General features: G+C 61.5%; 173 protein-coding genes and 1 pseudogene (1 of these 174 cut by a window edge). 68 read left to right on the top strand and 106 right to left on the bottom strand.

From position 1 onward, the window contains the following. The first annotated feature begins 204 nt into the window (after nt 1-204). The 3 genes from HU759_RS16870 to HU759_RS16880 are packed head-to-tail and all read left to right on the top strand — an operon-like array spanning nt 205 to nt 2,664. On the top strand, nt 205-1,632 hold the full coding sequence (locus tag HU759_RS16870; RefSeq protein ID WP_170039651.1) for a nucleobase:cation symporter-2 family protein: 1,428 nt from the start codon (nt 205-207) through the stop codon (nt 1,630-1,632). Nucleotides 1,633-1,645: 13 nt separating this feature from the next. After that, nucleotides 1,646-2,107 (top strand): LEA type 2 family protein, encoded by a 462-nt coding sequence (locus HU759_RS16875; protein ID WP_017138141.1) that lies wholly within the window; start codon nt 1,646-1,648, stop codon nt 2,105-2,107. Nucleotides 2,108-2,112: 5 nt separating this feature from the next. Further along, entirely contained in the window at nt 2,113-2,664 is a 552-nt protein-coding gene (locus HU759_RS16880) for a GNAT family N-acetyltransferase (RefSeq protein ID WP_138454087.1), read from the top strand. Between the two features lie 108 nt (nt 2,665-2,772). Here HU759_RS16880 and HU759_RS16885 read toward each other — a convergent pair whose 3' ends face one another. Then, on the bottom strand, nt 2,773-3,699 hold the full coding sequence (locus HU759_RS16885; protein ID WP_138453733.1) for a carbon-nitrogen hydrolase family protein: 927 nt from the start codon (nt 3,697-3,699) through the stop codon (nt 2,773-2,775). Nucleotides 3,700-3,780: 81 nt separating this feature from the next. On the opposite strand from HU759_RS16885, the gene HU759_RS16890 reads away from it, so the two are divergent. Then, the gene (locus tag HU759_RS16890) at nt 3,781-4,689 is read left to right on the top strand and encodes a LysR family transcriptional regulator (RefSeq protein WP_017138138.1); all 909 of its coding nucleotides are present in this window, start codon (nt 3,781-3,783) and stop codon (nt 4,687-4,689) included. Here the strand turns inward: HU759_RS16890 and HU759_RS16895 are convergent. Further along, nucleotides 4,682-4,936, bottom strand: a complete 255-nt coding sequence (locus HU759_RS16895; RefSeq protein ID WP_170039653.1) for a hypothetical protein — start codon at nt 4,934-4,936, stop codon at nt 4,682-4,684. The genes HU759_RS16890 and HU759_RS16895 overlap by 8 nt on opposite strands. A 163-nt stretch (nt 4,937-5,099) precedes the next feature. Here HU759_RS16895 and HU759_RS16900 point away from each other — a divergent pair, with 163 nt between their 5' ends. After that, entirely contained in the window at nt 5,100-5,420 is a 321-nt protein-coding gene (locus HU759_RS16900) for a DUF883 family protein (RefSeq protein ID WP_017138137.1), read from the top strand. Between the two features lie 33 nt (nt 5,421-5,453). Here HU759_RS16900 and HU759_RS16905 read toward each other — a convergent pair whose 3' ends face one another. Then, nucleotides 5,454-6,491 (bottom strand): Ldh family oxidoreductase, encoded by a 1,038-nt coding sequence (locus HU759_RS16905; protein ID WP_170039655.1) that lies wholly within the window; start codon nt 6,489-6,491, stop codon nt 5,454-5,456. A 183-nt stretch (nt 6,492-6,674) separates the two neighbouring features. Here HU759_RS16905 and HU759_RS16910 point away from each other — a divergent pair, with 183 nt between their 5' ends. Then, complete coding sequence (locus HU759_RS16910; RefSeq protein ID WP_170039657.1) at nt 6,675-11,819, top strand: DUF6543 domain-containing protein; 5,145 nt, start codon at nt 6,675-6,677, stop codon at nt 11,817-11,819. A 19-nt stretch (nt 11,820-11,838) separates the two neighbouring features. On the opposite strand, the gene HU759_RS16915 is transcribed toward HU759_RS16910, so the two are convergent. Then, on the bottom strand, nt 11,839-12,108 hold the full coding sequence (locus HU759_RS16915; RefSeq protein ID WP_017138134.1) for a PepSY domain-containing protein: 270 nt from the start codon (nt 12,106-12,108) through the stop codon (nt 11,839-11,841). 152 nt (nt 12,109-12,260) lie between these two features. On the opposite strand from HU759_RS16915, the gene HU759_RS16920 reads away from it, so the two are divergent. The 7 genes from HU759_RS16920 to HU759_RS16950 all read left to right on the top strand — a co-directional run bounded on the left by HU759_RS16920 (nt 12,261) and on the right by HU759_RS16950 (nt 18,219). After that, nucleotides 12,261-13,256, top strand: a complete 996-nt coding sequence (locus HU759_RS16920; protein WP_186617750.1) for a FecR family protein — start codon at nt 12,261-12,263, stop codon at nt 13,254-13,256. A gap of 318 nt (nt 13,257-13,574) precedes the next feature. Further along, complete coding sequence (locus HU759_RS16925) at nt 13,575-14,033, top strand: hypothetical protein (RefSeq protein WP_170039661.1); 459 nt, start codon at nt 13,575-13,577, stop codon at nt 14,031-14,033. Beyond that, on the top strand, nt 14,030-14,593 hold the full coding sequence (locus HU759_RS16930; protein ID WP_017138130.1) for a hypothetical protein: 564 nt from the start codon (nt 14,030-14,032) through the stop codon (nt 14,591-14,593). Before HU759_RS16925 ends, HU759_RS16930 begins: the two co-directional genes overlap by 4 nt. Nucleotides 14,594-14,660: 67 nt before the next feature. After that, entirely contained in the window at nt 14,661-15,344 is a 684-nt protein-coding gene (locus tag HU759_RS16935; RefSeq protein ID WP_017138129.1) for a hypothetical protein, read from the top strand. Between the two features lie 62 nt (nt 15,345-15,406). Continuing rightward, nucleotides 15,407-16,084 carry a C39 family peptidase gene (locus HU759_RS16940; RefSeq protein ID WP_017138128.1) on the top strand — a complete coding sequence of 226 codons (678 nt, stop codon included), beginning with the start codon at nt 15,407-15,409 and terminating at the stop codon, nt 16,082-16,084. Between the two features lie 37 nt (nt 16,085-16,121). Continuing rightward, a complete protein-coding gene (locus HU759_RS16945; protein ID WP_099549305.1) occupies nt 16,122-16,871 on the top strand; it encodes a hypothetical protein in 750 nt (249 codons plus the stop codon). A gap of 49 nt (nt 16,872-16,920) precedes the next feature. Then, on the top strand, nt 16,921-18,219 hold the full coding sequence (locus HU759_RS16950; RefSeq protein ID WP_099549304.1) for a transporter: 1,299 nt from the start codon (nt 16,921-16,923) through the stop codon (nt 18,217-18,219). A 120-nt stretch (nt 18,220-18,339) separates the two neighbouring features. On the opposite strand, the gene HU759_RS16955 is transcribed toward HU759_RS16950, so the two are convergent. After that, a complete protein-coding gene (locus HU759_RS16955; RefSeq protein ID WP_017138125.1) occupies nt 18,340-19,665 on the bottom strand; it encodes a sigma-54 dependent transcriptional regulator in 1,326 nt (441 codons plus the stop codon). A 344-nt stretch (nt 19,666-20,009) separates the two neighbouring features. On the opposite strand from HU759_RS16955, the gene HU759_RS16960 reads away from it, so the two are divergent. Further along, complete coding sequence (locus HU759_RS16960; protein WP_170039662.1) at nt 20,010-20,270, top strand: hypothetical protein; 261 nt, start codon at nt 20,010-20,012, stop codon at nt 20,268-20,270. 67 nt (nt 20,271-20,337) lie between these two features. On the opposite strand, the gene HU759_RS16965 is transcribed toward HU759_RS16960, so the two are convergent. From HU759_RS16965 to gnd, 3 genes are read right to left on the bottom strand one after another with little or no spacing between them, the layout of a single operon-like run. Further along, on the bottom strand, nt 20,338-21,162 hold the full coding sequence (locus tag HU759_RS16965; protein ID WP_186617748.1) for a Cof-type HAD-IIB family hydrolase: 825 nt from the start codon (nt 21,160-21,162) through the stop codon (nt 20,338-20,340). Then, entirely contained in the window at nt 21,159-22,682 is a 1,524-nt protein-coding gene (gene zwf / locus HU759_RS16970) for a glucose-6-phosphate dehydrogenase (protein WP_017138122.1), read from the bottom strand. The genes HU759_RS16965 and zwf overlap by 4 nt, the downstream gene beginning before the upstream one ends. Further along, complete coding sequence (gnd, locus tag HU759_RS16975) at nt 22,679-23,662, bottom strand: phosphogluconate dehydrogenase (NAD(+)-dependent, decarboxylating) (protein WP_186617747.1); 984 nt, start codon at nt 23,660-23,662, stop codon at nt 22,679-22,681. Before gnd ends, zwf begins: the two co-directional genes overlap by 4 nt. Before the next feature lie 270 nt (nt 23,663-23,932). Here gnd and HU759_RS16980 point away from each other — a divergent pair, with 270 nt between their 5' ends. The 4 genes from HU759_RS16980 (at nt 23,933) to HU759_RS16995 (ending at nt 28,725) form a co-directional block, all read left to right on the top strand. Beyond that, a complete protein-coding gene (locus tag HU759_RS16980; RefSeq protein WP_256349299.1) occupies nt 23,933-24,109 on the top strand; it encodes a DUF6026 family protein in 177 nt (58 codons plus the stop codon). Between the two features lie 152 nt (nt 24,110-24,261). Then, entirely contained in the window at nt 24,262-26,004 is a 1,743-nt protein-coding gene (locus tag HU759_RS16985) for a phosphoethanolamine transferase CptA (RefSeq protein ID WP_017138119.1), read from the top strand. A 128-nt stretch (nt 26,005-26,132) separates the two neighbouring features. After that, nucleotides 26,133-28,370, top strand: a complete 2,238-nt coding sequence (locus tag HU759_RS16990; RefSeq protein ID WP_017138118.1) for a TonB-dependent siderophore receptor — start codon at nt 26,133-26,135, stop codon at nt 28,368-28,370. A gap of 142 nt (nt 28,371-28,512) precedes the next feature. Beyond that, nucleotides 28,513-28,725 carry a hypothetical protein gene (locus HU759_RS16995; protein WP_017138117.1) on the top strand — a complete coding sequence of 71 codons (213 nt, stop codon included), beginning with the start codon at nt 28,513-28,515 and terminating at the stop codon, nt 28,723-28,725. Between the two features lie 112 nt (nt 28,726-28,837). Here HU759_RS16995 and HU759_RS17000 read toward each other — a convergent pair whose 3' ends face one another. From HU759_RS17000 to HU759_RS17015, 4 genes are all read right to left on the bottom strand, one after another. Further along, entirely contained in the window at nt 28,838-29,329 is a 492-nt protein-coding gene (locus HU759_RS17000; RefSeq protein WP_017138116.1) for a GNAT family N-acetyltransferase, read from the bottom strand. Nucleotides 29,330-29,486: 157 nt separating this feature from the next. Continuing rightward, nucleotides 29,487-30,593, bottom strand: a complete 1,107-nt coding sequence (gene zapE, locus HU759_RS17005; RefSeq protein ID WP_186617745.1) for a cell division protein ZapE — start codon at nt 30,591-30,593, stop codon at nt 29,487-29,489. Between the two features lie 15 nt (nt 30,594-30,608). Continuing rightward, nucleotides 30,609-30,944, bottom strand: a complete 336-nt coding sequence (locus tag HU759_RS17010; protein WP_017138114.1) for a nuclear transport factor 2 family protein — start codon at nt 30,942-30,944, stop codon at nt 30,609-30,611. Nucleotides 30,945-30,995: 51 nt separating this feature from the next. After that, nucleotides 30,996-31,712 (bottom strand): YafY family protein, encoded by a 717-nt coding sequence (locus HU759_RS17015; protein WP_017138113.1) that lies wholly within the window; start codon nt 31,710-31,712, stop codon nt 30,996-30,998. An 84-nt stretch (nt 31,713-31,796) separates the two neighbouring features. On the opposite strand from HU759_RS17015, the pseudogene HU759_RS17020 reads away from it, so the two are divergent. Continuing rightward, a pseudogene (locus HU759_RS17020) lies at nt 31,797-32,017 on the top strand (aldo/keto reductase); the annotation flags it as partial. Nucleotides 32,018-32,355: 338 nt separating this feature from the next. Here HU759_RS17020 and pepN read toward each other — a convergent pair. Genes pepN through HU759_RS17050 form a run of 6 tightly spaced genes read right to left on the bottom strand, consistent with a single transcriptional unit; the run spans nt 32,356 to nt 38,857 of the window. After that, complete coding sequence (gene pepN / locus HU759_RS17025; protein ID WP_186617742.1) at nt 32,356-35,013, bottom strand: aminopeptidase N; 2,658 nt, start codon at nt 35,011-35,013, stop codon at nt 32,356-32,358. A gap of 14 nt (nt 35,014-35,027) precedes the next feature. After that, on the bottom strand, nt 35,028-35,858 hold the full coding sequence (locus HU759_RS17030; protein ID WP_056860307.1) for a DUF2797 domain-containing protein: 831 nt from the start codon (nt 35,856-35,858) through the stop codon (nt 35,028-35,030). Then, nucleotides 35,855-36,115, bottom strand: a complete 261-nt coding sequence (locus tag HU759_RS17035) for a DUF1315 family protein (protein WP_017138108.1) — start codon at nt 36,113-36,115, stop codon at nt 35,855-35,857. The genes HU759_RS17030 and HU759_RS17035 overlap by 4 nt, the downstream gene beginning before the upstream one ends. A 14-nt stretch (nt 36,116-36,129) precedes the next feature. Further along, entirely contained in the window at nt 36,130-36,999 is an 870-nt protein-coding gene (locus tag HU759_RS17040) for a rhomboid family intramembrane serine protease (protein WP_186617740.1), read from the bottom strand. Next, on the bottom strand, nt 36,996-37,967 hold the full coding sequence (locus HU759_RS17045) for a metallophosphoesterase (protein WP_186617738.1): 972 nt from the start codon (nt 37,965-37,967) through the stop codon (nt 36,996-36,998). The genes HU759_RS17040 and HU759_RS17045 overlap by 4 nt, the downstream gene beginning before the upstream one ends. Beyond that, nucleotides 37,967-38,857, bottom strand: coding sequence for an NAD(+) kinase (locus HU759_RS17050; protein ID WP_010210870.1), 891 nt, complete (start codon nt 38,855-38,857; stop codon nt 37,967-37,969). The genes HU759_RS17045 and HU759_RS17050 overlap by 1 nt, the downstream gene beginning before the upstream one ends. A 144-nt stretch (nt 38,858-39,001) precedes the next feature. Here HU759_RS17050 and HU759_RS17055 point away from each other — a divergent pair, with 144 nt between their 5' ends. Then, nucleotides 39,002-39,949 carry a DUF1853 family protein gene (locus tag HU759_RS17055; protein WP_186617736.1) on the top strand — a complete coding sequence of 316 codons (948 nt, stop codon included), beginning with the start codon at nt 39,002-39,004 and terminating at the stop codon, nt 39,947-39,949. Here HU759_RS17055 and HU759_RS17060 read toward each other — a convergent pair. Further along, on the bottom strand, nt 39,942-41,555 hold the full coding sequence (locus HU759_RS17060; RefSeq protein ID WP_186617734.1) for a PvdJ/PvdD/PvdP-like protein: 1,614 nt from the start codon (nt 41,553-41,555) through the stop codon (nt 39,942-39,944). The genes HU759_RS17055 and HU759_RS17060 overlap by 8 nt on opposite strands. Before the next feature lie 142 nt (nt 41,556-41,697). On the opposite strand from HU759_RS17060, the gene pvdM reads away from it, so the two are divergent. Genes pvdM through HU759_RS17075 form a run of 3 tightly spaced genes read left to right on the top strand, consistent with a single transcriptional unit; the run spans nt 41,698 to nt 45,252 of the window. Next, the gene (gene pvdM, locus HU759_RS17065; protein WP_186617733.1) at nt 41,698-43,047 is read left to right on the top strand and encodes a pyoverdine-tailoring dipeptidase-like protein PvdM; all 1,350 of its coding nucleotides are present in this window, start codon (nt 41,698-41,700) and stop codon (nt 43,045-43,047) included. Nucleotides 43,048-43,065: 18 nt separating this feature from the next. Further along, a complete protein-coding gene (locus HU759_RS17070) occupies nt 43,066-44,346 on the top strand; it encodes an aminotransferase class V-fold PLP-dependent enzyme (RefSeq protein WP_186617732.1) in 1,281 nt (426 codons plus the stop codon). A gap of 33 nt (nt 44,347-44,379) precedes the next feature. Beyond that, nucleotides 44,380-45,252, top strand: a complete 873-nt coding sequence (locus tag HU759_RS17075) for a formylglycine-generating enzyme family protein (protein ID WP_170039678.1) — start codon at nt 44,380-44,382, stop codon at nt 45,250-45,252. Nucleotides 45,253-45,368: 116 nt separating this feature from the next. Here the strand turns inward: HU759_RS17075 and HU759_RS17080 are convergent, their stop codons facing one another. Next, on the bottom strand, nt 45,369-46,196 hold the full coding sequence (locus tag HU759_RS17080; protein ID WP_170039680.1) for a N(5)-hydroxyornithine transformylase PvdF: 828 nt from the start codon (nt 46,194-46,196) through the stop codon (nt 45,369-45,371). A gap of 201 nt (nt 46,197-46,397) precedes the next feature. On the opposite strand from HU759_RS17080, the gene HU759_RS17085 reads away from it, so the two are divergent. Both HU759_RS17085 and HU759_RS17090 read left to right on the top strand, forming a co-directional pair. Continuing rightward, on the top strand, nt 46,398-48,050 hold the full coding sequence (locus HU759_RS17085) for a cyclic peptide export ABC transporter (RefSeq protein ID WP_099549287.1): 1,653 nt from the start codon (nt 46,398-46,400) through the stop codon (nt 48,048-48,050). Nucleotides 48,051-48,204: 154 nt separating this feature from the next. Further along, nucleotides 48,205-50,583 carry a TonB-dependent siderophore receptor gene (locus HU759_RS17090; RefSeq protein WP_186617731.1) on the top strand — a complete coding sequence of 793 codons (2,379 nt, stop codon included), beginning with the start codon at nt 48,205-48,207 and terminating at the stop codon, nt 50,581-50,583. A 136-nt stretch (nt 50,584-50,719) separates the two neighbouring features. Here HU759_RS17090 and HU759_RS17095 read toward each other — a convergent pair whose 3' ends face one another. The 3 genes from HU759_RS17095 to HU759_RS17105 form a co-directional block, all read right to left on the bottom strand. Continuing rightward, complete coding sequence (locus tag HU759_RS17095) at nt 50,720-61,063, bottom strand: non-ribosomal peptide synthetase (protein WP_186617755.1); 10,344 nt, start codon at nt 61,061-61,063, stop codon at nt 50,720-50,722. A 73-nt stretch (nt 61,064-61,136) separates the two neighbouring features. Beyond that, the gene (locus HU759_RS17100; RefSeq protein WP_186617730.1) at nt 61,137-68,918 is read right to left on the bottom strand and encodes a non-ribosomal peptide synthetase; all 7,782 of its coding nucleotides are present in this window, start codon (nt 68,916-68,918) and stop codon (nt 61,137-61,139) included. Between the two features lie 3 nt (nt 68,919-68,921). Continuing rightward, on the bottom strand, nt 68,922-79,937 hold the full coding sequence (locus HU759_RS17105) for a non-ribosomal peptide synthetase (protein ID WP_186617729.1): 11,016 nt from the start codon (nt 79,935-79,937) through the stop codon (nt 68,922-68,924). Nucleotides 79,938-80,146: 209 nt separating this feature from the next. Between HU759_RS17105 and HU759_RS17110 the strand changes: the two genes are divergently transcribed. Then, the gene (locus tag HU759_RS17110) at nt 80,147-80,410 is read left to right on the top strand and encodes a type II toxin-antitoxin system HicA family toxin (protein WP_017139593.1); all 264 of its coding nucleotides are present in this window, start codon (nt 80,147-80,149) and stop codon (nt 80,408-80,410) included. Further along, nucleotides 80,395-80,760, top strand: coding sequence for a type II toxin-antitoxin system HicB family antitoxin (locus HU759_RS17115; RefSeq protein WP_170039686.1), 366 nt, complete (start codon nt 80,395-80,397; stop codon nt 80,758-80,760). Before HU759_RS17110 ends, HU759_RS17115 begins: the two co-directional genes overlap by 16 nt. Here the strand turns inward: HU759_RS17115 and HU759_RS17120 are convergent. Continuing rightward, nucleotides 80,727-81,932, bottom strand: a complete 1,206-nt coding sequence (locus HU759_RS17120; RefSeq protein ID WP_170039688.1) for an MFS transporter — start codon at nt 81,930-81,932, stop codon at nt 80,727-80,729. The two genes, HU759_RS17115 and HU759_RS17120, sit on opposite strands and share 34 nt — an antisense overlap. Before the next feature lie 141 nt (nt 81,933-82,073). On the opposite strand from HU759_RS17120, the gene HU759_RS17125 reads away from it, so the two are divergent. Beyond that, nucleotides 82,074-82,667: a TetR/AcrR family transcriptional regulator gene (locus HU759_RS17125; RefSeq protein WP_138451557.1), complete on the top strand. Its 594-nt coding sequence runs from the start codon at nt 82,074-82,076 to the stop codon at nt 82,665-82,667. Here HU759_RS17125 and HU759_RS17130 read toward each other — a convergent pair. The 3 genes from HU759_RS17130 to HU759_RS17140 form a co-directional block, all read right to left on the bottom strand. Next, nucleotides 82,651-84,006, bottom strand: a complete 1,356-nt coding sequence (locus HU759_RS17130) for an MATE family efflux transporter (protein WP_186617727.1) — start codon at nt 84,004-84,006, stop codon at nt 82,651-82,653. The two genes, HU759_RS17125 and HU759_RS17130, sit on opposite strands and share 17 nt — an antisense overlap. A 25-nt stretch (nt 84,007-84,031) precedes the next feature. Then, a complete protein-coding gene (locus HU759_RS17135) occupies nt 84,032-84,604 on the bottom strand; it encodes a DUF2239 family protein (RefSeq protein ID WP_169986371.1) in 573 nt (190 codons plus the stop codon). Nucleotides 84,605-84,852: 248 nt separating this feature from the next. After that, nucleotides 84,853-85,683, bottom strand: a complete 831-nt coding sequence (locus HU759_RS17140) for an IclR family transcriptional regulator (protein ID WP_186617725.1) — start codon at nt 85,681-85,683, stop codon at nt 84,853-84,855. Between the two features lie 242 nt (nt 85,684-85,925). Here HU759_RS17140 and HU759_RS17145 point away from each other — a divergent pair, with 242 nt between their 5' ends. Genes HU759_RS17145 through HU759_RS17175 form a run of 7 tightly spaced genes read left to right on the top strand, consistent with a single transcriptional unit; the run spans nt 85,926 to nt 92,364 of the window. After that, a complete protein-coding gene (locus HU759_RS17145) occupies nt 85,926-86,954 on the top strand; it encodes an ABC transporter ATP-binding protein (protein ID WP_017139600.1) in 1,029 nt (342 codons plus the stop codon). Then, nucleotides 86,951-87,796: an ABC transporter permease gene (locus HU759_RS17150; protein ID WP_099549279.1), complete on the top strand. Its 846-nt coding sequence runs from the start codon at nt 86,951-86,953 to the stop codon at nt 87,794-87,796. Before HU759_RS17145 ends, HU759_RS17150 begins: the two co-directional genes overlap by 4 nt. Nucleotides 87,797-87,800: 4 nt before the next feature. Next, nucleotides 87,801-88,595 (top strand): ABC transporter permease, encoded by a 795-nt coding sequence (locus tag HU759_RS17155; protein ID WP_017139602.1) that lies wholly within the window; start codon nt 87,801-87,803, stop codon nt 88,593-88,595. Further along, entirely contained in the window at nt 88,595-88,885 is a 291-nt protein-coding gene (locus tag HU759_RS17160; RefSeq protein ID WP_017139603.1) for a (2Fe-2S)-binding protein, read from the top strand. Before HU759_RS17155 ends, HU759_RS17160 begins: the two co-directional genes overlap by 1 nt. Continuing rightward, nucleotides 88,882-90,225 (top strand): FAD/NAD(P)-binding oxidoreductase, encoded by a 1,344-nt coding sequence (locus HU759_RS17165; RefSeq protein WP_186617723.1) that lies wholly within the window; start codon nt 88,882-88,884, stop codon nt 90,223-90,225. Before HU759_RS17160 ends, HU759_RS17165 begins: the two co-directional genes overlap by 4 nt. Continuing rightward, on the top strand, nt 90,222-91,319 hold the full coding sequence (locus tag HU759_RS17170) for an FAD-dependent oxidoreductase (protein WP_186617721.1): 1,098 nt from the start codon (nt 90,222-90,224) through the stop codon (nt 91,317-91,319). The genes HU759_RS17165 and HU759_RS17170 overlap by 4 nt, the downstream gene beginning before the upstream one ends. 13 nt (nt 91,320-91,332) lie before the next feature. Beyond that, a complete protein-coding gene (locus tag HU759_RS17175; RefSeq protein WP_186617719.1) occupies nt 91,333-92,364 on the top strand; it encodes an ABC transporter substrate-binding protein in 1,032 nt (343 codons plus the stop codon). A 39-nt stretch (nt 92,365-92,403) separates the two neighbouring features. Here HU759_RS17175 and HU759_RS17180 read toward each other — a convergent pair whose 3' ends face one another. From HU759_RS17180 to HU759_RS17195, 4 genes are all read right to left on the bottom strand, one after another. Beyond that, nucleotides 92,404-92,760: a hypothetical protein gene (locus HU759_RS17180; RefSeq protein WP_169986377.1), complete on the bottom strand. Its 357-nt coding sequence runs from the start codon at nt 92,758-92,760 to the stop codon at nt 92,404-92,406. Nucleotides 92,761-92,972: 212 nt separating this feature from the next. Further along, a complete protein-coding gene (locus HU759_RS17185; protein ID WP_017139608.1) occupies nt 92,973-93,620 on the bottom strand; it encodes a nicotinamidase in 648 nt (215 codons plus the stop codon). A 209-nt stretch (nt 93,621-93,829) separates the two neighbouring features. After that, nucleotides 93,830-94,603: an L-iditol 2-dehydrogenase gene (locus HU759_RS17190; RefSeq protein WP_017139609.1), complete on the bottom strand. Its 774-nt coding sequence runs from the start codon at nt 94,601-94,603 to the stop codon at nt 93,830-93,832. 13 nt (nt 94,604-94,616) lie between these two features. Beyond that, nucleotides 94,617-95,927 (bottom strand): sugar ABC transporter substrate-binding protein, encoded by a 1,311-nt coding sequence (locus HU759_RS17195; RefSeq protein WP_017139610.1) that lies wholly within the window; start codon nt 95,925-95,927, stop codon nt 94,617-94,619. 208 nt (nt 95,928-96,135) lie between these two features. Between HU759_RS17195 and HU759_RS17200 the strand changes: the two genes are divergently transcribed. The 3 genes from HU759_RS17200 (at nt 96,136) to HU759_RS17210 (ending at nt 99,235) form a co-directional block, all read left to right on the top strand. After that, nucleotides 96,136-97,074 (top strand): AraC family transcriptional regulator, encoded by a 939-nt coding sequence (locus HU759_RS17200; protein WP_186617717.1) that lies wholly within the window; start codon nt 96,136-96,138, stop codon nt 97,072-97,074. A 155-nt stretch (nt 97,075-97,229) separates the two neighbouring features. Beyond that, complete coding sequence (locus HU759_RS17205) at nt 97,230-98,192, top strand: nucleoside-specific channel-forming protein Tsx (RefSeq protein ID WP_017139612.1); 963 nt, start codon at nt 97,230-97,232, stop codon at nt 98,190-98,192. Nucleotides 98,193-98,206: 14 nt separating this feature from the next. Beyond that, nucleotides 98,207-99,235, top strand: a complete 1,029-nt coding sequence (locus tag HU759_RS17210; RefSeq protein ID WP_017139613.1) for a purine nucleoside permease — start codon at nt 98,207-98,209, stop codon at nt 99,233-99,235. A 329-nt stretch (nt 99,236-99,564) separates the two neighbouring features. On the opposite strand, the gene HU759_RS17215 is transcribed toward HU759_RS17210, so the two are convergent. From HU759_RS17215 to HU759_RS17245, 7 genes are all read right to left on the bottom strand, one after another. Next, complete coding sequence (locus HU759_RS17215) at nt 99,565-99,900, bottom strand: DUF6124 family protein (protein WP_017139614.1); 336 nt, start codon at nt 99,898-99,900, stop codon at nt 99,565-99,567. A 439-nt stretch (nt 99,901-100,339) separates the two neighbouring features. Continuing rightward, the gene (locus tag HU759_RS17220) at nt 100,340-101,299 is read right to left on the bottom strand and encodes a zinc-binding alcohol dehydrogenase family protein (protein WP_186617715.1); all 960 of its coding nucleotides are present in this window, start codon (nt 101,297-101,299) and stop codon (nt 100,340-100,342) included. Between the two features lie 30 nt (nt 101,300-101,329). Further along, nucleotides 101,330-101,503: a DUF1427 family protein gene (locus tag HU759_RS17225; protein WP_017139616.1), complete on the bottom strand. Its 174-nt coding sequence runs from the start codon at nt 101,501-101,503 to the stop codon at nt 101,330-101,332. A 103-nt stretch (nt 101,504-101,606) separates the two neighbouring features. After that, nucleotides 101,607-102,371 (bottom strand): helix-turn-helix transcriptional regulator, encoded by a 765-nt coding sequence (locus HU759_RS17230; RefSeq protein WP_170039749.1) that lies wholly within the window; start codon nt 102,369-102,371, stop codon nt 101,607-101,609. A 67-nt stretch (nt 102,372-102,438) separates the two neighbouring features. After that, a complete protein-coding gene (locus HU759_RS17235; protein WP_017139618.1) occupies nt 102,439-102,609 on the bottom strand; it encodes a metallothionein in 171 nt (56 codons plus the stop codon). A gap of 89 nt (nt 102,610-102,698) precedes the next feature. Further along, nucleotides 102,699-103,154 carry a DMT family transporter gene (locus HU759_RS17240; protein ID WP_017139619.1) on the bottom strand — a complete coding sequence of 152 codons (456 nt, stop codon included), beginning with the start codon at nt 103,152-103,154 and terminating at the stop codon, nt 102,699-102,701. A 4-nt stretch (nt 103,155-103,158) separates the two neighbouring features. Then, a complete protein-coding gene (locus HU759_RS17245; RefSeq protein ID WP_099549268.1) occupies nt 103,159-103,647 on the bottom strand; it encodes a DMT family transporter in 489 nt (162 codons plus the stop codon). 117 nt (nt 103,648-103,764) lie between these two features. Between HU759_RS17245 and HU759_RS17250 the strand changes: the two genes are divergently transcribed. The 3 genes from HU759_RS17250 to HU759_RS17260 all read left to right on the top strand — a co-directional run bounded on the left by HU759_RS17250 (nt 103,765) and on the right by HU759_RS17260 (nt 105,574). After that, nucleotides 103,765-104,697, top strand: a complete 933-nt coding sequence (locus tag HU759_RS17250) for a LysR family transcriptional regulator (RefSeq protein ID WP_017139621.1) — start codon at nt 103,765-103,767, stop codon at nt 104,695-104,697. Nucleotides 104,698-104,840: 143 nt separating this feature from the next. Continuing rightward, a complete protein-coding gene (locus HU759_RS17255; RefSeq protein ID WP_099549267.1) occupies nt 104,841-105,200 on the top strand; it encodes a type II toxin-antitoxin system Phd/YefM family antitoxin in 360 nt (119 codons plus the stop codon). Next, nucleotides 105,197-105,574, top strand: coding sequence for a type II toxin-antitoxin system VapC family toxin (locus tag HU759_RS17260; protein WP_026013886.1), 378 nt, complete (start codon nt 105,197-105,199; stop codon nt 105,572-105,574). The genes HU759_RS17255 and HU759_RS17260 overlap by 4 nt, the downstream gene beginning before the upstream one ends. A 28-nt stretch (nt 105,575-105,602) precedes the next feature. On the opposite strand, the gene HU759_RS17265 is transcribed toward HU759_RS17260, so the two are convergent. The 3 genes from HU759_RS17265 to HU759_RS17275 all read right to left on the bottom strand — a co-directional run bounded on the left by HU759_RS17265 (nt 105,603) and on the right by HU759_RS17275 (nt 109,387). Beyond that, nucleotides 105,603-106,922, bottom strand: coding sequence for an Nramp family divalent metal transporter (locus HU759_RS17265; RefSeq protein WP_017139624.1), 1,320 nt, complete (start codon nt 106,920-106,922; stop codon nt 105,603-105,605). 41 nt (nt 106,923-106,963) lie between these two features. Then, nucleotides 106,964-108,517, bottom strand: a complete 1,554-nt coding sequence (locus tag HU759_RS17270) for a DUF726 domain-containing protein (protein ID WP_017139625.1) — start codon at nt 108,515-108,517, stop codon at nt 106,964-106,966. 87 nt (nt 108,518-108,604) lie between these two features. Next, nucleotides 108,605-109,387, bottom strand: coding sequence for a helix-turn-helix transcriptional regulator (locus tag HU759_RS17275; protein ID WP_169986385.1), 783 nt, complete (start codon nt 109,385-109,387; stop codon nt 108,605-108,607). Between the two features lie 99 nt (nt 109,388-109,486). Here HU759_RS17275 and HU759_RS17280 point away from each other — a divergent pair, with 99 nt between their 5' ends. Together HU759_RS17280 and HU759_RS17285 are read left to right on the top strand one after the other, a co-directional pair. Next, nucleotides 109,487-110,359 (top strand): amino acid metabolite efflux pump, encoded by an 873-nt coding sequence (locus HU759_RS17280; protein WP_017139627.1) that lies wholly within the window; start codon nt 109,487-109,489, stop codon nt 110,357-110,359. Nucleotides 110,360-110,440: 81 nt separating this feature from the next. After that, on the top strand, nt 110,441-110,842 hold the full coding sequence (locus tag HU759_RS17285; protein ID WP_170039707.1) for a RidA family protein: 402 nt from the start codon (nt 110,441-110,443) through the stop codon (nt 110,840-110,842). Here HU759_RS17285 and HU759_RS17290 read toward each other — a convergent pair. From HU759_RS17290 to HU759_RS17305, 4 genes are all read right to left on the bottom strand, one after another. Continuing rightward, nucleotides 110,832-111,728, bottom strand: a complete 897-nt coding sequence (locus tag HU759_RS17290; protein WP_170039709.1) for a LysR family transcriptional regulator — start codon at nt 111,726-111,728, stop codon at nt 110,832-110,834. The two genes, HU759_RS17285 and HU759_RS17290, sit on opposite strands and share 11 nt — an antisense overlap. A gap of 19 nt (nt 111,729-111,747) precedes the next feature. Then, on the bottom strand, nt 111,748-112,053 hold the full coding sequence (locus HU759_RS17295) for an XRE family transcriptional regulator (RefSeq protein WP_017139630.1): 306 nt from the start codon (nt 112,051-112,053) through the stop codon (nt 111,748-111,750). Continuing rightward, nucleotides 112,046-112,411, bottom strand: a complete 366-nt coding sequence (locus HU759_RS17300) for a type II toxin-antitoxin system RelE/ParE family toxin (protein WP_080593813.1) — start codon at nt 112,409-112,411, stop codon at nt 112,046-112,048. Before HU759_RS17300 ends, HU759_RS17295 begins: the two co-directional genes overlap by 8 nt. Before the next feature lie 215 nt (nt 112,412-112,626). Continuing rightward, on the bottom strand, nt 112,627-124,005 hold the full coding sequence (locus tag HU759_RS17305) for an autotransporter-associated beta strand repeat-containing protein (protein WP_186617713.1): 11,379 nt from the start codon (nt 124,003-124,005) through the stop codon (nt 112,627-112,629). A 302-nt stretch (nt 124,006-124,307) separates the two neighbouring features. Between HU759_RS17305 and HU759_RS17310 the strand changes: the two genes are divergently transcribed. Continuing rightward, nucleotides 124,308-126,116 carry a monovalent cation:proton antiporter-2 (CPA2) family protein gene (locus HU759_RS17310; RefSeq protein ID WP_017139633.1) on the top strand — a complete coding sequence of 603 codons (1,809 nt, stop codon included), beginning with the start codon at nt 124,308-124,310 and terminating at the stop codon, nt 126,114-126,116. Between the two features lie 72 nt (nt 126,117-126,188). After that, nucleotides 126,189-126,746: a hypothetical protein gene (locus HU759_RS17315; protein ID WP_017139634.1), complete on the top strand. Its 558-nt coding sequence runs from the start codon at nt 126,189-126,191 to the stop codon at nt 126,744-126,746. Between the two features lie 72 nt (nt 126,747-126,818). Here the strand turns inward: HU759_RS17315 and HU759_RS17320 are convergent, their stop codons facing one another. The 22 genes from HU759_RS17320 to gspG form a co-directional block, all read right to left on the bottom strand. After that, nucleotides 126,819-127,538 (bottom strand): alpha/beta fold hydrolase, encoded by a 720-nt coding sequence (locus HU759_RS17320; RefSeq protein ID WP_017139635.1) that lies wholly within the window; start codon nt 127,536-127,538, stop codon nt 126,819-126,821. Nucleotides 127,539-127,549: 11 nt separating this feature from the next. Continuing rightward, on the bottom strand, nt 127,550-128,305 hold the full coding sequence (gene cobF / locus HU759_RS17325; RefSeq protein ID WP_017139636.1) for a precorrin-6A synthase (deacetylating): 756 nt from the start codon (nt 128,303-128,305) through the stop codon (nt 127,550-127,552). 9 nt (nt 128,306-128,314) lie between these two features. Continuing rightward, a complete protein-coding gene (locus HU759_RS17330; RefSeq protein ID WP_186617754.1) occupies nt 128,315-128,905 on the bottom strand; it encodes a histidine phosphatase family protein in 591 nt (196 codons plus the stop codon). Nucleotides 128,906-129,010: 105 nt separating this feature from the next. Continuing rightward, nucleotides 129,011-129,991: a LysR family transcriptional regulator gene (locus tag HU759_RS17335; protein WP_017139638.1), complete on the bottom strand. Its 981-nt coding sequence runs from the start codon at nt 129,989-129,991 to the stop codon at nt 129,011-129,013. 53 nt (nt 129,992-130,044) lie between these two features. Then, complete coding sequence (locus tag HU759_RS17340; protein WP_186617711.1) at nt 130,045-130,986, bottom strand: peptidylprolyl isomerase; 942 nt, start codon at nt 130,984-130,986, stop codon at nt 130,045-130,047. After that, on the bottom strand, nt 130,983-131,462 hold the full coding sequence (locus HU759_RS17345; protein WP_170039719.1) for a YbjN domain-containing protein: 480 nt from the start codon (nt 131,460-131,462) through the stop codon (nt 130,983-130,985). Before HU759_RS17345 ends, HU759_RS17340 begins: the two co-directional genes overlap by 4 nt. A gap of 19 nt (nt 131,463-131,481) precedes the next feature. Next, on the bottom strand, nt 131,482-132,111 hold the full coding sequence (locus tag HU759_RS17350) for a hypothetical protein (RefSeq protein ID WP_017139641.1): 630 nt from the start codon (nt 132,109-132,111) through the stop codon (nt 131,482-131,484). An 18-nt stretch (nt 132,112-132,129) separates the two neighbouring features. Beyond that, entirely contained in the window at nt 132,130-133,830 is a 1,701-nt protein-coding gene (locus tag HU759_RS17355; protein ID WP_186617709.1) for a putative porin, read from the bottom strand. Between the two features lie 42 nt (nt 133,831-133,872). Further along, nucleotides 133,873-134,574: an energy transducer TonB gene (locus HU759_RS17360; RefSeq protein ID WP_176991099.1), complete on the bottom strand. Its 702-nt coding sequence runs from the start codon at nt 134,572-134,574 to the stop codon at nt 133,873-133,875. A 3-nt stretch (nt 134,575-134,577) separates the two neighbouring features. Then, nucleotides 134,578-135,003: a biopolymer transporter ExbD gene (locus HU759_RS17365; protein ID WP_017139644.1), complete on the bottom strand. Its 426-nt coding sequence runs from the start codon at nt 135,001-135,003 to the stop codon at nt 134,578-134,580. A gap of 11 nt (nt 135,004-135,014) precedes the next feature. Beyond that, on the bottom strand, nt 135,015-136,814 hold the full coding sequence (locus tag HU759_RS17370; protein ID WP_186617708.1) for a MotA/TolQ/ExbB proton channel family protein: 1,800 nt from the start codon (nt 136,812-136,814) through the stop codon (nt 135,015-135,017). 23 nt (nt 136,815-136,837) lie between these two features. Continuing rightward, nucleotides 136,838-138,418, bottom strand: a complete 1,581-nt coding sequence (locus HU759_RS17375; RefSeq protein WP_017139646.1) for a ShlB/FhaC/HecB family hemolysin secretion/activation protein — start codon at nt 138,416-138,418, stop codon at nt 136,838-136,840. Between the two features lie 62 nt (nt 138,419-138,480). Next, complete coding sequence (locus HU759_RS17380; protein WP_017139647.1) at nt 138,481-139,074, bottom strand: transposase; 594 nt, start codon at nt 139,072-139,074, stop codon at nt 138,481-138,483. 723 nt (nt 139,075-139,797) lie between these two features. Beyond that, on the bottom strand, nt 139,798-152,415 hold the full coding sequence (locus HU759_RS17385) for a filamentous haemagglutinin family protein (RefSeq protein WP_186617707.1): 12,618 nt from the start codon (nt 152,413-152,415) through the stop codon (nt 139,798-139,800). Between the two features lie 227 nt (nt 152,416-152,642). Further along, the gene (locus tag HU759_RS17390; RefSeq protein WP_017139649.1) at nt 152,643-153,815 is read right to left on the bottom strand and encodes a substrate-binding domain-containing protein; all 1,173 of its coding nucleotides are present in this window, start codon (nt 153,813-153,815) and stop codon (nt 152,643-152,645) included. A gap of 471 nt (nt 153,816-154,286) precedes the next feature. After that, on the bottom strand, nt 154,287-155,498 hold the full coding sequence (gene gspF / locus HU759_RS17395) for a type II secretion system inner membrane protein GspF (RefSeq protein ID WP_017139650.1): 1,212 nt from the start codon (nt 155,496-155,498) through the stop codon (nt 154,287-154,289). Then, nucleotides 155,498-156,916: a type II secretion system ATPase GspE gene (gene gspE / locus HU759_RS17400; protein ID WP_099549249.1), complete on the bottom strand. Its 1,419-nt coding sequence runs from the start codon at nt 156,914-156,916 to the stop codon at nt 155,498-155,500. The genes gspF and gspE overlap by 1 nt, the downstream gene beginning before the upstream one ends. 121 nt (nt 156,917-157,037) lie before the next feature. Beyond that, complete coding sequence (gene gspD, locus HU759_RS17405; RefSeq protein WP_186617706.1) at nt 157,038-159,365, bottom strand: type II secretion system secretin GspD; 2,328 nt, start codon at nt 159,363-159,365, stop codon at nt 157,038-157,040. Continuing rightward, nucleotides 159,362-159,874 (bottom strand): type II secretion system protein GspM, encoded by a 513-nt coding sequence (gene gspM, locus HU759_RS17410; RefSeq protein ID WP_186617705.1) that lies wholly within the window; start codon nt 159,872-159,874, stop codon nt 159,362-159,364. Before gspM ends, gspD begins: the two co-directional genes overlap by 4 nt. Then, nucleotides 159,867-160,952 carry a type II secretion system protein GspL gene (gspL, locus tag HU759_RS17415; RefSeq protein WP_099549246.1) on the bottom strand — a complete coding sequence of 362 codons (1,086 nt, stop codon included), beginning with the start codon at nt 160,950-160,952 and terminating at the stop codon, nt 159,867-159,869. Before gspL ends, gspM begins: the two co-directional genes overlap by 8 nt. Next, the gene (gspK, locus tag HU759_RS17420; protein WP_158235129.1) at nt 160,949-161,854 is read right to left on the bottom strand and encodes a type II secretion system minor pseudopilin GspK; all 906 of its coding nucleotides are present in this window, start codon (nt 161,852-161,854) and stop codon (nt 160,949-160,951) included. Before gspK ends, gspL begins: the two co-directional genes overlap by 4 nt. Nucleotides 161,855-161,862: 8 nt before the next feature. Further along, entirely contained in the window at nt 161,863-162,312 is a 450-nt protein-coding gene (gene gspG / locus HU759_RS17425; RefSeq protein WP_017139656.1) for a type II secretion system major pseudopilin GspG, read from the bottom strand. Between the two features lie 148 nt (nt 162,313-162,460). Here gspG and gspI point away from each other — a divergent pair, with 148 nt between their 5' ends. Beyond that, the gene (gene gspI / locus HU759_RS17430; RefSeq protein ID WP_099549244.1) at nt 162,461-162,826 is read left to right on the top strand and encodes a type II secretion system minor pseudopilin GspI; all 366 of its coding nucleotides are present in this window, start codon (nt 162,461-162,463) and stop codon (nt 162,824-162,826) included. Here the strand turns inward: gspI and HU759_RS17435 are convergent. After that, on the bottom strand, nt 162,813-163,244 hold the full coding sequence (locus tag HU759_RS17435; protein ID WP_169986412.1) for a type II secretion system protein N: 432 nt from the start codon (nt 163,242-163,244) through the stop codon (nt 162,813-162,815). The two genes, gspI and HU759_RS17435, sit on opposite strands and share 14 nt — an antisense overlap. 93 nt (nt 163,245-163,337) lie before the next feature. On the opposite strand from HU759_RS17435, the gene gspH reads away from it, so the two are divergent. Together gspH and HU759_RS17445 are read left to right on the top strand one after the other, a co-directional pair. Continuing rightward, nucleotides 163,338-163,790 (top strand): type II secretion system minor pseudopilin GspH, encoded by a 453-nt coding sequence (gspH, locus tag HU759_RS17440; RefSeq protein ID WP_026013888.1) that lies wholly within the window; start codon nt 163,338-163,340, stop codon nt 163,788-163,790. Further along, a complete protein-coding gene (locus tag HU759_RS17445; protein WP_017139660.1) occupies nt 163,787-164,398 on the top strand; it encodes a prepilin-type N-terminal cleavage/methylation domain-containing protein in 612 nt (203 codons plus the stop codon). The genes gspH and HU759_RS17445 overlap by 4 nt, the downstream gene beginning before the upstream one ends. 130 nt (nt 164,399-164,528) lie before the next feature. Here HU759_RS17445 and HU759_RS17450 read toward each other — a convergent pair whose 3' ends face one another. The 4 genes from HU759_RS17450 to HU759_RS17465 form a co-directional block, all read right to left on the bottom strand. Then, the gene (locus tag HU759_RS17450; protein ID WP_170040993.1) at nt 164,529-165,836 is read right to left on the bottom strand and encodes an IS4 family transposase; all 1,308 of its coding nucleotides are present in this window, start codon (nt 165,834-165,836) and stop codon (nt 164,529-164,531) included. Between the two features lie 640 nt (nt 165,837-166,476). Continuing rightward, nucleotides 166,477-167,403, bottom strand: coding sequence for a FecR domain-containing protein (locus HU759_RS17455; RefSeq protein WP_169988379.1), 927 nt, complete (start codon nt 167,401-167,403; stop codon nt 166,477-166,479). Between the two features lie 37 nt (nt 167,404-167,440). Continuing rightward, nucleotides 167,441-167,986 (bottom strand): RNA polymerase sigma factor, encoded by a 546-nt coding sequence (locus tag HU759_RS17460; protein ID WP_017134603.1) that lies wholly within the window; start codon nt 167,984-167,986, stop codon nt 167,441-167,443. After that, nucleotides 167,983-168,639 carry a secretin and TonB N-terminal domain-containing protein gene (locus tag HU759_RS17465; protein WP_017134602.1) on the bottom strand — a complete coding sequence of 219 codons (657 nt, stop codon included), beginning with the start codon at nt 168,637-168,639 and terminating at the stop codon, nt 167,983-167,985. Before HU759_RS17465 ends, HU759_RS17460 begins: the two co-directional genes overlap by 4 nt. A gap of 202 nt (nt 168,640-168,841) precedes the next feature. Here HU759_RS17465 and HU759_RS17470 point away from each other — a divergent pair, with 202 nt between their 5' ends. After that, nucleotides 168,842-169,153: a hypothetical protein gene (locus tag HU759_RS17470; protein WP_017134601.1), complete on the top strand. Its 312-nt coding sequence runs from the start codon at nt 168,842-168,844 to the stop codon at nt 169,151-169,153. A 4-nt stretch (nt 169,154-169,157) separates the two neighbouring features. On the opposite strand, the gene HU759_RS17475 is transcribed toward HU759_RS17470, so the two are convergent. The 3 genes from HU759_RS17475 to HU759_RS17485 are packed head-to-tail and all read right to left on the bottom strand — an operon-like array spanning nt 169,158 to nt 173,235. Beyond that, nucleotides 169,158-170,480, bottom strand: a complete 1,323-nt coding sequence (locus tag HU759_RS17475) for an MFS transporter (protein WP_186618357.1) — start codon at nt 170,478-170,480, stop codon at nt 169,158-169,160. Between the two features lie 37 nt (nt 170,481-170,517). Beyond that, nucleotides 170,518-172,053 (bottom strand): AMP-binding protein, encoded by a 1,536-nt coding sequence (locus HU759_RS17480; protein ID WP_186618359.1) that lies wholly within the window; start codon nt 172,051-172,053, stop codon nt 170,518-170,520. 3 nt (nt 172,054-172,056) lie between these two features. Continuing rightward, nucleotides 172,057-173,235: an acetyl-CoA acetyltransferase gene (locus tag HU759_RS17485; RefSeq protein ID WP_186618361.1), complete on the bottom strand. Its 1,179-nt coding sequence runs from the start codon at nt 173,233-173,235 to the stop codon at nt 172,057-172,059. Between the two features lie 130 nt (nt 173,236-173,365). On the opposite strand from HU759_RS17485, the gene HU759_RS17490 reads away from it, so the two are divergent. The 4 genes from HU759_RS17490 to HU759_RS17505 all read left to right on the top strand — a co-directional run bounded on the left by HU759_RS17490 (nt 173,366) and on the right by HU759_RS17505 (nt 177,311). After that, nucleotides 173,366-173,938 (top strand): LuxR C-terminal-related transcriptional regulator, encoded by a 573-nt coding sequence (locus tag HU759_RS17490; RefSeq protein ID WP_017134597.1) that lies wholly within the window; start codon nt 173,366-173,368, stop codon nt 173,936-173,938. Nucleotides 173,939-174,123: 185 nt separating this feature from the next. Beyond that, complete coding sequence (locus tag HU759_RS17495; RefSeq protein ID WP_169988373.1) at nt 174,124-175,017, top strand: glyoxalase; 894 nt, start codon at nt 174,124-174,126, stop codon at nt 175,015-175,017. Continuing rightward, nucleotides 175,014-176,405: an alginate export family protein gene (locus HU759_RS17500; RefSeq protein ID WP_017134595.1), complete on the top strand. Its 1,392-nt coding sequence runs from the start codon at nt 175,014-175,016 to the stop codon at nt 176,403-176,405. Before HU759_RS17495 ends, HU759_RS17500 begins: the two co-directional genes overlap by 4 nt. A gap of 87 nt (nt 176,406-176,492) precedes the next feature. Next, nucleotides 176,493-177,311 carry an alpha/beta hydrolase gene (locus HU759_RS17505; protein WP_017134594.1) on the top strand — a complete coding sequence of 273 codons (819 nt, stop codon included), beginning with the start codon at nt 176,493-176,495 and terminating at the stop codon, nt 177,309-177,311. Nucleotides 177,312-177,366: 55 nt separating this feature from the next. On the opposite strand, the gene HU759_RS17510 is transcribed toward HU759_RS17505, so the two are convergent. Further along, the gene (locus HU759_RS17510; RefSeq protein ID WP_026013490.1) at nt 177,367-177,747 is read right to left on the bottom strand and encodes a DoxX family protein; all 381 of its coding nucleotides are present in this window, start codon (nt 177,745-177,747) and stop codon (nt 177,367-177,369) included. A 186-nt stretch (nt 177,748-177,933) separates the two neighbouring features. On the opposite strand from HU759_RS17510, the gene HU759_RS17515 reads away from it, so the two are divergent. Then, entirely contained in the window at nt 177,934-178,932 is a 999-nt protein-coding gene (locus HU759_RS17515) for an NAD(P)H-quinone oxidoreductase (RefSeq protein ID WP_099549182.1), read from the top strand. A 266-nt stretch (nt 178,933-179,198) separates the two neighbouring features. Here the strand turns inward: HU759_RS17515 and HU759_RS17520 are convergent, their stop codons facing one another. The 3 genes from HU759_RS17520 to HU759_RS17530 all read right to left on the bottom strand — a co-directional run bounded on the left by HU759_RS17520 (nt 179,199) and on the right by HU759_RS17530 (nt 181,685). Further along, entirely contained in the window at nt 179,199-180,323 is a 1,125-nt protein-coding gene (locus tag HU759_RS17520) for an alkene reductase (RefSeq protein WP_186618363.1), read from the bottom strand. A gap of 79 nt (nt 180,324-180,402) precedes the next feature. Beyond that, a complete protein-coding gene (locus HU759_RS17525) occupies nt 180,403-181,080 on the bottom strand; it encodes a type 1 glutamine amidotransferase domain-containing protein (RefSeq protein WP_169988365.1) in 678 nt (225 codons plus the stop codon). After that, on the bottom strand, nt 181,077-181,685 hold the full coding sequence (locus HU759_RS17530; protein WP_186618364.1) for a TetR/AcrR family transcriptional regulator: 609 nt from the start codon (nt 181,683-181,685) through the stop codon (nt 181,077-181,079). Before HU759_RS17530 ends, HU759_RS17525 begins: the two co-directional genes overlap by 4 nt. A 186-nt stretch (nt 181,686-181,871) precedes the next feature. On the opposite strand from HU759_RS17530, the gene HU759_RS17535 reads away from it, so the two are divergent. After that, nucleotides 181,872-182,810, top strand: coding sequence for a GlxA family transcriptional regulator (locus HU759_RS17535; protein ID WP_186618365.1), 939 nt, complete (start codon nt 181,872-181,874; stop codon nt 182,808-182,810). Here the strand turns inward: HU759_RS17535 and HU759_RS17540 are convergent. The 3 genes from HU759_RS17540 to HU759_RS17550 are packed head-to-tail and all read right to left on the bottom strand — an operon-like array spanning nt 182,797 to nt 187,028. After that, nucleotides 182,797-184,218, bottom strand: a complete 1,422-nt coding sequence (locus HU759_RS17540; protein WP_170040799.1) for an aldehyde dehydrogenase family protein — start codon at nt 184,216-184,218, stop codon at nt 182,797-182,799. The genes HU759_RS17535 and HU759_RS17540 overlap by 14 nt on opposite strands. Continuing rightward, nucleotides 184,215-185,510 carry an aminotransferase class III-fold pyridoxal phosphate-dependent enzyme gene (locus tag HU759_RS17545; RefSeq protein WP_186618366.1) on the bottom strand — a complete coding sequence of 432 codons (1,296 nt, stop codon included), beginning with the start codon at nt 185,508-185,510 and terminating at the stop codon, nt 184,215-184,217. The genes HU759_RS17540 and HU759_RS17545 overlap by 4 nt, the downstream gene beginning before the upstream one ends. Before the next feature lie 12 nt (nt 185,511-185,522). Continuing rightward, nucleotides 185,523-187,028: a serine hydrolase gene (locus HU759_RS17550; protein ID WP_186618367.1), complete on the bottom strand. Its 1,506-nt coding sequence runs from the start codon at nt 187,026-187,028 to the stop codon at nt 185,523-185,525. A gap of 138 nt (nt 187,029-187,166) precedes the next feature. On the opposite strand from HU759_RS17550, the gene HU759_RS17555 reads away from it, so the two are divergent. Next, entirely contained in the window at nt 187,167-188,045 is an 879-nt protein-coding gene (locus tag HU759_RS17555; RefSeq protein ID WP_099549174.1) for a GntR family transcriptional regulator, read from the top strand. A gap of 167 nt (nt 188,046-188,212) precedes the next feature. Here HU759_RS17555 and HU759_RS17560 read toward each other — a convergent pair whose 3' ends face one another. From HU759_RS17560 to HU759_RS17585, 6 genes are all read right to left on the bottom strand, one after another. Then, nucleotides 188,213-189,496: an OprD family porin gene (locus HU759_RS17560; protein ID WP_186618368.1), complete on the bottom strand. Its 1,284-nt coding sequence runs from the start codon at nt 189,494-189,496 to the stop codon at nt 188,213-188,215. Between the two features lie 110 nt (nt 189,497-189,606). Further along, nucleotides 189,607-191,241 carry an ABC transporter ATP-binding protein gene (locus tag HU759_RS17565; RefSeq protein WP_099549172.1) on the bottom strand — a complete coding sequence of 545 codons (1,635 nt, stop codon included), beginning with the start codon at nt 191,239-191,241 and terminating at the stop codon, nt 189,607-189,609. Next, a complete protein-coding gene (locus tag HU759_RS17570) occupies nt 191,238-192,092 on the bottom strand; it encodes an ABC transporter permease (protein WP_099549171.1) in 855 nt (284 codons plus the stop codon). The genes HU759_RS17565 and HU759_RS17570 overlap by 4 nt, the downstream gene beginning before the upstream one ends. Beyond that, complete coding sequence (locus HU759_RS17575) at nt 192,089-193,030, bottom strand: ABC transporter permease (protein WP_099549170.1); 942 nt, start codon at nt 193,028-193,030, stop codon at nt 192,089-192,091. The genes HU759_RS17570 and HU759_RS17575 overlap by 4 nt, the downstream gene beginning before the upstream one ends. 12 nt (nt 193,031-193,042) lie before the next feature. After that, complete coding sequence (locus HU759_RS17580; RefSeq protein WP_225933064.1) at nt 193,043-194,575, bottom strand: ABC transporter substrate-binding protein; 1,533 nt, start codon at nt 194,573-194,575, stop codon at nt 193,043-193,045. A gap of 311 nt (nt 194,576-194,886) precedes the next feature. After that, complete coding sequence (locus HU759_RS17585; RefSeq protein WP_099549190.1) at nt 194,887-195,393, bottom strand: GNAT family N-acetyltransferase; 507 nt, start codon at nt 195,391-195,393, stop codon at nt 194,887-194,889. Between the two features lie 179 nt (nt 195,394-195,572). Here HU759_RS17585 and HU759_RS17590 point away from each other — a divergent pair, with 179 nt between their 5' ends. Then, the gene (locus tag HU759_RS17590) at nt 195,573-196,445 is read left to right on the top strand and encodes an undecaprenyl-diphosphate phosphatase (protein WP_099549168.1); all 873 of its coding nucleotides are present in this window, start codon (nt 195,573-195,575) and stop codon (nt 196,443-196,445) included. Here HU759_RS17590 and HU759_RS17595 read toward each other — a convergent pair. From HU759_RS17595 to HU759_RS17615, 5 genes are all read right to left on the bottom strand, one after another. After that, entirely contained in the window at nt 196,442-197,404 is a 963-nt protein-coding gene (locus tag HU759_RS17595) for a Dyp-type peroxidase (RefSeq protein WP_138449424.1), read from the bottom strand. The two genes, HU759_RS17590 and HU759_RS17595, sit on opposite strands and share 4 nt — an antisense overlap. 50 nt (nt 197,405-197,454) lie before the next feature. Beyond that, nucleotides 197,455-198,273 carry a sugar phosphate isomerase/epimerase gene (locus HU759_RS17600; RefSeq protein ID WP_186618372.1) on the bottom strand — a complete coding sequence of 273 codons (819 nt, stop codon included), beginning with the start codon at nt 198,271-198,273 and terminating at the stop codon, nt 197,455-197,457. Between the two features lies 1 nt (nt 198,274). Further along, complete coding sequence (locus tag HU759_RS17605; protein ID WP_186618374.1) at nt 198,275-199,474, bottom strand: FAD-dependent oxidoreductase; 1,200 nt, start codon at nt 199,472-199,474, stop codon at nt 198,275-198,277. Nucleotides 199,475-199,476: 2 nt separating this feature from the next. Continuing rightward, on the bottom strand, nt 199,477-199,797 hold the full coding sequence (locus HU759_RS17610) for a MocE family 2Fe-2S type ferredoxin (RefSeq protein ID WP_017134582.1): 321 nt from the start codon (nt 199,795-199,797) through the stop codon (nt 199,477-199,479). 115 nt (nt 199,798-199,912) lie between these two features. After that, a complete protein-coding gene (locus HU759_RS17615) occupies nt 199,913-200,998 on the bottom strand; it encodes a fatty acid desaturase family protein (protein WP_176992600.1) in 1,086 nt (361 codons plus the stop codon). Between the two features lie 161 nt (nt 200,999-201,159). Between HU759_RS17615 and HU759_RS17620 the strand changes: the two genes are divergently transcribed. Continuing rightward, entirely contained in the window at nt 201,160-202,209 is a 1,050-nt protein-coding gene (locus HU759_RS17620; protein ID WP_186618375.1) for a LacI family DNA-binding transcriptional regulator, read from the top strand. Nucleotides 202,210-202,479: 270 nt separating this feature from the next. Here HU759_RS17620 and yghU read toward each other — a convergent pair whose 3' ends face one another. From yghU to HU759_RS17640, 4 genes are read right to left on the bottom strand one after another with little or no spacing between them, the layout of a single operon-like run. Further along, a complete protein-coding gene (yghU, locus tag HU759_RS17625; RefSeq protein ID WP_170040808.1) occupies nt 202,480-203,316 on the bottom strand; it encodes a glutathione-dependent disulfide-bond oxidoreductase in 837 nt (278 codons plus the stop codon). A gap of 2 nt (nt 203,317-203,318) precedes the next feature. Beyond that, nucleotides 203,319-204,764, bottom strand: a complete 1,446-nt coding sequence (locus tag HU759_RS17630; protein WP_186618376.1) for an efflux transporter outer membrane subunit — start codon at nt 204,762-204,764, stop codon at nt 203,319-203,321. Beyond that, nucleotides 204,757-205,926 carry an efflux RND transporter periplasmic adaptor subunit gene (locus HU759_RS17635; RefSeq protein ID WP_177034688.1) on the bottom strand — a complete coding sequence of 390 codons (1,170 nt, stop codon included), beginning with the start codon at nt 205,924-205,926 and terminating at the stop codon, nt 204,757-204,759. The genes HU759_RS17630 and HU759_RS17635 overlap by 8 nt, the downstream gene beginning before the upstream one ends. Before the next feature lies 1 nt (nt 205,927). Further along, on the bottom strand, nt 205,928-209,107 hold the full coding sequence (locus HU759_RS17640) for an efflux RND transporter permease subunit (RefSeq protein WP_186618377.1): 3,180 nt from the start codon (nt 209,105-209,107) through the stop codon (nt 205,928-205,930). Between the two features lie 275 nt (nt 209,108-209,382). Here HU759_RS17640 and HU759_RS17645 point away from each other — a divergent pair, with 275 nt between their 5' ends. From HU759_RS17645 to HU759_RS17655, 3 genes are all read left to right on the top strand, one after another. After that, entirely contained in the window at nt 209,383-209,853 is a 471-nt protein-coding gene (locus tag HU759_RS17645) for a MarR family transcriptional regulator (RefSeq protein WP_186354821.1), read from the top strand. An 83-nt stretch (nt 209,854-209,936) separates the two neighbouring features. After that, the gene (gene mug / locus HU759_RS17650) at nt 209,937-210,470 is read left to right on the top strand and encodes a G/U mismatch-specific DNA glycosylase (RefSeq protein ID WP_138450835.1); all 534 of its coding nucleotides are present in this window, start codon (nt 209,937-209,939) and stop codon (nt 210,468-210,470) included. Nucleotides 210,471-210,499: 29 nt separating this feature from the next. Beyond that, nucleotides 210,500-211,102, top strand: coding sequence for a glutathione S-transferase family protein (locus HU759_RS17655; RefSeq protein WP_017134568.1), 603 nt, complete (start codon nt 210,500-210,502; stop codon nt 211,100-211,102). A 5-nt stretch (nt 211,103-211,107) separates the two neighbouring features. On the opposite strand, the gene HU759_RS17660 is transcribed toward HU759_RS17655, so the two are convergent. Beyond that, a complete protein-coding gene (locus HU759_RS17660) occupies nt 211,108-211,875 on the bottom strand; it encodes an SDR family oxidoreductase (protein WP_017134567.1) in 768 nt (255 codons plus the stop codon). 138 nt (nt 211,876-212,013) lie between these two features. Between HU759_RS17660 and HU759_RS17665 the strand changes: the two genes are divergently transcribed. After that, nucleotides 212,014-213,162 (top strand): aldose epimerase family protein, encoded by a 1,149-nt coding sequence (locus HU759_RS17665; RefSeq protein WP_017134566.1) that lies wholly within the window; start codon nt 212,014-212,016, stop codon nt 213,160-213,162. Nucleotides 213,163-214,136: 974 nt separating this feature from the next. Here the strand turns inward: HU759_RS17665 and HU759_RS17670 are convergent. The 6 genes from HU759_RS17670 to HU759_RS17695 form a co-directional block, all read right to left on the bottom strand. Next, entirely contained in the window at nt 214,137-215,261 is a 1,125-nt protein-coding gene (locus tag HU759_RS17670) for an IS481 family transposase (RefSeq protein ID WP_017135449.1), read from the bottom strand. Nucleotides 215,262-215,448: 187 nt separating this feature from the next. Continuing rightward, nucleotides 215,449-216,453, bottom strand: a complete 1,005-nt coding sequence (locus tag HU759_RS17675; protein ID WP_017136516.1) for a substrate-binding domain-containing protein — start codon at nt 216,451-216,453, stop codon at nt 215,449-215,451. Nucleotides 216,454-216,490: 37 nt separating this feature from the next. Next, nucleotides 216,491-217,354 carry an SMP-30/gluconolactonase/LRE family protein gene (locus tag HU759_RS17680; RefSeq protein ID WP_186617595.1) on the bottom strand — a complete coding sequence of 288 codons (864 nt, stop codon included), beginning with the start codon at nt 217,352-217,354 and terminating at the stop codon, nt 216,491-216,493. Nucleotides 217,355-217,368: 14 nt separating this feature from the next. After that, on the bottom strand, nt 217,369-218,949 hold the full coding sequence (locus HU759_RS17685) for an aldehyde dehydrogenase (NADP(+)) (protein ID WP_176992589.1): 1,581 nt from the start codon (nt 218,947-218,949) through the stop codon (nt 217,369-217,371). 10 nt (nt 218,950-218,959) lie between these two features. Then, nucleotides 218,960-219,949, bottom strand: a complete 990-nt coding sequence (gene araD1 / locus HU759_RS17690) for an AraD1 family protein (RefSeq protein WP_099547905.1) — start codon at nt 219,947-219,949, stop codon at nt 218,960-218,962. 15 nt (nt 219,950-219,964) lie between these two features. Further along, nucleotides 219,965-221,287 (bottom strand): MFS transporter, encoded by a 1,323-nt coding sequence (locus tag HU759_RS17695; protein WP_099547906.1) that lies wholly within the window; start codon nt 221,285-221,287, stop codon nt 219,965-219,967. A gap of 192 nt (nt 221,288-221,479) precedes the next feature. Between HU759_RS17695 and HU759_RS17700 the strand changes: the two genes are divergently transcribed. The 3 genes from HU759_RS17700 to HU759_RS17710 are packed head-to-tail and all read left to right on the top strand — an operon-like array spanning nt 221,480 to nt 224,707. Then, on the top strand, nt 221,480-223,216 hold the full coding sequence (locus HU759_RS17700) for an IlvD/Edd family dehydratase (protein WP_017136520.1): 1,737 nt from the start codon (nt 221,480-221,482) through the stop codon (nt 223,214-223,216). A gap of 48 nt (nt 223,217-223,264) precedes the next feature. Continuing rightward, on the top strand, nt 223,265-223,987 hold the full coding sequence (locus HU759_RS17705; protein WP_017136521.1) for a FadR/GntR family transcriptional regulator: 723 nt from the start codon (nt 223,265-223,267) through the stop codon (nt 223,985-223,987). 42 nt (nt 223,988-224,029) lie between these two features. Beyond that, entirely contained in the window at nt 224,030-224,707 is a 678-nt protein-coding gene (locus tag HU759_RS17710; protein ID WP_138450596.1) for an SOS response-associated peptidase family protein, read from the top strand. Nucleotides 224,708-224,711: 4 nt separating this feature from the next. Here HU759_RS17710 and HU759_RS17715 read toward each other — a convergent pair whose 3' ends face one another. Both HU759_RS17715 and HU759_RS17720 read right to left on the bottom strand, forming a co-directional pair. Continuing rightward, complete coding sequence (locus tag HU759_RS17715; RefSeq protein ID WP_170040161.1) at nt 224,712-225,752, bottom strand: GGDEF domain-containing protein; 1,041 nt, start codon at nt 225,750-225,752, stop codon at nt 224,712-224,714. Continuing rightward, nucleotides 225,742-226,632, bottom strand: coding sequence for a hypothetical protein (locus HU759_RS17720; RefSeq protein WP_017136524.1), 891 nt, complete (start codon nt 226,630-226,632; stop codon nt 225,742-225,744). The genes HU759_RS17715 and HU759_RS17720 overlap by 11 nt, the downstream gene beginning before the upstream one ends. 324 nt (nt 226,633-226,956) lie before the next feature. On the opposite strand from HU759_RS17720, the gene HU759_RS17725 reads away from it, so the two are divergent. The 3 genes from HU759_RS17725 to HU759_RS17735 all read left to right on the top strand — a co-directional run. Next, the gene (locus HU759_RS17725) at nt 226,957-227,832 is read left to right on the top strand and encodes a bestrophin family ion channel (protein WP_138450602.1); all 876 of its coding nucleotides are present in this window, start codon (nt 226,957-226,959) and stop codon (nt 227,830-227,832) included. Between the two features lie 102 nt (nt 227,833-227,934). Continuing rightward, entirely contained in the window at nt 227,935-228,825 is an 891-nt protein-coding gene (locus HU759_RS17730; protein WP_170040163.1) for a proline iminopeptidase-family hydrolase, read from the top strand. Nucleotides 228,826-229,137: 312 nt separating this feature from the next. Beyond that, nucleotides 229,138-230,686 carry the 5' portion of a glucose/quinate/shikimate family membrane-bound PQQ-dependent dehydrogenase gene (locus tag HU759_RS17735; protein ID WP_138450606.1) on the top strand. It continues 860 nt past the right edge of the window, so the window shows 1,549 of its 2,409 coding nt (coding positions 1-1,549); it begins with the start codon at nt 229,138-229,140; its stop codon lies beyond the right edge, outside the window.

Raw genomic sequence — 230,686 nt, forward strand, 5'->3', positions numbered from 1 at the left:
GCATCCCTGCCGCGACACAATCCGTTAGCGGCAACGCGCGTCTCGGACCGTCAGGCGCCACTGTTTTAATTGGTGTGTGGGCCTATTCAGGCTATCGGCAGGCTTGAGAAATTAATCGGCACATTTCGAAATATTTTTTCACACTTCTGACAGCCGACACTTTCTGGCATCCTGCGCCTCCATTTTCTGACCCGAGCCTGCACTTTGTCTGACGCTCAAGCTCCCCGCCCCCGCTATAAATCCGACCTGATCTACGGCCTGGAAGACCGCCCGCACTTCACCGCGGCGATTTTTGCCGCGCTGCAACATGTGCTGGCCAGCTTCGTCGGCATCATTACGCCCACGCTGATCGTCGGCGGCGTACTCGGCCTGGAAAGCGAGGTGCCCTACCTGGTGAGCATGGCGCTGTTCGTGTCCGGGCTTGGCACCTTTGTGCAGGCGCGCACATTCGGCCCGGTGGGTTCCGGCCTGTTGTGCCTGCAAGGCACCAGTTTTTCGTTTATCAGCGTGATCCTCAGCGCCGGGTTCATGGTCAAGGCGCGCGGCGGTGGCACCGACGAGATTCTCTCGACGATTTTTGGCATCTGTTTTTTCGCCGCGTTTATCGAGGTGGTGCTCAGCCAGTTCATCGGCAAGCTGCGCAAGCTGATTACTCCAGTGGTCACCGGCACCATCATTACCTTGATGGGTTTGTCGCTGATCAAGGTAGCCGTCACCGACATGGCTGGCGGCTTTGGGGCAAGCGACCTGGGTGCAGCGGGCAACATGGGGCTGGCAGCTCTGGTGCTGTTGACCATCGTGGTCCTCAACCGCTTCAGCAACCCGTTCCTGCGCCTGGGCTCGATCGTGATCGGCTTGACCCTGGGTTTTGTCGTTGCCTGGATGATGGGCCGTGTGGATTTGGCCGCCCTGCCCCAGGTGCCGTTGATCAGCGTGCCGGTGCCGTTCAAGTACGGGTTCTCGTTCGATTGGGTGGCGTTTATCCCGGTGGCGGTGATCTTTTTGATTTCGCCGCTGGAGGCTGCCGGAGACCTGACCGCCAACTCGATGATTTCCCAGCAGCCGGTCAAAGGCCCGCTGTACATCAAGCGCATCAAGTCCGGCCTGCTGGCCGACGGCCTCAACTCGGCGATGGCAGCCACGTTCAACAGCCTGCCGATGGTGACCTTCGCCCAGAACAACGGCGTGATCCAGCTTACCGGCGTGGCCAGCCGCTATGTCGCGTACTTTATCGCCGCCCTGCTGGTGCTATTGGGGCTGTTCCCGATGATCGGCGCGGTGCTGCAACTGATGCCCAAACCGGTACTGGGTGGTGCCACGCTGATCATGTTCGGCACCGTGGCCGTGGCCGGGATCAAGATCCTCGCCGAAGCCGGGCTGCACCGGCGCAATGTGCTGATCGTGGCGATCTCCCTGGGGATGGGCCTGGGTGTGGCTGCCGTGCCGGAAGTGCTGCGCGACCTGCCCAAGGCGTTGCACAACATCTTTGAATCGCCGATCACGGTGGGCGCGTTCTGTGCAATCCTGCTGAACATTTTCTTGCCGGAGGAGTTCTTAGAGCTGGAAGAGGATGAATTTGATCCGGAGTCCTCTACCCTCAAGGTCATGCAGGATCCGGACGTCACGAAATAGGAGCACCTTTGTTATGCGCAAGCTCATGGTTCTATCGTTACTGCTGCTGACCTTGAGCGCCTGTGCGCTGTTCCCCAATCGCGACCCGGTCAATATCAGTGTGGTGGGTATCGAGCCGCTGCAAAGCCAGGACCTGGAAGTGCGTTTCGCCGTGAAGCTGCGGGTGCAGAACCCCAATGAAACGGCGATCGACTACAGTGGTGTGGCCTTGGACCTGGACGTGAATGGGCGCCCATTGGCGTCCGGCGTGAGCGATCAGGCCGGAAGCATCCCACGCTTTTCCGAGACAGTGCTGATGGTGCCGGTGAGCGTTTCGGCGTTTTCTGTGCTGCGTCAGACCTTGGGTCTCAGCCAGACCCAAAGCCTGAACAACCTGCCTTACACACTGCGCGGCAAACTCGCAGGTGGCCTGTTCGGTACCATGCGCTTTGTGGAACGCGGCACCCTGGACCTGCCCAACACTGCGACCTGGTAACGGCCATGCAACCGACGTTGTTTACTCAAAGACTGATCCTGCACCCATTGACCCTGGAGGATGCCGAGGACACCCAGGCGCAATTCGCGCACTGGGACGTGGTGCGTTACCTGTCTGCCGAGGTGCCCTGGCCGTACCCGGCGGACGGCGCTCGCCGCTACCTGGAACAGGTGGCCTTGCCGGGCATGGCCCGTGGCGACCAATGGCACTGGTCGATCCGCCTCAAACACGCGCCGCAACAGTTGATCGGCAATATCAACTTGACGGACGAGCAAGACGACAACCGAGGGTTCTGGCTGGGCCCGCAATGGCAAGGCCAGGGCTTTATGACTGAAGCCTGTGCGGCGGTGACGGAGTACTGGTTCGATGTGCTTAAACGCCCGCGAATGCGCGTGCCCAAGGCTGCGCCTAACCTGGCGTCGCGGCGGATTTCCGAGCGCACCGGGATGCGCCTGATCCGCACGCAGATGGGTGAGTTTGTAGAAGGTACGTTGCCACGCGACATTTGGGAGATTACCCGCGAAGAGTGGTTGGTATTCAGATCTTCCAAACGCTGAAGATCTGATGTGGGAGCTGGCTTGCCTGCGATGCAGGCACCTCGGTACATCAGGCACACCGAGTTGAGGCCATCGCAGGCAAGCCAGCTCCCACAGTTTTTACCGTGTTTAATCAGTCAGTGTGCGCACGCCCGGCTTGGCGCGTTCATCCACCACCAACTCGAATATGTCCGGCCGCGCGTAATGCCCCACCACATCGTAGTCATAGCGCGCCCGCACCAAATCATCGGTGTTGATCTGCGCGGTCAGCAACCCCTCTTCACCCACCAACGGCCCGGCCAGGATGTCACCCATCGGCCCGACAATCACACTACCACCGGCGATCAACGGACGCTCTGACGGCCAGTTGGCAACCTGCGTGCCCAGCGCCTCGGGCGAAGCCTGCACCTGGCAGGCACTCACCACAAAGCAGCGGCCTTCATGGGCGATGTGGCGCATGCTCACTTGCCACATTTCACGCTCATCGACCGTCGGCGCGCACCACACTTGCACGCCTTTGGCGTACATCGCCGTGCGCAGCAGCGGCATCATGTTTTCCCAGCACACCGCGCCGCCCAAACGCCCAACTTGCGCGTCGATCACCGGCAAGGTCGAGCCATCGCCCGTGCCCCATATCAGCCGCTCAGTGCCGGTGGGCATCAACTTGCGGTGCTTGGCCACCAGGCCGCCGGTGGGTTCGAAATACAGCACGGTGCAATACAGCGTGCTGCCACTGCGTTCGATCACGCCGAGTACCAGGCTGGCGCCGGTGCGTGCGGACAAGCCAGCCAGCGCCTCGGTCTCGGCGCCCGGCACATCGATGGCATTGGCAAAATAGCGTGCAAAGGCTTCGCGCCCCTCCGGCAAGCGGTAGCCCAACTGCGTGCCGAAGGTTTCGCCCTTCGGATAACCGCCGAGCAACGCTTCGGGCATCACCACCAATTGCGCGCCACTGCGCACAATCGCGTCCTCATAGGTAAGGATCTGCGCCAGGGTGTCAGCCTTGCCACCCGGCAAGGATCCGATCTGCAACGCCGCCACGGTAGAAATGGGCATCAGGTTCACTCCAGTTAAAGGGGTTGCCCATTCTCCGGCGAGGGGCAATCATGAATAAAGCCCCCATCAGTGCTAAATGATATGAGCCAAATAAATATCGCCCAGGTCGACTTGAACCTGCTGAAAACCTTCGAAGCCTTGCACGACGAGTCCAGCGCCAGCCGCGCAGCCTTGCGCCTGGGCGTCACGCAATCGGCGATCAGCGCCGGCCTGCGGCGGTTACGTGACGTGTACGGCGACCCACTGTTCGTGCGCACCGGGCGTGGGCTGGCGCCGACCTTGCGTGCCAATCAGTTGAAACCGGTGATCAGCGAGGCCCTGGACCGTTGTCGGCAGAGCCTGGCAATGATCAACCCGACCAACCCGAACTATCAGGGCCGCTCGGTGGTGCTGGGCTTGTCCGATGACTTCGAGATTGCCCATGGCCGGCGGCTGATGGCAGAAATTGCCCGGCGCGCGCCGAATCTGCGGGTGATTTTCCGCCAGACCCACAGCCAAATCGTGGCAGGCGCCCTGCTCGAGCGCAGCCTTGACCTGGCGATCACCGCAGGCGGCTTTGCCGAGCGCAGGTTGAGCCGGCACGTGCTGGGCGAAGGCGATTACCGCTGCCTGGTCGACCCACACAGCCTGGCGCCGGGCCAAGACGGCATCAGCCTGGAGGAATTCGTGGCACGCGAACATGTACTGGTGTCGTCGGGCGGGTTTATCGGGATTACCGATGAAGGGTTGGCGGCTAAAGGGTTGAGCCGCCAGGTGTGTGCGTCCACCAGTCACTTTGCCGGGCTGCCGTTTTTGCTCAAGGGCAGCGCGGCGGTGGCGACGATTCCCGGGCATGCTGCCGAAGCGATTGCGCAGATGACCGGCTTGCGCGTACTGACTTGCCCACTGGCGTTGCCACGCTACCCGGTGGAGCTGGGTTGGCGTACCCAGGCGCAGTTGGATCCGCTGTTACTCAAAGTGCGTGAAGCGATTGTGGCCAGCTTTACTTAGCGGCGGCCATCAGCTTGTTGACTTCGCTGCGCACCATGTTGGAAAACTCCGGCGGCGACATGCCGTCCAGCTCGGCACGGACCCATTCGGCCCACTTGCCCTTACGCTTGGCACGCTCGCCGAACAAACGCGTAGCTTCGCCCTTGGCCTTACCCAGGTTGGTTTGCCACAGATCGTAAAGGCGTGACTTTTCATCTTCCAGTTCGGCGCGTTCGGCAAGGGTTTTGTTGGCCAGATTGAAGCTCATGTTGAATTACCTGCTGCACAAATAGGTGACATCTTACACTGTAGGTCGAAATATCCTGATCCGGATTTTGCCCGTAAGCCGCTCACGGCAAAAAAACTGCAACTTTTAGCCAAGCCCGACACTCCATTGTTCACTGCCACATTCACTCGCAAGGAGTCACACAATGGCCCGCAAAACTGCCGCCCAAGCTGTCGAAGATCAAATCAAGGATCAAGCTTTCAGTGAACTGACGGCCTTGATCGAAGAGTCGGACAAGCTGCTCAAAAGCAGCGCTTCGCTGGTAGGCGAAGAAGGTGAAACGCTGCGTGAGCAGGTCGCTATCAAGCTCAAGCAAGCACTGGACTCGGTGTCCAACGTGCGTGAACGCAGCAAGCCGGTGGTGGACGCCACCGAAAACTATATCGGTGGCCATCCATGGCAGACCGTGGCCATTTCCGCAGGCTTTGGCCTGGTGGTCGGCCTTTTGTTGGGTCGTCGCGGCTAAACCACAGGGGCTGCGCTGATAGCGCAGCCCCTTTTATCCTTCTGCCAGTGCCTGCAACTGCTTGAGCTCCTGCGCATCAATCTCGATGCCTGTTTCCTGCGACTTCGCCCGTGCGCGATGACGTCGATCCCCCGGCAACCGCCGCAACCCCGCCGCATGCATCTGTCGCACCAGTTCCTGGCTGCGCTCGGCAAAGCCTTGCCCGGCGGTTTTGCCAGGGTCAATCACGATCAGCAATTGGCCGGTCCATGGTGTGCGCGCGCCGGGATGATCGGCCCAATCGAATTCGAACGAAAAATTGCCGCCCGTCAGCGCCGCCGCCAGCAACTCGACCATCATCGACAGCGCTGAACCCTTGTGCCCGCCAAACGGTAACAGCGCGCCGCCTTCAAGAATGGCTTTGGGATCTTGGGTCGGTTGGCCCAAGCTGTCCACGCCCATGCCCGGCGGCAAACGCTCGCCCTTGCGTGCTGCGATCTGCACGTCACCATGGGCAATGGCACTGGTGGCCAGGTCAAACACGATGGGTGGCCCATCGGCGCGCGGCGCGGCAAAAGCAATAGGGTTGGTGCCGAACAGCGGTCGATCCGCGCCATGGGGCACCACGCAGGTCATGCTGTTGACCACGCTGAGCGCTACCAGACCTTCTTCGGCAAAAGGTTCGACATCGGGCCATAAAGCCGCAAAGTGATGGGAGTTTCGAATCGCCAGCAGCGCGATCCCGGCGCTGCGCGCCTTGCGCACTAACAGCGAGCGCGCGGCCTCCAGTGCTGGTTGGGCAAAGCCGTTATCGGCATCCACACGCACAAAGCCTGAGGCCACATCCTCAACCACGGGCACCGCCTTGCCATTGACCCAGCCGCTGTTGAGCGTCGACACATACCCTGAAATGCGAAACACGCCGTGGCTATGCGCGCCGTCACGTTCAGCGCTGGCGCAATTGTGCGCAAGGATCGCCGCCACTTGCGGTGACGTACCGTGCCGCACAAAAACCTGTTGTAGCAGGGCCACTAACTCGGTGAAGCCGATTGCGGTTGAAGCCTTGGCAACTGTCGGAGACTGCGCAGACATTTGAAGCTCCGTTTTTATGATGGCGTTTTTATGATTAGGAGAGGCAACGAATGGACATTCAAGTGTTCGATTAAACACCACGCACTGTGCCTGCTGTCAACTTGCGACGGGCCTCAATAGTTACCCCCGCCCTCCGGTCACGCCTCCCTAGCCTGTCACTCCCCTACTTAACGGAGCAAGCCCATGACCGGCGTAACCCCCGCATATTTTTTTGACGAATTCCTGCTGCCGATTAAAAGAAACGCGCCGACCGACCGTGAGCGCGCGCTGGGGCTGACCGTCAAAGACCTCGATTGGCTGCACACGGTGTACCAAGCAAGCGATGCCGCACGTAACGACCCCGAACGGCAAACCTACCCCATGCGCGTCGAAAGACTGCTGATCAATGTATCGGGCCAGCCGCCTTTTCCACTTGCCGGCGCCTTTCTGATGAGCCCTGCCCCGGACGACGGCAAAGCACTGCTTTACACGCCTTATGGTGGTATTCAGGTGTTTGACGACCACGCCAGCCTGCTGGTCGACGTCGCCGAGCAACTGGCGGATGCGGTGCAGCGTGTCCAATTGTTGAGCTTTCTGTCGATTGCACAGCGCAACGCCTTGCCCGCCAGTACGCCGATAACGCTGACCGCCACCCTTGTCGAAGGCGCCGTCATGCAAGACCAGGAGCAAGCCCTGGAGGCCTGCCAGCAAGACAACGTGCGCGTCGTACTGGAGCAACTGCAGACGACGCCCACGCTGTACGGCATGCTCGACACGCTGCTCAGCATCATGGCGCGCTCGTACTTCCCCAACCTGGATCAACGCGATACACGGGTCGATTTTTTTATCCAGGACCCGGCAGGCGGTCAGCGACGCTGGGTCAATTCCCTGCCATTGAGCGAAGCGTTCCTGCAGTTTTATGTGAGACATGCCTGGCCCCAGGACCAGATCCGTGAATATTTCAACCCGAAACACGTCACCAGCGCCTTCACCCTGGTAGAACGCGAACAAGATCAGCAGTACTGGGAAACCCTGATCAAAGAAACATCCGGCAGCTTGTCAAAACTGCTGGACAGCCTGCTGAAGACTTATTGGAACGAGGACATCGGCAACGAAACCTCACGCCTGAAACTCTTCACCCAGGTCATGGCGGATAAATTTCGCCTGGATGTCTTGCTCAAGCGTCAGGCGCAAATTCTCAACGCCGACGAAAGCCACACCCTTCAGGCATTGTTTCTACCAGACCAAGGCGCCCGCAACGCTCACGCCAACGAACTAAGCGTGGAAAAAGTACGCCTGCATGCGCCCTACCAGCACTATGTGGAACTGGCCAGCACGCTATTGATCAGCGAGAGCCACGCCTACCTGTACACGCAGTCGCGTGGGGTACAAGTACTCAAAGACATGGAAGATCTCAAAGACACGCTATTGAGCATGCTCAAGGCCGCTGGCCACGAAGATGAACTGCTCAATTTCCTGTCGCTGGATGAGCGCGACACCTTTATTGGCCTGGATCAGATTAACATCGCCGCCCAACCCATTGCGGGTGACGTTTTTGCCGGCATGGTCGAAGACATTGCGGGCAAGCAGCTCAGTAATATGAACCACGCACTGGACCTTTACCGACGCAGTGATGGCCAGATAAATCTGGATGCGCTGCTCGATTGCGCACTGGACATACGCACGATGCTGGACAGCCGCCTCGCAACGCTGGAAACCGCAGGGCGCTGGACGGCGCACCCGGTCACCAGCGGCAACGACCGGCCATCCACCGTGCGGGCAGAGCACGCCAAGGTGCAGCTACGGCGCCTCAGTGCCACTGAAGATGCACTGGCCACAGAGCGCAAACAACAGCCGACATTACGCTCAATGGTCACCCTCGCCCTGAATGCAGAAATGCAATCACAACGCCTGGCGCTCAAGGCCGACGAGGTCTATATCAACACTTATCCCACCCGCGCCCAAGAGCGCGAGGAGCGTCCTTCGTTGACGTCGGTGAGCATGGTTGACCACTTCATTGAACGCCTGAGCGATGAAGCCTCGCGCGTTCCCAACAGTGTCACAACCGGGTTTTACAGCAAGCTCGAGCCGCATCTGGCGCAGAAGTTACCCAGCATGACCCTGAGTACTTTCAACATGATCAATGATCAAGTCTTGAAGGTGTTTGCCAACCACGAGATGCGCCAGCTTCCATTGCTGTTCCTCAGCAACATGAGCAAAAAACAGGCGCACTCGATGCTGCTTGGGTTGCGCAGTGAAGCCGAACTGAGACTGTTGGGCAAAACACTGCCGCCCAACAGCCAGGCAGTGATTGACACCGTCCTACGCACCGACAGCCTTGCACGCTTGACCCGCCACGGCCTGAACGGCTTTCTTCCGGACGCCTACACCTTGACACTGAACATTGGCACATCCGACACCGCCCATGCGCTTGCCAACCTGTTTGTGCTGACTGAACGCGGAGGCATCGACCCGCAGCGTTCGGGCCAGGCGGTGCTCTGGACGCCTCGGCGCGGGTATGAGGTATTCACCTCGGTGCAAGCCTTGCGCGAGCAGATGAGTCAGCGCCTGGAGCACCCGATCAAGCGTTTGCCCCTGTTGGAAAACCTGGCTATTTCCTTGCGTGCGCCGCATCAGGCATATGGTCTGGGGCCACTGCAACGCATTGACGACAACTTGCTGGATAATCGTCTGAAAACCTACAGCGATTTCGTCATGGACGGTATCGACCAATTGCTTGCGAGCAAATGGGCCGCTCGCGCCTTGCAAAACCACATTGAAACGGCCTTGGAACACGCCGCGCCGACCAACCTTGCACGGGCCAGGGCGGTGGCGAGTGCCATGACCCATCAACAGGCTCTGCCCGTCTGGCTGGGTTTGGCACCCCCTCAGGATCAGCTTCATCAAGCCGAGCTGCTTGAGCAGTATCACAACAGTGCGCCTGACGAAAAAGACTACCTCAATGGCATCACCGCTATCGGCAAGCATGCGCACACGGCACTTCTGGCGTTGCTCAAGGCACGCTATCCCGAACAGCCACTGAACCCCGATGATGTAATGATCCCGTTGCATCAGGCGCTCGACGTGAATGTCTGCAGCCTGACCGACTTTGCTTTGCGGCATTGGCCCGACCTGGACGCCGAAAACATCCGCCCACGCTCACGCAACGCGACTGCCTTGCCGGCCACATTGGATGCCAGTGCCGTGGTGCAAATGGTGCGCCAACTGGACCTGAACAGCGCTTACCAGAAGTTGTTGCAAAGCCACCTGGACGCTAACACGGATGAAGGCCGTAAACGCCGAGGCCTGTATTGCCGACAGTTACCCTGGCAAACCCTGCAATACGCCCATGAGCAAAGGCTGCAGGAGCGGCTGACGGCGCAGGCACTGAGCCATGTTCAGCAGGTATTCGACATGCCGGACGCACTGGCGCGGGCTGAGCTCGACGGGGCAACGGCAATGTTCAGACCCTTGGAGTTGATTGCCACCGAAGGTGCTTCCCTGGCCAAGGTGTTGGGGATGTACTTGATTGGTCCCACAACCCGCAGCGCTGGGCCGCTGGTGCTGTACGCGCCCTACAGCGAAAACCATACACTCAAGGAGTATGCGAACGAGCAAGCGCTGCTGGATGAATTGACCAAGCCTGGAGAGCTTCAGGACTGGGTGGTGCTGCACCTGGAGGCGACGCATCAGGCAACCTACCGCAATTTGCTGCAAAACAACCGTCATCGCCCCCTCGATATCCGCCTGGCCTCGACCGTCGTCACCGGCAATGCCCTTCACTACCTGTTCGACGACAACACGCAGATATTGCTCAAAATGCTCGCCTGCCAATTCGAGAAAGGCGCGAAATCGCTCTGGGACAGGGTCATCTACCTGCTGCGCGAGGGCATCCCCGCAGCCGCTCAGTTCATGGCAGGAAAACTCGCGTATCCGCTGGCGGTGTGGCGAAGCTACAAAATGTTCAAACGTTCAGCCGATGCATTGCAGTTGCATCAGTGGAAGGCCGGCCTGAAGGATTTCATCATCGGCGTGGCTCATTTGGCCGCCCTGCACAATGAGCTTGAGGGCACCGAAGCCCCGCCGCCTACCGAAACAGAAGTATCACAAGCCAACCTGTCAGACGAAACCCTGCCTGCGGCCACCCACCTGACGACCTTGGATATCACCGCACCCGCGCGTACCGGGTTGCAGCCTTTCGAAGCTCACGATGTCGCATTGAAGGACCTGGAACAGAGTGCTTCCAGCCATGTGTACATGGACAAGGCGAGCTTGAAAGACTATGTGCCACTGGCAGGCAAGGTGTACGCGGTGAAGAAAACCGCCGAGCGCTGGCGCCTGTCCAAGGATAAGCATGTGGGCGCGTATGTGGGCCGTAATTCACAAGGTAAATGGGTGCTGGACCTCAGCCTGCATAACCCACGATATGGCAAAGTCATGTCGCGCATGCACACGCGGGCCGGCGAACGGGCAGCGATCAATATCGAGGCGACGGGCATACGCGAAATTGCCGCACTCTCGAGTTGGAAAGCCCAGGTCATCACAGAAGGGTTAAACGTTGCGATCTATTACACCGTCAATTGCAAACGCAACATCGTTCAGTTTGCAAAACAGCGTGCGCCCGATAGCCGGGCAGGCCGCTTTTTCGGTGAATTGTTCGGTGTCGTCAGCCTGACACCTGACCAGTTGAGCAGAGTCGAGAAAATAGTCGACATGATATTGGATGAATTGAGCGATCCGACCCTGACCAGCGCCGACTCCAAGCGTTTTGTCAGTGGGACCAGCCGTGTCGGTGCAGCGCACCAATACGCGTTTGTCATTCCTGAAGACAGGGAGCGCAAGCTGTACCTGCTCAATCGGTTCTTTGATCCAGGTATGGACAGTTACCAGAACCGTTTGACTTCACCTTTCGACCTCTGCGCCCACGCCAGGGCGAGTACCCTGATTCACGAACTGACGCACTTGAAGCTCGAGACTGAAGACATCGCCTATCTTGACTCGATGCGGCCGTTCACCGACTTGATCAACGCGGCCAAACCGGGCGCCCAGATACTCAAAACAACCCTGGAGGACCTGCAAAGAACCGCGCTCTCCACCATGACGCCCGCGACGATGCTGTTCAAGACCTGGGATGATTACTCGGCGCAATGGGAAGACTATGGGCCTGACACTGCAACGGCTCACGTTAGACAAAAAGTCCTGAACACCACCGGCACCAAGGACCTCAAGGATGCCCGCGACGTCTTCATGAGTAACGCCGACAAACGCATTGACACGATTTTGGCCAATGCCGACTCAGTGACTTACTTGATTACGCACTTGGGTCGTGTTTTGGATCCGGGGGCTTGAGCAGCCCCCGCCAGTCGCGTCAGTCTTTCTGATCGCGCAGAACGTTGCCGGAGGCGCCATCGATACGCGCTTCATACACGATGCCATCGGACTTGCGCCCTTTGACTTCCCAGTAACCGTTGTCATCGGCTTCGGCTTTGTAGACCTCGACATAGCCGGCCTTGGTCTTGGCGGTTTCAATGGCTTTTTCGATGGTGATCCAGCCCGCGCCCGGCTTATCGGCCAGGGCGGCGCCGGCGCTGAGCAGTGCGGTGGTTGCACACAGGGCGACTAAGGTTTTCTTCAGCATATTCGTTCTCCATTGTGGGAATGACGGACTCGTGTCCTGTGTTTTCTGATGTTTCCAAACGAGAATAAGTTCCAATTGATGTGCAATCGCCATGACGGCTGTTCTCGCCATCCGCCTTGGGAGGTTAGAATGTGGGAAATCAGGACGGTTTAATGACTCAACAGCCCCTTTCAGAAGACGACTATGACGCGATCACCGATGCCGCCGCGCATTGGTGCATGCGCCTGCATGCCAGTGATTGCACGGCGGGCGAGCGTCGGGCTTTTGAACAATGGCACGACGCCCATCCGCTGCATGCCTTTGAGTATGCGGCCATGCTGGAAATCTGGGACGTGGCTGACCACCTGCCACGCAGCGAACCTGCTGCGGTTGTGCTGCCGTTCAAACCGCGCAGCCGCTTGCGCACTTACGCGGTGGCCGCCGCGATATGCCTCGCCGCCCTGCCGCTGGCCGCCTTTACCGGCTGGGAAGCGGGCTGGTTGCCCAGTTCCTATGAGCATTTCGAAGCCGACACGGGCTTGCGCAAAGTCACCCTCGGCGACGGCAGCCAGGTTGAATTGAACCTGGGCACCGAACTGGTCTACAGCCATTACAAGGATCAACGCCGCGTGACCTTGAACAAGGGCGAAGCGTTTTTCAAAGTCACCCATGACCGCCTTCACCCGTTTATCGTCAAGGCGGGCGAAGGCCAGGTTCGGGTGACCGGCACTCAGTTCAACGTCTGGAAATATGAAGACCAGGTGCGGGTGATGTTGCTTGAAGGCTCGGTGCAGATTTCCAGTGACAAGCAGCACGCCAGCGTGCCCCTTACCCCAGGCATGCAGGCCACTTACAACCTGGGCGATGCCACCCCGCAAATCGCTGCGATTAACCCCAATGATTCGACCCTGGCCTGGCGCCAGGGCAAACTGGTACTCGACAACCTGGCCCTGACGGACGCGTTGCCGCTGATCAACCGCTACCTGAACAAACCGGTGATGCTGGCAGATGCCAGTACCGGGGCGATTCGCATCGGCGGCATCTACAACATCAACGAGGTCAACAACCTCGTGCCTTCCCTGCCCAAGGTACTGCCGGTCTACCTGACCCAGAACCAGGACGGCAACACGGTCCTCAATTCCATACCGCGTAAAGCCCCCAAGGGCTGAGTCTGCCAGCCGGCAACGGCGAGTTTGCTCGCGCCCAAGTGTCCATTTTTGAAACACCTCCCTCGCTTGAATCGCCCGCCCGGTGCGCATTCATGGCTTTGTCACGTGCAGTGTTACATCGCTGAGACACCCTTGAGGCGGGGCCGGGCATGCCCCTTGACGGCGACACTGTTTCAACCCTGAAACAGCACCGCCATCACTTTGCCTCGTTTTATCTCCAACCCTCTGAATATAAACAATAAATAAAAAGCGGCACGCGTTCTGCTCTGTTCCTGATAACGCTGTTTAGGGTCAGCGTGAAGAACAAGGAACACTGCCATGGACACACACAATAAGGGCTCACTGAGCCTCCTGCTGATCAGCTGTGCACTGAGTGCCAGCGTGAGCGTTCCAGTGCTTGCGGCCGGTGATGGTGTGATCGTGGTTGAACGCCAGGTTCAACCTTATGCAATCGGTCGCTCACGCGGCCAAGACCCCTACCCCAATACCGTGAATGCCAACCCATCGGCCCAAGTCAATCGCGCCATGAACCATGAGCTGAGCGATAACGACATTGCCGGTATCAGCAGCGGTTCCAGCATTACGCGCAGCATCATGCCAAACGGTGACATTACCGGTTTGAACTCGCTCGGTGGCGCCAACAACCTCGGCGCAGCGGGAGCAGCCGCCCACGGCAGTAGCGGCAGCGGTATTGCAGGCACGGTCAACGGTGCGATATCCAGCGGGCTCGCCCCTCTGAACAACATCAGCGGCATGGTGGGGGGAGCAATGAAATGAACCACTCCTGGATGCTTCTAGCAGCGCTCGGTTGCACAGCGGCGATGGCCGACAGCAATAACAACGCAACCATTGATAACTCGGGCCAGCAGTACAACGGTGTGGTGACGATCAACCAGGCCGCGGGTGACCAGCAACAACTGAGCAACAACGTCGCTATTGCGGTGGGCCACAATGCCCGGGCGAACATCGCCGTCACGCAAAAAATCAGCGGCGCGCCCACCGACCGCTCCCTGAACGCCAATGCTGCGATCCAGGGCAACTCCTTCAGTAATGGCAACGGTGCACTGAGTGTCAACCAGTCCGCCGGGGCCCAGAACCAGATGATCAATGCCGTGCGCATCAGCGTGAGTGCTGGCCCGCAAAGCATCGACGACAGCGTCATGTCGCAACAAAACGTTGCGCTTGCAACCGACTCAGGGTTGACCCCTACCACTGGCAGCCGCCAGGTCGTTACCAGCGACCAGGCCTTCACCGGCAGCCGTGGAGTGGTTCAGGTCAACCAGAGCGCCGGGGTGGGGAACCGAGTGGCTAACACCCTGAACTTACGACTCAACTGATGGAGCTGAGTCCATAGCTAGACCGTACCAACACTTAACCAACTAATTAGAAGCAAGGAGATACACCATGAAAACTTCAATGGCTCTTAAACCACTGGCTTTTGCTCTCGCTGCGCTCATGGCTGTTGCTGCTCAAGCGGGCGGTTATCACGCGCCTACCACGGCTGCTGCGACCACACAGGACGGTCAGAGCAACCATGGCAACGTGGTACTTAATGACAAAACCAAAAACAACGCCTCGGCCAATGATTCCTACAACAACATCAGTGGCGTGGCCAACGGCAACGTGCTGAGCGGCGACAACAACCAAGGCAAAAACGACGTTGCCATCGTTTCCGGGGATGCGGATTTCGTATTCGCCGCCACCGGTACCGCTCAATCGAACACCGGTAACTTTGTGGCCAACAGCGGCACTAGAAACAACGCTTCCCTTAACGACAGCGGCAACCACGCTTCAGGCGTGATTCAGTTGAACGCCGCATCGGGCACCTCCAACCAAGGCAGCAACAGCGTTGCAATTGCCTCGGGTAATGGCGACAGCGGTGCTGCAGCCGTCACTGGCGTGCAGGATGTGTCGGGCAACCTGACCCTCAACCTGGCCAGCGGCCACGGCTGGGGCAGCACCAAACCGGTGGTCAACAACGCCAGCGTGAACAACTCGATGAACTACAGCTCTGGGGTGTCGAACTCCAACGTTCTGTCGGGCAGCAACAACCAAGGTCAGAACAACGTAGCAATCACTCGCTTCTGATCCAGATCGGGCCTTGGCAACAAGGCCCTTTTTATTTCCAGTGTCCAGCAGGTCATACGATCATGCGCCTCACAGCTGCCCTCCTCTTGTTCGCACTCACCGGCCCGACCTGGGCGGCGCAAATGGCCGTTGTCATGCCAAACGGCGCGGTGGTGTACAAGAAGGTCGAAAGCATCCGCGAGCGCAAATTCGCCAACCTGGTGGAACAAAAAACCGATTTCAGCTGCGGCGCCGCCGCGCTGGCAACCATCCTGCGCCAAGCCTATTGGATGGACGTGGATGAAGACCACGTGATCAAGGGCATGCTGGTCAATGCCGACCAGAACCTGGTGCGCACCCAAGGCTTCTCGATGCTCGACATGAAGCGCTACCTGGAAAGCATCCACATGCGCGCCAAGGGCTACCGGATTACGCCTGAGGTACTCGTCACCGTGAAAGTGCCGGTGGTGGTGTTGCTGGACATTCGTGGCTACAAGCACTTTGTCGTGCTGCAACGGGCCGACAAAGACTGGGTGTATATCGGCGACCCCGTGCTGGGCAACAAGCGCTATGCCAAGAACGATTTCGTCAAGGGCTGGAACGGCATCGTGTTCGCGGTGATCGGTGAGGGTTACGACAAGGCCAACGCCTTGCTCACACCCCGCGCGCCGCTGACGGCCAAGAACCAGTTCAACGAGTTCAGCCCGGTACGCGACAGTGAATTGATGGACTTCGGTTTTATCCAGAGCGACTTCTTCTAGAAGCGCAATAAGGAGCAGGACGCTCCAGGAGCAAACGATGAACACTCGACGCTGGCTGACAGTCATGTGCCTGGCAGCCGCAGCACCTGCCTATGCTTCTTCGGCATTTAAGCCGATCGAGCTCAAGGACGCGGAAATGGCCGAGTTGCGCGGGCGCTATGTGATGCCCGGGCGGATTATCAGCTTTGGCATTGTGATGAGCAGCACCTGGACCAATGCCGCCGGCGCGACCGTGACCGGCACCGCCGACATGCAAGTCAACGCTTCCACCGTCACCCCGCAATTCTACGTGCAAATCACCGGTAACGACGGCACCGGCGTGATCAAACAGCCTGACGGCAAGGGTACCGTCGTCGGCGGCGCCGGCCTCGGCACCGGCCAGGGTGTCACGCAAAGCGTGCGCGCAGCGGGCGATGGCAACACGGCCAACAACGGCGTGGATATCAACGTGACGAAAAACGGCCTGGCGCCCGCCAACTACGTGCAGTCGGGTCAGGCATTGATTGCCGGCCAGCCGATCACCGGAGGCACAGCCGCCGGCCAAGTGACGGTCACGGCTAAAAACGGTGGCCTGCAAATGGCGCTCCAGGCCAATAACAATCAGGGCAATGTGGTGCAGCAAATCGGTGCCGGTAATGTGCTGCAAGGCACGGTTATTCAGGGCAACAGCAACTTCGTGAACAATATGACCCAACTTAATGTGGTCATGGGCAACAACGGTTTGAACAACATCACGCAGAACCTGAACCTGGATCAACTCAAAGGCCTACGCCCCTCCGGTTATTGAACTACGCTGAGCCTCGACACTTACGCATTAGAAAGGGACGGCTTATTTCATGCATCGATCTTTATCGTTACGTGCCGTGATTTGTTTGAGTACGCTCCTACCCGCTTCGGTGCTGTACGCCGCGCCGGATACCGATATCGAAACACTGAAGCAGGAACTGCTGGAGCTCAAGCAACGTTATGAAGTGCAGCAAAAAGCACTGGCCGTATTGGAGCAACGCGTAAGGCAAGTGGAAGATCAGCCCGCAACACCTACGCCCAAACGCCTGGCCAAGTCGCCTGCCGACTTCCAGAAAGGCGGTACGACAGTGGCCGGCGTCGGCGCGGGCGCAGCGTCCGGCGGTGCAGCCGGTAACAGCTCGTACGGGCAAAGCCTGAAGGACGATTCCGCCCCGGCACAAAGTGTGAGCAACTTGTACAACGAGGCCAGCGGCTTTTTTGGCAATGGCAAGTTCAGCTTTGAAACCGGACTCACCTATGCCCGCTACGACGCGCGCCAATTGTCACTCAACGGCTTTCTGGCGTTGGACTCGATCTTCCTGGGCAATATCAACCTGGACCGGATCAAGTCGGACAGCTGGACCCTGGACCTCACCGGCCGCTACAACCTGGACAACCGTTGGCAGTTCGACCTGAACGTGCCGGTGGTGTATCGCGAAGCGACCTACCAGTCCGGTGGCGCCGGCGGCGATGCCAAGAATACGTCGGAAGCCTCAGTCAGCCGCGACCCAACCATTGGTGATGTCAACTTCGGCATCGCCTATAAATTCCTCGATGAGAGCGCCAGCCTGCCGGATGCGGTGGTGTCGCTGCGGGTCAAGGCACCGACCGGCAAGGAACCCTATGGCATCAAGCTGATCGAGCAAGCCAGCAATAACAACCTCGCCGTGCCGGAAAGCCTGCCGACCGGCAACGGGGTGTGGTCGGTCACGCCAGGTATTTCGCTGGTCAAGACGTTCGACCCCGCCGTGCTGTTCGGCTCGCTTTCCTACACCCATAACTTCGAAGACTCGTTCAGCGATATCAGCCCCAATCTCAATCAGAAGATCCCTGGCAAAGTCAGCCTGGGTGACAGCTTCCAACTCGGTGTCGGGGTGGCCTTCGCGCTCAATGAGAAGATGAGCATGTCGTTCTCGGTGTCTGACCTGGTGCAACGTAAAAGCAAGGTCAAGCAGAGCGGCCAGGACTGGCAATCGGTGGTGTCCAGCGATGCCAACGCCGGGTATTTCAACGTGGGCATGACGATTGCGGCGTCGGATAACCTGACGATCGTACCGAACCTGTCGATTGGGATGACGGATGATGCGCCGGACTTTACGTTCAGCCTGAAATTCCCGTATTACTTTTAGCAGTAGTGGGACGCGGAGCGTCCCTGGCGGCATTCCCACGCGGAGCGTGGGAACGATCAGCTTGGGAACAATCAGCCCCGCAACGATAAGGGTCGTTGCGGGGCTTTTCGGTTACCCGCCCTAGCGGATCTGGTGTTTGTGCAGCAACCGGTAGAACGTCGGCCGGGACACGCCCAGCACGCGGGCCGCGATACTCATGTTATCGCTGTGCCGGTTGAGCACATCGCACAACGCCTGGCGTTCAGCGCGGTGCTTGTAATCTTCCAGTGTAGCCATCGGTGGCGCAATTGCCTGCTCGCACTGCAACCCCAGGTCACCGGCTTCGATCTGACGCCCTTCTGCCAATACCAGGCCACGGCGCACGCGGTTCGCCAATTCGCGCACGTTGCCCGGCCACGGGTGTTGGCCCAGGGCAACCAGAGCATCCTCACTGAAACTGCGCGGCCTGCGCCCGGTTTCCTGGCTGTAGAAACGTGAGAAATGGTTGGCCAGCATGGCCACATCGCCATGCCGCTCACGCAGCGGCGCGGTTATCACCTGCAGGACATTAAGCCGGTAATACAAGTCCTCGCGAAACGTGCCCTTCTCAACCGCCGCTTCCAGGTCCACGTGGGTCGCCGCCAGCACCCGCACATCCACCGGGATGGGCTGGCTGCCACCGACGCGCTCGATCTGCTTTTCCTGCAGGAAACGCAGCAAGTTGGCTTGCAGTTCCATTGGCAAGTCGCCGATCTCATCGAGAAACAACGTGCCACCGTGGGCCGCTTCGATACGCCCGACCTTGCGCTGATGCGCGCCGGTGAACGCACCTTTTTCATGGCCAAACAGTTCGGACTGGATCAGGTGCTCGGGAATGGCACCGCAGTTGATCGCGACAAAGGGCTTGGCATGACGCTGGGATTGGCGATGCAGGGTCTTGGCCACCAGCTCTTTGCCGGTGCCGCTGTCGCCGCGAATCAGCACCGGCGACTCTGTAGGTGCCAGCTTGGCGAGTAATTTGCGCAGCTCACGAATGGGCCGGCTGTCGCCCAGCAGCTCGTGTTCCTGCGCGTCGATCAGTGTGTGGCCCTTGCCGCGCAAGCGGGCCATGCCGAATGCACGCCCTAGCGTGACCTGCACGCGTGCCACATCAAACGGCAAAGTGTGGAAGTCAAAAAACCATTCACAGACAAAATCACCGACATTTTGCAGGCGTAGTACATCCTGGCTGAGCACCGCGATCCATTCGGTGCCGCTGCGGCTGATCAATTCCTTGACGGCCTCCGGGCGCTCCAGGTGATAGGGCTGCAGGCGCAACAGCCCCACATCGCACGACCTGTCGCCTACGGCGCCGAGCGTGCAGCTGTCCACTTCCCACCCCGCACTGTGCAAACCAGGCAATAGCTGGTGGCAGTCGTCGCACGGGTCGACTACAAGCAAGCGTCGTTGGACAGGTGTAACAACCATGACTATTCCTTGGCGCCAAAATTGTTAAAGTTATTTATAAACAACGGTTTGTGCGGCCTGGCGCTAACACTAGCAAGTTATTGACGCAGCCTTTGTATTATTTCGCTATAAGTCTGGGCACAAAGCCATCTCGGCGTCGCTGGGGCCAAAAAATCAGGCGCGACCGCCACACTCAATGCGCTTTCAAAACAGCCGCTTACATGACGCCAATCACGAAAAGTTGAAATTTCTTGATCTAAGATGTGACCCGTACCCTGCCATCGTGCATCAGTACAAGTAACTCACCGTCTGGCTCGCCCAACCGACGGTACTTAAATGACTGGGCATTTAGAGAGAAGACCCACATGAACGCCCCGCTCCGCATCAACGAAGCTCTTTTGATCGCAGACCGTGCCTTCCAGCCCTTTCAGTGCGTGGCCTGGCACGATGGCAACGGCGCCCTCAGCCTGAGCGTCATCGACCGTACCAATACCCGCATCGGCAGCAAACAGCTGTCTTCGAGTACTTATACCGATCCGACTCAACTTGAGGATTTGTTGTTGCAGGCGCGTGCCGAACTCGACAAAGATGGCCATCAGTTGTTGTCGTGGACCATGCCCAAGTAAGACGCGGCAGTAACTTCCGATCATTGTATAACAATGATCGGAAGTTGAGCATCACAACGTAAGCGGCTTATCGCGGTACGAGAATAAAGCGCTCGATCGCTTCAGCTGCGCCGTCCTCGACATTGCTGCCGGTCACAACACTGGCTTGGCGCTTGACCGTTTCTTCCGCCTGCCCCATCGCAATCGACAAACCCGCCACTGCAAACATCGCCGGGTCATTGCCGCCGTCGCCGATAGCTGCCGTTTGTTCCATGCGCACACCAAGGTGCGCGGCCAAGGTTTTCAAGGCCTCGCCCTTGTTGGCGAGCATGGCCGTGACATCCAGGTACACCGGCTGCGAGCATGATACCTGCGCCAGGCCCTGCACCTTGGGCTGCAACTGCGCTTCCAGCTCCACCAATAACTGCGTGTTGTTGCTGGCAGCAACGATCTTGTCGACCCGGTCCAGGTACGGCTCAAAACTCTCCACCACCACCGGCCCGTAGCCCAAGCCATCGGCTTCACGCTGCATCATCGGCCCAGGCGGATCACGGCGCAGCCAATCGCCGTCAGCGAACACCCAGACTTCCACATCCGGTTCGGCCGAAAACAGCGCCAGTGTCACCAACGCCGCCTCTGCCGGCAGATGATGGGCAACCAGGATGCTGCCATCCGGGTTGATCAACGTGCCGCCATTAAAACCCGCGACCGGCACATCAATACCGAACGTTTCGATAAGGTGCAGCATGGCCTTGGGCGGCCGCCCGCTGGCCAGGCTGAAAAATACCCCCGCGTCACGCAACGCGCGGACAGTATCGGCAGTGCGCTGGCTAAGGCGATGGTCAGGATGCAACAAGGTCCCGTCTACATCACTGAGCACCAACTGGATGGGATGAATCGCTGCATCACTCATCCGAGGCTATGCCAGGTGCGACCATCGCGGGCCAGCAACTCGTCGGCGGCCGCGGGGCCGTCTTCTCCGGCCTTGTAAGCCTGAATCGCGTCATCCTGCTTCCAGGCATCCAGGAACGGCTGCACCGCACGCCAGCCATTTTCGATGTTGTCGGCGCGCTGGAACAAGGTCTGGTCGCCGGTCATGCAGTCGTAGATCAGGGTTTCATACCCGGTCGACGGCTGCATTTCGAAGAAGTCCTTGTAGTCGAAACCCAACTCGATATTGGCCATTTCCAGGGCCGGCCCGGGTTTTTTGGCCAACAGGTCGAACCACATACCTTCGTTTGGCTGGATCTGGATTTTAAGGTAGGTGGGCTTAAGCTCATCCACATCCGTGTCGCGGAACTGCGCATACGGCGCGTGCTTGAAGCAGATCACGATTTCGGTGTCACGGATGCTCATGCGCTTGCCAGTACGCAGGTAGAACGGCACGCCGACCCAACGCCAGTTGTCGATCATCACCTTGAGGGCGACAAACGTCTCAGTGCTGCTATCAGGCGCAACGTTGGCTTCTTCACGATAACCGGGCAACGACTTGCCGCCGATTTCGCCAGCGCTGTATTGGCCGCGTACCGAGTTGGCGCGCGCATCTTCCAACGACCACGGGCGGATCGCACCCACTACCTTGGCCTTTTCACCGCGCACCGCATCAGCGCCAAACGCCGCCGGCGGCTCCATGGCGACCATCGCCAGGAGCTGGAACAGGTGGTTGGGGACCATGTCGCGCAGGGTGCCGGTTTTCTCGAAGAAGTTACCCCGCGTTTCGACGCCGACGGTTTCCGCCGCAGTGATTTGCACGTGGTCGATGTAATGGTTGTTCCAGAACGCTTCGAACAGCACGTTGGAGAAACGGCTGATCAGGATGTTCTGCACCGTCTCCTTGCCCAGGTAATGGTCGATGCGATAGATCTGCTTCTCGCTCATCACCTTGAGCAGGCACGCGTTCAGCGCTTCGGCGGTGGCAAGGTCCGACCCGAAGGGTTTTTCGATCACCACACGACGGAAACCATCATCGGTTTCGTTGAGCAAGCCGGCACTGCCCAGGCGCTGCGCCACTTCACCGAAGAAGCGCGGTGCAGTCGCCAGGTAGAACACCGCGTTACCGGTGCCGCTGTCGGCGATCTTCTTGCCGATGTCGGCGTAGGTGCTGTCGTCGAGGAAATCGCCCTCGACGTAGCTGATGCCTTTGGCCAACTGCGCCCACAACGCGGGGTCCAGGGCGTTTTCGGCATTGCCCCGGACTTTGCTCGCGGCCTCGGTGCGAATGAAGTCTTCGAGTTTCTTGGCGAAGTCGGCGTCACTGATGGCGTTGTGATCAACGCCGACAATGCGCAGGCCGTCGCCCAGCAACCCGTCGCGACTCAGGTTGTACAGCGCCGGCATGAGCAGGCGCTTGACCAGGTCGCCATGGGCGCCAAACAGAAACAAGGTAGTGGGTGGAGCGGGTTCGGCCTTGGGTTTCTTGCCGTTAGCGGTCATTTTTTGGAAGTCTCCACATGGCCACCAAAGCCGAAGCGCATGGCAGACAGCATTTTGTCACCGTAGGTGCTCTGCTGACGGGAACGGAAGCGGGCGAACAACGAGGTGGACAGCACCGGTACCGGCACGGCTTGCTCCATGGCGGCTTCGATGGTCCAGCGGCCTTCGCCACTGTCGGCCACGGAACCGGAGTAGCCATCGAGTTTCGGGTCGGTGGCCAACGCGTCGGCGGTCAGGTCCAGCAACCAGGACGAGACCACGCTGCCACGGCGCCAGACTTCGGCGATATCGGCAACATTGAGGTCGAAGCGCTCGTGCTCCAGCAGGTTCTCCGAGTTTTTGGTCTTGAGGATGTCGAAGCCTTCAGCAAAGGCCTGCATCATCCCGTACTCGATGCCGTTGTGGATCATCTTCACGAAGTGCCCGGAACCGGCTGGGCCTGCATGGATGTAACCGTGTTCGGCACGGCTGTCGGCAGAGGCCGAACGGTCCTTGGTGCGCGGGATGCTGCCCAGGCCCGGTGCCAGGCTGGCGAAAATCGGGTCGAGGCGCTGCACGGTCTCGACGTCGCCGCCGATCATCATGCAGTAACCGCGCTCCAGGCCCCAGACGCCGCCGGAGGTGCCGACGTCAACGTAATGCAGGCCTTTTTCCGACAAGGCCTTGGCTCGGCGAATGTCATCTTTGTACATGGTGTTGCCGCCATCGATGATCACGTCACCGTCTTCGAGCAACTCACTGAGCGTATTAATGGTGTCTTCGGTGGGCGCGCCTGCCGGCAACATCACCCACACAGCGCGCGGCTTTTGCAGCCCGGCTACCAGGGCCTTCAGGTCGGCGACGCCGGTAGCGCCCTCCTCGCTCAGGCCTTTGACGAATGCTTCGTTACGGTCGTATACAACGGTGGTATGCCCATTGAGCATCAGGCGCCGCGCAATGTTACCGCCCATGCGGCCTAGTCCGATAATCCCCAGTTGCATGTGCTGATGCTCCTAACTACTAAATAAATGTGTGACATAGTTTATAGCGCAATGAGGCTAATGAGGGTTAGTCCAGAGCGGATCGGTGTAGTTTCATGACAAAAAAACGCCATCGTTTCAGCATCACCGCTGAAAAAGTCACAGCGACCACCAAAAATAAAAAAGTTCCATTGCCCCGAAAAAGAATTCAGAATTGCTTTCGACTGTTGCCGAGAACCTCGATTGACGCGTTCCGGCACCGCGATCTACCGGCTATTTGCGAGGTAAGCAATGAGCACAGCACAGATGACCCGACCGCCACAGACCCTCTACGTGAGCGTGCGTCGCGATGAATTGCGCCAATTAAAAGAAGAACGCGATCAACTGCAGCAGGAGGTTCTGCGTCTGCGCGCACACCTTCAAGCACAGGTCAATCAGGCATCCGGCACCCAGCCTGCGCTTTGCTGAACCTGAGCTGAACAAAGCCTTCAGAAATAACTCACGAAGTTTTCACATCCTCCTCCCGATACTCCCGCCGAATAGGGCCACGCACACGCGGCGGCCCACTGTCGCGCGCATTCCTGCGCAGCGACTGAGCAATTATCGGGTTGGAGTACTGGATGGCGATGTTCAAACGCAGCACCAAGTCTGCGAAAGGCTTTGATTGGGCCGGTCTTGGCTGGTTGTTCCTGTTTTTCTGGTATTTCTCGGGTATTACCCAACTCCTGATCCAGCTGACCGGCACCTCCGGTTTCAGTGGTTTTCGCCAAGCCTTCTTCCTGAGCGCGTTCTGGCTCGCGCCGATGCTGCTGTTCCCAAAGCGCACGCGCTTGCTCGCGGGCTTGATCGGCGTGGTGCTGTGGGCGTGCTCGATGGCCAGCCTGGGTTATTTCTTCATTTACCAGCAGGAATTCTCGCAAAGCGTCATCTTCATCATGTTCGAGTCGAACATCTCTGAAGCCGGCGAATACGCGACCCAGTACTTCGCCTGGTGGATCGTGCTGGCATTCATCGCCCATACCGCAGTAGCCGTATTCCTGTGGACCCGCCTGCGCCCGGTTTACCTGCCGCGTGGCCAGGCGCTGCTGGCAGCCACCGCCATTGTGCTGGCCGTGATCGGTTACCCGCTGGTCAAGCAGATTGCAACCAACCCGACCATGGAACTGGCCATCGACGGTTTCGAAAGCCGCGTCGAACCGGCCGTGCCATGGCAGATGATCGTTGCCTACCGCCGCTACACCGAACAGCTCAACAGCATGCAGGGCATGCTCACCAGCGCCAGCAAGATCCCACCCTTGAAGAACCTCAAGGACACCATGGCCGACCAGCCGTCGACCCTGGTGCTGGTAATCGGCGAATCCACCAACCGTCAGCGCATGAGCCTCTATGGCTACCCGCGCAACACCACGCCGGAACTGGACAAGCTGCGCGACCAATTGGCGGTGTTCGACAACGTCATTACTCCGCGGCCCTACACCATCGAAGCACTGCAGCAGGTGCTGACGTTTGCCGACGAAGAGAACCCGGACCTGTACCTGAAGACGCCCTCGATCGTCAGCGTGATGAAACAGGCCGGCTACAAGACCTACTGGATCACCAACCAGCAGACCATGACCAAGCGCAACACCATGCTCACCACCTTTTCCGAGCAGGCTGACGAGCAGGTGTACCTCAACAACAACCGCAACCAGAACGCCCGCCAATACGACGGCGACGTGCTGGCACCGTTCGCCAAGGCCCTGGCCGACCCCGCCGAGCGCAAGTTCATCGTGGTGCACCTGCTGGGCACTCACATGAGCTACCAGTACCGCTACCCGCCAACCTTCGACAAGTTCACCGATCGCCAGGGCGTACCGGCCGGCATCAGCGATGATCAGTTGCCGACCTACAACAGCTACGACAATGCGGTGCTGTACAACGATTTCGTGGTGTCGAGCCTGATCAAGGATTACGCCAAGACCGACCCGAACGGCTTTCTGCTGTACCTCTCGGACCACGGCGAAGATGTGTTCGACTCGGCCGGCCACAGTACCCTGGGCCGTAACGAAGGCAAACCGACGGCGCCGATGTACACCATCCCGTTTATGGCCTACGCCTCGCCGAAATGGCGCGAAACCCATGACTGGAGCTTTGCCAGCGATTTGCAGCGGCCTTACAGCAGCTCGCAGTTGATCCACACCTGGGCCGACCTGGCCGGGCTGAGCTTCGATGAATGGGACCGCAGCAAGAGCCTGGTGAACGACAGCTTCAAGCCACGCCCGTTGCTGATTGGTGACCCTTACATCGGCCAGAAAAAGGGTTTGATTGATTTCAGTCTGATCAAACCGAAGAAGTCAGACGCCTCCGAAGTGGTTGCTAAATAGCGTGAGCCTTGTAACAGAAAGATAACAATCATTCTCGTTTAAGCCTAAAGTTCCGCGCGCCCTTTCGTCTTTGAGCCAAGGCCTTCTCTTACTGAGAAGGCCGCAAAGACGACAAGGAGTCTGCCGCGATGTTCGCGCCCTTTACCCGTTCCATGACCCTCACCCTTGGCCTGTTCAGCGTCGCGCTGAGCCCGGACCTGCTGGCTGAAACCGACCCCGAGCCTGCCCCGCCACGCGCCCTTGAGCTGGGTGCCACCAGCATCACCGCCGAAGGCCTGGGCGCGACCACCGAACACACCGGGGCCTACACCACCGGTTCGATGAACACCGCCACCAAGCTGAACCTGTCGATCAAGGAAACCCCGCAATCGGTTTCGGTGATCACCCGTCAGCAGATGGATGACTTCAACCTCAATACCCTGACTGACGTGCTGCGCCAGACCACAGGCATAACGGTGCAACACCTGGACTCGGATCGGGTCGGCTACTCTTCCCGCGGCTACTCGATCAGCAACTACCAGGTCGACGGCATGCTCAGCACCTACGGGCGCATGAAGCCGGATGCCGACACCATCATCTACGACCGCATCGAGGTGGTGCGCGGTGCCACCGGACTGACTACCGGCGCGGGTGACCCCTCGGCCACGGTCAACATGATCCGCAAGCGCCCGACCGCAGACTGGCAAGCCAGGGCCGGCGTCAGCGGCGCCAGCCATGACAACTACTACAGCTACGTTGATGTGGGCGGCCCCCTGGCGTTTGATGGGCGACTGCGTGGACGCACGGTACTGGCCTATCGCGACAGCCAGTCCTATCGCGACAATTACGCCATGCAACGGGAGGTCGGCTACGGCATCCTCGAAGGCGACCTGACCGACGACACGGTGGTCGCCGTAGGCTTGGACTATCAGAACAAACATGTGCAAGGCACCTCTTGGGGCACCCTGCCCTACTGGAACAGCGATGGCAGCAAGGCGCGACTGTCACGCTCGGCCAACATGGCTGCCGACTGGAGTTCCTGGCCACTCAAAGACAAGACCACCTTCGCCTCTATCGACCATAAACTGTCCGCTGACTGGCGCCTCAAGGCGGCCTACACCCATCGCCAGAGTGATACTGATGGCAAGGTGTACTACGGCGGCGCCGGCTACCCCAACCCGGATGGCAGCGGCATGAACGCCTGGACCAACCAGATGGTCGGTACATCGAAAATGGACGTGGTGGACTTCAACCTTGCCGGGGCCTATTCATTGTTTGGCCGTGAACATGAGCTGATGGCAGGGTATGGCGAATCCGAGCAGCGAGACTCATCGCCGTTTCAGCGCTACAGCACACCCGAAGGTTATGAAAACATTCAGGACTGGCGGCACATGGGCGGTATCCCCAAGTTCCCCGACCGCACCACCGGCCTCAAAGGCGAACACAGCAGCAAAAAACAGAAAGCCGGTTACCTGGCAACGCGCCTGAGCCTCACCGACCAACTGCACGCTGTACTCGGCGGCCGCTATGGCAGTTGGGAAATCGAAAGCGTCTCGCCGCAGTACAACGACAATAACCAACTGACTCAATCGAGCAAAACTCGCCAGACCCACAACGATATGTGGACGCCGTATGCGGGGCTGCTCTACGACATCACCCCCGAGTACACCGTGTATGCCAGCTACACCGATATCTTCAACCCTCAGGATGAGCGCGATTCCAGCAAGAAGTACCTGGAGCCGGTGGTGGGCAGCAACTACGAAGTCGGGCTCAAGGGCAGCCTGCTCAATGAGCGCCTGAACCTGGCCACCGCGTACTTTTGGAGCACCCAGGATAACGTCGCCGAACTCGATAACAGCGCACCGCCGGATCCGGTCACGCGCGAGCAGTTCTACAAGTCGGGCGGCAAAGGCAACAAGGTCCAGGGCTTTGAGGTGGAAGCATCGGGCGAGGTCCTGCCAGACTGGAACCTGACAGCAGGCTACACCTACACCCACTCGGTCAATGGTGATAAACAGCGCAACAACACCGACCAGCCACTCAACCTGTTGAAACTATCGACGGCCTATCGCCTGCCGGGCCAATGGCGCGGGTTGACCGTAGGTGGCGCGGTTAACTGGCAGAGCGATTTCTACAAATTTGCCCCACGCCCTACCGGTGGCCGGGACAGTGACGGCCGGCTGATCACCGAAAGCACCAAGATCACCCAGCAGGCCTACACCGTGGTCAACCTGATGTCGCGCTATCAATTCGACGAACACGTTTCGGCGTCAGTTAACGTCAACAATCTATTTGATAAAAAATATTACGAACGCGTCGGTTTTTATAATGGCGTGTATTGGGGAGACCCACGCTCCATCACACTGGCACTGGATTGGCGGCTATAAACTGCATCCCCGAAGTTAACAAAAACGTTAACTTCGGGGCCGTTCCATGTTAATTCCCACTTAATAAGACAGCCCCATAGTCGCTCCATGAATCGGATCACGGAGCGATCGAACACCACTCACTCTTAATGGGAATACTGCCATGAAACTTTCGACCTTAATGCTTGCCGGCCTGATGAGCCTGACCTCCGTAGCCGCCTTCGCAGAGGGCGGTTCAGAGCGCTCGAAGGAGTTTTACAACAACTTCGCCTTCACCCAGCAGCAAATTCACGGCACCACGGACAAAACAGCACTGGCCGACGGCAAGTCTGTAAAGCCCGAACAAAACAGCGCTGAACAACAGCCTAACAGCTGATTTAATCTTTAGTTAATCTGCATGCCCCTATGCCAATCCGCTCCTTTGGCAAAGGTTAATTTGGCGCCATTTAATGGCGCCTTTTTTATGTTGCCTATATTAAGCGCAGTGTTTAAAGCGGTTTGCTCCAGAACAGCATACGGCCGTGGGCGGGGTCAAATATCGAATCATCAAAACCAAACTTGCGATAGGCCGCTTGCGCCACGTCATTGCCTTCGAGCACTTCCAGGGTGATCTTGCAGCAACCGCGCTGGCGGGCAATTTCCTCGACCTTGAGCAGCATTTTCTGGCTAAGCCCCAGGCCACGAAACTGATTCATCACCACCACATCGTGCACGTTGATCAGCGGGCGGCAGGCAAACGTCGAAAAACCTTCAAAGCAATTGATCAGACCCGCCGGCTCCCCGCCGACAAACGCCAGTACGCTGAACGCGTGGGGGCGCTTGGCCAGTTCGGCTGGCAGTTGCTGCAACAGATCGGCCGGCAAGGTGTGACCGCCACCCATCGGGTCTTCAGCGTAATGGTTAAGCACCAGGCCAATGGCTTCGGCATGCACGGGGTTGGTGTAGCTGGCTTGCAGCACCAGGATGTCTGGGGTGTCCATTTCCTTCCTCAATCACGACAACAAGGGAATCGGTTCCCTTTGAGGAGACAATTGTAAGCGGGGAGCCCGTCGCAGATGAAGGAGATTAGCTACAAATACCTGACGGAAATGACGAAGGTTGCGCCCACCAACAAGCACCAATGGCCTGGGATTTGTCCTAGGCGCCGAACCGCTGCAGTTGCATCTCTTGCAAACGACTCAAGGTGCGCCGGAACGCAAACTCCAGATAACCCTCGGTGTAAAGACTTGCCAACGGCACCTGGGCCTCGATAAACAGTGGCACCTTGCGGTCGTAGCACTCATCCACCAGCGCGATGAAGCGCCGCACACTGTCATCGTGTACCGACAATTCAGGCAACTCACGGTCACCGGCCATTACTCGCTGAACACCATCTTCGGTGCCACGGGCAATCCGTCCCGGACGTTTTTGTGCGCTCAGGTTGGGCACTTCACCCAGCAGGATCGCCTTGTAGCGATCGCACAGCAGCATAAAGTCCATCGCTGCCAAGGGTTGCTCGCACAAATCGGCGTACCGGCACCAGAACACCGTGTCGCTGGACTGCACCGCCACTATCGAACGGTACCCGACGCTGACCACGCCGCTGCCGGTCACCTGGCCTTCGCTTAGCTGTTTGAACAGTGTGGCAAGCGCTTGTGGCTGATTGACCCAATAGCGCTGCAGCCCCACACCTGGATGCAAACGGTGATCTTCACCACCGTCCACTGCCACCACGTGCATATGTTGCTTGAGCGCCTCAATACCCGGCAAGAATCGCTCGCGGTTGAAGCCGCCTGCGTACAGCTCGTCCGGTGGTTGGTTGGAGGTGCAGACCATGACCACGCCCTCCTCGAACATCACCTGGAACAGCCGGCCGAGAATGATCGCATCACCGATGTCGCTGACGAACAGTTCGTCGAAACACAACACGCGCACGTCCTGGCTGAGTTCGCGCGCCAAAGCCTGCAAGGGGTCATGGATGCCACTGAGCTGGAAAGAGCGCTGATGCACCCAGCCCATGAAGTGATGAAAATGCTGGCGCCGCGCAGGTACACGCAAGCTGTGATAGAACTGGTCCATCAGCCAGGTCTTGCCCCGGCCCACCGGCCCCCACAGGTAAACCCCGGGAATCGGCGAGCGGCCGTGGTGCAAGGCCTCAAAGCAGGTTTGCAGGGCTTGCACCGCCCGGCACTGGGCGTCGTCGGGCACGAAGCCTTGCTGGGCGATGGCGTATTGGTAGGCGGCAAGCGGCGAGTCGAAAGTCATGCGTGCCAGTATGACTTACAGCGAGATATCCAGCCGTGAAATCTTGCCCTGCTCGTTCAGGCGGAAGGTATAACGCAGCTCCAAAGGGCTACCGGGGAAATTGCCGGAGACCCTGTTGCTGACCAATACCTTACCGGTGCGATGCTGCACGTTGATCACTTCAACACGAGGCTGATAGCGACGCCCGGTGTCTTCAACCCAGCGGGCAATGGCTGTCGGACCAACTTGATGATCGCCTTCATCGAATACGTTGGCATCATCGGCAAAGCACTGGGCAATGGCTGAGGTGTCGCCGGTATTGGTCGCGGTTATGTAGGCTGCAATGGCGGGGGCTAACGCTGGAAAAGACATGGCACAGCTCCTTTTTAGTGATTTATGGCGCCATGCTAAGCCAGCCCTGTGTCAGTTTTTGTCAGGAGTGAACGGTCCTGAATCATTGTGTTCCATCAACTTGCGCCAGCCGCGCAGCAGGTCGCTGCGCCGGCCAGGGTAACGCTCACCTCGGGCGTCAGCTGCGGCCACCCGGTCGGTGCGAAACGTACGGTAAGCGCCACGCAACTCGCACCAGGCCACGATCACACGGACCTCATTGAGAAACCCCAATGCCAACGGCCAGATCAACCGCTGGCTCTGGGTTTGGCTGGCGTCTGCGTAATCGATATGCAGCTTGGCCTGGTTGCGAATCGCCTCACGAAACACATTCAGCGGTACGCGATTTTCCGGGTAGCCAAACCCCGGCGGCCCCGGCAGCAGCGTGGGGTTACGCAAGGCTTCCTGCGCAACCGGGTCGAGCACATCGGCAATTTTTGCCAAGGCATTAGCCGCTGCACGACTGAGCACGTCGTCGCCGCGCTGGTCCACATAGCGTAACCCCAGCACGATGGCTTCAGTTTCCTCGGCGTTGAGCATCAATGGTGGCAAAAACAGCCCGCTGCGCAACACATAACCCACCCCCGCCTCACCAAAAATCGGCGCGCCGAGTGCCGTCAGCTCAGCGATATCGCGGTACAGCGTGCGCTCGGAGACTTCCAACTGCGCAGCCAGTACGGCCGCGGTCACCGGGCGCTTCTTGCCCCGCAGGGCCTGCAACAAGGTGAGTAAACGAGTGGTACGCGACACTTGGACCCCGCCGAAAAAGGAAAAAGTGCCGCAGCTTAGCAGAGCGCCCTGTCAGAAAATGTCAGCAGCAAAAAAGACCCTTGCCCGAATAAATTACAAAACTCGGCAACAACCGCAAGAACATGGTGCGGGCGGTCGAAGAAAGCCTCAAACGCTTGAACACCGATCACATCGACCTGCTCTGGGCGCACATGAGCGACAACGTCACGCCGATGGAAGAGATACTGCGCAGCTTCGATGACTTGGTGCGCGCCGGCAAGATCCACTATGCCGGCCTGTCGAACGAGCAAGTGGCCCGCCTGGACACTGCCGGCGCAATTCCATTGGGCGTTCCCCACGGGATTATCTCGGAGCGCTTCGCGCTCGACCACGGCGCAGACACACCGCGCCCACCGGTTATTTGAGACGAAAAAAAACGGCCTGTTCAGGCTAATGCCAGCCAGTTGAGCGCTAGAACTGACAACCAGTAACCTGTGGCGAGGGAGCTTGCTCCCGCTGGGGTGCGAAGCAGCCCCTGCTCTTTGCTTTAAAAGCATGGGACTGCTACGCCGCCCAACGGGAGCAAGCTCCCTCGCCACAATTACCGGCTATGTCTTAATTGACTGGCATTAGCCTGTTCAGGCCGTTTTTTTATGCGCGCGGTTTACGCAAGGCTCTTGCTGACCACCTCGAATACATCGCTCGACAGCTCGCCGGAGGCACGAATGCGCTCAAGTTCCGCCCTCATCAGCGCTTGACGGGCGCTGTCGTATTTACGCCAGCGGGTCAACGGCGCCAACTGGCGCGAAGCAATCTGGGGGTTGAAGCCATTGAGCTGGATCACCAGGTCCGCCAGGAAGCGATAACCCGAGCCGTCTGCAGCATGGAAGTTGATCAGGTTCTGCCCGGCAAATGCACCCACCAGTGCGCGCACCTTGTTCGGGTTCTTGATGTTGAACGCCGAGTGCTCCATCAGTGCCTTGACCCGCGCCAGCCCGCCCGGCAACGTGCTGCCCGCCTGCACGCTGAACCACTGGTCCATCACCAACGGGTTGTCCTTGAAGTTCTCGGCAAACACCGCCAACGCCTGGGCTTTTTCCGCTTCGAACGGCGAGTTCACCAGCACCGCCAATGCCGTGAGACGCTCGGTCATGTTATCGCTGGTGTCGAACTGGTCCAGCGTTGCGGCCAACACTTCAGGCTTGCCGCTGAGCATCAGGTACGACAGCGCGATGTTCTGCAAGGCGCGCCGCGCGAAGTGCTCGGCCGCCGCCACATAAGGCGTCTGCTTGGACAGCTCGCGATTGGCCTGGTAACGCAGCCACAGCGCTTCGAACAGGTTGTCAGCCAGTTGCTTGCGGGCGTACTCACGGGCGGCGTGGATGGCCTCCACATCCGCCACTTCGCTGATTTCCGTGAGGTAGGCCTCGCTTGGCAGCGAGAGCATTTCGGCGACCATGGCCTGGTCCAGGCTTTCATCGCTGAGCACCGTGCGCAGTGCGTCGATCAAACGCTGGTCCAACTTCAAGGCCTGGCCTTGCTGATGCTGGGCGATCAGCTCCTGCAACACCTGCACCGACAATTGCTGGCCGGCATCCCAGCGGTTGAAGCCATCGCTGTCGTGCTGCATCAGGAACATCAGTTGGTCGCGGTTGTACGGAAAGCTCAGTTTCACCGGCGCCGAGAAGCCGCGCAGCAGCGAAGGCAACGGCTTTTCTGCGATGTCGACGAAGGTGAAGGTCTGCTCCGCTTGCGTCACCGAAATCACCCGTGACGTGCCGCCAGCCGCTGCTTCGCCAGCCAGGCGCAAGGCGATAGCGGCGCCCTGCCCGTCCAACAGGCCCAACTCCACCGGAATCACGAACGGCAGTTTCTCAACGTTATCCGGCGTTTGCGGGCAGCTCTGGCGGAACGTCAGGCTGTAGGTTTTGGCTGCGGCATCAAAGGACTCGCTCACCGCCAGGCGCGGCGTACCGGCCTGGCTGTACCAGCGCTTGAACTGGCTGAGGTCGGCGCCGTTGGCGTCTTCCATGGCCTTGATAAAGTCATCACAGGTAACAGCCTGGCCGTCATGGCGCTCGAAGTACAGGTCGCTGCCTTTACGGAAGCCTTCAGCGCCGAGCAAGGTGTGGATCATGCCGACCACTTCCGAGCCCTTTTCGTACACGGTCAGGGTGTAGAAGTTGGAGATCTCGATAAAGCTGTCCGGGCGTACCGCGTGGGCCATGGGGCCGGCGTCTTCAGCGAACTGATGCGTGCGCAGGTACGCGACGTCCTGAATACGCTTGACCGTGGCCGAGTTCATGTCGGCGGAGAAGCCCGAGTCACGGAACACGGTGAAGCCTTCCTTGAGCGACAGCTGAAACCAGTCACGGCAGGTCACGCGGTTGCCGGACCAGTTGTGAAAGTATTCGTGAGCAACAATCGCTTCGACGCGCTGGTGCGCAGCGTCGGTGGCGGTTTCGGCGCGGGCCAGCACGGCGCTGGAGTTGAAAATATTGAGGCCCTTGTTCTCCATGGCGCCCATGTTGAAGTCATTCACGGCCACGATCATGAAGATGTCGAGGTCGTACTCGCGACCGTAGGTTTCTTCGTCCCAGCGCATGGATTTTTTCAGGCTGGTCATGGCGTGCTGGCACTTGTCGATGTTTTCCGGCTCGACATAGATGCGCAGCGCCACTTCACGATTGGTCATGGTGGTGAAAGTGTCTTCAACGCACCACAAGTCACCGGCCACCAATGCAAACAGGTAGGCAGGTTTCTTGAACGGGTCTTCCCAGGTCGCCCAATGACGGCCGTCTTCGCCGGGGCCACTGGCAATCGGATTGCCGTTGGAGAGCAGCACCGGGTAGCTGTGTTGTTCGGCGATCACCGTGGTGGTGAAGGTGCTCATCACGTCCGGGCGGTCGAGGTAGTAAGTGATCTTGCGGAAACCTTCAGCCTCGCACTGGGTGCAGAACATGCCGCTGGATTTGTACAGGCCTTCCAGGGCAGTGTTGGTTTCCGGGTGGATACGCACGCTGGTGTCGACCGTGAAGGTTTCGCGGGTCGGGTGCAGGGTCAGGTGGCTGTCGGTCAACTGGTAGTCGGCCTCGGTCAGTTCCCTGTCACCCAGGTTGACGGTCAACAGCTCCAGCTGCTGGCCATCGAGCACCAGCGGCGGCAAGCCGGTGCCGCGCTCGGGGTTGCGGCGCATCACCAGCTGCGCATGGACCAGGCTATGGTCCTCGAACAACTCGAAGGTCAGGTGCGTTTCTTCGATCAGGTAATCCGGCGCCTGATAGTCCTTCAGGTAAATCATCTTCGGTTGTTCGGTGCGCATGGATAGCATCCTTTTTACTGATGCACGGCGAGCTGGTAGGCCGTGTACTTACGAATGTTGATAACGCCGGTGTCGAAGATCAGGTACTGGCCCTTGATCCCCAGCAACGTGCCTTCGGCAATCGGGTTCTTGTCCAGGTTGAAGCTGACGATCTTGGCCGGGTATTGCTCGACCGGGTAACGAATTTCGATCGGCTCGATGTCGGTTACCGGTTGGATGGCCTGCAAGCCAAAGCGTTCCTGCAACCCCAGCAGGCCGTCGGCGCAGGTGGCGAACAGCTCATCGCGTACCTGCTTGAGATCCACCGATTGCGCATCGCCCTTGAGTAAAGCACGCCAGTTGGTTTTATCGGCCACTTGGCTGCGAAACAGGTCTTCAACGAAACCGGATTGCTGACGGGTCGCCACGCGCATGATCGGCAGCGCCTGGCTGGCGCCCTGGTCGAGCCAGCGGGTGGGCAACTGGGTGGCACGGGTGATGCCGACCTTGATGCCCGACGAGTTGGCCAGGTACACCACGTGGTCGGTCATGCAGAATTGTTCGCCCCAGCCCGGATCACGGCAGGTGCCGGCGTCGTAATGGCAACGCTCGGGGCTCATGATGCACAGGTCACACTGGGCCAGTTTGGTCATGCATGGGTAGCAATAACCCTGGCTGAAACTGGTCTTGGTCTTGCGGCCGCAATGGCTGCAATGAATGGCACCGAGGTATTCCAGGCGCACATGGGTACCGATCAACGGGTTGACCGGCACCTCGGTGTCGCCCAGGCGAAATGCGTATTGAACGGTCGGCTCACCGAGTTGCGCCGACATTTTACTGACTGCACCGCGACCAATTTCAATCAATGGATCGCATCCGACTTGAACAGAATGTTCGGCACCGGCGCCGACTTGGACGCGCATTCCTGCGGGCCCATGTAGCCGGTACGCTGCTCTTCGGGCAGGTTCTGGATTTCCCAGGCGATCACCGCTTGCAGCGACAGCTCGCGCTGCTCTGCAGTGAGCTTGCGGCCATCGGACCACTTACCGATTTCCACGGCCAGCTTGAGGCTCTCGTAGATGTCCGGGGTGATGTTTTCGATCATTTCAGCAAAAGAGGACATAAGGCTCTTCCTTATCAAATAGAGGCTTTGCGGCGGTTGTACAACCCGCCCAGCAAACCCGTCAGGCAACCGATGACCAAGCCGCTCAGGTGAGCCGCGTTGGCGATTTCGCCGAAACCGATCATCGAGATCAGCCCCGACATGCAGAGCACCAGCCAAATCAGCATCATCGCCAGCACGCCACGCGGCAGACGATAAGCCGGGTTAGGCGACAACAATTGGAAGATCCAGCAATGCCCGAGCAGGCCATACAACACGCCAGACAAACCGCCAAACAGGCTCGGGCCGCCATAGGCGTATTGCGCGTAATTGGACACCAGGCTGAACAACAGGGTCAGGCCCAGCAGGTTGATACTGCCCTGGCGCAACTCGATACGACGGCCCAGCTCCCAGTACCACATGCCATTCATGGCCAGGTGCAGGATGCCGAAGTGGATCAGCATCGGCGTGACCAGCCGCCACCACTCCCCTGACGCCATAGTCTCGGCAAACGGGGTGAACTGGATGTACTCACCCATCACGCGAAACGGCAGGAAGGTCAGCCAGCTCATGGTCTGCAGGTTTTCACCCAACAAGGTCACCGCGCCAACGATCATGCTCGCCAGCAGCACCAGCGCCGTCACCGGACTGAAACGCACTTGCTGAACAAAGCTTGGCCGCGTGACGGGCGCCTGCTGGGGAATATCCAGTTGCTGGTCCGGGTCACCGGCGGGAAAGCGTTGATACAACACTTGCACGTCGGCGCTGATGTTCTCGGGCACCCACAACACTTGCTCGCCTGCTTCTTCACTGACGCGATGGGGCACTTGCATGCGTTGCAGCAGTTTGACGAAACCACTCAAGTCGACACTCAGCGGCAAGCGCAATACAGCTACCGTACTCATACAGTGACCTCAGGCCGCTCAACGTCGACCCATACAAATTTACGCGGATCCAGGCGGGTTTCCTGGTCCAGTCGGTACGCCACCAGCTTGCCGTAAAGCACCGCGCTGTAGTCCAGGCAGGCCAGGTTGTCGCGGATCGGCGCCGGCTTGCCGCTGCGCCAGTAATGGCCGACGAACAACAACGGTTCGTCGACGCCATAACGCAGCAGGGAATTTTTTTCCGTAGACGAAAGCGGCGTTCGCGCCACCGGTTCCGGCAGTGCATCGGGCTGGAACACGATGTCGCCGTAGGTTTTGGGGTCGTCTTCCCAGAATTTGGTGCGGAAAAATGAGCGCGTCAGGCCATCGCCACCGGTCAGCGTCAGGCCGTCCGGCAGGCGCATGTCGGTGCCGCGCAGCAGGCGGTCGAAGGCGTTGCAGGCAAAGCTGCCCGGCACGGCGGCGGCCTGCAAAAAGTGCTGGTCGATGCAGCCATCCGGGAAGGTGGCGCGCAGCGGCTGGATAAAGCCTTCGTCCCAACACGCATGCACCACGCGAAACCGCCCGGCGTCGACAAACAGCGGCATGTCGTAGAACCAGCCGAGGAAGTCGTGCCAGTCGGCCGGGTGGTGCTCGAACTGGGTCAGGGTTTCGTGGATCAACCGCGCATGGCGTGGGTTGTGCTCGCGCACGAACTGCTTGCCACTGCCCGGCGGCGCCGGCGTGCTCCAGCCCAGCGCATTGAACTCGTGGTTGCCCATGATGCACAGCGCCTGGCCGGCCTCGGTCATATCGTGGACGATATGCAGCGCCTCACGGATGCGTGGCCCACGGTCGATGATATCGCCGAGGAACACCGCCATACGCGTCGGATGGCGCCAGGTTCCAGCCTGTTTATGGTAGCCCAGCCGGTCGAGTAAGTGCTCAAGGGTATGAGCGCAACCGTGCACGTCACCAATCAGGTCGTAGCTACGCGCGGGATCGAGCATCAGTCGCCTCCACCCCCCAAGCGGCTGCCCCAGCCCAGCTTGGTGCGGCACACTTCGTAGTAGTTGTGGTCCAGCGGGTGGATCAACCGCAACTTCTGTGCCTTTTTGCTCACGGTGATGGTGTCACCGGGGGCGCAGGTGAAATGGTTCTGCCCGTCGCAGGAGACTTGCGGGTAGATCTGCATGTCTTTGGACACCACGATTTTCAGCTCACTGTTGCCATCAACCACAATTGGCCGACTGGACAACATATGGGGGTACATCGGCACGATCACAATGGCATCGAGTTTGGGGTGCATGATCGGACCGCCGGCCGACAGTGCGTACGCGGTAGAACCGGTCGGCGTGGCGACGATCAGGCCGTCAGCCTTTTGGCTGCACACGAACTGGCCGTCGATATACAGCTCGAACTCGATCATGCGCGTGGATTTGCCAGGGTGCAGCACCACATCGTTGAGCGCATCGCCCTGGCCGATGGCCTCGCCGTGGCGGCGTACTTCGGCTTGCAGCAGGAAGCGGTTTTCCACCAGGTAATGGCCGTCGAGCACCTTGGCCACTTCGACTTCGAGGTCATCCGGGCGGATATCCGTGAGGAACCCCAAACTGCCACGGTTGATCCCCAGCACTGGCACGTTGTGCCGCGCCAGTGCACGGGCGGCACCCAGCAGGCTGCCGTCGCCGCCGACCACAATAACCATGTCACAGACTTCGCCGAGCATCTTGCGCGACGAGGTTTGCAGGCCGTGGCCGGGCAGGATTTCGGCGATGGTGTCTTCGAGGATCACATGCAGGTGGCGTTCCAGCAGGAATTTTTTCAGCCGGCGGACGGTGTCCAGCACCTGGGTACTGCCCAGGCGACCGATAATGCCGATATTGCGAAATTGCTCCATGGGGCTCCTGCGGGATTTGGGGTCTGGCAAAAAGAACGATTATGGGCGAAAGGCCGCGTCAGGCAAAACCCTTTGTCGCCGCAGGACCTTGATGACAATGGTTCTCAGCCACCCTTAACGGCTCTAAAAGGCTATGCTCGGACCATGACTGTGTTCCCCGACCTGCTCAACCTGCCCCGCCAATTGCGCCACCCCGAGGTGCGCGACCTGGCGTGGGTGGTGCTCGCCCCGCCGATGCTTGCGCAAACGCCCTGGCCGCAGCGCCACCCGCTGGCCGGCAGCGACTGGGTACAGGCGCCGCACCGGCTCGAACAGTGGTTACGCACCCTCGACCAGGACAGCAGCGCCTTGCAGCATTGGCTAAGCCTGTCGCGCACGCGGCGCCTGGGCCTGTACTACGAGCGCCTGTGGCAATTCGCGGTGCAACATGCGCCGGGGGTGGAGTTACTGGCCGCCAACCTGCCGATCCGCCGCGCCGGGCATACGCTGGGCGAGCTGGATATGCTGGTGCGCGACCGCGATGGCGTGCACCACCTGGAACTGGCGATCAAACTGTATCTGGGGCCGCAGGACGGCAACGGCCAGGACCCCGCGCAATGGCTCGGCCCCGGCTGTCATGACCGGCTGGACCGCAAGCTCGCGCACCTGGCCCAGCATCAACTACCGATTTCGGCCCGCCCGGAAAGCCGCGAAGCCCTGGCGGCGCTGGATATTGCGCAGTTCGATGCACATTTGTGGCTGGGCGGGTATTTGCTCTATCCGTGGCCCGGCACCGCCGAATCCCCGCTGGGCGTTGAACCACAGCACCTGCGCGGGCGCTGGCTGCATCAGCGTGATTGGCGCGACTTCGTCAGCCAGAGCCCGCCGGGGCGCTGGCAACCCCTGCCTCGGCACGCCTGGCTGGCGCCGGCGCATTACTCGGAGGATCAGGTGTGGCGTGCTGACCGGATGCAAGCCTGGCTGGCAGACCTCGACCCGATGGCACCGGCCCAATTACTGGTGCGGCTGGTTCAGCAAGGCGCAGATTGGGAAGAAGCCGAACGTTTGTTCCTTGTTGCAGACCTGTGGCCAAACGTCCCGGGCATTACTTGAGTTTCAAGTGGCGCGCATACCAGGGCCGTTTCGGCACGCGCTTGAACAAGGCCTGCAATCCGTCTTCTTCGGCGAAAGTGATGCGCAGCGCCAGCTTCATGGTCTCCGGGTCCATCTCCATCGACCGCCCCATCTGCAGCCCCGGCGTGGTGCTGCAACCGTGGGTGTCCGGCCCCAGCCATGGGTCAGCGACTTCCACCCAGCGGCCTTGGGCAAACCACTTGACCCCGTTGACCTCCAGCCGGCTGACCTCGCCTGGATTGAACCGCTCATGGGCGCGAAACCAGTCCTCGATGCGATCATCGATCCAGCCGTGAAAGTGCCAGAACACCGGGTTTACGTGCGATGAGAACGGGTCGCCCAGGAAGTCGTTCTGCGGCGCGTACCAACGCGCGGCAAAGTCCGCCGGGTCACGGGCGAACGGCACCGGCGCGCCGTTGGACGGGTCACGGGGCACCGAGGCCCAACGCATGTGCAGCCAGTCGTGCAGGCCCAGCTCCATCTCCGAACCTAACTGGCCCAAGGTCAGTTTGGCCAGGTAACGCGGGTCACGGTACTGCGACTCCCACACCTGGAAGTTGCTGTGGTAGGTCTCGGCCGCCTTGATATCGCTGACCCATTGGGTGTAGTCGCTGTCATCAGGTGCTGACCAACAGGGTGGCAGCGCAAAGCCGTCGTGGTTATCGAAATAACGCAAAAACCCCAGGCGATCGCGTTCCAGCGCCGGTTGGGGTTCAGGGAATTGCGGCCAGGAAGGCAGGTCTTGCATGGAGCGCGCAGTGCCAAGCATATGCCGGTGCATGAAAAAGAAGTCGATACCCGAACCGTTGCGGTCTTTGCGTTTGCCGCGCGCGTCGCGCTCCTGGCCGCGTGGCCCGGGTTGCCAACCGATACCGCGCAGGGCATCGCGTTTTTCCTCGGACAGCTTGTGCCACTGGTCACGGGTGGCGTGCCAGAGCTGGTGGAACAGCCGGTGCTCAGGCGCGATCAGCCAGGCCAGCAAGGTCGGGTTAAGGCCGATACGCTGGCGCGCCTCGGGGAACAGTTGCTTGTGGGCGATAAAGCGGTTGTCGCGCTCGGTCAGGGCCAGGGGGCGCTCAAGGTCGAGAACCTGCCCGCTCAGGGTGCTGCTGCCGGCATTGGCGAAGTCGGCCCAAACTTCGTCGAGGGTCATCTTGAACTCATAGGCCGGTGCGCCATCCGCGGCGTCGCGGTCGATCAGGCGCCAGTAGAGCACGGCGCCCTCGCCCGTCAGCAGATCACCGAGCACGCGGTAACGCGGCTCGCCCTCGGCACGCAGGTTTGCAGCGGTGTCCAGATAGCCACGCAAGCCACGGCCAAGCGGGGCGATGTCGAGCAACAGCTCCAGGCCTTGCAGCGGCAAGCCTTTAAGGCCCGCATCGCGGCCCTCCAGGCGCAGGCTCCACACACCGCGCAGGGTATTGGCCAGGTGTTGGCCGGCGGTGTCGGCCAGGTCCACCGTGGCCTCGCCCGGCGTGATCGGGAATTCTTCACGCGTCAGCTCGCGGTGGGCATAAAGGGCCGCTGGCACGGCAGCGCCGGTCAGCGCCAGGCCGGCGATGAAGCCACGTCGAGAGAGGGTCATTGTCTACCTTAGGAAACAGCTTGATCAGAGCTAGAACGTTGACGGCCGCGAGAAATTTACCGGCCCAGCGCCCGCGCCTAAATTTCCCCGGCCATGGCTCGTTCTTCCCTGATAGCAAAGGCCTCAACTGACTGAGATGGCAATGACAAAATCACGTTCGAAAAAGGCGCTGTATATCGGCCTGCCGCTGGCACTGGCCATCGGCGCCGGGGTCGGTTTCCTGGCCTGGGATCACTGGTTCAAAGGCAATGCCGGCTACCCGCTGGAGGTGATCAAGCAGGCCAACGAAATGCAGGACCGCTTGTTGTCGTTCGACAGCCATATCACCGTGCCCATGGATTTCGGCACCGCCGGCAACGAAGCCGACAAGGATGGCAGTGGCCAGTTCGACCTGGCCAAGGCGGCACGCGGGCGTTTGTCGGGCGCGGCCCTGACGATTTTCGGCTGGCCGGAAATCTGGAACGGCCCCAACGCGCCGCACAAACCCACCGACGGTTTTGTCGAGGAGGCCCGTCACGAGCAGGAGGTGCGCTACAAGATCATCTCCGGCATGGTGCGCGACTTCCCCAATCAGGTCGGCATCGCCTACACCCCGGACGATATGCGGCGCCTGCATGGCGAGGGCAAGTTTGCGATCTTTATCAGCATGCTCAACGCCTACCCGCTGGGCGATGACCTCAACCAGCTGGACCTGTGGGCGGCACGCGGCATGCGCATGTTCGGTTTCAGCTATATCGGCAACAACGCCTGGTCCGACTCGTCACGCCCGCTGCCGTTTTTCAATGACACCACCGACGCGCTTGAAGGGCTGTCAGCCATCGGCCAACAAGCCGTGCACCGCCTCAACGACCTGGGCGTGATCATCGATGTGTCGCAGATGTCGACCAAGGCGCTGGAGCAAGTCGCGCAATTGAGCCGTACCCCCATGATTGCCTCGCATTCGGCGCCGCGTGCCTCGGTGGATATCCCGCGCAACCTCAGCGACAAAGAACTGCAACTGATCAAAAACAGCGGTGGCGTGGTGCAGGTGGTGGGCTTCCCGGCCTATTTGCGCCCGCTGAGCCAACCCACCCAAGACAAGCTCAACACCTTGCGTGCGCGCTTCGATTTGCCGTCGCTGCCCAACCTGGCCGTGGCCTTGATGCCCGGCGACGCCATCATCGCCGCCTGGCCCGAGCAGAAGTTCGGCCAGTACGCCCAGGGGCTGTACGCCATTCTTGAAGAAGAACCCAAGGCCACCCTCAAGGACTGGGGCGATGCCATTGACTACACCGTGCGCAAGATCGGCATCGACCACGTCGGCATCGCCTCGGACTTCAACGACGGCGGCGGCATCCAGGGCTGGGAGAACGTCGGCGAAGTGCGCAATGTCACCGCCGAACTGATCCAGCGCGGCTACTCCGAGGCCGACATCGCCAAGCTGTGGGGAGGCAACTTCCTGCGGGTGTGGGACCAGGTACAAAAAGCCGCCAAGCCGTTGGCCAACCGCTAATTACTCAGAAGCCAGTCCATGACCGACCGCCGTACATTCCTCAAGCAGGCTGGCGTACTCGCCGCCAGCCTGCCATTGGGCAGCACATTGCTCGCGCACGCCCAGGCAGCCACCCAGTCGCCTGCCACAAACGACCCATGGACGGGTTTCAAACAGCTGTTCACCCAAGACCCGGACTACCTGCACTTTTCCAACTTCCTGGTGACCTCCCACCCACGCCCCGTGCGCGAAGCCATTGAGCGCTACGGCCAGCAGATCGACCGCAACCCCGGCCTGGCCATGGACTGGGGCCTGGAAGAAACCTGGAAACGTGAAGGCCAGGTGCGCGAATGGGCCGGTCGTTACCTGAACGCCAAGCCGGCTCAGATCGCCCTCACCGGCAGCACGTCGGAAGGCCTGGCGATGATCTACGGCGGGATCAAGCTGCGCCCCGACCAAGAGATTCTCACCACCGAACACGAACACTACGCCACCCAGAACGTGCTGGACTTTCGCGTCGCCCGCCAAGGCACCCAGGTGCGGCGCATCCGCTTGTTCGAGCGCGCCAGCCAGGTCTCCAGTGACGAAGTGCTGGGCAACATCAAGCGCGCCATTCGCCCCACTACCCGCGTGCTGGGCATGACCTGGGTGCAGTCCGGCAGTGGCGTGAAGCTGCCGATCGGCGAAATCGGCAAGCTGGTGGAGGAACTCAATCGCAACCGCGACGACAACGACCGCATCCTGTATGTGGTCGATGGCGTACATGGTTTTGGCGTGGAGAACCTCGACTTCCCGGCCATGCACTGCGACTTCTTTATCGCCGGCACGCATAAATGGATGTTCGGCCCACGCGGCACCGGGCTGGTCTGCGCCCGCGACGCCGAAAACAAATACGTCACACCCATGGTGCCGACCTTCTCCGAAGACACCAACTTTGCCACCACCATGACGCCCGGCGGCTACCACGCCTTTGAGCATCGCTGGGCGGCGGATGAAGCGTTCAAGCTGCACCTGCAACTGGGCAAGGCACAGGTTGAGGCGCGCATCCACGTACTCAACAGCGAACTCAAAACCCAGTTGCTGGCGCATCCGCAGATCGAGTTGGTGACACCGCGCAGCACCGACCTGTCGGCCGGTTTTACGTTTTTTCGGGTCAAGGACCAGGACAGCGAAGCGGTCGTCGCCCATATGCTGAAAAACCGCGTGGTGATCGATGCCGTCGACCGCGATGTCGGCCCGGTGATCCGCACTTCCCCCGGCCTGCTTAACAGCTCGGACGAAATCCAGCAGTTTATGGCCCTGCTGAGCCAACGCCTGTGATGCGCCCTTTTTTCCTTTGAACGAGATGCCCACATGAATCCATCCCGACTCAAACCCCTGACCGCCCTGGCGCTGACTGCTCTTTGCGCGGCATGGCTGCCCAACCTGGCGCAGGCCGCCACGCCGCAACCCGGCAAAGTGTTCAAGGACTGCAAGGACTGCCCGGAAATGGTGGTGCTGCCCGCCGGCACCTTCACCATGGGCACGCCGGAAGACGAAGTCGGCCGCGAGCCCGATGAAGGCCCGATGCACGACGTGACCTTCGCCAAACCGTTTGCCATGAGCCGCTTCCACGTCACTGCCGCCGAATGGGACAGCTATATCCGCCAGACCGGCGTCAAGATCGCCGACGGCGACACCCGCCCCGGCCGCGAATGCATCGCCAGCAAGCCCCGCTACCCGCAAGGGCCACGCCAGCCGGCAGTGTGCATGGACATGGACGACATCAAGCAGTACGTCGCCTGGCTATCGGAAAAAACCGGGCACAAGTACCACATGGTCAGCGAAGCCCAACGTGAATACGCCGCCCGCGCCGGCTCCACCGGGCCGTTCCCCTTCCCGTTCGACGAGGGCAAGGGCTACAGCATCGCCCAGCACGCCAACACCTACGGCCCGGCAGATGGCTACAGCTATTCCTCGCCGGTGGGCAGCTACCCGCCGAATGCATTCGGCATGTACGACATGCACGGCAATGTGTATGAGCGGGTTGCCGACTGCGAGCACCCCAACTATATCGGCGCCCCTACCGACGGCAGCGCCTGGATGGAGCCCCACTGCGAGGGCTACCAGATCCGCGGCAATGACTGGGGCGAAGCGCCGGTGTTCTCACGCTCGGGCAACCGCAACACCATCTACCCGCAAACCCGCGGGGACTGGATTGGGTTTCGGGTAGTGCGCGACCTTTAAGCAGCACACCGAGCAGAATGTGGGAACTGGCTTGCCTGCGATGCAGACACCTCGGTACATCAGGTACACCGAGTTGAGGCCATCGCAGGCAAGCCAGCTCCCACACTTGGATCGCCTTAAGCCTGCTGAGCCAACAACTCCAACCCTTCATGCAACGCCGGGAACAGGCTGTTATTGAAGTTGTTCCAGCGCAATTCGAGGATGGTGTCCTCAGGCGAAATCTCGGTTTTCAGCACGTCGTGGAACACTTCGCCCGAATCAATGCCGTTGTCCACGTAATGGAACGAAGCGCCGGTGAGGTACAGCGGTTCGCAGGCCTTGGTGGCTTTGCTCGCCCAATCCACCACCGTCTGCCCGCGCGCGCCGTACAAGGCATTCCAGGTGGCATAGGCGCCACGGCGCTCGTAAGGCGATTCAATACGGGTAATGCCTGGGTGAATGTTCATGATTCGCCGCGCGAACGGCGCGCCGGGCCGCACCAACTCATCGAGGATCACCAACAGGCCGTCCAGCACCACGATATCGGCCTTCAACTCCACCAGGGTGTCGTGCAAGCGACGTTCAAAATCCTGCTTGCCGGCGATGTGTTCGGCGCTGCCACGCGGCAGGCGACGGTAGGTGGACGGCACGCTTAGCAACAAGTCATTGACCAGCTTGCCCTGCACGCGCAGGTCCGCCGGGTACAGCCACTGGCGACCCGGCTGATAGGCAAAACCATAGTCGGCCACCAACTGCTGGTCCCGCGGGTTCTGCTCGTCATCGTCGTACACCACGCCGACCAGGTTGTAGGCCTGGCCCAACGGTGTGTCGTTCAGCGACCCCACCAGAAACTCCAGCACCGACTTCATATAGCGCTCGTGGTCCTTGTAGGCCACCGGCTGCCCGGCCTTGTCGGCGGCAGCGTTTCTCAGGGACCAGACATACACCAGATTCTTTTTCGTCATTGTTTCGCTCTCGCTGGATAGATCAGGCACGCGCCAATACGCGTGCGCCTACACAACAAGAACGAACCAGCCTGCAGGCAATTTATCGACCCAGGCCACCGCCCGGCGCGCCGCGCTAAATAGTCGCCCCGACACTTCGTTTGTCATGGGTAAGGGTCTGTGTGCCCAGCCCCCTCTTTTTTCACTTTCCGGGAAGTATTTATGACCGACCCCAAGCGCGGCGCCTTTAACGGTTTGCTCGCATTGCTCAGGCCTTTTCGCACCATCGTGACAGTCTCTGTCGCGCTGGGCATGGCCGGCGGCCTGGCCATCACGTTGCTGCTGGCGACTATCAATAACGCCCTGCACTCTACAACCGGCATGACCCAGGGCGTGGTCCTGACCTTTGCGGCGCTGTGCCTGTTGGCGCTGACCAGTTCGATCGTCTCGGATATCGGCACCAACTATGTGGGCCAGCGGATCATTGCCGCCCTGCGCAAGGATCTCGGCGAGAAAGTGCTGTCGGCGCCCATCGAGCAGATCGAACGCTACCGCTCGCACCGCCTGATCCCGGTGCTCACCCACGACGTCGATACCATCAGCGATTTCTCCTTCGCGTTCACCCCGCTGGCCATCGCCAGCACGGTAACCCTGGGTTGCCTGGGTTACCTGGCCTACTTGTCTGTGCCGATGTTCCTGATGATGATCGTCGCCATTGTGATCGGCAGCAGCGTGCAGTTCATCGCCGGCCACAAAGGCATACGCGGCTTCGATGCAGCCCGCGACCTGGAAGACGAACTGCAGCGCTACTATTCGGCGATCGCCTCCGGCGCCAAGGAGTTGCGCATCCACCGGCCACGGCGCTACCGGATGAACACCCACCGTATCCAGGAAACCGCCGACCGGATCAGCGACATCCAGGTGCGCTCGGTCAACATTTACATCGTGGCCAAAACCTTTGGCTCGATGCTGTTCTTTGTGGTCATCGGCCTGGCCCTGGCCATGCAAGCCTACAGCCCCAATCCGGACCCGGCGGTGATCACCGGTTTTGTGTTGGTGCTGCTGTACATGAAAGGCCCGCTCGAACACGTGATCGGTTACCTGCCGATCATCGGCAAGGCCGGCATTGCCTTTGCGCGTATCACCGAGCTGTCTGATCGCTTCTCGTCCCCCGAGCCGCATTTGTTGATGGACGGCAGCGAAGCCCCCACGCCGGTGGTCAACAGCCTTGAACTGCGTGGCGTCACCTACAGCCCACCGCCGGTAGAGGGCAGCGAGCCGTTTCACCTGGGGCCGATCAACCTGAGCATCCAGCAGGGCGATATCGTGTTTATCGTCGGCGAGAACGGCTGCGGCAAGACCACACTGATCAAACTGTTGCTGGGCCTGTATCAACCCGACGCCGGCGAAATCCGCCTGAACGGCGAAACCGTGACCGACCCGGTGCGCGATGACTATCGCCAATTGTTCACCACGGTGTTCGCCGACTATTACCTGTTCGACGACCTGGTCCAGGGCAGCGCCACGCAATCGCTGGACAGTGCTGCCAAGTACCTGGAGCGCCTGGAAATCGCGCACAAAGTCAGCGTCAAGGACGGCGTATTCAGCACCACCGACCTCTCCACCGGGCAGCGCAAGCGCCTGGCGCTGGTCAATGCCTGGCTCGAAGAACGCCCGGTGCTGGTGTTCGACGAATGGGCCGCCGACCAGGACCCGGCCTTCCGCCGCGTGTTCTACACCGAGCTGCTGCCCGACCTCAAGCGCCTGGGCAAAACCATCATCGTGATCAGCCACGACGACCGCTATTTCGACATCGCCGACCAACTGGTGCGCCTGCGTGCGGGCAAGGTCGTGCACGAGATGGAACCGGCTTGAAATTTATTTTCCGGTTTTTCCGGATAGGAACGTCTCACTAGCGGTAATGAGAATTGACCTCAATAAACACTAAAAGCTGCCCACTTAAAACATAGAAGAGAATGCATCCATGCCAGCAACGTTCGGTCTGAGTCCCTTGAGCAAGGCACTCTCCATGCGCCGCCTCTTGAATACCCCTCTGCTGCCAAGCGCGATTGCCCTGGCACTGGCACTGCCGGTGGCAGGTTATGTGCAGGCGCAGGAGGTCGAATTGAATGTGCCCGCACAGCCGCTGGGGAGCGCGCTTCAGGAGTTCGGTCGCCAGACCAACTTGCAGGTGCTCTACAGCCCTACCGATGTAGAAGGCAAGCGCAGCCACGCGATCAAAGGCAAGTTGCAACCTGGCCAGGCCATGACCACCTTGCTGTCCGGGACGGGCATCAGCTATGACCTGCAGGGCAGCTCGTTCACCATCAGCGCGGCGAAACCGTCGGCACTGGAACTGGGTGCTACCCAGGTAACCGCCAACCAGTTGGGGACCATCACCGAAGGCTCCGGCTCCTACACCCCTGGCACCATCGCCACCGCGACGCGCATGGTGTTAAGCCCACGTGAGACGCCGCAATCGATTTCCGTGGTGACCCGCCAGGCTATGGACGACTTCAGCCTCAAGTCGATCGACGACGTGATGCGCCACACACCGGGCATCACCGTTGCCACCTACGACAGCGAGCGCACCAGCTATTTCTCTCGTGGTTTCGCCATTCAGAACTTCCAGTACGACGGTATTCCGATCCTGCAGGATGCCCAGTACTCGTCGGGCCACACCTTGACCGACACCGTGATCTACGACCGCGTCGAAATCCTCAAGGGCGCCACCGGCCTGCTGACCGGCGCCGGCGGCCCGGGCGGCACCATCAATATGGTGCGTAAAAAGCCCACCTCGGAATTCAAGGGCTATGTGGACCTGGGCGCAGGCTCCTGGGACAACTACCGTTCGGAAATCGACGTCAGCGGCCCGCTGACCGAGACCGGCAACGTGCGTGGCCGTGCTGTTGCGGCGTACCAGGACAAACACACGTTCCTCGATCACTACCAACGCCAGACCAACGTCTACTACGGCATTCTCGAGTTCGACCTGGCACCGGATACGTTGCTGACCATCGGTGGCGACTACCAGGACAGTGACCCGCAGGGCTCCAGCTGGTCCGGTGCGGCCTCGCTCTTTGACTCGGCCGGCAACCACATCAGCACCCCGCGCTCCTTCAACAACGGCGCCAAGTACAGCAAGTGGAAACAGTACACCCGTACCGCCTTCGCCACCCTGGAACACACGTTCGACAACGGCTGGGTCGGCAAGGCGCAGTACAACCACCAGATCAACGGCTACAAAGCCCCGTTGTCGGCCCTGCTGTCACCCAATGCCGAAACGGGCAAGGCATCGCTGCTGACCCGTACCTACAATGGTGAAACCACCAGCGACACGGGTGATCTCTACGCCACTGGGCCGTTCAGCCTGTTCGGGCGTGAGCACGAACTGGTGGTCGGCACGTCGGTCTCGCGCTCGCACTGGCTGGGCAGCGACTACACCAACGCCACCAACTACGACAACAGCCACGACTACTTCAACTGGGACGGCGACGCCCCCAAGCCGGACCGTGGTCCTCGAACCAAAAAGAACGACGAGCTGACCCGCCAGAGCGCCAGCTACATCACCGGGCGCTTCAGCCTCGCGGATGACTTGCACCTGATCCTCGGCACTCGGGTCAACAACTACGAAGTCAGCGGCACCAGCCAGGTCAAGGACACCGGCAAGGTAGTGCCTTATGCCGGCATCACCTATGACCTCAACGACAACTTCTCGGCCTACGCCAGCTTCACCGAAATCTACCTGCCCCAGGACGATTACCGAGACCGCAACGACAAACCGCTGGAACCAGATGAAGGCAAGAACTACGAGATCGGCCTTAAGGGCGAGTTCTTCGACGGTCGCCTGAATTCGAGCCTGGCCTACTTCGAGGTTCACGAGAAAAACCGCGCCGTCGACGACACGGATTACATCCCCAACAGCCACCCAGGGCTGGATTACGCCTCCAGGGGCACCGAAGCCAAGACCAAAGGCTACGAAGCGGAAATTTCCGGCGAGCTGGCGCCAGGCTGGCAGTTGCAGGCGGGCTATACCCATAAGATCATGCGCGACAAACAGGGTGAGAAGCTCTCCACCTGGGAGCCGGAAGATCAGGTCAATATCTACACCAGCTACAAGCTGACCGGCCCACTCGACAAGCTGACCCTGGGCACCGGCGTGCGCTGGCAGGGCACTGGCTGGAAACTGCTGAACAACTATGCCAAAGGCACCGAGGAAAACTTCTCCCAGGACCCACTGTGGATCGTCGACGCGATGGCCCGTTACCAGGTGACCGAGAACGTATCGGCGACCCTCAACGTCAACAACATCTTCGACAAGAAGTACTACACCAACATCGGCTTCTACAACTCGGCTTACTACGGCGACCCGCGTAACGTCATGCTCAGCACCCGCTGGAACTTCTGATCCAGCCCAAGCCCCTGGTCATCGCTGATGACCAGGGGCTTTTTGTTGCCCGCTGAAATCGTGACGCTTGGCGAATAACACCGATAAAAAAACGCCCCTGGCCATCGGTCCAGGGGCGTTTCTTTTACACCGGGGGTTACTTCATTGCATCAGCAAAGCTCTGCACGAACGCGGCGTTGTCGATGATTCGATCATGGGTAGAGTCGATCAGTACTGACTGCTCAATACACGGCCGGCCCATAACCTGCGCCATGCTTGCCTCAATTAACTGACGATGCTGCCCTGCCCGGCTCGCAGCGGCCCACCAGCAATTGATCGGTGCCTGGATCGGCTTGAAGTCGGCGTCCTTGAGACTCTGGCCAAGAGCACGGTCGAGTTCCCAGGAGATCTGCGCTTCGTCGCCCTCAAGCAAGCTGGCCTTGACCTCCACATAGGTCTCACCAAGCGCGCCTTCGGCCCACGTGCTGAACGCCTGCCATTGCTGCACCTCGTCTTCAGAGAGCGCCTGGCTTTGCAACCACGCTGCCTGAATCAACGCGCTCGACTGCGCAAACATCACCTGCAATAACTCGACACGCCGCTGATTAACCGGCACTTCACTGTCATCGGTCATCACCGCCGTGTCCCAATAGACCTTGAGCCAGTGCGGCGGCGATGCATCGATCCAACCGACAACCTCGACCACACGCCCCGCCTGTTCCAACGCATACGCGACCTCCATGGCCAGGTTGCCACCCAGGGACCAACCGGCCAGGCGATAAGGGCCTTCGGGTACGGCATCGAGCAGTTGCGCGGTGTAGTCATCGATCATTGATTGCCAGTTGGGCACGTCACTGCCCTCCTCGACCAACGCCCGACTGATCACCCCCAGCACCGGCCGTTGTTCGCGCAGTGCCAGGCCGATGGCCTTGTAGCAATGCACCGAACCAAAGCTTGGGTGGAACAGGAACAGTGGCGTGCCTTGGGTCTGGCTGTTGAGTTTGACGATCAGCGAGTGGCGGGTTTCGCCACCCAGGCAGGCCACCTGCCCCGCAATGGTCGGGTTAAGCATCAGTTGGCTGACCGACAGCGCTGTGCCGGTCGCCTTGCGGATGCGCTCCTTGAGCCTCAACACCAACAGCGAATGGCCACCCAGCTCAAAGAAATTGTCATTTAACCCGACGCGTTCAACCTCCAGGACCTGGGCCCAAATCGTCGCGAGGCGCTGCTCCAGCTGCGTCTGCGGCGCCTGATAGACGCGTTCTTGCGCGTGCGCATCAGGCTTGGGCAACGCCTTGCGGTCCAGCTTGCCATTCGGGCTCAGGGGCATTTGCGCCAGCAGCACCCATTGCGCCGGCACCATATAGTCCGGCAAGTGCGCCAACAGGTGTGCGCCCAGGGATTCACGCCAGGTTTCGCTCGGCGCCAGCAACACCAGATAGCCCACCAGGTGCTTGCCATCAACCACCTGGACCGAGGCTTCCTGCACCTGTGGATGTTCAAGAACGCGCGCTTCAATCTCACCCAATTCAATGCGCAGGCCACGCAATTTGACCTGATGATCCAGGCGCCCAAGGTATTCGATAACCCCGTCGGCACGCTGACGCACGCGGTCGCCGGTACGATACAGGCGCGCTCCGGGCTCGAACGGTGAAGCAACAAACCGTTCGGCGGTGAGCCCAGGGCGTCGATGATAACCGCGTGCCAAGCCGATACCGCCCAGGTACAACTCACCTGCCACACCCACAGCGGTCGCTTGCAGTTGTGCGTCCAGCACATAGGTGCACAGGTTGGCGATCGGCTGGCCAATGGGCACCGTGTCACGCCCTTCGTCGATGCAGGTCCAGTGGGTCACGTCGATGGCGGCTTCGGTCGGGCCATACAGGTTGTACAACGCGGCTTGCGGCAACTTGCGCAATACCTGCTGTTGCGCATCCACCGGCAGCGCTTCGCCGCTGCACACAATGCGTTGCAAGGAGTGGCAGGAAGCAACGGCCGGGTCTTGCAGGAAAGCCTGCAGCATCGACGGCACAAAGTGCAGCGTAGTGACCTGTTCGGCGTTGATCAACGCTACCAGCCTGGCCGGGTCGCGGTGATCACCCGGCGCAGCCACTACCAGGCGTGCGCCTGTCATCAGCGGCCAGAAGAACTCCCACACCGACACGTCGAAGCTGAACGGGGTCTTTTGCAGCACCGTGTCACGGGCGTTCAACCCGTAGGCTTCCTGCATCCAGCACAGGCGGTTGGTCAGCGCACAATGGCGGTTGCCCGCACCTTTGGGCTGGCCGGTGGAGCCGGAGGTGTAGATCACATAGGCGAGGTTTTCGCCGCTCAGCACGCTAATGGGATTGGCTTCGCTGTAACTGTCGACATCGGCCTCGCCCAACACCAGCGTGTCCACTCCGTGTGGAATCGGCAATCGACTCAGCAGATGGGCCTGGGTCAGCAACATACTCACGCCGCTGTCTTCCAGCATGTAGGCCAGTCGCTCGCGTGGGTATTCCGGATCGAGCGGCACATAAGCGCCACCGGCCTTGAGTACCGCCAACAGGCCGACGACCATGTCTATCGAACGCTCCACGGCCAGCCCCACCAACACGTCGGGGCCGACACCGGCGTCCATCAGGCGATGGGCCAGGCGGTTGGCCCGCCGATTAAGTTGGGTGTACGTCAAGCGCTGCCCGGTAAACACCAGCGCCTCGGCATCCGGCGTGAGTTCGACCTGGGCTTCGATCAACTGATGCACAGGCTGCTGCGTGTAGTCGCGAGCAGTGGCGTTCCAGTCTTGCAGCGCAATACGTTGCTCGGTGCCGTCCAACAGCGGCAACTGGCTGACGCGCTGCTGCGGGTCGTCGAGCATGCCTTGCAACAGATTTTGCCAGTGCCCCAGCATGCGCGTGAGCATGGCCGGTTCGAACAGGTCGGTCGCATAGGTCAGGGTGGCCCAGATACCCTGCGCGGTGGCCTGGGTGTCCAGGCTCAGGTCGAACTGCGCGGTCTGGCTGCCCCAATCCAGGCCCTCTACCCGCAAATCGGGCAACTGACGGCCGCGGGTGGCCAACCCCGCCTCGCTCTGATGGTTGAACAACACCTGGAACAACGGGTTATGGCTCAGGCTGCGCTCCGGTTGCAGGGCTTCGACCAGTTGCTCGAAGGGCAGGTCCTGATGGCTCTGCGCATCCAGGCTGCGGCGTTTGGCCTGCTGCAACAGCTGGGTCACGGTGATCTGCTCGTCCAGGTCGGCCTTGAGCACCTGAGTGTTGACAAAGAAGCCAACCAACCGCTCGACCTCAACCCGGTTGCGGTTGGCGATCGGCACCCCGACACGGATGTCGTGCTGGCCACTGTAGCGGTACAACAAGCCCTGGAAGGACGCCAGCAACAGCATGAACAGCGTCACGCCCTCACGCTGCGCCAATGCGTTGAGCCCCTCGGCCAGTTGCGTCGGCAACTCAAGCTCCAGGCTGGCACCGCGATAGCTTTGCTGCGCCGGGCGCGCGTGCGCGGTCGGAAGTTCCAACACCGGTTGCTCACCGCCCAGCAGTTCGCACCAGTAAGCCAACTGACGCTCGCGCTCACCTGCCGCCATCCACTCGCGTTGCCAGTGTGCGTAATCGGCATACTGCAACGCCGGCGCCGGTAACTGCGCGACCTCGCCCTGGCGGTAGGCGCTATACAACTGCACCAGTTCGTCGACTATCACCTGCATCGACCAGCCATCGGAAACGATATGGTGCTGCACCAGCACCAGCACGTGCTCATCTTCGGCCAGGCGCAACAAGGTGACGCGCAGCAGCGGCCCTTGCTGCAGGTCGAAAGGCTTGGCAATTTCGGCTTCTACCTGCTGCTGCAGTGTCTGCTCAGTGGCATCGCCTCGCATGATTGACAACGGTTCGGCAGGCAAAACCACCTGCACCGTGCGCTCAGCCTGCTGATTGATGCGAGTGCGCAAGCTTTCATGTCGCGCCACCAAGCGATCAAAGCTGCACTGCAAGGCATGCAGATCAAGGCGGCCGCTCAGACGCAGAATGCTCGGGATGTGGTAAGCGGCGCTTTGCGGGTCCAGCTGCCAAAGAAACCACTGTCGCTCCTGGGCAAAGGACAGCACTAACGGCTGATCCCGCCCTATCGCCCGCATTGGCGGCGCCAAGTCCTCTTCAGCGGCGTCCAGTGCCAGCACAAAACCCTGCAGTTGCGGCTGCTCAAACAAGGTGCGCAGTGGCACGTCACGCTCAAGTAACTGGCGCACACGGGAAATCACCTGCATGGCCAGCAACGAGTGCCCACCCAACTCGAAGAAGTGGTCCGTCAGGCCAATGCGCACAGCGCCCAGCACTTGGGCCCAAATCGCCGCGACCTGCTGTTGCAATGGCGTAACCGGCTCAACCCACACACCTTGCGACTGCGCCGCGTCCGGCTGGGGCAAGCCCTTACGGTCGAGCTTGCCGTTGGGCGTCAACGGCATCTGGTCCAGGAACATGAAGTGCGCAGGCACCATATAGTCAGGCAGACGGGTTTTCAGGGCACGACGCAAGGCTTCGCGGAATGCGACCGGGTCGGCCACGGGTTCAGCGGGCACGACGTACGCCACCAACTGCTTGCCGCTCGGACTTTCCTGGGCCACGACGACCGTTTCACCCACCGCATCCTGCTCACGCAGGCGCGCCTCGATTTCACCCAACTCAATACGGAAACCACGAATTTTCACCTGATGGTCGACACGCCCTAGGTAATCCACCACGCCGTCCGCACGGCCACGGGTCAGGTCGCCGCTGCGGTAAACGCGGCTGCCGGGCTTGCCGAACGGGTCCGGCACAAAGCGTTCGGCGGTAAGCGCCGGGCGCTCCAGATAACCACGGGCCACGCCTTCGCCGCCGAGGTACAGCTCACCAGCCACGCCGATGGGTTGCAGGTTGAGTTGTGAGTCCAGCACGTAGCCGCTGCGGTTGCCCAACAGTGTGCCGATCGGCGCATAGACCGCGCCGCACGGATCGCCGCGACGGGCTTTCCACAGCAGCGGCGTGACCACGGTTTCGGTCGGGCCGTAGCCGTTGAACAAGTAGGTCGGTTTCAGTGCGCGCCACGCCAGGTCGTAACTGGCCTGCGCCACCGCATCGCCGCCGAAGCAGTACACGCGCACATTGGGCGGGTTGCCATCGCGCTCGGCATGCTCGGCCAACTGTTGCAGGTACACCGGCGGGAACACGGCCATGGTCACGTGGTGACGGTGCATTTGCGCGTAGGTGTATTCCGGCAGCCACAGGCTGTCGTCGCGGATCAGTACGCTGGCGCCGTTGATCAGCGGGTGCATCCAGCCTTCATGGGAACCATCGAAGGCGAAGGACATGAAATGCAGTTCGCAATCGGCCGGGTCGGTTTCATAACGCTCCCCGGTGGCGATGATGTGCGCCACCAGTGGCCCGTGGGAAACCGCCACGCCTTTGGGCATGCCGGTGGAGCCGGAGGTGTAGATCACGTAGGCGAGGTTGTCTCCGTCCAGATCGACCTGCGGCGCGGTATCGCTATAACCGGCCCAGTCTTCGGTGCGGTCAATGGCCAGGGTGTCCAGACCCTCGGCAAGCGGCAATTGCGGCAAGGCGCTGGTGTGGCTCAGCAGCAATTTCGCACGGCTGTCTTGCATCATGTACAGCAGGCGGTCACGCGGGTATTCGATGTCCAGCGGCACATACACGCCACCGGCTTTCATCACCGCGAGGAACGCCACCATGATTTGCGCGCTGCGCGGCATGGCAATCGCCACCCGCACTTCCGGGCCGACGCCACGTGCGATCAGCGCATGGGCCAGGCGGTTGGCCTGGCTGTCCAGCTCGCCATAAGTCAGGGTTTGCGCCTCGAACTTGACCGCCACCGCATCCGGGTTTTCCCGGGCGCGATCGGCGAACAGTTCGTGTACCAGGCGCTCGGCCGGGAAACCGGCGTCGGCCTGGTTCCACAGCTGCAGGATGTGCTGCTGCTCGTCGCTGTCCAACAAGTGCAACTGGCCGATATTCTGTTGTTGATCGGCCACCATCGCCTGCAACAGGTTCTGCCAGTGGCGGGCCATCCGCTCAATGGTGACGGCTTCAAACAGGTCGGTGGCATAGCCCAGCGAGGCCCACAGCCCTTCTGTACTTTCATGCGCATCCATGTCGAGATCAAAATGCGCGGTACGGCGTTCCCACTCCAGGCCTTCGATGCGCAAATCCGTCAGTGCTTGCGCCCCCAGGTGACCCTCACTCTGATAGTTGAACATGACCTGGAACAGCGGGTTCAGGCTCAGGCTACGCTCGGGTTGCAGGGCTTCGACCAATTGCTCGAACGGCAGGTCCTGATGGGCCTGGGCCTCCAGCGCACGCTGCTTGACCTGGGCCAACAACTCGGCAACCGTCATGTGCCCGTCGATATCGGCCTTGAGTACCTGAGTGTTGACGAAAAAGCCGATCAGACGCTCGGTTTCCACACGGTTGCGATTGGCGATCGGCACGCCTACGCGAATGTCTTGCTGGCCACTGTAGCGGTGCAGCAACGTCTGGAACGAGGCCAGCAGTAACATGAACATCGTCACGCCCTGCGCCTGGGCCAGGGTTTTAAGACCTCGCGCCAGCTCGGCAGGTAACGGCACATCCAGGCGCGCGCCACGATAGCTTTGCTGCGCCGGGCGCTGATGGTCGAATGGCAACTCCAGCACGGGCTGCTCGCCACCGAGCAAGTCACGCCAGTAATCCAGCTGGCGGGACTTTTCACCCGCCTCCATCCACGTACGCTGCCACACGGCAAAGTCGGCGTACTGGATCGGCATCACCGGCAACTGCACAGCCTGGCCCTGGCTGAACGCGGCATAAAGCTGCACCAGTTCGTCGATCATGACTTGCATCGACCAACCGTCAGAAACGATGTGATGCTGCACCAGCACCAACACATGATCGTCCTGTGCCACACGCATTAAGGTCACGCGCAGCAACGGCCCGCGTTGCAGATTGAACGGGCGGGCGATTTCGGCTTCGACTTGCGCTTGCAGATCAGCTTCTTGCACGTCAACGCACTGGACAGGTAACGCCACCTGCGCACGGATAACTTGCCGCGCCCCCTCCGCGTGCTGTTCGACGCAGGTGCGCAGGCTTTCATGGCGAGCGACCAACTCATCGAAACTGCGCCGCAACGCCGCCGTGTCCAGCCGCCCCCTGAGGCGCAAGGCACTGGGAATATGGTAGGCGGCGCTGTCCGGGGCCAGTTGCCAAAGGAACCACTGGCGCTCCTGGGCATAGGACAGTGGCAACGGCTGGTCACGACCGACCGCCACCAGTGCCGGAGCCTGCTCACCCAGGCCACCTTCCAGCGCGTGCAAAGCGCCAGCAAATCCTTCCAGGCGTGGCTGCTCGAACACCAGCTTGAGCGGTACTTCGCGCCCCAGCGAACGACGCAAGCGTGATACCACCTGCATGGCCAACAGCGAATGCCCGCCCATCTCAAAGAAGTGGTCGGTCAACCCTACCCGCTCGGCACCCAGGATTTGCGCCCATACGGCAGCGACCTGCTGCTCCAGCTCAGTCACCGGTGCCACCCATGCCTGCTGCGATTGGTTGGCGTCGGGTTTGGGCAGCGCGTGACGATCCAGCTTGCCGTTGGGGTTCAGCGGCATGCGGTCAAGGAAGATGATGTGGGTCGGCACCATATAATCCGGCAGTTGTTCGCGCAGCGTCAGCTTGAGGGTTGCGGCGTCTTGCTGCTCGGCAACCAGATAGGCGACCAATTGATTGTCGACGGCCAGCACCAGTGTTTCGCGCACGCAGGGCTGAGCCAACAACAGCGCCTCGATTTCACCCAGCTCGATACGAAAACCGCGGATCTTGACTTGATGATCGACCCGCCCGACATACTCGATGACGCCATCGGCGCGATAGCGTGCCAGGTCACCGGTACGATACAGGCGCTCGCCGATTTCGCCGAACGGGTCCGGCACAAAGCGCTCAGCCGTGAGCAGCGCGCGGTTCAAATAGGCGCGCGCCAAACCGCAGCGGCTGCCGATGTACAACTCGCCCACCGCCCCCAACGGCGTCAGGTTCAAGTCACGGTCCAGCACGTAAAGGGCGCGCCCTGGCAAGGAACGGCCAATCGGGCTGGCGGTGGCACCGACGATTTCAGCAGCCGCTGAGCAGTCCAGCACACTCGACACCACGGTCGCTTCTGTGGGGCCATAGGTATTGAGCAAGCGTACATGGCCAAGACCGGCTTTCACCCACTGCGCCGGGCCGTCCAGTGGCATGGCTTCGCCACCGATGTGCACCTGGCGAAGCGCGCCATAGGATCGAGGCCCCGCCGCCAGGCAATCGAGCAGGAACAGGTTCCAGTAAGCGGTGGGCAAGTCGGCCAGGGTGATGCCTTGGGCGATGATTTCGTCGTACAGCCGAGCGCTGTCCCACAGCTGCGGCCCGCGCAGGACCACCGTCGCGCCGTGGGTCAGCGCCGGGTAGAGCTGCTCGACGAAACCGTCGAAATTCAAGGTAGCGAATTGCAGTACGCGATCATCCTGGGTCAGGCGCGAATAGTCGGCGGCTATCCGAGAAAACTCGGTAAGCGCCGCATGATCGATGGCCACGCCTTTGGGCTTGCCGGTGGAGCCTGAGGTGTAGATCACGTAAGCCAGGTTGTGTTTGTCGACCTTGACCAGCGGGTTGCTCTCGCCGTAGTGGGCCAGCCCCGAATCCGCCACATCCAACGTCGCCATGCCTTCGGGCAGCGGCATCGGCACATGGGGTTGCGTCAGCACCACACGCACGCCGCTGTCCTCAAGCATGTGCAGCAGGCGTTCACGCGGGTATTGCGGGTCCAGCGGCACATAGGCGCCGCCCGCCTTAAGCACGGCCAACAAGCCAACCACCATCTCGAACGAGCGCTCGACTGCCACACCCACCCGCACTTCCGGGCCGACACCGCGCTCAATCAGTGCATGCGCCAGGCGATTGGCCTGGCGATTCAACTCGGCATAGCTGATGGTGTGTTCGTCCAGGCACAGCGCAACTGCCTCCGGGCGCTGCTGCACCTGGACCTCGAACAACCCGTGAACGCCTGTCGCCGCCTCGAACACGGGGCCACCCTGGTTCCAGGCGTACAGCAAATCACGCTGTTCTGCATCGATCAGCATGGCCAACTGCGCCACACGGGTGTCCGCACGCCCGACAATAGCGCGCAGCAAACGCTGCCAATGCTCGGCCATGCGCTGCACAGTGGGCGCCTCAAACAGGTCCGTGGCGTAGGTCAGCGAAGCCCGGATACCTTGCGGAGATTCTTGAGTATCCAGGCTAAGGTCGAACTGTGCGCTCTGACTGTCCCACTCCAGCGCCTCAAGTGCCAGGCCCGGCAATTGCAGCTCGCCCCGCAACTTATGGGCTTCGGTCTGATGGTTGAACATCACCTGAAACAACGGGTTATGGCTCAGGCTGCGCTCCGGTTGCAGCGCCTCGACAAGCTGCTCGAATGGCAGATCCTGATGGCTCTGGGCTTCGAGTGCGCGCTGCTTGACCTGGGTCAGCAACTGGCTAAAGGGCATCTGCCCGTCGATATCAGCCTTGAACACCTGGGTATTGACGAAGAAGCCGATAAGGCGCTCGGTTTCTGCGCGATTACGGTTGGCGATCGGCACACCGACGCGGATATCCGACTGCCCGCTGTAGCGATACAACAGCGTCTGGAAGGACGCCAGCAACAGCATGAACAACGTCACACCTTCGCGTTGAGCCAGCGCCTTGAGGCGGCTGACCAATACCGCGTCCAGGTCCATGTCCAGGCGCGCGCCGCGATAGCTTTGCACCGGCGGGCGCGGATGATCCAAGGGCAACTCCAACACCGGTTGCTCACCGCCCAACCGCTCAACCCAATAACCCAACTGGCGCTCTTTTTCGCCGGCTTCCATCCAACTGCGCTGCCACAAGGCGTAGTCGGGGTATTGAACCGGCAACTCAGGCAAACGCACATCCTGGCCCTGGCTGTAGCCCACGTACAACTGCACCAGCTCATCGACCATGACCTGCATCGACCAGCCGTCGGAGACAATGTGGTGCAGCACCAGCACCAGCACATGCTCATCCGGTGCCAGCTGCAGTAACTTCACCCGCAACAGCGGGCCTTGTTGCAGATCGAAGGGTTCGGCGACTTCGGCTTGCACTTGAGCTTCGAGTTGCGTGCGCTCACCCACACCCTCAGCGATCTCAAGGTGCAGCTCAGGCTTCACCACCTGTAATACCTGATCGACGTCTTGATGCAGGCAGGTGCGCAAACTTTCGTGACGGGCAATCAAGGCGTCAAAGCTGCGCTGCAAGGCCGATCGATCAAGTCGACCTTTCAACCGCAACGCACGTGGCAAATGGTAGGCAGGGCTCTGCGGCTCCAACTGCCACAAAAACCACTGCCGCTCCTGGGCATAAGAGAGTCGCAGCGGCTCGCCTTCCTGACGCTTGAAAACCGGGGCAATCTCAAACAGGTTGATGCCTTGCTGCTTGAGCATTACCGCCAACGCTTTCTTTTGTTGCGCAGAAAGTGAACCTACCGACTCGATTAATGCTTGCACGCCACGCCCCTCAGGAAATCAATTTATCCAAATCTTCTGCTGATAGACGTTTGAGGGCCTCCAAGGATTTAGCCAATGCGTCCTGCACCGGTGAATTATTTGTTTGCCGGTTGGCGACATAGGCACTGAAATCCGCCAGCGTCGGGGTGGTGAAGATCGACTTGACGTCGAATTCGGCGTGCAACTGCTCGCGCAGGCGCACCACCACTTGGGTGGCCAACAGGGAATGCCCGCCCAACTCGAAGAAGTTGTCGTTCAAGCCCACCCGTTGCACGTCGAGTACTTCGGCCCAGATTGCGGCGATCTGTTGTTCCAGGTCGCTGCGCGGCGCCGCGTATTCGCGCGCCTGTAGGTTGGCGTCCACCTTCGGCAGCGCCTTGCGGTCGAGCTTGCCGTTGGGGCTCAGGGGCATCTGTTCCAGCAGCATCCATAGCGCGGGCACCATATAGTCCGGCAGGTGTCGGGCCAAGTGCGCGCTTAATACGTCGCGCCAGTCGTCGGCGGCGTTTTGCAACACCAGGTAGCCCACCAGGTATTTGCCGTCGACGGCCAGCACCGCGGCTTCACGCACCCACTCGTGTTCGAGCAGGCGCGCTTCGATTTCACCCAACTCGATACGCAAGCCACGCAACTTGACTTGATGGTCGATACGCCCGGCGTACTCGATCACGCCGTCGTCGCGATAGCGCGCCAGGTCGCCGGTGCGATACAGGCGCTCACCGTCGATAAAGGGGTTGGCAATGAAGCGCTCGGCGGTCAATGCCGGGCGGCGATGGTAACCCCGGGCCAGGCCGACACCGCCCAGGTACAGCTCGCCCAACACGCCCACCGGCGCCGGCTCAAAGTTGCCGTCGAGGATGTAGCAGCCCAGGTTGGCAATCGGGCGACCAATCGGCACCGCATCGCGACCTTCATTGATGCAGGTCCAGTGGGTCACGTCGATGGCGGCCTCGGTCGGACCGTAAAGGTTATACAACCCGGCTTGCGGTAGTTTGGCGAAGACCTGCTGTTGCGCATCCACCGGCAACGCCTCGCCGCTGCACACAATGCGGTGCAAGGTGTGGCAGGTCGCGACGGTCGGGTCTTGCAGGAATGCCTGCAACATCGAGGGTACAAAGTGCAGCGTGGTGACCTGTTCGGCATTGATCAGGCTGACCAGCCTGGCCGGATCACGGTGATCGCCGGGCGCAGCAACGACCAGGCGTGCGCCGGTCATCAGTGGCCAGAAGAACTCCCACACCGACACATCAAAGCTGAACGGGGTCTTTTGCAGCACGCTGTCGCTGACATCCAGGCCGTAGGCTTCCTGCATCCATTGCAGGCGGTTGGTCAGGGCCGCATGACGATTGCCGGCGCCTTTGGGCTGGCCGGTGGAACCGGAGGTGTAGATCACGTAGGCGAGGTTTTCGCCGTCCAGAGCAATATCCGGATTATCTGCGCTAAAGTCTTCGAATCCAGTCTCGCCAAGTACCAGCGTTTCCAGGCCGTGTGGAATCGGCAACTGACCGAGTAGATGCGCCTGAGTGAGCAGCAGCTTCACGCCACTGTCTTCAAGCATGTAGGCCAGGCGCTCACGCGGATACTCCGGGTCCAGCGGCACGTATGCGCCACCAGCCTTGAGCACCGCCAGCAGGCCGATCACCATCTCGATGGAGCGCTCCACCGCCAGCCCCACCAGCGTGTCCGGCCCCACGCCCGCCTCGATCAGACGATGGGCCAGGCGATTGGCGCGACGGTTCAGCTCAGCGTAATTCAAGCGTTGCTCGCCAAACACCAGTGCCGGTGCCTCTGGCGTGAGCGCAACCTGCGCCTCAATCAGTTGCTGCACCGTTTGCTGCAACGGGTAATCGCGGGATGTGGCGTTCCAGTCCTCAATCACCTGCTGGCGCTCAGTGGCGTCGAGCATCGCCAGCTCACCCAGGCGTTGCTGCCCGCCCTCAAGCATCGCTTGCAGCAGGTTGACCAGATGCCGGCCGTAACCTTGCACCGTATTTTCGTGGAAATGCGCGCGGGCAAAGCTGAACTGCACCGACAGCGTTTCGCCCAGATCCACCAGCACCGTCAGCGGGAAGTTGGTTTGTTCATGGGCATGGGGCTCGCCAAACCGAATGCCGCTGCCGCCGCTTTGCGCCAGGGCTTTGGACACCGGGTAGTTTTCGAACACCAGGATATTGTCGAACAAGGCTTCACCGCCCTGCCCGGCCCAGCGCTGAATGTCATACAGGCCAGTGTGTTCATGCTCACGCAAGGCCAGGTTTTGCGCCTGCACGGCTTGCAACCAGTCGGCCACTGACACCTGCCCCTCGACCGCGCAGATCACCGGCAAGGTGTTGATGAACAGACCGATCTGCTGCTCAACGCCCGCAAGCTCCGCCGGGCGACCGGCCACGGTAGCACCGAAGGCCACTACCGCCTGGCCGCTGTGACGCTGCAACAGAATCAGCCACGCCGCCTGGATCAAAGTATTGAGCGTGACTTTGTGGCTTCGGGCGAACGACTCAAGTTGAGTCGTGAGTGTGCGATCAAGCGCCAGTTGATACTCGCCATGCCCTTGCACCGCCATCGGTTGACTGCTGCCCAGCCGTGTCGGGGTTTGCAATGCACTCAATTGCTCACGCCAGAAGGCTTCGGTCGCAGCGGCATCACGCTGTTGCAGCCAACCGATGTAATCGCGATAGCGCCCGGCCGCTTCCGGCACTGCCACAGCGGCATAGCGTTGCAGCACTTCGCCGAACAGCCGCGAATTGCTCCAGCCGTCCATCAGGATGTGATGGCTGGTGTAGATCAACTCGTAGCACTGCTCATCGGTGCGCACCAGTACCAGCCGCACCAGTGGCGCCTTGGCCAGGTCAAAACCCTGGCGGCGCTGGGCCTGTTGCAGGTTGTGCAGTTCCAGTTCGCGCTCCGGCATGGCGCGCCAGTCCAGAACCTGAATCGGCAGCCGCGCTTCGCGGTATACCACCTGGCATGGCCATTCCAGCTGGCCTTCCCAGAAGAACCCGCTGCGCAGCACATCATGGGCCTGCACCGTGGCATCCCAGGCGTGCTGGAAGCGCGCCACATCCAGGCCTTGCGCCGTCACGCGAATCTGGTTGATGTAGTCGCCCGCCGTCTGCTCATAGAGGGTGTGAAAGAGCATGCCTTGCTGCATGGGCGACAAGGTGTAGATGTCTTCTACGGCATCGAACGCCAGCGGCAACGACTCCAGCTGCGATTGGTTCAAGCGCGATAACGGGAAATCCGAGGCGGTCACACCGCCATTGCCGGGCGTGCAGCAATGTTCTATCAGCGCGTTGAGTTCGCGGGTGTAAGCCGCGCTCAGCGTTTCGATCACCGCGGGGTCGAACATCAGCGGGCTGAACGTCCAGCCCAGTTGCAGTTCGCCGCCATAGACTTGGCCGTTGAGCGTCAGCCAGTTACCCAGCGGCGCATCCGGGCTTTGTTCGGCACCGGCACTTTCTGCGGCGGGCGCGAACAGGGTGTCCGGTTGGTCGAAACTGCCGTCAACCTGGCCCAGGTAGTTGAAGGTGATGCGCGGCGCTGGCAAAGCACTGAACGCCTCACGTGTGGCGTCATCGCCCAGGTAACGCAAAGCGCCAAAACCCAAGCCTTTATGCGGCACGCTGCGCAATTGCTCCTTGATCTGTTTGATCGAAACCGCCAGGGACACGTCGGGGGTCAGGCGCACCGGAAACAGGCTGGTGAACCAGCCCAGGGTGCGCGTCAGGTCAATGTCGTCAAACAGGTCTTCACGGCCATGGCCCTCCAGCTGGATCAGGCTCGAGGCGTGACCCGTCCACTGGCAGATCACCCGAGCCAGGGCCGTGAGCAGCAGGTCGTTGATCTGAGTGCGGTAGGCCGTCGGCGCCTGTTGCAGCAATTGCCGGGTGCGTTCGGCATCCAGTTGGCTGACCACAGTCTCAGCCAGTCGCCCGGGACGCGCGCCTTGCGGGTCACGGCACGGCAAGTCGGTGGCCGCACCTTGCAGCTGTTGCAGCCAAAAGGCTTGCTCGGACGCCATCGCAGCGCTACGGGCGTGGGCTTGCAAGCGCCCGGCCCAGGCTTTGAATGAAGAGGTCTTGGCCGGCAATTTTTGGTCGCGATACAGCGCTTGCAGGTCTTCAAGGAACACCCGCCAGGACACGCCGTCCACCACCAAGTGGTGCATCACCAGCAACAGGCGCTGGGAACCGTCTGCCAGCTCGACCAGTACCGCACGCAGCAATGGCCCCTGTTGCAGGTCGAGGCTGCGCTGGGCTTTTTCGCAGAGCGCGGTCAACTCGCTGGCATCTGCCACCTTGGCTTGCCACAGTACCTGTGTGCCAGCCGCAGCATGCTCGGCTTGCCAACCCTCAAGGTGCTGGCTGAAGCGCAAACGCAGCACATCGTGGTGAGCAATCTGGCCCTGCAACGCGGCTTCCAGACGATCGCCCTGAAGCGCTTGGCGTGGCGTCAGCAAGAAGGACTGGTTCCAGTGATGCGGGTCCGGCAGCTGCATCTCGAAGAACAACTGCTGGAACGGCAGCAACGGCGTCTCACCCTGCACCGAACCTTGGTCGATCACCCGCGCGGTTTGCAACTGCGCCACCCGCGCGAGGCTGCGCACGGTTTGATGCTGGAACAACGCCTTGGCGGTGAAATGAATACCGGCGGCACGTGCGCGACTGACCACCTGAATCGAGATGATCGAGTCACCGCCGCGCTCAAAGAAATTGTCATTCAATCCCACCTGCTCGATGCCCAGCACGTCGGCCCAGATGGCGGCGATCTGCTGCTCCAGCGCGCTTTGCGGGGCTTCATATTGCTGCGTGGCTTCGGGCTTTGGCAGCGCCTTGCGGTCAAGCTTGCCGTTGGGGCTCAGCGGCATCTGCTCCAGCAGCATCCATTGTGCGGGCACCATGTAATCCGGCAGTGTTTCGGCAAGATGAGCGCCGAGCACATCGCGCCAATCATCCGCTGCGTTTTGCAGCACCAGGTAGCCCACCAGGTATTGACTGTCCGGTGCCAACACGGCCGCTTCGCGGACGTAATCGTGTTCCAGTAAACGCGCTTCGATTTCGCCCAATTCGATACGTAGGCCACGCAACTTGACCTGATGATCGGCACGCCCGGCATATTCAATCACGCCGTCTGCGCGATACCGCGCCAGGTCGCCGCTGCGGTACAGACGCTCACCGCTGACAAAGGGATGGGCGATAAAACGCTCGGCGGTCAATGCCGGACGTCGGTGATAACCACGGGCCAGGCCGAGACCGCCCAGGTAAAGCTCGCCCAGCACGCCAATCGGTACCGGTTCGAAATGGCTGTCGAGGATGTAGCAGCCCAGATTGGCAATCGGGCGACCAATCGGCACGGCGTCACGCCCTTCATCGACACAGGTCCAGTGGGTCACGTCGATGGCGGCTTCGGTTGGACCGTAGAGGTTATAGAGCCCGGCTTGCGGCAGTTTGGCCATGACTTGCTGTTGCGCATCCACCGGCAGCGCCTCGCCGCTGCACACGATGCGCTGCACGCTGTGGCAGGTCGAAACCGCCGGGTCTTGCAGGAACGCCTGCAACATCGAGGGTACAAAGTGCAGCGTGGTGATCTGTTCGGCAGTGATCAGGCTGACCAACCGGGCCGGATCACGGTGATCGCCCGGTGCTGCAACGACCAGGCGCGCGCCGGTTATCAGTGGCCAGAAGAACTCCCACACCGACACGTCGAAGCTGAACGGGGTCTTTTGCAGCACGCTGTCGCTGGCGCCCAGGCCATAGGCCTCCTGCATCCATTGCAGGCGATTGAGCAGCGCTGAATGGCGGTTGCCGGCGCCTTTGGGTTGGCCGGTGGAGCCGGAGGTGTAGATCACGTAGGCGAGGTTTTCGCCGTCCAGCGCGATATCCGGGTTTGCGTCGCTGTAGCTGTCGAAGCCGGACTCACCCAGCACCAGGGTTTCCAATCCTTGTGGGATCGGCAACTGTTCGAGCAAATGCGCCTGAGTCAGCAGCAGCTTCACGCCGCTGTCTTCAAGCATGTAGGCCAGGCGCTCACGCGGGTATTCCGGGTCCAGCGGCACATACGCGCCACCGGCCTTGAGCACCGCCAATAGCCCCACCACCATCTCGATGGAGCGCTCCACCGCCAGCCCCACCAGCGCATCCGGGCCAACGCCGGCCTCGATCAAACGATGGGCCAGGCGATTGGCGCGGCGGTTCAGTTCGGCGTAACTCAGCGAAACGTCACCAAAACGCAATGCCGGAGCATCCTGTTGCGCCAGCACCTGCGCTTCAATCAACTGATGCACCCACTGGCCTTGCGGGTAGGCGCGCTCGGTGGCATTCCACTGGTAGAGGAGTTGTTGGCGCTCCGTGGCGTCCAGCGTCGCCAGGTCCTGCAAGGCCATTGCAGGGTTGGCCACGGCGGCGCGTAACAGGTTCAGCCAATGGCCCAGCATGCGCGAGGCCGTCGCCGTGTTGAACAAGTCGGTGGCATAGGTCAGGGAGGCCCAGAGGCCGTCGCCGGTTTCCTGGGTATCCAGGCTCAGGTCAAACTGGGCGCTTTGGGTTTCCAGTTCGAGGCTGGCCACACGCAGGCCCGGCAGTTGCTGCTCTGCGGATGGGGTCTTGGCCTGGTGATTGAACATCACCTGAAACAGCGGGTTATGGCTAAGGCTGCGTTCGGGTTGCAGCGCTTCGACCAGTTGCTCGAAGGGCAAATCCTGATGGGCCTGGGCTTGCAGCGCGCGGCGCTTGGTGTGTTGCAGCAGTTGGGCGAAGGTCATCTGGCCGTCGAGATCGGCCTTGAGCACCTGCGTGTTGACGAAAAAGCCGATCAGCGATTCGGTCTCGACGCGGTTGCGGTTGGCGATCGGCACGCCGACGCGAATGTCCGACTGCCCGCTGTAGCGATACAGAAATACCTGAAACGACGCCAACAGCAGCATGAATAGCGTCACCCCTTCGCGCTGGGCCAGGGCCTTGAGACCGGCGACCAGGGCGGGTTCCAGGGCCATGTAGTGGCGTGCGCCAAGGAAACTCTGCTGTGCTGGGCGCGGGTGATCGAGCGGCAGCTCCAGCACCGGCTGCGTGCCACTGAGCAGCTCACGCCAGTAATCCAGTTGACGGGCCTTCTCCCCCGCCTCCATCCAGCGGCGTTGCCACAACGCGTAGTCGGCATACTGGATCGGCAGCGGTGCCAACGTGCACTCCTGGCCCTGGCTGTAGGCGGCATAAAGCTGCATCAGCTCTTGCACCATCACGCCCATCGACCAGCCGTCAGAAACGATATGGTGCTGCACCAGCACCAATACATGCTCTTCTTCGCTCAGGCCGAGCAAGCTGACCCGCAATAATGGACCTTGCTGCAAATCGAAAGGCCGGGCGATTTCAGCTTCGACGTACGCCTTGAGCCGGGCCTCATCGATCGAGCTTTCGTCAATCTCGATCACAGCCTGGGCCAACACTTGCTGGGCACGCTGCTCGCCCTCCAGGTGCAAACGGGTACGCAGGCTTTCATGGCGTATCACCAGCGTGTCGAAGCTGCGCTGCAGCGCGACCTTGTCCAGGCGCCCGCTCAGGCGCAAGGCGCCGGGGACGTGATAGGCCGCGCTGTCCGGGTCCAGTTGCCAGAGAAACCACTGGCGCTCCTGGGCATAAGACAGCGGTGCGTGCTGGCCGTCCTCGCGAATCGAGGCGATCGGCAGTTGCGCGAAACTCATGCCACGGATTTGCAGGCGTTGGTAGAACTGTTGACGCTGTTCCAGAGGCAGGCGAAGAAAGCGCGAAACCAGATCGATATTAGGGTTGGAAAGCATGGTTCAAATCGCCTCTAGTTCGCTCAAAAAGTCACGAAGATCATCAAAGTCTTCCGCGCTGCCGGCGCGGAAGGTGGCAGCGGCCTGGGCATAGGCGCGCAACGTTTCGGTCTGGAACACTTCCACCAGCGGCACTTCCAGCCCCAGTTCGGCCTGCACCCGCGAGGTGATCTGGATTGCCAGCAAGGAGTGGCCGCCCACTTCGAAGAAGTTGTCGTCCAGGCCCACGCGAGGCAAGTGCAGAATCTCGGCCCAGATCGCGGCGATTTGCTGCTCCAGCTCGGTTTGCGGGGCGACGTAGTGCTGCTGCATCAGGCTCGCATCCGGCTCGGGCAGGCCCTTGCGGTCGAGTTTGCCGTTGGGGGTCAATGGCATTTGGTCCAGGAACATGAAGTGCGTCGGCACCATGTAATCCGGTAGCCGGGTTTTCAGGGCCCGGCGCAGGCTGTCGCGGAACGCGGTGTGGTCGAGCTGCACGGTGGCAGGCACTACATAGGCGACCAATTGCTTACCGGCCTGGCCTTCCTGGGCCACGACGACGGTTTCGCCGACGCTGTCCTGCTCGCGCAGGCGTGCTTCGATCTCGCCCAACTCAATACGGAAACCACGAATTTTCACCTGATGGTCGACACGCCCGAGGTAATCCACCACGCCGTCCGCACGGCCACGGGTCAGGTCGCCGCTGCGGTAAACGCGGCTGCCAGGCTTGCCGAACGGGTCCGGCACAAAACGCTCGGCGGTGAGTGCCGGGCGCTCCAGATAACCACGGGCCACGCCTTCGCCGCCGAGGTACAGCTCACCAGCCACGCCGATGGGTTGCAGGTTGAGTTGTGAGTCCAACACGTAGCCGCTGCGGTTGCCCAACAGTGTGCCGATCGGCGCGTAGACGGCGCCGCAGGGATCGCCTCGGCGGGCTTTCCACAGCAATGGCGTGACCACGGTTTCGGTCGGGCCGTAGCCGTTGAACAGGTATGTTGGTTTCAGTGCGCGCCAAGCCAGGTCGTAACTGGCCTGCGCCACCGCATCACCGCCGAAGCAGTACACGCGCACATTGGGCGGGTTGCCATCGCGCTCGGCATGCTCGGCCAATTGTTGCAGGTACACCGGCGGGAACACGGCCATGGTCACGTGGTGACGGTGCATTTGCGCGTAGGTGTATTCGGGCAGCCACAGGCTGTCGTCGCGGATCAGCACGCTGGCGCCATTGATCAGCGGGTGCATCCAGCCTTCGTGGGAGCCGTCAAAGGCAAATGACATGAAATGCAATTCGCAATCGGCCGGGCTGGTTTCGTAGCGTTCCCCGGTGGCGATGATGTGCGCCACCAGTGGCCCGTGGGAAACGGCCACGCCCTTGGGCATGCCGGTGGAGCCGGAGGTGTAGATCACGTAGGCGAGGTTATCGCCATCCAGATTTACCTGCGGCGCGGTATCGCTGTAGCCGGTCCAGTCTTCGGTGCGGTCAATGGCCAGTGTGTCCAGACCCTCGGCGAGCGGCAATTGCGGCAAGGCGCTGGTGTGGCTCAGCAGCAACTTGGCGCGGCTGTCTTGCATCATGTACAGCAAACGATCACGCGGGTATTCGATGTCCAGCGGCACATACACGCCACCGGCTTTCATCACTGCGAGGAACGCCACCATGATTTCCGCACTGCGCGGCATGGCAATCGCCACCCGCACTTCCGGGCCGACGCCACGAGCGATCAGCGCATGGGCCAGGCGGTTGGCCTGGCGGTCCAGCTCGTCATAAGTCAGGGTTTGTGCATCGAACTTGACCGCCACCGCATCCGGGGTTTCCCGGGCGCGATCGGCGAACAGTTCGTGTACCAGGCGCTCGGCCGAGAAACCGGCGTCGGCCTGGTTCCACAGCTGCAGGATGTGCTGTTGCTCATCCTGGCTGAGCAGGTTCAACTGGCTGATGGGCTGCTGCTGGTCGGCAACCATCGCCTGCAACAGGTTGTGCCAGTGACGGGCCATGCGTTCAATGGTCGACGCTTCGAACAGGTCGGTCGCATAGCTCAGGGACGCACTCAACTGGTCACGGGACTCCTCGATGTCCAGGGTAAGGTCGAAATGCGCAGCCGTTTCATCCCAGCTCACCGGGCTCATGTCCAACTGCGCCAGGCGCTGTAAATGCTCGCTGGCCTGACTGATGTGATGGTTGAACGCCACCTGGAACAACGGGCTCAAACTCAGGCTGCGCTCAGGTTGCAGGGCCTCGACCAGTTGCTCGAACGGCAGGTCCTGATGGGCCTGGGCTTCCAGGGCGCGCTGTTTGACCTGCTGCAACAACTGGGCAACGGTGGTTTGCGCGTCGATCTCGGCCTTGAGCACCTGGGTGTTGACGAAGAAGCCGATCAGCCGTTCGGTTTCAACGCGGTTGCGGTTGGCTATCGGCACGCCGACACGGATGTCCTGCTGGCCGCTGTAGCGATGCAACAGCGCGTGGTAGGAGGCCAGCAACAGCATGAACAGCGTCACACCTTCGCGCTGGGCCAACGACTTGAGGCCATCGAGCAACGGGGTCGGCAGCGCCATATACAAACGCGCGCCGCGATGGGACGGTACCGCAGGGCGCTGGTGATCAAAAGGCAACTCCAGCACCGGTTGCTCGCCGCCGAGCAGTTCACGCCAGTAGTCGAGCTGGCGCGCCTTTTCACCGGCTTCCATCCAGTCGCGCTGCCATTTTGCGTAGTCGGCGTACTGGATCGGCATTGCCGGCAATTGCAGGGCCTGGCCTTGGCTGTAGGCCGTATACAACTGCACCAGTTCGTCGACCATCACTTGCATCGACCAGCCGTCGGAGATGATGTGATGTTGCACCAGGACCAGCACATGCTCGTCTTCAGCCAGGCGCAAGAGGCTCACACGCATCAGCGGCCCCTGGCGCAGATCGAACGGTTGCGCCACCAGCGCTTGCACCCTGGATTTGAGCTGCGCTTGGTCGGTGAGCTGCGACACGAGTTCGATCCGCGCCTGTGGGCTGACCACTTGCACCGTGCGGTCGGTTTCTTGCTGAAAATGCGTGCGCAGGCTGTCGTGACGCGCTACCAGGGTATCGAAGGCACGTTGCAGGGCGCAGCGGTCGAGCGAACCTTTCAGGCGCAGCGCACTCGGCACGTGATAGGCCGAACTGTGTGGGTCCAGTTGCCAGAGGAACCACTGCCGTTCCTGGGCGTAGGACAGCAACAATTGCTGATCGCTGTCCGCCGCCACCATCGCCGGCGCCGAAGCGCTGACCGCGGCCAGAGTGTTGACCCCAGCCAGAGTGTTAACAAAGTCGCCCAGCACGGGCTGCTCAAACAGCGTGCGCAGTGCAACTTCGAGCCCCAGGCCATGGCGCAAGCGGGACACCACTTGCGTGGCGAGCAACGAATGCCCGCCCATCTCGAAGAAGTGATCGTTGAGCCCTACCCGTACGGCGCCCAGCACCTGGGCCCAGATGGCCGCGACACGTTGCTGGGTCTCGGTGACCGGTGCAACCCAATCGACCAGAGCTTGGCTGGTATCCGGCTTGGGCAGCGCGGCACGGTCGAGCTTGCCGTTGGGGCTCAGCGGCAGGCGCTCCAGCACCAGCAGATGCGCCGGCACCATGTAGTCCGGCAGCTCTTGGCGCAACGCGGCCTTGAGCTGCGTGCGCAACTGGGCCTGCTCGGTGTCGGACAATGACTGGCTGGCCACGATATAGCCGACCAACTGGTTGTCCGCCGCGATCACCAGCGCCTCGCGCACACTGGCCTGGGCCAGCAGGCGCGCTTCGATTTCACCCAACTCGATACGGAAACCTCGCACCTTGACCTGATGGTCGATTCGCCCCACGTACTCGATCATCCCATCGGCGCGATAGCGCGCCAGGTCACCGGTGCGGTACAAACGGCCGACGCCGTCAGCACAGAAAGGATCGGGAATGAAGCGGTGGGCCGTCAGGTCCGCACGCTTGAAATAACCCCGCGCCAGCAGCGGCCCGCCGATCACCAACTCGCCGGCGACACCTACCGGCACCGGGTTGAGGTTGGCATCCAGCAGGTAAATGGCACGGCCATCCAGCACGCGGCCAATCGGCATCATCGACGGCAAGGCTTCACGGCCCTCGACATACGCGGCGCAGTCCAGGGCAGTGGCGGTCACGGTGGCTTCGGTAGGCCCGTAGGTATTGAGCAGCCGCACATGCTGCAAGCCTGCTGCGCGCCAGGCATTCAGCCCTTCAGGCGGCATGGCTTCGCCGCCAATGTGCAGTTGGCGCAGGCGCCCGTAATCACGTGGGCCTAGGTCTGCAAAGTCGCGCACCAGAGACAGCCAATAGGCCGTGGTCAGGTCGACCACGGAAATATCGTGTTCAATCAGTTGCTGGTAGAAGGTGTCGCTGTCCCACAGTTCGCCACCGCGTACCACCACCGCCGCACCGCAGCACAGCGCCGGGTAGAGCTGCTCGACAAAACCGTCGAAGTTGAAGGTGCCAAATTGCAGCACGCGGTCATGGGCCTGCAGCGCAAACAGTTCGGTGAATACTTCCACATGCCGGGCCAGGGACGCCAGGTCGATGCCCACGCCTTTTGGCCTGCCGGTCGAGCCGGAAGTGAACATCACGTAGGCCAGGTTGGCCGGCTGCGCCCTCGACACGGGGTTTTCAGCACTGTAATCGGCCAACCAGTCTGCGCCGGACTCCAGGCACACAAGCGTCAGGTTCGCGCTGATCGGCAGATGCGCCACCAACGGCTGCTGAGTCAGCAGTAATTGCAGACCGCTGTCCTCGATCATGCATTGCAGGCGTTCGGCCGGGTATTTCGGGTCCAGCGGCACATAAGCGCCACCGGACTTGAGCACCGCCAGCAAGCCAACGATCATTTCCAGGGAACGGTCCACCGCCACGCCCACCAGGGTGTCGGCGCTGACGCCCAACGCGATCAGACGATGGGCCAGGCGATTGGCGCGCAGGTTGAGGTCGGCGTAGGTCATACGCTGCTGGTCCAGGATCAGCGCGATGTTTTGCGGGTGCCGCGCGGCTTGTTGTTCGAAGCGCTGCAATACGCTTGCCTTGGCCGTTTGAGCAACACTGCGCGGGTTCCAGTCTTGCAGTACGCGGGTGTATTCAGGGTCCAACAGCAAGGGGATGGCGCCCACGGCTTGCTCCGGCGCCTGGATAAATTGCTGCAGCAAGCCCTGCAAGTAGGTGCCGATGTGCTGCACAGTGTCGGTGTCGAACTGCGCACGCAGGTATTCCAGGTGCAGGCTCAGGCGCTCGCCGCCGTGCACGGTCAGTGTCAACGGGTAGTTGGTGCGCTCCTGATGACTGACGCCACTGAAACGCAAACCGCCCTCGCCCGACTGTTCCAGCGTCTTGGCCACCGGGAAGTTTTCGAACACCACCAGCGTGTCGAATAATGCCTCACCGGCCGAACCGGCCCAGCGCTGGATATCAAACAGCGGCGTGTGTTCATGCTCGCGCATTTCCAGGTTCAGTGCCTGTACGCATCGCACCCAATCGCTGACGCTTTGCGCCGGGCTGGCGGCGGCAATCAGCGGCAAGGTGTTGATGAACAGGCCGACTTGCTGCTCGACATCCGCCAATTGCGCCGGGCGCCCGGAAACCGTCACCCCACAGGCGACGCTGGACTGGCCGGTGTAGCGTTGCAGCAGCAACAGCCACGCCGATTGCACCAGGGTATTGAGGGTCACTTGGTGTGCACGGGCGAAGACCGCCAGGCGCTGCGTCTGGATAGCATCCCACTCACAAAGCACTTCACCGTATTCACCCGCACTCTGCGCTGGGCTCTTGGCCACACTGCGCGCCAGGTGCGTCGGCTCGTCCAACTGCGCCAGGCGCTGGCGCCAAAAGGCCTCGCCCAACGCCGGATCCTGCTGCTGCAACCAGGCGATGTGCTGGGAAAACCCCGCGCCCACCGGCGCCAGTGCCTGGCCCTTGCAGGCCTGCAGCACTTCATTGAGCACCAGTGCGTTACTCCAGCCATCCATCAGGATGTGATGGCTGGTGTAGATCAAGTGCCAGCAGTCTTCAGCCGTACGTACCAACGCTACTCGCAGCAACGGCGGACGCGCCAGCTCGAAGCCCTCGCGATGGTGCTCGGCAGCCAGGCTGTCCAGGGCGGCGGGAAGTTCCTGACGCCCACGCCAGTCGAATTCGGTAAACGGCAAGCTGACCTGTCGATACACCACTTGCAGGGCCTGGCCCTGGTCGTCCTGCCAGACAAACCCGGTGCGCAACATGTCATGCCGTGCCAGCACTTGCGCCCAGGCGCGCTGGAAGACTGCCACGTCCAGGCCGTGCACATCGGCGCGCAGCTGGCTGACGTAAATATCATCCTCGCCCTGTTGGTAGAGGCTGTGAAACAGCATGCCCTGTTGCATCGGCGACAGCGGGTACAGGTCCTGCACGTCCCTTGCCGGCAGTGCCAACTCGTCGAGCTGGGGTTGGGTCAATTGCGCCAGGGTCACGTCGGCCGGTGTCAGGCCGCCCTGTTTAGGGTCGACGCAATGCGCGATCAGTGCCAGCAGTTCCTGCTGGTAATCATCCGCCAGCTGCTGGACAGTCGCGACCTCGAACATTTCACGGCTGAACCCCCACTGCAGGGCCAATTCACCGCCGTACACCTGCCCCTCCACCGTCAGCCAGTTAGCCAGCGGCGCCTCCGGGTCTTGAGCCTGCCCACTGCCCTGGGTGGCGGGAACGAACAGCGCCGACTCGTTGAACTGGCGGTCGAACTGCCCCAGGTAGTTGAACGTGATGCGTGGCGCGGCCAGGTTCGAGAGCGCTTCACGGGCGTCAGGCGTGCCGAGGTAGCGCAGCAGGCCGTAGCCAATGCCTTTGTGCGGCACGGCGCGCAGTTGTTCCTTCACCGATTTGATCGCCGCCGACAGCTCGCCATCAGCTTGCAGGCGCACCGGGAACAGGCTGGTGAACCAGCCCACGGTGCGGCTCAAGTCAAGCGTGTCGAACAGGTCTTCACGGCCATGGCCTTCCAGCTGGATCAGCGCGGCAGGCTGCTCGCTCCAGCGGCTGACCACTCGCGCCAGCGCGGTTAGCAGCAAGTCATTGACCTGGGTGCGGTAGGCCGCCGGGGCGTCTTGCAGCAGTTGACGGGTGTGTTCGGCGCTCAAGCGGATTTCGAGCTTGCTGCCCAGGCGATTCTGCAGGCCGCCCTGGGGGTTGTCGCAGGGCAGATCGGCGCTCGCGGTCTGGGCCTGCCAATACGGCAGTTGGTTGCCCAGCGTCAGCGCATGGGCCTGCAACTGCTGCGCCCAGTCTTGGTAGGCACTGGTCTTGGCCGGCAGCGCAGCGTTGCGGTAAGCCTGCTGCAGGTCTTCGAGCAGGATGCGCCACGACACGCCATCGACCACCAGGTGATGCACCACCAGCAGCAGGCGCTGGGCGCCGTCTGCCATCGAGACCAGTACCGCGCGCAGCAGCGGACCCTGTTCAAGGTTGAGGCTGCCGTGTGCCTTGTCGCAAAGTGCGGCCAGCTCAGCCTCGTCAGCGACTTGGGCCTGCCACACTGAAGCACTTGCAACCGGCTCGGCGTGGGCCTGCTGCCAACCGTCTGCCTGGCGCACAAAACGCAGGCGCAGGGCGTCATGGTGGTTAATCAAACGGGTCAAGGCCGCGTCAATGCGCGCGGGCTCCAGGGCTTCACGCGGGGCCAACAGCAGCGACTGGTTCCAATGCTGGCGCGCCGGGATCACCTGCTCGAAAAAGCTGTGTTGCACGGGCGTGAGGATCACCTCGCCGCTGACTGGCCCCTGATCGATAACCGCCGCCTGTTCAAAGCTCGCCACCAGCGCCAGGCTGCGCACGCTCTGGTACTGGAACAGGTCACGCGGGCTGAGGCGAATCCCCGCCTGACGGGCGCGGCTGACCACTTGGATGGAGATAATCGAGTCGCCACCCAGCTCGAAGAAGTTGTCGTCCAGACCGACTTGCGCGGCGCCGAGCACATCACTCCAGATTGCCGCCAGGGCTTTTTGCAGGGCGTTTTCAGGCGCGATAAAGGCTTGCTGCGGCGCAGCATCCGGCAACGGCAGCGCCTTGCGGTCGAGCTTGCCGTTGGCAGTGACCGGCAGTTTGGCCAGGGTGACGAAGTGCGTGGGCACCATGTATTCCGGCAGGCTGCTGAGCAACCAGGCCTTGAGGTCGCTCGGCGCTTCACCCTCGTTAACCAGGTAGGCAACCAGCTGTTTGCCGCCCTGCACCAGCACCACCGCTTCTCGCACCTGCGGGTGTTGGATCAGGCGGGTTTCGATTTCGCCCAGCTCGATACGCAAGCCGCGCAGCTTGACCTGATGGTCGAGGCGGCCGAGGTACTCGATCACGCCATCGGCACGCTGGCGCACGCGGTCGCCGGTGCGATAGAGGCGCTCTCCGTCAACAAAAGGGCTCGGCACAAAGCGTTCGGCGGTCAAGCCCGGGCGGCGGTGATAGCTGCGCGCGAGGCCGACACCGCCCAGGTACAACTCGCCAGAGACACCGGCGGGCACCGGGTTGAGCTGGGCGTCGAGGACATAGGTAGCCAGGTTGGCAATCGGACGACCGATGGGCACGCTGTCGGCGCCTTCGTCGACGCATGTCCAATGGGTGACGTCGATGGCGGCTTCGGTGGGGCCGTAGAGGTTGAACAAACCCGTCGCTGGCAGTTTGGCGAACACCTGCAACTGCGCGTCCAACGGCAAGGCTTCGCCGCTGCACACGATGCGTTTGAGGCTCGTACAAGCCTGCACGCCCGCCTCATGGATAAACGCCTGAAGCATCGACGGCACGAAGTGCAAGGTGGTAATGGCGTGACGGCCGATGGTCTCGATCAGTCGCGCCGGCTCGCGATGTTCGCCAGGAGCGGCGACCACCAGCCGAGCGCCGGTCATCAATGGCCAGAAAAATTCCCACACCGACACATCAAAGCTGAACGGGGTTTTCTGCAAGACCGCATCGCTGGCGTCCAAACCGTAAGCCTGCTGCATCCAGCACAAACGGTTGACCAGCGCGCGATGGCTGTTGCCGGCGCCCTTGGGTTTGCCGGTGGAACCGGAGGTGTAAATCACGTAGGCCAAGTTGAGCGCCTGGATGGCCACGGCCGGTGATTCACTGCTATAGCCGGCAAGCCAACCCGGCGCCTGGTCCAGAACGATCACTTGCACGCCATTAATCGGCAGCGAAGCCTGCAGGCTTTGCTGGCTGAGCAACAGCGTGATGCCGCTGTCTTCGATCATGTAGGCGAGGCGTTCCTGGGGGTATTCGGGGTCCAACGGCACATAGGCACCGCCGGCCTTGAGGATCGCCAACAGGCCCACCACCATCTCGACCGAACGCTCCACACAGATACCCACCAGCACGTCGGGGCCGACGCCCTGCTCGCGCAAGGCATGGGCCAACTGGTTGGCGCGGGCGTCGAGCTGGGCATAGCTCAACGTGGTCGCACCAAACACCAGCGCCGGAGCATCCGGGGTGCGCTGTACCTGCTCTTCAATGAGCCGATGCACTCCTTGCGCGGTCGGGTACGCCTGGGCCGTCTGGTTCCATGCCTGGACCAGCACCTGCTGCTCATCGGCGGCCAGCATCGGCAACTCACCGATGCGGTGTTCGTCGCCGGAAACCATGGCCTGCAGCAGGCTGACCCAGTGCTCGGCCATGCGTGCAATAGAGGGCGCGTCAAACAGGTCGTTGGCGTAGGTCAACGCAGCGTGCAAGGTGCCGGACTTTTCATAGGTATCCAGGGTCAGGTCGAACTGGGTGGTACGGCCTTGCCACTCCACCAGCGCCAGTTCCAGGCCGGAGGCGGTGCTCACCGAGGCAATGTCCGCTACCACCGGCTGGTGGTTGTACATCACCTGAAACAGCGGCGTATGGCTCAGGCTGCGCTCGACCTTGAGGGCTTCCACCAGACGCTCGAACGGCAGCTCCTGATGGGCCTGGGCGCCGAGGGCGTGCTCCTTGATGCCCTGCAACAGTTCGGCGACACGGGTTTGCCCGGTTAACTCGGTACGCAGAACCTGAGTGTTGACGAAAAAACCGATCAGCCCTTCGACCTCACTGCGATTACGATTGGCGATCGGCACACCGACGCGGATATCGCCCTGCCCCGTGTAGCGATGCAACAACACGTTGAAAGCGCCCAGCAGCAACATGAACAGGGTGACGTTGTGCTTTTGCGCGCAACTACGCAGCTGCGCGGCGAGGCCTGAATCGATGGCGAAATTATGCCGGGTGCCCTGGTAGCTGGGCATGGCCGGACGCGGGCGATCGGTGGGCAGTTCCAGCACCGGATGCTCATCACCCAGACGTGCCTGCCAGTATTCAAGCTGGCGTGCCTGCTCCCCCGCTTCCAGCCAACGGCGCTGCCACAGGGCGTAGTCGCTGTACTGGATCGGCAGCGCCGGCAATTGCGGCGTCTCGTGGCGTTCGTGGGCGTCGTAGCAGCGAATGAACTCGTCGATCAGCACATTCATCGACCAGCCATCGGAGACGATGTGGTGCAGGGTCAGCAGCAGCACATGCTCTTGCGCATCGAGCTTGAGCAATTGCACGCGCAGCAGTGGGCCGTTTTCCAGATCGAACGGCAGCAGTGATTGACGGGTCGCCGCCTGATTGACGGCCTGCTCGCGTTCGTCAAAGCCCAGCGCACTGAAGTCCAGAGGCTCGACGGCAACCGACGGCTCGATGGCAACTTGCAGCAAACGATCGTCGGCCTGGCGCCGGAACACCGTGCGCAGGGTTTCATGACGTGCCACCAGGCTTGCGAATGCCTGCTCCAGTGCGCGCAGGCTGAGGGCGCCTTTTAACCGCACCGCGCCGGGTAGGTTATAGGCACCACTGGCCGGGTCCAGTTGCCACAGAAACCACATGCGCTGCTGCGCGTAGGACAGCGCCTGGCGATCCTCCACGTCCACGCCCGCCGGAATCGGAAACCGGGAAAAATCCACGCCTTCTTTCTGCAGGGCTTGCAGGAATACCTGGCGCTTTTCCAGGGGCAACCCGATAAACCGGCGAGCAAGTTTCAAGGAGTCTTCAGCATTCATTTCTTGGAGTCCGGAACAATAGGCAGGAAGCACAAAGGCACGTCGTCCCTATAAAACGAACCGGACAAGGAAAAATTAGCGGGGCGTAAGCGGCGTGAAGCGCGGTGTCATCAAGGGTTACATCAATCTCAGCCAAGGCTCGCAAACTCAGGCTAGCATTGACGAACACCACTTTTTGCAACTACATTTAGTTACACGCAGGGAACGCCGTGTCCAAAAATGAAAAGCTGCTCGCCAAACTGCTCAATGAGCACATGGCTTTTACCTGGCCTGAGCTGGTAACGCTGCTGCACCAGCTCGGCTACAGACAGATTGAAGGGGCTGGAAGCCGCGTAAAATTCGATATCGGCAACCCCAGTGCAATGATCACCTTGCACAGGCCCCATCCCGGCAACGAACTGAAACACTACATTCGGCGCCAGATCATCGAACAATTGAAATCAGGAGAACTGATTCAGTGGACAACCAACTGAAACACCAAGGCTACATCGGCTCTATCGAAGCCAGCCTCGAAGACAACTGCCTGTTCGGCAAGGTGCTGTTCATCAAGGCACTGGTGAGCTACGAAGGCAAAACCGTCGCCGAGCTGGACGCGGCGTTCCGTGAGGCCGTGGATGACTACCTCGTAACCTGCCAGGCGCTGGGGCAAACCCCGGAGAAACCTTGCAAGGGTTCATTCAACGTACGCGTCGGCCACGACCTGCATTTGGCGGCGGCCCTGGCGGCGACCCGCAAGAAAGTAACGCTCAATGACCTGACGCGGCAGGCGCTGAATGAGTTTCTGCAACATCACTGCGTAGAACCACTCCCGGCGGTAGGCTGACGCCCCAACCGCCGATACCCAAACGCGGCTGAACCCAACACCACCGCCCCGGCCGCCAATGCCACCCAGAACCCGCTGGCAGCGCCAAAGTGGTCGATCATCCAACCGGAGCTGGCGGCACCAATGGCCACGCCGATGCTCAGGCCGGTGATCAGCCAGGTCATGCCTTCAGTCAGGCGGCTGGGCGGCACCACCTGCTCCACCAGGGCCATGGAGACGATCAACGTTGGGGCAAAGAACAGCCCGGAGATAAAAATCGCCGCCGCCAGACCGGGGATATTGGTCACCAGCAGTAGCGGTAATGTGGTCAACGCAGTGGCTACGCCGCAAAACAGAAACTGCCGAGGCAACGGCGCCTTGAGCTTGAGCATGCCAAAGGCCAAGCCCGCCAGGCACGAGCCGATGGCATACACCGACAGCACGATACTGGCCGCCGCCGGTTGGCCCTGGTGTTGGGCAAAGGCTACGCTGACCACGTCCACCACACCCACGATCACGCCCATGGCGAGCAGCAGGATCATCAGGATCAGTACCGACGGTGAAGCGATCAACCAGCGCCCGTGGTGGTCTTGCGGCGCATGCACCGGCGGTTCTGTCGCGCGCTGCAGCACAAACGTGGTGACGCCAACCGCCAACAGCACCGCTGCCACCAATGGACCCGCTTCTGGGAACAGCACCACGCACAGCCCCACCGAAATCGGCGGGCCAATAATAAAACACACCTCATCAAGCACCGACTCCAGAGCAAACGCGGTTTGCAGCCTGGGCTGGCCGCGGTACAGCTCGGTCCAGCGCGCCCGTACCATGGCCGACATGTTCGGCATGCAACCAGCCAGTGCGGCGAACACAAACAGCGTCCAGGCTGGCGCCTGCAAGCGTGTGCACAGCAACAGCAGCAACAACGCTCCGCCGCCGATCAGCGCCGCAACCGGCAGCACCCGACCCTGGCCATAGCGGTCCACCAGGCGGGACACCTGCGGCGCGCAGAATGCCGTCGCCAGGGCAAACACTGCCGCCACCGAGCCTGCCAGGCCATAGCCGCCATGCACTTGCGAGAGCATGGTGATCAGGCCGATGCCGGTCATCGAAATCGGCATGCGCGCAAGCATGCCCGCCAGTACAAACGCCCGGCTGCCTGGGGCCTGGAATAACTCGGCGTAGGGATTTGCCATCCTGCTTAACCTCTTCCTCAACTCTTGAAACTTGCGATTTGCAGGTATCAAGGCAAAATACATACGGTGCGTATGTGACAAATCATGCGTAACATACGCAGCGTATGTCAATCACTCACTGAGATAACGCGAGCCTTACCCATGAGCCGAGTCCGTACCGAAATGATCGACGCCACCCGTGCCCGGCTGATCGCCAGCGCTCGCCAAGCCTTCGCTACCCAAGGCTACGCCAACACTTCGATGGATGATTTTACCGCGCGCGCCGGCCTCACCCGCGGTGCGTTGTACCATCACTTCGGCGACAAGAAAGGTTTATTGGCGGCGGTGGTCGCCGAGATCGACGCGGAGATGGACGCGCGCCTGCAAGGCATCAGCGACCAGGCGCAGGAGCCCTGGAGCGGCTTTTGTGAGCGCTGCCGCGCCTATTTGCGCATGGCCCAGGATGGCGAGATCCAACGCATCGTATTGCAGGATGCGCCTGCCGTACTCGGTGATACCGGCTCCCAGCAACAATGCGTGGAATCCCTGCGCCAGTTGCTGGAGGCGATGATGCAGGCCGGTGTCATCCAGCAAGCCCCCAGCGTCGCGCTGGCCCAGTTGATCAATGGCAGCCTGGTCAACACGGCCCTGTGGATCGCCCGTGACGAACACCCACACGTGCGTCTGCAAGAAGGTTTGCAGGGCCTGGAGCTGTTACTGCAAGGCCTGAAGCAACCTGTCACACCAGCCGTTTGATCTGCTTGTGGCGCCACACCAAGCGGTAATAGGCGGTCTGCAACACCAGCATCGCCAGGTAGGTCACCGGAAACGCCATCCACACGCCTTCCAGGCCGAAGTGCGCGTTGAACAGATACGCCATTGGCAACTCGACACACAGCACACAGAAGATCGAAATCGCCACCGGCATCAACACCACGCCGCTGGCGCGCATGATCCCGCCGATCACCGCCTGGAACCCGAATACCAGGATGCTCCACAGCATGATATGCAGCAGGTGCTCGGCATTGAGCCGCGCCGCGTCGTCCGTGATGAACAAACCCAGCAACCAGTGGGACAACAAGTAACCCAACAGGATCAAGCCACCGGTGAGACACAGATTGATCACAAGCCCGGTGCGCAGGATCGGCCCGATACGCTCCAGGCGCCCGGCACCAATCGCCTGGGCACCGAGGATCGAGGCCGTGATCGCAATCGACAGCGCCGGGAACTGCACATAGTTGACGATCTGCGTCACCGCGCCATAGGCCGCCGTAGCTTGTGAGCCGTGACCGTTGACCAGCGCCAGAATCACCAGCTCCGACAGCGACAACACCACCATCTGCAAGCCGGTTGGCAAGCCGATGCGCAGGACCTTGCCGAGGATGGCCCGGTCCAGGCGCAAGGCCGCGAGCAGTTCACGGTCCGGCGCCATCACATGGCTTTTATGACGCAGGCGCAAAATCAGAAACAGCATGGCCGCCGCGTTGCCCACCAAGCCTGCATACACCGCACTCTGAATCCCCATGGGTGGCAAGCCGATCCAGCCACGGATCAGCGCCGGGGTCAGCAGCAGGCCGACCAGGGTCGAGACCATCAACGCCAGCAACGGCGAAACCGTATCGCTCACACCCCGTAACAGCTGGGTGTAGAGGATAAACACCAGCAGCAGCGGCATGATCAACATCATCATCTGGGCATAACCCACTGCGTCGTCGAGCACATCGATTGGCGTACCCAACGCCTGCAACGCCGGGCGCGCGAACAGGCTGCCCAGCACTGCCGCGATCAAGCCCACCAGCGCGCCAAGTGTCAGGGTGGCGCCGGTAATCACCTTGACCATCGCAGTTTCCTGGGCGCCCCAGGCTTGCCCTATCAACACTGAAGCGCCCGCCCCCAGGCCGATCACCAACGCAATAAAGAAAAATACGATGGGGAACATCCCCGACACCGCCGCCAGCGCCTGGGTGCCGAGCATCTGCCCGACATAGATGCCGTTGAGGGTGCCGGAAAAGCTTTGCAGGAAGTTGGACAGCACCATGGGTGCCAAAAACATCAGGTAGATCTGCCACAACGGCCGCTTTGGGGTGACGTCCATGCTGGTTTGAATCCTTGAATTATTGTTATGCGGTAAAGGCATTGCGTGATAGCCAGGCCAGGTACGTCTGCACGTCTACCGGCCAATGCGCGATCTTATGGGAAAAGTCAGCACCATCATGGGCAAACAGCGCCCGTGACGCGTCTTCAAACCCTGGCAGGTCACCGCCGAGGGCGCTCATGAAACGATAGCTGGCTTCTTTAGCCTGGCGCATTTGATCATGGGCTGCGTGAACATTGCGCGCTTCATCCACCAACCGGCGTAACGCTGCCGACGCGCCGCCACGTTGTTGGCCCAGCCATTCCCAGTGGCGCGGCAGCAGAGTGACTTCCCGCGCAACCACGCCCAGCTTGGGACGCCCGACCGAAGGCGTCGCGGGAGGGGCTTCATCGACTTGGGCCGGTGCCGCTTGGACAGGCGCATAATCCGCAGGCCACGGATAATCGACCTGGGTGCCGGTGGCATCGTCGAAGACCAGGAAACTGCCGGTGGGCAGGTCAAGGCCCGCCAGCGCTTCGGCCACCTGGGAATAGGCGCCGGCTGCCACGCGTTGGTGACGGACAAAGGCAGTGCAGACTGCTGTATTTTGAATAGGCATTGATTATTACCCGGGCGATATTTATTTTACCCGGATTATATTAACTGTATTTCAATAATCCGCAAACCGATGCGGTAAAAACCGTCGGCGCGGCCACACACTTGTCGCGTTAGCTGCAACCTGAACCTGTGGGAGCTGGCTTGCCTGCGATTGCGATTTGGCAGCTTGCATCTTCGGCGACTGGTTTACCGCCATCGCAGGCAAGCCAGCTCCCACACAAAAGCGGATCTTCATTGCGTTGAGATGAGCTAGCCACCAAAGGTCTGCGACGGCCGACGCAACGTCGGATCAAACGGGTTGATCCGTGGCCCGATCGCCGCCGCTTCGCGCTTGAGCAACTCCACCACCATCGGCAACCGGCTCGGCCCCAAGCGGTCACTGATGGTCGCCACACTCAGCGCCGCCACCGCGTGCCCGTCGCGATTCAGAATCGGCACCGCCAACCCGGCCATGCCTTCGAGCACGCCGGTGTTACGCGCCGCATAACCCAGACGCCGCACATTCTCGACCTCGGAGCGCAACAACACCTCGTCATACAGGTGAAAATCCTTGAGGCGTGGCAGGTTGTAGCGAATCACCGTCTCACGCTCCTCCTCCGGCAAGAACGCCAGAATCGCCAGGCTGCCCTGCCCCACGCCGAGCGCCACGCGCCCGCCGATATCGCCAGTGAAGGTGCGAATCGGATACGGCCCTTCGCTGCGGTCCAGGCAGATCGCATCAAAGCCGCTGCGCGCCAGCAAAAACAGCGAATCGCCCAATGAAGCACTCAGGCGCAACATGCTCGGGCGCACCAGATCGCGCAAATTACCAGTCTTACCCGCGTTGGCCGCCAGGGCGAAGAACTCCAGGCTCAGGCGATAGCGCTTACTGCGCGCATCCTGCTCAACCATGCCCTCCTCCATCAGGCTGCGTAGCAGCCGGTGCGTGGTGGGTTGCGACAGCCCGACTTGCTGCGCGAGCTGAGTCACGCGCTCACCGCCTTCGGGCACTTCGCCCAACGTGCGCAATAACGCAAACAGCCGAGAGACGCTCCCCGCGCCGACTTCCTTACCGTTTTCATTCCGCTCAGTGGAATCCATAACACTTAATCTCGGTATACATTCTGTTGAATGAATAAAATTGAAAATAATAGTCCGTTCAGTGAAATTCCATCTTCCGCCCATCCTAGTCTTCGTCCTAATCTGCGTCCACAGGGGCGAAATGAACAACAACGAGCAGCCGACGTGAGATCGAGCGCCAACGCACCCGCAACACTCTTTTCGCATCTGCCCAAAACAAAAAAGCGCGTTTCGACGCGTCTCAAAAAAGGTGGAACGCAGACATGGCTTTTCTCCAACTCAACGCCTTGAGCAAACGCTACGGCGCCGTCGACGCTGTGGTCGCCACCGACCTTGCGGTGGAAAAAGGCGAGTTCGTTTCCCTGCTCGGCCCTTCGGGCTGCGGCAAAACCACCACGCTGCAAATGATCGCCGGTTTTGTGGACGTGAGCGGCGGGCAGATCCTGCTCGACGGCCGCGACATCACCCACGCCAAACCCGCCAGCCGTGGCTTGGGCGTGGTATTCCAGAGCTATGCGTTGTTCCCGCACATGAGCGTGCGTGACAACGTGGCCTTCGGCCTGAAGATGCGCAAAGTGCCGGCCGCCGAAATCGCCAGCAAAGTCAAAACCGTGTTGGAACTGGTGCGCCTGGCCCCGCACGCCGAGCGCTACCCGCGTGAATTGTCCGGCGGCCAGCGCCAACGTGTGGCCCTGGCGCGTGCGCTGGTGATCGAGCCGCCCGTGCTGCTGCTCGATGAGCCACTGTCCAACCTCGATGCCAACCTGCGCGAAGAAATGCAGTTTGAAATCCGCCGCATCCAGTGCGCCGTGGGCATCACCACCTTGATGGTCACCCACGATCAGGCCGAAGCGCTGTCGATCAGCGACCGCGTGGTGGTGATGCAGGCCGGGCGCGTGACCCAGATCGACGCGCCCTACAAGCTCTACGAACACCCACGTACGCGGTTTATCTCGGACTTTGTCGGCAAGGCCAACCTGCTGGCCGGTGACTATGACGAATTCGGCACTGCGCAAGTGCGTCTTGTCGGCGGCAAAGGCGAACTGGTCCTGAGCCTGCGCCCGGAAAAAATCCAGCTGGTGGATGCCGGCGCAGGCCGCCTGCAGGGCAAGGTACTCGACAGTTATTTCTTCGGCAGCCAATGGCTCTACCGCATCCAAACGTCTCTGGGCGAAATTACCGTGGTACGCAGCAATGACGGCAGCGCGCCGCTCGGCTGCGGCGCGCCGGTGGGCCTGGACTGGCACGCCGAATTGCTGCGTGTGCTGGCGGCCGATGAGGTGCGCGCATGAGCCGCGGTTATCTGTTATCGCTGCCGGCGCTGCTGCTGTTCAGCGGCCTGCTGATCCTGCCGCTGCTCATGACCCTGGTGCTGTCGTTCAACGTGTTCGACTACCAGGTGGGCGTGAAGGCTGGTGAGTGGACCTTTGCCCACTACCTGTCGCTGTTCAGCGATGCGTACTTCTACGAGATCTTCTGGCGCACCTTCTGGATCAGCGCCCTGGTGACCCTGCTGTGCGTGGTGATCGGCGTACCCGAAGCCTACATCCTCAGCCGTATGGGCACGCCGTGGCGCTCAATCTTTTTGATTTTGATCCTCACGCCGCTGCTGATTTCGGTGGTGGTGCGCGCCTTCGGCTGGAGCTTGTTGCTCGGCGCCGATGGGCTGGTCAACCAAGTCATCCAATTCCTCGGCGGGCGCCCGGTGAAGCTGCTGTACACGCCGTTCGCCGTGGTGATCGCCTTGGTGCACGTGATGCTGCCGTTCATGATCATCCCGGTATGGACCTCGCTGCAAAAGCTCGACCCGTCGGCGGAACAGGCGGCGTTGTCGCTGGGCGCAAGCCAGGCCACGGTGATGCGCAAGATCGTATTGCCGCAAGTGATGCCGGGCGTGCTGTCCGGCACCTTGATCGTGTTCGGCTTGGCCGCCAGTTCGTTTGCGATCCCCGGCCTGCTCGGCGGACGCCGCCTGAAAATGGTCGCCACCGTGGTGTACGACCAGTACCTCTCGGAACTCAACTGGCCCATGGGCGCGACCATTGCGGTGGTGCTGCTGTTGGTCAATTTGCTGATCATGCTGAGCTGGAACCGCATGGTCGAAGGCCGCTACAAAAAGTCCCTGGGGGTTTAAGCGCATGTCCAGAAACGGTCCTTTGGCCCTCGGTTTTCATGGTGTGGTGGTGCTGTTCATGATGGCGCCGCTGGTGGTGGTGTGCCTGGTGGCCTTCACCCCGGAAAACACCTTGAGCCTGCCCACCTCGGGCTTTTCGCTGCGCTGGTTTCGCGCGGTGTTCGAGCGTGCCGACTTTATCCAGGCGTTCTACAACAGCCTGATCCTGGCGTTTACCGCCGCCACCTTGGCCACGTTGATTGCAGTGCCCGCCGCCTTGGCGATCAGCCGCTATCAGTTCCCGGGGCGCAACTTTTTCAGTGCGTTGTTCCTCTCGCCTATCATCATTCCGCACCTGGTGCTGGGCGTGGCGATGCTGCGCCTGTTTGCGCTGATGGGCGTCAATGGCAGCTTCACCTGGCTGATGCTGGCGCACGTGGTGATCATCACGCCGTATGTGCTGCGCCTGGTGCTGGCGGCGGCCATCGGGATTGATCGCAGTGCCGAGCAAGCCGCCGAATCGCTGGGTGCCGGGCGCTTCACGCTGTTCCGTCAAATCACCTTACCGATGATTCTGCCGGGCGTGGCCGGCGGCTGGTTGCTGGCGTTCATCAACAGTTTCGATGAAGTGACGCTGTCTATTTTTGTCAGCTCGCCAGCCACGCAAACCCTGCCGGTGCGCATGTACGTGTACGCCACCGAGTCCATCGACCCGATGATGGCGGCGGTCTCGGCGCTGGTCATTGCACTCACCGCAGCCACCATGATCCTGCTCGACCGGGTGTATGGCCTGGACCGCGTACTGGTGGGGAAACATTGATGGCCTTGTTCAAACGCTTGGCCGAAACCCGGCGCCCTGCCCTGGCCTTCACCCTCGACGGGCAACCGGCCACCGGTTTGCTGGGCGACACGTTGCTCACCGCCATATTGACCTGCGCCGAGCACCTGCGCGGCAGCGATTTCAGCGCCGAACGCCGCGCCGGTTTCTGCCTGATGGGCGCGTGCCAGGACTGCTGGGTGCGGCTGGAGGATGGGCGCCGTGTGCGGGCTTGCTCGACGCTGCTGCAAGAGGGCCAGGCGATCAGCCGCGATCCGGGGCGTCAGGCATGAAACCGATCGTGATTGTGGGCGCAGGCCCGGCGGGCATCAGCGCGGCGCGCACCTTACTCGACCATGGCGTCAAGCCTTGCCTGGTGGATGAAAGCCTGCGCGGCGGCGGGCAGATTTACCGGCGCCAACCGGCTAATTTTCAGCGCTCGGCCAAGCAGCTGTATGGCTTTGAGGCGGGCAAGGCTACGGCCGTACACCGCACACTGGATGAGTTGGCGCCGCTGATCGACTACCGGCCCGAAACCCTGGTGTGGAATGCCGAGGACGGTCGCCTGGATATGCTGACTAACGGCTACGCCGAAAGCGTGGAGTACGCGCAGATTATCGTCGCCACCGGCGCCACCGACCGCATTCTGCCGGTGCCCGGCTGGACCTTGCCTGGTGTCTACAGCCTTGGCGCTGCGCAAATCGCGTTGAAATATCAGGGCTGCGCCATCGGAGAGCGCGTGGCGTTGTGTGGCAGCGGGCCGTTGCTGTATCTGGTCGCGTACCAATACGCCAAGGCCGGGGCCAAGGTGGTGGCGGTGCTCGACAGCGCGCCGTTCAGTGCCCAGTGCCGTGCTTTGCCGGCGCTGCTGGGGCAACCGGCGACCCTGGCCAAAGGCATTTATTACCGTGCCTGGCTCACTGCCCATGGGGTTCCCGTGTATCAGGGCGCGACGCTCCAGCAAATCGACGGCGAGCAACGGGTGCGTGGCATCCGCTGGGATAAGCACGTAGTGGAATGCGATGCCGTGGCGTTCGCCCATGCGCTGCGCAGCGAGACGCAACTGGCGGATTTGCTCGGCTGTGAATTTGCCTGGAACAGCTTGAATCGCGCCTGGCTGCCACAGCGCGACAGTGCCGGGCGCAGCAGCGTCAGCAGCGTGTACCTGGCCGGTGACGGGGCCGGGATCATGGGCGCCGATGCCGCGCAGATGGCCGGTGAACGTGCGGCGTTGGCGGTCCTGGAAGATTCAGGCATTGCCATCGATCCGCTTCGCCCAACGCTGCTTGAGCAGCAACTGGCGGGTATCCAGCGCTTTCGCCATGGGCTGGAAACTGCGTTCCCTTTCCCCGAGCAATGGGCTGCACAGGCGCCGGATGAGTTAATCCTGTGCCGCTGCGAAGAAGTCAGCGTCGGCGACGTACGCGCCGTCGTCGATGAAGGCCACTGGGAAATCAACCGGGTCAAAGCCCATTGCCGGGTCGGCATGGGCCGCTGCCAGGGCCGCATGTGTGGGCTGGCGGCAGCAGAGGTTGTGGCCGAACGCAGCGGTCGCGCCATACAAGACGTTGGCCGCCTGCGCGGTCAGGCGCCGATCAAGCCGCTGCCGTTTGGTGTGCAGGTGCAGCCATGATCGACGTGATCGTGTTGGGTGGCGGCATCGTCGGCGCCTCGGCGGCGTTGATGCTCGCGCAAAAAGGCCAGCGTGTGGCCTTGGTGGAGCGAGACTTTTGTGGCTCGCACTCCAGCGGCGTGAATTACGGCGGTGTGCGCCGCCAGGGCCGCCCCTTGCATCAACTGCCACTGTCACAACGCGCCCATGAACTGTGGGCCGACCTGCCGGGGTTGATCGGCATCGACGGCGAGTATGTGCGGTCCGGGCATTTGAAACTGGCGCGCAGCCATGGGGATTTCGCCGCGCTGCAAGCCTATGCCGAACAGACCCGTGGCTTTGGCCTGGGCTTGCAGTTGTTGGATTACACCGAACTGCGCGCTCGCTTCCCTTGGGTCGGGGATATCGCGGTGGGCGCCTCGCTGTGCCCTGAAGACGGGCATGCCAACCCGCGCCTGGTGTCGCCCGCTTTCGCCCGTGCGGCGCAGCGCCTTGGCGCGGCGGTGCACGAGCAGGCCGAAGTGACTCAGATCGAACATGACGGCCAGTGCTTTGAGGTGCGCTGCGCCAATGGCCTGCACCTGCACGCGCCGTGGTTGCTGAACTGCGCGGGCGCTTGGGCCGGCACGCTCGCCGCGCAATTTGGCGAGCCGGTGCCGATCACCTCGGCACACCCGGCGATGCTGGTGACCGAGCCGCTGCCGGTGGTGATGAACGTGAGCACCGGCGTTGAAGGCGGCGGGATTTATGCGCGCCAAGTCGCCCGTGGCAATTGCATCCTCGGCGGCGGCCGTGGTTTTGCCCTTGGCCCGCTGACGGCGCGCCCTGGGCAAGCGGCAGTTTTGGAGATTCTGCGCAATGCCGGCGAACTGTACCCGTTTCTCAAGGGTGCCCAGGCGATTCGTACCTGGAGCGGCACCGAAGGTTACTTGCCCGATCATGAACCGGTGATCGGTCCCAGCAGCACCCAACCTGGCCTGCTCCACGGCTTCGGCTTTGCCGGCGCCGGGTTCCAGCTCGGCCCCGCCGTCGGTGAAGCCCTGGCAGAGATCGTCTGCACAGGCGCCAGCCGCCAACCCATCGAAGCGTTTTCCATTCGTCGTTTCCAAGCCTGAGAGGAAAAACCCCATGAACCCACGTATCGCGCTGTCCTGCTTGCCCCTCGCCTTGCTCACCGCCACCGCCCATGCCGCGCCGACGCTGTACCTGGGCATGAACGGCGGCACCATGGAACGGGTGTACGCCGACAAGGTGCTGCCCGCGTTCGAGAAGGCCAATAACGTCAAGGTGGTGATTGTGCCCGGCACCTCGTCGGACATCCTCGCCAAGGTCCAGGCCAACAAAGACAACCCGCAGATGCACGTGATGTTCCTCGACGACGGCATCATGTACCGCGCCATTTCCATGGGCCTGTGCGGAAAACTCACACCCAACCCGACCCTGGACCAGATCCCGGCCAAGGCCAAAATCAAGGATGAAGCGGTCGCCGTGACCCTGGGCGTCACGGGCCTGGGCTACAACGCCAAGATGTTCAAGGAAAAAGGCTGGGCCGCGCCCACCTCATGGATGGACCTGGCCGATCCGCGATTCAAGGACAAGGTGGTGTTCCAGTCCCTGGCCTCCTCCACCTTCGGCCTGCACGGCTTCTTGATGTTCAACCGCATCCAGGGCGGCTCCGAGACCAACGTGGAGCCGGGCTTCAAGGCCTGGCCAAAAACCATCGGCCCCAACGTGCTGGAGTACATCGCCAGTTCCGCGAAGATTTCCGAGATGGTACAGACCGACGAAGCGGCGATCTTCCCGCTCACCCCGACTCAAGTGACCACGCAGCAATTGCTCGGCATCCCGATGGAATACGCCCAGCCCAAGGAAGGCGCAGTGGTGCTCAACGTGGCCGAGTGTGTCATTGCGCGTAATGACCAGCCGGAACTGGCACAGAAACTTGCGGCCTTCTTGCTGACCGCCCAAGCCCAGGCGCCGGCGCTGGAAGAAGGTGACCAGATCCCGTCGAATCCGACTACGCCGACCACCGACAAAACCCGCGCGCGGGTGGAGGCCATGCAAGGTTACTTGCAGACAGCGATTTCGATTGATTGGGACCAGGTGAACCAGGCGCGGCCGGAGTGGAATGCGCGGTGGAGCCGCTCGATCGAGCGGTAGCGGGCAGGCCTGGTGTGCTCCCGCGTGACTGCGCGGGAGCTACGGGCAGCGAATGTTTGCCAGTTTCAGTCGCATGTCGTGATAGCGGTAAGTGTTTAGCAGAAGTATTCCCAGCAGTGGAAACACAACCCCCAACAGATAAGCCAGCGCGTGGGGCCGGTATTGAATGGTCGGTGTCACCACTATCAAGCAGAGGACAAAATAGCCCGTCTGCCATCCAGAGGACGCAACGCGCCCGCGTGCCAGCATCCAATGGCCAAGGCCAGATAAAATCATCAAGCCCAGCAACAGCGCAACGGTACATCCGGTTTGCATCGCCGGGCCAAGGCGGCGCAAATAGGTGGTGCTCGCCAGAAAGGTAGCGGCCCCGCCTGAAAGCAGGCTTACAACGACCATAAGCATAAATTCCGGCAGGAACCGGGCAACACGGTTTGCAGTTGACTCCCTCACGCGATAGCGCCCCCCGGCCAGACAAGGCCGCTTGTGCAAAAGCGTAGAGGGTAATCAGTAACTCCCAGCGAGTGATGTAGGACGCGTCTCATTTTTTAACGCGCAGAACTACCGCTCTAGCCGCGAAACACCGGCACAGCACGTTACCGGGCCTGCAGTTAGCGCGTGGCCATCGCGCTCAGCTCTTCGCGACTACGGCTGATGACTGCACCGGCATTGAGCAACTCCTCTACCGCCGCCGCACCACCCGCCTCGCTGATGCCTCGGCACGCCGGCAGGTGCAGAACCACTTCCAAGCCAGCCTTGAGCAGTTGCAAGGCGGTGGTCTTGACGCAGAAGTCCAGGGCCAGGCCACCCACGATCACGCGACGCACGCCCTGGGCCTTGAGGTACTCGATAACCCCCGTGGACAGCTTGTCGTGCAGGTCGTGGTAACAGGCGCCATAGGGATGCAGGTCGGGTTCAACGCCCTTCCAGATGAAGTAGTCGTAGTCATACGGGGTGGGTAATTCGTCGAGCAAGGTGAAGCCTTCAGTGCCCGGCACACAATGACTGAGCCAGGTAAGGTCGGCATGCTCAAGGCCGGTGGGTTTGAGCATGTCGCCAGGTTGCGTGACCACCCACGGTGCTTGCGGGGTATGTGCGTCTTTGCTGCCGACACGGTAACCGGCAAGACTGGCCATGTAGTTGAGTTCGGCACCGATCTGGTCGCCACCGGCCACCGGCAGTTCATTGGGGCACAGCGGCGTGAAACTCTTTTGAGGGTCGACGTCGAATGAGGCAATGGCAGTTTTCGCAAGGGGCATGGCGGCACTCCTGTGAGGTGCAGGTAAAAGTAGACATGAGGGACGGCTGCCTCCACAAACACTTTGTTTACTTTTTTGAGCACAGTGTTGCCGTCCAAGAAGCTCAAAGATCAAAGGTGGGAGCTGGCTTGCCTGCGAAAGCGGTGGGTCAGGCAGCAAGACTGCAACTGATAGACCGCCATCGCAGGCAAGCCAGGCCCACACTTGACCTAGTTCATCCAGTTACCGCCGTCGACGTTGTAGGTCTGGGCCACGATGTAATCGGCATCTTTGGAGGCCAGGAAGATCGCCATGCCGGTCAAATCCTCAGCCGTGCCCATGCGCCCGAACGGCACTTCGGCCCCAACCCTTTGTTTCTTCTCGCCAGGCGCCAGCCCTTCATGCCTGGCAAACAGCGCATCCACGCCATCCCAGTGCTCGCCATCCACCACGCCCGGCGCGATGGCATTGACGTTGATACCCTGCTTGATCAGGTTCAAACCCGCCGACTGCGTGAGGCTGATCACCGCCGCCTTGGTCGCACAATACACCGCCACCAATGCCTCGCCGCGCCGCCCCGCCTGGCTGGCCATGTTGATGATCTTGCCGCCGTGGCCCTGGCGGATCATCTGGCGGGCCGCGGCCTGCAAGGTGAACAACGTGCCGCCGACGTTGATCGAAAACAGCCGGTCAAAGCTGTCGCGAGTGATATCGACGATGGGCGCCAAGTCGAACAGTGCGGCGTTGTTGATCAGGATATCGAGTTTGCCGGCATGGGCCACCACGGTGGCAATCGCGCCGTCGATGGAGGCTTGATCCGTGACGTCCATCGCGACCGCGTAAGCCAGTGGCCCCAGTTCGGCGGCTGTGGCCTGCGCGCGTTGCAGGTTGATATCGGCAATGGCAACCGTTGCGCCTTCAGCGATATAAGCCTGGGCAAAGACGCGGCCAATACCGCGCGCCGATCCGGTGATCAGCGCGCTTTTACCTTCGAGTCGTTTCATAAGGAAGTCCTGTTTACTTAGGGTAACCGGCGCGTTTCATTTCGCGTTCGGTGGTGGACTGAGCCTCAAGCAGCGCCTGGTCAACCGTCATGCCGCCGGTAAGCGCCGCCGAGAACAGCTTGCCCACCGAGGTGCCGATGGCCTGGAACTCCGGGATGGTCACGTACTGAATGCCCACATACGGCACCGGCTGGGCCGACGGGTGCGCAGGGTCGGCGTGTTTCATCATTTCCAGCGTCACCTGGGCAAACGGCGCGGCCTTCAGGTAAGCCTCGCTGTAGGTGGACTGGCGAGTGCCCGGTGGTACGTTGGTGATGCCTTCTTTGTCGGCGACCAGTTGGATGTAGTCCTTGGAGGTGGCCCAGGCAATAAAGGCCTTGGCGGCGTCCTTGTGTTTGGACGTGGCCGGGATGGCCAGGGACCAGGCATAGAGCCAGGAGGAGCCTTTGTCGGTGACTTCGGTCGGCGCGGCGGCAAACCCTACACTGTCGGCCACTTTGCTCTGGGTTTTGTCGGTGGTGAACGAGCCGGCGACGCTGGCATCCACCCAGATCGCGCACTTGCCGCTGTTGAACAGCGCCAGGGTTTCGTTGAAGCCGTTGCTGGAGACGCCTGGCGGGCCGTAGTTTTTCAGGGTGTTGACGTAATAGTTGGCGGCGGCCGTCCATTCAGGGCTGGTCAGCTGCGGCTTCCACTGTTCGTCGAACCAGCGTGCGCCAAAAGCGTTGGCCATGGTGCTCAACAAGGCGATGTTCTCGCCCCAACCCGCTTTGCCACGCAGGCACATGCCGTATTGGTCTTTATCTTTTACCGTGAGTTTGGCGGCAAACTCACCGAGCTGAGTCCAGGTCGGGTGCGCAGGCATGCTCAGCCCCGCTTGCTTGAACAAGTCGGTGCGGTAGTAGGTGACCGTGCTTTCACCATAAAACGGCAACGCGTACAGGGTGTTGTTGACCGACAAGCCTTGGCGCACCGAAGGGAAAATATCCTCGGCGTCATAGTTGGCAGGCAGTTCGGTCAGCGGTTCCAGCCAGTGTTTGGCGCCCCACAATGGCGTCTCGTAGGTGCCGATGGTCAGCACATCGAATTGCCCGCCCTGGGTGGCGATATCGGTGGTGAGGCGTTGGCGCAGCACGTTTTCTTCGAGCACCACCCAATTGAGCTTGATGTCCGGGTGCTGCTGCTCGAACACCTTGGACAGGCGCTGCATGCGGATCATGTCACTGTTGTTGACTGTGGCGATGGTCACGGTGTCGGCGGCGTAGCTGGGCATGGCCAGCGCCAGGCCAGTCAGCAGGAACAGCGCGTGTGGGAGCTTGAGCATGGCGGTATCCACCTGTTGTTTTTGTTGTTGAGTTGCGATTACAGCAGCTTGGTCAAGGCCTCACAAACGAATGGCGAATGCGCTGCTGATACTTTTTTAACCCGCACTTGAAAGTCAAAAAAGTATCAGTGCCGGGCAAAACCTGGGGTAGCGCACTGATTGCCGGTACGCGTATTTTGGCGTTATCCAATGTATAAGAGGCATTACCGTGCCCGTCAGCCGCGACAAACTATTCGAACATCGCCCCGCCGAACTCGAAGTGATCCTGCCCGAGCCGGACCACTGTTTTCGCTGGTTCGAACATGACTACCCGTATGACCTGGCGCGCTGGAACCACCACCCCGAGTTTGAGATCCACCTGATCCGCCAAGGCAGTGGCAAGTTGGTAGCGGGCGACTATATCGGTGCGTTCAGCGCCGGGCATGTGGCGCTGATCGGCCCCGACCTGCCCCACGACTGGATCGGCGACCTGGCCCCTGGCGAATACCTGACTGGCCGCGACGTGGTGCTGCAATTCGACGGCGCCGCCCTGCTCGCGCTGCGCAAAACCCTGCCGGAACTCGGCGACTTGCAACCGCTGTTCGAACAGGCCCGGCGCGGCCTTGAATTTACTGGCCAGACCGCTGTACAGGCAGCCGGGTTGATGGAAGCCATCGGCAACGCCCAAGGCCTGCAACGGTTGATCCTGTTCCTGCAACTGCTCGACACGCTAAAAAATGCACCCCAGCCGCAGGTAAAGGCGCTGGCCAGCCCCTGCTACGCGCCAACCCTGGATGCGCGCAGCGCCGAACGCATTAACAAAGCCTTCGATTACCTGATGCGCGAGCTGACCGGCGACTTGCGCCTCTCGGTCATCGCCCAGCAACTGCAGATGAGCGAACCCGGCTTCTCACGCTTCTTCAAACGCAACACCGGTCACGGGTTTATAGACCTGATGCGCAAGTTCCGCGTGCAACGCGCCTGCCGCCTGTTGCTGCAAAGCGACATGTCAGTGGCGGACATCTGCTTTGAAGTGGGCTACGCCAACCTGTCCAACTTCAACCGGCACTTTCGCATCGAGATGCACCAGACGCCGAGCGAGTATCGACGCGAAACCGCGATGCATTTATTCAACCGAATCGAGAAATTGACACCCAGCCAATTTTGACCAAAAGGTCGACTAATCCCTGTTTTTTCCATACTGCTCAACCCTTTGAGCAAAGTTGGTACGCCACGTGCAAACGTTTGCGGAACGAACTTGGCCGCCAAGTTCACCACTACCCGCAGAAACGGGTTCCAACCGCGTAAGAATAGGGATTTTCAATGCACCTCACCTCAAGGCGTCCCGCTTGTTTTGGTGTTTCCTTGCTACTGGCCGCCGTTACGGGAGTACTCAGCGCACCCATTTTGGCGCAGCAAAAACCCACCGATGACTCAGCACAGGGCGAAACCCTCAGCCCTGAAACCAAAAGCCCGGAAGCCAGCCCGGTAAAAAAAGGCGTGTACATGTCGGACTGGTTCAACCAGGACCTGACCCTGATCGGCAGCAAAGACATCAGCTTCGGCCCCAAGCCGCAGGATGATGTGTACCTGGAATACGAGTATTTCGGCCGCAAAGGCCCGTTCGAGCTGTATGGCTATATCGACGTGCCGAAAATCCTCGGCATCGGTAACAGTAATGACAAAGGCGCGTGGGACCATGGTTCGCCGGTATTTATGGAGCATGAGCCGCGTATCTCCATCGACTACCTGGCCGGCCGCAGTTTGGCCATCGGTCCGTTCAAGGAATGGTATGTAGCCTTTGACTGGATCTACGACCACGGCAGTAACAAGTCCAACCGCGCCAACACCTTGTACAGCGGCCTGGGCACCGACATCGACACTCATTCGCGGGTCAACCTGTCGGCCAACTTCTATGGGCGTTACCAATGGGAAAACTACGGCGCGAGCAACGAATACTCGTGGGACGGCTATCGTGCGCAAATGAAATACATCGTGCCCATCAGCAGCTTCGATAACGGTGCCTCGCTGACCTACATCGGCTTTACCAACTACGATTTCGGCTCGGACTTGCACAAGGACAACCCGGCGCGCACCGCCAATTCATTGGTGGCCACCAACGTGCTGTTGTATTCGTTCACCCACCTGCGCTTCACCCTGGTCGGTCGTTACTTCCACAACGGCGGCAACTGGGAGGATGGCAGCGAGCTGAATTTTGGCGAAGGCAACTTCCGCGCCCGCTCGGATGGCTGGGGCTACTACGCCGGTGTCGGTTACCAATTCTGATCAAGGAGCTATAGATGAACATGCTTACCCGTCTCTCGATGGCCATCGGCCTGGCCTTTTTGCCCCACGTGGTGCTGGCCGATGCTGCGGCGCCGATCAAACCCAAAGTGATGCTGATCACCATGTTCGCCCCCGAGGCGCAAACCTGGATCGACCGCCTGGAACTCAAGCAGGAAGTCCGTGTGCCAGGCCTGTCGGCCGAATACCCGGTGATCCGCTGCAACACCCAGGACGTGTGCCTGCTGGTGACCGGCATGGGCCAGACCAACGCCGCCGCGTCCACACTGGCCCTGGCGTTGTCGCCCAAGTTCGACCTGCGCCAGAGCTACTTCCTGATTGCCGGGATCGCCGGCATCAGCCCTAAACACGGAACCATCGGCACCGCCGCCTGGGCGCATTACCTGGTGGAGTTCGGCACCCAATGGGAGCTGGATTCGCGCGATGCGCCTAAAGACTGGCCAACCGGTTACATCGGCATCAACACCAAAGGCCCCAACGAAAAACCACCGTTGGACTACAAGACCGAAGTATTCGAGCTGAACCCGAAGTTGCAGGCCAAGGCGTTTGCCCTGTCGCAAAAGGTAGAGCTGAGCGAAAGCAAGGAATCCAGCGCCTGGCGTAAACACTACCCGGCCGCGCCGGCCAACCAGCCGCCGCAAGTCACACGCTGCGACACTTTGGCGGGCAACACCTGGTTCTCCGGCACACGCCTGAGCGAACGCGCCGAGGTCTGGACCAAGTTGCTCACCGACAATAAAGGCGAATACTGCACCACCCAGCAGGAAGACAACTCCACCTATGAAGCCTTGCTGCGCGCCAGCCGTGAAGGGTTGGTGGATATTCAGCGCTTGGCCGTGGTACGCGCCGGTTCCGATTTCGACCGGCCGTATCCGGGCTACAGCGAGGTGGACAACTTGCTGAAGTATGCGGACCAGGGTGGGTTTGTACCGGCGTTGGAGAACCTGTACCGCACGGGCAATCCGCTGGTACAGGCGATCCTGAAGAACTGGTCGGCCTGGGAAAAAGGCGTCCCTGAAGCCTAGTAAAAATCAAAATGTGGGAGCTGGCTTGCCTGCGATAGCGATGGGTCAGTCAATAACTCTCTGACTGACAGACCGCCATCGCAGGCAAGCCAGCTCCCACACTTTTAAGTCACGGGGTGGGCTACATTCAGCGCCTTGTCGACCAGCAGTTGCAAACCTTCCAGCATCCGACAGATACCCAGCGCGACCTTATGTTGAGATCGTTCCCACGCTCCGCGTGGGAATGCCGCCCCGGACGCTCCGCGTCCCGCCATAGAGGATGCAAGGTGACGCGGAGCGTCACTGGATGCATTCCCACGCAGAGCGTGGGAACGATCTTAGCCCCCCATTCAAGCTACGGGGTGGGCTACATTCAGCGCCTTGTCGACTAGCAGTTGCACACCTTCCAGCATTCGGCAGATACCCAGCGCGACATTGCGTTGCGAACCCTCGATTTCAAACGCGAGGTGGTTGGCGATATCACTGATGGAAGCCAGATCCTGGGAAGCATTGACCAGCAAGGTTTCCGTACCCAAGTCTGCGCGCACGGTGAAGATGCCTTCGCTGGGTTCAGGAATGGGTTTGCCGGGGTTGAGATAGTGGTTGATCGCGCGGTAGGCGACTTCGTGCAGGGTGCTGGTGTCGTAGTCTTGATGGACTGGGGGGTTGGGGCTGTCTTTGATCATGGTGGAACTCCGTCGACAAGTGAAGCTGCCAACGCTCGCGGTCAAGCAAGGATAAGGTGGCAGCTGTACGCGGGTTGACCGACCGGTTGTCAACGAACCCGGCATACCCAAAGGTATCCCGCGCACAACTGCCGCGACACAATACCTCAGGCATAAAAAAAACGCCTGAGGTTGGTACAGGGCGTAGCGATTCGTTAACAAGTCGGACGGTCAAATCCGGCCGCTGAATTGGCAGCGACGGCAGTGAGGTTAGTCAGCCCGCTTCCGAGCGACAACCTGAAACCTTTGTGGGAAACGTCCGATCAAAAACAGTCCTCAAACCCAGTGAAGATCAAAATGTGGGAGCTGGCTTGCCTGCGATAGCGGTGGATCAGTCGATAGTTCTCTGACTGACAGACCGCCATCGCAGGCAAGCCAGCTCCCACACTTTTTAACCGCATTAAGGCAGGAAGATGACCTTGTCCGCGCTGCCTTTGTTGACTTCCTCGTAGCACTGCACCCCATCTGCCAACGCCACCTCACGCAACCCTGTCGGCAACGGTAGCGAACCCTCATCAAAAAACCGCCCAAACTGCTCCAGCATCACCGCACATTGCTCGCAGTTGTAGAGCAATGAATTGATGCCCACCACCGAGCCGCCCTTGCGGTACAACGCCAGCGCCGGCAGCTGCACATGCCCATCAACCGGCGCCGCGATAATCGCGATGCGGCCGAACGGGGCCAAACCGGCGACAGCCGCCGGCAGCCAGAAACCGGTGGTGTCGAAGATCACATCGGCGCCGCCCTTGAACACCGCATTCACCTGCCCGCCCAATGCGTCCGGTTGGCCCAGGGCAATCGCGTCGAAGCCCTGCGCCTGCAACGCCTCGACCTGATCCGCTTTGCGCACCGCCGCCAGCACCTGCGCACCGCGAATTTTCGCCAGCGCCAACGCCGCGCTGCCTACAGCACCATTGGCGCCAATCACCAGCAGCCGCGTGCCTTTGCCGACACCGCTGCGCTCCAGCGCATCCCAGGCGGTGGTGTACGGCACACCGAGGCTGGCAGCCTGGGCAAAGCTTAGATGCGTCGGTTTATGCGCCACGCCTTTCGCCGACACCGTGAGGTACTGCGCGTGGGAGCCATCGGCAAAAAAGCCGAGGTCACGGCCGGTGCCCCACACTGCCTGGCCAATCAGTTGCTGCGGGCCTTCCACCACCACACCGGCAAAGTCCCGGCCGGGAATACGCGGCAACGTCGTGTAGGGAAACCGGCCAAGTACGTTTTTAACGTCGCTGGGGTTCAAACCCGCCGCTTTAACCTGGACCAACACTTCACCGGCAGCCGGCAGCGGCTTGTCGACTTCAACGAAACTGAGGGCGGCGAGGTCGCCGGTGGCGGAAAATTGCAGTGCTTTCATGGCCAATATCCATCGAAGTGAAAAAAGAAATCAGGACAACCAACCGCTGACCAGCTCACGGCCCATGGGCCAGAGCTTCTCGCCGATCAACATCCCCATCAGCCCCACCAGGGCAATGGCAGGCGGCGCGGGTGAGCGAAAGTCCAGAGCACCATAGATCACGCCGACAAACAGGCCGATGGCGAGGGAAATGAGATAGTTCATAGGGGATAGTTCATAGGGTTTACGCCGGGTGGGTTGATGCGCTCAGTGTAGTGAGCACACCCCCGAAGCATCGGCCAAGTGCTTCAGGATTTCGGCCAAAGCCTCAACCGACGTATTGCGACGGTGCCACACCCAGTTCACGGCGGAACATGTCGCTGAAGCTGCTCGGCGAATATCCCAAAGAGCGGGCAATGCCGCTCACCGACTGGCCCTGGATCAGTTCCGCCACCGCCGTGGCTAGCTGCACCTGACGGCGCCATTCGGCAAAGCCCATACCGAGGTTGTTCTGGAACAACCGCGCCAGGGTGCGCACGCTGGCACCCGCCGCTTCGGCATGTTGCTCAAAGGGGATTTCCAGCGAGGGCGCCGCCATCACTGCCTGGCAGGCATTGATCAACCGGCGGTCCGCCCCCAGTGGCATGGCAATGCGGATCTGCGAGCGCCGCGCGCGTTGCAACTCCAACAGCGCCAGACCGACTACGGCGTCGTAATAGGCGGTATCACCGTTATCGCCTTGATCAACCAGCGTGACGATCAGCTCACGCAGCAGCCCGCCGACTTCAATCACCTGCACCTGGCTGTCCAGCGTCGCCGCCAAGGCTGGGCGCAGGTAGATATTGCGCATCTGCAAGTCCGAGACCACGCGAATCCCGTGCTCCACACCCGGTGGCAACCACACGGCGCGCTGCGGCGGTACTACCAGGGCTTCGCGCGGTGTTTCAACCCACATCACCCCGCTCATGGCGTAGAGCAACTGGCCCCAGTCGTGGCTGTGTGGCTCCACATACAACCCACGGGGGTAGGTGCGCGCCAGTGGTTGCACGGGGACGGCATGATCAGTGAGGTCGGGAGGCGCGGCCAGGGCCATGAAGCACACATCAATCAAGGGTGAGCGGCCATGGTAATGACCGCCACCCGATAAGCCGAGCGGATTTTTAGCCGTGGGCAGACTTGGCGCACTCGCAACCGGTCGACGAGGCACACGGTTCGCCATGCGCATGGTGCTCGGCGCAGCCTTGGCAGCAGTAGCCCTTGCCGTCTTTCATCACCGCGTTGGTGCCCAGTACGCATTTGCAGTGTGGGCAGGCACAGGTTTTATCAGCCATGTTCAGACTCCTTTTGCATGGTCGTCCAGGTGCAACGGGCGCTGCACCTTAAGCAGTGACTACCGGCAAGGTTTCAAGGTTCACCGCCGTTAATCGGCCAGTCGGCTGTTGCTGCGGTACATGAACACCAGCGCCACTGCCAACAGCAGCATTGCCACGATACGGCTGCCCGACAGTTCGATGGCCGGGTTGCCCAGCCAGCCGAAGTTATCGATCAGCATGCCCATGCCCAACTGCCCGACGATCACCGCCACCGTGGCCACTGCCGTCCCCACCACGGGCACTGCGCCGACCATGACCATCATGTACACCACGCCAAACAACGCGCCGGTCAACTGCCATTTGGGCACGTCCAGCAAGCTCACGGCCTGTGCGGGTTCGAAGAAGAAAATCAACAACGCCGTGCTGATTGCGCCCACCGCAAAGGTCAATAAACTGCTGCGCAACACGCCGACCGTCTGGCCCAGCCGGCCGTTGATCGCGGCTTGCACACTCAGCACCGCACCGGCGGCAATCACCAGTACCAACAACAGAATCAGATTCATCGCTTTAACCCCGTGCAATCAGAACAAGTGCCGCCACAATCAACGCCAGGGCAATCCAGCGTTCGCCATTGACCCGTTTACGCGCGGTGCCGAACCAACCGAAATGGTCGATCAGCACGCTCTTGCCGACCTGGCCCGAGAGGATCGCGACCATGGTCATGGCGATGCCGATATGCGGCGTAGCCAAAGTCAGCACCACCACGTACATCGGTCCCAAAAAGCCGCCGATCAACTGCCAGCGCGGCAGGTCGGTGAGTGCCGGGCCTTTTTGCGGGCCGCTGAACAGCAGCAGCAAAAACAGAATCGCCGTACCGACGCCAAAGATGCTCAACGTTGCCCACAAATGCCCGACCTGTACACCCAATGGCCCGAGCAAGCCGGCCTCAACCGACAGGCCCATGCCCGCCAGAATCACCAGCGGCAACAGCAGCAATCGCAAAAGGTTTTTTTTCGGCCTGGCCTGCGCCACGCCTTCGATGGAACTTGCCTGCATACATCACCTGCGCGTCAAGAAACGAAACATGGCGCGCATTATCCGGTGGCCGTCTTGTGCGATAAATGGGAGCATGCAAACAACACCTTTGCGCATTACGCACAGCACGGAGCCACGATGCAGGGTTTGAATGAACTGAGTTTCAAGGCATTGCGCCTGTTTGTAGCCGTGCTGGATCACGGCAGCTTTTCCGAAGTGGCACGTCGCGAAGGGCTGGCGCCCTCCTCCATCTCACGGCAAATCCAATTGATGGAACAGGCGCTCGGCCAGCAATTGCTCTACCGCCATACGCGTGCGGTCAGCCCCACCGAAGCCGGGCGGCTACTGGGGCGTCATGCGCGCCTGATGCTGGAACAGTTGGAGGCCGCCGGCCAGGCCCTGCAAGAGCAGGAAAGCGAACCCAGCGGGCTGGTGCGCATCAACGCGCCGATGGTATTCGGCCAACGCCACCTGTCACCGTGGCTGGGCGAGTTGTGCCGTCGCTACCCCAAGCTACAGTTGGATATCCAGCAAACCGACACCTACGTCGACCCGCTGCAAGACGGCACCGACCTGCTGTTTCGCATCGGCGTGCTGAACGACTCCAGCATGCAGGCGCGCATCTTCGCGCCCCAGCGTTTTCGCCTCGCCGCCAGCCCCGCCTACCTGGCCCGGCATGGCACTCCGCGCCACCCCGAAGAACTGGCCAACCATCAATGCCTGGCCTACAAAGGCATCACCGGCCAGCAGCGCTGGTTCTTCCGCCGCGGCCAGGGCGACTGGACGCCTTACAGCGTCAAAGGCCCGATCACCGGCAACCACGCCGACACCCTCACCCACGCGGCGGAACAAGGCCTTGGGCTGGTGGTGTTTCCGTCCTGGCTGATCGGCGAAGGCTTGCGCGCCGGCACCTTGCAGGCGGTACTCACGGAGTACGACGTGGCCACCACCCTTGAACCGCAACAGATTGCCGCGCTGTGGCCAGGCAGCCGGCGGCTGTCGCTGAAGGTGCGCACGGTGATTGATTATTTTGTGGAGTGTTTTGGAGCGGTGCCGTATTGGGATCGGTGAGGCTCCTCCCTCTCACTGGAAAAGCATTGGAAGGTAAAAATTCCTCGTGGGAAAAGTAGGCCCGTTCTGATTTTTCGGGCCACTATTTCAGACACGGCATATGGCAGGCAGACTTTGGCTCAATCTTTTTTTGGAGAGGTGCCATGGGTTTCGTTTATCAAAAACAATCGCGCTCTGAACGCGCGGCTAAAGCCGGTCGTCATGCCGTCTTTGATAGCTCAGCTGATTTTGGCTATATTTGGCCAAAATATGGAGATCGCCACATGATTACCGTACCGCTGGGTGAAGCAAAAAATAATCTGTCAAAGCTGGTCGATGAGGCTGCTGCTGGCAAAGTGATCACCATCGCCAAGCATGGGCGTGCGATGGCACAGCTCGTCCCCGTAGGAAAGGCCAAAGGCCGCCGGATTGGCGCAATGAAAGGCAAGCTCATTATCCCCGAAGACTTTGATGCGCCTTTACCCGATGACCTGCTGGATGCGTTTGAGGTCAACCCTTTATGAGGGTGCTATTGGATACCCATATTCTGCTGTGGACACTGAGTGATGACCCCAGGCTATCCAATAAAGCCAAAAAATTGATTGAAGACGCTGCTGAGATTTACGTCAGCGCTGCAACCTTCTGGGAAATGGCGATCAAGGTAGGCTTGGGAAAGCTCGAGGTGCAGCTGGATGAAATTCGTGAATACTGCCTGGAGAGCGGTTTCACCGAATTGCCGATCACCCCAGAACACGCGATTGCAGTGAAGGATCTTGAGCACCACCATAAAGACCCGTTCGACCGGCTTATCGTTGCGGCAGCCATGAGCGAGCCGATGAAACTGCTGACGGCCGATCCGCAGGTTGCCCAGTACACATCCTTGGCAATTCTGGTGTAGACCGCGTTGGAGCGATCACACGTTTAAGTCAAAACAACCACTGCCCAATCAACCACGCATTCGCCCCACTGATCAGCGCAAACAGAAACCACGCCAGTAACCGCGTGGGCAAGCGGTTAACGAAGGGCCCCATCAGTTGCTTGTCGTCAGTCATGCGGATCAGCGGGTACAACGCGAAAGGCAGCTGCAGGCTGAGCACCACCTGGCTCAGAATCAGCAGTTTGCCGATGGCATCGTCGCCCATCAGCCACACCCCCAGGAACGCTGGGATCAGCGCCAGCCCGCGCGTGATCAGGCGCCGCTGCCAGCACGGGATGCGCAGGTTGAGGTAACCCTCCATGATCACTTGCCCGGCGATGGTGCCGGTAAAGGTCGAACTCTGCCCCGAAGCCAACAAGGCGATGCCGAACAGGATGCTGGCGAAGGCGCCTCCCACCAATGGGTCAAGCAGGTGATAGGCGTCCTGGATCTCGACCACTTCGGTGTGGCCGGTCTTGTAAAACGCGGCGGCGGCCAACACCAGGATCGCGGCGTTGACCAGCAACGCCAGGGCCAGGGAGCCGATGGTGTCGATACGCGCCAGCTTGACCGCGTCCTGTTTGCTGGCGAGGTCTTTGCCAATCAGGCGGGTCTGCACAATCGAGGTGTGCAAATAGAGGTTATGCGGCATCACCGTGGCGCCAAGGATACCGATAGCCAAATACAACGGCGCTGCATCGCTGATGGCCGCCAGTGACGGGGTAAAGCCACTGAGTACGTCCGGCCAGTAAGGTTTGATCAGCACCAGTTCGATAAAGAAACACACGCCAATGGTTGCAACCAGCGCCAGCATGATCGCTTCCAGGCGGCGGAAACCGCGATTTTGCAGGGCCAGGATCAATAGTGTGTCGAACGCGGTGATCACGATACCGGTCGTCAGCGATACGCCGAGCAACAAGTGAAACGCCAAGGCGCAACCGAGGACTTCAGCCAGGTCGGTAGCGATAATGGAGATTTCCGCCAACACCCATTGCGTGCGCGCGGAGCGTTTGCTGTAGCGCTCACGGCACAGTTGCGCGAGGTCTTTGCCGGTGGCGATGCCCAGGCGCGAACACAGGCACTGCACCGCCATCCCGGCCAGGCTGGCCAGCAGCACCACGAATAGCAGGCTGTAGCCGTAACGAGAACCGGCTTCGATGGCGGTAGCCCAATTGCCGGGGTCCATGTAGCCGATGGAGATCAGCAGGCCGGGGCCGGCAAACATCAGCGCCCGTTTGAAAAACGAGGCCTTGGGGTCGACGATAACGGAGCCGGCCACTTCCGGCGGGCAGAACGGGGCAGTGGCGATTTTCGGCAGGCTGAATTTCACGCGGTATCCCAGGCAAACACACAAGTCAGGGCCGCAGCTTATCAGTCCGACGCGACCGTGCGCATCACCGTCTCCCGGGGCAAGTCGAACGCTTCGACGACTTGCACCACCAGGTCCATCTCCTGGTTCAACGCTTCGCGCTCCATGCGCTGGCGAATCACGCCAATCACCAAGACCGCCAAGGTGGTGATCGAATAGGCCGGGCCGGAAAACGCACGCACGCCCGTTACCAGCAACATCGCCGCCGCCAGCGCCTGGCCCACCACCGGAATTGCGGTGGCCGCGCCGCGCCGCAAGATAAACCCGGTGAGCCCCGCCAACGCCGTGCCGCTCAGGGCGGTGGTGGCCGAGCGGCCGATATCGATACGATTGAACAGGCCCTGCTCTTTTTGCGCGGCCGCCTTAAGCTCGGCGTCGAAGGCCTGGCGGTCGGCGCGACTGAGTTTGTCCTTGTACTGCTCGATGAGCTTTTCCGCGACCTGTGCCTCGATATCTGCCAGCACCACGGTTTCAAGCGGCCCATCGAACTTGATGCCCAGCCGCTGTGCGACATCTTCGGCGATCTGGCGATAACTCACGCCATGGCCACGGGCGATGTTCATAAAGCTGTCACCGCCCATGCGTTGCAGCTCGATGGCCAGTTTCAGCGGTTCACGTACATCGGCATCGATCGAGGCACTGCGTTTTTGTGCCATTAACTCAGCCAGAAACTTAAGCTCCTCCGGCCGCGCCTGCACCAGCGCGGGGAACAGTTCCACGTCCTCCTCGGCAAAACGCACTTCGCTGCTGCGCAGGTCAGCGCGGATCAGGCCACGCCGTTCCTGCAGCAGGTCGGTGTACTGCACCACCGTTTTCAGCTGCGGCCAGTAGGCAGCATGGTCGAAGGTGGCCAGGTGAACATTGGTGACCTTGGCCTTGAGCGAGGGCGTGACGTCGATCGCATACCGGCCTATGCAGCGCTCGGTGTCCGGCTTGATGGCAAGCGCCCAGTCCTTGCTGGAGTAGCAGTTGATCACGCGCCCTTTGAGCGGCGCCGACACTTCATCCCAGGGGCTGGACGTACTGATCGCGCCACCCATCAGCAACACATTGTTAAGCGGCAATTGGCGGGCGACCTCGGGGCTGGCCAGCAGACTCTTGACCAGGATACGCGCGCCCAGGGAATGCCCGATCAGGTTGATGCGCCGCACGGGCAGCGCTTCGCCGTGCAGGTAATGGGCAAGCTCAGGCAATAGCGTCTTGGCCACTTCATCGACACGCGCCTCGACACTTTTGTAATGGTCAAGAAAGTAGGCAATCGCACGGCCCACACCCACGGTTGCCGCGCCCAGGCCGCCACCGCCAAGCATTGCGGTAATCACATCTTTAAAGGGAGCAAAAAGGTTTTCCAGAAAGTGACCCGCCGGCCAGAACAGCATCAGGTTGGTCGAGCCTTCGATGCTTGCCAGTTGTTGCGTGAAATTGCCCAGTTGCTGGCGGTTGAAGAACGCCGAATAACCGTGAACATAGAGATTGAGCACATCCCCCTGAGGCTCGCCACACAACAGAAACGTGGGCTTGCGGGTGCGGTGCATTTCATCCCACTGGTGTTGCATGGGCCGGTGACTCCTGATGACGGTGGGCGGCGATAGTAACAAAGCAGGACCGCCTGCAAGGTGAATCCTGACCAGCGTGTGAGCTTTTTAGAACAACGACACGGCCTTGGACTTGGCCAGGTAGCGCGCCGGGGAATCGCCCAGGTGACGGCGGAACAGCGCGGTGAAGGCGCTGGGGCTGCTGAAGCCCAATGCAAATGCGACCTCGGTGATCGAGGCGCCGTGGCTGAGTTGCGCGGTGGCCTCCAGCAGGCAGACTTGCTGGCGCCACGCCACGAAGGTCATGCCGGTGCTTTCCAGGAAGTGACGAGTAAAGGTCCGCCGGCTCATGCTCGACCAACTCGCCATTTGATCGAGGGACACGGTTTGCGCAGGCGCGTCCAGAAAGCGCTGGCAAGCCCTCGCCAAACGCGGTTCAGAGGGCAGCGGCGCACTGAGGGGCAAGGCCGACAGCGTACTGATTTCGTCGATCAGCAGCGTCAATACACAGTGCCGCCGCACCTCGGACGTTGCCGATGCCCCGCACGTCAATGCCGCTTCCAGAAGATGCCTGAGCAGTGGCGACACCTCGAAAACCTGGCAGTGTCCCTGCAGCCCTGCGCGCTCGGCGGCTTGAGCATCGAGGTAGGTATTGAGCATCACCACATCGCCGCGCATGTGCATTTCATGGGCAATGCCACCGGGCACCCAGACGGCCCGCTGCGGCGGCACCACCCAGTTGCCCAGGTCGGTGAACATTCTTAAGGCACCGGTGGAAGCATAGGCAAACTGGCCGCGCGGGTGCGTATGCCGGGCAAACACACTGCCGCACGGGTATTCACGCAGGGTCACAAGCGCTTCGGGGTCGTTGTCGTCAAAGGTCGGAATCATGGCCCGATCTTGTCAAAGTATGACCTGGCATAGCAAGCGGGCCATACGCCCGAGCTCTAACCTTCACCCCTTTGAAGCAACCGGTTCGAAGGAACGTCCATGCACAAGAAACACCTGGCACTTGCCCTGTTGGTCACGCTGGCCTGGGGGCTGAATTTTCCCATTACCAAACTGGGCCTGCGGGCCATCGACCCTTTTTTACTCACCGGCCTGCGCTTCGCCCTCGCCGCCTTGCCCCTGGTGTTCGTCATCAAGCGCCCCGCCGTGCCATTCGGTTATGTAGCGGCCTATGGCGTGATCTTCGGGCTGGGCATGTGGGGTGTGATCAACTATGGCATCCAGCTTGGGGTGAGCCCGGGGATTGCCTCATTGCTCATCCAGCTCAGCGTGTTTTTCACCCTGGGTTGGGGCTGCGTGCTATTCAAGGAGAAAATTCGCGGCGCGCAGTGGGCCGGGGCCTTTCTCGCGTTGATCGGACTAACCGGGATCATCGCCAACCAGCAAGGCGAACACGCTGCGCTCGGCGTGCTGATGATCGTGTTCAGCGCACTGGCGTGGAGCATCGGCAACGTCATCATCAAGACGTCGGGGGTTAAAGAAATCTTTTCGTTCATGGTCTGGGCCAGCCTGTTTCCGCCAATCCCGCTGTTCCTGATGGCCTGGTGGGTGCACGGCGACGGTGCGTTCGTAAGCCTCCCCGCCAACCTCGACCTCACCGCCGTGTGGTCGCTGCTGTTTCAGGTTTACCTGGCCACGCACTTTGCTTACTGGGGCTGGAACACGTTGCTCAAGGCGTACCCCGTGTCCACGGTAGCGCCGCTGTCGCTATTGATCCCGGTGTTCGGGATTGCCAGTTCGATGTTGATACTGGGCGAGCGTGTTTCCACAGCCAATCTGGTCTTTATCGCAGTGATTATCAGCGGCTTGGCAGTCGGGCTTTATCGCAAACCGATTGTGCATACCGGTAGATAGTCATGGCAGGAACTCGGGATTTTGTTCGAGTATTCGCTCTATTAGCATCCATCGGGTCTTGTACTCAACCGAGGAAATACCATGAGCACGCCCGAATTTTTTGTCACCCCAGGCTACGGCGATACCATGCGCGAACACCTGCACTATTCCCAAGCAGTGAAAATCGGTAACCGCGTGGAAACGTCAGGCCAGGGCGGCTGGGACGATGAGTTCCAGATCCCCGCCGACCTCAGTGAAGAAATCGCCCAGGCGTTTCACAACCTGGACCGAACCCTGGCCACCGCCGGCGCGGGTTGGGAGCATGTGATTCACATAAACTCCTACCACGTCGGTGGGTTTGCACCTGAGGTCAACGAAGCGATGGTCCAGCAATACCGGCGCTACATGCCCCACCATGCGCCGATCTGGACGCAAGTCGGCGTCGAGGCCCTGGGACTGCCAACCATGCGCGTGGAGATACGCGTAACCGCGATTATTCCCTGACCCCAAACGTGCGGATCACCCACTCGGTAAAGACCTTGAGCCGCGCACTCTGATGACGGTTAGGTGGGTAGAGGATATGCAATGGCGTGGCCGGGCGCGACCAACCCGGCAGCACCTCAACCAACTGGCCGGTATCGAGGTAGTGCTGCACGATCGACTTAAAGTGCTGACCCACACCAAGGCCCGCGAGCAGCATTTCCTTGAGGCCGTTGCCTTCGTTAGTCGAAAAAGCGCAGTCGTTGACCTCGATACGTTGCTGGCCCTGCTCAAAAATCAGCGGCTCCGGCTTGCCCGACCCAGCAAAAAAATACCCGGCCCTGAGGTGGTTGTTTACAAGGTCTTCGGGCGAAACCGGCAAACCCCGGCGCGCCACGTAACTGGGTGCCGCACAGGTCAGGTATTCAAGGTCCGCCACCTTGCGCCCGATCATCGCCATGTCTTCCAGCTTGCCAGCACGGATCACGCAATCGGCGCCCTCCCCGACAATATTCACCGCACGGTCGCTGATGCCCAAGGCGATGGTGATATCGGGGTACTCACGATGAAAGTCCACCAACGCCGGAATCAACAGGCAATTGGCAAACGAGGCCGGTGCATCCACGCGCAGGTGCCCGCCGGGCTTGAGGATCTGCCCGCGTGCGGCGCTGTCCACTTCATCCAGCTCAGCCACCAGCCGTCGCGCATGGCGGTAATACTCCAGCCCTTCAAGCGTGGGCGCCAGGGCGCGGGTGGTTCGGTGCATCAGCTGGGTACCCAGGTGTCTTTCCAGGTCAGTGATGAGTTTGCTGACGGTAGAGCATGGCAGCGCCAACTGGTCGGATGCACGGCTGAATGAACCGGTATCGACAACACGGACGAAGGCGCGCATGGCCAGGAGCTGATTCATCGGGGTGGTCCACTGTGACTTAGTGAGCGAAGTTGTCGATCTTGACCTGGCCATCCGGGAAGGTCGCGATGATTTCCAACTCGCCGCCCATTGCCCGGATGTAGTCACGCAGCGTGCTGATGTACATGTCGGTACGCCGCTCCATCTTGGAAACCGCTGCCTGGTTGATATTCAACGCCTTGGCCAGGCTTTCCTGGCTCAGTTGCTGGGCCTTGCGCAGCTCATGCAGGGGCATTTCCTTGAGGTGCTGGCGGAACAGCTGCTCGGCTTCGGCACGCGACTGCGGGGTCATGCGCGCTTGAAGTTCAGCGAATTTTTTAGCCATGGTGACGGGCCTCTTTACGCAATGTTTGCAAATGGATGTCGTACACATTTTCGGCCAAGGGCACATGCACCTCGTACCACCTGGGGTGTGCGGCTTTATCGCCGCCGATCAGCAGGACAGCGCAGCGCCGGGGATCAAATGCATACAGCACTCGATAGGGCCGGCCGGCGTGCCGGACCCGCAGTTCCCGCAGGTTGCCATGCCGGGAACCCTTGATATCACTGGTATGGGGGAAGCCCAGGCCAGGCCCGAAAAGCCCCAGCAGATCTACGCTGGCGGACACGGAGACTTGCTCCTTTGCGCCCAGTTCATCCCACCATTCTGCGAATTCATCCGTGTATTCAACGTCCCAATCCATGCGAATATGCCACCTAAGGAATATAAACTCAAGGGCATACTTTAGATTCAGAAAAGACTGCATTACCAGCCGGGTTCCAGGGGAAATTGTTTGTACATCCTTCTGACCAGACGCTGAGCAACAACCCTGCCCTATTGGCAAACCATCGAATAGCGTTAAGAAATATTTCCAAAAAAAAACCGCCCTTTCGGGCGGTTAAAAATACTCGGCTTTGATCAGAAACCGAGGGAGAAGCTGATCGTCATCGCATGGTCTTTATCGTTGCGCGACAGTTGGCCGGAATAGCCCAGGCCCAACTTGCCATTCTGACTGATCTGGTAGTCCACGCCCGCCTCCACCACCGCGCTGTCCTTGGCGATCGGCACACCTTGGGTGCTGAACGATGCACCGCCGTTGATAAAGCTCAGGTCGGCATCCGGCTTGGTGTCGCCAAAGGCATGACGCCAGCCGATGCTGCCCCGTGGGGTGATTTTCGAGCCGTTACCCAAGGTGATGGTCTGGCCGATGCGCACGCCCAGGGTCGAGAAGGTCACGTCCTGATCGGCATCACCGCGCAGGGCCGCCGAACCGCCTTTCTCCTTGATCGTGTCGCTGTCGTAGTTGACGTAAGCCAGGCCGGCGAACGGTTCTACTACCACTTTGCCGGTTTCAATGGTGTAGCCCACTTCACCGAACACTTGCGCGCTGCGCGCTTTGTAGTCGGCTTTGAGGCGTTGCCCCACGCCGCCTACGGCCACATCGCGTTTGCTTTCGATGTCGTGCCAGCTGTATGCCACGCCCATGCGAGCGGCGAAGGCTTCCTGCTGGTACGCGGTGTAGGCCATCAAGTGGTAGCTGTCGACGTCGGCGCTGGAGCTGCGGCGCTTGGCGTCCAGGTCGCTGCGGGTGTAGCCGGCGGCCACACCGACGCGCCAGGCGTCATCCACTTGTTTGTCGGTGCCGAGCAGGAAGCCGCCGAGGTTGCGGTCCAGCTTGGCGGTGTTGCTGTCGCCGCCCATGTGGCCCCAGGTGCCCAACACACGCATCCAGCCGACCATCTCGCCGTGGCAACCGGCGCTGCTCAGGCGGTTTTCGCTGGGTGCCAGGCTGTTGCGTGGGTCATCTTCGCGGTAGCAGCCGGGCTGACGCAGGCGCTCGTTGACTGCGTCACGCACGTAACGCGAATCTTCGAGCATGGCGCTGGCGGTGCTGGCATGAATCTCCCCGGACAAGCTGTCGAACGCGGCGCGCGCCCCGGCAACATTGGAGTTGAGCAGCGCGTTCTGCACCGTTGCGCCACCCACCGCGGCACCGCTGTCCAACGCGGCGGCCACGCCACGTTGGTTACCAGTGGCTGCCACGCTGGCGTAGCTGACGTTGTTGCGGCTAACCGCCAGCGCCACCTGAGTAGGGCTGTAGTTCAACGCGGTATTGAGGAATGCCAGGTTCTCCAGATTGGTGGTGCCGAAGGTGCCGTTCACTGCACCCGCCGTGAGCAGCGTGTAGGTGGCCGGGCCGGCGTACGGCGCCAGGTTGACCACATTCAACGTGCCGCCCAGGTTCGCAGTACCCCCAACGGCCAGGGAGCCGGTCGACGATGGGGTGATGAGCAGGTTCAACGCGCCGGTACTGCCATTAGTGAAGTTACCGGCCACCGTCAGCTTACCGTTATCAGGTGTGACGCTGCCGTTGTTGACCAACGCGCCGACGCTGCCGTTGCCGGTCAGGCCTGCACCGTTGGCGACGGTCACCTGCCCACCAAACACCGCGCCTGGGTTGGCCGCGTTGCCGACTTGCAGTACGCCCTGGTCCACCGCCACCGTGCCGCTGAATGGCTGGTTGCCGGTCAGCAACAGCGCGCCGGCGCCTTGTTTGGTAATGCTGCCGGTTCCGCTCAATACACCATTAAAGGTGCCGTTAGTGGGTTGGACAAACAACAGTTGCGCATTGTTGAGGATGCGACCCTGCAAGCTCAGCGTGTTACCGGCCAGCGTACCGCCACTGACGGTCGTGCCACCGGAATAGGTGTTGGCGCCGGTCAACAGCAAGGTGCCGGCGTCAAGTTTGTTGATCGACCCGGCCCCCACGATTGGCGCAGCCACTTCGGTAGTGACGCCCGAATTGACACGCACCACTGCGGCACCGGTTGGCGACAAGGTCCCACCTGCGCCTGCCGTCAGCGTGTAACCAGGGTCAAGGAATTGCAGGCCAGTAAAGCCTTGGTTACCGACCACGGTGACCGTACCGCCCTGCCCGCCGAACACGGCAAACTGGTTATTTGACGCCTGGCCCTGGGTACCGGTTGGATCGGTCCAGTTGGTGCCTGGGCCCCAGGTACCACTGCCGCCGGTGATAGTGCCGTCAGGGTTGGTGGTGCCACCGTTCCAGAACTGGATTTGCCCCGGCGTGGTTTGCACCAGCAGGTTCAGTTGGTTGGCCAGCGCCGTTTGCAGGCTCAGATTACCCACGCCGACCGGCAGCGAGCCGAGGGTCAGGCCGTTGTCGGTCAACGCGCCGCCGTAGCGGAACAGTTGATAAACGCCGAGGCCGAAGCCCCCGGCATCGGTAACGTTGAGCGTGCCATCAAGGGTCAGGTTGCCCGCCACATTCACCGCCGTGGTGGATGCGCCAGGCGCGCCGAGGGCGAAGTCCAGGGCAGTGCCCGACGACAACGCCAGCGAACCCACCGACAGCGGCGTCGCCGCCCCGGCCTTGAGGGTCGAGCCATCGGCCATCGTCACAGCACCGCCCAGGCTGCCGCTGCCGCCAAGGGTCGCGCCGCTGGCTACCTGCACCGCTGCGCTGTTCAAGGTGCCGTTGACCAGCAAGCTGCCGGCGTTGACGTTGGTGTTGCCGGTCAAGGTGTTGTTGCCAGTCAACAGCAACGCGCCGGTGCCGGTTTTATTCAGCACGCCTGCGCCGGTAAGGTTGCCGGTGTAGGTGCCATCGGTGCCTTGCTCGAAGGTCAGGGCCGCATTGTTGGCAATCGCGCCTTGCAAGCTGTTGGTGTTGCCGGTGGTGGTGCCGCCGTTAAGGGTGGTGCCACCGCTGTAGGTGTTGGCGCCGGTCAACAGCAGCGCACCGTTGCCGTTTTTCACCAGGCTGCCGGTGCCGCTGACCACGCCGTTAAGCGCTAGTGCATTGCTGCCGACCAGGGTCAGCGGCCCACTCAGGCTGATGGCGTTGGCCAGTTGCAGGTCGGTGCTGCCATCCAGCGCCGCAGCGCCGCCGACGGTGAGCGCGCCGCTGCCCAATGCGGCGTTATTGCCCAGGGTCAGTTGCCCGGCGTTCAGGCCGGTGCCGCCACTGTAGGTGTTGGCGCCGTTGAGCGTCAGGGTTGCCGCGCCTTTTTTCAGCAGGCTGCCATTGCCGCTGATACTGCCGTTAAGCGTCAGCGCATTGCTGCCGCCGATGGCCAGTGCACCATTGAGTACCGCAGCGTTGCCGAGTGTGACGGCCGCGTTGCTGTCCAGGGTGGTGCCGTCGGCCGCCGTCAGTGCGCCACTGCCCAGCGCGCTGTTATTGCCGACCACCAGCGTGCCGCCATTGAGCGCAGTGCCGCCGGTGTAGGTATTGGTGCCGTTAAGCACCAAGGTGCCAGTGTCGAGTTTGGCCAGGGTGCCAGCACCACCGAGCGTGACGCCCAACGTTGCGGTGGCGTTCGGGTCGACACGGATCGCCGTGTTGCCGGTGCCGCCATTCACCAGGTTGAGCACGCCCGCCGTGCCGGAGGCCAGGTTGTAGCCATCGGTGACGAACTGCATGCCGGTGAGGTTTTGCGTGCCCTCCACGGTCACGTTACCCGCCGCGCCCTGGAACACTGCAAAGCTGTTGTTCCAGTTCTGGTTGAGGGTGCCGTCAACGTTGGTCCAGTTGGTGGTGCCAGTGCCCCAGGTGCCGTTGCCGCCGTCGATGGCGCCGTTGCCGATCAGGTTGGCGCCGTCCCAGAACTGCACGGTGGTATTGGGCGCAGTCACCAGCAGGTTGACCTTGTTGCTGATGGCCGTCTGCACTTGCACATCGCCCGGAATCACACTGCCCGGCAAACTGCCAAGGGCCAGGCCATTATTGGTGAGTGCCCCGCCGTAGTTGATGATGTTGTAGACGCCGCTGCCAAAGCCGCCGATATCGGTGACGTTGAGTTTGCCGCCCAAGGTCAGATCGCCGCCGACATTCAGCAGCCCGCTGCCACCGCCCACCACCGGCACGCCGAGGCCGACGTCCAGGTTGGCGTTATTACCCAGCACCAACGAGCCCACCGACAGCGTGCTGCCGGCGTTCAGGCCGATGTGCCCGCCATCAGCCACCGTCACCGCACCCGCTAATGAGCCAGTACCGGCCAGCGTCGCGCCGTTGTTCACCGCCACCGTGCCACTGGCCAGTGAGCCGCTCACATTTAAAGTGCCGCCATTGACGTTGGCCGCGCCGCTGATCCCATTGGTGCCGCTCAGGTTGAGCACGCCGGTGCCGTTTTTATCCAGGTTACCGGCACCGTTGAGCGTGCCTGCGAAGGTGTTGTCGAGGTTGCTGCCACCCACCGCCAGCGTGCTGCCGCCCGCCACTTGAATCGCGCCGGTACCGGTCAGGGTATTGAGGCTGGCATTGCCACCCAGGTTGAGGCTGGCACCGCTGCCGACGTTGACGCCGGAGGTGTTGCCCAAGGCCGCGTTACCTGTAGTGGTCACACTGCCGCCGAGCACATTGAGTGGACCGGTGAAGGTGTTGTTACCACTGAGCAGCAAGTCCGCCGCGCCATTTTTGATCAGCGCCGCATTGCCGGCCAACACACCCGCCAGGGTCAGGTTGTTGTTACCGGCCACACTGAGGTCGGCATTCAAGTTGACGGCGTTCGCCAGTACCAGCGGCACGCTGTTGTCCAACGTACTTGCTCCATTGACGGTCAAGGCGCCGGAACCCAAGCCCGTGGCATTGCCGACAGTCAGCGTACCGGCCGCGAGGGTGGTGCCGCCGCTGTAGGTATTGGCGCCGTTGAGGGTCAGGTTGGCAGTGCCGTTCTTGATCAGCGATCCGGTGCCATCAACCACACCGCCAAGCGCCAGGTCGTTGCTGCCAACCACGGTCAGCGCAGCATTGAGCGTGGTGTTATTGGCCAGCGCCACTGCGGCACTGGTATCCAGCGTCGCTGCGCCGTTGACGGCCAGGCTGCCGGTGCCAAGTGCCGAACCATTGCCCAGTACCAAGCCACCTGCGTTCAACTGCGTACCGCCGAGGTAAGCATTGTTGCCGTTGAGTGTCAGGTTGCCCGCCCCACTTTTAGCCAGGCTGCCAGCCCCGGTGACCAGCCCATCAAGGGTCAGGTCGGCGCTGCCGAGAATGCCCAGGTTGCCCGCCAGGTTCACGGCATTTGCCAGGGTGACTGCACTGCTGGTATCGAGCGTGGTGCCTGCCGCCGCATTCAGCGCGCCGGTGCCCAGCGCAGTGTTAGAGGCCAGGATCAACCCGCCGGCGTTCAATGCTGTCGGCCCTGCATAGGTGTTGTTGCCACTCAAGGTCAGGCTGGCGATGCCGTTTTTGATCAGGCTACCGGTGCCGGCCACGGTGCCGGCCAGGGTCAGCGCGTTGCTGCCGCCGACTGTCAGCGTGCCGTTGACGTTCACATCATTGGCCAGGCTGACAGCGGCATTGCTGTCCAGGGTGGTGCCATTGGACGCGGTCAACGCACCGCTGCCCAACGCACTGTTATTGCCGACCACCAACGTACCGCCATTGAGCGCGGTGCCGCCGGTGTAGGTATTGGCGCCATTGAGCACCAAGGTGCCCGCATCCAGCTTGGCCAGAGTACCGCCGCCATTGAGGGTGACGCCCAGGGTCGCGGTGGCATTCGGGTCAACGCGCACGGCAGTGTTGCCGCCGGTGCCGTTGAACAAGGTCAAGGCCCCCGCCGTGCCGCCGACCACGTTGTAGCCGTCGGTGACAAATTGCAGACCGGTAATCGCTTGGGCGCCGTCCACGCTGACAGTACCCGCCGCGCCCTGGAAGACCGCAAAGCTGTTTGGCGCCCAGGCGGCGTTGAACGAACCGTTGACGCCTGTCCAGTTGGTGGCGCCACTTGTCCAGGTACCGCTGCCGCCCTCGATGCTGCCGTTACCGGTGGTCTGGCTACCGTCCCAGAACTGCACGGTGGTGTTGCCGTTGACCAGCAGGTTGATCTGGTTGCCGATCGCTGTTTGCAGGTCCAGGTCGGTGGCCGGGATATTCACCGGCAGGCTGCCCAGCTGCAGGCCGTTATTGGTCAGGCCGCCGGTGTAGTCGATCAACCGGTAGATACCGGGGCCGAAGCCACCGATATCGCTGACATTCAGCGTGCCGTCCAGGGTCAGGTTACCGCCCACATGAATCAGCGCCGTGCCGCCGGTAGACGGGGCACCGAGCCCGGCATCGAGGTTGGAGTTGGTATTGAGCACCAACGAGCCGACTGTCAGGGTGTTGCCCGAATTGACGGCCAGGTGGCCACCGTCGGCAATGTTGACGGCCCCCACCAGGGTGCCGGTGCCGCCGAGGGTGGCGCCATTAGCCACGTTCACGTTGGTACTGGCCAGCGCGCCGTTGACCAGCAGGCTGCCGGCGTTGACCTGGGTGTCACCGGTCAACACGCTGAGACCGCCGAGGGTCAAGGCACCGCTGCCGATTTTGTTAAGACCGCCCAACCCGGCGAGTACGCCGCCGAACGTGCTGTCGAGGTTATTGCTGCCGACACTCAAGGTGCTGCCGGTGCCAACAACGGCCACGCCGTTGCCGGTGAGTTCACCCAGGCTGGCCGAGCCACCCAGGTTCAATTGCGTACCACTCCCCAGGTTGACCCCGGCGCCTGCGCCCAGCGCGCCATTACCCACGGTGGTAAGGCTGCCTGCTTGCACATCGAACAGGCCGGAGAAGGTGTTGTTGCCAGTCAGGGCCAGGTCGCCAGTGCCGGTTTTGATCAGATTGGCGCTCCCCCCCACCACACCCGCCAGCGTCAGGTTGTTATTCAGGCTGCCCACCGTGAGGTTGGCGTTGACGTTGACCGCATTGGCCAGCACCAGTGGCGTGCCATTGTTTAGGTTGGCCGCGCCGCCCACCGTCAAGGCGCCCGTCCCGAGGGCTGTCGCGGTGCCCAGGGTCAAGGTACCCGCATTGACGGTCGTTCCACCGCTGTAGGCATTGAGGCCATTGAGGGTCAGGTTGGCCGCGCCATCCTTGACCAGCGCGCCGGTGCCCGTGAGCAGGCCTCCCAGGGTCAGGTCATTGTTGCCAGCCACCGTCAACGCAGCGTTCAGCACAGCACCATTGCCGATGCTCAGCGCGCTGCTGTTATCGAGCGTCGATGCACCCCCCACCGTCAGGTTGCCCAGGCCCAGCGCGAGGTTATTGCCCAGGGTCAATGTGCCCGCGTTCAGCGTCATGCCGCCGAGGTAAGTATTGGCGCCATTGAGAATCAGGTTGGCTGCGCCATTTTTCGTCAGGCTGCCAGCACCATTGATTGCACCGCCCAAGGTCAGGTCAGCCGTGCCGCCTATACCCAGGTTGCCTGCCAGGTTGATCGCGTTATTGGCAGTGACCGCCGCACTGGCATCCAGTGTCGTGCCGCCAGCCGCATTCAACGCGCCAGCGCCCAAGGCATTGTTGGCGGCCAGGATCAGCCCACCCGCGTTCAAGGCCACAGGCCCGAGGAAAGTGTTACTTGCGCCCAGGGTCAAAGTGGCCGCGCCGTTTTTGATCAGGCCGCCAACGCCGCTGATCCCGCCATTAAGGGTCAGCGCGTTGCCGCCCGCGACAGTGGTGTCGCCGTTCAAGAGCACCGTGTTGCCCAAGGTGATGGCAGCATTACTGTCCAGTGTCGTCCCGGCCGCTGTCGTCAACAGGCCGCCGCCCAGTGCAGTGTTGCTACCGACGATAAGCGCGCCGCCATTGAGCAAGGTGCCACCGGTATAGGTGTTGGCGCCGTTGAGCACCAGGGTGCCGGTGTCGAGCTTGTTCAAGGTGCCGGCGCCATCGATATTGACCCCGACGGTCGCGGTTGCGCCCGGATCTACACGCATCGATACATTGCCACTGCCGCCATTGATCGCAGTCAATTGCCCGCCTGCGCCGCTGACCAGGCTGTAGCCGTCGGTGACAAACTGCAGGCCGGTAAAGGCTTGCGGGCCTTGCACGGTGACCGTACCGGCAGCACCGGTGAACACCGCAAAGCCACTGGACCAAGGAGAGTTGGTCAAGCCGTCGGCGGACGTCCAGTTGGTACCGCCGGCGGTCCAGGCGCCCGTGCCGCCATCCACCACGCCGTTGGCGATAGCTTGGCTGCCGTCCCAGAAGCGGATATTGGGCGCCGACACCACCAGGTTGACCTGGTTGCCGACCGAGGTTTGTACCAGCAGATCGCCGAGGCCATAACCCACGGGAACACCCGCTACCGTCAGGCCACCGGTCAGGCCGCCGGTGTAGTTGATCAGGCGATAAGTGCCCGCGCCAAAACCACCGGCATCGGTGACGTTCAGGTTGCCGGCGAGCGCCACGTTACCGCCGACATTGAGCAAGGAAGTGAGGGATGGCGCACCGAGGGCAACATCCAGGTTGCCACCCGCGACCATGTTCAGTGCACCGGCTGACAAGGTATTGCCGCTGCTCAAGGCCAAATGGCCGCCGTTATTGACGTTCAGCGCACCCAATAACGAACCGGTACCGGTCAGCGTACCGCCGTTGTTGACATTGACCTGGGCGCTGGCCAGGGAACCACTGAGGTTCAAGGTGCCTGCATTGATCGCCGTGTTGCCAGTGACGCCATTGATGCCGGTAAGGTTGAGAGTGCCGGTGCCGACCTTGATCAGCCCGCCAGCGCCACTCAAATCACCATCAAACGTACTGGTGGTGTTGACCCCGCCAACGGTCAAGCTGTTGGCGCCACTCAGTTGCACGCTACCGCTGCCGCTCAAGCCGGCCAGGCTGACGTCGGTGGCCAGGTTGACCCCGGCGCCCGCACTCACGTTAACCCCGGAAGTGCTGCCCAAGGCATTGGCATTGAGCAACGTCAGGCTGCCGGAGACCACGTTCACGGCGCCGGTGAAGGTGTTGTTGCCGGCCAGGGTCAGGTCGGACAAGCCATTTTTGATCAGGTTGCCAGCGCCGCTGACCACGCCGTTCAGGCTCAGGTCGTTGTTGCCGGCGACCGTAAGGTCAGCATTCAGCGCAATGGCATTGCCGATGCCAAAGGACGCGCTGGTGTCCAGGGTCGCCGCACCGCCGACGGTCAAGGCGCCGCTGCCCAGGCCATTGGCGTTGCCCAGGGTCAAGGTCCCGGCATTGAGGGTGGTGCCGCCGCTGAAGGTGTTGTTGCCGTTGAGGGTCAGGTTGGCCAGGCCACTTTTGGTCAGCGGCCCTGCCCCACTGAGCACACCCGCCAGGGTCAGGTTATTGGTACCGCCGGCCGTCAACCCGGCGTTGAGCACAACGTTGTTGCCCAGGCTGAATGCCCCGCTGCTGTCCAGCGTCGACGCGCCGCCAACGGTCAAGTTACCCAGACCCAGGGCTGAGTTGGAGCCAGCCGTCAGGGTGCCCGCATTGAGCGTGGTGCCGCCCAGGAAGTTGTTGACGCCGTTGAGCACTAGATTGGCGGCGCCGTTTTTGGTCAGGCTGCCAGCGCCATTGATCGTACCGGCCAGCGTCAGGTCGGCGGTGCCGCCAATGCCCAGGTTGCCGGCCAGGTTGACCGCGTTGGCGAGGGTCACCGCCGTCGTCGCGTCCAGCGAAGTGCCCGCAGCCGTATTCAGCGCGCCCGTCCCCAGGGCGGTGTTGGTGCTGAGCAACAAACCGCCGGCGTTCAGCGACGTTACACCGCTGCGGGTGTTGTTACCGGCCAGGGTCAGCAGGCCCGCGCCGGTTTTGGTCAGGCCGCCGACGCCGGACATCACGCCGCTCAGGGTCAGTGGGTTGGCGTTGAGCAGGCTGAGATCGCCGGTCAAGACGACATTGTTGTTCAGTAATGAGGCGCCACTGGTGTCCAGGTTGGCAGTACCTGTCACATTCAGGTTGCCGCTGCCCAGGGCATTGTTATTGCCCAGCACCAGGGTGCCGGCGCCCAGGTTGGTGGCGCCGCTGAAGCCGGTGTTGACGCCATTGAGCGTCAGGCTGCCCGCGCCGCTCTGGGTAAGCCCACCGTTGCCGGTAATGGCGCCGTTCAGGCTCAACGTACCGGCCACATCGGTCGTCAGGTTGTCGTTAAGCGTGAACGTGTTGGCAAGGCTGACTGTGCCAGGCGCCTGCAAAGTCGATGCGGCGGTGACGGTGACAGCGCCGCTGCTCAGCGCCAGGTCATTGCCCAACTGCACCGAACCGCCGGACAGCGTGGTGGCGCCGGTGTAAGTGTTAGCGGCATTGAGGATCAGTTGACCCGTGCCCGTCTTGGTCAAGCCGCCGGTGCCCGAGAGCACGCCGCCCAGGGTCAGCCCGGTATTGGCGCCCTGGACGGTCAACCCGCCGGTGCCCAGCGTGAGCAGGTTAGCCAGCGTCAGGTTATTGGCCGTTGCCTCGATAACCCCGCCATTGGCGGTGATTGCCCCAGTACCGAACGTCGCACTGTTATCGAACTGCGAAATGCCACCATTGAGCGTAGTGCTGCCGCTGACCAACGGCCCCTGCAACGTCCAGGTGCCGCCATTGATGGTCAGGTTGTTGAAGTTGACATAGGTGGCGCTGGACGCCGTGCCAGTGCCGCTGCTGCCGGTGGCGCCGGGGTTTTGCAGGATCAAGGTGTTGCTGCCGTTTGCGCCGCCATCCACCTGGCCGGTGGGGGCAAACGTCAGGTTTACGCCCAACAGGCCGCCGAGGCTCAAGCCGATACCGCCACCCGAGGACACGCTCGACCCGGTCACCGCCGTAAAGGTGTTGGTGCTGTTTGCTCCCATCGACACGCCGCCGGAAATGGTCCCGCTGTTGACGAAGGTATTACCCAAAGTGGACGCCTCGAAGGCAACCCGCCCGGTGAGCGTGCCACTGTTGGTCATGTTGACCTGGCCGCCACCTTGCACGGCGACCACTGGCGTGTCAGAGGCAAACAACGTAAGTCCCAGCAACGAACTGGAGCCGAGGGTGCCGGCGTTGGTGAGGGTGGTGGTGCCACCGACGCCATTCGTGACGTTCAGCGCCGCACCACCCAACGAAGTCAGATTAAGCCCCAGCAGTGCGCCGGTACCGCGGATGATCCCGGTGGCCGTGTTGGTGATATTCACCGTACTGGCCGCGGTATTGCCCACCACCACACCGCCACTGAGCACGGATACAAACCCGAGCAGCGCCGGGTCGATGGTGCCGGAGTTGTTCAGTGTGGTGTTGTTACCGGTCAGGTTCAACGCAATGCCGCCCAACGTTGCGTTGAGCTGCGCGCCAGGGTTGACGTTGACCGTCAGGTCATTCACCGCACTCGAGAAGGTGTTCAGAAACAGCGGTAACGACGGCACCCCCGTACACGTCACCGTGGCACCCGCCGTGGGGCTTGCGGGCGAGCAGGCCGCCATCGCTTCGGGGCTTGCAAGGCCCATCACCAGCCCCGCTACGCCGAGGCGAATAGCAAGAGAAAGCGCAGAAATACGAGGTACAACGGCAGTAGCAAGTCTTTTATCCACGCTCAACTCCTTGTGGTCCAAGCCTTTCATCCATGGGTGCGTAGAAGCTCAACTTTATTGACCCACACGCATCGAATTCGAGATACCTGACCGTGGTGACAATTGATCCAATTTGTCGAAACGGTAGTAGACCTACAGAAAAGTCATTGAATTAAATGGTATTAATACTTTCGTAAACTCCCTGTCAGAATGGGATTACAGCCAGCATCCATTGACTGTCGCGACATAAATACAAGTTTCCAAATGTAAAAAAGGCGCTAATAACGCCCTGTTGATTCGCTTTAAAGATCTGGGAGATCTCAATGCCCCATGAAGGCAACCTGTTACAAGCAGCCGTGGTGTTCCTGCTCGCCGCTGTGTTGACCGTGCCTTTGGCCAAGCGCCTGCAATTGGGCGCCGTGCTGGGCTATCTGTTTGCCGGTGTGATCATCGGCCCGTCCGTGCTGGGCCTGGTGGGCAACCCGCAGAGCGTGGCGCAATTTTCTGAACTGGGCGTGGTGTTGCTGCTGTTTATCATCGGCCTGGAGCTGTCGCCCAAACGTTTATGGGTGATGCGCAAGGCGGTGTTCGGCGTCGGCCTGGCCCAGGTGGTGCTCACCGGCGTGGTGATGGGCGTGGCGGCGCTGTGGCTATTTGGTCAGCCGTGGAACAGTGCAATCGTGCTGGGCCTGGGCCTGGCGCTGTCCTCCACTGCCTTTGGCCTGCAAAGCCTGGCCGAACGCAAGGAACTCAACCAGCCCCACGGGCGCCTGGCCTTTGCCATCCTGCTGTTCCAGGACATCGCGGCGATCCCGCTGATCGCCATGGTGCCGCTGCTGGCCGGCAGCGATCACCCGACGACCGAAGCCCAGGGCGTGCAACACGTGCTGCAGATTCTGGGCAGCATCGCCGTGGTGATCATCGGTGGGCGCTACCTGTTGCGCCCGGTGTTTCGCATCGTCGCCAAGACCGGCCTGCGCGAAGTGTCCACCGCCACCGCGCTGCTGGTCGTTATCGGCACCGCGTGGCTGATGGAACTGGTGGGTGTGTCCATGGCCCTCGGTGCCTTCCTCGCCGGGCTGCTGCTGGCCGATTCGGAATATCGCCACGAGCTGGAATCCCAGATCGAGCCGTTCAAGGGCCTGCTGCTGGGCCTGTTTTTTATCAGCGTGGGCATGGGCGCCAACCTCAGCCTGCTGCTCAGCACGCCGTTGATGGTGATCGGGCTGACCTTGCTGCTGATCGGCCTGAAACTGCCGCTGCTGTACGCCGTGGGCCGGCTGGTGGGTGACCTCAACCGCGAAAGCGCCTTGCGCCTCGGTATCGTGCTGGCGGCGGGTGGTGAGTTTGCCTTTGTGGTGTTCAAGATCGGCCGCGACCAGGGCCTGTTCGAGCCGCACCTTTACGATGTGCTGGTGCTGACCATCACCTTGTCGATGGCGGTGACGCCGCTGCTGTTGCTGGTGTGCCCCAAGCTGTTCAAACACAAGGCCAAGACCGTGGAGGTGCCGGAGGAATACCGCACCATCGAAAGCGATGCGCCCCGCGTGGTGATCGCCGGCATGGGCCGTATGGGCCAGATCGTCGCGCGGATCCTGCGCGCGCAAAACATCTCGTTCATTGCCCTCGACACCTCGGTGGAAACCATCGAGCTGACCCGCAGCTTCGGCGGCATGCCGGTGTTCTACGGCGACCCGCAGCGCCCGGAAATCCTACATGCAGCCAAGGTCGACCAAGCCGAGTTTTTTGTGATCGCCATGGACGACCCGGAAATAAATATCAAGACCGCCGCCCTGGTGCGCAGCCTTTATCCGCACATGAAAATCATCGCCCGCGCACGTAACCGCCAGCACGTTCACCGCCTGGTCGACCTGGACGCCTCGCCGGTGCGCGAGACCTTCTACTCCAGCCTGGAAATGAGCCGTCGCACCCTGGTCGGCCTCGGCTTGAGCCAGGCCCAGGCCGATGCACGCATTGATCGATTCAAAAACCACGACCACCAGTTACTCGCCGCTCAACACGCGGTGTATGACGACGCGGCCAAAGTATTGCAATCGGCCCAGGAAGCCCGCACGGAACTGGCGCGGCTGTTCGAGATGGACCGGCTTCAAGAGGAGTCCGACAAGGTGTGAACTTAGGGATGAACGATATTGCGAAATTTCTGACAGAATACGCCGCAATTTCGTTCATCCCTGGAGCGTTTCATGGCCACTTTCACCAAGACCGCCGTCCTGCTGGCCCTTGCGCTTACCGCCGGTAGCGTGTTCGCCGCCAGCAAGTCCCCTGCCACCCAGACCATCTCGACCTTGGGCGGCAAGTTCACCTTCAACCTGCCCAAGGCTTTCGTCGCTGACACGTTGCCGACTGGCAAGGTCGAGGATGGCACCGCCGACACCCAAGGCACGCTGTACGCGAACTCGACCACGAAAAGTGTCGTGATCGTCGCCGAAACCGTGCGCAACGATGGGGCAACCATCAAGGACAATGACCCGCAGTTTCTCGATGGTGCCGTGGCGGACTTCGTCAAGGACCAGAGCGCTGCCCTGCCCGACTTCAAGAAGCAAAACGAGAAGAAGCTGACCTTCAAAGGCCTGGGCCTGCGCCAGGTGGACAGTACGGCGACCCAAGGCGGTGGCAAGACCCTGAACTCCACGTTCCTCGGCGGTTCGGGCAACCATCTGCTGGTGATCCAGGCGATTTCGCGGGCGGATGACGTGAAGGGGCATGCTGAGCTGGTGAAGCAGATTACCGGCGGCAAGTAACCTGGTTTAACAAACAACACACATCAACTGTGGGAGCTGGCTTGCCTGCTCCCACATTGTTTAACCGCGTTTTTACTTCAAACTATTTTCCAGCCAGGCTTTGAGGTCCTGTATTTCAGCCGCGCTCACGGTATGCGGCATGCCCATATACCCATGAAACTCAGGCTTCAGCCCCAGCCCCAGCAACACCTCATTGGCGCGGGTGGCCGACGCATACGGCAGCGCCTGGTCCAAGGTGCCATGGCCGATAAAAATCGCCAGCTTATTCAATGACTCATCAGGCTTGAGCTCAGCCTTGAGCACCGGCAACACGCTGCCACTCAGCGCCGCAATCCCGCGCACCATGGCAGGCTTTCGCAAGCCCACCTCATACGCCATGATCGCGCCCTGGCTGAACCCCACCAGGAACACCCGATCGCTTTGAGTGTGGTACTTGGCCGTGGCCTTGCTGACAAAGTTTTCAATCAGCTGGGCGCTGCGCTGCAAATCCGCCGTCTCGCCGTCGTAATCACCCTCCCCGGGCTTCTTGGCAAACCAGCGATAACCACTGGGGTCCACCGGCATCGGCGCGCGGGCCGACAAATAGGTCCAGGTGGACGGCAACGCGTCCTTGATGCCAAACAAGTCTTCTTCGTTGCTGCCAAACCCGTGCAGGAAGATCACCAGGGGTTGGTTGCGCGCATCACTCTGCGTCTGCTCCAGGTAGGCCAACGGCAAGTCCGTGTGCAAGGCATCATCGGCGTGGGCGGCACCGGCGACTAACGCCAGCGCCAGGGCGAACAGTTTGAACATGGGCATCAACCTCAGGGTTTGCGCAACAGATACGTGTCCATGATCCAGCCATTCTCCAGGCGCGCAGCCTTGCGCACCCGTTGGATTTCGTCGGCCACTTCACTGACTTTGCCGCTGATCAGTATTTCATCCGGCGTGCCCAGGTAGGCTCCCCAGTAAATATCCATATCCTGGTCGGCCACAGTGCGGTAGGAGTCCTCGGCATCAAGCATCACCACCAAGGTATCGGCATCACTTGCCTGCCCCGCCGCCAGCCGGCGCCCGGTGGTGATCTCGATCGAGCGGCCGATACGGTTGAGCGCCACCTTATGCTGAGCCGCCAGGGCCTGCACGCTGGTGATGCCGGGGATCACTTCGAACTCAAACTCACAACGGCCGCTGGCCAGAATCGCCTGCAGGATGCGGATGGTGCTGTCGTACAGCGCAGGGTCGCCCCACGCCAGGAAAGCGCCCACTTCACCGTCGGCCATTTGCTCGTTGATCATGCGCTCGAAGGTCAGCTGCTTGTCGCGGTTCAGGTCCTGCACGGCGGTGGTGTAGTCGATATCACCGCGCACGCGCTCGGGGCAGTCGGCCTCGACGAAACGGTAACCGGGCTCGGTGATGTAGGTTTCGCAGATCTCACGGCGCAGGTCGATCAACTTGTCTTTGCTCTGGCCCTTGTCCATCAAAAAAAACACGTCGGTGCGGTTCAGCGCCTTTACGGCCTGCATCGTGATGTAGTCAGGGTTGCCGGCGCCAATGCCGATGATCAGGATGCGTTTCATGGGGTGCTCTCATTGCGGGGCGTGGATTTTGCCATGTTCATGGCACTCGGCGTGAGTTTCCAGGCGCAGGCGCCATACAGTGTTGAAGCGCAGCTCGGTGGCGGACAGCGGCTCGACGTCGATCAAGTAGAACTTCGAGAGAGGAAATTGCATGACGTACAGCAAGGCGGCACGGATCACGAAGGGGTGGGTGACGGCCACGACATGGCCGGGGTGGCTTTCGAGGGATTTGATCCAGTGCCCAACCCGCGTGCAGAGCTGCTCTACCGATTCACCGCCATGGGGTGCGGCGGCGCTGTCGGTCATCCAGGCCGCCAAGGCGTCGGGGGCCAATTGATCGATGGCCTGGCCTTTCCAGGCGCCGAAATCAACATCACGCAAAGCATTTTCGATCTGCGCGTCGGCACCGAACAGGCCCGCCGTCTGAAGGCTTCTGGCCTCGGGCGCGCTGACTAACCGCATGGTTTTCTTGAAACGCCCGGCCAGGGATAACGCCGCTCCTTGCCAATCCATCGCGACAGACTCGTCATCGGGAAAACGCCCGCGCTTTTGCAGCGGCGTGACGGCATGGCAAATCAAGGTCAACCGGGTGGCCTGCATCACTCTTCACTCTGTTTCATGGCGCAGTCCGCGGAGACTGGCGAGGTTGTCTCGATATATTACAACACACATGAAACAGGATGCCTCTCGGTACTCAGCAGCCCATCAATCAAACCACTCCCGCCGCCCTTCAAACGTCCCCACAATCAGCTCCACCACCATCCGTACCGCTTCAGCATCATGCGCCTGGGCATTCACCGCCAGCCACACCTGACGCTGCATGGTCTCGCCCATCAACCCGGGCAACGCCACCAACCCACGGTCGAAGCTGCCCATGTAGTGCGGCAGCAGGCCAATGCACGCGCCGCAACGAATCATCTCCAGCATCAGCGAATAGGCCTGCACTTTCACCACCGCCGCCAAGCGCTGTTCGACCACGCTGTTCCAGGGTTGCAAGGCCTCGACCTGCACATCCGGCTGCCACTGCACCAGCATGTAGTCATCCAGGTCTTCCACACTGTCCGGGCGCGTGGTCAACCGCGAATAGCGCTTGGCGATATGCGGCAAATACTGCAAAAGCGCCAGGCGCCGCGGCGGCTCGGTGGCAAAACTCGGCCCAGGTACCGGCCCGTCGGCATCCGACAGCCATAACACCACGTCCACATCCACCGCCTGCAACGACAATTGGCTGTCGATGGAGATGATCTCCAGACGCACACTGGCATTGCGGCGCAACAACGCGATCAGGTCGCGGCCGAGGATGTCATGCAGGATCGGCTCAGCAACGGCCAGGCGTATCAGCGGCTGTTGCACCATCACCGGCAGGCGCCGCTCGCGAGCCAGGCTCACCAGTTGCGCTTGCAGTTGCAAGCCGTCGCGGCTCAGCGCCAAGCCATTGCCTTGATAGCTGAACAGTGAACGGCGCAGTTGCTCTTCCAACTGCGCCAGGCGCTTGCGCAACAGCGTGGCCTTGATATTCAAACTGCGCGCGGCTTGCATAAAACAGCCACACCGCGCGCTGACCAAAAAGTAGCGCACCACCTCCGGCTCGATCTCCTCTGCCAGGGCCAGCCAGGCGCTGCGCGGCTCGTTTGGCGCGCGATAGGCTGCAGCCCCCTGAGGGCCGGACGGTTCTAAATATGCCATGGGAGACTCCCTGTCGTGTCGGTCGATACATCCAGTGCCAAGCCAGGCCGGTGTTATTCCAGCACCTTGTTCAGCTCGGCACCGTCAATGCTCAAGGTCGCGGTATTGAGCATGCCTTCCAGGTAGGCCTTGGCGATCTGTTCCTGGCGTTGGGCGCGCAAGGCTTGGGTGAGGCGTTCGCGCAGCTCATCAAGGCTGGCGGTGCGTGCCGGTTGCTGGCCGGTCAGTTTGAGCACATGAAAACCGGCCGCGCTTTGCAGCGCATCCGACACCGCGCCGACTTTGAGGCGCGAAACCACGCCACGTACTTCCGGCACCAGTTGCTGCAACGGTTGCAACCCGGAGTCACCGCCTTGTTGAGCGGTGCCAGGGTCCTGGGAGTATTGCGTGGCCAGGGCGGCAAATTCAGCCGGTGCAGCCTGGGCCTTGCGGCTCAGTTCCTGGGCCTGGCGGCGCACGCTGTCGAGGTTTTGCGGGTCATTGACGGCGAGGAAAATCTGGCTGACCCGGTACAACGGCGGCGTCATCCATTGGGCCTTGCCGCTGTCGTAGGCCTGCTGCAATTCAGCTGCGCTGGGGTAGTCGGCCGGCACTTGGCTGACCGACAGCATGTAGTCACGGAACACTATCTGCTCAGTGGCGGCGCGGGTCTGCTGCTCCACCTCCGGGCGCTGACGCCAGCCCTGGGCATCCGCCTGTTCGAGCACGGCTTTTTGCGCCAGGCGTGAACGAATCCAGGCTTCCAGTGCGCCACGGTTGCCGCGCAGTTGTTCGCGGGTTTCAGCCGGCAAGCCGGCCAATACGCGTTGCAGTTCAGGCAGGTCGATCTGCTGGTTACCCAGGCGCGCCACCGCCGGGCCTGCGCCTTCGGTGTTCACGCCCGGCGCCGGCTGCTGAGCGGCGACCGGGTCAGCACCCGGTCGCAGACTCAACCCTATCGCCACGACCAGCAATGTCAGCGCACCGGCGCCGACCAGCAGGGTTGGTTTTTTCACAGGACAGGCGCCTCTTCATCCACTGGCGCAGCGCTAGCCTGGGCCTGCAATTGCGCGGCTTGCTGGCTGTAATCGCGCAGGTACACGATAAATTCCTGCAGCAGTCGGTCCCACAATTCCAGTTGGCTGCGCAGGTGCGCGGCGCCCACGCCGGCCACCACCACGTCCATTTCCATCAGCAAAAATTCACCCTGCAACGACAGGCGGGCAAAGCGCCGCGAGGCGTTCCACACCTCGGCCAGCCCCTTGGGCAGTTCACCTTGTACTCGCAGCGCGCAGCTGTAGGTGAAGTCCACGTAGCTGCCCTGCTCGGCCGCCGCGTTACCAAAACGCACGGCAAAACCGATGCCCTGGCTGGCGCTGAGCAGTTGCACGATGCCGTTCTGTTCGGTCTGGTTGACCCGGTAGCCGGCTTCCTGCAGCAACTCGGTGAGGCTTTGCGGGGTGACGCTGGAGATCAGTTGAACATCGCTCATAGTGTCTCTTCCTTGTTGATCATTGATTAAGGGCGGTGTGCGGAGCATCAAACCGATTAAGGTATAGCTCATCTCCAAAACCCTGGGCCAGTTCCTCGAACTTGACCCGCGCGCTGCTGGCGAACGGCTGGCGGATGCTCATCACCTCGGCCACGTCGATTTTTTCGTAAGCCGCCAGCAGTTGCCGGGCCACGCCGTACATCTGTTGATTCTTGGCTGAACATTGCTGCACTTGTGTGTCACGTTCGCTCAGTTGCGCCTGCAGGCGGGCACGTTCGGTTTCCTTGCCCTTGGCCAAAACCAAGAGCTCGTCATAGGCCTTCTTGAACTTGCCGATCTGTTCATTGCTCGCCGTCACCTGGGCTTGCGCCTGGCTGTGCAGGCTCTGTTGCTGGCCGGCCAATTGCTCGGCCGCACCCCGGGCCTTTTCCAGCTCGGCCGTCAATTGCTTGATCTGCGCCTGGGCCTGCTTGGCCTGTGCTTCGGCGGCGATACGCGCGGCACTGGCCTGGGCCTGCTCGCTTTGCAACGCCTGCAACTGTTGGGTGGTGCTACGCAGTTGAGTGCGCAGGCGCTCCTCCATGCCTTCGGCCGAAGCGCCCGTGGCCACCAGCACCAGCAACAGCCCGCCTAAGATTCGCGTGTTCATGTGGCATCTCCCTGCGCATCAAAAGCGCGTGTTGAGTTCCAGTTGCATCACATCCACTTCAAACGGCGCGCCATACACTTCGGAGGCGCTCAACCAACGGGCGCTGGCGTAGATGTTCTTGTCGATGCCGTAGTTGCCGCCCACGAAATAGCCCTTGGCGTTGGTGCCGCCCAGGTGAAACGAGGAATCATTGAAACCATCCGGCAAGGCGTCGGGCTGGATGTATTTGTAGCCGGCCAACAGGTTCCAGTCGCCGCGCTTGCGCATCTCGAACGCGTTGCCGAGGGTGAACTGCACCATCGCCGCATTGCCGCCGCTTTCAAACTGGCCCTTGCTGTTGATGTTGTTGACGATCTGGCCTTCGCTGCGCTTGAGCATCTCGCCCTTGTCGTAGGCCAGGTTGTGGATGTAGTTGCCTTGGGTGCGCAACTTGAAGTCGCTGGGCAGCTCGGCGTCCCAGGCCAGGTTCAGGTCGAGCACGTCGAACTTGGAGGCCAGGCCCACAAACTGCGGCTGCGGGGTCAACCCAGGTGTGGCCGGGTTGGGGGTGATATCGCGCAGCAGGAACACGCTGTTGCCCTTTTGCATAAAGGCCAGGCGCGAGCCGTCGCTGTCGCAGGCGGGTTGGCCGGCCCACGGCCTGCACGGGCTGGAGCGTTGGCCTTCGATATCGTCGAAGTGGTAGTACGCCATCGCACCCTTGAGGCTGTTGCTGCGGTTGATCTTCCAGTTGGCGCCAACCTGGCCGCCGAACAGCCATTTGGTGTCGCTGTCTTCCTTGTCGAAACCGTTGCTGCTGGACGCGTCGGAGGTGTACTCCACGGGGAATACGCCGAGGGTGCCGAATACGCCCCACTCGCTGTTCAGCGCATGGTTGAAGTTGGCCGCAATACCATCGAAGTTCAGGTCCGGCGAGTACAAAATGTCGGTGGAATAGAACGGGTTGGCGAAACGCCCGGCGGTGAGGGTCACGTCCGGGGTGGCTTTCCAGCTCAGGTAACCCTGGTCGAGCCAGATGTCCTTTTTACCGAAGCCGCCGCCCAGGGTCTGGGTGGTGGACACCGGGTTATTGTCCGAGCCGGTGCCGATGCGGATACCGGCGGTCCACTCCGGCGTAATCAGCGCTTTCATGCCCAGGCGAGCGCGCAGGCGAAACAGGTTTTCGCGGTCTTTATTGGCGTTAAGTAAGGGCGGCAACTTGGTGTTGGTGTCTTTGTTGACGTCATACGGGCCGCTTTCATTGAGCTTGGCGTAGTCGACGATTTCGTTGCTGTTGTTGCCCGAGAAGTAGCGCGACTCGTCACGCAGGCGAATATCGCCGTCGAAGCTGACACGCGACACCCAGTCCGGGAAAGTATTGGGCTGCGCCCAGTTTTCCTGCTTGGCGGTGGCCATGACTTCGGCCTTGACCTGGTCACGGATCTGGTCACGCACCGCTTGCGGCACGTACTGCACGCGCACATCACCAGGCGCCGCCGTCGGGCCGCTGGCAACCACCGGCGCAGCAGCGGCTTGCCGGGCCTGCAGGGCTTGTTGTTCGGCCTGGGCGATCAGCCCGTTGGCGGCGTCCTGGGTCAGCACACCTTGCTGCACCAGCAGGCGGATCAGGTTGATCGTGACGTTTTCCGACGGTGCAACCGGGGCAGCCGTCGCCTGGCCAACCAGGGTCGCGATGACCATGCCGACCGCCAGGGTCAGTCGATTCACGGGGGAAATCATGTATACGCAACTCCTGTAAAAACCTGCAAGAAATGGGTGTGATCAATCCGGGCGTCGGCCCTTGAGCGACAGGCGCACCGGCATCGTCACGGCTGCTGGAACGCGTTGTGTGGCATGGGTTGCGCGCAAGGCGGCGAGCACTTGCGCGTCGGTCTCGGCATCGCCGCTGGACTTCACCAGCTCTGCACGCACAACCTCGCCTGCGGCGCTCAGCCACAAATCGGCCTGCACCGCATAAGCTTTTTTGCGTAACTCGGGGTCATCCCTCAGCAGCCGTTGAAACAGCCCCGCCAGGTACTGCTTGTAAGTACCGGTGCCCAAGCCGCCGCCACCGGAACCGGCCATGCCGCCGCCCTTGCCGGCGCCGATGTTGAACGCGTCGTTGCCGGACTGCGCATCGCCATCGATCTGCATCGGATTGGCCAAGTCATCGGCGGGCGAAGGCGGGGCTTCTTGCGCCGGCTTGACCTCTTCGGGCTCAGGCGTGGGCACCGGCTCCGGGATTTTTTCTTCAACCTTGGGCTCGGGCTCCTTGGGTTTTTCCGGTGGTGGCGGCGGCGGTGGCGGCAACGGGATAATGGTCGGCACCTTCGGCGCTTCGCGGCGCACGCCACTCATGTCATTGGCCCACTGCCACAGGAACCAGGCCGCCAGGGCGGCCAGCAGCAGGCCAGCGCCCCACTTCAGCGGGCGCAGCAGCTTGTTCTTCACGGGCATGGGCGGGATCGGCATCTGTGCGGTCATGGTTCAACCCTGGCTCGGCTTGCCGGTGACCAGCCCGACCTGGGACAGCTCCAGCCGGCGCAGCAAGTCGAGCACCTCGATCACCTTCTGGTACTGCACCATGGCGTCGCCGCGCACAATCACCGGGAAGTCCGGGTTCTGCGCCTTCTCGATGCGCAGGCGCTCCTCCAGCTCGCCCAGCGTCACCGGGTAGGCGTCGAGAAACACCTGGCCGCCGTCGTTGACGGAGATGGCCTTGGTCTTGGCCTCGGACAGCGACACCGAAGCACTCGCCTTGGGCAAGTGGATCTGGATACCCGACACCTGGGCGGTGGCGGTGAGGATAAACATCACCAGCACCACCATCAGCACGTCCACCAGGGGCGTGATGTTAATAGTGTCGACGGCGGCGTCATCGTCATCGTCGTGGGCGGCATTTACGGAAGCCATGCTGATTCTCCTCAGGCCGGAACGGAGGCGTGGTGGCCGCGCGAGTGGGCGGCTTCACTGAACTGGCTCTCGCCGTGCATTTCCGCCAGGCGGGTGATGAACTCATCGACAAATACGCGCATATCGGCGCTGACTTCCTTGTTGCGCGTGATCAGGCGGTTGTAGCCAAACAGCGCCGGGATCGCCACGAACAGGCCCATGGCCGTGGCCAGCAAGGCGGCCGCCATGCCGGGGGCGATGGCATTGATGTTCACATCACCGGCCATGGCCGTGCCGAGGAACACCACCATGATCCCCAGCACCGTACCCAGCAGACCGATGTAAGGGCCGCCGGCGATGGCATTGGAAAGGGTCGACAATTTCGAGCTCAGGGCCTGGTTTTCGCGGGTACGCACGCCGTCCATGGAGCAGCGGATGGCTTCGATGGTGGCCGCCGAAACCGATGAGGTATCTGCGCCCTGGGCACGGCGGGTGCGGATCTCCTTGACCGCCACCAGGTACAGGCGCCAGAGCGAAGAGTGGCCCAGGCGCTCGGCCAGTTGGGCGTCATCGGCATACATTTCCAGGCGGGTGCCGATCTGCGCAAAGTGCTCACGGAAGATCTCGTTGGCACTGCTCACGCGGCCGACCTGACGGTTCTTGCGCAGCATGATGAACCACGACTGAATCATCATCGCCACCAGCACCAGGATGATCACCCAGGCGTCAATCGGCACGGCCTTGAGCAAAAAGCCCAGGCTGCCGAAACCGAAGCCCGACTGTTCTTCATCCACGCCATACGCCACCAGCTTGGATTCGGCGCCCTGGGCGCTCGCATCGGCCAGCAGCAACGCGGCCGGGCGCGACACTTTCGACAGGCGCAACTCATCCATGGCGCCAGCAAACGGCAGGTGCGTACTGCCCGCCTCCGGCACATCGGCACCGATCGCCGTCTGTGTAGTGAAGGCCGGCAGGGCCACGGCCAGGTTCGCGGTTTCACGGCCATTGACGTACAGCGCGACTTTTTCGCCCTCGGCGGTGAACGCCAGGTGTTGCCACTGGCCCGGGTTCAACGGTTGGGTGGAGACCGCGCGCTGGCCGTCGATTTCCACAAACGGCGTGCCTTGGTTCAAGCCCAGCAACAGGCTGTGGGGGCCATCGCGACGGGCCAGGACGATTTGCTCGCCACTGGCCTGGTCCAGGCGCAGCCAGGCACTGAAGGTCAATGCACTGCCGGCGGCGTGTTGCAGGGATGGGCTGGCCGGCAGCATCAGCGGCTGGCCGCCAAACTGCAGGGCGCGGCCGATCACGCCATCGATGCTGGCGCCGGTGGCGTTCAGCGCGGTGTTGCTGTAGGCCGTGGTGTCCCGGGCCGGGGTGCCGTTGGCCCCGTCAAAATGGTAGACGCCGGTGTAGTTCGGATCGAAGGTGAGTTGGCCGTTGGCGATGGCCGGGGCTTTTTGATTGCCGTAGTACATCCAGATTTCCTGGCGCTGGCCGCCTTCGACCTTGGGCACGTCGACCCAGATCAGCGCCATGCCCATCAGCGGGTCGAAGCTTTCGACCTGGTGATTGAACACGGTCTTGTCATCGGCGCTGACAAAGCGCAAATCGCTGCCATCCTCCTTCACCCCATCAAAGGTGAAATTACCGGTGTGCAGGCGCACCAGCAGCGCAGTGCGGCCCAGGGCTTGATTGATGGCCGCGCCTTGGGCGGTGGTGTCCACGGTAATCTGTTTGCGGTAGTGCCAATCGTCCTGCCACCAGGCATGGGCGGTGGCCGGAAGCGCGAAGCCCAGGCAGATCAACAGGCTCAGAAATAGGCGTTGCATGGTGAAGTCTCCGGGAGAAAAGGTCAGAAAGTCGCCTGCACACTGAAGTGCAGTCGCGAGTCCTGTTTCTGGGTGTTCGGTCCATCGAGCAGCGGGTAGCCCCAGTCCAGGCTGCCGGATAACCATTTGCTCAAACTGGCGCGGGTGCCGAGGCCGACACTGGCCAGGCTGTATTCGTCTTCTTGCTCGGCCAACGGCTTTTGCAGGCGCAGGCGCGCGCCTTCGGCGAACGCGTAGAAGCGCCATTCCTGCACGTAGCTGCCAAGAAACTTGGCCAATGAGGGCGTGCGCATTTCCTGGGAGAACAGGAGGCCCTCGTCCCCCGTGCGCTCTGCCGCCAGGTAGCCGCGCACCGAAGTGGCGCCACCGGCGGAATATTGCTCGTTGGACACCAGCGGCCCGGAGGCCAGTTGGAAACCGCCCTTGGTTGCCGATTGCCAATCACTGGCGAAGGTGTAGGTGTACGTCGTGTCGCCTTTAAGCACCGCAAAACTCGGGCTGGCCTTGTAGCGCTTGTATTCGAATTCCTGGGCATCGCTGCCGTAGCCGAAGAACGCACGGGTGCCGACCACCAGGTTCAGGCCCAGGCTGAGGGCCGATTGCTCGCTGTAGCGATAGCCGTTATAGCCGAAGGTGAACGGCGCATATTTGAGCGGCACCTTGTCGGCATTGCTGCCCAATTTGAGCTGCTCGTCGAAGTCCTTGAAGTCCACGCCGAAGGAGAACGAATTGGCCCAGTTATCACTGGCCGGCAGGTTGTAGATCGCCGACACACCGTAGGAATGGCCTTTGCCCAAGACATTGCTGCCGCCGATGGTGGCGATGTTGCTGTCGGACTGGTAGCCGGAGAACTGCAAGGTCCAGCGCTCATCCAGCGGCGCGCTGTAGGAACCCGACCAGACCTTGGCATTGCTGCTGTCCTGGGGCGCGGTGAAGTAGGTCAGCGAGATGCTGTGGCCCAGTTGCCAGAGATTGTCGTAGCCCAGGGTCGCCACCGTGCGCAGCTTCTCGGTGTCGGCGCTGTAGTCGTTGTTCAGGCCGATGCTGGCGTGCCAGGGGTTCTGGTCTTCCACTTGCAGGTCCACGTCCATGGTGCCTGGCCGCGCGCCTTCGCGTACCAGCGGCGTGACCTGGCGCCCGACGCCCCGGTTAAGCCCGGCGAGCTGGGTTTGCACACTGGCAAAATCCGGCACCGCGCCCTCCTTGAGCGCCGGCACGTCTTCACGGATTTCCACCGGCGAATAGTGTTTGGCGCCGACCACGCGCACGCGGCCGACCTTGGTTTCGCTGACTTGCAGGTAGACGATGCCGTCATCGACCTTCTGCTCCGGCAGCTCCACAAACACCGACTGATAGCCACGTGCCTGGTAGATCTTTTGCAGCGCATCGCGAGCGCCTTCGATATCACCGAGGGTCTTTTGCGGGCCCAGGAACGGGTACACCGCTTCCTCGATGGCCGCCGCATCCAGCACGGTATTGCCGCGCACGAAATATTCGTTGACGTCGACCCGCCGCGCTGCGCCCTCCTCCTCGGCCAGCGCGGGTTGGGCCAAGGCCCCCAGCGTCAGGCACAGCGCCAGCGTTGACTTGAACAGATGCTCCACACTGCCCCCTGGTTGTCTAAAAAAGTTGCGCGCCTTCACCGATTGCACGGCGTTCGGCCTGCTCAATTGCTGGTGGTCGAAAGATGGCTGTGCCGGGCCAGCCAGGTGTGCAACAAGGCGAAGTTCAGTGAGAACTCCGGCATGTGCAGCAAGGCGCCACAAAACACTTCACCGATGATTTTCTGGATCAATTGCACCGCCTGCGGGTTGTTCAGCAGGCTGGCGATGTCACGCTGCAGGGCGTGCAGGCTCCACACCTTCTGGGTCAGGTCGAGGCCGACAAACCAGCGAAACAGCAGGTTGTAATTGAGCTGCTCGTGCAGTTGCTGTTCGCTGGGCACCGAATACAGCAGCTGCAGCAACAGGATGTGCACCACGGTGTGCGGCGCGATCAACATGCCCGGCTCGGGCTGGAGCCAGTCGCGGTACTGTTCGAGCACGTCGTCGATCTGCGGGCGCAACAACACCAGCGAGTGGCCCGCCGGAATGTAGCTGGAGACTTCCTTCAAGGCGCCTTGCCAATCGTCCTGGGAGACGATCCACACCCACGGCGCGCCGTAGCGGTATACCGAAACCGGCTTCTTGCGCGCGGCTTCGACGATCTTCGACAGGCGCTGATCGAGCTCCTGCATGCCCACTTTCGAATAACGTTCCATAGTTCCCATTGCCCCACTCCTGGCGTCCTGCTGACGGCTTTGGAGGCGACTTTTGATCGCCTGCAGCGCGTTACATAGGCAAGACGGGAGTGGGTGGGGGCTACCGAACTTTTGTCATGAAAGCTTCATTTGGGATTGGTTCGGGGGCAATTTTTGCTGAGAGATTGTAGGGGGGTATATCCGTTATTCAGGTAACGGCGGCTATTGGTTGCGCTCTTACAGCGGGTCACTTTTGCAAGGACCGGAATGCCGGCCCAGTCAAAAGTAACCAAAAGGTCCTCGCCCCAACACTCGGTGCCTCGCTATGGCTCGGCATGCCCGCAATCCGCCAGTGATTTGGGGGGCGATTTCAGATCAAGATCAAAAGCGCAGATCAAAAGACCGCTGACTTCGTCAGCGAAAAGGATGTAAGAGCAACAGCAACAGCAGAGCCACACTCGATCAAAGGTGGGAGCTGGCTTGCCTGCGATGGCATCAACTCTGTGAACCTGATGTACCGAGGTGTCTGCATCGCAGGCAAGCCAGCTCCCACAGAAAAGCAGTTCTTCAGTGTATTCAGATTGGTTACTTTTGGCTGGGCCGGCATTCCGGGCGTTTGCCAAAAGTGACCCGCTGTAAAAGCGGAACCATAGGTCGCCATCACCCAAATAACGGATATACACGCAAAAAAAGGGGCAATCACCGATCGCCCCAAACCTACAACGAGAGGTCCCGCAAAAACCCTTACAAACTAATCTGCCTACGCTCCTCGTCAGTCAACCGCGCCCGCGCCTGTTCACTCAACGGCCCCGCGCCCAACACCTGCACCGGACTGCCGGGGTTATACCCCGAGGTCTTTTGCTGGCCCGCAGGCTGCGGTTCACGCTCCACCGGCTCAGCGCCAAAACCCAACACCTCCACCGTCACGATCGAAGCCCTGCCCTGCTTCGCCGCCGCCTGCTGACTGCGCGCCGCGTCCTCCGCCGCCTGGGACGCCGCCGCCCCCGCCGCACTCGCCGAGGTCATCGCCCCAGTGTTGACCGCCGCCGTCACCGGCACCCCGGACGACTTGCCCTGGGTCTGGATATTGGCCGCGTTCACCACGCGCAACGCCGCAATGTTGACGTTGCCCGAAACACGAATCCCCGCCTCGCCCGCATCAATGGTGCCCGCCGGCGCCAACAGGTCGATATCACCGGCCGGCACTTCGGCAATCGGCGCCAACGTCGCAATACCCGCCCCCGCGCTCGGCACGTTAGGCGACAAAGTCACATTGCCCCAGTTGTCATACACGCGTTTCGGCGGGGTATAGAGCACGGTGGTTTTCGATCCCCGACCGGCGTTGATATCACCGGCATCGGACCACGCCAGAATCGAGCCGCCAAAGGTGGTCATGATGCGGCTCTGGCCCAACAGGATGCTGCCCTGGGCGTACAACTGAATATCCCCGGCACCTTGGGTCAGCACCCCCGCAGTCGCCGGCGGCGCTGTGCCTTCGATCCCGAACACCTGCTGCCCGCCAGGGCTGAGCATCTGGATATCGCCGCCAAACCGGGTATGCACCCCGGCACCGCCATACAGGGTGATATCGCCGTCATACACGATCGGGTTGCCCGCCACGTCCTTGCTCGGCAACAACCCGTCGATAGCCGCGCGGCTGCGCAAAAAGCTGCCGGAACGCGGGCCTGCGCTCAGGTTGAATTCACGACCGCCCGCGCGCACTTCAGCGAAATACACCGAGCGCGCAAAAATGCGTTGCTGCTCAGGCCCCAGGCCGGCGAAGTACGCCCGCGCCTGGTCGGCATCGCCACTGAAGGCATAGCGTTCCTTGAGCCATTGCAGCAGTTCGGTCTCGTAGGTTTTCACCACCTTGCCCGTCTGCCCGGCCAGAGGCACACCTTCGACCGCTTGGTTGGCGCGGTCCAGGTAAGGCGTGACGAACTTCAGGTAATCCAGGCCATTAGGCCCTACCCCGGCTTCCAGCACGATAGACGCACCTGGCCGGGAATCCCCCACCGCCACCGGGCCCAGGCTGGTGATGGAGGCTTTGTCTTCCATCAATAGATTACGCCCGGCACTGACTTCCAGGGTGCCGGGGCCGGCGACGTTGAAGCTGCTGTAGGTAATGTCGCGCCCGGCAGACACCACCGAGACATCCTCGGGACGGTTATGCACGAACAGGTTGCCGCGGCTTTCGCCTATGTAGTCGCCGTTGTCAGCAAGCAACGCCGGAAACACCGTGGATGTGCCCAGATACGTGCCTGAGCCGACAATATCGCGCCCCGCTCGCATCCACACCGGACCTGCGGATTCATAGCGGACCTGCCCTTGCCGACCGCTGCTGAACGTGATGATTTCACCACTGCGCAAGCCGACGATATCGCCTTGATTGGCATAAAACCTGGCCGGCTGTGTCTGGGCTGGCGGGCGCGCAAGATCGGTTGGGCTGCGCAAGGCAAACAAGGAAAGATCAGCCTGTATCGCGTCACCGCCCAGGTTGTCGATGACGCGATTGAACCCGTTCCTGCCAACAAAGGCTGGCGCCAAAGGCGTCGCTATGGAACTCAGGCTGTCACCCGACTGGTTGACTGCATAGCCACTGGCGTAGATGGAATCGCCGGCCAACATCGCCAGCCGCCCCTGGCTCGATGGCGCCAGCAATAACGAGTAAACGGGATTATTGGGCAGCGGGCCAACGCCCAACGCGGACGCACCGAGATAGATGCTGCCATTGGCTGCCACCACGCCCAGTTTGGAAGGGAAGATAAAACGCCCATCGGAGCTTGAGTAGTTCTGCCCTTGCAAAGGCGCAAGGATGCCTGACCTGGCAAGCGACATGCTCTGCACGCTAGGCGTCAAACTGCCACCTGCGGAAAAAAGGTCAATGGCCGTGCGATCGGTCCACAGCGAGAACCAGGTGGTCCCATTGCCATAGTCTGTGCCGTTGTAACTGAATGCCTGGGTATTTTCGGTAGAAACACGTCCTGGATCGCCTGTCCCCGCCAGCACCAAGTCACCTCGGGTCGACAGGTTGGCCGTGGCGTCCCCCAACATCAACGTGATACCGCCCGTGGCCGTGCCCAGGCTGGCGGTGTACGGTGAGTAAGCACGGCTGTCCTTGGCATCCTGAGATCCGGGCACTTCACCGTAGTTCAAGGCAATGCCCCCCAGGCTGCCTGCTTGCAGGTTCAATGCACCACGCAGGTTGGTCAGTACGCCGTTGAGGCTGAGCACCTGCGCTTTATAATCGGCTGACAACGTAGCGGATTTATCACGGCTCGCGCGGGCATCCAGCCCGGGGTTCAAATCACCGCCCATGCGCACATCCAGATCACCGCCACCGGTGAGCAGCAATTGCCCGTCGACCACCCGGCCAGTGCTGCCAACAGCCAGCACCAACCCTTCGCTGCGCGGTGCTCTGACTGCACCGGGATCGCCGCGACGAACGAGCATGCCGGCATCGCTGCCCAAGTCCAGGGTCAGGTTGCCGCCGCCCAGGGTGCCTACACCTGTGAACCCCACCAGGCGTGGAAGCAGGTTTATCTGTGCGCGGTCTTCGAGTTCGATGTTGGCACCACTGTCGCTTTTAACGTAAGTACCAAAATTGATCCACCAACTGGCAGGTGTCGGGGTCACACCCGCAGTGTTTCCGGTACCTTGGCGCCACAACCAATTGCCCAGGTTCGCACTGTTGAGTTGAGTGCGACCGTCATTGGGCATGATCGCGTCGGTGAGCGGCGTCCAAACATCGCCTGTCAGGCTACCACCCGTGCGCAACAACACATTGCCGCCCCCATCGGGATACCAAGCGGCATAGGGGCTGCTTTTATCGACAAGCGTTTCATACGCCTTGGCCGCGCTGCCCAGCACCGTTCCATCCGCTGAGGTGGCGCGAGCGCGATCAAACTCAGCGGCGGCACTGCCTGCACGAGAAGCACTGGAGGCGCCGGCGGTATAAATACCATAGGGCGACTTCATCGCCACATTGCCCGCGGCTATCAAGTCCAGATCCCCGGTGCCGGTGCGCAGCACGCTAAAGTGCTGGCTCACGGGTGAGACCCGTTTCACCGGCCCGATGGTGACCTGCTCAGGTATTGCTGGAATCGGTTCGCCCAGGGAAACGCACAAGTCAGGGTCGCAGGTGCCTTCGTCCTGAGGCGATACTGGCTGGCCCGGTACAAAGCCGAAGAGTTCCCCGAGGTCGCTCCATACGTACTTGACGCGAATACACATGTCGGGTTCATCACACAATCCCGACTCGGACTGCGACACTGGAGTCCCTGCCTCGTAACCGAACAGCTCGGCGGCCAAATCACTCCAGTACCATGCCCCACCCGGCCGCGCCGGTTGCGCCGGGATGATGATTTTGTCGTGGGTCTCATAGATTCCGTAGTGCGTGTCGGCCAGGGTCAGGTCGCCGGCGTAGGCTGGCTGGATCGCACGGGTATCAGCCGCCTGGGTATCGGCACCGGACACCAGGCGCAATGACCACGACTGCGAGCCCTCGGCCAGCATCGGTGCCACGGCCCAGTTCTGGCGCGCCGTGGCGCCGGTCACGGTGCGCAACGGTACCGACACCGCACCATTGGGCAACTTGACGTCTGTACCATACGGAATCAGCGCCCCGACCTTGAGGGCCATGTCACCGGCCAGCAACACACCGTCCGTTGCACTGCCCGTCACGCCCCCACGGCTGGGCAGTGGCACGCCCGCCGGCCAGGTCATGGCGCGCAGCGAAGCCGCGCCGGCCAAGACCGTGCCCGCCTCCAGTTGTGTTCCGGCCGCCAGCACCACAGGCTGCTGCAATAAGGTACCCGCGGCGTACAACAGGTTGCCGCCACTGTCGCGCACCGCCGCGCTCAACACCGTGTTGGCCGGCAGGGTCAGTGGCGCGTCGAGTGTGCCTCGGGTCGGCAGCACAGTGCCTTGGGCCAATGCAGTGGCCTGGATCGGTAACGGGTAATTGAGGGTCTTGCCCGTGGGGAATGCGCTGCCGTTGGCGAGTACCACGCCAGGGCCGGGCACAATCACATCGGCACCGAACCCTTGCAGCCCCGGCGTCAGCACCCAGCCATTATCGTCGGGCGTCTTCGGTGGCGGCGCAAAGCCATCGTTGATGCTGCCGTAGACATCCAGGTTGCCACCGGCACGCACCACCAGGCTGCCCACCTCGCCCGAGCCGTACACCGAAGTCTTCGGCGTGTTGGGGTTGACGCTGGCGTAACGGTAGCCGGAAAGGTCCAGGTCGCCGCTCACCACCAGGTCGCCCTGGGTGACGATCTCCACACCTGGGCGCAAGTGGAACGCCTCGGTATAACGGCTGTTATTCAAGCCCGCGAGCTTGCCCTGCATCAGCCCGGCGTTGTTAAGGGCGTTGTTTATGAAAGCCTCGGCAAGCGCGTGCTTTTGCGTGAGGTAGTTCTGGTCAATCACCTGATACGGTCGGCCACTGGCCGACGGTTCTGTGCCCACCGGCGCATCGCTGTAACGGGCCACCGCGTTGACTGCAATGGAGCGGGCGCCCTGGATGTTGACCTGCCCGCTGGCGTCGATGGCCACGTCATTGGCATTGAGCCGCGGTGCGTTCAATTCCAGCGTGCCCCGGGCCACGCCGTCAGAGTGTCCCGGACCACTGCCCGGGGCCGCAGCGGTGCCGTGGCGCAGGTCGATACGCGCGCCATCGGCCAAGGTCAATTGACCGTCGCCACTGTTGAGTTCCACCATCGCTCGGTTCGGCGCATCGATGATCTTGCCGTAGCTGTCGACCCGCAATACGCTGCCGTGCGCATCCAGCAGCGCGCTGCCGGCAAGGGTCACGCCCTGCTTGCCGGCCAGGCGAATACTGCCGACCCGCTCGCCACTGGCATCGATGGTGCCCAGCACCGTCAGGCTGCCGTTATCCACCGAGACATTGACTTGATTGGCCTTGAGTTCATCGCCAATCACCAGGTTGCCCTGCTTGAGCTGGAAGCTGCGCGAGCCTACGACCTGGCCCTGGTTCAAGCGCTGGTTCAAGGCGGCAAAGTCCCCTACCTGCTGCGCGCGGATATCCACACCACCGGCTTTGTACGGCACCAGGGTGCCACCGGCATCGTAATAACCGCTGCTGCCGGCGCGAACCTGCCCTTGCAAGTCGACCTGCCCGGCACCGGCGTCCACCGCCACAGCCTTGAGCAAGCCACCCTGATTGAATTGCGCAGACAAGTCGATCAGTGCACCTGTCGCCTGGCGAATGTTGCCGTGACGGCTTTCCAGGCTGACATCACCGCCCCAGCTGTATTTACTCACATCGCTGATTTGCACTTTGCGACCACTGAGGTCCAGGCGTGAAGCCGCGCCAAGGGTCAGTTCTTCATCGGCGCTGAGGGTGAGCTTGCCGCTCGGCAGCACCACCGAGGTATCCAGCGCCACGCTGCGACCGGACAGCAGCAGCTCGGCGCCCAAGGCGTCGATGGCCGCCGCCTCTACCGGCGCTGTGCCGCTGGCCGGGGCCCGCACAGTCAACGCGCCACCGACAGTGATGCGATTGACCGAGCCGGCTTCGCCGGTCAACAGCGGCGTGCTGATGTTCAGGTTGCCGCCACTGTAGGCGAAGCCTTTGCCGGCCTCGTACGCACCCTGGGCCTGATGTACCGTCAGGCTGCCTTTGTGGTTGGCCGTGATACGTTCGCTGGCGTTGAGGTTGACCGTGGCAAAGCCCAGCGTCATGCGGCCATTGTTGGCCAGGCTGTCGGGCTGGGCATCGCGGCCATAACCGAACGCGATGCGCCGGGCCTGCAACGCCAGAGTGCCGCTGCCGGTACCCGCCCCATTGCTGATCACGGCTGGCGGTGTGCTGGTGGCGCCACCCCATACCAGGGTGCCGGTCTGGATCAGCGCCACATCACTGGCGCTGCCGTACCCATAGATCGCAGGCGTGGTCAGCAGCAGCTCATCGAGCAGCGACTTACCCGAACTGTCGAGGGTGCTCAGCGTGGTGTTGCCATAAAAATTCAACGATTGCCCGGCGGTCAGCGCCAGGCTTTGCAAGGCCGGTGCACCGCTGGAAGCATCGCCGCGCAGCAGGCGGTCCAGCACCTGCTGGTTGAGGGTCAGGCCCGACGGCAGCACACCCCGCGCAGCGGCGTCGGCCAGCGCTTGGGCACTGCCGACGTTGATCCCACCCACCGCCAGGGCCAGATGGCGGGTGCCATAGCGCACGCTGTCACTCAAGGCAAACCGGTTGGTGGTGGCAAAGGCTATCGAGCCTTCGGAATAGAGTGATGCGTCGCCGCTGCAGGCACTCAGGCTGCATTGGCCGATAAGAATGCTGCCCGGCCCACTGGGGCCGTCACCGTTTACCGGCGCCAGCATCTGCAAACGTCCATTGGAGACTGCCAACACGCTGCGGGTGCCCGGCCGGTAGATAAAACCATCATCGGAGTCATAGGCGGCCTTGCCGCGCCCCAAGGTATTGATCGACGCACCTTGCTCGATTTCAATCGCGCCCGATGACCTGCCCGACACCAGGAACACTTCCGGCGCCGCCAGGGTCGCGTCCTGGCGCACAACCACCGAGCTCGCGGTGATGGCTGCCAGGTCGGACCTGACGAAGTTGCCACCTTGGCCATACACCACCGTCAGTTCACCGCCCACCACCAAACGGGCAGCCCCCAAGGCATTCAAGTCGCTGGCCCGCACCGACGCCATCAATGCAGCGCTACTGGCCGTTGCGGTGTCAGAAACCACTTCTATGTCGCCACTGGACAGCACCGCAACAGTGGCGCCAAAACCGCCCTGTGCGGGTTTGAAGCGCCCCTCACCATCAAAGCTGAACCCCAGGTCTTTTTGACCGCCCACCAGTCGCAATCTCAGGGTTTTGGCATCGGCTTCAAGCGCAGCACGTGGCACACCCAGGCGTGCCGCATCCGCGCGAATAAAGTCTGCGTAAGCGGTTTCGTTGTACTGGGAATAACGGCGCAATACCTCAGCCGGAGTGACAATCAACTGGCTCGATAAACTGTCACGAATGTGAGTACCGGCAACCGACAGCAAGCCTTCGGTTGACCAGGAACCGTTATTCATGGCCGCGGCGCTGTGCATCGCGCCGCTGGCGAACGGCGCGGCCAAGCCGTTGATCTCCAAACGAAACGCCCCTGGCAACAGGGCGTAAGTGGACGGCAGCAAGGTGTAGGTCCCCTGTGGCAGGCCAGGCACACCCGCACCGATATTGATTTGCTGGCCGACCAGAGGCTGGGTCGCGCCCGCTTCGCCGCCGCTCGGCGCTACCCAGGGCTGGCTGCCGGGGACAATCGCATAGATGGGGTTGGTGGCCAGGCCCGGTAAGGAAAAGCGTCCGTCCGCTCCGATTTGCACCAAGGGGTTGTAGCGCGCATCCGTGGAACCGCCGCGCCCGGAAACGAATGCCGCGCCAAGCAATTGGCCGCCACCGGAAAGGTCCAGCACTGCGTCCCGTTGCACATTCAGCGAGCCGCCCGCCAGTTGCACACCCACCGCCGCATTACCTGTACTGCGGGTGCCGCCAACGCCCAACAACTCTACCTGCTTGCCGTCGTAGCGCCACGTCACGCCGTCGACTGTTCCACCATAAGGCAGCACCAGGCCACCTGCGCTGACAGAGGTCAGGCTGCCCGGCAACAGATTGATCACTTTGGTAGCGCGCGTAATACCACCGTCCACACCCAAGCTGAGACTGCCCATAGGCGCGCGAAGCACACCGCCTTGCTCGATGGTCGAGGCGTTCAGCGATAGGCTGCCGAACACTGAGTAAGGCAGCGCCGGGTCCGTACTGCGCACCCGGCCAATGCGCAACGTACGCGCCGGGTCAAATTCACCGCCGGTGTTACCTGCCGTCACCTCGGCAACGGCCCCGGTCGCCGGGTAAATCTGCGCGGCGATCAGGTTCAGGTCGGCTTGGGTGGTCAGGGCGGTTTGGGTTTTGTCGGCGCTTCGGGCCAGAAAGCGCATATCCCCCTGGCTGACCAAATGAGCCTGGTCAAAGGCACGCCGGTCAATACCGTTGGCCAACGCTTTGGAGCGCTCGGCATGGGCGCCGAAATTGACGCTATCACGCACATCCAGCACGTTCGACGCTTCGACGCTCAACAGGCCAGCCGTACCTTGAGTGGAAACGCCGCCCTGGACCGTCGGGCGCACCAGGCTGTCGGTGGCGCTGTTGTTGTTGCCCACCCCGGCAAGGCGCACATAGGGTGCGGTCAAAAACACCTGAGACGGCTTCGCGGCGCTATCGGTCAAAGCCATGGCCCCTGAATACAGGCTCAGGCTCTGCCCCAGACGCAAGGACACATCACCGTCAAAGCTGATCAGGCCGTTGCTCAGCAGCGACAGGTTGTCGAAACCGCCGGCGCTGACCTGGTTGGCCGTCAGCCGTCCATGCCCGTAGGTCAAGCCGCCCGCCACCGCTTCGGGCGTACTGCCGATCGGTAAAGGCGCGCCTGAATCGGCGGCACTGACGATCAATTCACGCGCCTGGCGCACACGGGCAACGGCGGTATCGAGGTACAACGGCGCTTCCAGGGCCACGTTCAGGCTGCCACCCGCCGCACCGGCGCCGCCGCTGTTGGCGCTAAGCGTGCCGTCCAGATAAAGGCCATTGTTGGAAGCCAGGGAGATGTTGCCGCCACGGCTGGCGACCACTGTGGGGCCGGCACCGGACATGTCCAGTAGCGCCTGGCTACCAGAGGCGTCCAGGCGTGCGCCTTCGCGCACCACCACAAACAGGTTGACCGCGCTGGCGATTCCGGTGGCCGGGTCGATCAGCCCGCCAATCACGATAGTGCCGCCCTGGCCCACCACGCCGTAGCGCCGCCCCAGGCTGTCGACAGCCGTGGCTGCGCGTGCGGCCACGTCCAGCACGGCGTGTTCGCCGACCCAGATCGAACGGTCGTGACCTTTGGCCTCAACGCCATCGGCCACCGTGGGCTGTACGTTGACGCCACCCAGGGTGATGTTGCCGCCCCAGGCATTCAAGGTGCCGTCCATGGTCAACTGGCCAATGCTGCGCACGCCGATGGACTGGCCCGGATCCACGTTGATCACCGCACCCTGGCCAATGCGCGCCTGCACCACTGCCATTTGCGCGGCAGTGGACAATGGTGTGCCGGCTTGCAGGCTCAGGCTGGCGCCTTTGCGTGGCGTCAACTGGCCTTTGGTGGGGGTTTCGCGGTATTGCGGCGGGGTCCAGATTTGCAGTGCGCTGCGCGGGTCGGCGCCGCTCACCAGGTTTTGCGCGGTGTCATTGAGGCGGTACACCGGCGCAGTCACGTTGACCTGAGTACCGTCGGCCACTAACAAACCTTCGTTGCCGGTGATGTCGTAGGCACCAAAGCCTTTGTTGAAGAACCCGCTGTCGAGTTGCAGCGTGCCCGCTTGGGGCGCGCCGGGCTGATCACTGATCAGCACTTTGCCGGCCTGCACACTCAAGCGCCCGCCGCCACTGACGCCATAGCCGAGCAACTCGCCGTTAAGGGCCAGGTTGCCGCGACTGTCTGCGCTGTTGGCGTTGGCCGCGAGCGTCACGTCGCCGCCCTTGCCACCGATCAACTGGTTCCTCGCATCCAGGGCCGCGCCGGAAGACACGTCCACCCGGCTGCCGGCTGCCAGGCTCACATCGCCACTGCTGCGCAAGGCCACGTTGCCGCCGTTGAGGTAAGGCAACCGGCTGCTGTCGCTCACACTGAGCAACTGGTTGCTCCACAGACCGCTGGTATCCAGCGACACGCCAGCATTGACAACCAAGCTGCCGCGACCACCAAGGGTCACGTCGTTCTTGCCGGTCGGCGTAATCTGCGCCTGCACGTTGCCCAGCTGCAGGCTGCCGGAATGCGCGGTGAGGTTGGCATTGACCTCGATCTTGGGACCAAACAAGGTGATGTCACCGGCGGGCTCCACCTCCAGTGCGCCATTGACCAGAATCGAGCCGGTGCTGGCGACCTTGATCGATCCCAGTTTCGTCGCGCTCAACGCCTCACTGTCCAGATACAACGTCGACACTCGATCAGCCGGCAGTGCGCTGTTCAAGTCCAACCCGGCCGCGACGGCAGCGGCCCTTGGCCCCAGCACCACGTTCTTCGCCGTGTTGGCGTCCGCGCCCAAGGCATACTGCAACTGGGCACTGTCCTTGACGTAGTACGGCACGTAGCTGCCCACCACCAGGGCGGCGCCACGGGCCACGGCTTTTTGCGATTGCAGGTAACCGTCCATGCCTTTTTGCGCAGCCTGGGTCTGGCGCTCACCCTGGTAGGTGTCGCCGACAATTTGCCCTTCCAGCACGGCGCCGGCAGTACTGACGACCAGGCGCCCGGCATCGCGCCCGACGGTATAGCCGGCTTCGCTGTGCTCGCGCGGGGCGATCAGCGGGTTGTAGTAATAGTCGGTCACGCCCCAGCGCTGGCTGTGGTCTTCGTAACCCTTGTAGATCCCGGTATAAAGCAAATCCCCCGGCGCACTGGACAGCTCGTACAAGCGTCCATCAGGGCCTTTGAGCCAGGTTTGCTGGATCTTGCCGGCCTGCACATCAAGGGTGCCGCCCGACAGGTTGATCTGCGAACCCTGCCGGGTCACCACGTCCTTGCCGCTGAACGTCACGGTGCCACCCTGGGCCATCCATTCGCCAATGCCGTGGTTGCGCGTGCCCAGATAGCCGCCCACTTCCAGCAGGCCGCCCGCGGTGTACCAGCGGTCGGTGGCATAGCCATTGGTGCCGGCCGGGACAAAAATCAGGTCGCGGACATCCACCCACACATCGTTGTTGTTCAGCGTTTTGCCGTCACGGTTGACCGCCGCATCGCGCTGCTCGTTACCCTGGATATTGACCTTGACGCTGTTGGACTCCATCGCCAACTTGACGCTGATGGCGCCGGACACGTCGATCACTGCGCCGTCACGCAGCAAGCTGCGCTGCGCCGCCTTCACGCCGACCTGACCACCCGTTGCCAGCGTCAGGGAGCCGCTGCGAAAGTCCACCGTGCCGTCACTGGTGATTTCCACCAGGGATTGGTCGCGCCGGTACACGTCAGCCGGCACGACGTTACCGGCCTGGTCAGCCGCCGGGGTAATCAACCCGGCGCGCTGGCTGTCGAGGGCGTTGCTGCTGTCGAGCACAATGGCGCTGAGGCTGCCCTCGCCCAGGCTTACGCTGGCGTTGCTGCCGGAGCCCTTCAAATGCACGGTGCCACGTGCTTCCACCGAGGAGCTTGAAAGCACCACGCCGTTTTGCAGCACCTGCTGGCCGGTCAACGTGATGTCCCCCGTAGAGGCCTGGATCAACCCAGTGTTGCTGGCCTTGCCAGTGCCCGTGACGCTGACTTCGTTGCCGCGTGTAGTGGAGGTGACATTGCCGTCGGTGCTGTAGCCCTTCTTGATCACAAAGCTGTCGCCCGCCGCCAGCACAGTCTGGCCGCGCGCGGTGGAAATGCTCCCGGCGTTTGCCACCTCTTTGCCCAGCAACAGCACATAACCGCCACCCGCCGTCGATGTCGCGGGCACCTGGGTCTGGATCTGCGCGCCGCGCTCGACCGTCACATTGCCGGCGGCCTGGGCAAAACTCGGCGCGCTGTTGCTGGCGCTGTACAGGCCCCTGGCGGTGAATTGCTCATCGCTGAACCCGGTGGCTGCCGCCACCAGGTTGCGCACATTGACCTGGCTGCTGCCGCTGAATACCACGCCGTTGCCGTTGACGATCATCACCGTGCCGTCGGCCTTGATCGCCCCCTGGATCTGGCTAGGCGCGGTGCTGTTATTGATCTTGTTGAGCACCGCCCAATCGCTGTTCTGCTGGAACTGCACGGTGGTGTCGCGGCCCACGTTGAAGGTTTGCCAATTGAGGATCGCCTTGTCGGCCGTCTGCTTGATCGACACCAGCGTCTTGCCGTTGGCATCGGTCTGCACCGGCCCTTCGGCGTTGACGAACAGCGGCTTGCCATCTGCGCCAATCACCACATTCAAGCCATTACCACCCAGGCCGTTGTGGATGCTCTGCGGCGCCGCGCCCGCGCTGCTTCTGGCAGCGGCCTGCACGGCCTGTTGCGCGGCAATCGCGGCGACGCTGGTATTGAGGTTCTGCAAGGAGCGCTGCAACTGCTCGTTGCCGCGCTGTTGCTGGGACAACGGCGGCGGCGTTCCCGGCATCACCACACCCGGTCGTGCGCTGCCGGCCGTTTGCGCTGCGCCCTTGGCCGAAAACCAGCCCGAACTGAACGCCTGAGGCTGCGCCGCGTGGGCACCACCGGCAAACACCAGCAGCGCAATGACCTGGGCCAGGGGTTTGAGCAGCAACACTTGACCTGAGGTGGCAGGCACCTTGTCGGCACGGGTAGCAGGCAGCTTCAGTCGGGAACGCATCACTTACAGGTCCTTTTGACGGGTCAGGCGAACGACGGGCACGCAAACACTGCGCGGCCACGTGTCGGGGTTATTGCTTAAGGCAGTTGCCGGGGGGCGCGACCGAACTGTTGTCACACAATGTTCACGCAGTGCGGTTCAACTGGCTGGTTGGGCGAGGAAACGACAAAACCGGCAATGACGCGAAGTCATTGCCGGTTGTGGGGCAAACCCTGTCGAGACGGGGCTTACTGCGGACGGCCAATACCGTTGCAGGTGTTGGTGTCGCCCAGGCGCAGGGCGCTGGTGGTGGCGTAGAAGTTGTCGTGGACAGCTTTCTGCCAAGTAGCGGACAACGGGATGAACGAGTGGCTGCTGGTGGTTGCGTTGTTCAAACCGGTGTAGTGACGGTTCAAGAACACACGGATACGCGCGGTGTCAGTGGTGTCTTTGTAGCACTGGCTGAAGACCAGGTTGGTGTAGCCCACAATGGGGTAGCCTGCGGTAGGGTTAGGAAACGTAGGGACCCAGTTCAAAGGATTTTTGGCTTCGTCGCTGCCAAGAACCGGAGGTACAACACCGTCAAGGCTGGCTTGAACGTTGACTTCAGTCGGCAGGAAACCGTTGACCGAAGCAACAGCGGCAGCGCTGTTGAACTGTGCATAGTCAGGGCTGACGTAACCGATGGCACCGTTGTTGTTGGTAATGGCAGTGGCAACACCTTGACTGCCGGTGACCGCGATGTAGCTTGAGCCGGCCGGAGCGCTGGTGGCTGGGTCAAAACCGATGGCGGTGACGAAGCTGTTGCTGACAGCCGGCACCGAAGCAGGTTTTACCGCCTTGAGGTGGTTGGTCAAGATCTCGGTAGTGCCGCTGGTTTCCTGGCGATAGACCACTTTGATCTGCAGGTTTGGACCCGCAGCCCCGTTGAATAGCACCTGGTTCCAGTTAGTGATTTTGCCGGCAAAGATATCAGCCAACTGGCCACTGCTGAGCTGCAGCGATGTCTTGCCGTCGATGTGGTAAGGCACTGTCACCGACGTGGCCTCGGCCGGGATTTGAATCAACGGGCCGTAGGCGGCACGGCCGTTCACGGCGTCAGCATTATAAGCCGCCAGTTCCGCAACGCTAACGATCGAGTCACTGCCCGCATAGTCAACGGTGATGCCGGCAGCCAGTTTCAGCTTGGTCGAATCATTACCGAAGAAGGCCTTTTTGCCGTCGCCGCTGCCTACACCGATATAGGGGTTAAAACCAGGGACGGTGGCAGAGAGGATGCCGGTAGCCGTGGTCGAAGTGGCCGTGCTGCCGTAGAGTTTTTCCGGCAGGGTGGCACCGCCACCGACCACTGCGGCCATGGATTGGGCGGAAGCCAGTGCTGCAACTACCAAAGAGGCTGCGATCATAGTGCGCTTAAACATGAAGAATCTCCTTTCGTCGTGTTTGTACGTTTGGGTAGAGGGCTCTTGCATGACGCTATGGCTTCGATCCCAGGCCGTGCTCCGGGGGTGGCTGGGGTTGAGGCCATGGGTAGGCAATTTCGCAGCATCCGATGACAGCAAAAGGAAAAAACCTCGGGAGGAAGCGCTTGATTTTACGAAAGATTCTCGGGTGTTTCGGTCATGCTTTTGAGCGGTTTGGGGGCAAGTGACAGCGGGGTTTCAGCGGGGTTTTGCTGGATGTGGTGTGGGCTGTGTCGCGGTGGGTTGGATGTGACGGAATGAGGAACCCGAGGTTGCAGTGATGCATATAGGGAGCGAGCAGAATCAACTGAATAAAACCGACCCAGATGTGGGAGCTGGCTTGCCTGCGATGCAGATACCTCGGTACATCAGGCACACCGAGTTGATGCCATCGAAGGCAAGCCAGCTCCCACATTTGACCGGGTGCAATCAGGTCACCAGTTGGTTGATCTCGATGATCGGCAACAACACCGCCATCACAATCACCAGCACCACCGCCCCCATCACCACAATCATCAGCGGCTCCAGCAACGCCGTCATGCCCATCGCCCGGCGTTCGATATCGCGGGACAAGGTCTGCGCCGCACGTTCAAGCATCGGCGGCAGTGAACCGGTTTTTTCGCCGCTGGCAATCAGGTGAATCAACACCGGCGGGAAGACCTTTTCCACTGCCAATGCAGGCGCCAGGTTAACGCCTTCGCGAACCTTGGCGGTGGCATCGTTGACGCACTGGCTGAGGCGGTCATTGGACAAGGTCTGGCGCGCCGCCTCCAATGCCCGCAGCAACGGCACGCCGGCGCCGCCGAGAATCGCCAGGGTCGACGCAAACCGCGCAGTATTGAGCCCCAACACAAACCGCCCGATCAGCGGCAAGCGCAGCACCCGGCTATGCCAATTGAGCCGCGCCAGCGGGTTGCGCAGGTACAGGCGCCAGCCCCAAAACCCACCGACAATCAAGGCAAAACACAACCAGCCCCAGGCGCGGATAAAGTCGCTGGCATTGAGCATCGCCAGGGTCAGCCCCGGCAGGTCCTGGCGCGCCTGGGAAAACGCGCTGACCACCTGCGGCACCACATAGCTCAACAGGAAAATCACAATGCCAATGGACACCAACCCGACCACGCCGGGGTAGATGAACGCCGTCATGATCTTGCCGCGAAGGTTGTTACGCTCCTCAATGTAATCGGCCAGGCGCTCCATCACCTGGGCCAGGTCACCGGATTCCTCCCCCGCCGCAATCAAGGCCCGGTAAATCGATGGAAAGTCCCGTGGCCGCGCCGCCAAGGCGTCGGCCAAACGCATGCCGCCGCGTACATCGCCGCGCACGGCGGCCAGGGTCTGGGCGATGTGTTTTTTCTCGGCCTGCTCCACCGTGGCACTCAGCGCCGCCTCCAACGGCAGGCTGGCGCCCAGCAAACTCGCGAGTTGCCGCGTGGCCCAGGCCAGATCGTTGTCTGACAGTTTGGGCGTGAACAGGCTGCCGCCGCCGGCCGCCGCTTGATTACCCTCAATCTGTACCTGCAACGCGGTCAAGCCACGGCTGCGCAACTGGGCAAACGCCGCGCTCTGGCTGTCGGCTTCCACGTGCCCGGCTTCGATTTTGCCGCTGGCATCGGCGGCTTCGTAACGATAGCGATTCATCAGGCGTCCCGTGTCACGCGCAGGATTTCTTCGACTGCGGTGGCGCCGCTGCGTACCCAGCGCTCGCCATCCTCGCGCATGCTGAACATGCCGGCGCGACGTGCAGCCAGGCGCAAATCCTGCTCGCCGGCGCCTTGGTGGATCAGGCTGCGCACATCGTCATCAACGCAGAACAATTCATGGATGCCGGTACGCCCGCTGTAACCGATCTGGTTGCACTGCGCACACCCCACCGGCCGCCAGGTGCCAGGCACCGCCGGGTCTTCCTGCTTGCAATGCGGGCACAGGCGCCGCACCAGGCGCTGGGCCAATACGCCCAACAATGACGAGGCCAACAGGAACGGCTCGACGCCCATATCGATCAAGCGGTTGACCGCCGACACCGCGTCATTGGTGTGCAAGGTGGCGAGCACCAAATGCCCGGTCAACGAAGCCTGCACGGCGATTTGCGCGGTCTCCAGGTCGCGGATCTCACCAATCATGATGATGTCCGGGTCCTGGCGTAGAATCGCCCGCAGTGCCAGGCCGAAGGTCATGTCGATCTTGGCGTTGACCTGAATCTGGCTGATACCGGGTAAGTCGTATTCCACCGGGTCTTCGACGGTGAGAATATTGCTGGTGCTCGCATCCAGCCGCGCCAGGGCAGCGTACAGGCTGGTGGTCTTGCCGCTGCCGGTCGGCCCGGTGACCAGCACGATGCCGTGGGGCTGGCGGATCAAGGTATCCAGGCGCGCCAGCAGTTGCGGCTGCATGCCCAGGGTTTCCAGCTGCAAGCGCCCGGCCTGTTTGTCCAGCAGGCGCATCACGACCCTTTCGCCATGCCCCGTCGGCACGGTGGACACGCGAATATCAATCGGCCGCCCCGCCACCCGCAGGGCAATACGACCGTCCTGGGGCAAGCGTTTTTCGGCGATGTCGAGCTGGGCCATGATCTTGATCCGCGACACCAGCGCGCCATGCAGCGCCTTGCGCGGCGACACCACATCACGCAGGGTGCCATCGACGCGATAGCGCACCACGGAATGGGTTTCGTAGGGTTCGATGTGAATATCGCTGGCTTCATCGCGCGCAGCCTGGGTGAGCAAGGCGTTGATCATGCGGATCACCGGCGCGCCGTCCTGGGTGTCGAGCAGGTCGGTGATTTCGGGCATGTCCTGCATCAGGCGGTCGAGGTCGACTTCGTTCTCAGCCGCGCCAACCACGGCGGCGGCACTGCCGGTGTCGGCGTAGGCGCTGGTGAGCAGGCCGTCGAGTTCGTCGTCGCGCACATGCTCCAGGCGTGATTGGCCGAATTGGCGCTGGACCTCGCTGATCGACCAGCCGGGGGTTGAGGAGCAGACGGTCAACACAGTGCCCGTGTCGGTGGGGCGCAGGAGGATGCGCTGGGATTTGGCCCAGACGTAGGGGAGCAAACTCATACACCACCGTACATGTGGGAGCTGGCTTGCCTGCGATAGCGGACTTTCAGCTGAAAAATGTTCAACTGACCCACCGCTATCGCAGGCAAGCCAGCTCCCACAGTTTGATCTTTGTCTGAACTCATGGCTGCGAATTTCCAGAAACCGGCACTGCCCGAATCACCGCCCTTGGCCCCTGCTGCTGCGCCCCGGGAATCGCCTTCTCCACCGAAGGCAACTGCGGCGCCTGCACATCCGGCAGCGCCCAACTGTGCTCCGGCTGCAACCCGCCCTGGGCGCGGCGCATGAATTCATAGCGGTTCAAGGTGATACTGCGCCCAGCGCCACTGTCGCGAATAATGTAGGGGCGTAAAAACACCATCAGATTGGTCTTGGTGACGCTGCGCTTTTCATTGCGAAACAGCGCCCCCAACCCAGGGATATCCGCCAGCCACGGTACCGCGTCATTGCTCTGGCTATAGCCGTCCTGCAGCAACCCGCCGAGCACCATGATTTGCCCGTCATCCAGCAAAATACTGGTGTCGATCGCGCGTTTTTGGGTCACCGTGCCCGCCTCCACCGAGGCGCGCGTGTCGACGCTGCTGACCTCCTGGTAAATATCCAGCTTCACCGTGCCGCCTTCGGAAATCTGCGGCCGCACGTTCAGCTTCAGCCCCACCTCTTCGCGCTGTACGGTCTGGAACGGGTTGTTGCTGGTGCCGCCGCCACCGGTGACATAACTGCCGGTGACAAACGGAATGGTCTGGCCGACAAAAATGCTCGCTGCTTCGTTGTCCAGGGTCAGCAGGTTCGGCGTGGACAGCACGTTGGTGCCGCCTTTGCTCTTGAGGGCGCGGGCCAGCACCTTGAGGTCGAGCACCTTGCCGATCCCCGGAATATCCACGCTGCCGTTGACCAAGCCGATATTCAGCCCTTTGGGCAACACATCAATGCTGGTCTTGCCGGTGGTGACCAGCCCACTGCCGCCCAGGTTAACGCCGCCAAAACCGCCCTTGCCGCCCAGGTTGCCAGCCTGCCATTGCACGCCGAACTCACTGGCGTCGTCTTCGCTGACTTCAACGATCAGGCTTTCGATCACCACCTGGGCGCGGCGCTGGTCGAGCATGTCGATCACTTCGCGCAGGTTGCGGTACAGCGGGTCGGGCGCGGAGATCAGCAAGGTGTTGGTGGTAGCGTCCGCCTGGATCGTCACACCACCGGCGCTGAACGCAGTGTTTTGATCGCTGGGGGTGCTGCTGTTGGCGCTGCTGCCCGAACTGCTCGACTGGCCGTAGCCTGACGACTGCACACCACTGCCGGTGGGCGTGCCGCTGCTGTTCTGAGTATTACTGCCCTGGTTGTTCTGGGAGCCGCCGCCCATCGAGCTGAGTTTGCCACGGGCCTCATCGCTGACCCCGGACTCGCTCTCACCGGTCAACAGCCCGCGCAACGACTGCGCCAGCTTGCCCGCCTGGGCGTTGCGCAGGTACACCACGTGCATATTGCTCGGGTTGCTCTGGGCATTGTCGAGTTTGTAGATCAGGTTACGCGCCAGCTCTGTGCGCTCGGGGCTGCCGGAACGAATGATGATCGAGTTGGAACGCGGGTCGCCCACCACGTTGATCTTTTGCGTCTGGTCGGCACCCTGGGTTTCCAGCAATTCAGCGACCATGGCCGCGATATCGACGGCGATGCCGTTCTGGATCTTCACCACATCGGTGTCGATGGCGCTGGGCGTGTCGATGCCGTCGATAATCTGCGCCACCCGCGCCAGGTTTTCAGCATAGTCAGTGATGACGATGCTGTTGTTGCCGGGGTAGGCGTTGATCGGGTTATTCGGCGACACAATGGGACGCAGCACCGGAATCAGGTTGACCGCATTTTCATATTGCAGCCGAAAGGTCCGCGTCTGCATGCCGCTGCTGCCGGCGCTGTAGATCGGCCCGCCGAGCAGCTTGGCATCGGCCTCGGGCACCACCTGGGCGACGCCGCCCACATCCACCACGCTGAAGCCCTGCATGCGCAGCGCCGCCAGCAGCATCTCGTAGGCCTGATGCGCCGGCACCTGGCCTTCGCTGACCAACGTGAGGTTGCCCTTTACACGCGGGTCCACCAGAAATTGCTGGCCGGTGGCGCGGGACAAGGCACGCACCACCGCCTGGATATCGGCGTCCACAAAATTCAGCTGTACCGGCTGGTCACCCAGCGGGTTGCGCGCCTTGAGCACCGCCGGGGCATGGCCACGGGCGCTGTTGGTCACCGGGTGCTGCACGCGGGGGGCCGGCGCGGGTTCGCGCTGGCGGTCCAGCACGGTTTCGCCGCTGCGCCGCGTGTCGGACAATGGCTGGCCCAGCTCGCTGTCCACCAGCAAAGGTTTGGGTGACTGCGGGTTACTGCACGCGCTCAGGGCCAGCAATAGCAGCGGCGCGACTTTGCGAAAAGGCGCGGAGTTGGGGACTGACCACTTCATGAAGCTTCCTTAGCGCCAAGCGCCTGATCCATGCGAACGGTCCCGGACACAGTGCCGGCCGAGTTGTCGACGGTATCCGAGGCGCGTTGCAAGCGTGCCTCGGACACTTCCAAAGAAAACGAACGGGGGTTACCCAGCAGCCAGTCCACCACAAGGTCGGCCGGGGCCTTCTCGAAGATCAGCCGCCAGCCACCAGGAGCCAGCGCCTGCAGTTGGTAATGACCTTGCAGGCCGGCGCCGTCGAGGGCTTGGCGCAGCGCGGTTTCATCCGCCTGACGCGGCGCCGCGACGCCCTGCAACAGCACCTGCAAGGCTTCGGCCTGGGAACGCAGCTTCGGGGTTTCGACCTGCCAATAGTCGATTTTTTTTAGCGCCGGCTGAACCAGCACCAGCCAGGTCAGCAGGCTCGCCAGGATCAGCCCGGCACCGGCCAACATGCGTCTTTCACGCACGGCCAGGCCAGTCCAGAACACATGGGACTGACTGCGCACCTGCTGCCACTTATTCATCGTCGTCCTCCTCCGGGGTGACGGTGTTGTCTGCCGGCCCCAGGGTCCAACCTTGCTCATCACGGGTCGCGGCAAAACCGGCTTCCGCCAACGCCGCCTGCCAGTCGCCTTGCGCCGCCGGGCTATGGCTGTCGGCCAACAGGCCCAGGTGCAAACGGCCCTGCTCAAAGCTCAGGCTGTCGACACTGCCGACCATAAACGGCAAGTGGCTGCCCGCCAGTTGCAGCAGGCTGGTAAAGCGTTGGCCGGGATCAGCCGCCGCCCCGCTTTGCCGCGCCGCCAACTGTTGGCGCACCTGCTGCAGAGGGTTGAGGATCACCGGCAGCTCGGGAAAGGCCTGGCGCACCTGTTGGCTCATCAGCGCCTTCAGCCGCTGGCCTTCTTCGGCCTGGCGGGCGGCGTACAGGTTCAGGCCAACGGTCCAGATAACGACGGCCAGCGCCGCACAGGCCAGCGCCCTGCCCCAGCCGCCGGTAGCACGTTGATTGAACTGCCCCTGCAAACCCCAGGCGGGCACTGCGCCGCTCCAGCGCTGCGCGGCCTCGACCAACTGCACATCAAGGGTTTGATCCAGGGCGTGTTGCCCCAGTGGATGCACGGTGGCTTGTTGCAGGCTATGTCGCGTGAGCAAATGCCCATCGTCCAGCGCCGCCGTGGCCACCGGCAAGGCATACGGCGCCGGGTACAGGCCGCGTAGCTTGAGCGGCACCTGCGCCAGTACCTGGCTCAGTTGCGCCAGCCCGGCCTTGGGCACCCAGGCCACCTGCACAAGACCGTCGCTGCCACGCGGGCCGTGAGCCACCTGCATCTGATCGATTGGCCCAAGAATCAATGCCTGCGCGGCGCAGGCCACGGCGGCAGCGGTTTTGGCGGCGGGTAATGGCGGCAACTCCAGGCTGGTCAACAGGCTGTCACGCGGGTGCAGGAAGCAGTCCACTGGCTGGCGGGGCTTGCCCAATTGCTTCAGGCTTTCGCGGCCCTCGGCGATCACCCTGCCAGCGTCCAGCCAGGCAAAGTTCACCGGGCTGTCGACCGTCAGTTGATCAAGTGGCGGCAAGCCAATGCGCAAACGCTTCATACACCCACCCGCGACCAGATCACCTGCGGCTGGCGGTCTTCGGGCCGGTGCAACAACGCCTCGATCGTCACTCGGCGTTGCTCGCGACGGGCCTGGCCCTGCAAACGGAACCACTCGCTGGTAATACCCACCTGCACCGAATCCATCGCCACTTGGGGCATGCGCAGACGGTTAACAAAGTCGCCACGGTTGATAAACCAGCGCCCGCTGTCGCGCTCGGCCACCAGCGCCTGGGCCTGGGCCAGGCTGAGCAGCGGCACCACCGCGCTGAGCACTTCGGCGCTGGCGGTATTGCCGTTGACCCAGGTGTTGCCGGGCAGCACGCTGACAAAAGCGTGCAGGCGCCGCAGCACCTGTGGGTCGATGCCTTCAATACCACTGAGGTCATCGAGGCTGCGCAGCATCGGGTATTTGGCCGGCAGCCGCTCATCCGACGCGCCTTTGTGTACAACGCGCTGGTCATAGGAGCCGATCACCCGCTGGCTGATGCGACGGCTCACGGCCGGGTCGACGCCGATCAGCCGACACAAGCGTTCGAAGTGCTGCAATTGCTCGTCATCTTGTTGCTGGCGATTGACTAGGTTGCGCAGGTTGAACTTGCCCTGTTCATCCTCCAGCCGCCCTTCAAACACACCGCCCTGGGCGCGTGCCCATGGCTGGTCGAGGCGGGTCAACACATCCTTTTTACGCGCGTCCCACAGCAACAGGCGGCTCTGTTCCAGCGCGCCCAGCAACAGCCACTGGCCCTGCACGCGCTGCTGCTCGGCCTCAAGGCTACGGGTGAAGACGGTCTGGCGTGTGAGCATGGCGCCGGCGATCACCGCCACCACCGCCGCGATCAGCAGCGCGCTGATAATCGCCATGCCGCGCTGCTTCGCCGCTGCGGGCGAATGCCTGTTCATGGCGGGCCTTACAACTGCCAGGAGCCGATATCGGCATTCACGCCGTCGCCATCCGGTTTGCCGTCGGCACCCAGGGAGAACACATCGACCTCACCATTGGCGCCGGGGTTGAGGTAGTGATAAGGGTTGCCCCACGGGTCGTTGGGCAGGCGCTCCAGGTAGGCGCGCCAGTTACTGTTCTTGGCGTCGGCCGGGCGTTCTACCAGCACTTTCAAGCCCTGGTTCATGCTTGGGTAGCTGCCGTGGTCGAGGCGATAGAGTTTCAGCGCCTGCATCAACCCACCGATATCCTGCTTGGCCGCCGTGGCCCGTGCCTGGTCGGGCCGATCGAGCACTTTGGGCACCACCATCGCCGCCAGAATCCCGAGGATGACCACCACCACCATGATCTCGATCAAGGTGAAGCCACGTTGGCCGCGCGGGCCTGGCAATGGGGACGTTAGGGGCGCGATTTCCATCTCGACATTCCTTGGCTTGGGTGCATTTCGTGGCGCAGTGTTGCAAGAACACATGTCAGTCGTATTGAAAATCCTCGGGAGGTTTGGTCGCTAATCGGTCAACTGCCGGCGCTAGTCTGCGGGCCTGTTTCCCGGCTTTGAGAGCGCCATGTACAGCCGCCGCAAGGAGCAAGGCTTTACCCTGATTGAAGTGCTGGTGGCGCTGGCGATCATTGCTGTGGCCATGGCGGCCGCCGTGCGCGTGGCCGGGTTGATGACCCAGAGCAACGGCCTGCTGCGCGACAAATCCATCGCGTTGCTGGCCGGACAAAGTCGGTTGGCGGAGCTGCGGTTGGGCGGACAGCTACGCAGCGGCAAAAAGACCTTCGACTGTGACCAGGGCCGACTGAAGCTGCGCTGTGAGCAGACCATCAACGCCGATGGCCGCCTGTTTCAGGTCAGCCTGCTGGTGCTCGATGCCAGCCGCGAAGCGCCGCCGCTGGCGCGTCTGGCGACCCAGGTCATGGCCGAGTGAGTGACGGTAATGCGGGCGCGTCCGGCAACTTGTCGAGGTTGACGCGCAGCTTCTCGCCGCCGCGCTCGATCTCCACGCCATCACCTTCAATGGCCGTCAGCCGCACACCGGGGCTCAAACGCTCGCCGAGCAGGAAGCTGCGCGGCGGCCCATCGTTAAGGCTGAGGATCGCCACCGCGCCACGCGCGCCGGCGAGCACGCCCGAGACTTTGACCTGCAACGCCGAGGGCGCGCTGGCAAACCACTGCAACGCCGGGTTGTCACTGCGCGCCGCCAGCGTCTGGGGCGCGGCCTGGGGCGTGTGGGACTCGGCGGATGTCAGCAGCAACGGCGTCCACACCGCCACCCCGGCCAGGGCCGCCAACAAGGCCAGCGCCTGCACACTGTGGGCGGGCGAAAATCGAAGAGCAAATGCCATGAGCGGGACCTCCTGTCTGTGCGTGCTTTCAGCCTACAGGCCAATTCGCACGTTTTTATTTCACAAGCTCACCAGTTGTTCAGGAGTCGGGCGATGAAACAGCAAGGCTTTACTCTGATCGAGTTGATGGTGGTGCTGGTGATCATCGGCATTGCCAGTGCCGCCATCAGCCTGACCATCAAGCCCGACCCGCTGCACCTGCTGCGCAAGGATGCCGAACGCCTGAGCCAACTGCTGCAAGTGGCCCAGGCTGAAGCCCGTGCGGACGGGCGCCCCATCACCTGGCGCGCCGACGCCAAGGGCTTTGGCTTCAACCGCCGCAGTGATGACGGTTCAGGTATCGAGACCTTCAAGGGCGACAGCCAACTGCGCCCGCGCCCGTGGGAACACACGCCGATGCAGGTCTCAATCGAACCCGGGCGGGTGCTCGTACTCGACGCCGAATGGATCAGCCCGCCGGTGCGCGTGGTGCTGTCCGATGGCCAATACAGCCTCAGCCTGCAGCGCGATGCGGCCGGGCTGATGCGTGTGGTGACTCAACCATGAACCCATCCCAGCAAGGCTTCACCCTGATCGAAGTAATGGTGGCGATCATGCTGATGGCGGTGGTCAGCCTGATCGCCTGGCGTGGGCTCGACAGCGTGACCCGCGCCGACCAGCACCTGCAGGCCAGCACGGAGCAGACAGAAGCGCTGTTGCGGGCGTTGAACCAGCTGCAACGCGATGTCAGCCTGCGCGCCAGCGTGGAACTGAGCGCGCCTGGCCCAACCGAAGACGACACCGCCAAACCTGCCGGGTTGGCCGCCGTGACGGTGCGCAGCTCCGACAGCAAGGGTTTTACGCTGGAGGTGATTCGCAGTGCACCGGTGGCCGGAGATGGATTGCAACGCGTGCGCTGGTGGCTCAAGGGCGACAGCCTGTACCGTGCGGCGGCGCCTGCGCGGGAGCGCTTTCCGTTGCCGGCGGCCAAAGGCGGGGTTGTGGTGTTGAGTGGGGTCAGTGATGTGCAGGTGCGGGTGTGGGAGGCGGACAAGGGTTGGCGGCAGTTGAGTGGCAATCGGCGGGAGGATCCGTTGGGCATGGAGATCAGCCTGGTCAGGCAGACGCCCCAGGGGGTGGAGCGGTATCGGCAGGTGTTGGGGCCGTTGCGTTAGCCTTATTGCCTTGGCGCGGTGGGCGGTGGGCGGTGTACATATCCGTTGCTGCGGTAAAGGCGGCCTATGGTTCCGCTCTTACAGCCATGCCTTTCAAGGTCTATGTTTAAGAGTCCGTTTAACGTCATGTTTAGGCCTGTTTATCCGCCTTGGCAGCCTTAAGCACCCGAGCTGTTGAGACATGCGCCCGTGCCGCCTTACCTTCCAGCCACTCCTTGGGTTTAGCGACTTTGGCGCCGCGAGGGCTCTTTGCGACGGACTTGGGTTTGATCAACCTCGCCAGGGCCAGTAATCGCTCTGCCAGCCCTTGCGAGGTCTTTTCAAGGGGGAAATTTTCCGCAGGCAATGCGATCTGCAAACCCTGATAATCACTGCGAACATGCACCGCCAAGTGGAAAATCGAAGCTTCCCAACCCTCTGGCTGTGTTTCCCGGTGCGCCTGCTCAACACTACGTTTGAGAACCGATAAAACGTTGTAAGCCAGCACCGCCGAGGCAAAGCCCAGCAGCGCGGCTTTCGGGCTGCCAAAGCTTGTGATTTCACTCTCCAGTACCGATTCAAGGCGTTGGAACATGCCTTCAATACTCCAGCGACGACGGTACAAATCAGCTATCTGTTGAGCACTGATGGTGTCGGGCAAATTGCTCCAGAACCACATCACCACATCACCTGAGTCATTCGCTGTTTGCAGGCTCAATTCAACGCGTCTCCAGCGGCGGCCACTGGTCACTTCGATGATTTGTTCGCGAACGGTGCCGCTATCGACTGCTCCTGAATCTTGCCACTCACTTTCTTGGACGAGTCGTGGATGTTTGCTGGGTTGGCGAACGATGAACGAAGCCCCCGTGTCCTCGCAGGCTTGCAAGACGGGCAGCGTGCAATAGAGCCGGTCAGCCATCCACAACTGGCCCGCGCATGCGCGGGCCAGTAGCGGTAAAACACTGACTCGCTCACTGGCGTAGGCATCTTCCCACGGCTGAAGATCAACGACTAAATCCAGATCCGGATCGTAGGCAACTACTGAAAATCCTGGGCGTGCTGCGCCGCGCTCATTGCGCAGAGCACCTAGACGTTTTTCAGTGGCCGGCAGATGGTTGCCATCAACAATACGCAACTGCCAACCGGGAAGGATCGATGAATGGCCAAGCGTTTCTACGGTCGGTATCAAACGCTCGGCACTGCCCGAAATGAGGGCGCGCAGAAGCTCGGGTTCGGTTCGCTTGATCTTGTCATAGAGGGCTGCAAGGCTGACCGAAAGGCCCTCCATCTTGCGCGCCGCCGCGTGTAATGACGGCCTCAAGCCCAATGAAACAAGGGACATCAGCTCAACAACGGTTGAAAACAAAAGCTCACGGGAGTACTGACGCTGGCGATGATCATCGAACACCTTGTCTACCCACTTGGCATCTACGGCCTGCTCCAAGACCAGCTTGGTCATGACACTGGCTGGTGCTTGTTTTTCAAACCGTTCTAAAACCTTTTCCCACATAGCTTCGTCGTCCTGACTGAATTGATTAGGGGATTTTAAACCAAGACCTTGAAAGGCATGGCTGTAAGAGCGGAACCAATAGCCGCCGTTACCCAAATAACGGATATACCCCCAACCTACGGCTCCCCCTCCCCAGTCTCAAGCCAGACCCTGCTCAAACTCAACGCGCTCGCCAGTCCCTCCAGATGCACATCCGGCAAACCCCGCAAAAACCAATTATTCAAACGTTGCGGACTAATGCGCAACCACTCGGCAAACGCCGTCGGCGGAATTTCGCACGCTTTGAGCGCCACCCGCAGGCGGTGCCCCGAATGCACAAGACAAGTTGGCTGTGCCGCCTGCCCCTGAAGATGCTTATTGCAGATATTCATGAAGGATCGGCTCCCTGCCGTGCTTTTTCCCAGCAGTGACTATAAACACCGCCCGTGGGATTGGGCAGCTGTTCAAAGAGGCCGAAAAAACACAACGAGAAGACACCTACAATCACCGAGGAAAAAATCCTACACACCAAGCAGTGTTTAAAAGCGGACGCAGAGCGTCCATGGCGGCATTCCCACGCAGAGCGCGGGAACGATCAACTGAGCAACGATCAGCTGAGCAACACCACCCCACCCGGCAGCTCAGTACACTTGGCCCCATACGCATCCCGAATCAACAGCGCCACGCCCGCTAATTGCTGCAAACTGAACCGCGCCTGCACCCGCCGCTGCCCCAGTTCCTTGTTAAGCAACACCAACATCCCCGGCCGATAACGATTGATCTCATCCACCACCGTCGCCAATGTCGCGTTGTTAAATACCAGCACCTGTTCACGCCAAGCGACGACCGCCTGCGCATCCACCCCAATCGGCTCGCCCACACCTCCCGCGCCATAAGTCAGTTGCCGGCCACTGTCCAAGCGCACACTGCGCCCGGAAACATCCACCGTCAGCGAACCCTCGATACAGGTCACGCACACATTGCGGTCGGTGTTGCGCACATTGAACCGCGCCTGCGCCGCAGTCACCCAGCCCTCGCCGGCTTGCACCTTGAGCGGTTGCGCCAGCTGTGCAAGCACTTCGACTTCGCCTTCAAGCAACTCAATCCCCTGCCCGACCCGGCTGATACGCGTCTGTGTGTTGAGCTCCAGGCTGACGCCTTGGCTCAACAGCACCTGGCGCTGCTCACCCACCTCGGTGCGATAGTCGGCCCTCAATCCGGCAAACCCGCCCGGCACGCCCACACGCACCATCACCACTGCCGCCGTGGCCGCAATCGCGCCACCCAGGAACGCACGACGCCCAAACTGACGGTGCGGCGCCGACTGTTCGGTGGCCGCGCCCAATTGCCGCCACAACAGCTTGGCCTGCTCGAACGCCTGGGCATGCGCCGGGCTTTGCGCGACCCAGGCCTGCAGCGCCTTGACATCAGCCACGGTGGCCCGGCCCGAGGTCAGCAACAGCAACCAATCACGGGCTTGTTCGTGCACAGGGTCAGCGGGCGATTGCCGGGTGGAGGGGAAACTGAAAATGTTCAAGCGCGCACATACTCACGGTTTTATCAGGGACTCGACACTAAGACGGTTTTCCGGCCCCGGGACCGAACCGCTGAATCACTTTTCTTTCCAGGCGCTTGGCACAATGGCCCAAAGCAGCCTTGATTTCCTTCTCTACCATGCGCGTGGAAATACCGAAGCGCTGGGAGATTTCCAGGTGCGGCGCTTCTTCCAGGCGCGCAGCGATCAGGATCTTGCGTCGGCGTGCCGGCAGTTCGTACAGGGCTTTGACCAACGACTGGATCTCTTGCTGGCCACCCACCACCCGCGAAGGGTCCTGGGCCTCATCGGCGCTTTGCAGCAACGCCTCGACTTCACTGCCGGTGAGCAAGCGCGCATCCGCCTGGCGGCGGTCGGCGGCGATGTTCAGGGCCATGCGGTACAGGTAGGCGTTGGGTTGTTGCAGGTTCGGCGGCACGTCCATGCGGTCGACCCGCAGGTAGGTTTCGTGCAGCACATCATTGGCCAGGTCCTCCGAGCCCAAGCGTTTGCGCAGGCGCACCTTGAAGTCTTCATAGGAGGCCAGAAACAGACTGACCATCGCACTGTGCCCGGTGTTCTTCATGCGCCCGCGGCTCCCGTCCCTGCTGTGCATTCCATGCGTATTCCTGTTGTGTCGGGCATCAAAAGTAACGTCACCGGCTGGCGCAGCGCGCTGGGTGCCGGGCGTTCGACCCGGGTTGTCCCAAGGCTGCGCACCAGTGCTTCATCGCGTTGTTCATCGCCGGTGGAGCTGACCAGCCGGCTGTGTTCAATCACGCCATCAGCGTTGACCCACACCTGCACCAACGCCCGAAAGCTGCCGGGCCGGGTCAGTGGCGAACGGCACAGGCTGGCTTCGATCGCCTGTTGCAGCGCGGCGGCGTAACTGGTGTTGATGCGTGCCGTATTGCGCGCTGACGCTCCCCGCAGCAAAGGCGCCGGGGTCGGCGGGACTTGCAGGGTGACCGCATCATCACGTGCATAACGCGCCATCAGCCCACTCCCCGTCAGCAGCACCGCCAGCGCCTCCTGCGCAGTGAACCGCCCGCGCACACCGATGGAGCGCCGGCCCCGCGTCAACTCACGGTCGACCAGCACCGCCATCCCGGTGGCGCGGCTGTAGGCATGCAGTGCGTGTTCCAGGTCCTGCGCGGGCAGGTCCAATGTCAGCAGCGATGGCGCGGCGCTGGCGGGCGTTATGCCAACCAACAGCAACAGCAAGGCCAGGGCACCCATGGCGCGCTTCCAGCCTCCCTGTTCACCCCCCACGCGGCATCGCTGCACGGCTGACGTGTCCTTGAAAACCGTCATCCTGAGGCCCGTTTATGAACCTGATGTTACGGTGATAGCAAAAAAAACATCACGGTGACGGCAAGCCCGCTGAACTACACTTCGCAGCACTAACGGCCCCTCTGTGCGGGCCTGCCAGGAGGCTCCGATGAAGCGTTACACCCCATTCGCCGGCCTGTTGCTGTGCGTCGCATTGCCACTGGCCGCCCACGCCGAAACCGCTGCCAAAGGCTGCACGGAAGTCACGGTAGATGGGTACAAGGCACCCGACTATGGCTGCCTGAGCCAGCAAATGGGCAATGACCCGGACGCGGCCAAGGCCGCGCAAAAGAACCGCGAGGCGCAGAACCTCCCGGTACACAAGCGGCCGCCGAACCAGGTGGGGTTGGCCACGCCGGCGGCGACCAGTAACCGCATGGGCAATACGTTCGGGACGTCGGTAAAACCCCAACGCCCCTGAGCAATCAGGCCAACGCCGCAGCCGCAGGCGGCACAACCACCGGGCTACCGCTGGCAACAAAATCTTCTTTGCGCAACACCACCAGGGCAATCAGCGATACCACACCGGTGGCCACGTAGAAGTACCACGGTGAAGTAATGTCGCCCGTCACTTTGATCAGCCAGGTGGAGATCAGCGGCGCGCTGCCACCAAACACCGCGACCGGCACGTTGTAGGCCACGGCAATCCCGGTGGAGCGGATGCGCGTGGGCAGCAACTCACTCATCAGCGCGTAGGTGGATGAGGCGTACAGCCCGAACAGGATCGCCACGGCCATCAACGGCGCGAAGAACGACGCGGGCGTGGCGGTGGGTGCCGATTTGAACAGCCAGAACATCGCCAGCGTGGCCAAAGTGCCGATCACCATCAGAAACGGCTTGCGCCCGTATTTGTCGGTGAAGGCGCCACCAAACGGCATCACGAATGCCGCCGAGAAGCTGGCGACAAACACATAGAGCAAGGTGGTGCCGCTGTCGAACTTGAGGATCTTGGCCATGTAGGTCGAGGCGAAGGTCAGCACCAGGTAAAAGATCGAGCTGTGCAAGGTAATGATGAAGAACACCAGGGCGATGGCGCGTTTCCACTGCCAGACCTCGCGCAGCGGCGCGCGGGAGGTTTGCCCGGCGCGTTGCAGGGCCAGAAACTCCGGGCTGTCTTCGAGCTTGAGGCGGATATACATGGAGATAAACCCCAGCGGCGCCGCGATCAGGAACGGCACGCGCCAGGCCCATTCCTGCATCGTGTCGGCGCCCAGAATCCAGGTCATGCCGTTCGCCACGGCGCCACCCAGCAGCAGGCCGAGCACGGCGGTGACCATCAACCAGCACGTGGCAAAACCGCGGCGGCCGGGGCCGGCGTATTCGGAGATAAAGCTGGTGACCGTGCCGATCTCGCCGCCCGCCGAAAAACCCTGCACGCAGCGCACCAGAATCAGCAGGATCGGCGCGGCGATGCCAAGGGTCGCGTAAGTGGGCAACAGGCCCAGCAGCACAGTGGAACCGGACATCATCACCAGCGCCATGATCAGGGTTTTGCGCCGGCCGATCTTGTCCGCCAGCGGGCCGAAGAACAGCCCGCCCAACGGCCGGATAAAGAAGCTCAGGGCGAACGCCGCGAAACTGGCGAGCAGGCTGGTGGTGGGGTCGTCGGAGACGAAAAACGCCTGGCCGATGTACACGGCGAGAAAGCCGTAGACGCCATAGTCGTACCACTCGATCAAGTGGCCGGAGGTGGCACCGAGAAATGCACGGCGGCGCTTGCGCTGCGTGTCTTGCGCTGTATGGCCCATCGAAGGGACTCCTTGTCGGTTGTTCTGTCCATGAAAACTAGGAAAGCGCGGCGATACTCGCTGCTTTCAACCACTGCCGCAAGTCGGTCTTGAGGGTTTTGCCGTAGCTGTTCTTCGGCAAATCGGCCCTGAACACATACTTTTTGGGTTTCTTGAATGACGCCATGCGCTGCAGAAACCACGCGGTGAGTTCGGCCTCGTCCAGCGCCTGCCCGCTGCGTGTAACCACGAAGGCCACCACTGACTCGCCCCATTGCGCGTCCGGCTCACCCACCACACACACCTCGGACACGTCGGGATGCTGCACCAGCACTTCCTCGACTTCACGCGGGTACACATTGCTGCCGCCAGTGATGATTACGTCTTTGGAGCGATCGGTGAGGGTCAAGAAGCCGGCCGGGTCGAGAAAGCCGATGTCGCCGGTGAGCAACCAGCCATCCACCAGGGTTTGCGCGGTGGCCTGCGGGTTGCGCCAATAACCTTGCATCACCGTGGCGCCGCGCACGGCGATCTCACCGCGCTCGCCGGTCGACAACGGCTGATGCCGGGCATCCAGAATACGGATTTCAACACAGGCTTGCGCATGGCCAACGGAGGCCGCCAAGGTTGACCAGCCTGGGCGCTGGCGGTCCGCGATCACAGCGCGAGGTAATACGCTGATGGTCATCGGGCTTTCACCCTGGCCGTAGATCTGCACCAAGCGCGCGCCGAAGGTGTCGAACGCCTCGCACAGGTCGGCCAGGTACATCGGCCCGCCTCCGTAGACGATGGTCTTGATGCCGTCGCCGCCATAACCCTGGCGCCGCGCCTGTTCGACCATGCGCTTGACCATGGTCGGCGCGGCGAACAGCGATACATTGACCAGCTGCGCAGCCAGGCCAAACAGCTCGCCGGCATCAAAACCGCCGGAAGCCGGCACCACATGCCGGGCGCCGCAGCGCACATGGATGAAGTTGTACAGCCCCGCCCCGTGGGACATCGGCGCGGCATACACGGCTGCATCGTCGGCACTGACCGCGTCGACATCCGTGGGGTAACACAGCGACATCGCAATGAGGTTGCCGTGGGACAACATCACGCCCTTGGAGCGCCCGGTGGTGCCGGAGGTGTAGAACAGCCAGGCCAGGTCCTCGTCCAGGCGCGGCACCGGCTGCTCCAGCGTCGGCCAGCCACGGGTCGGCGGCAGCGTGTGAGCGTCCAGCTCCTTGCAGCGCGCAGGCAAGTCCCGGGATGACGCGAAGACCCGGCCGCCGTCGGTAAAGATCAAGCGGGCCTCGGCATGGGTGGCAATCCATGCAGCCTCTGCCGGGTGCAGTTTGGCGTTGATCGGCACCACCACGCCACCCAGCCACCAGACGGCGTAGAGCACTTCCAGGTAGTCGCAGCTGTTCTTCATCAGCAGCGCTACCGCATCGCCCGGCACCAGGCCATATTGATCGACCAGTTGCGCAGCGCGTTGACGGACATGGGCGGTGAAGGTCGCGTAGTCGGCGACTTGCCGCGTGCCCTCAAACAACGCCGGGCGTAGCGGATCGCGGCGCTGGGTGTCGTGCAGCCAGTTGGCAATGTTCATGGTTCAGCTCCGACGCGCGTGCAGCACCGAGGCATAGTTGGCCACGGCCATCCCGCCCATATTGAACACCAGGCCGAATTCGGGGTTGGGTACCGCCAGGCCGATCGGCTCGCCGGTCAACTGGCGAAACGCTAGGGCATGCATCGACACGCCGGTGGCGCCCACCGGATGCCCCTTGGCCTTGAGCCCGCCGGACAGGTTCACCGGCAACCGCCCGCCCGCGCGCACCACACCGCTGTCGAGCACACGGTGCCCCTCACCTTTGGGCGCCAGGCCCATGGCCTCGTAGATCAGCAGCTCAGCGATGGTGAAGCAGTCATGCACCTCGGCGAAACTCAGGTCGGCCAGGGTGATATTCGCCCCGCGCAACGCCGTATGGATCGCGCGTTGCGGGCCTTCAAAGGCGAGGATGTCGCGCTGGGCAATCGGCAGGCAATCGTTGACCTGGGTCAGTGTACGAATCTGCACATCACGGCGAAACGCCCGCGCGCGCTTGGGCGAGGCCAGGATGATCGCGGCGGCGCCGTCGCTGATCAGCGAGCAGTCGGTAAGGCGCAGCGAATCGGCCACAAACGGGTTGCTCTTGGACACGTTGTTGCAGTGCTCGAAATCCATCACCCGGTGCATCTGTGCCAGCGGGTTGGCCATGGCGTTGGAGTGGTTCTTGGTGGCGATGGCCGCCATCGAGCCCAACGGGCAGTGGTAGCGCTCGGCATACTGGCGCGCCGCACGGCCGAACAGCTGCGGGAAACTCAAGCCCGCTTCGGCCGGGTCGTTCTGATAACCGGCGCCGGCCAAGGCCTGGGTCACCTCGGCGGTGGTGGTGTGGGTCATTTTTTCCGCGCCCACCACCAATACCAGCTCGGCGCTGCCGGACAGGATCGCCTGGACTCCGGCCAGGATTGCCGCCGAGCCGGACGCGCAGGCGTTTTCACAGCGGGTCGCCGGTTTGAAGCGCAGCCCAGGGTCGGCCTGCAGCAGCAGCGAGGCCGGGAACCCGTCGGGCACCAACCCGGAGTTGAAGTGGCCAAGGAACAACGCATCGATCTCGCTCGCGTCAATCGCCGCGTCCTTCAGGGCTTCGCGGGTGACCTGTACGATCAGATCCTCCAGGCTGGTGCCTTCAAGGCGACCAAAACGTGAATGACCGGCAGCAACAATGGAGACGCAATCAGCTGGCATAATCAATTTCTTCTATTTTTGGCGCGGACATTTACCTACAATGACCCACCGTTGGGCGCGCGCCAATTCGTGCAACTACTTACATGGCTAAGTAGCCCCAGTTGAGAAAAGCGACGAGGCAGGATGCCCAATGAACGCGTTTGCACAGCAGTTCCACGACATAGAACGCCTGGCGTTCCAGCTCTCCCCCGCGCCGCAACTGGTCACCCGCAACCGCGTAATGGTCGACTGTAATGAGGCTTTCCTGCAGTTGTTCGGCTATTCGCGCGACGCATTGGTCAACCAGCTGACGCTGCTGATCTACCCTTCCCAGGCTGACTACCACGCCATTGGCAAGCGCAGCCATGAATGGCTGCTGGAAAGCGAAAACGGCTTTTACTCCGATGAGCGTTTCATGCAGCACCACAACGGCGAAGTGTTCTGGGCCAGGTCCCACGGCTACACCCTCACGCCCAAAGACCCGTTCAAGCTGATGATCTGGCACTTCGAACGCCTGGACCGCACCCACCAGGGCACCGGCGACCTCACGCCACGGGAGCGGGAAATCGCCATGCACATCGTCAATGGCCTCAAGTCCAAGGAAATAGCCCTACGCCTGGCGATCTCCCACCGCACGGTGGAGGTGCACCGGGCGCGCTTGATGAGAAAGTTGCAGGCCAAGACGGTGGTGGAATTGGTGTCGAAAATTATTATGGTGGTGTGACAGAGGTGGATTTTTGTCGGGTTGCGATATCACTCGAAGCTACAGCAGTATCCCGCGCTGAAAACCGCACCTGTCATGCCCTGTGACTTTCCGGCCTCAAGTGTTCCATCAAGCACGCCCGTACAATTCGCATCCGTGCCGGCCGCCTAAGCTCCTGACTTTCCAAAAACGACTGGAGAGCAGGCATGGGTAGAAACGCGAATACGGTAAGCCTGGCATTGACGCTGTTGGTCGGGGCCATGATGAACAGCGCTTTTGCGGCAACGCCGAGCGTGGCAGTGGCACCGCAATACGACACCAGCCACGTCTACGTGGCACCCGCTGATGTGGACCGCTTTGCCACGAGCTTCCTCGCGACCTTCGGTGGCAAAAGTACCCCACAGGTGGTGGTGAACGTACTGCCAGTGCCAAGCAGTACCACCTCGCAATTGCTGCAGACGCCAGTCGGTACGGTGTCACTGTTCGGCTTCAGCACACCTATCCCACATCCGTTTGGCCAGGAGCGCAACGGTTATCTGGTCAAAGACATGGACGTGGCACTCAAGGCCGCACGGGAAAATGGTGCAGCCGTAATTGTCAGTGACTTTCCCGACCCCATCGGCCGCGATGCCGTGGTGCAGTGGCCGGGCGGTGTGAACATGCAGCTCTACTGGCACACCCAGGCCCCGAACTACGCAGGGTTCCAGACGGTGCCGGAAAACCGCGTCTACCTGCCAGCCGAGCGGGCCGAGGCGTTTATCAACGCTTTCCTCGGTTTTTCCCATGGCAAGGTCCTGGCTGACGACAAACACGCGCCGGGTATCGATATCGGCCAGGGCGGCCTCTACCGGCGTGTCGACCTGCAATCGCCGTTCGGACGCATGGCCGTACTGGTGACCAATGGCCAACTGCCCTACCCGTTCGGCCATGAGACCACCGGTTACCAAGTCGACGACCTGACGGCTACCCTGGCCAAAGCCACAGGCTCTGGCGCCACTGTGCTGGTACCGGCGTTCGCGAGCAAAGGGCGGCGCAGCGCAATGGTCGAATTTCCCGGTGGATACGTCGCGGAAATTCACCAGCTCAGCGCGACAAAATGAATCGTCATACCCCCTGGGGCTTGGCCGTGCTGTGGCCGCTGCTCACCGCCAGCGCCCACGCAGAGGAGCAAGCCACCCGACCGGTGCTCAAAACCAACCGCTGGCAGGAAAACTGGTCGGTGCTGCAAGACCCGGTGCTGCGCACGCAACCTCTGGACAACTTGAAGTACATCCCGCTGTCAAGCACCAACCCGTTGACGTACCTGTCGTTGGGCGCGAGCTTGCGCGAACGCTTCGAGATGAACGATGCCAGTGGCTTCGGCGTGCGCGATGTGAAGCGTGATCGCTACCTGATCCAGCGCTTTGAGATCCACGCGGACCTGCACCTGGACGAAAACTGGCGGGTGTTCACCCAACTCGAAGATGCTCGGGCGTACGACAAAACCACAGTGGGTGGTGCCGATCAAAACCGTGTCGACTTGCGGCTGGCATTTGCCGAGTACGTGAACACCTTCAGCAGCGGGACGTTCAAGGGCCGTATCGGCCGCCAGGACTTCGCCTTCGACTTGCAGCGTTTTATCTCGTCGCGGGATGGGCCGAATGTGCGCCAGTCGTTCGACGCGCTCTGGGCCGACTGGGAAACCACCCATTGGCGTTTTATCGCGATCGCCAGCCAGCCGGTGCAGTATCAGGACGAGAGACACTTTGACGACCGCTCCAACAGCGACGCTCGCTTTCACCTGCTGCGGGTCGAGCGACTGGTGGGCGGCAGCAATGAATTGTCGGCCTACTACGGCGTGTATGAACGCAGCGCTGCGCATTATCTGGACGCCGACGGCGAGGAAACCCGCCAGTTTGTCGACGCCCGCCTGGGCGGCGCAGCCCAGGGCTTCGATTGGGACATCGAGGCGATGCTGCAAAGGGGGTCGGTGGGGAGCAAGTCGATTCGGGCGTGGGCCGCTGGCAGCCGCACGGGCTATACGCTTGAGGGCCTGGCATGGCAACCACGGCTCGGCGTGCAACTGGATATCGCCTCCGGCGACCGCAAAGCGGGTGACGCTACCGTCGGCACGTTCAACCCGCTGTTTCCCAACGGCTACTATTTTTCACTGGCCGGCTATACGGGCTACAGCAACCTGATCCACGTCAAACCGTCGATCACCGTCAAGCCCATTGCCAAACTGAGCGTACAGACTGCCATCGGCCTGCTCTGGCGACAGACCACCGAAGACGCGGTCTATACCCAACCGAACTTGCCCGTGGCCGGCACTGCAGGCAAAGGTGAACGCTGGACCGGCGCCTACACTCAGCTGCGCACCGACTATGACTTCACACCGAACCTTACCGGCGCGGTGGAAGCCGTGCATTACGCGGTGGGCCGCACCCTGCGCGAGGCCGGTGGTGACGACAGCAACTACCTGGGAGTCGAGCTCAAATTCAGTTGGTAAACCCAAGCAAGCACACGTGTACAAGCCCTTCGACACGTGCAGGGCAATAGTAACGCGCAGTCATCCCCCTCAATCAAGGAGTTATGCATGAGCACATTCGTTGCCAAAGATGGTACCCAGATCTACTTCAAGGACTGGGGCAGCGGTAAACCTGTATTGTTCAGCCACGGCTGGCCGCTGGATGCGGATATGTGGGAATACCAGATGGAATACCTGAGCAGCCGCGGCTTTCGCACCATCGCTTTCGACCGCCGTGGTTTTGGGCGGTCCGACCAACCCTGGACCGGCAATGACTACGACACCTTCGCCGACGATATTGCCCAGTTGATTGAACACCTGGACCTCACCGACGTGACCCTGGTGGGCTTCTCCATGGGCGGCGGCGACGTCGCTCGCTACATCGCTCGCCATGGCAACGCACGTGTAGCCGGCCTGGTATTGCTGGGTGCCGTGACGCCGATCTTCGGTCAGAAAGCGGACTACCCGCAAGGTGTACCCACCGATGTATTCGACGGTATCAAGGCCGGGCTGCTGAAGGACCGCGCGCAATTTATCAGCGATTTCAATACCCCGTTCTTTGGTATCAACCAGGGGCAGAAGGTCTCGCCGGGCGTGCTCACCCAGACCTTGCAGATTGCCTTGCTGGCATCGCTCAAATCGACGGTTGATTGCGTCACGGCATTCTCCGAAACCGACTTTCGCCCGGACATGGCCAAGGTCGATGTGCCGACCCTGGTGATCCACGGTGATGGCGACCAGATCGTGCCGTTCGAGACCACCGGCAAGGTGGCGGCGCAGATGATTAAAGGCGCGCAATTGAAGGTGTACAAGGACGCGCCGCATGGTTTTGCCGCCACTCACACCCAGCAGTTGAACGAAGACCTGTTGGCCTTCCTCAACCGCTGAAGCAACGGCGTCACCCTCTCCTTTCTTTGGCCGGGCTTGCCCGGCCTTTTTTTGTTCAGGCGTGATCAAGTGCCAGGCGACCGGGCCCTGCGATCAGAATGCTGGAAAACAGGATCAACAGCAGCCATCCAAACTGCCCTTCAAACAGCGACCACTGCGGGTGCACTACCAGCAAAGCCACCAGCAGCACTGCAAGGATCGGCAAACAGGCCAGGCGCACCCAGACCCCGGCGATAATCAACAACGGGCAGACGACTTCAGCGCCAATCGCCAGGCATAACGTGACATTGGCACCCAGGTGGAACGGGTCTTCGATCAGCGTCAATTGTTGGCTGTAGTGGAGCAGTTTGGGCAGCCCATGTACCCACAGCAAGAACAGCGATGCACTCACTCGCAGAAACAGCAGCCCAAGCGCCTGACTTTTTGATTCATTCATCTGCAACGTCCATAAAAGAAACCGACGTCGATTGTGTCCGCAGAGCCGCGCCCGAGCTTGCAAGCCTGTGCTGACCTTATGGCAAAGAGCCGGCTATGCTGGGCGCCACACAAACTACCCCGGTTGAATCAACCACCCCAGGCTGCGGTCCCACTTCATACGCTCATCGCTACAGGAATCGTAAACATGACTCTGCCCCACGACATGACCCAGATTGAAATCACCACCTTCGGCGGCCCTGAGGTTCTCCAGCCCCGTCAGGTTGCAGTGCCCTCACCCGGCCCCGGCGAAATTCTGATCCGCGTGCATGCCGCCGGGGTCAACCGTCCTGATGCCCTGCAACGCGCCGGCAAGTACCCGATGAAGCCCGGCATGAGCCCGATACCGGGCCTGGAAGTGGCCGGCGAAGTGGTTGCGCTGGGCGACGGCGTCAGTGAATACAGCCTGGGTGACAAGGTCTGTGCCCTGACCAATGGTGGCGGCTATGCACAGTTCTGCGCCGTACCCGCCAGCCAGGCCCTGCCGGTGCCTGAAGGCATGGATTGGATTCAAGCCGCTGCCGTGCCAGAAACCTTTTTCACTGTCTGGGCCAACCTGTTCGGCCTGGGTGGCGCGCACACAGGCCAACGCGCCTTGATCCACGGCGGCACCAGCGGCATCGGCACCACCGCGCTGATGCTCTGCCAGGAGTTCGGCATCCAGGCGTTCGCCACCGCCGGCAGCGCCGACAAATGCGCGGCAATTGCCAAACTGGGCGCCGAGCCGATCAATTACCGCGAGCAGGACTTTGCCGAGGTCATCGCCAAGAAGACCGGCGACCAGGGCGTCGACGTGATCCTCGACATCATGGGAGCCTCCTACCTGAACAACAACCTCAAGGCCCTGGGCATGGACGGGCACTTGGTGATGCTGGGCTTCCTCGGCGGCGGCAAAGCCAATGACGTCGACCTGCTGACGATCCTCGGCAAACGCGCGGTCATCACCGGCTCGCTGTTGCGCGCTCGCACCAAGGACGAGAAAGCCGCAATCGCTGAGCAACTGCGCGAATACATATGGCCGGTGCTGTCCGCCGGGCGCTGCCTGCCGATCATCGACAAAGTGTACGCATACACCGACGCCGCCCAGGCCCATGCGCGGATGGAAGGCGGGGATCATATTGGCAAGATCGTGTTGCAAGTGAAGTAATCGAGCCCCGGCGAGGCGACGGCACAGGCGACATACAAGTTGCCTGACCCACCGCTTTCGCAGCCTCGCTAAAGCTCGACAGCTCCCACAGGGAATCGGCTGTGTTGCTGGGGGTTCGGTTTGCAGGGCCATCGCATCGAACGCAGATTCACCCAGCGACAAAGCTCAAATGTGGGAGCTGTCGAGCCCCGGCGAGGCTGCGAAGACGGCGGCACTGGCGAAACATAAACCACCTGAACCACCGCCATCGCAGCGGCTTGGCACACTTACCCGGCGTACACCGGGTAATCGGTATAGCCCTGCTCAAAGCCGCCATACATGCCCTCAGCCCGCAGCGGGTTCAATGGCCAGCCGTTGAAAAGCCGCTGTGGCAAGTCCGGGTTGGCGATGAACGGGCGACCGAATGCGATCAGGTCCGCCAGCCCCGCCTCCAGCAGCTTTGCACCGCGCTCAGCGGTGTAACGCCCGGCGTAGATGATCCGTCCGCTGAAGGTTTTGCGCACCGCCTGGCGGAAGGTTTCCGGCAGGTCAGGCGCGTTGTCCCAGTCGGCTTCGGCGATGGACACATAGGCAATGCCAGACGCCTCCAGCACCTTGATCGCCTCGATATAGGTGTGATGCGGGTCTTCCTCCACCAGGCCGATGTACACGCGGTCCTGATCAGTGCCGCTGAACAACGGCGAAAAACGCACGCCAAGACGCTCCGGCCCAACCACGGCCGTCACTGCTTCAACGATCTCGCGCAAAAAGCGCAGGCGATTGTGCAACGAGCCGCCGTATTCGTCGTCGCGCTGGTTGGCGTGAGCCGAAATGAACTGGTTGACCAGGTAACCATTGGCGGCATGGATTTCCACGCCATCGAACCCGGCGTCCAAGGCATTGCGCGCAGCCTGTGCGTAATGCCCAACCAACTCCTCAATCTCCAGCACGCTCAATGCACGCGGCACCGGCGGCTGTTTCAATTCGCCCACGCCGGGGCCGGTTTCGATAAAGGCTTTCGCCTGCTCCGCCCTCAATGCAGAGGGCGCGACCGGTGCCAACCCTTCTGGCTGCAGGGCGTTATGGGACACACGGCCAACATGCCAGAGCTGGGCGAAAATCACCCCGCCTTCGGCATGCACCGCCTCGGTGACTTTGCGCCAGCCGTCGATCTGCGCGGGCGTGTAGATACCCGGCGTCCACGCATAGCCCTGGCCGCGAGGTTCGATCTGTGTGCCTTCACTGACCATGAACCCGGCGCTGGCGCGCTGGCGGTAATATTCGGCCATCAGGTCGGTGGCGATATCACCCGGTTGCGCACTGCGTTGACGGGTCAAGGGCGGCAGCACAACCCGGTTATTCAAGGTGTGACACCCCAGTTTTATCGGGGTATTTAAAACACGCATAGTCATGAGTCACTGTCCAAATTCAGGGCGAACAAAAGCGTTGGCGGCTCTTGAGAGCCGCCAATGCCTACAACGGTTAGTTAATTTAAGCGGTGAGTTTCAGCAGGGCCTTGGCCACATCGCTGGAGCTGGCAGGGTTCTGCCCGGTCACCAGCAAACCATCTTCAAGCACAAAGGATTGCCAGTCGGCGCCCTTCTCATACAGGCCACCGAGCGCCTTGAAATCATCTTCAATCAAAAACGGCACCACATCGGTCAGGCCCACGGCGGCTTCTTCGGAATTGGAGAAGCCCGTCACACGACGGCCCTTCACCAACGGCTCGCCGTTGACCGCCTTGACGTGACGCAGCGCGCCCGGCGCATGGCAGACAAACCCGATCGGCTTGCCGGCGCGCTCAAAGGCTTCGATCAGCGCGATCGACGCTTGCGATTCGGCCAGGTCCCACAATGGCCCATGACCACCTGGGTAAAACACCGTGTCGAAGTCGGCAGCATTCACCGAGTCCAGCTTGACCGTGTTGGCCAGGGCCTGCTGCGCGGCCGAATCGGCGGCAAAGCGGCGGGTATCGTCGGTTTGCGCATCCGGCTGGTCACTGACCGGGTCCAGCGGTGGCTGGCCACCGGCCGGGGATGCCAGCACCAGTTCGGCACCGGCGTCCTTGAAGGTGTAATACGGAGCGGCAAACTCTTCGAGCCAGAAGCCGGTTTTACGACCGGTATTGCCCAGCTGGTCGTGAGAGGTCAGTACCATTAATACTTTCATTTTCCAGTGCCTCGATCGATGGGTTGCAGTAGATGTTGTGTGAGTAGCAGCGCCTCATCAAACGGCGCGGATGTTCGGGTGATCTTGCTCATGACGCTGGTCCCCAGCCACAACGCATACAGGCGCCGGGCCAGGCTTTCGGGGTGTGGCTGTGCCTGCAGCGAGCCGTCTTCAACGCCGTGCTGCAAGGCTTCTGCCAGCAACGCAATGGTGCGTGCAGTGCCGCGCTGCAGGGCCAGACGCATCGGCTCTGAAAGATCTGACACCTCGGCACCGAGTTTGACGGCAAGGCATTTGCCCGTGTCGGTGCAGCCGGTCTGGTTGTCGACCCAGGAGTGCCAATAGCGCATCAACTTGGCAAAACCTGACAGCCTAGGCTGATTGAACAACTGCTGCATGCCGTTGACGTAGTGGTCGAAGTAACTGTCGAGCAACACCACGCCGAAGGCATCCTTGGAGTTGAAGTAGTGATAGAACGAGCCTTTGGGTACTTCGGCGGCTTGCAGTATTTCGTTCAAGCCCACCGCAGAAAATCCTTTACGGCCGACAATCACTTGCGCCGTGTCCAGAATGACCTGCCGAGTACTTTTAGCTTGGTTGTTCATCACGCTTCCCGTCCGATTAGACCAGTCGTCTAGTTCGTTGAGGGGATGTTAGGCGCCACGCAAACCTTCAACAATGTCAGATGCGCAAGGATTCCGGACATGCCACAAAGCCGGTTGCCGTTTACCTGGCACGCGCCGACAATCACCCCTCCCGAGCCCTTGGCCCGCGTTTTTTGGAGAACAATGATGCACAGCGTTGCGCTGATGGTTTACCCGAACTTTCAATCCCTGAGCCTTAGCCTGGGCTCGGTATTTGAATGCGCGAACCTGCTGCGCGGCGAACCGGCCTATGAGTTTCACCTGGTGTCCGAAAGCGGCGGTGCCGTGATGACCTCCCAAGGCTTTTCGGTGAACACCACGCCGATCCGCGCGCAGGGCTATGACACGCTGATCGTCAGCGGCTATCTGGAATTTCGCTTGCCGGAAGCCAACCTGCTCGAATTGGTCAAGGCCGCCTCCGCCCAATCACGGCGCATGGCCTCATTGTGCATGGGCATCTTCGTGTTGGCCGAAGCCGGCTTGCTCGAGGGCAAGCGCACCACCACCCACTGGATCCACGCGCCCGCCTTTCGCAAGCGCTACCCGCACATCCAGCTTGAGGAAGACAAACTGTTCGTGGTCGACGGCCAGATCTGGACCGGCGCCGGCATGAGTGCCGGCGTCGACCTGGCACTGGCCATGGTCGAGGCTGACCTGGGCAGCGACCTGGCCCGGCGCATCGCCCGCAAACTGGTGATCGCCCAACGCCGCGGCAGTGAGCAGTCGCAATTGTCAGCCCTGCTGGAACTGGACCCCAAATCCGACCGCGTGCAGCTGGCCCTGGCCTATGCCCGCGAAAACCTGACCCACGACCTCTCGGTGGAAGCCCTGGCCGAGGTTGCCCGCCTGAGCCCGCGCCAGTTCAGTCGGGTGTTTCGCGAAGAAACCGGGCAAACGCCGGCCAAGGCCATCGAATCACTGCGCGTGGAAGCGGCCCGAGCAATGATGGAAACCAGCCGTCACCCGGTCGAAGTGGTGGCCCGCGAAACCGGCTTTGGTGACCGCGAACGCATGCGCCAGGCGTTTCTGCGTGCCTTCGGGCAGCCGCCACAGGCCATGCAACAGGTGTTGTTCAATCCGGGTTAGGCGCATAACCGAACATCGACTTCACCTCCAGGTAATCCTCCAAGCCAAACACGCCCCACTCGCGACCATTGCCCGACTGCTTGTACCCGCCAAATGGCGCGCCATTGTCAGCCTTGCTACCGTTGAGGTGGACCATGCCCGTGCGCAGTTGCCGAGCCACGAAACGCGCGCGTTCCAGGGTGCCGGCGCTGACGTAACCGGAGAGACCGTAGGGGCTGTCGTTGGCAATTGCGATCGCCTGCGCTTCGCTGTCGTACGGGATGATCACCAACACCGGCCCGAACACTTCTTCACGGGCAATCGGCGACTGCGGGTCGACGTCGGCGAACACCGTGGGCCGCGTATAAAAACCCGTCGTCAGCGCTTCGGGCCGCCCCACGCCACCGCATACCGGCGCCTGGGCGACTGCCCCCAACACCCTCTGCACGCGTTCGAACTGCGCCTGATTGGCCAGCGGCCCGATGGCCGTGGCCGGGTTGCTGTCGTCAAAACACACTTGCGCCGCCACCTCTCGGGCAATCTGTACCGCACCGGCCTGCATGGCCCGTGGAACCAGCAGGCGCGTCGGTGCGTTGCATGACTGCCCGCTGTTGCGAAAGCAACTGCTGACGCCGTGGCGCACCGCTGCATCGAAGTCCGCATCCGCGAGGATCAGGTTGGCCGACTTGCCGCCCAGTTCCTGGCAGACCCGCTTGACCGTTTGCGCGGCCGCCTTGGCCACCGCAACCCCTGCGCCGGTCGAGCCGGTAAAGGAAACCATGTCGATATCAGCATGGCGGGCAATCCCCTCGCCGAGGGTCGGCCCATCACCATTGACCAGGTTGAACACGCCCTTGGGCACCCCGGCGCGATGCAGGATGTCGGCCAGCAACAGGGCCGACAGGGGCGCCTTTTCGCTGGGTTTGAGCACCAGGGTGCAGCCCGCTGCCAGGGCTGGGGCGAGCTTGCAGGTCAGCTGATTCAGTGGCCAGTTCCACGGCGTGATGAGCCCGCACACGCCAATCGGCTCACGGCTGATCAGAGTGCTGCCGTGGAGGCGCTCGAATGCGTAGTCTTTCAGCAGTTCATAGGCCCGTTGCAGATGGCCCAGGCCTGCCGGCACGTGTGCGCTGCGCGCCAGCGACAATGGCGCGCCCATCTCCTGGTGCACGCACTGCGCGAGGGCTTCGCTGTGTTGGCGATAGCCGTCGATGATCGCCGCCAACAGCTCCAGGCGTTGCTCGCGTGACCATTGGCTGTAGCAGTCAAAAGCGCGCCGAGCGGCAGCCACCGCCAGGTCCAGATCGGCGACAGTGCCCAGGCTGATGCGGGTGATGACGCACTCGGTGGCCGGGTTGAGCACCGCCAGGGTTTCGGCCCCCAATGGCTTGACCCATTGGCCGTCGATGTAAAAGTCCCGGTGATTCATCGCGTCGCCTCCAGCGCAGCGCCCAAGGTATGGAAAACCAGCGCGACCTGCTCCTCGCTGATGATCAACGGCGGCGACAGCAGGATATTGTCCCCGGACGCGCGCACCAGCACGCCCGCCTCGTAACAGCGCTGGGCGACTTCCCCGGCCCGCGCACCCGGCGCACCCTCGCGCGGCTTAAGTTCGACCGCACAGAGCAAACCTGTTGCACGCACATCCAGCACCCACGGTTGTTCACGCAGCGCCAGCGCGCGGGCTTGCCACAGCGGGGCAAGCTGCTGAACATGGGTGTTGATAGCCAGTTCCTCGTGCACCTGCAGGGTCGCCAAACCCGCTGCGCACGCCAGTGGATGCGCTGAATAGGTGTACCCATGCATCAACTCGATGGCCTGCTCCGGGCCTTGCATAAAAGCCTCGTACACCGCGCCGCTGACCAGCACGCCGCCCATGGGCACCGCACCGTTGGTGAGGCCTTTGGCCAGGGTCATCAGGTCTGGCGTAACACCGAAAGCCTGGGCGGCGAACCCATGACCGAGGCGGCCGAAACCGGTAATCACTTCATCAAAAATCAGCAGCACGCCATGACGATCACAGATCTCGCGCAATCTTTGCAGGTAGCCCAGGGGCGGTGCGTACACGCCGCCTGAACCGGTGACCGGCTCGACAATCACGGCCGCCACGGTTGCCGGGTCGTGGATCTCCAGCAACTGCAACAAGGCATCGGCATAGTGCGCGCCCTGCTGCGGCTGACCCGGGCTGAAACGTAAGCCCGCGTCATAGGGCAGCGGCAAATGCGCCACATCACCCAGCAACGGGCCGAAGTCGCGCTTCTGGCGGCCAATCCCCGACACCGACAAACCGCCAAACCCCATGCCATGATAGCCCTTGGCGCGGCCGATCAGCTTGGTGCGGCGGCAGTCGCCGCGCGCCTGATGGTAGGCGCGAGCGATCTTTAACGCAGTATCCACCGCTTCGGAACCGGAGTTGGTAAAAAACACTTTATCCAGGCCCGTAGGGGCGGTTGCCACAAGACGATCAGCCAGGGTCAGCGCCGCAGGGTGGCTCATCTTGAATGAGGACACAAAGTCCAGGCGCCCCGCCGCTTCCCGAATCGCCTCGACGATACGCGGCTGGCCGTGACCGGCGTTGACGCACCAGAGCCCGGCCATGGCGTCGAGCATCTCGCGCCCCTCGGTGGTGGTGTAATGCATGCCGGCAGCGCGATCAAACAACATCGACTGACGGTTGAAGGCGCGCATCGCGGTAAAGGGCGCCCATAGGGAAGAGGTCATTGCGTGCACTCCTTAAGACTGTGTGCGTACGCCGAAAAGGGTTGGCCGTTGCAAGGCACCGGCGTTGGTGTTCACACCTCGGTCGCAATACAAGCGACCCTCCAGCAGGCGGCAGCGCACGTGGTCACCGAATGCGGTTTCAACAAAGCGCCAATCCATGTGCAACTCGCCCTCGGGCATCCACCGCGCCTGGGCAACCACCTGCGTTTGCTCGGGTTGATACTGGTGATGCAGATAGTTGCCGGTCATGCTGGTGGTGGTTTCGATCGGTTGCCGCAAGCCGGCACGTATGTGGTGGGTGCCGCGGTGGTCAACCAGGGTGAAATCGCAGTGCTCTCCCTGGAAATCAAAGGCCAACTCGCGCACACCGTCCTCATTGGGTTCGATGGCGAACCGACCTTGCATGGCGGCGCTGGCGGGCGAGGCATGCAGGCCTGGCAGCCCGGGCAGGCGCAGGCCCTCGATCAGCGCGTCCAAGTGCATTTGGCTGGTTTGAGCATCCGCAGCAGTGCGCCCCAGCGCCGGGAACAGATGCTGCCACAGCGCCTGGTGCAAGCGTTTCTCGCCCAGGCGCAGGCCGCAGGTGAAGACAATCACCGTGTCCTGCTCCGGCAGCACCATGCACTGCTGGCCGAACACCCCCGAGGCGTAATAGCCGCCGTGCTCGGTCATCCACCACTGGTAGCCATAGCCTTCGCGCTGGGCTTCGTTGCCCTTGTTTTTGTCCCGTGGCAGATACTGCTTGCCGTCGAACTCGCCCATCCATACGTCCTGTACCTGGTTGCGCGTGGCCTGTGCCACCCACTGTGGCGACAACAGCTGGCGGCCCTGCCACTGGCCCTGGTTGAGGTGCAACACGCCGAATTTCAACGCGTCTTCGCTGGTGCAACTCAAGCCATTGCCGCCGGCGTTGAAGCCCCCCGGCGCCAGGTCCCACGCAAGCTTGTCGAGCCCCAGGTAATCAAGGACACGCGCCTGCAGCAGGGCATGCATCGTCTGCCCGGTCACCTGGGTGACAATCGCCGAAAGCATAAAGCTGGAAGCACTGCTGTAGATAAACGCCTGGCCCGGCGGCTCGTCCACCGGCTCGTTGAGAAAGGCCTCGACCCAACTGCTTTGCAGGTTGCGCCAGTCCCCGCCGGAAATCCCGCGTGCATGGCCGGTGCGCATGGTCAGTAAATCCTCCACGGTCATGGCCGCGAGGTTGGCGCTGATGGGCTGCGGGCACAACTCGGGGAAGAAACTGACGACCTTAGCGTCAAGCCGCAGGCGACCGTCGTCCACCAACAGGCCGATCGCGGTGGCGGTCCAACTTTTAGTTGCCGAATGCTGCACATGCATGCGGTGCGCCGAGTAGGGTTGCCAAAACGCCTCGACCACCACCGCACCTTGGCGATAGAGCATGAAACTGTGCAGTTCAAGACCCGCCAGGGACACGGCCTGAATGAAATCGGCAATGCCGGCGGGGTCGACACCGCGTTCATGGGGCAAGGCCCTGGGCAACGGAATGTAGGTCATGATGTCCTCTTTGATGTTTTTATATTTCAAATAATGCAGATAAGGTTTTACTCACGACGGCCTTCATGTATTTGAGCCGCCTATAATTCAGTTTTCCGGGTATTCTTGCCTCCCTTGTCACAGGATCGACTTCACGCCATGCCCCAACTCACCTCGCTGCAGACCAAAGTCGCCGGACAGATCCTGGCCGCCATCGCCAGCGGCGACCTGCAACCCGGGATGCACCTCAAAGAAGTGGAACTGGCCCAGCGCCTGGGCGTGTCGCGCTCGCCGATCCGCAGCGCGCTGTCGTACCTGGCCACACAGAAAGCCATCGAGCCGCTGGCGCAGCAGGGCTTTCGTGTGCCACTGGAAGCCGGCGATGGCTTGGCGCAACAGGTCAGTGCGTTGCATAACGAAGAAGATCAGCTGTACACCCGCTTGATCGATGACCGTTTGAACCAGGTGCTGCCCGACCAGATTTCCGAAAGTGATTTGCTGCGCCGCTACGGTGTCGGCAAAAGCGTGCTGCGCCGGTGTTTGCTGCGCTTGTCTGATGAGGGTGTGATGCAGCGCAAGCACGGGCATGGCTGGCAGTTTTTGCCAACGCTGAACAGCCCGAAGACGCGCTTTGAGAGCTACCGCTTCCGCATGTTGCTGGAGCCGGCGGGGCTGTTGGAGCCGACGTTCACTATCAACCCTGAGCAGTTTCGCCGCTGCCGGGAGCGGCAGATGGAGTTGTTGGAGGGCACGGTTGATGGGCAGCGTTTTATCGAGTGCAACGCGGAGTTTCATGAGCTGCTGGCGGCGGCTTCCGGTAATGGCTATATCTTGCAGGCGATCCAGCAGCAGAACCGGTTGCGACGGTTGACCGAGTTTCACACGGTGAACAATGTGGAGCGGGTCCGGGTGTCGTGCCAGGAGCATCTGGCGATTCTGGATGCGTTGGAGCAAGGCGATAATGAGTGGGCGTCGACGTTGTTGCATCGGCATCTGGATGTGGCGAGCAAGTTGCGGGTGGCGCGAAACAAGAGCTGAGGCGTGTGGATTGGGGGCATATCCGCTGCAGCGGTTACGCCCACCTGGGGCTATGTACCCCGACCCAAGTCTTCCAGCGCCTGACACATGGCTCTGGCGAGCAAGCCCGCCATCGCAGGCCAGCCAGCTACCACACAGAGACAGCGTCTTCAGGGCAAACACGTGCATCACCAAAGCGCCACGGTGTAACCGACGATCACCCGGTTTTCATTCATGTCACGCAGGTAATTGGCCTTGCTCAACCCATTGCGCCAGCGCAATGAAACGCCTTTCAGCGCCCCCGACTGGAATACATACCCCACATCAATATCCCGCTCCCACTCCCGCCCTTCCCCCGCAAACCCCTTCACCTGCGCCCGGTCACCCTTGGCCCAGCGCGTAGAGAATGTCAGTCCCGCAACCCCCAGCGCCGCAAAATCAAAGTCATACCGCGCATGCCAGACCCGTTCATTGGTTTGCGAGAAGTTACTCAGCTGATACTCGGAAAACAGATAGGTATTGGTGCCGTCCACATAGGTAAACGGCGTTGTGCCGTACTGCTCCTGATACCCGCCACCCATGCTATGCCCCTTGTAGCTGAACATCGCCCGCGTACTCAGCGCGCGGTTATCCACGTTGCCCGCCGAACCGGCACCTGAGGTGTCCGCATCGAAATATCGGATATCCGTCTTGAGCAGGCCGCCGCCCAGCGCAACGCTGTTTTTCAGCCCAATAAAGTGCTGCTGATAAATATCTTCCAGCTGCGCAAAGTGATAACTCAGGGTCATGCCCGGCGTGAGCCTGTAATCGCCGCCGGCAAATCGAAAACGATCACTTCTGGCGGTGCTTTTGTAAGCCCCGCTCTGACTGGTCAGCCCCATATCCTCGTACTCGGTGGACTCACGCTGTTTGGTCTGGTCAATCTGCCCGCCAATCAGCGCCAGCCCGGCGATATCGGTGGAGGTCACCTGCGTGCCCCGGAACGTCTGCGGGAACAATCGGCTGGTATTGGGTTGCAATGTGGGCAAGTCCGGCAGCAGGTAGCCGCTGCGCAACTCGCTCTGGGCAACACGCACCTTGCCGGTCACGCCGTATTTGGAGTACTCGTCATGCGCACGCCTGGAGTAACTCGGTTTACCCGGCGCAGCATCGTTATCGCGCGACAATAAACCGGAGCCCGAGCGGTCCGGGCTGGAATCGAGTTTCAAGCCGAGCATGCCCACCACGTCAACACCCAACCCCACGGTGCCTTCGGTAAAGCCCGACTTGAGGTTGAGGATAAAACCCTGCGCCCACTCCTCGCGTTTGGATTGCCCGGCGTCTTCGCGGTAGTCACGATTGAAGTAGTAGTTTTTCAAGTCCAGATCTGCATTGCTGTCCTTGATAAAGTCCGCCTGGACCGGGGCGCACAGCAGGCCCCCGCTCATAAGACCGGCACGCTTGAAGATCAGGTTGAGCGTGTTGTTAGGCATGTTGTTGGCTCCTGGCAGTCATTTCGGTGAGTAGGTCTTATTGTTTTTCTGGGCACGACGTTCACCCTCGCGCAGGCATGAAGGCCCGCGCGCCGGATGAAATCAGGGGGTTAAATTGCCGGTCGTATTCGGTAGCCGCCGCCCGGCAGTTTCTCCAGTGGGCTGGCGGCCGCCAGTAACTGGCGGGTGTAGGGGTGCTGCGCGCAATCGAAGATCTGCTCGCGTGCCCCCACTTCCACGACCTCGCCCTGGTGCATCACCGCCACGCGATGGGCGATGCGCTCCACGGCCGCCAGGTCATGGGAAATGAACAGGCAGGCAAAACCGTACTGCGCCTGCAAGCGCTCGAACAGTTCGAGGATCTGTTTCTGAATGGTCATGTCCAGGGCCGAAATCGGCTCATCGGCGACCACCAATTGCGGGCGGCGCACCAGTGCGCGGCCAATAGCGACACGCTGGCGTTGGCCACCGGACAGTTGGTGGGGAAAGCGTTCGACATACTCCTCACCAAGGCCGACATCCTTAAGGGTTTGCGTGACGCGCTCACGCCGCTCGGCGGCATTCAAACCGGGCTCGTGGCGCAGGGGTTCAGCAAGGATCTGGCCGATTTTCATCCGTGGGTTCAGTGATGAATACGGGTCCTGGAAAATCATCTGGCACTGCAGCCGGTGAGTACGGTTGGCGGCCTTGAGGATATCCACGCCCTTGAAGCGGATCGACCCGGCACAAGGTTTGATCAACCCGACCAGCGATCGACCCAGGGTGGTTTTGCCCGAGCCACTGCCGCCCACCAGTGCCAGGGTTTCGCCAGGTGCAATCGCCAGGCTGGCCGAATGCACCACGCGCTGGTACTGGCGCTTGCCCCAGAACGAAGTCGGCCCAGGGTGCTCGATGCACACCTGGTCAATCTCCACCAACGGCGTACTGCTCGCCGGCAATGCTGGCAGCTCGCCACGCCGTGGCAAGGCTTCAAGCAGTTGGCGGGTGTACTCGGCCTTGGGCGCCAGCAGGATGTCTTGGGTACTGCCCTGCTCCACCGCCTGGCCGTGACGCATCACTACCACTTTGTGCGCATAGCGGGCCACGAGTGACAGGTCATGGCTGATAAACAGAATGGCCGTGCCCTGTTCGCGAGTCAGCTCCAGCATCAACTCGATCACGTCCAACTGCGCCAGGCAGTCGAGGGCAGTGGTGGGTTCGTCGGCGATCAACAGCGCCGGGCGCAACAGCATGACCGAGGCGAGCATGATGCGCTGGCGCATGCCGCCGGAGAACTGATGCGGGTAGGACTCCAGGCAACGTTCAGCCGCCTTGATCCCGATGCGACGCAGCATGGCCAGGCAGCGCTCGCGGATCTGCGGCGGGTCGAGGTCAGTGTGCAGCCTGAGCGCCTCACTCATCTGTTGGCCGATTTTTAACGCCGGGTTGAGCGACACCATCGGTTCCTGGAACACCATGCCGATGCTCGCACCACGAATCGCGCGCAATTCTTCAGTGCCGGCCTTGACCAGGTCGCGGCCCTGGAAATCCAGGCGCCCGCCACACACTTGCATCGGCAACGGCAGCAAGCCGATGGCAGCGCGAGCGGCCATGGTCTTGCCGCTGCCCGACTCGCCCACCAACGCCACAATCTCGCCCGGCGCGATACAGAAACTCAGGTCATCGACGGCCAGCGGGCCATGTTCCCCGACGCGGATCTTCAGGTTTTGCACACTCAACAAAACACAATTGGCGGGCATGTTCATTTCCTCATCCGGGGGTCGAGACGGTCACGCAGTGCGTCGCCAAACAAGTTGATCGCCAACAGCGTCAGGCAGATAAACAGCCCCGGAAACACACCCAGCCAAGGTGCCGAGGCGATATACGGCCGACTGCTGGCAAGCATGTTGCCCCAGGTGGCAGCCGGTGGCGGTACGCCGAGGCCGAGGAAGCTCAGGGCGCTTTCCGAAAGCAGCGCCCAACCGAACATGCTGGTGGCCAGCACACACAGTGGCGCGAGGCAGTTGGGGGCGATGTGCCGCAGCATGGTGTACAGCTCGGAGTTGCCGATGACCCGCGAGGCTTCGATGTACTCCAGCTCACGCAGGGATAACACCGTGCCGCGCACGACCCGCACCACCGAGGGCGTGTAGGCAATGCCCAGGGCCAACACGATGCCGTATTTGCTGGCACCGATAATCGCCATGATGCCCAGCGCCATGAGGATGCCGGGAAACGCCAGCAGCGCATCGTTGAACATCATCAACACGCGGTCGGTCCAACCGCGCAAGTAACCGGCGAGCATGCCGATCACGGTGCCGGCCAGTACCGCCACCGTCACCGTGAGCAAACTCACCCACAGGCTGGTGCGGGCACCGATCAGCAAGCGGCTGAACACGTCGCGACCAAACTCATCGGTGCCCAACCAATGGGCCGCTGATGGTGCTTGGAAACGCGCGATCAAGTCGATCTTCAGCGGATCGAACGGCGACCACACCAACCCCATCAACGCCAGCGCGATCAACGCCACCAGCAGCCCGCCGCCGATCACGGCATTGGCCGGCGCCCACCCGCGTCGGCGCTTGGCCGCTACGGGCACGGCAATAGTCGAACTCATAACTTCACCCTTGGGTCGAACAGCGGATAGAGCAGATCCACACACAGGTTGACCAGCACATAGATAAAGGTGATCAACAACAGGCAGCCTTGCAGCACCGGATAGTCGCGGGCAAAAATCGCATCGACCATCAAGCGGCCGATGCCAGGCAGGGTGAACACCGTTTCCAGCACAGCGATTCCACCCAGCAGGTTGCCGAGGATCAGCCCGACCAGCGTCCAGGTCGGCGCAAACGCATTGGGCAACGCGTGTTTCCACAGCACCGCACGTTCCGACAGGCCTTTGGCGCGGGCGTGGGCGATGTACTCCAGGCGCAGCACTTCGATGGTGCTGGCACGCGCCATGCGGGTAATCGCGCCCACTTCAACCAGGGTCAGCGTCACCACCGGCAGCACCATGTAGCTGATCGCTTGCCACGGCGCCTGGGCAAAACTCACGTAGCCCACCACCGGCAACCAGCCCAGTTGAATACCAAAGGCATGCAGCAGCAACAGGCCAAGCCAGAAACTGGGAATCGACAGCAACAAGGTGGCGACGGACACCAACCCAAGGTCGAGCGCGCTGTTTTGTTTCCAGGCCGCGATCAAGCCAATCGGCACGGCGATCAACGTGGCAAACAACACCGCCACCAGCACGATGGTGGCGCTGACGCTGAAGCGGTCCAGGATCAGCGGCAATACCGCCTGCTTGGTGCTGATGGATACACCCAGGTCGAAGCTCATTACGGCCTTGAACCAGATCAGGAACTGCATGACCAGCGATTGATCCAGGCCCAGGGTGTGGCGCATATCGGCCAGGCTTTGCGGGTCGGCCATATCACCGAGCATCAACAGCGCCGGGTCGCCCGGGATCAGGCGAATCAGTGCGAACACCATCACCGAGATCAGCAGCAGTGTCGGAATCGCCATCGCGAGTTTTTGCAAAATAAAACGCAACATGCTCAGGCCTCGTTAGTGGGCCGCGAGGCTGACGCCCCACAGCCTTGGCGATGACACCGGCCAGGAATGGAAGCCCTTGACGCTGTCGCGCAGCGCCGCGGCTACTGTGCCGTTGTAGATGATCACCATGGGCGTGTCGTGGATCATCATCGAGTGCAACTGGTCGAACAGCGCCTGGCGCTTGGCCGTGTCGCTCTCGCGCACCGCCTCACGCAGTACCGCCTGGGCCTGGGGGTTATCCCAGACCTTGCGCGGTTCCTTGCTCTTGTCACCCATCAGCGAATCGAAGCTGGTAGCGGGGTCCAGGCGCGAGGAGTAAGAGAACGCCATCATCTGGTAATTGCCACTCTGGTAGCGCTCCAGTTGGGTGCCCCACTCCAGGGTTTCCATCTGGATGTTCAAGCCACTGGCCACCGCCATTGCCTGGCTGAGCAGGCCCATGTCGAACATCTGCGAATAGCGTTTATTGACGATCATCTTGATCGGCTGGCCGTGGTAACCGGCCTCTTTCAACAGGCGCTGGGCCAGCTGCGGGTCGTAGCGGTAGCCCTGCTTGGCGGTGGCACTGTAGAAGGGGCTGGTTTGTGCGATGGCCGAGTTGTTCGGCTCGGAGGTGCCGTTGGACAGCGCATTGACCATTTGCCCGTAATCCAGAGAATGGGCGATGGCCTGGCGGATGCGCACATCTTTGAGCAGCGGATCGTTGGTCTGGAACAACAAGCCACAGATGGCCATGATCGGGCTGAATGAAATCTGCACACCCGGTGTGGTTTTCAACTCCTGCGCATCGCTGGCGCTGACATTGGGCAGCAGGTCAATGTTGTTGGACATCAATGCCGCTTTGGCCGACGACGGGTCGGGGATCACCATAAAGCGCACTTCATCCACCAGGGCCTGCTTCTTGCCGGTAAAGCCGTCCGGTGCAGCGTCGTCACGAAGGCTGTAGTCGTGAAAGCGCGACAGCACCACGTATTGCCCGGGTTTCCATTCGGTGAGGCTGAACGGGCCGGTGCCGACAGGGGCTTTCCAACTGCCATCGGCGGCCAGCGAATCGGGGTGCAGGATGCCGCTGCCGGCGCAATCGGGGCGCGCCATCGAAGCCAGGAACAGGCCGCTGGGCTGGTCGAGATGGAACACGACGGTGAGCGGGTCCGGCGTGTCGATGGCGGTGATTTTCGCCCCGCCACGCCCGTCGAATTCGGCCAGGCAACGCCACTGGGTCTTGGGGTTGAGGTAGCGCTCCCAGGTCCACTTCACATCATCGGCAGTTAATGTCGCACCGTTCTGGAAGTGCACGCCTTCGCGTAATTTGAAGGTGTAGGTCAAGCCGTCGTCGGCGCGTTGCACCTCGCGGGCCAGCAACGGGCCAACCGAGGCGTCTTCGCGGTGGGCTACCAGGCCCTCAACGATGTGCAGCATCACGGTGTCGGTATTTTCGTCACGGTTGACGCCCGGCTCGGTGCTGCGGATGTCGGCGTTCAAGCCGACGCGCAAGGTGGTCTGGGCCTGCGCAAAGCCGGCGCCGAGTAAGAGGGTGACGCACAGCGTGCCATTAAGTAAGCGATTCAAGGGAGATGTTCTCCTTCGCACAGAAGCGGCCTGGGGCAGGAGCCGGCTTCAAGCCTGTTTGAGGTCGTTGTTGTTATGGCCTGAACGGGATCAGTGCCGCGGATGTTTTTGTTTTTTTAAATTCGCCCGGACATACTCACAGCATGGAGTCGGCTTGTAAATGTTTTTTTAAGTACTTAAAAACATTAAAACCTTCTATTCTTCAACCGATGATGGTTTTTCAGCGCAATAAAAAAGAGGCCGAAGCCTCTGTGGGTGTAAACCAGCGTGCGCCCGCAGGCGCTCGCTTAATGCAGGACCGCTCGCGTAATCAGGTAACTCACCAACTGCGGGTCATCCTCCAGCTCGAGGGTCTGCACCGGGCGCGGCAAATCATCCAGCACCGCACGCCAGAACGCCTGGGACACTTCATCCTGGTCATAGAAACGCACCAGCCAATCGGCCTGGCCGCTGCTCAACACCTGGGTGGCAATGGCACGGCCAATGCCTTTGCGGCGGTAGCGCTTGAGAATGAACAGGTCGGCCAGTTCCAGGGCGTCGATGCCTGGCAGTTCGCTGCCTTCAATCAGCAGGAAGCCGGCGATATAACCGTCCACCAGCAGCAGGTTGGCGCTCCATTGCGGGTCGTGCCAGTAACGGGTCAGGTGCTCATCGTGGATGTAGAAGCGGCCATCCGCCTCGACATCTTCCTGTTCCCAGTCCGAGGACTCATAGGCGTAATACTGGTAAAGGTTGCGGATCAGCTCGGACGCTTCGGGGCCAGTCTGGATCAGTTCAACGGTGGTTTCAGGCATGGGGCTCTCGGTGACAAAACGCAGGGCGCCATTGTTCACAAAACACGCGCGCAGGCCAATACATTGCATAACCTTTCTGTTTGCTGAACCGATTGCGGATTTGCCCCGTCCAACCGAAATTCCTGAAACATTTAGAATAAACTTCGTCAGCTTCGACCTTTTCCTCAAGGACCTCTATTTTGACCAACGTCTGTTCCGCCGGCCTGGATGTGGGCTTTGCCTCCCTGGATTACCTGCAGATTTTCATCCTGGGTGTGATCCAGGGCATTACCGAGCTGCTGCCGGTGTCGTCCACCGCCCACATGCGTGTGGTGCCCGCCCTGCTCGGCTGGCAAGACCCCGGCTCGGCGTTTTCGGCGGCGATGCAGTTGGCGGCGCTGGCGGCGGTGGTCAGTTATTTCTGGCGCGATGTGCGCCAGGTCACCACGGGCAGCATCGGTGCGGTACGCCGGGGCGACTACAACGACCCGTGGTTCAAGCTGGCGGTGGCGATTGTGCTGGCGACCATCCCCATCGGCATTGCCGGCCTGGCCTTGTCCTCGACCCTCAACAGCTGCAACTCGCCGTTGCGCGGCCTGATGGTGATCGGGATTTCCTGTGTGGTGATGGCGGTACTGCTGGCAGTGGCCGAAGTGCGCGCACGTCACACCCGGGACATGGGCCAGATGCGCCTGCGCGATGCACTGATTGTCGGGGTTGCGCAAATTGGCGCGCTGATTCCCGGCGTATCGCGCTCGGGCTCGACGCTGACCGCTGCGCTGTTCCTCAACTTCAAGCGTGAAGAAGCCGCGCGCTTTTCATTCCTGCTGGGCCTGCCCGCCATCGCGCTGGCCGGTTTGAAAGAGCTGTGGGTGCTGCTGCACGCCGACATGCCCGCCCACGCCTGGCCGCATTTGCTCTTCGGCCTGGTGGTGGCAAGTATCTCGGCGTTCTTCGCGATCTGGGGCCTGATGAAGTTCCTGGAGCGGTTCTCCACCTGGCCGTTTGTGATTTATCGCGCGCTGCTGGGAGTCTTCTTGATTGTGGCGGTCAGCACTGGGTTGCTCAGTTAAGACCCCGGTTGACGGTCGGCCAGCTCTTCAAGCAAATCGGCCGAAGGCACAAAAAACAGGCCGCCGGTCACGGCGGTACTGAAGTCCAGCAAGCGGTCGTAGTTGCCGACCGGGCGGCCGACGAACATGTTTTCCAGCATCAACTCCAGGGGCTGCGGCGAGCGCGCGTAGCCGATAAAGTAGGTGCCGAACTCGCCGGCGCCTGGGCGGCCAAAGGGCATGTTGTCGCGCAGGATTTTCACTTCTTCGCCGTTTTCGTCGGTGATCACGGTCAGGGCGCTGTGGGAGTTGCTCGGCTTGGTCTCTTCATCCAGCTCGATGTCGGCCAGTTTGGTACGCCCGATCACTTTCTCCTGGGCTTCCACCGTCAGCTCGTTCCAGGCGCTCATGTTGTGCAGGTACTTCTGCACCAGCACGTAGCTGCCGCCTTCAAATTCCGCGTCTTCATCGCCGACGATGGTAAAGCCGACGGCCTTGCGCCCCACCGGGTTCTCGGTGCCGTCGACAAAACCGATGATGCTGCGCATATCGAAGTAACGGAAACCCTGGACCTCATCCACCACCTTGACGCTGTCGCCCAGGGCCACCATCAACTGCGTGGCCAATTCGAAGCACAGGTCCATCTGCTCGGCGCGGATATGCAGCAGGATATCGCCGGGCGTCGACGGCGCCATGCGCCCTGGCACACCGAACTCGCGAAACGGGTGCAAGGCCGCCGGGCGTGGCCCACCGAACAGCCGGCTCCAGGCATCCGAGCCGAACCCGCAGACGCAGGTCAGGTTGCCCGCCGGCACGCGCTTGCCCACCGAACGCACCAGCCCGGCGATATCGCCGCACCAGGCGCGCACCTGGTCTTCACTGCCGGGAGCGACGGTTGCAACCATGAAGATCGCGCTGCTGGTGATGGGATGGCAGACGGACTGCGGCTCAAGAGGTGGCTGAACAGGGCAAGTCTTCATGATGAAAGTCCACAGGCTAAGGGCGGTTTTAACCCGCGCAGATTAGCAGATCATCGCTGGCAGCTCTCCCACACCTGGCGAATCAGGGTCTTCAGCTTCAGCGCCTCGGCCCAGCGGTCGCTGATTTCACCGCCGTTTGCATCCGTGATTGCATAGGGCGGCGGGCCCAGCTCACAGGTGAACGACAGGCTATTGGGCGCATCGGGCCGGGCCAGCCAGTCTTCAATCCCGTAGCGCCACCAACCGGTAAAGCGTTCTACCCAGGCCTGGTGTTGGGGGAAACCCACAGAGACCTGCACCTGTTCACTGCTGGCCACTCGCCCGTGAAAGCCCCAGCTGTGGCGCAATATCGTGCGTATCTGCTCGTCGTCCTCGAACGCGCCCGGTTCCGGTAACTCCCGGCCGACGACGTAATGGGACAGGTCGGCGAGCAGTTTCAGGTCGGGCATCTGTGCGAGCAGGTCGAGGGTGAACAGCAGGTCGTTGGTAAGGCGGTAGCGATGGGTTTCCAGCAGGATCGGAAAGTCCACCTGTTCGGCCAGGCGCTGCCAGCCTTCGACCAGGCGGGCCGCCTCGGCCAGCGTGCGCGGGCGCACATCGGCCTGCAGGGTAAGGTGGTGGCAGCCGTAGCGGCTGATCACATCCAGCGCGGCGGCCAGGTCATCCACCGATTGCGGGAACAGTTGGCCTTCGATCTGCAAGCCCCTGGCGCTGGCGGCAGCGTGCAGGCGCGCGACCTCGGCGGGTTTCCAGTAATGATCGGTGATGCCGTCGAAGCCGGCGGCGGCGATGCGATCGAGCCGGGCTTCCAGCGGCCCCGGTTCGGTCTGCATGGCCCAGAGGGATTGGAACACCAGCAATTGGTGCATATCAGCCTCGCAGCACGTGTTTAAGGGAAACGTCCGGGTTGGCCAGGTCGGCCGTATTGAGTGCAATGCGCGCGCTGATCAAGCGTTCGCACAGCTTGATGTCCTTGGCCACGCCATTGCCGAGCGCCCAGCCGCAAGCGCCTTGCAAATGCCCGTCGGTATCCAGGTGGAACAACAGCAAACCACCGCCCGGCAGTGCGCGGCTGACCGTCAGCGGGGTCATCACGCCAACGGTCTGCAAGCCCCAGTCGTACTGGTCGGACCAAAAACCCGGCAGCGCCTCGAACGGCAACTCCCGGCCCAGCATATTCAGGGCGGCGTGGCGGCCTTGGGCTTCGGCATTGCGCCAGGTTTCCTGGCGTTGATACAGGCCACCCAGGCGAAACTCACACACATCGCCCGCCGCATAAATGTTCGGCGCACTGGTGCGCAGTTGCGCATCGACGCGAATGCCCTGCCCCACTTCCAGCCCCGCTGCTGCAGCCAGTTCGAGATTGGGTTGCATGCCAATGCCGACCACCACCCGATCACACGGCAAGCGCTGCCCATCGACCAGTTGCACCGCGTCGGCGTCGATGGATTCGAGTGCCACATTCAAGCGCACCTCAACGCCTTGCTGGCGGTGCAAATCCAGCAGCGCTTCGCTGATCACCGGCGGCAACACCCGGCCCGCCAAGCGTGGGCCTGCTTCAAGCACCGTGACCTGGCAGCCCAGGCCGCGCGCGGTCGCCGCCACTTCCAGGCCGATAAAACCACCGCCGACCACCACCAGCCGCGTGCCGGGGCGCAAGGCGTCGCGCAGGGCCAGCGCCTCATCATGGGTGCGCAGGTAAAGCACGCTCGCCTGCTCCACAGGCCAGCGTCGCGCCCGGCCGCCAGTGGCCAGCAGCAAACCGGCAAAGTCCAGCCATTGGCCGTCAGCCAGTTGCAGCCGGTGCTGGTGCGGCTCCAGGCGCGTAACCGGGTTGCCGGCGATATGTTCGATGCCCAGCGCGGCCATGCGCTGGCTGTCGCACAGGCTGCAACCCGCCAGGTCCGTACTGCCTTGCAGCAAGCCCTTGGATAACGGCGGGCGCTCGTAGGGCAAGTGCGGTTCATCGCCGATCAGGATCAGGCGCCCGGTGTAGCCTTCTTCGCGCAAGGTCAGCGCCGCACGGCCACCGGCATGGCCGGCGCCGACAATAATCAGGGGTGCGTTCATGCTCACGCCGTCACGGCGAGCAGAACCCGCCCCGCTTCGACCCGCACCGGGTAGGTTTTGAGGTTGACGCACACCGGCGCGCCGAGGGCTTTGCCGGAGCGGTAATCAAAGCGCCCGTTGTGCTTGGGGCACTCGATCACGTGGTCCATCACCAGGCCGTCGGCCAGGTGTATTTTCTCGTGGGTGCACAGGCCGGCAGTGGCAAAAAATTCATTCTCGGCCGAGCGGTACACCGCGTAAGTGTGCGGCCCATGGTCGAAGCGCAGCACGTCTTCTTCGTCAATTTCGCCCACGGCGCAGACGTCGATCCATTGATCGTTCATGGCGTTGTTCTCTCTATGCATGGCCTTCCTTGTGGCGAGCGAGCTTGCTCGCGCTGGGCTGCGAAGCGGCCCCAAGGTCGGCAGTCGAGTATTGTCTGAAAGAATGCGGTGGTTTTTATTGGGGCTGCTGCGCAGCCCAGCGCGAGCAAGCTCGCTCGCCACTGTGAGTGGGGCGCTGCACGAAATAGCTCGGGTCGCTGCGCTGCTTCCAGATCGTCGGCAGGATTTCCTTGTACGCCTCAAGAATATTCGCGTACGGCGGCGGGCAGTCGCTGCGGATCTCTTCGTGCAGTTGCGCCAAGGCGTGGTACGGCACCATCGGGTACATGTGGTGTTCGAGGTGGTAGTTCATGTCCATGTAGATAAAGCGCAACACGCGATTCATGTAGATGGTGCGGCAGTTGCTGCGATGGTCCAGCACATCCTCGGCCAGGCCCACATGCTGGGTGAGGCCGAACAGGTAGCCGAGCCAGGCGCCATACAGGCTCGGCAGGCCGACCAGCATCAGTGGCAGCCAGCTGTGCAGGTACAACGCGGTGCCGATCACCAGCGCATAAATGCCGACCCAGATCCGCGCAGCGCGGAACACCTTGGGCCATTCGGACTCGGGGATAAAGTCCTGTTCCTGGGCGCTCATCTTGCCGATCGCATGGCGCGCCACGCCGCTGAAGGTTTTCCAGGCCAGCGGCAGGTTGAACAGGCTCAGGCCCATCATCAACAGGCTCGGCGGGCGCGGCTCGACGATCTCCGGGTCACGCCCGACCACGATGGTGTCGGTGTGGTGCCGCGCATGGCTCCAGCGCCATACATGCGGCTCGAAAATGCACATGAAGCTCGCCACCTGGTACAGCCCATCATTCATCCAGCGGGTCTTGAAAGCGGTGCCGTGGCCGGTCTCATGCCAACGCGGGTTGGACGCGGTGCCGTAGAGCACGCCGTAAGCCATAAAGAATGGTACGCAGGCCCACGAGCCCCAGAACCAGTAGCCGCCAAACCCCGTGACCAGCAACGCCGACACCCACAGGGCTGTGTCGAGCAACGCCGGGCCGTCACGGCGCTGCATCAGTTCTTTCATGCGTTTGCGCGAGATCGGCGATTGATACCAACTGGCCGAGACCAACCCCTTTTCTGCGGCGCGGGCAGCTTCAGGGCCGGTGAGGCTGTAGTCGCGCCGGGCGCGGTGAGGCGTGTGTTCAGGCATTGTTATTGTTCTCCGCAAGCGGTGGGTAACTGGTGCTTTGCGAACAAACCATAGAGCGCGGATAAATCCGCCTCAAGGCCTTGAATCCATTCCCTATCAAGCTATCATCCAGGCCCAGCGAGGCTTGATAGTTTTCTATCAAGACGCTTGAGAGGCCTGTCATGAATAATAATAAACGCCCGACCATCGCCACCGTTGCCGCCCAGGCGGGCTTGAGTGTGGCCACCGTCGACCGCGTACTCAACGCCCGAGCGCCGGTGAATCCGCAGACCGCCGAACAGGTGTTCCAGGCCGCCGAAGCCGTGGGTTATTTTGCTGCACGGCTGATAGGCCAACGCATTCGTGAGCGGCGCCCCACCTACCGTTTCGGCATCCTGCTGCTGGGCACCGCCCAAGCGTTTTACGCCAACCTGGCGCAGTCGATCAGCACGGCCGCGCAGCAGCACGCTACAGCCAACCTGACCTGCCAGTTCGACTACATTCTCGACCGCACACCCAGCGCCATCGCCGCGCAAATCGAGCAACTGGCGGTGCAATGCGACGCGCTCGCCGTCGTCAGCTTCGCCCACCCGTTGATCAACGCCACACTGGCGCAGGTTCGCGAAGCCGGCGTGCCGGTGGTTGCGCTGCTCTCGGATATCCAGGAACAAGCCTTGGAGCCGTATGTGGGCCAGGATAACCACGTGGTCGGGCGCACCATGGGCTGGCTGCTGGCGCGCACCTGCGGCGCACGCAAAGGCAGCGTCGGCATCCTGTTGGGCGGCCATCGTTTTCTCGGCCACCAGGCGCGGGTTGAAGGCTTGCACAGTTACCTGGCCGAGCATGCGCCGGGGCTCAAGCCGCTGGAACCGCTGATCAACCTGGACAACAGCGACATCACTGAAGAAGCCACCCTCGACCTGCTCACCCGCCACACCGACCTGCGCGGCCTGTGCGTGGTGGGCGGCGGCGGTGACGGCGTGATCAATGCCCTGGCACAGCTGCCCAAACGGCCGGCGCTGTGCTGCATTTTGCAGGAGTCCACCGCGTTGTCGCGTGAGGCGCTGAGCCGGGGTTTGATTGATGTGGTGATGGACTCACAGCCACGGCAGACGGCGACCGCGCTGATCGAATTACTGGTGGAGTTGCAGGCCGCCGAGGCCTTCGATCCACTGCGGCACAGAGTGCATATCCCACCGCAGATCGTGACCTCGGAGAACCTGTCCAACTGATACACAACGATCAAAAACTGGCCCACCGCAATCGCAGGCAAGCCAGCTCCCACAGTTTGATCGAGTTTCAGTCCAAAATCGGTGTATTTCAACCGCCTCGGCCAGCGCAACGTGTGGGTGCAGTTCGAGCAGCGCTACAAATAGTTTGGAAGAATATGGAGGTCCAAAGGTGGGAGCGGGCTTGCCCGCGATAGCGGTGGGTCAGTTGCAAATTTATCGACTGACACTCCGTCATCGCAGGCAAGCCAGCTCCCACAATTTGACAGCGTTTCAGTCCAGATCGGTGGCGTCGTGCCGCTCAGCCAGTTGCTCCGCAGGCTCGCCGGACACCCGATTCACCCGCCGCCCACGCTGTACCGCCGGACGTGCTTCAATCGCCTCGGCCCAGCGCAGCACGTGCTTGTACTCGTGCACCGACAAAAACTCCGCTGACGCGCCGTACAAACGGCCTTTGACCAAGCCGCCATACCACGGCCAGATCGCAATATCGGCAATGGTGTACTCATCGCCGGCAATGTACTCACTCACCGCCAGGCGCTGGTCGAGCACGTCCAGTTGACGCTTGGTTTCCATGGCGAAGCGATTGATCGGGTATTCCATCTTGCTCGGCGCATAGGCGTAAAAATGCCCGAAGCCGCCGCCCAGGTACGGCGCGCTGCCCATCTGCCAGAACAGCCACGACAAACACTCAGCCCGCGCAGCAGGCTCGGTGGGGAAGAACGCGCCGAATTTCTCGGCCAGGTATTGCAGGATCGCACCCGACTCGAATACGCGAATCGGCGTGTCACCACTGTGGTCCATCAACGCCGGGATCTTGGAGTTGGGGTTGACTGCCACAAAGCCGCTGCCGAACTGGTCGCCATCGCCGATCTTGATCAGCCACGCGTCATATTCCGCGCCGCTGTGCCCCAGGGCCAGCAGCTCTTCGAGCAGGATGGTGACCTTCTGCCCATTCGGCGTGGCCAGGGAATACAGCTGCAACGGGTGTTTGCCGACCGGCAACTCTTTCTCATGGGTCGCACCGGCAATGGGCCGGTTGATGCTGGCGAAAGTGCCGCCACTTTCGGTGTCCCAGGTCCACACCTTCGGGGGTAGGTAGTCGGTCATGCTCACTTCTCCTTGATTTGAGTACTGTTCGATGCAGCCAGTTGGGCCACGTTCCATCCGCCGCCCAGCGCCTTGATCAGGCCCACATTAGCGCTTAATTGCTGGGTTTGCAGTTGCAGCACACTGCGCTTGGCTTCCAGCGCAGCCACTTGGGCGGTGACCACATCCAGATAAGCCACGGCGCCCTGGCGATAACGCGAGGTCGACAGGTCTTCGGCGTATTGTGCGGCAGCGGCAGCGTCACGCTGGTCATCCAGGGCGCTGCCCAGGCCCGTAATCTGCAACAGGTTGTCTTCCACTTGCTCGAAAGCACCCAGCACTACGCCACGGTATTTGGCCGCGGCTTCGTCAGTGGCGGCCTTGGCAATATCGACCTGGGCCTGGCGCGCGCCGCCATCAAAGATTGTGCCGACCAGCGACGGGCCGATGGCCCAGAACAGGTTGGGTGCGCTGAGCAAACGCGCAAACTCATCACTCTGATAACCGCCCTGGGCGCTCAAGGTGATCTGCGGGAACCACGCGGCCTTGGCCACTCCGATCCGCGCATTGGCCGACGCGATGCGACGCTCGGCAGCGGCAATATCCGGGCGGCGTTGCAGCAGGCTCGACGGCACGCCCGTGGGCACGTTGGGCAAGGCAATCGGCGCCACATTCACGGCGACGGTATAGGTTGAGGCGGACTCCCCCAGCATCGCCGCAATCGAATGCTCCAACACCGCCCGTTGCACCAGGCTCTGGTTCAATTGCGACTTGACCGTCGACAGCTGCGTGCGCGCCCGCGCCACGTCCAGCCCGGACACGATCCCGCCGCCGTGCAAGCCTTCGGTCAGGCTAAGGGCTTTGGTGTAGGCGTCGCGGGTCTGTTCCAGCAGTTGGTTCTGCCAGTCGATACCGCGCAGGCGGATGTAACTGTCAGCCAATTGCGCTTGCAGGCTCAGGCGTACCGACGCCAGGTCGGCCCTGGCCGCCTCCGAGTCACTGATGCCGGCCGCAACCGTGTCGCGCACGCGGCCCCACAGGTCGACTTCATAATCCACCTCCAGGCCCAATGTCGCGGAGTTATAGACGTCCGGCGAGGTGGCCGAGCGCAGCGGTTTGGTGCCCGACTGGCGAATACGCTGGCCGCTGCCGATGGCCGAGAGCTTGGGGAACAGCCCCGAACGGTCCTGGGCCAGGAACCCCTGGGACTGCTGGTAATGCGCGAGTGCCGCGCTCAGGTCCGGGTTGTTTTTCAGCAACTGCTGCTGCATCGCATCCAGCTGCGGGTCGTTGTAGATGCGCCACCAGCCGTCTCGGTTGGCCTGGTCGTCGGGCGCGCCGACCGTCCACGGGCCTTGGGTGTGAAACTGCGCGGCGACAGGTGTTTGCGGCACTTCAAGCGGCGGCGCCAACGAGCAGGCACCCAGGCTCAAGGTGGCGAGCAGGCCCAGCAGGTTGCGCTTAGCCATGGGGTTTGGCCTCGACGGAAGCGGCAGCCAATTGCACCGAATCATCATCGGCCAGGCCATCCGGCGGCGTATCGATCACGCGGTCAGCCGCTTGCAGGCCGCTGGCGATCTCCACGCTGTCGCCAAAGTCACGGGCGATGGTGACGGTCTTGAAGTGCACATGGTCCTGGCTGTCGAGGGTGGCGACGCGCATACCCTTGTCATCGAACACCAGGGCACTGGACGGTACGCGCAGCACGTCGGCCTGCACCGGCAAATCAAACTGCACGCTGGTGTAGCCACCGGGCAGCAGGCGGCCGCCGGGGTTGTCCACCAGCAGTTGCACCAAGGTGCTGCCGGACGCGGCGTTGACCGCATCGGCGGTGGCGATCACCTTGCCGGTGAAGGTTTCGCCGCGATACTCCGGCACGCTCAGGCGCGCCGTGGTGCCTTCGCGAATCTGTGGCGAGAAGGTCTGCGGCACCTGCACATACACGCGCAGACGGCTGACATCGGCCACCGCAAACAGCTCTTTGCCGGCGGTGCCGCCAGCGCTGATCAACGCGCCCACGTCGGTACTGCGCGCGGTGACTACACCGGCAAACGGCGCGACCAGATGCTGGAAGCCCTTGGTCGCCACCAACTGCTCGACATTGGCTTTGGCCGCCGTCACTTTGGCCTGCTTGGCGGTCAGGTCGCCGGTGCGCTCGTCGACGTCCTGACGCGACACCGAGTCGGTCGCGAGCATCGCCTGCCAGCGCTTGGCGGTGGTATCGGCCAGGTGTTCATCGGCCTGGGCTGAGGCCAAAGTGGCACGGGCTTGCAGCAGTTGCTGGTCGAGTTCCGGGGTGTCGATTTCGGCCAATACCTGGCCGGCTTTGACGCGCGAGCCGATGTCGACATTCCAGGATTTCAGGTAGCCGTTGACCCGGGCAAAAATCGACGCGCGCGAATAGGCTTCCATACGCCCCGGCAAGTTGAGTACCGGGCCTTGCGCTTGCACCACCGGCTTGACCAGGTTGACGCTGGGCAGCGCCTGCGCGTCGGTCCAGGTCTTGAGATCCCGGGATTCACTGGCACGCACGCTCAGGCCGACACCGACGATGACCACCACCGTCACCCCGCCCACGATCAGCCACAGCAGGCCACGGGACGACTTTTTTTCAGCAATGGAAACGGACATGTCAAACCCCTTGGGAAACGGTAGTCGCCAGCGTGGCGTGTTGGCGACGCCCGTGGACCAGACTGAAAATCAATGGCACCAGAATCAACGTAGCGATGGTGGCAAACGCCAGGCCGCCGATCACCGCACGCCCGAGCGGCGCGTTCTGCTCACCGCCCTCGCCCAGGCCCAAAGCCATGGGCGCCATGCCGATAATCATCGAGATGGCGGTCATCAACACCGGCCGCAGCCGCGTGAAACCGGCTTCCAGCGCGGCCTGCACGGCATCGCCATGCACGGCCAGGCGCTCACGACAGAAGCTCACCACCAGAATGGCGTTGGCGGTGGCCACGCCCATGCACATGATCGCCCCCGTCAAGGCGGGCACCGACAGCGGCGTATGCGTGACAAACAGCATCCACACAATGCCCGCCAGTGCCGCCGGCAACGCGGTGATGATCACAAACGGGTCGGCCCAGGACTGGAAGTTGACCACGATCAGCAGGTAGATCAGCACCACCGCGCCCAACAGGCCGAACAGCAAGCCACTGAAGGCCGCGTTCATGGTCTGCACCTGGCCCTGTAAAATCACCTTGGAGCCGGTCGGCACTTCACCGGCGTGGGCCGCGATGATTTTCTGGATATCGGCGGCGACGCCACCCAAATCGCGGTCCTGAATCGCCGTCAGCACCTCAACCACCGGCTGGATATCCGACTGACTGAACACCGAACTGCTGTGGCTGCGCTGGATATTCGCCAGGCCGCCCAAGGTCTGGTCGGTGGCCGCGCCATTGCTGCCGCTCAGCGGCAAGTTGTGCAGTGCGGCCAGGCTTTCCAGGTTGTATTGCGGGGTTTGCATCACGATCGGGTAGGAAATGCCGTTGGCCGGGTTCAACCAGAACGTCGGCGCCACCTGGCTGGAGCCGGCCAAGTTGACCACCAGGCTGTTGGTGACATCGCGCTCGGTGAGGCCGACCAACTGCGCACGGGTGCGGTCCACGTCGATATTGAACGTCGGCAATTGCCGCGACTGCTGGATGCGCGCATCCACCACCCCCGGCACCCGGCGAATATCACGCAGCAGCGCGCTGGCATAGGTGAAGTTAGCCGCCAGGTTATTGCCGGTGATTTGCAGGTCGATCGGTGCCGAAGAACCGAAGTTGAGGATCTGCCCGACAATGTCCGAGGCCGGGAACGAGAACACCGCGCTCGGGAATTCTCGTGGCAGGGTTTCGCGCAATTGGCGCATGTACTCGGCGGTCGGGCGGTGGCCTTCGTTGAGGCTGATCTGGATATCGGCGTCCTGGGAACCCACGGTGCCGGTGTTGTTGTACACCACGTTGATACCGCTGATGGACAGGCCGATGTTGTCGACCAAGGCCTTGAGTTCCTGGGCCGGGACTTTGCGCCGGATCGCGTTTTCGATGTCGGCGATCAGGTGCGCATTACTCTCCACCCGTGTGCCCACCGGAGCGCGGACGTGCAACAGGATCAGCCCGGAATCGACCTCGGGAAAGAAGTTGCGGCCCAGGAACGGCACCAGTGCAAACGACACGGCGACAAACGCCAGCAGGCCGATCACTACCGCGCGACGATGGTGCAAGGCGCTGTGCAATACGCTGTGGTAACGCTCGCGAAAGGCTTCAAAACGCTTCTCGAAACCACGCTGGAACTTCACCAGCGGGTTGCGCGACGGTGCGTGCCCGTCGTCGCCGTGTAGATGCGGCTTGAGCAGGTAGTTGGCCAATGTCGGCACCAGGGTCCGCGACAGCAGGAACGAGGCGATCATGGCAAAGATCACCGCTTCGGCCATCGGCACGAACAGGAAGCGCGCCACACCCTCCAGGAAGAACATCGGCACAAACACGATGCAGATACACAGCAGCGAGACAAACGCCGGCGTCACGATCTGCGCCGCCCCGTCGAGGATCGCCGTCTGCACCGGTTTGCCCTGCTCCAGGTGCCAGTTGATGTTCTCGATGGTCACCGTGGCATCGTCCACCAGAATGCCGACGGCCAGCGCCAGGCCGCCGAGGGTCATGATATTCAGGGTTTCGCCCAGCGCCGAAAGCGTGGCTATCGAGGCCAGGATCGCCAATGGAATCGAGGTGGCAATGATCACCGTCGAACGCCAACTGCCGAGGAACAGCAAAATCATCAGGCTGGTCAGCGCCGCCGCGATCAAGCCTTCACGGGCCACGCCGCTGATGGCCGAACGCACGAACAGCGACTGGTCGCCGATCAAATCGATATTCAAGTTGGGCGGCAACGCAGCCTTGTTGTCGGCAAGCTTTTCCTTGATGCCCGCGATCACGCCCAAGGTCGATGCCGAACCGGTCTTGAGCACCGGCAGCAGCACCGAGCGGTTGCCGTTCACATGCACGATGTTGGTTTGCGGCGGGTTGCCGTCGCGCACGGTGGCCACGTCCCGGATCAGCACGGTGGTGCCGTCGGCGGTCTTGATCGGCAGGTTTTCCAGGTCATGGAAGTCCGAAGGTGAGTTGTTCAGTTGCAGGTTGAATTCGTAGCTGCCGATCTTCTGGGTGCCTACCGGGGTGATCAGGTTCTGCGTGGCCAGGGCAGTGGCGACGTCCTGTGCCGACAGGCCACGGGCTTGCATGCGCGCCGAATCGAGGTCGATCTGCACCTGCCGGCTCTTGCCGCCAAACGGGTATGGCAGGGCCGCGCCGGGCACGCTGGTGAGCATCAGGCGCACCTGGTTCAGGCCGATATCACCCAGGCGCTGTTCGCTCAGCCCCGGCCCAGAGAGTGCAAGCTGCACAATCGGCACGGTGGAGGCGCTGTAGTTGAGCACCAGCGGCGGCACGGTGCTGGGCGGCAATTGCCGCAGGATCGCCTGGGACACCGACGTCACCTGGGCGTTGGCGGTACTGATGTTGACGCCGGGCTGGAAGAAGATCTTCACAATCCCGTAGCCGTTCATCGACTGCGCTTCGATATGGCGAATGTCGTTCACGGTGGTGGTCAGCACCCGCTCGAACGGCGAGGTGATGCGCCCGGCCATCTGGTCCGGCGGCAAACCGGTGTACTGCCAGATCACCGCAATCACCGGAATGCGGATTTCCGGGAAGATGTCCGTCGGCGTGCGCCAGGCCGCCAGCGGTCCGACAATCAGGATGAAAATGGCCAATACCAAAAAGGTATAGGGGCGCAGCAAGGCGATGCGCACGAGGTTGAGCATAGGAGGTGATCCAGACAGGAGATTGGTCGGTCAAGCAGGCTTCGCCATGCCGTTTTCCCGCCTCGCCCCATGCACTTCCTGGGGATTTTGTAACGACATCCAGGTCACAAAGAGGCATATGCCACGATATCGAACTTAGTGGCATACGCAACTAATTTGTTTCAAGCTGTCTCAGTCTTCATCTGGAACGTCAGTTCGGTCCGAAAGGCCTTGTCCTGACAGGTCGCGCAGGCATAATCAGCCGCGTCGTGTTTTGTATCAGAGAGTATCTGCCCTTGAAATCTGCCCCGCCTTGCTCCGAGAGCCCCAGCGCCTGCGTCAACGGTGCCGTGCGCCGCACCTCGCGCCGCCTGGGCCAGATCTATGACGAAGCGTTCGCGCCCTGCGGGCTCAAAGCCACGCAATACGCGCTGCTCAACCGCATCGCCAAGGCCGGCACGCCGAAAATGGGCGAGCTGGCACAAACCCTGGTGATGGATTTGTCCGCGCTCGGCCACACGCTCAAACCGCTGGTACGTGACGGCCTGGTGGAGCTGCGCGTGGACGAACTCGACCGGCGTACCCGGCGCGTGCTGCTGACCGAACAAGGCAAGCGCACCCACCTGGCGGCCAAGCGTATTTCCACGCAAATGGCCGAACGCTTCGATCAGGCATTCGGCCGTGAAGCGGCGGCGCAACTGCGCCAGACCCTGGACTTTATCGCCTCCGACGAATTTGCCCGCACCTTGTTGGCCAAGGACGCCTAAGCGACCCACCGTGACAGTGAAAATGCACCACTGGCGCGCAGCTTTACCCAATGGTTGCTGATGCATTTGCAGGTAGACCCGACATGAGCGACAGACTCGAAGACATCCTCACCGAGCACTTGAACGTGGTGTTCTGCGGCATCAACCCCGGCAAAGGCTCCGCCGCCTTGGGCCTGCACTTCGCCAACCGCAGCAACCGCTTCTGGCGCACGTTGCACCTGGCCGGCTTCACGCCCCATGAAATTCACCCCGAAGAGGGGCGCACCTTGCTCGACTACCACTGCGGCCTGACCACACTGGTGGAGCGTCCGACGGCGAGTGCGGGGGAATTGGCGCGGCATGAATTCAACGACGCCGCGGTTGCGTTTGAGCAAAAAATCCGCCGCTGGCAGCCACGCTTCGTGGCCTTTCTGGGCAAGGTCGGTTATAGCGCCGTGTCCGGCCAACGCGAGGTTGCCTGGGGGTTGCAGCCGCTGTTGTTGGGCGGCGCAGCGGTATGGGTGTTGCCCAACCCCAGCGGGCGCAATTTGGCGTTCAACCTGGAGCAGTTAGTGGATGCCTATCAGCAACTGCGCAAGGCCATTGCGCAGGACAATCATGTGCCCTTAATCTCCTGATCCCATCACCTGAAAGCAACGGAGGCTTCATGAAACTGATAGGCATGCTTGACTCGCCTTACGTACGCCGCGTGGCAATTTCCCTGGACCTGTACGGCGTGGCGTTTGAACATCAGTCGGTGTCGGTGTTCAGCACCTTCGAGCAGTTCCACGCGATCAACCCGGTGGTCAAGGCGCCGACCCTGGTGCTGGACGACGGCACCTTGCTGATGGACTCCAGCCTGATCCTGGATTATTTCGAAGCCCAGGCCCCCACCGACAAGAAGCTGCTGGCACAAGCGCCGGGCGCCCGCGCCCACGAACTGCACCTGCTCGGGCTGGCCCTGGCGGCCTGCGAGAAAACCGTGCAGATCGTCTATGAGGACAATCTGCGCCCGGCAGAAAAACGCCATGAACCGTGGATAGACCGCGTGACCGGTCAACTGTTGGCCGCCTATTCGCTGCTGGAAAAGCACCTTGCCCAAACCACCGACGCGCCACTGACCCAGGCGGCGCTGACCGCGGCAGTCGCGTGGTCGTTCACCCAACTCAAACTGCCGTCGGTGCTCGACCCCAAGGCATTCCCTAACCTGCAACGTCACGCCGACCAACTGGAACAGCACCCGGCGTTCAAGCGCTACCCCATCGAGTAGCAGGCCTAGACCCAGCCGCCATCCACAATAAAGTTCTGCGCCGAACACATCGCCGAGGCATCGGAGGCGAGAAACAACGCCATATTGGCGATGTGTTCCGGCAGTACGCTGCCGGGCAGGCACTGGCTGCGGCTGATCAGCTCCTTGGCCGCATCATCGACCCACATTGCCAATTGTTTTTCGGTCATGACCCAACCGGGCACCAGGGTATTCACGCGAATATGGTTCGGCCCCAGCTCACGTGCCAGGGCGCGGGTCATGCCATGGGCCGCCGCCTTGCTGGCGGCGTACACCGGGTAGCCAGCAGACGCCATCATCCACCCCACCGAGCCCAGGTTGATGATCGCCCCGCCACCAGCGCGTTTCATCATCGGCACCACGGCCTTGGCAGCAAAGAACGCGTGCTTGAGGTTGACCGCGATCAGCCTGTCGAACATCGCCGAATCGACTTCTTCCAGGGTGTGACGCACATCGTTGGCCGCGTTATTGACCAGTACGGTGATCGGCCCCAACGAGTGCTCAAAGCGTTCGATCGCCGCTTTATAGGCGATTTCATCGGTGATGTCGCAACACACGAACTCAACCTTGTAGCCCTGGGAATGCAGCAGCGCGGCCAGCCGCTCACCCTGGCTTTGCGCCCGGTCCACAAAACCCACCTTGGCGCCCTGCGCGGCGAACGCGCGCACCAGGAATTCGCCGATGCCTGAGGCACCACCGGAAACCAGAACGGTCTTACCCTCAAGGTCGGGGTAAACAGCCTGCTGAGTGGTCATATAAAGGTTGCCTCACTTAATTAGTCTTATTTTATTTTGCAAACAGGCCGTAAAAGGCTATAAATCTGCTGCTGCAACGACAAAATATCGCACATTAGTAGAACTATTCCACTGAAAACAACAAAAGGAAGTTCGACCATGAAGCACCCTCGTCACCTGCTTTCCGGCCTCGCCTTGTCCCTGCTGATTGCCAGCGGCGGCGCCCAGGCTGCGGGCCTCACCAGCGAACACAAACCCTTCGGTAAAACCAATGACGGCACCGCCGTCGAGCAGTACATCTTGCGCAACAGCCACGGCATGCAAGCCACGGTGATCACCTACGGCGGCGTGTTGCAGTCACTGCACGTGCCGGATAAAAACGGCAAGGTCGATGACGTGGTACTGGGTTTTGATGACGTGCAGGGCTATCAGAGCGGCACGGCCTTTTTTGGCGCGACCATCGGGCGCTTCGGCAACCGCCTGGCGGGCGGTGCGTTTGAGCTTGATGGCAAGCGCTATCAGGTGCCGCTCAACGACGGGCCAAATTCGCTGCACGGCGGCGCCCAGGGGTTTGACAAGCACGTTTGGCAAGCCGAACCCGTCAAGGGCAAGGACTCGGTCGGCGTCAAGCTCAGCTACCTGTCCAAGGACGGTGAAATGGGCTTCCCTGGCAACCTTAAAACCGAGGTCACCTACAGCCTCAACGATAACAACGAACTGCATATCGACTACAAAGCCAGCACCGACAAACCCACCGTGCTCAACCTCACCAACCACAGCTATTTCAACCTGGCGGGCGCGGGCAACGGCGACATTCTCAAGCAGGTCGCGACCTTGCATGCCAGCCATTACACACCGGTGAATGCCACCCTGATTCCGACCGGCGAGCTGGCACCGGTCAAGGGCACGCCGATGGACTTTCTCAAACCCACGCCGATCGGCCAGCACATCAAGGACGAGCATCCGCAGCTTAAATTTGCCGAGCCGAAACAAGGCGGGTTTGACTTCAACTGGGCGCTCGACACCCAGGGCGATATCAAGCAACTCGCCGCCGAAGTACACGACCCTGCGTCTGGCCGGCGTTTGAAGCTCTACACCAGCGAGCCTGGGGTGCAGTTCTACACCAGCAACTTCCTCGATGGCACGGTGAAGGGCAAAGCGGGCAAGACGTATCAGCACTGGAGTGCTTTTACCCTCGAAACCCAGCATTTTCCTGATGCGCCCAACCAACCCAAGTTTGCTTCGACTCGGTTGAATCCTGGGCAGACTTATAGCCAGAACACTGTGCTCAAGTTTTCTGCCGACTGAGTGTTGGTGCAACCGGGGTGCAGGAGCCGGCCCTCGCGACAGGCACCCCGGTTTTTCCTTGTGACCGGGGAGTGCCGGGGCAGTTTGAAGTCTTGGGCTGGCTCAGGGTTGCTGAGTACATATCCGTTGCTGCGGTAACGGCGGCCTATGGTTCCGCTCTTACAGCGGCTCACTTTTTGAAGGACCAAAAAGTAAGCAAAAAGTCCTCGCCCCAACACTCGGTGCCTCGCTGTGGCTCGGCATGCCCGCAATCCGACACTGATTTGGGGGGCCGCCGCCACGCGCCATCCATGGCGCGGGGCGGCTAAACCGGCATCCCTGCCGGTTTACCCCCCAAATCACTGTCAGATTCCGGCCATCGTGTTTAACGGGGCGATTTCAGATCAAGATCAAAAGCGCAGATCAAAAGACCGCTGACTTCGTCATCGAAAAGGATGTAAGAGCCGGAGCAACAGCAACAGCAACAGCAACAGCAACAGCAACAGCAACAGCAACAGCAACAGCAACAGCAACAGCAGAGCCATACTCGGTCAAAGGTGGAAGCTGGCTTGCCTGCGATAGCATCAACTCGGTGTGCCTGATGTACCGAGGTGTCTGCATCGCAGGCAAGCCAGCTCCCACAGAAAAGCAGCTCTTCAGTGTATGCAAATCCGCTTTTCGCTTTTGATCTAACCACTCAGGTCGGCTTTCAGGCCGCCGTGCTGTAGATCTTGATCTTGATCTGAGGCGCCCCGTTAACCACGATGGCCGAACGCAGGCTTGAATCCGTGGGTAACCCGGCAGGACGCCGGGTTAGCCGCGCTGGGCCAAGGATGGCCCATCGCGGCGGCCCACGGATTCAAGCCGGAGTGAGGGCATGCCGAGCCCCAGCGAGGCACCGAGTGGTGGGGCGAAGACCTTTTGGTTACTTTTGGGGCGTTTGCTGTACGGACCGGACACATGGTTGACACATGTGCGGGGACATGGTGGACACATTATTGACCATAATCAGGCTTACTAATGTCGATTGTTCGCAAAAAGTGATGGCAGAAATAGACGTCGAACAGACCATCGCTTTCTGCGTTCGGGCGGATTGCTATGTGCTGTCCTACCAAGCCTTTTGCGATGCTGAAGTAGCGTTTTTGGAAGCGAAAACGGCTGTGATAAACCTTGGCTAACACGTCGTCTGGTCCGTATTCAAACTCAGGTAGCTTTTGCGGATAAGCCCAAGGACTGCTGCGATAGCGGTCCATGGGCACCTTGTATTCCAGCGCCTGATGAGGACGTTGCAGGTTGTATATTTCACGCCATTGATCGAATGCTGATTGAGCATCCGCTAGCGTAGAAAAGTGACGCCCGTTAAGGACTTCTGCCTTGAGTGATCGATGAAAACGCTCGATTTTCCCATTTGTTTGCGGATGGTAGGGACGACTGAAACTTATCCGAATTCCCAAACGCACCAGCCAAATACTCAACTCTGTGATCTCGCCAGGATTACGCGGTGAGCCCCATGGCGCGCCATTGTCGACGTTGATACGTGCCGGTAAACCGTAAGTTTCAAATACCTCGCTCATCTTCTGTTTTACGGTGGTGCCTCGCTCGTTATCACACGCTTGGATGGCCAGGTTGAACCGCGAATGATCGTCCAGGATGGTCAGGGGGTGGCATCGGCCTTGCTGCATTGCAAAGTGGCCTTTGAAATCCATCTGCCAAAGATCGTTGGGCTCAGGATGTTCAAATCTCAGCCGGGCCTCTGGTTCTTTCTCTGAAGGCTTAATCAAGCTGTGCCGGTGCAGGACATTAGTGACAGTACTGGGAGCAATTCGCTTGTCCAGCATGCTGCTAATTGTGCGTCCGCCCCATGCCGGATGATCTTGGCGAAGTGCAACGACCTCAGCCTCCAGCTCGGCCCGGGTCAGTTTGGGGCTGCTGGCGGGCCTGCGTGACTTCTCTTGCAAACCCGCAGAGCCGCCGGCCTCGTAACGCTTTAGCCACTTGTAGGCGGTTTGCGGACTTATACCAAATCGTCGACACAGCTCTCGCTTATTACTGCCGGGTTTCTTTGCTAAGGAAACAAACTCTTGTTTTAGGCTCATGGCGTCTCTCGTGTTCCAGGGCATGATGGCCTCCCGGCGAAGCTGGCTTCGCCGAGAAGTGTCCACCATGTCCCCGCACACCCGTCAACCATGTGTCCGGTCCGTACAGGGCGTTTGCCAAAAGTGACCCGCCGTAAGGGCGGAACCATAGGTAGCCGTTACCGCAGCAACGGATATGTACTCCGTCCGATCCCCCCCCGCCAAGCCTACCTCACTGCCACAACCCAATCTTCGTCAGCTCTTGCTTGAAGTTCTCCCGTGTAATCAGCGTCACCTCGTCCATGGCCGTGTACTTGGGCGGCTCCGTCCCCTTGGTAACCCACTCATACATCATCAGCGCAGTGTTGTAGCCCTCGATATGCGGACTGGGCAGCATCGAACCGAAAAATCCACTGTCAGCCTTTTTCAGTTCGCCAATGGCATCCGTACCATTGATGCCGATACCAATCACATTGGCCGCGGCAAAACCGGCCGTTTCGGTTGCGCGCACGCCACCGAGCACCGTGTTGTCGTTCATACCACCGATAATCAGGTTCTTGGCACCGCTGGGCAGCTTGACCAGTGCCGAGTTGGTGGCGTCCATACTGCCCGGTACATCAAGCGTCTTGGCCGCGGTGAACAGAATGTGGTCTTTAGGAAAACCAGCATCTTCCAGGGATTTAACCGAACCGTCAGTGCGCTTTTTACCCGTGTCCAGTTCGTTAAAGGTATTGATCACCGCATAGGTGTCCTTCCAATCCCAACCGCGTTTTTTCGCCTCCGCCGCCATCGCCGCGCCCTGCTTCTGGCCCACTTCAAACGCGGCCATGCCCAGGTATGGCACGTCCTCCATGAAGTTGCCTTTGGCGTCGACAAAACGGTCATCCACCGCAATCACTTTCAGGCCGTTCGCCTTGGCCTTGGCAACGATGGCCGGGCCCAGCGACACATCCGGCGGGCAGATCACAAAGCCCTTGGCGCCGTTGGCCGCCAGGCTGTCGATGGCCGAGAGGGTTTTCTCGCCATCCGGCACGGCGATCTTGATCACGGTAAAGCCATGCTCCTTGCCGGCTTTTTCGGCAAACGCCCATTCGGTCTGGAACCACGGCTCTTCAGCCTGCTTGACCAAAAAACCAATCTTCACGGCTTCAGCGGCCTGCAACAGACCGCCCAAGCTCAGGGCCGACACCGCCACAGCGGCGCAGCACAGGGAACGCATACCTCGACGACGATTCATACGGGTGACTCCTTGTTATTGTTTTCAGGTCTTGGGTTTATCCGGCAAAGCGGTGACAGGGGGTGCCCGGCACATCGACCTCGATGGCCAGCACTGCGCCATCCAGCGGGTGATCGAGTGGGCTGGCGGCGCTGGTGATGTAGAGGGTGGTGAGGTTGGGGCCACCGAACACGCAACTGGTGGGGCGGCTCACGGGCAACTCGACAATGCGGTCGACCTCACCCGCCGGCGTCAGGCGCAGCAAGCAACTGCCATCCCAACGGGCATTCCAGATATAGCCATCCGCGTCCATCGCCGAGCCATCCGGGCCACCACGCTCATGCGGGCCGAACCAGACCCGGGCAGGCTCGAGCTGACCCCCTGGCTTGACCGCATGCCGGTACAAAGTGCCGTCCAGGCTGTCGCCAAAATGCACGTGCGCGCCGTCATCGCTCCACACCAAGGTGTTGGGAATGCCCAGCCCTTGCAGCAGCGGCGTGACATGCGCGTTGGCATCGATCCGAAACAGGCCGCCGGAACGCCGCGTGATGGGCAGGTCTTCACCCTGCTCACCAATGTTGTTCTGCATGGTGCCCAACCACAGGCGGCCCTGGGCATCGCAGCGCGCTTCATTGCCACGGTTACCCGGTTGCGGGTCGGCCACGCACAGCAGCGTGAGGGCTTCGGTTTCCAGGTTCAGCCGGTACACGCCGCTGCTCAGCGTCACCAGTGCATCCCCGCTTTCACAGGGGATGAAGGCCGAGACGTGCTCGGGCAACTGCCAGATCTGCAACTGCCCGCCCATCAGGCGCAGCGCCTGCTTGCCGGCGATATTCACCCAATACAGCGCCTGGGTCGGCACGTCCCAGAACGGGCCTTCGCCCAGCTGCGCACGGTGCGCAGTGACTGCGGTACACGACATAAAACCTCCTGGTGTTACAGCGGGTCGCGCGATGGCGTGCCATCCACCAGCCGCTGGATACGCAACGGGTTGGCGTTTTTCAACGCGTCGGGCAGCAGGCTATCAGGGTAATTCTGCAAGCACACCGGGCGCAGGAAACGGTCGATGGCCAGGGTGCCGACCGAGGTGCCACGGGCATCGGATGTGGCCGGGTACGGCCCGCCGTGAACCATCGAATCACACACTTCCACGCCGGTCGGGTAGCCGTTGAGCAGGATGCGCCCGACTTTCTGCTCCAGCAGCGGCGTCAGTTCAGTGAAGTGCTGCAGGTCGGCCGGTTCAGCAATAAGCGTCGCGGTGAGCTGGCCGTGCAGACCGTGCAAGGCCGCGCTGAGCTGGGCCTGATCGGCGACCTCGACAAACACCGTGGCAGGGCCGAACACCTCTTCCTGCAACACCTCATCACCGTCGATCAGCAAGCGCACGTCGGCCTTGAACAGCTGCGGCTGCGCCTGACTGCCCACTTGAGCGCTGCCCGCCAGGTGTTGGATGCCAGGGTGCGCCAAGAGCTTTTCCAAGCCTTTGCCATAACTGCCCAGGGTGCCGGCATTGAGCATGGTTTGCGCCGGCTGTTCACCGATCAGTTGCGCCACCTGTTGGGTAAACGCGGTGAACTGTGGCGAGGCAATACCGATCACCAGGCCAGGGTTGGTGCAGAACTGGCCACAGCCTTGCACCACCGAGGCGGTGAGGTCGCGGGCGATGGTCGCGGCCCTGGCGTGCAAGGCCTGGGGCAGCACGATCACCGGGTTGATGCTCGACATTTCGGCAAACACCGGGATCGGCTGCGGGCGTGCCGCCGCCATATCACACAAGGCACGGCCGCCCTTGAGCGAGCCGGTAAAACCCACGGCCTGGATCGCCGGGTGCTTGACCAGCGCCTCACCGACGCCGCCACCGAAGATCATGTTGAACACCCCCGCCGGCATCTCGGTAGCCTCGGCCGCCCGAATGATTGCATCGGCCACCCGCTCAGCCGTCGCCATATGCCCACTGTGCGCCTTGAACACCACCGGGCAGCCGGCCGCCAGCGCGGCAGCGGTGTCGCCGCCGGCGGTGGAAAATGCCAGGGGAAAGTTGCTCGCACCAAACACCGCCACCGGGCCGAGGCCGATGCGGTATTGGCGCAGGTCCGGGCGCGGCAGGGGTTGGCGGTCGGGCAAGGCTCTGTCGATGCGCGCGCCGTAAAAATCACCACGACGCAATACCGTAGCGAACAGGCGCATCTGGCCGCTGGTGCGCCCGCGCTCGCCTTTGATGCGCGCAGCAGGTAATGCCGTTTCGCGGCACACCAACTCGATAAAATCATCCCCCAGCGCGTCCAGCTCATCGGCCACCGCCTCCAGGAACTGCGCCCGCCGCGATGCACTTAATGCCCGGTACGCGGGATAGGCGGCAGCGGCGGCCTTGGCGGCGGCATCCACCTCGGCGGGCGTGGCCTGATAGAAATCCTGAGGCAAGGCCTCGCCAGTGCTGGCGTCGACGCTTTTCAGGGTGATGCTGCCCTGGGCGCTGCGCTGGCCGCCGATGTAGTTGTGGCCGAGAAACGGATTCATGCTGATCTCCTTAAAGGCTGATGACAGTGCCAGGTGCGAACGCCGCCTCGGCGCTGCCGACCCGATTGACCAGCGGCGCGCCGAACTCGGCCTGGCTGATCTCGAACACATCCCCCGGCTGGGTACGTATACCGTCGGCGAATGACAAGGTGGCGGTGCCGAAGAAATGTATATGCACGTCACCCGGGGTCAGGAACTGGCTGTATTTGAAATGGTGGTACTCGAGGTTTTCCAGGCTGTGGCACATGTTCGCCTCGCCACTGAGAAATTCGCTTTCCCATATCACTTGACCGTCTCGGCGGATGCGGCTGGTGCCGGCCAGATGCTCGGGCAACTCACCCACACGCAACTCCGGACCATAGCTGCAACTGCGCAACTTGGAATGGGCCAGGTACAGGTAATTCTTGCGCTCCATGACGTGGTCGGAGAACTCGTTGCCCACCGCAAACCCCAGGCGGTAGGGCTTGCTGTCACGGCCGATCACATACAACCCGCCGATTTCCGGCTCTTCACCGGCGTCTTCAGCAAAGGGTGGCACCGGGAATGCCTGGCCTGGGCGCACGACAATATTGCCATCGCCCTTATAGAACCATTCCGGTTGCACGCCGGCCTGGCCGGCCGGCGGTTTGCCGCCCTCCACGCCCCATTTGAAGATACGCATGGTGTCGGTCAAGGCACTGTCGTCACCGGCCTGATGCATTTTATCGCGGGCCGAGGCGCTGCCCAGATGCGTGAGGCCAGTACCGCTGATCAGCATGTGCGCGGGGTCGGGATGGTCGAGCGGCGGCAGGACTTTGAGGTCCGCCAACAGCGCGGCGTAGTCGTAACTGTCGCCCAGCCCGAGGCTGTCGACCTGTTGCGCCAGGCCCACACCGGCATCGATGGCGGCCAGCGCCAACTCACGCACGCTGCGCGCGGTGTGCACTTCGCGCAGTGTGTTGCCTTGCACCACGCCGACACGACGCTCACCGTTACGCAATTCGAACTGAACTAAACGCATCAAACTTCTCCAGGATTAAGTACGTGTGGCGCCTCGGGCGCTGGCGGCAAACTGGTCGGCGGGCAGCACATGCTTGCGCTCCAGCACGCGGTACACCACAGCGGTCAACACCAGCCCGAACACCATGACGCCAGCCAAAAAATACAGGCCCGAAGCCAGGTTGCCGGTGTACTCCTTGAGCGCGCCGATCACGAACGGGCCGATATAGCCGCCCAGGTTGCCCACCGAGTTAATCAACGCGATGCCCGCCGCCGCACTGGCGCCGGCAAAGAACCGCCCCGGCAAGGTCCAGAACACCGCCGTGCAGGAAAACAAGGCGAATGCCGCCAGGCACAGCGCCGCCATTTGCAGCACCGGCATACTCAGCCAGGCGCTGCAAAACAAGCCGATGGCGCCGAGCACATAGAGCACGGCAAGGTGGCCATAACGATCGTTCAAGCGGTCGGAACTGCGCGGGATGATCAGCAGCCCGATGATGCCGAAAATGTAGGGTACGGCCGAAATGAAGCCGGTCACCAAGTCAGTGCCGCCGAACTGTTTGATCAGGGTCGGCAACCACAGGCCCAAGCCATAGATGCTCAAGGTCACCGGCAGATAGAACAGCGCCAGCAGCAACACGCGCTTGTCCTTGAGGGCATGCAGCGGGTTGCCGTGGCGGGTCTGGCCGTAGGCTTGCAGGTCCTTGGCCAACTCAGCGGTCAGCCAGGCTTTTTCGTCTTCGCTCATCCAGTTGACCTGCTTGGGGCCGTCCGGCAGAAAGCGCAGCACCGGCCAAGTCAGCAACAACGCCGGCGTGCCGATCACGATAAACAGCCATTGCCAGCCGTGCAGACCAAGGATGCCGTCCATGCCCAGCAGGCCGCCGGACACGGGCCCGGTGATCATCATGGCAATCGGCTGGGAGAGGATAAACAGCCCCAGGATCTTGCCGCGATGGCGCACCGGGAACCACTGGGTGATGTAGTACAGCACGCCCGGAAAGAACCCGGCTTCGGCCGCGCCAAGCAGAAAGCGCATCACATAGAAACTGTGCGGCCCCTGCACAAAGGCCATACCAATGGTGATGGCGCCCCAGGTGAGCATGATCCGTGCAAACCAGCGCCGCGCGCCGAAGCGGTCGAGCATCAGGTTGCTGGGGATTTCAAACAGGAAGTAGCCAATAAAAAACAACCCCGCCCCCAGGCCATAGGCGGCATCGCCGATGCCGACGTCGGCGCCCATGTGCAGCTTGGCAAACCCCACCGCCGAGCGGTCCACGTAGGCGATCAGGTACAGCAGGATCAGGAAGGGAATCAGTTTCAGCGTGATACGCCGAACAAGCCGCAATTCCTGGCTCATGGGGTCGATCTCCGATTGTTGTTTTTATAGAAGCTCGGGGGCTGCCTCTCGCGAAAATCCGCCAGGGTCAAACCTCAATTAAGCTGGACTATATAGTATGACTATTTGCAAAACAACACTTCCAAAGCTGCGTTTTTGCGCTTATGTTTAAGCACATATAGAACATATAGTCATACAATAAGAGAGTCGATCATGCCTGATAAAAAGCCCGCCCTACGCTCCGCCCAGTGGTTTGGCACCGCCGACAAGAACGGTTTCATGTACCGCAGCTGGATGAAGAACCAGGGCATTGCCGACCATCAGTTCCATGGCAAACCGATCATTGGCATTTGCAACACCTGGTCGGAACTGACCCCATGCAACGCGCATTTCCGCCAGATCGCCGAGCACGTCAAACGCGGTGTGATCGAGGCCGGTGGTTTCCCGGTGGAATTCCCGGTGTTCTCCAATGGCGAATCCAACCTGCGCCCCACCGCCATGCTCACCCGCAACCTGGCGAGCATGGATGTAGAGGAAGCCATTCGCGGCAACCCCATCGACGGCGTGGTGCTGCTCACCGGCTGCGACAAAACCACCCCGGCGCTGCTGATGGGCGCGGCCAGTTGTGACGTGCCGGCCATCGTGGTCACCGGCGGGCCGATGCTCAACGGCAAGCACAAGGGCCAGGACATCGGCTCGGGTACGGTGGTGTGGCAACTGAGCGAGCAGGTCAAGGCCGGCACCATCACCCTTGACGATTTCCTTGCGGCCGAAGGCGGCATGTCGCGCTCGGCGGGCACCTGCAACACCATGGGCACTGCGTCGACCATGGCCTGCATGGCCGAAGCACTCGGCACTTCCCTGCCCCACAACGCGGCGATTCCGGCGGTGGACGCGCGGCGCTATGTGCTGGCGCATATGTCTGGCATGCGCGCGGTCGAGATGGTGCGTGAGGATTTGAAACTGTCGAAAATCCTTACCAAGGAGGCGTTTGAAAACGCGATCCGGGTGAATGCGGCCATCGGCGGTTCGACCAACGCGGTGATCCACCTCAAAGCCATCGCCGGGCGTATCGGTGTCGAGCTCGACCTCGACGATTGGACCCGCATGGGCCGTGGCGTGCCGACCATCGTCGACCTGCAGCCGTCAGGCCGTTTCCTGATGGAAGAGTTCTACTACGCCGGCGGCCTGCCGGCCGTGCTGCGTCGCCTGGGCGAAGCCAACCTGATCCCGCATCCGAATGCCTTGACGGTCAATGGCAAGTCGTTGGGCGAGAACACCCAGGACTCGCCGATCTACGGCCAGGATGAGGTGATCCGCACCCTCGATAACCCGATCCGCGCCGATGGCGGTATTTGCGTATTGCGCGGCAACCTGGCGCCGCTGGGCGCCGTGCTCAAGCCTTCCGCCGCCAGCCCCGAGTTGATGCAGCACCGTGGCCGCGCGGTGGTGTTCGAGAACTTCGACATGTACAAGGCACGCATCAATGACCCGGCGCTGGACGTGGATGCCAACTCGATTCTGGTCATGAAAAACTGTGGCCCCAAGGGTTACCCCGGCATGGCCGAAGTCGGCAACATGGGCCTGCCCGCCAAGCTGCTGGCCCAGGGCGTGACTGACATGGTGCGCATTTCCGATGCACGCATGAGCGGCACCGCCTACGGCACGGTGGTGCTGCACGTGGCACCGGAAGCTGCCGCCGGTGGGCCGCTGGCCACGGTGCAGGAAGGTGACTGGATCGAGCTCGACTGCGCCAACGGCCGGTTGCACCTGGATATCCCCGACGCCGAACTGGCGGCGCGCATGGCTGACCTTGCGCCAGCGCAAAACCTGATCGTCGGCGGCTACCGCCAGCTGTATATCGATCACGTGCTGCAGGCCGATCAAGGCTGCGACTTCGACTTCCTGGTGGGCTGCCGTGGCGCTGAAGTCCCCCGGCATTCCCACTAATTGGGATGCTATGATGCCGCGAACCTAAGCCAGAGCCTCCCCGTCGTTATGGATCACCAGCCGCCCAAGCCGCGCAAGAGCCAGCATGCCCAGATCGTTCAGGACTTGGGCATGCACATCGTTTCCGGTCGCTTCAAGCCCGAAGAACGCCTGCCCATGGAAGCCACGCTGTGCGAGGAATACCAGGTCAGCCGCTCGGTGTTGCGTGAGGCGACCCGCGTGCTCAGCGCCAAGGGCCTGGTGTACTCCAAACCACGGGTGGGCGCGGTGGTGCGCCCACGGGTGAAATGGCATTTGCTTGACCCGGACGTGCTGTCCTGGCTGATGCAGTCCACGCCCCACAGCGAATTCTTCAACACCCTGGCCGGCGTGCGGCGCATCCTCGAACCGGAAATCGCCGCCATGGCCGCGACCACGGCCACCGCCGAAGACATCGCCACCATCGAAACCGCCTACCGGGGCATGGAAACCGCCAAGACCCACGATGACCTGCTGCAGGCCGACCTGGACTTCCACCGCGCCATCGCCGACGCGACCCGCAACGACTTGCTCGCCTACATGTGCAACATGCTGTCGTTGCCGCTGCGCGAGTCGATCAACATCACCAACCGCCGTCCTGACATCCAGGGCCTGAGCCTGCCCCGCCACAAAGCGATCCTCACCGCCATCCAGAACCGTGACGCCCTCGGCGCCCGGCACGCCTCGCTGGTGCAACTGGATGACACGCGGGTGGCGCTGGACACGGTGATGAACGTGCTCACGCCGCTGTAAATTGATCGTCTACGCTCAGGGAGTCAGTTCGAGGAACCGGCCATGTGCGGACGACTTTCGCAGTACCGCGGTATTCATGACTTTGTGGCGGCGCTGAGCATGCCCAATGCACTGGCCAATAGCGTGGGCGACCAGCCGCTTGAGCGCTACAACGTGGCGCCAACCACCCCCGTGGCGTTGCTGCACCTGGACAATGATCTTTTGCACGCTGACCCGGTGCGCTGGGGCTGGCGCCCGCACTGGAGCAAAGAACGCCTGCTGGCGATCAACGCGCGTGTCGAGAAGGTCGCGCACGGCGCGTTCTTTCGCGCGATCTGGCCGCATCGCGCAATTGCCCCAGTGGACAACTGGTTTGAATGGGTGGATGAAGGCGACGCGAAAAAACAGCCCTACCTGATTCGTCGCCGCGACGGTGCGCCGGTATTCTGTGCCGCCATAGGCCAACTGCCCGACGCCGATGAGGGCGCGCACGCGCACGATGGCTTCGTGATCATCACCGCCGACAGCGCCGGTGGCATGCTCGACATCCATGACCGCAGGCCCGTGGTGTTCACTCCGGAACTGGCCCGTGAGTGGCTGGACCCGGCCACCTCCCGAAGTCGCGCCGAGCAGATGGTGCTGTTGCAGGGCGACCCGGCAGACGTGTTCGAATGGTTCAAGGTCGACAGTGCCGTGGGCAACACACGCAACCATGGGCCAGCGTTGATCCAGCCGCGCTGAGCACTCATTGGGCGACTGCACACCCCTGCGGATTAATCGGCCTGCCCTCCAGATAGGCCCGGTCCTTGCCATTTTGCTTGGCGCCATACAGGTTGCGGTCAGCGTCCTTAAGCACTGCCGACATCTCGTCCCCCGCCGAAAACCGCGCCATTCCCGCGCTGCACGTGTAATTGTGCGGCGCCGCCACACTGTGCCGGATAGCCTGCAACAAATCCCGTGCGAACTCGCAGGCGACAGCCGGGTCGTCGCCCAACAGCAGCACGCCGAATTCTTCGCCGCCGATCCTGCCGAAACTGTGGCTGCCTTTGGCGGTTTTCAGGCAGGTGGCCATGGCGCAAAGAATGCTGTCGCCCACATCGTGGCCATACCGGTCATTTTTGAGTTTGAAACTGTCGATATCCAACATCATGAAATAGCCGCTGTGGCCGCTGGCGATCAACGCGTCAAAGCCCTGCATGAAGGCGCGCCGGTTGAGAATGGAGGTCAGGTAATCCGTCTCTGCCAGCTCGCGAAACTCACTTTCTACCAGCAACACCGAGCGCAGGTTCTTCAAATAGGAAAAACTCAGGATAAAACCGATGGCCACCGACGCAACGCAAAAAATATACAGATAGACCTGGGCATCGCCGTAAATGTCCGCCTGGATGCACGGCCATAAAATCAACCAGACCAACGTGGCGCAGACCAGGTAATCCTGCACACTGATAAACAGGATGGCGCTGCTGATCACCAGGATAACCGCCAGCGGCAAGCCAAACAGGCGCAACTCCCCATGCGCGCTGATGACATAGGCAAACCCCACGGACAGCAGCACGACATACACAACCCCGAGCGTGCGCCACAGGTAAAAGTGGATGGTCATGTGGTGCAGTCGACACACCGCCAACAGGCACAGGGTGATCGCTGACAAATATATATCCAGCTGCATGTCCGGATGAATCAACAACACCCCGAGCCAGGCAATAATCCCGATTAACTCGGCCTGGGTGACCGCTGGCGACAGTAACCGGCGCATCCGTGGCCTTAACTTCAAATTAGCAGGCATCCCTTTCCCCTCTTTCAACCGCGTGCAGGCCAACCGCAAATGAAAACGCCATAAACCGTCTTACCAGGCAAACAAAAGCCGGCAGCACTTCCAGCTGTTTTTTCGCATGCACTTTGAAATAGCCCTTCTCGACACCCTCCCGGACCATTCTAATAATATGGGTTTTTGATACCGACAGCTGCTGGGCGAGCGCAAGATAAGATGACGATTTGAAGGTCATGCGCTCGTTTTCCGGTGAAAAGGCATCGTTATATATCGCCAGCATCAACAAATGGCCTGCATCTTTCTTCACCAGCCAAAAACAGTCGGGCAGCAACACATCAACGGTCATTTCGTCGGCCAGGATCTGAGCGAAGCCTTTGAAATAAAGGGCTAGAAAACTGCGGTCGTCCATCTCGCGCATTGTGCGAAAACGCTCCTTCTCAGGGCACATCAGCGCCAGTGAGTCGGTAATGGACGTCAGCATCAGCCGCACTTCCCGGCAGGCTTCATCCGAGGGCGCATACACCCTGAACCGGCTGTCCTCCGGGTGTGCGTCGACCACCATGAACCCCAGCGCCCGAAACAGCAGGAAGATCGACTCCAGGCTGTTTCTTGAGCAATACCCCCGCGCCACACAAAAGGCTTTCACCTCGCAAAGCAAGGCTGTCGGTTTGGAAAAGTACTCGCTGAACAGTGCAAATGAGACCATCAAACGGCTGTATTTCATTGCACTTTTGTAGAAAAACGGGCGTTTCGAGTAAGGGCCAAGAAGCACCTGATAATGTGCCCGAATACAAGATTCAAAGTCCTCATGACGTTCAAGTGCTTGTGCAGTATTACCGATATCCAACTTTAACGAACTGACACGCATGAAAGAACCCTGATCAACCAACTTCATCCCACTGATCTAGACTACAAAGTTCACGTAGTCAGGTCCCAAAACAAATCACGTCGTAAAACGGCCCCTGATGGCGCTTTGCCTTTGGGGTCAATGTACAGTGATTGCCGCGTGGCACAGCATCATTACCAAAGTTGTTCCAACTGCACTTCCTGGGCTATTTGCTAACGCGCAAGCGGTGAACTTGCTTGAAATAGCAGTGCAAAGATTGCGTGTGAAGCAGAGCCAATAAATGGCGCCAGAAATATGACCGCGAACCTTTCACCGCCCCCGGGCGTCCGAGCTAGGGTATTTATTGCCCATTGCTCGCCGTGAGGTCCTCGCTTGAAAGCCGCCATCATCAAAAAGTACCGCCTGATTATCAAAACCATGGGCTATGTGGGTTGGGCCTTGTTCTGGCTGTTGTTGTGGGATGTGGCCGTCACGGTCGATTTCATGTTGTTCCTGACCACCAAGATCAACTTGCCGCTGATGCCGCTGACCCTGCTGGGGTCGGCGCTGGTGGTGTTGATCAGCTTTCGTAACAGCAGCGCCTATAACCGCTGGTGGGAAGCACGCACGTTGTGGGGCGCAATGGTGAATAACTCGCGTAGTTTTGCACGTCAGGTACTGACGTTGCTGGATGACTCCAGCGGCGAGGTAAACCCGGTCAAGGCCACCCTGTTGCGCCGCCATGTGGCCTATGTGAATTGCCTGGCGGCGCACCTCAAGGGCCGCCCGTGCCCGGATGAAGTACGTGCGTTTATCCCCGCCGAAGAGTTTGCGCGCAATGGCGCCACCAACAACTTTGCCAATGACATCCTCACCGGTTCAGCGACGTTGTTGGCCCGCGAATACAAGGCCGGGCACCTGGACAGTATTCGCCTGGCGCGGCTGGAGTCGACCCTGGTGGACCTGTCCAACGCCCAAGGCGGCATGGAGCGAATCGCCAATACGCCGCTGCCCTACCCTTACGTATATTTCCCGCGGCTGTTTATCTCGCTGTTCTGCCTGATCGTGCCGGTGGGCCTGGTTGAATCCCTGGGCTGGTTCACCCCGCTGGCCTCGACCGTGGTGGGCTTTATGCTGCTGGCGATCGAACGCATCGGCACTGACTTGCAAAGCCCGTTTCATTCCAGCGAACACCAGATCCAGATGGAAACCATCTGCGAAACCATCGAGAAGAACCTGCAGTCGATGCAGCGGGATGCGCTGGCTTAAGCTCAAGGTGCTTTTTAATTCAAGAACCTATCATTTTTACCAGTGCCCCTGACGCGCGGTTTTGACTAGCCTGTAGCGCATCTATCCAAGGAGGCACACAGCATGCAGGTTCGCGAAGGTTATGCCGATTTCCGTGGCTACCGGACATGGTTCCGGGTCACCGGCGATTTGAGTTCCGGGCGCTTGCCCTTGATCGTCGCGCACGGCGGCCCCGGCTGCACCCATGACTACGTCGACAGTTTCAAGGACCTGGCCGAAACGGGGCGCGCGGTGGTGCACTACGACCAATTGGGCAATGGCCGCTCCACTCACCTGCGCGACGCACCCGCTGACTTCTGGAACGTGGCGTTGTTCCTGGCGGAACTGGACAACCTGATCGAGCATTTGGACATCAGCGACTACGCGCTGCTGGGCCAGTCCTGGGGCGGCATGCTTGGGGCTGAACACGCGGTACGCCAACCCGCCGGCTTAAAGGCATTGATCATCGCCAATTCGCCCGCCTCCATGGACCTGTGGTGCGCCGCCGCGAATGAGCTGCGCCAGGCATTGCCCACCGAAGTGCAGGCCACCCTGCTGCGCCATGAGGCGGCAGGCACCACTGACAGCGCCGAGTACCGCGCAGCCTCGGATGTGTATTACGCCCGCCACGTCTGCCGCGTCCAGCCGGAGCCCGATGAAGTGCTGCGCACCAATGCCGCCATCGAAGACGACCCGACCGTTTATCACACCATGAACGGCCCCACTGAATTCCACGTGATCGGCAGCCTGCGCCACTGGAGCATCATCGAGCGACTGCCACGCATCCAGGTGCCGACGTTGTTGATCTCCGGGCGCTTTGATGAAGCCACACCCGCCACGGTACAGCCGTTTGCCGATGGCATCCGCGACGTGCGCTGGCAGATTTTTGAGCAGTCGAGCCATATGCCGCATGTCGAGGAACGTGAGGCGTGCATGGCGTGTGTGGGGGCGTTTCTGGCGCACGTGGAGCAATAGCCAGATTGAGCTTTGTGGCTGACGCTCTACACTAAAGCCAATGTGGAATGGGGCTGGTGTGGGAGCTGGCTTGCCTGCGATGACATCAACTGGGTGTACCTGATGTACCGAGGTGTCTGCATCGCAGGCAAGCCAGCTCCCACAGTTGGTTTTTGTCGCTGGGGACATCTGTGTTCGCATCGGCGCCCTGCGAGCCAGGGTTTTGCTGTTGTACCCACATTTGTAAAAGACTATTACGCAGCACAATGTACTAACTGGTTACTTATATTGCTAAAATCGCGTCTTTGCCCTCTCACCTTCGAGTCTGTCGACATGAAAAGAGCATCGCGCGCCGCTGGCGCCTCTAGATTTCTCCTGCTGGGCCTGGGCGTGGTTATCGCCCTGCTCGGCGTAGCGCTGGCTGTGGGCGGCGCCAAGCTGGTCAGCCTGGGCGGTTCCTGGTACTTCCTGGTCGGTGGCGTGGCCATGGCCGTTTCCGGCATGTTGATCGCGCGGCGCAAGCCGGCGGGCGCCTGGCTGTTCGCCGCGTTCCTGGTTGGCACCGCCGTGTGGGCGATTGCGGACGTGGGCCTGGTGTACTGGCCGCTGTTCTCGCGGCTGTTCATGTTTGCCGTGATCGGCCTGGTGGTGGCGCTGGTGTATCCGCTGCTGGCCGGCCGACCGGCGCGTGGCGCCTATGGCGTTGCCGCCGTGCTGGCCGTCGGCGTGGCGTTGGCGGCGGGCAATATGTTCGTTGCACACCCAAGCGTTGCGCCCACCGGCAAAGGCCCTGGCGTCACGCCAGTGGCCGCCGCCGATGCGCAGAAAGACTGGGCGCATTACGGCAACACCGAAGGCGGCAGCCGTTTTGCGGCGCTGGACCAGATCAACCGCGACACAGTCAATAAGCTCAAAGTGGCGTGGACCTACCACACCGGCGACGTGGCGATCAGCGACGGCAACGGTGCCGAAGACCAACTGACGCCCCTGCAGATCGGCAACAAGGTATTCATCTGCACCCCGCACAACAACCTGATCGCCCTGGATGCCGACACCGGCAAAGAGCTGTGGAAGAACGAAGTCAACGCCAAATCGGCGGTCTGGCAGCGTTGCCGTGGCATGGCGTATTTCGATGCCACTGCGCCGATTGCCCAGCCAACCCAGCCAAACAGCTCGCCGATCATTGCTGCCAGCGTACCGGCCGGCGCGCAATGCCAGCGCCGCTTGCTGACCAACACCATTGATGCACGCCTGATCGCAGTGGATGCCGACACCGGCAAGTTCTGCGAAGACTTCGGCACCCACGGCCAGGTGGACCTCAAGGCCGGCCTGGGCAATGTACCGGACAGCTACTACCAACTGTCCTCTGCGCCCTTGATCGCCGGCACCACCGTAGTGGTCGGCGGCCGCGTGGCAGATAACGTGCAAACCGATATGCCCGGCGGTGTGATCCGCGGCTTCGACGTGATCAGCGGCCAGATGCGCTGGGCGTTCGACCCGGGCAACCCCGAAGACAAGCAAGCCCCGGCAGCCGGCAGCACCTACGTGCGCAGCACGCCGAACAGCTGGGCACCGATGTCTTATGACCCGCTGATGAACACGGTCTTCCTGCCGATGGGCAGCTCGTCCACTGACATCTACGGCGTTGAACGTACCCAACTGAACCACAAATACGGCGCTTCGGTGCTGGCGCTGGACGCCTCTACCGGTGCAGAAAAATGGGTGTACCAGACCGTCCACAATGACCTGTGGGACTTCGACCTGCCGATGCAGCCGAGCCTGATCGACTTCACCCCACCGGGCAGCGACAAGGCCGTGCCAGCGGTGGTGATCGGCACCAAGGCCGGGCAGATCTATGTGCTCGACCGCGCCACCGGCAAGC

Source organism: Pseudomonas sp. OE 28.3, assembly GCF_014268205.2.
GTDB lineage: Bacteria > Pseudomonadota > Gammaproteobacteria > Pseudomonadales > Pseudomonadaceae > Aquipseudomonas > Aquipseudomonas edaphica.

Excerpts from the sequence above, each read along its gene's own strand:
- HU759_RS16875 (WP_017138141.1), top strand. The coding sequence starts at position 1,646 with ATGCGCAAGCTCATGGTTCTATCGTTACTGCTGCTGACCTTGAGCGCC.
- HU759_RS16880 (WP_138454087.1), top strand. The coding sequence starts at position 2,113 with ATGCAACCGACGTTGTTTACTCAAAGACTGATCCTGCACCCATTGACC.
- HU759_RS16885 (WP_138453733.1), bottom strand. The coding sequence starts at position 3,699 with ATGCCCATTTCTACCGTGGCGGCGTTGCAGATCGGATCCTTGCCGGGT.
- HU759_RS16890 (WP_017138138.1), top strand. The coding sequence starts at position 3,781 with ATGAGCCAAATAAATATCGCCCAGGTCGACTTGAACCTGCTGAAAACC.
- HU759_RS16895 (WP_170039653.1), bottom strand. The coding sequence starts at position 4,936 with ATGAGCTTCAATCTGGCCAACAAAACCCTTGCCGAACGCGCCGAACTG.
- HU759_RS16900 (WP_017138137.1), top strand. The coding sequence starts at position 5,100 with ATGGCCCGCAAAACTGCCGCCCAAGCTGTCGAAGATCAAATCAAGGAT.
- HU759_RS16905 (WP_170039655.1), bottom strand. The coding sequence starts at position 6,491 with ATGTCTGCGCAGTCTCCGACAGTTGCCAAGGCTTCAACCGCAATCGGC.
- HU759_RS16910 (WP_170039657.1), top strand. The coding sequence starts at position 6,675 with ATGACCGGCGTAACCCCCGCATATTTTTTTGACGAATTCCTGCTGCCG.
- HU759_RS16915 (WP_017138134.1), bottom strand. The coding sequence starts at position 12,108 with ATGCTGAAGAAAACCTTAGTCGCCCTGTGTGCAACCACCGCACTGCTC.
- HU759_RS16920 (WP_186617750.1), top strand. The coding sequence starts at position 12,261 with ATGACTCAACAGCCCCTTTCAGAAGACGACTATGACGCGATCACCGAT.
- HU759_RS16925 (WP_170039661.1), top strand. The coding sequence starts at position 13,575 with ATGGACACACACAATAAGGGCTCACTGAGCCTCCTGCTGATCAGCTGT.
- HU759_RS16930 (WP_017138130.1), top strand. The coding sequence starts at position 14,030 with ATGAACCACTCCTGGATGCTTCTAGCAGCGCTCGGTTGCACAGCGGCG.
- HU759_RS16935 (WP_017138129.1), top strand. The coding sequence starts at position 14,661 with ATGAAAACTTCAATGGCTCTTAAACCACTGGCTTTTGCTCTCGCTGCG.
- HU759_RS16940 (WP_017138128.1), top strand. The coding sequence starts at position 15,407 with ATGCGCCTCACAGCTGCCCTCCTCTTGTTCGCACTCACCGGCCCGACC.
- HU759_RS16945 (WP_099549305.1), top strand. The coding sequence starts at position 16,122 with ATGAACACTCGACGCTGGCTGACAGTCATGTGCCTGGCAGCCGCAGCA.
- HU759_RS16950 (WP_099549304.1), top strand. The coding sequence starts at position 16,921 with ATGCATCGATCTTTATCGTTACGTGCCGTGATTTGTTTGAGTACGCTC.
- HU759_RS16955 (WP_017138125.1), bottom strand. The coding sequence starts at position 19,665 with ATGGTTGTTACACCTGTCCAACGACGCTTGCTTGTAGTCGACCCGTGC.
- HU759_RS16960 (WP_170039662.1), top strand. The coding sequence starts at position 20,010 with ATGAACGCCCCGCTCCGCATCAACGAAGCTCTTTTGATCGCAGACCGT.
- HU759_RS16965 (WP_186617748.1), bottom strand. The coding sequence starts at position 21,162 with ATGAGTGATGCAGCGATTCATCCCATCCAGTTGGTGCTCAGTGATGTA.
- zwf (WP_017138122.1), bottom strand. The coding sequence starts at position 22,682 with ATGACCGCTAACGGCAAGAAACCCAAGGCCGAACCCGCTCCACCCACT.
- gnd (WP_186617747.1), bottom strand. The coding sequence starts at position 23,662 with ATGCAACTGGGGATTATCGGACTAGGCCGCATGGGCGGTAACATTGCG.
- HU759_RS16980 (WP_256349299.1), top strand. The coding sequence starts at position 23,933 with ATGAGCACAGCACAGATGACCCGACCGCCACAGACCCTCTACGTGAGC.
- HU759_RS16985 (WP_017138119.1), top strand. The coding sequence starts at position 24,262 with ATGGCGATGTTCAAACGCAGCACCAAGTCTGCGAAAGGCTTTGATTGG.
- HU759_RS16990 (WP_017138118.1), top strand. The coding sequence starts at position 26,133 with ATGTTCGCGCCCTTTACCCGTTCCATGACCCTCACCCTTGGCCTGTTC.
- HU759_RS16995 (WP_017138117.1), top strand. The coding sequence starts at position 28,513 with ATGAAACTTTCGACCTTAATGCTTGCCGGCCTGATGAGCCTGACCTCC.
- HU759_RS17000 (WP_017138116.1), bottom strand. The coding sequence starts at position 29,329 with ATGGACACCCCAGACATCCTGGTGCTGCAAGCCAGCTACACCAACCCC.
- zapE (WP_186617745.1), bottom strand. The coding sequence starts at position 30,593 with ATGACTTTCGACTCGCCGCTTGCCGCCTACCAATACGCCATCGCCCAG.
- HU759_RS17010 (WP_017138114.1), bottom strand. The coding sequence starts at position 30,944 with ATGTCTTTTCCAGCGTTAGCCCCCGCCATTGCAGCCTACATAACCGCG.
- pepN (WP_186617742.1), bottom strand. The coding sequence starts at position 35,013 with ATGCGCACCGAACAACCGAAGATGATTTACCTGAAGGACTATCAGGCG.
- HU759_RS17035 (WP_017138108.1), bottom strand. The coding sequence starts at position 36,115 with ATGTCCTCTTTTGCTGAAATGATCGAAAACATCACCCCGGACATCTAC.
- HU759_RS17040 (WP_186617740.1), bottom strand. The coding sequence starts at position 36,999 with ATGAGTACGGTAGCTGTATTGCGCTTGCCGCTGAGTGTCGACTTGAGT.
- HU759_RS17045 (WP_186617738.1), bottom strand. The coding sequence starts at position 37,967 with ATGCTCGATCCCGCGCGTAGCTACGACCTGATTGGTGACGTGCACGGT.
- HU759_RS17050 (WP_010210870.1), bottom strand. The coding sequence starts at position 38,857 with ATGGAGCAATTTCGCAATATCGGCATTATCGGTCGCCTGGGCAGTACC.
- HU759_RS17055 (WP_186617736.1), top strand. The coding sequence starts at position 39,002 with ATGACTGTGTTCCCCGACCTGCTCAACCTGCCCCGCCAATTGCGCCAC.
- HU759_RS17060 (WP_186617734.1), bottom strand. The coding sequence starts at position 41,555 with ATGACCCTCTCTCGACGTGGCTTCATCGCCGGCCTGGCGCTGACCGGC.
- pvdM (WP_186617733.1), top strand. The coding sequence starts at position 41,698 with ATGACAAAATCACGTTCGAAAAAGGCGCTGTATATCGGCCTGCCGCTG.
- HU759_RS17070 (WP_186617732.1), top strand. The coding sequence starts at position 43,066 with ATGACCGACCGCCGTACATTCCTCAAGCAGGCTGGCGTACTCGCCGCC.
- HU759_RS17075 (WP_170039678.1), top strand. The coding sequence starts at position 44,380 with ATGAATCCATCCCGACTCAAACCCCTGACCGCCCTGGCGCTGACTGCT.
- HU759_RS17080 (WP_170039680.1), bottom strand. The coding sequence starts at position 46,196 with ATGACGAAAAAGAATCTGGTGTATGTCTGGTCCCTGAGAAACGCTGCC.
- HU759_RS17085 (WP_099549287.1), top strand. The coding sequence starts at position 46,398 with ATGACCGACCCCAAGCGCGGCGCCTTTAACGGTTTGCTCGCATTGCTC.
- HU759_RS17090 (WP_186617731.1), top strand. The coding sequence starts at position 48,205 with ATGCGCCGCCTCTTGAATACCCCTCTGCTGCCAAGCGCGATTGCCCTG.
- HU759_RS17095 (WP_186617755.1), bottom strand. The coding sequence starts at position 61,063 with ATGCTCAAGCAGCAAGGCATCAACCTGTTTGAGATTGCCCCGGTTTTC.
- HU759_RS17100 (WP_186617730.1), bottom strand. The coding sequence starts at position 68,918 with ATGCTTTCCAACCCTAATATCGATCTGGTTTCGCGCTTTCTTCGCCTG.
- HU759_RS17105 (WP_186617729.1), bottom strand. The coding sequence starts at position 79,937 with ATGAATGCTGAAGACTCCTTGAAACTTGCTCGCCGGTTTATCGGGTTG.
- HU759_RS17120 (WP_170039688.1), bottom strand. The coding sequence starts at position 81,932 with ATGGCAAATCCCTACGCCGAGTTATTCCAGGCCCCAGGCAGCCGGGCG.
- HU759_RS17125 (WP_138451557.1), top strand. The coding sequence starts at position 82,074 with ATGAGCCGAGTCCGTACCGAAATGATCGACGCCACCCGTGCCCGGCTG.
- HU759_RS17130 (WP_186617727.1), bottom strand. The coding sequence starts at position 84,006 with ATGGACGTCACCCCAAAGCGGCCGTTGTGGCAGATCTACCTGATGTTT.
- HU759_RS17135 (WP_169986371.1), bottom strand. The coding sequence starts at position 84,604 with ATGCCTATTCAAAATACAGCAGTCTGCACTGCCTTTGTCCGTCACCAA.
- HU759_RS17140 (WP_186617725.1), bottom strand. The coding sequence starts at position 85,683 with ATGGATTCCACTGAGCGGAATGAAAACGGTAAGGAAGTCGGCGCGGGG.
- HU759_RS17145 (WP_017139600.1), top strand. The coding sequence starts at position 85,926 with ATGGCTTTTCTCCAACTCAACGCCTTGAGCAAACGCTACGGCGCCGTC.
- HU759_RS17150 (WP_099549279.1), top strand. The coding sequence starts at position 86,951 with ATGAGCCGCGGTTATCTGTTATCGCTGCCGGCGCTGCTGCTGTTCAGC.
- HU759_RS17155 (WP_017139602.1), top strand. The coding sequence starts at position 87,801 with ATGTCCAGAAACGGTCCTTTGGCCCTCGGTTTTCATGGTGTGGTGGTG.
- HU759_RS17160 (WP_017139603.1), top strand. The coding sequence starts at position 88,595 with ATGGCCTTGTTCAAACGCTTGGCCGAAACCCGGCGCCCTGCCCTGGCC.
- HU759_RS17165 (WP_186617723.1), top strand. The coding sequence starts at position 88,882 with ATGAAACCGATCGTGATTGTGGGCGCAGGCCCGGCGGGCATCAGCGCG.
- HU759_RS17170 (WP_186617721.1), top strand. The coding sequence starts at position 90,222 with ATGATCGACGTGATCGTGTTGGGTGGCGGCATCGTCGGCGCCTCGGCG.
- HU759_RS17175 (WP_186617719.1), top strand. The coding sequence starts at position 91,333 with ATGAACCCACGTATCGCGCTGTCCTGCTTGCCCCTCGCCTTGCTCACC.
- HU759_RS17180 (WP_169986377.1), bottom strand. The coding sequence starts at position 92,760 with ATGGTCGTTGTAAGCCTGCTTTCAGGCGGGGCCGCTACCTTTCTGGCG.
- HU759_RS17185 (WP_017139608.1), bottom strand. The coding sequence starts at position 93,620 with ATGCCCCTTGCGAAAACTGCCATTGCCTCATTCGACGTCGACCCTCAA.
- HU759_RS17190 (WP_017139609.1), bottom strand. The coding sequence starts at position 94,603 with ATGAAACGACTCGAAGGTAAAAGCGCGCTGATCACCGGATCGGCGCGC.
- HU759_RS17195 (WP_017139610.1), bottom strand. The coding sequence starts at position 95,927 with ATGCTCAAGCTCCCACACGCGCTGTTCCTGCTGACTGGCCTGGCGCTG.
- HU759_RS17205 (WP_017139612.1), top strand. The coding sequence starts at position 97,230 with ATGCACCTCACCTCAAGGCGTCCCGCTTGTTTTGGTGTTTCCTTGCTA.
- HU759_RS17210 (WP_017139613.1), top strand. The coding sequence starts at position 98,207 with ATGAACATGCTTACCCGTCTCTCGATGGCCATCGGCCTGGCCTTTTTG.
- HU759_RS17215 (WP_017139614.1), bottom strand. The coding sequence starts at position 99,900 with ATGATCAAAGACAGCCCCAACCCCCCAGTCCATCAAGACTACGACACC.
- HU759_RS17220 (WP_186617715.1), bottom strand. The coding sequence starts at position 101,299 with ATGAAAGCACTGCAATTTTCCGCCACCGGCGACCTCGCCGCCCTCAGT.
- HU759_RS17225 (WP_017139616.1), bottom strand. The coding sequence starts at position 101,503 with ATGAACTATCTCATTTCCCTCGCCATCGGCCTGTTTGTCGGCGTGATC.
- HU759_RS17230 (WP_170039749.1), bottom strand. The coding sequence starts at position 102,371 with ATGGCCCTGGCCGCGCCTCCCGACCTCACTGATCATGCCGTCCCCGTG.
- HU759_RS17235 (WP_017139618.1), bottom strand. The coding sequence starts at position 102,609 with ATGGCTGATAAAACCTGTGCCTGCCCACACTGCAAATGCGTACTGGGC.
- HU759_RS17240 (WP_017139619.1), bottom strand. The coding sequence starts at position 103,154 with ATGAATCTGATTCTGTTGTTGGTACTGGTGATTGCCGCCGGTGCGGTG.
- HU759_RS17245 (WP_099549268.1), bottom strand. The coding sequence starts at position 103,647 with ATGCAGGCAAGTTCCATCGAAGGCGTGGCGCAGGCCAGGCCGAAAAAA.
- HU759_RS17250 (WP_017139621.1), top strand. The coding sequence starts at position 103,765 with ATGCAGGGTTTGAATGAACTGAGTTTCAAGGCATTGCGCCTGTTTGTA.
- HU759_RS17255 (WP_099549267.1), top strand. The coding sequence starts at position 104,841 with ATGGGTTTCGTTTATCAAAAACAATCGCGCTCTGAACGCGCGGCTAAA.
- HU759_RS17260 (WP_026013886.1), top strand. The coding sequence starts at position 105,197 with ATGAGGGTGCTATTGGATACCCATATTCTGCTGTGGACACTGAGTGAT.
- HU759_RS17270 (WP_017139625.1), bottom strand. The coding sequence starts at position 108,517 with ATGCAACACCAGTGGGATGAAATGCACCGCACCCGCAAGCCCACGTTT.
- HU759_RS17275 (WP_169986385.1), bottom strand. The coding sequence starts at position 109,387 with ATGATTCCGACCTTTGACGACAACGACCCCGAAGCGCTTGTGACCCTG.
- HU759_RS17280 (WP_017139627.1), top strand. The coding sequence starts at position 109,487 with ATGCACAAGAAACACCTGGCACTTGCCCTGTTGGTCACGCTGGCCTGG.
- HU759_RS17285 (WP_170039707.1), top strand. The coding sequence starts at position 110,441 with ATGAGCACGCCCGAATTTTTTGTCACCCCAGGCTACGGCGATACCATG.
- HU759_RS17290 (WP_170039709.1), bottom strand. The coding sequence starts at position 111,728 with ATGAATCAGCTCCTGGCCATGCGCGCCTTCGTCCGTGTTGTCGATACC.
- HU759_RS17295 (WP_017139630.1), bottom strand. The coding sequence starts at position 112,053 with ATGGCTAAAAAATTCGCTGAACTTCAAGCGCGCATGACCCCGCAGTCG.
- HU759_RS17300 (WP_080593813.1), bottom strand. The coding sequence starts at position 112,411 with ATGGATTGGGACGTTGAATACACGGATGAATTCGCAGAATGGTGGGAT.
- HU759_RS17310 (WP_017139633.1), top strand. The coding sequence starts at position 124,308 with ATGCCCCATGAAGGCAACCTGTTACAAGCAGCCGTGGTGTTCCTGCTC.
- HU759_RS17315 (WP_017139634.1), top strand. The coding sequence starts at position 126,189 with ATGGCCACTTTCACCAAGACCGCCGTCCTGCTGGCCCTTGCGCTTACC.
- HU759_RS17320 (WP_017139635.1), bottom strand. The coding sequence starts at position 127,538 with ATGTTCAAACTGTTCGCCCTGGCGCTGGCGTTAGTCGCCGGTGCCGCC.
- cobF (WP_017139636.1), bottom strand. The coding sequence starts at position 128,305 with ATGAAACGCATCCTGATCATCGGCATTGGCGCCGGCAACCCTGACTAC.
- HU759_RS17330 (WP_186617754.1), bottom strand. The coding sequence starts at position 128,905 with ATGCAGGCCACCCGGTTGACCTTGATTTGCCATGCCGTCACGCCGCTG.
- HU759_RS17335 (WP_017139638.1), bottom strand. The coding sequence starts at position 129,991 with ATGGCATATTTAGAACCGTCCGGCCCTCAGGGGGCTGCAGCCTATCGC.
- HU759_RS17345 (WP_170039719.1), bottom strand. The coding sequence starts at position 131,462 with ATGAGCGATGTTCAACTGATCTCCAGCGTCACCCCGCAAAGCCTCACC.
- HU759_RS17350 (WP_017139641.1), bottom strand. The coding sequence starts at position 132,111 with ATGAACACGCGAATCTTAGGCGGGCTGTTGCTGGTGCTGGTGGCCACG.
- HU759_RS17355 (WP_186617709.1), bottom strand. The coding sequence starts at position 133,830 with ATGATTTCCCCCGTGAATCGACTGACCCTGGCGGTCGGCATGGTCATC.
- HU759_RS17360 (WP_176991099.1), bottom strand. The coding sequence starts at position 134,574 with ATGACCGCACAGATGCCGATCCCGCCCATGCCCGTGAAGAACAAGCTG.
- HU759_RS17365 (WP_017139644.1), bottom strand. The coding sequence starts at position 135,003 with ATGGCTTCCGTAAATGCCGCCCACGACGATGACGATGACGCCGCCGTC.
- HU759_RS17370 (WP_186617708.1), bottom strand. The coding sequence starts at position 136,814 with ATGCAACGCCTATTTCTGAGCCTGTTGATCTGCCTGGGCTTCGCGCTT.
- HU759_RS17380 (WP_017139647.1), bottom strand. The coding sequence starts at position 139,074 with ATGGAACGTTATTCGAAAGTGGGCATGCAGGAGCTCGATCAGCGCCTG.
- HU759_RS17385 (WP_186617707.1), bottom strand. The coding sequence starts at position 152,415 with ATGCGTTCCCGACTGAAGCTGCCTGCTACCCGTGCCGACAAGGTGCCT.
- HU759_RS17390 (WP_017139649.1), bottom strand. The coding sequence starts at position 153,815 with ATGTTTAAGCGCACTATGATCGCAGCCTCTTTGGTAGTTGCAGCACTG.
- gspF (WP_017139650.1), bottom strand. The coding sequence starts at position 155,498 with ATGAATCGCTATCGTTACGAAGCCGCCGATGCCAGCGGCAAAATCGAA.
- gspE (WP_099549249.1), bottom strand. The coding sequence starts at position 156,916 with ATGAGTTTGCTCCCCTACGTCTGGGCCAAATCCCAGCGCATCCTCCTG.
- gspD (WP_186617706.1), bottom strand. The coding sequence starts at position 159,365 with ATGAAGTGGTCAGTCCCCAACTCCGCGCCTTTTCGCAAAGTCGCGCCG.
- gspM (WP_186617705.1), bottom strand. The coding sequence starts at position 159,874 with ATGAATAAGTGGCAGCAGGTGCGCAGTCAGTCCCATGTGTTCTGGACT.
- gspL (WP_099549246.1), bottom strand. The coding sequence starts at position 160,952 with ATGAAGCGTTTGCGCATTGGCTTGCCGCCACTTGATCAACTGACGGTC.
- gspK (WP_158235129.1), bottom strand. The coding sequence starts at position 161,854 with ATGAACAGGCATTCGCCCGCAGCGGCGAAGCAGCGCGGCATGGCGATT.
- gspG (WP_017139656.1), bottom strand. The coding sequence starts at position 162,312 with ATGGAAATCGCGCCCCTAACGTCCCCATTGCCAGGCCCGCGCGGCCAA.
- gspI (WP_099549244.1), top strand. The coding sequence starts at position 162,461 with ATGTACAGCCGCCGCAAGGAGCAAGGCTTTACCCTGATTGAAGTGCTG.
- HU759_RS17435 (WP_169986412.1), bottom strand. The coding sequence starts at position 163,244 with ATGGCATTTGCTCTTCGATTTTCGCCCGCCCACAGTGTGCAGGCGCTG.
- gspH (WP_026013888.1), top strand. The coding sequence starts at position 163,338 with ATGAAACAGCAAGGCTTTACTCTGATCGAGTTGATGGTGGTGCTGGTG.
- HU759_RS17445 (WP_017139660.1), top strand. The coding sequence starts at position 163,787 with ATGAACCCATCCCAGCAAGGCTTCACCCTGATCGAAGTAATGGTGGCG.
- HU759_RS17450 (WP_170040993.1), bottom strand. The coding sequence starts at position 165,836 with ATGACCAAGCTGGTCTTGGAGCAGGCCGTAGATGCCAAGTGGGTAGAC.
- HU759_RS17460 (WP_017134603.1), bottom strand. The coding sequence starts at position 167,986 with ATGAAGAACACCGGGCACAGTGCGATGGTCAGTCTGTTTCTGGCCTCC.
- HU759_RS17465 (WP_017134602.1), bottom strand. The coding sequence starts at position 168,639 with ATGGGTGCCCTGGCCTTGCTGTTGCTGTTGGTTGGCATAACGCCCGCC.
- HU759_RS17470 (WP_017134601.1), top strand. The coding sequence starts at position 168,842 with ATGAAGCGTTACACCCCATTCGCCGGCCTGTTGCTGTGCGTCGCATTG.
- HU759_RS17475 (WP_186618357.1), bottom strand. The coding sequence starts at position 170,480 with ATGGGCCATACAGCGCAAGACACGCAGCGCAAGCGCCGCCGTGCATTT.
- HU759_RS17480 (WP_186618359.1), bottom strand. The coding sequence starts at position 172,053 with ATGAACATTGCCAACTGGCTGCACGACACCCAGCGCCGCGATCCGCTA.
- HU759_RS17485 (WP_186618361.1), bottom strand. The coding sequence starts at position 173,235 with ATGCCAGCTGATTGCGTCTCCATTGTTGCTGCCGGTCATTCACGTTTT.
- HU759_RS17490 (WP_017134597.1), top strand. The coding sequence starts at position 173,366 with ATGAACGCGTTTGCACAGCAGTTCCACGACATAGAACGCCTGGCGTTC.
- HU759_RS17495 (WP_169988373.1), top strand. The coding sequence starts at position 174,124 with ATGGGTAGAAACGCGAATACGGTAAGCCTGGCATTGACGCTGTTGGTC.
- HU759_RS17500 (WP_017134595.1), top strand. The coding sequence starts at position 175,014 with ATGAATCGTCATACCCCCTGGGGCTTGGCCGTGCTGTGGCCGCTGCTC.
- HU759_RS17505 (WP_017134594.1), top strand. The coding sequence starts at position 176,493 with ATGAGCACATTCGTTGCCAAAGATGGTACCCAGATCTACTTCAAGGAC.
- HU759_RS17510 (WP_026013490.1), bottom strand. The coding sequence starts at position 177,747 with ATGAATGAATCAAAAAGTCAGGCGCTTGGGCTGCTGTTTCTGCGAGTG.
- HU759_RS17515 (WP_099549182.1), top strand. The coding sequence starts at position 177,934 with ATGACTCTGCCCCACGACATGACCCAGATTGAAATCACCACCTTCGGC.
- HU759_RS17520 (WP_186618363.1), bottom strand. The coding sequence starts at position 180,323 with ATGACTATGCGTGTTTTAAATACCCCGATAAAACTGGGGTGTCACACC.
- HU759_RS17525 (WP_169988365.1), bottom strand. The coding sequence starts at position 181,080 with ATGAAAGTATTAATGGTACTGACCTCTCACGACCAGCTGGGCAATACC.
- HU759_RS17530 (WP_186618364.1), bottom strand. The coding sequence starts at position 181,685 with ATGAACAACCAAGCTAAAAGTACTCGGCAGGTCATTCTGGACACGGCG.
- HU759_RS17535 (WP_186618365.1), top strand. The coding sequence starts at position 181,872 with ATGCACAGCGTTGCGCTGATGGTTTACCCGAACTTTCAATCCCTGAGC.
- HU759_RS17540 (WP_170040799.1), bottom strand. The coding sequence starts at position 184,218 with ATGAATCACCGGGACTTTTACATCGACGGCCAATGGGTCAAGCCATTG.
- HU759_RS17545 (WP_186618366.1), bottom strand. The coding sequence starts at position 185,510 with ATGACCTCTTCCCTATGGGCGCCCTTTACCGCGATGCGCGCCTTCAAC.
- HU759_RS17550 (WP_186618367.1), bottom strand. The coding sequence starts at position 187,028 with ATGACCTACATTCCGTTGCCCAGGGCCTTGCCCCATGAACGCGGTGTC.
- HU759_RS17555 (WP_099549174.1), top strand. The coding sequence starts at position 187,167 with ATGCCCCAACTCACCTCGCTGCAGACCAAAGTCGCCGGACAGATCCTG.
- HU759_RS17560 (WP_186618368.1), bottom strand. The coding sequence starts at position 189,496 with ATGCCTAACAACACGCTCAACCTGATCTTCAAGCGTGCCGGTCTTATG.
- HU759_RS17565 (WP_099549172.1), bottom strand. The coding sequence starts at position 191,241 with ATGAACATGCCCGCCAATTGTGTTTTGTTGAGTGTGCAAAACCTGAAG.
- HU759_RS17570 (WP_099549171.1), bottom strand. The coding sequence starts at position 192,092 with ATGAGTTCGACTATTGCCGTGCCCGTAGCGGCCAAGCGCCGACGCGGG.
- HU759_RS17575 (WP_099549170.1), bottom strand. The coding sequence starts at position 193,030 with ATGTTGCGTTTTATTTTGCAAAAACTCGCGATGGCGATTCCGACACTG.
- HU759_RS17585 (WP_099549190.1), bottom strand. The coding sequence starts at position 195,393 with ATGCCTGAAACCACCGTTGAACTGATCCAGACTGGCCCCGAAGCGTCC.
- HU759_RS17595 (WP_138449424.1), bottom strand. The coding sequence starts at position 197,404 with ATGAAGACTTGCCCTGTTCAGCCACCTCTTGAGCCGCAGTCCGTCTGC.
- HU759_RS17600 (WP_186618372.1), bottom strand. The coding sequence starts at position 198,273 with ATGCACCAATTGCTGGTGTTCCAATCCCTCTGGGCCATGCAGACCGAA.
- HU759_RS17605 (WP_186618374.1), bottom strand. The coding sequence starts at position 199,474 with ATGAACGCACCCCTGATTATTGTCGGCGCCGGCCATGCCGGTGGCCGT.
- HU759_RS17610 (WP_017134582.1), bottom strand. The coding sequence starts at position 199,797 with ATGAACGATCAATGGATCGACGTCTGCGCCGTGGGCGAAATTGACGAA.
- HU759_RS17615 (WP_176992600.1), bottom strand. The coding sequence starts at position 200,998 with ATGCCTGAACACACGCCTCACCGCGCCCGGCGCGACTACAGCCTCACC.
- HU759_RS17620 (WP_186618375.1), top strand. The coding sequence starts at position 201,160 with ATGAATAATAATAAACGCCCGACCATCGCCACCGTTGCCGCCCAGGCG.
- yghU (WP_170040808.1), bottom strand. The coding sequence starts at position 203,316 with ATGACCGACTACCTACCCCCGAAGGTGTGGACCTGGGACACCGAAAGT.
- HU759_RS17630 (WP_186618376.1), bottom strand. The coding sequence starts at position 204,764 with ATGGCTAAGCGCAACCTGCTGGGCCTGCTCGCCACCTTGAGCCTGGGT.
- HU759_RS17635 (WP_177034688.1), bottom strand. The coding sequence starts at position 205,926 with ATGTCCGTTTCCATTGCTGAAAAAAAGTCGTCCCGTGGCCTGCTGTGG.
- HU759_RS17640 (WP_186618377.1), bottom strand. The coding sequence starts at position 209,107 with ATGCTCAACCTCGTGCGCATCGCCTTGCTGCGCCCCTATACCTTTTTG.
- mug (WP_138450835.1), top strand. The coding sequence starts at position 209,937 with ATGAGCGACAGACTCGAAGACATCCTCACCGAGCACTTGAACGTGGTG.
- HU759_RS17655 (WP_017134568.1), top strand. The coding sequence starts at position 210,500 with ATGAAACTGATAGGCATGCTTGACTCGCCTTACGTACGCCGCGTGGCA.
- HU759_RS17660 (WP_017134567.1), bottom strand. The coding sequence starts at position 211,875 with ATGACCACTCAGCAGGCTGTTTACCCCGACCTTGAGGGTAAGACCGTT.
- HU759_RS17665 (WP_017134566.1), top strand. The coding sequence starts at position 212,014 with ATGAAGCACCCTCGTCACCTGCTTTCCGGCCTCGCCTTGTCCCTGCTG.
- HU759_RS17670 (WP_017135449.1), bottom strand. The coding sequence starts at position 215,261 with ATGCCCTGGAACACGAGAGACGCCATGAGCCTAAAACAAGAGTTTGTT.
- HU759_RS17675 (WP_017136516.1), bottom strand. The coding sequence starts at position 216,453 with ATGAATCGTCGTCGAGGTATGCGTTCCCTGTGCTGCGCCGCTGTGGCG.
- HU759_RS17680 (WP_186617595.1), bottom strand. The coding sequence starts at position 217,354 with ATGTCGTGTACCGCAGTCACTGCGCACCGTGCGCAGCTGGGCGAAGGC.
- HU759_RS17685 (WP_176992589.1), bottom strand. The coding sequence starts at position 218,949 with ATGAATCCGTTTCTCGGCCACAACTACATCGGCGGCCAGCGCAGCGCC.
- araD1 (WP_099547905.1), bottom strand. The coding sequence starts at position 219,949 with ATGCGTTTAGTTCAGTTCGAATTGCGTAACGGTGAGCGTCGTGTCGGC.
- HU759_RS17695 (WP_099547906.1), bottom strand. The coding sequence starts at position 221,287 with ATGAGCCAGGAATTGCGGCTTGTTCGGCGTATCACGCTGAAACTGATT.
- HU759_RS17700 (WP_017136520.1), top strand. The coding sequence starts at position 221,480 with ATGCCTGATAAAAAGCCCGCCCTACGCTCCGCCCAGTGGTTTGGCACC.
- HU759_RS17705 (WP_017136521.1), top strand. The coding sequence starts at position 223,265 with ATGGATCACCAGCCGCCCAAGCCGCGCAAGAGCCAGCATGCCCAGATC.
- HU759_RS17710 (WP_138450596.1), top strand. The coding sequence starts at position 224,030 with ATGTGCGGACGACTTTCGCAGTACCGCGGTATTCATGACTTTGTGGCG.
- HU759_RS17715 (WP_170040161.1), bottom strand. The coding sequence starts at position 225,752 with ATGCCTGCTAATTTGAAGTTAAGGCCACGGATGCGCCGGTTACTGTCG.
- HU759_RS17720 (WP_017136524.1), bottom strand. The coding sequence starts at position 226,632 with ATGAAGTTGGTTGATCAGGGTTCTTTCATGCGTGTCAGTTCGTTAAAG.
- HU759_RS17730 (WP_170040163.1), top strand. The coding sequence starts at position 227,935 with ATGCAGGTTCGCGAAGGTTATGCCGATTTCCGTGGCTACCGGACATGG.